General features: G+C 58.8%; 147 protein-coding genes, 1 tRNA gene, 3 pseudogenes and 2 riboswitches. Of the genes and pseudogenes, 76 read left to right on the top strand and 75 right to left on the bottom strand.

The genetic code is table 11. The features are described from left to right. The first annotated feature begins 398 nt into the window (after positions 1–398). From WMO46_RS07380 to WMO46_RS07270, 23 genes and pseudogenes are all read left to right on the top strand, one after another. Positions 399–671, top strand: a complete 273-nt coding sequence (locus WMO46_RS07380) for a hypothetical protein (protein ID WP_129651730.1) — start codon at positions 399–401, stop codon at positions 669–671. A gap of 74 nt (positions 672–745) precedes the next feature. Then, complete coding sequence (locus WMO46_RS07375) at positions 746–1,075, top strand: single-stranded DNA-binding protein (protein WP_229092067.1); 330 nt, start codon at positions 746–748, stop codon at positions 1,073–1,075. A gap of 77 nt (positions 1,076–1,152) precedes the next feature. Then, positions 1,153–1,350: a DUF6722 family protein gene (locus WMO46_RS07370; RefSeq protein ID WP_129651732.1), complete on the top strand. Its 198-nt coding sequence runs from the start codon at positions 1,153–1,155 to the stop codon at positions 1,348–1,350. Between the two features lie 2,043 nt (positions 1,351–3,393). Continuing rightward, positions 3,394–3,921 (top strand): hypothetical protein, encoded by a 528-nt coding sequence (locus tag WMO46_RS07365; protein WP_349094105.1) that lies wholly within the window; start codon positions 3,394–3,396, stop codon positions 3,919–3,921. After that, positions 3,900–6,710: a MobB family relaxase gene (gene mobB, locus WMO46_RS07360; protein WP_349094104.1), complete on the top strand. Its 2,811-nt coding sequence runs from the start codon at positions 3,900–3,902 to the stop codon at positions 6,708–6,710. The genes WMO46_RS07365 and mobB overlap by 22 nt, the downstream gene beginning before the upstream one ends. Before the next feature lies 1 nt (position 6,711). Next, on the top strand, positions 6,712–6,966 hold the full coding sequence (locus WMO46_RS07355; RefSeq protein ID WP_349094103.1) for a hypothetical protein: 255 nt from the start codon (positions 6,712–6,714) through the stop codon (positions 6,964–6,966). Continuing rightward, positions 6,963–7,400, top strand: coding sequence for a hypothetical protein (locus tag WMO46_RS07350; protein WP_349094102.1), 438 nt, complete (start codon positions 6,963–6,965; stop codon positions 7,398–7,400). Before WMO46_RS07355 ends, WMO46_RS07350 begins: the two co-directional genes overlap by 4 nt. Next, positions 7,397–9,031: a type IV secretory system conjugative DNA transfer family protein gene (locus tag WMO46_RS07345; protein WP_349094101.1), complete on the top strand. Its 1,635-nt coding sequence runs from the start codon at positions 7,397–7,399 to the stop codon at positions 9,029–9,031. Before WMO46_RS07350 ends, WMO46_RS07345 begins: the two co-directional genes overlap by 4 nt. A gap of 8 nt (positions 9,032–9,039) precedes the next feature. Beyond that, on the top strand, positions 9,040–9,324 hold the full coding sequence (locus WMO46_RS07340; RefSeq protein ID WP_349094100.1) for a hypothetical protein: 285 nt from the start codon (positions 9,040–9,042) through the stop codon (positions 9,322–9,324). Between the two features lie 35 nt (positions 9,325–9,359). After that, positions 9,360–9,566 carry a type VI secretion protein gene (locus WMO46_RS07335; protein WP_349094099.1) on the top strand — a complete coding sequence of 69 codons (207 nt, stop codon included), beginning with the start codon at positions 9,360–9,362 and terminating at the stop codon, positions 9,564–9,566. Between the two features lie 2 nt (positions 9,567–9,568). Further along, complete coding sequence (locus WMO46_RS07330) at positions 9,569–12,076, top strand: TraG/VirB4 family ATPase (RefSeq protein WP_349094098.1); 2,508 nt, start codon at positions 9,569–9,571, stop codon at positions 12,074–12,076. 43 nt (positions 12,077–12,119) lie between these two features. After that, complete coding sequence (locus WMO46_RS07325) at positions 12,120–12,647, top strand: hypothetical protein (RefSeq protein WP_349094097.1); 528 nt, start codon at positions 12,120–12,122, stop codon at positions 12,645–12,647. Between the two features lies 1 nt (position 12,648). Then, positions 12,649–13,407 (top strand): hypothetical protein, encoded by a 759-nt coding sequence (locus tag WMO46_RS07320; RefSeq protein WP_129651740.1) that lies wholly within the window; start codon positions 12,649–12,651, stop codon positions 13,405–13,407. A gap of 86 nt (positions 13,408–13,493) precedes the next feature. Beyond that, on the top strand, positions 13,494–14,024 hold the full coding sequence (locus WMO46_RS07315; protein WP_349094096.1) for a hypothetical protein: 531 nt from the start codon (positions 13,494–13,496) through the stop codon (positions 14,022–14,024). Then, entirely contained in the window at positions 14,017–15,009 is a 993-nt protein-coding gene (gene traM / locus WMO46_RS07310; protein WP_349094095.1) for a conjugative transposon protein TraM, read from the top strand. Before WMO46_RS07315 ends, traM begins: the two co-directional genes overlap by 8 nt. After that, positions 15,006–15,854, top strand: a complete 849-nt coding sequence (locus tag WMO46_RS07305) for a DUF4138 domain-containing protein (protein ID WP_349094094.1) — start codon at positions 15,006–15,008, stop codon at positions 15,852–15,854. The genes traM and WMO46_RS07305 overlap by 4 nt, the downstream gene beginning before the upstream one ends. A gap of 138 nt (positions 15,855–15,992) precedes the next feature. Beyond that, positions 15,993–16,526 (top strand): hypothetical protein, encoded by a 534-nt coding sequence (locus tag WMO46_RS07300; protein WP_349094093.1) that lies wholly within the window; start codon positions 15,993–15,995, stop codon positions 16,524–16,526. Between the two features lie 115 nt (positions 16,527–16,641). Next, the gene (locus WMO46_RS07295) at positions 16,642–16,848 is read left to right on the top strand and encodes a hypothetical protein (protein WP_196017552.1); all 207 of its coding nucleotides are present in this window, start codon (positions 16,642–16,644) and stop codon (positions 16,846–16,848) included. After that, entirely contained in the window at positions 16,838–17,167 is a 330-nt protein-coding gene (locus WMO46_RS07290; RefSeq protein WP_349094092.1) for a hypothetical protein, read from the top strand. The genes WMO46_RS07295 and WMO46_RS07290 overlap by 11 nt, the downstream gene beginning before the upstream one ends. A gap of 38 nt (positions 17,168–17,205) precedes the next feature. Then, complete coding sequence (locus WMO46_RS07285; RefSeq protein WP_349094091.1) at positions 17,206–17,556, top strand: hypothetical protein; 351 nt, start codon at positions 17,206–17,208, stop codon at positions 17,554–17,556. A 229-nt stretch (positions 17,557–17,785) separates the two neighbouring features. Next, positions 17,786–18,352, top strand: coding sequence for an ORF6N domain-containing protein (locus WMO46_RS07280; protein WP_349094090.1), 567 nt, complete (start codon positions 17,786–17,788; stop codon positions 18,350–18,352). 3 nt (positions 18,353–18,355) lie between these two features. After that, on the top strand, positions 18,356–18,910 hold the full coding sequence (locus WMO46_RS07275) for an ORF6N domain-containing protein (RefSeq protein ID WP_349094089.1): 555 nt from the start codon (positions 18,356–18,358) through the stop codon (positions 18,908–18,910). Between the two features lie 3 nt (positions 18,911–18,913). Further along, positions 18,914–19,129: pseudogene (locus tag WMO46_RS07270) on the top strand (ORF6N domain-containing protein); the annotation flags it as partial. A 143-nt stretch (positions 19,130–19,272) separates the two neighbouring features. On the opposite strand, the gene WMO46_RS15640 reads toward WMO46_RS07270, so the two are convergent. From WMO46_RS15640 to WMO46_RS07250, 3 genes are all read right to left on the bottom strand, one after another. After that, the gene (locus tag WMO46_RS15640; RefSeq protein WP_410520085.1) at positions 19,273–19,773 is read right to left on the bottom strand and encodes a transposase; all 501 of its coding nucleotides are present in this window, start codon (positions 19,771–19,773) and stop codon (positions 19,273–19,275) included. Positions 19,774–19,943: 170 nt separating this feature from the next. Continuing rightward, positions 19,944–20,240: a hypothetical protein gene (locus WMO46_RS07255; RefSeq protein WP_349094088.1), complete on the bottom strand. Its 297-nt coding sequence runs from the start codon at positions 20,238–20,240 to the stop codon at positions 19,944–19,946. Beyond that, complete coding sequence (locus WMO46_RS07250; protein ID WP_229092050.1) at positions 20,233–20,436, bottom strand: hypothetical protein; 204 nt, start codon at positions 20,434–20,436, stop codon at positions 20,233–20,235. The genes WMO46_RS07255 and WMO46_RS07250 overlap by 8 nt, the downstream gene beginning before the upstream one ends. A gap of 344 nt (positions 20,437–20,780) precedes the next feature. Between WMO46_RS07250 and WMO46_RS07245 the strand changes: the two genes are divergently transcribed. Both WMO46_RS07245 and WMO46_RS07240 read left to right on the top strand, forming a co-directional pair. Beyond that, positions 20,781–21,122: a hypothetical protein gene (locus tag WMO46_RS07245; protein WP_349094087.1), complete on the top strand. Its 342-nt coding sequence runs from the start codon at positions 20,781–20,783 to the stop codon at positions 21,120–21,122. A 5-nt stretch (positions 21,123–21,127) separates the two neighbouring features. Further along, positions 21,128–21,361 (top strand): annotated as a pseudogene (locus WMO46_RS07240) (ORF6N domain-containing protein); the annotation flags it as partial. A gap of 20 nt (positions 21,362–21,381) precedes the next feature. Here the strand turns inward: WMO46_RS07240 and WMO46_RS07235 are convergent. From WMO46_RS07235 to WMO46_RS07210, 6 genes are all read right to left on the bottom strand, one after another. Next, entirely contained in the window at positions 21,382–22,836 is a 1,455-nt protein-coding gene (locus tag WMO46_RS07235; RefSeq protein WP_349094086.1) for a calcineurin-like phosphoesterase family protein, read from the bottom strand. Between the two features lie 141 nt (positions 22,837–22,977). After that, positions 22,978–23,628 carry an acyl carrier protein gene (gene acpP / locus WMO46_RS07230; protein ID WP_349094085.1) on the bottom strand — a complete coding sequence of 217 codons (651 nt, stop codon included), beginning with the start codon at positions 23,626–23,628 and terminating at the stop codon, positions 22,978–22,980. Between the two features lie 29 nt (positions 23,629–23,657). Further along, entirely contained in the window at positions 23,658–25,148 is a 1,491-nt protein-coding gene (locus WMO46_RS07225; protein WP_349094084.1) for an NHL repeat-containing protein, read from the bottom strand. A 24-nt stretch (positions 25,149–25,172) separates the two neighbouring features. Beyond that, positions 25,173–25,646: a hypothetical protein gene (locus WMO46_RS07220; RefSeq protein ID WP_349094083.1), complete on the bottom strand. Its 474-nt coding sequence runs from the start codon at positions 25,644–25,646 to the stop codon at positions 25,173–25,175. A 23-nt stretch (positions 25,647–25,669) separates the two neighbouring features. Next, positions 25,670–27,163 carry a RagB/SusD family nutrient uptake outer membrane protein gene (locus WMO46_RS07215; protein ID WP_349094082.1) on the bottom strand — a complete coding sequence of 498 codons (1,494 nt, stop codon included), beginning with the start codon at positions 27,161–27,163 and terminating at the stop codon, positions 25,670–25,672. Positions 27,164–27,174: 11 nt separating this feature from the next. Next, positions 27,175–30,261: a SusC/RagA family TonB-linked outer membrane protein gene (locus tag WMO46_RS07210; protein WP_349094081.1), complete on the bottom strand. Its 3,087-nt coding sequence runs from the start codon at positions 30,259–30,261 to the stop codon at positions 27,175–27,177. 753 nt (positions 30,262–31,014) lie between these two features. Between WMO46_RS07210 and WMO46_RS07205 the strand changes: the two genes are divergently transcribed. The 11 genes from WMO46_RS07205 to WMO46_RS07155 all read left to right on the top strand — a co-directional run bounded on the left by WMO46_RS07205 (position 31,015) and on the right by WMO46_RS07155 (position 46,813). After that, positions 31,015–32,064: a LacI family DNA-binding transcriptional regulator gene (locus WMO46_RS07205; RefSeq protein WP_281511771.1), complete on the top strand. Its 1,050-nt coding sequence runs from the start codon at positions 31,015–31,017 to the stop codon at positions 32,062–32,064. Between the two features lie 229 nt (positions 32,065–32,293). Further along, positions 32,294–33,442, top strand: coding sequence for a sialidase family protein (locus WMO46_RS07200; RefSeq protein ID WP_281511772.1), 1,149 nt, complete (start codon positions 32,294–32,296; stop codon positions 33,440–33,442). Between the two features lie 21 nt (positions 33,443–33,463). Continuing rightward, positions 33,464–34,441, top strand: a complete 978-nt coding sequence (locus tag WMO46_RS07195) for a bile acid:sodium symporter family protein (RefSeq protein WP_349094080.1) — start codon at positions 33,464–33,466, stop codon at positions 34,439–34,441. Continuing rightward, positions 34,431–35,510, top strand: coding sequence for a phosphotransferase family protein (locus tag WMO46_RS07190; RefSeq protein WP_281511774.1), 1,080 nt, complete (start codon positions 34,431–34,433; stop codon positions 35,508–35,510). The genes WMO46_RS07195 and WMO46_RS07190 overlap by 11 nt, the downstream gene beginning before the upstream one ends. Further along, positions 35,507–36,235: an HpcH/HpaI aldolase family protein gene (locus WMO46_RS07185; protein ID WP_349094079.1), complete on the top strand. Its 729-nt coding sequence runs from the start codon at positions 35,507–35,509 to the stop codon at positions 36,233–36,235. Before WMO46_RS07190 ends, WMO46_RS07185 begins: the two co-directional genes overlap by 4 nt. Before the next feature lie 26 nt (positions 36,236–36,261). Next, complete coding sequence (locus WMO46_RS07180; protein ID WP_281511776.1) at positions 36,262–36,840, top strand: YhcH/YjgK/YiaL family protein; 579 nt, start codon at positions 36,262–36,264, stop codon at positions 36,838–36,840. 20 nt (positions 36,841–36,860) lie between these two features. Then, positions 36,861–40,067 (top strand): SusC/RagA family TonB-linked outer membrane protein, encoded by a 3,207-nt coding sequence (locus tag WMO46_RS07175; RefSeq protein ID WP_349094078.1) that lies wholly within the window; start codon positions 36,861–36,863, stop codon positions 40,065–40,067. Positions 40,068–40,079: 12 nt separating this feature from the next. Next, on the top strand, positions 40,080–41,561 hold the full coding sequence (locus tag WMO46_RS07170; RefSeq protein ID WP_281511778.1) for a SusD/RagB family nutrient-binding outer membrane lipoprotein: 1,482 nt from the start codon (positions 40,080–40,082) through the stop codon (positions 41,559–41,561). 17 nt (positions 41,562–41,578) lie between these two features. Further along, positions 41,579–43,120: a BACON domain-containing protein gene (locus tag WMO46_RS07165; RefSeq protein ID WP_281511779.1), complete on the top strand. Its 1,542-nt coding sequence runs from the start codon at positions 41,579–41,581 to the stop codon at positions 43,118–43,120. 94 nt (positions 43,121–43,214) lie between these two features. Further along, on the top strand, positions 43,215–45,065 hold the full coding sequence (locus WMO46_RS07160; RefSeq protein WP_281511780.1) for a right-handed parallel beta-helix repeat-containing protein: 1,851 nt from the start codon (positions 43,215–43,217) through the stop codon (positions 45,063–45,065). Positions 45,066–45,067: 2 nt separating this feature from the next. Beyond that, the gene (locus WMO46_RS07155) at positions 45,068–46,813 is read left to right on the top strand and encodes a right-handed parallel beta-helix repeat-containing protein (protein ID WP_281511781.1); all 1,746 of its coding nucleotides are present in this window, start codon (positions 45,068–45,070) and stop codon (positions 46,811–46,813) included. 155 nt (positions 46,814–46,968) lie between these two features. Here WMO46_RS07155 and WMO46_RS07150 read toward each other — a convergent pair whose 3' ends face one another. The 8 genes from WMO46_RS07150 to WMO46_RS07115 all read right to left on the bottom strand — a co-directional run bounded on the left by WMO46_RS07150 (position 46,969) and on the right by WMO46_RS07115 (position 63,396). Then, positions 46,969–48,738, bottom strand: coding sequence for a DUF4091 domain-containing protein (locus WMO46_RS07150; RefSeq protein WP_349094077.1), 1,770 nt, complete (start codon positions 48,736–48,738; stop codon positions 46,969–46,971). Between the two features lie 17 nt (positions 48,739–48,755). Further along, entirely contained in the window at positions 48,756–53,450 is a 4,695-nt protein-coding gene (locus WMO46_RS07145) for an alpha-N-acetylglucosaminidase TIM-barrel domain-containing protein (RefSeq protein ID WP_349094076.1), read from the bottom strand. Position 53,451: 1 nt separating this feature from the next. Continuing rightward, complete coding sequence (locus tag WMO46_RS07140; protein ID WP_026076257.1) at positions 53,452–54,360, bottom strand: endonuclease/exonuclease/phosphatase family protein; 909 nt, start codon at positions 54,358–54,360, stop codon at positions 53,452–53,454. 80 nt (positions 54,361–54,440) lie between these two features. After that, positions 54,441–56,228: a RagB/SusD family nutrient uptake outer membrane protein gene (locus WMO46_RS07135; protein ID WP_019149354.1), complete on the bottom strand. Its 1,788-nt coding sequence runs from the start codon at positions 56,226–56,228 to the stop codon at positions 54,441–54,443. 13 nt (positions 56,229–56,241) lie between these two features. Continuing rightward, complete coding sequence (locus WMO46_RS07130) at positions 56,242–59,718, bottom strand: TonB-dependent receptor (RefSeq protein ID WP_349094075.1); 3,477 nt, start codon at positions 59,716–59,718, stop codon at positions 56,242–56,244. A 90-nt stretch (positions 59,719–59,808) separates the two neighbouring features. Further along, positions 59,809–60,840, bottom strand: coding sequence for a FecR family protein (locus WMO46_RS07125; RefSeq protein ID WP_349094074.1), 1,032 nt, complete (start codon positions 60,838–60,840; stop codon positions 59,809–59,811). A 57-nt stretch (positions 60,841–60,897) separates the two neighbouring features. Next, a complete protein-coding gene (locus tag WMO46_RS07120) occupies positions 60,898–61,428 on the bottom strand; it encodes an RNA polymerase sigma-70 factor (protein WP_019149351.1) in 531 nt (176 codons plus the stop codon). Positions 61,429–61,614: 186 nt separating this feature from the next. Further along, entirely contained in the window at positions 61,615–63,396 is a 1,782-nt protein-coding gene (locus WMO46_RS07115) for a right-handed parallel beta-helix repeat-containing protein (RefSeq protein ID WP_019149350.1), read from the bottom strand. 463 nt (positions 63,397–63,859) lie between these two features. Here WMO46_RS07115 and WMO46_RS07110 point away from each other — a divergent pair, with 463 nt between their 5' ends. Further along, positions 63,860–65,269, top strand: coding sequence for a Gfo/Idh/MocA family protein (locus WMO46_RS07110; RefSeq protein WP_019149349.1), 1,410 nt, complete (start codon positions 63,860–63,862; stop codon positions 65,267–65,269). A gap of 537 nt (positions 65,270–65,806) precedes the next feature. Here the strand turns inward: WMO46_RS07110 and WMO46_RS07105 are convergent. The 16 genes and pseudogenes from WMO46_RS07105 to WMO46_RS07030 all read right to left on the bottom strand — a co-directional run bounded on the left by WMO46_RS07105 (position 65,807) and on the right by WMO46_RS07030 (position 87,928). Then, on the bottom strand, positions 65,807–66,556 hold the full coding sequence (locus WMO46_RS07105) for a LytR/AlgR family response regulator transcription factor (RefSeq protein ID WP_349094073.1): 750 nt from the start codon (positions 66,554–66,556) through the stop codon (positions 65,807–65,809). A gap of 87 nt (positions 66,557–66,643) precedes the next feature. Then, entirely contained in the window at positions 66,644–68,020 is a 1,377-nt protein-coding gene (locus WMO46_RS07100; RefSeq protein ID WP_349094072.1) for a RagB/SusD family nutrient uptake outer membrane protein, read from the bottom strand. Between the two features lie 12 nt (positions 68,021–68,032). Then, positions 68,033–71,413: a SusC/RagA family TonB-linked outer membrane protein gene (locus WMO46_RS07095; RefSeq protein ID WP_278966470.1), complete on the bottom strand. Its 3,381-nt coding sequence runs from the start codon at positions 71,411–71,413 to the stop codon at positions 68,033–68,035. A gap of 153 nt (positions 71,414–71,566) precedes the next feature. After that, entirely contained in the window at positions 71,567–74,194 is a 2,628-nt protein-coding gene (locus WMO46_RS07090; protein WP_230312200.1) for a zinc-dependent metalloprotease, read from the bottom strand. 127 nt (positions 74,195–74,321) lie between these two features. Next, positions 74,322–75,854 carry a histidine kinase gene (locus WMO46_RS07085; protein ID WP_349094071.1) on the bottom strand — a complete coding sequence of 511 codons (1,533 nt, stop codon included), beginning with the start codon at positions 75,852–75,854 and terminating at the stop codon, positions 74,322–74,324. A gap of 30 nt (positions 75,855–75,884) precedes the next feature. Next, positions 75,885–76,619, bottom strand: coding sequence for an SDR family NAD(P)-dependent oxidoreductase (locus WMO46_RS07080; RefSeq protein WP_196017622.1), 735 nt, complete (start codon positions 76,617–76,619; stop codon positions 75,885–75,887). 107 nt (positions 76,620–76,726) lie between these two features. After that, a complete protein-coding gene (locus WMO46_RS07075) occupies positions 76,727–77,152 on the bottom strand; it encodes a hypothetical protein (protein WP_349094070.1) in 426 nt (141 codons plus the stop codon). Between the two features lie 8 nt (positions 77,153–77,160). Continuing rightward, positions 77,161–77,598, bottom strand: coding sequence for a deoxycytidylate deaminase (locus WMO46_RS07070; protein WP_019149731.1), 438 nt, complete (start codon positions 77,596–77,598; stop codon positions 77,161–77,163). 101 nt (positions 77,599–77,699) lie between these two features. Further along, positions 77,700–80,993: a preprotein translocase subunit SecA gene (secA, locus tag WMO46_RS07065; RefSeq protein WP_349094069.1), complete on the bottom strand. Its 3,294-nt coding sequence runs from the start codon at positions 80,991–80,993 to the stop codon at positions 77,700–77,702. 104 nt (positions 80,994–81,097) lie between these two features. Then, entirely contained in the window at positions 81,098–82,039 is a 942-nt protein-coding gene (locus tag WMO46_RS07060; RefSeq protein WP_019149733.1) for a hypothetical protein, read from the bottom strand. Positions 82,040–82,046: 7 nt separating this feature from the next. Further along, positions 82,047–83,514 (bottom strand): annotated as a pseudogene (locus WMO46_RS07055) (MBOAT family O-acyltransferase). A gap of 107 nt (positions 83,515–83,621) precedes the next feature. Continuing rightward, positions 83,622–84,578, bottom strand: coding sequence for a DUF2851 family protein (locus tag WMO46_RS07050; protein ID WP_349094068.1), 957 nt, complete (start codon positions 84,576–84,578; stop codon positions 83,622–83,624). Positions 84,579–84,580: 2 nt separating this feature from the next. Then, on the bottom strand, positions 84,581–84,901 hold the full coding sequence (locus WMO46_RS07045) for an iron-sulfur cluster assembly protein (RefSeq protein WP_129650483.1): 321 nt from the start codon (positions 84,899–84,901) through the stop codon (positions 84,581–84,583). Between the two features lie 31 nt (positions 84,902–84,932). Beyond that, a complete protein-coding gene (locus tag WMO46_RS07040) occupies positions 84,933–85,349 on the bottom strand; it encodes a SufE family protein (RefSeq protein WP_129650482.1) in 417 nt (138 codons plus the stop codon). A gap of 22 nt (positions 85,350–85,371) precedes the next feature. Beyond that, entirely contained in the window at positions 85,372–86,937 is a 1,566-nt protein-coding gene (locus WMO46_RS07035; RefSeq protein ID WP_129650481.1) for an alkaline phosphatase family protein, read from the bottom strand. Positions 86,938–86,962: 25 nt separating this feature from the next. After that, positions 86,963–87,928 (bottom strand): GSCFA domain-containing protein, encoded by a 966-nt coding sequence (locus tag WMO46_RS07030; protein WP_349094067.1) that lies wholly within the window; start codon positions 87,926–87,928, stop codon positions 86,963–86,965. Positions 87,929–87,961: 33 nt separating this feature from the next. On the opposite strand from WMO46_RS07030, the gene ispE reads away from it, so the two are divergent. Beyond that, positions 87,962–88,774 carry a 4-(cytidine 5'-diphospho)-2-C-methyl-D-erythritol kinase gene (gene ispE / locus WMO46_RS07025; RefSeq protein WP_278966488.1) on the top strand — a complete coding sequence of 271 codons (813 nt, stop codon included), beginning with the start codon at positions 87,962–87,964 and terminating at the stop codon, positions 88,772–88,774. A gap of 7 nt (positions 88,775–88,781) precedes the next feature. On the opposite strand, the gene rpiB is transcribed toward ispE, so the two are convergent. After that, entirely contained in the window at positions 88,782–89,225 is a 444-nt protein-coding gene (gene rpiB, locus WMO46_RS07020; RefSeq protein WP_019149741.1) for a ribose 5-phosphate isomerase B, read from the bottom strand. A 151-nt stretch (positions 89,226–89,376) separates the two neighbouring features. On the opposite strand from rpiB, the gene WMO46_RS07015 reads away from it, so the two are divergent. Further along, on the top strand, positions 89,377–89,742 hold the full coding sequence (locus WMO46_RS07015) for a YbaN family protein (RefSeq protein WP_195496702.1): 366 nt from the start codon (positions 89,377–89,379) through the stop codon (positions 89,740–89,742). 80 nt (positions 89,743–89,822) lie between these two features. On the opposite strand, the gene WMO46_RS07010 is transcribed toward WMO46_RS07015, so the two are convergent. The 3 genes from WMO46_RS07010 to typA all read right to left on the bottom strand — a co-directional run bounded on the left by WMO46_RS07010 (position 89,823) and on the right by typA (position 92,665). After that, a complete protein-coding gene (locus tag WMO46_RS07010; RefSeq protein WP_349094066.1) occupies positions 89,823–90,449 on the bottom strand; it encodes a DUF4377 domain-containing protein in 627 nt (208 codons plus the stop codon). Positions 90,450–90,535: 86 nt separating this feature from the next. After that, on the bottom strand, positions 90,536–90,850 hold the full coding sequence (locus WMO46_RS07005; RefSeq protein WP_276716267.1) for a hypothetical protein: 315 nt from the start codon (positions 90,848–90,850) through the stop codon (positions 90,536–90,538). 12 nt (positions 90,851–90,862) lie between these two features. Further along, complete coding sequence (typA, locus tag WMO46_RS07000) at positions 90,863–92,665, bottom strand: translational GTPase TypA (RefSeq protein ID WP_019149745.1); 1,803 nt, start codon at positions 92,663–92,665, stop codon at positions 90,863–90,865. 81 nt (positions 92,666–92,746) lie between these two features. On the opposite strand from typA, the gene aroB reads away from it, so the two are divergent. Beyond that, positions 92,747–93,763 carry a 3-dehydroquinate synthase gene (aroB, locus tag WMO46_RS06995; protein WP_019149746.1) on the top strand — a complete coding sequence of 339 codons (1,017 nt, stop codon included), beginning with the start codon at positions 92,747–92,749 and terminating at the stop codon, positions 93,761–93,763. A gap of 73 nt (positions 93,764–93,836) precedes the next feature. Here the strand turns inward: aroB and WMO46_RS06990 are convergent, their stop codons facing one another. From WMO46_RS06990 to WMO46_RS06975, 4 genes are all read right to left on the bottom strand, one after another. Continuing rightward, on the bottom strand, positions 93,837–95,117 hold the full coding sequence (locus WMO46_RS06990) for a malic enzyme-like NAD(P)-binding protein (RefSeq protein ID WP_026076325.1): 1,281 nt from the start codon (positions 95,115–95,117) through the stop codon (positions 93,837–93,839). 307 nt (positions 95,118–95,424) lie between these two features. Next, positions 95,425–96,432: a Holliday junction branch migration DNA helicase RuvB gene (ruvB, locus tag WMO46_RS06985; protein ID WP_129650477.1), complete on the bottom strand. Its 1,008-nt coding sequence runs from the start codon at positions 96,430–96,432 to the stop codon at positions 95,425–95,427. 88 nt (positions 96,433–96,520) lie between these two features. Continuing rightward, positions 96,521–98,935 (bottom strand): glycoside hydrolase family 3 N-terminal domain-containing protein, encoded by a 2,415-nt coding sequence (locus WMO46_RS06980; protein WP_349094065.1) that lies wholly within the window; start codon positions 98,933–98,935, stop codon positions 96,521–96,523. Positions 98,936–99,122: 187 nt separating this feature from the next. Continuing rightward, a complete protein-coding gene (locus WMO46_RS06975) occupies positions 99,123–99,848 on the bottom strand; it encodes a NigD1/NigD2 family lipoprotein (protein WP_019149750.1) in 726 nt (241 codons plus the stop codon). 135 nt (positions 99,849–99,983) lie between these two features. On the opposite strand from WMO46_RS06975, the gene WMO46_RS06970 reads away from it, so the two are divergent. Together WMO46_RS06970 and WMO46_RS06965 are read left to right on the top strand one after the other, a co-directional pair. Continuing rightward, the gene (locus WMO46_RS06970; protein WP_026076326.1) at positions 99,984–100,532 is read left to right on the top strand and encodes an RNA polymerase sigma factor; all 549 of its coding nucleotides are present in this window, start codon (positions 99,984–99,986) and stop codon (positions 100,530–100,532) included. Between the two features lie 9 nt (positions 100,533–100,541). Continuing rightward, entirely contained in the window at positions 100,542–101,876 is a 1,335-nt protein-coding gene (locus WMO46_RS06965) for a porin family protein (protein WP_349094064.1), read from the top strand. A 219-nt stretch (positions 101,877–102,095) separates the two neighbouring features. Here the strand turns inward: WMO46_RS06965 and WMO46_RS06960 are convergent. Beyond that, positions 102,096–102,170: transfer RNA gene (locus WMO46_RS06960), tRNA-Arg, on the bottom strand. A gap of 43 nt (positions 102,171–102,213) precedes the next feature. On the opposite strand from WMO46_RS06960, the gene WMO46_RS06955 reads away from it, so the two are divergent. The 6 genes from WMO46_RS06955 to WMO46_RS06930 all read left to right on the top strand — a co-directional run bounded on the left by WMO46_RS06955 (position 102,214) and on the right by WMO46_RS06930 (position 107,052). Beyond that, positions 102,214–102,843: a transcriptional regulator gene (locus tag WMO46_RS06955; RefSeq protein WP_019149753.1), complete on the top strand. Its 630-nt coding sequence runs from the start codon at positions 102,214–102,216 to the stop codon at positions 102,841–102,843. 5 nt (positions 102,844–102,848) lie between these two features. Next, on the top strand, positions 102,849–103,445 hold the full coding sequence (locus WMO46_RS06950; protein WP_302588617.1) for a riboflavin synthase: 597 nt from the start codon (positions 102,849–102,851) through the stop codon (positions 103,443–103,445). A gap of 11 nt (positions 103,446–103,456) precedes the next feature. Beyond that, a complete protein-coding gene (locus tag WMO46_RS06945) occupies positions 103,457–104,506 on the top strand; it encodes a sensor histidine kinase (protein WP_349094063.1) in 1,050 nt (349 codons plus the stop codon). Between the two features lie 217 nt (positions 104,507–104,723). Then, positions 104,724–105,611, top strand: coding sequence for a prolipoprotein diacylglyceryl transferase (lgt, locus tag WMO46_RS06940; RefSeq protein WP_349094062.1), 888 nt, complete (start codon positions 104,724–104,726; stop codon positions 105,609–105,611). Continuing rightward, the gene (locus WMO46_RS06935) at positions 105,608–106,573 is read left to right on the top strand and encodes an SPOR domain-containing protein (protein ID WP_302588620.1); all 966 of its coding nucleotides are present in this window, start codon (positions 105,608–105,610) and stop codon (positions 106,571–106,573) included. The genes lgt and WMO46_RS06935 overlap by 4 nt, the downstream gene beginning before the upstream one ends. Further along, positions 106,573–107,052, top strand: a complete 480-nt coding sequence (locus WMO46_RS06930; protein WP_019149758.1) for a GtrA family protein — start codon at positions 106,573–106,575, stop codon at positions 107,050–107,052. The genes WMO46_RS06935 and WMO46_RS06930 overlap by 1 nt, the downstream gene beginning before the upstream one ends. 269 nt (positions 107,053–107,321) lie before the next feature. Here WMO46_RS06930 and uvrB read toward each other — a convergent pair whose 3' ends face one another. After that, positions 107,322–109,370: an excinuclease ABC subunit UvrB gene (gene uvrB / locus WMO46_RS06925; protein WP_349094061.1), complete on the bottom strand. Its 2,049-nt coding sequence runs from the start codon at positions 109,368–109,370 to the stop codon at positions 107,322–107,324. A gap of 100 nt (positions 109,371–109,470) precedes the next feature. On the opposite strand from uvrB, the gene dnaG reads away from it, so the two are divergent. The 5 genes from dnaG to WMO46_RS06900 all read left to right on the top strand — a co-directional run bounded on the left by dnaG (position 109,471) and on the right by WMO46_RS06900 (position 114,144). After that, the gene (gene dnaG, locus WMO46_RS06920; RefSeq protein ID WP_349094060.1) at positions 109,471–111,444 is read left to right on the top strand and encodes a DNA primase; all 1,974 of its coding nucleotides are present in this window, start codon (positions 109,471–109,473) and stop codon (positions 111,442–111,444) included. Between the two features lie 172 nt (positions 111,445–111,616). Beyond that, entirely contained in the window at positions 111,617–112,081 is a 465-nt protein-coding gene (gene smpB / locus WMO46_RS06915) for an SsrA-binding protein SmpB (RefSeq protein ID WP_019149761.1), read from the top strand. Continuing rightward, complete coding sequence (locus tag WMO46_RS06910; protein WP_276716247.1) at positions 112,078–112,857, top strand: Cof-type HAD-IIB family hydrolase; 780 nt, start codon at positions 112,078–112,080, stop codon at positions 112,855–112,857. Before smpB ends, WMO46_RS06910 begins: the two co-directional genes overlap by 4 nt. Positions 112,858–112,869: 12 nt before the next feature. Further along, the gene (gene tsaB, locus WMO46_RS06905) at positions 112,870–113,577 is read left to right on the top strand and encodes a tRNA (adenosine(37)-N6)-threonylcarbamoyltransferase complex dimerization subunit type 1 TsaB (RefSeq protein WP_276716245.1); all 708 of its coding nucleotides are present in this window, start codon (positions 112,870–112,872) and stop codon (positions 113,575–113,577) included. 15 nt (positions 113,578–113,592) lie between these two features. Next, positions 113,593–114,144 (top strand): hypothetical protein, encoded by a 552-nt coding sequence (locus tag WMO46_RS06900; RefSeq protein WP_349094059.1) that lies wholly within the window; start codon positions 113,593–113,595, stop codon positions 114,142–114,144. Between the two features lie 44 nt (positions 114,145–114,188). Here the strand turns inward: WMO46_RS06900 and WMO46_RS06895 are convergent, their stop codons facing one another. Beyond that, on the bottom strand, positions 114,189–115,616 hold the full coding sequence (locus tag WMO46_RS06895) for a DNA recombination protein RmuC (RefSeq protein ID WP_349094058.1): 1,428 nt from the start codon (positions 115,614–115,616) through the stop codon (positions 114,189–114,191). Positions 115,617–115,772: 156 nt separating this feature from the next. Between WMO46_RS06895 and WMO46_RS06890 the strand changes: the two genes are divergently transcribed. The 4 genes from WMO46_RS06890 to rpe all read left to right on the top strand — a co-directional run bounded on the left by WMO46_RS06890 (position 115,773) and on the right by rpe (position 119,997). Then, positions 115,773–117,347, top strand: a complete 1,575-nt coding sequence (locus WMO46_RS06890) for a DUF4836 family protein (protein ID WP_349094057.1) — start codon at positions 115,773–115,775, stop codon at positions 117,345–117,347. A 67-nt stretch (positions 117,348–117,414) separates the two neighbouring features. After that, positions 117,415–118,062, top strand: coding sequence for an ATP-binding cassette domain-containing protein (locus WMO46_RS06885; protein WP_349094056.1), 648 nt, complete (start codon positions 117,415–117,417; stop codon positions 118,060–118,062). Further along, positions 118,059–119,258: an ABC transporter permease gene (locus WMO46_RS06880; protein ID WP_349094055.1), complete on the top strand. Its 1,200-nt coding sequence runs from the start codon at positions 118,059–118,061 to the stop codon at positions 119,256–119,258. Before WMO46_RS06885 ends, WMO46_RS06880 begins: the two co-directional genes overlap by 4 nt. Before the next feature lie 88 nt (positions 119,259–119,346). After that, on the top strand, positions 119,347–119,997 hold the full coding sequence (rpe, locus tag WMO46_RS06875; protein WP_129650466.1) for a ribulose-phosphate 3-epimerase: 651 nt from the start codon (positions 119,347–119,349) through the stop codon (positions 119,995–119,997). Here rpe and WMO46_RS06870 read toward each other — a convergent pair. Continuing rightward, on the bottom strand, positions 119,987–120,547 hold the full coding sequence (locus tag WMO46_RS06870) for an HD domain-containing protein (protein WP_349094054.1): 561 nt from the start codon (positions 120,545–120,547) through the stop codon (positions 119,987–119,989). The genes rpe and WMO46_RS06870 overlap by 11 nt on opposite strands. A gap of 79 nt (positions 120,548–120,626) precedes the next feature. Between WMO46_RS06870 and abc-f the strand changes: the two genes are divergently transcribed. The 4 genes from abc-f (at position 120,627) to WMO46_RS06850 (ending at position 125,769) form a co-directional block, all read left to right on the top strand. After that, positions 120,627–122,579, top strand: a complete 1,953-nt coding sequence (gene abc-f / locus WMO46_RS06865) for a ribosomal protection-like ABC-F family protein (RefSeq protein WP_019149771.1) — start codon at positions 120,627–120,629, stop codon at positions 122,577–122,579. Beyond that, the gene (rlmB, locus tag WMO46_RS06860) at positions 122,572–123,309 is read left to right on the top strand and encodes a 23S rRNA (guanosine(2251)-2'-O)-methyltransferase RlmB (protein ID WP_129650463.1); all 738 of its coding nucleotides are present in this window, start codon (positions 122,572–122,574) and stop codon (positions 123,307–123,309) included. The genes abc-f and rlmB overlap by 8 nt, the downstream gene beginning before the upstream one ends. A gap of 151 nt (positions 123,310–123,460) precedes the next feature. Beyond that, positions 123,461–125,197 (top strand): DUF4153 domain-containing protein, encoded by a 1,737-nt coding sequence (locus WMO46_RS06855; RefSeq protein ID WP_129650462.1) that lies wholly within the window; start codon positions 123,461–123,463, stop codon positions 125,195–125,197. Beyond that, positions 125,194–125,769 (top strand): M48 family metallopeptidase, encoded by a 576-nt coding sequence (locus tag WMO46_RS06850; RefSeq protein WP_302588627.1) that lies wholly within the window; start codon positions 125,194–125,196, stop codon positions 125,767–125,769. The genes WMO46_RS06855 and WMO46_RS06850 overlap by 4 nt, the downstream gene beginning before the upstream one ends. A 10-nt stretch (positions 125,770–125,779) precedes the next feature. Here the strand turns inward: WMO46_RS06850 and pgtP are convergent, their stop codons facing one another. After that, complete coding sequence (gene pgtP, locus WMO46_RS06845; RefSeq protein WP_026076331.1) at positions 125,780–127,168, bottom strand: phosphoglycerate transporter protein PgtP; 1,389 nt, start codon at positions 127,166–127,168, stop codon at positions 125,780–125,782. A 132-nt stretch (positions 127,169–127,300) separates the two neighbouring features. Further along, complete coding sequence (locus tag WMO46_RS06840; RefSeq protein WP_302588628.1) at positions 127,301–128,872, bottom strand: glycerol-3-phosphate dehydrogenase/oxidase; 1,572 nt, start codon at positions 128,870–128,872, stop codon at positions 127,301–127,303. 204 nt (positions 128,873–129,076) lie between these two features. On the opposite strand from WMO46_RS06840, the gene WMO46_RS06835 reads away from it, so the two are divergent. Then, positions 129,077–129,871, top strand: a complete 795-nt coding sequence (locus WMO46_RS06835; RefSeq protein WP_019149777.1) for a DeoR/GlpR family DNA-binding transcription regulator — start codon at positions 129,077–129,079, stop codon at positions 129,869–129,871. A 66-nt stretch (positions 129,872–129,937) separates the two neighbouring features. Here WMO46_RS06835 and WMO46_RS06830 read toward each other — a convergent pair whose 3' ends face one another. Beyond that, a complete protein-coding gene (locus WMO46_RS06830) occupies positions 129,938–130,702 on the bottom strand; it encodes a glycerophosphodiester phosphodiesterase family protein (RefSeq protein WP_019149778.1) in 765 nt (254 codons plus the stop codon). A 253-nt stretch (positions 130,703–130,955) separates the two neighbouring features. Between WMO46_RS06830 and galK the strand changes: the two genes are divergently transcribed. Both galK and WMO46_RS06820 read left to right on the top strand, forming a co-directional pair. Next, positions 130,956–132,086 carry a galactokinase gene (gene galK / locus WMO46_RS06825; RefSeq protein WP_349094053.1) on the top strand — a complete coding sequence of 377 codons (1,131 nt, stop codon included), beginning with the start codon at positions 130,956–130,958 and terminating at the stop codon, positions 132,084–132,086. 390 nt (positions 132,087–132,476) lie between these two features. Then, positions 132,477–133,541 (top strand): PL29 family lyase N-terminal domain-containing protein, encoded by a 1,065-nt coding sequence (locus WMO46_RS06820; RefSeq protein WP_349094052.1) that lies wholly within the window; start codon positions 132,477–132,479, stop codon positions 133,539–133,541. Between the two features lie 48 nt (positions 133,542–133,589). On the opposite strand, the gene WMO46_RS06815 is transcribed toward WMO46_RS06820, so the two are convergent. The 3 genes from WMO46_RS06815 to fabD all read right to left on the bottom strand — a co-directional run bounded on the left by WMO46_RS06815 (position 133,590) and on the right by fabD (position 136,390). Then, positions 133,590–134,120, bottom strand: a complete 531-nt coding sequence (locus WMO46_RS06815; RefSeq protein ID WP_349094051.1) for a GNAT family N-acetyltransferase — start codon at positions 134,118–134,120, stop codon at positions 133,590–133,592. Next, positions 134,120–135,349: an ROK family transcriptional regulator gene (locus WMO46_RS06810; protein ID WP_019149819.1), complete on the bottom strand. Its 1,230-nt coding sequence runs from the start codon at positions 135,347–135,349 to the stop codon at positions 134,120–134,122. The genes WMO46_RS06815 and WMO46_RS06810 overlap by 1 nt, the downstream gene beginning before the upstream one ends. A gap of 159 nt (positions 135,350–135,508) precedes the next feature. After that, a complete protein-coding gene (gene fabD, locus WMO46_RS06805) occupies positions 135,509–136,390 on the bottom strand; it encodes an ACP S-malonyltransferase (RefSeq protein ID WP_276716232.1) in 882 nt (293 codons plus the stop codon). A gap of 48 nt (positions 136,391–136,438) precedes the next feature. Then, a riboswitch (cobalamin riboswitch) is annotated at positions 136,439–136,639 on the top strand. 178 nt (positions 136,640–136,817) lie between these two features. Here fabD and WMO46_RS06800 point away from each other — a divergent pair. Then, on the top strand, positions 136,818–137,576 hold the full coding sequence (locus WMO46_RS06800) for a DUF4465 domain-containing protein (protein WP_165357736.1): 759 nt from the start codon (positions 136,818–136,820) through the stop codon (positions 137,574–137,576). A gap of 79 nt (positions 137,577–137,655) precedes the next feature. On the opposite strand, the gene WMO46_RS06795 is transcribed toward WMO46_RS06800, so the two are convergent. From WMO46_RS06795 to WMO46_RS06775, 5 genes are read right to left on the bottom strand one after another with little or no spacing between them, the layout of a single operon-like run. After that, positions 137,656–139,236 (bottom strand): glycoside hydrolase, encoded by a 1,581-nt coding sequence (locus WMO46_RS06795; protein WP_129650456.1) that lies wholly within the window; start codon positions 139,234–139,236, stop codon positions 137,656–137,658. 7 nt (positions 139,237–139,243) lie between these two features. Next, positions 139,244–140,047, bottom strand: a complete 804-nt coding sequence (gene rhaD, locus WMO46_RS06790; RefSeq protein WP_026076340.1) for a rhamnulose-1-phosphate aldolase — start codon at positions 140,045–140,047, stop codon at positions 139,244–139,246. A 9-nt stretch (positions 140,048–140,056) separates the two neighbouring features. Continuing rightward, positions 140,057–141,085 (bottom strand): L-rhamnose/proton symporter RhaT, encoded by a 1,029-nt coding sequence (rhaT, locus tag WMO46_RS06785; protein WP_019149824.1) that lies wholly within the window; start codon positions 141,083–141,085, stop codon positions 140,057–140,059. A gap of 3 nt (positions 141,086–141,088) precedes the next feature. Next, a complete protein-coding gene (locus WMO46_RS06780; protein ID WP_019149825.1) occupies positions 141,089–142,345 on the bottom strand; it encodes an L-rhamnose isomerase in 1,257 nt (418 codons plus the stop codon). A gap of 18 nt (positions 142,346–142,363) precedes the next feature. Further along, positions 142,364–143,839, bottom strand: a complete 1,476-nt coding sequence (locus WMO46_RS06775; RefSeq protein WP_349094050.1) for a rhamnulokinase — start codon at positions 143,837–143,839, stop codon at positions 142,364–142,366. A gap of 189 nt (positions 143,840–144,028) precedes the next feature. On the opposite strand from WMO46_RS06775, the gene WMO46_RS06770 reads away from it, so the two are divergent. Beyond that, positions 144,029–144,961: an AraC family transcriptional regulator gene (locus WMO46_RS06770; RefSeq protein ID WP_019149827.1), complete on the top strand. Its 933-nt coding sequence runs from the start codon at positions 144,029–144,031 to the stop codon at positions 144,959–144,961. Positions 144,962–144,994: 33 nt separating this feature from the next. Beyond that, the gene (locus WMO46_RS06765) at positions 144,995–147,625 is read left to right on the top strand and encodes a family 78 glycoside hydrolase catalytic domain (protein WP_349094049.1); all 2,631 of its coding nucleotides are present in this window, start codon (positions 144,995–144,997) and stop codon (positions 147,623–147,625) included. 71 nt (positions 147,626–147,696) lie between these two features. On the opposite strand, the gene WMO46_RS06760 is transcribed toward WMO46_RS06765, so the two are convergent. The 11 genes from WMO46_RS06760 to WMO46_RS06710 form a co-directional block, all read right to left on the bottom strand. Next, positions 147,697–149,439: a PKD-like domain-containing protein gene (locus WMO46_RS06760; RefSeq protein ID WP_349094048.1), complete on the bottom strand. Its 1,743-nt coding sequence runs from the start codon at positions 149,437–149,439 to the stop codon at positions 147,697–147,699. Positions 149,440–149,548: 109 nt separating this feature from the next. Beyond that, positions 149,549–149,760, bottom strand: a riboswitch (cobalamin riboswitch). Positions 149,761–149,827: 67 nt separating this feature from the next. After that, on the bottom strand, positions 149,828–151,102 hold the full coding sequence (locus WMO46_RS06755; RefSeq protein ID WP_349094047.1) for a hypothetical protein: 1,275 nt from the start codon (positions 151,100–151,102) through the stop codon (positions 149,828–149,830). Between the two features lie 23 nt (positions 151,103–151,125). After that, a complete protein-coding gene (locus WMO46_RS06750) occupies positions 151,126–152,973 on the bottom strand; it encodes a glycoside hydrolase family 71/99 protein (protein WP_129650451.1) in 1,848 nt (615 codons plus the stop codon). A 23-nt stretch (positions 152,974–152,996) separates the two neighbouring features. Beyond that, positions 152,997–154,616: an Ig-like domain-containing protein gene (locus tag WMO46_RS06745; protein ID WP_129650450.1), complete on the bottom strand. Its 1,620-nt coding sequence runs from the start codon at positions 154,614–154,616 to the stop codon at positions 152,997–152,999. Between the two features lie 28 nt (positions 154,617–154,644). Beyond that, positions 154,645–155,514 (bottom strand): ComEC/Rec2 family competence protein, encoded by an 870-nt coding sequence (locus tag WMO46_RS06740; RefSeq protein ID WP_019149833.1) that lies wholly within the window; start codon positions 155,512–155,514, stop codon positions 154,645–154,647. Positions 155,515–155,518: 4 nt separating this feature from the next. Beyond that, on the bottom strand, positions 155,519–157,597 hold the full coding sequence (locus WMO46_RS06735) for an alpha-galactosidase (protein ID WP_349094046.1): 2,079 nt from the start codon (positions 157,595–157,597) through the stop codon (positions 155,519–155,521). A gap of 13 nt (positions 157,598–157,610) precedes the next feature. Next, positions 157,611–159,698, bottom strand: a complete 2,088-nt coding sequence (locus WMO46_RS06730; RefSeq protein ID WP_349094045.1) for a glycoside hydrolase family 36 protein — start codon at positions 159,696–159,698, stop codon at positions 157,611–157,613. 34 nt (positions 159,699–159,732) lie between these two features. Then, positions 159,733–161,685: an Ig-like domain-containing protein gene (locus WMO46_RS06725; RefSeq protein ID WP_349094044.1), complete on the bottom strand. Its 1,953-nt coding sequence runs from the start codon at positions 161,683–161,685 to the stop codon at positions 159,733–159,735. A 36-nt stretch (positions 161,686–161,721) separates the two neighbouring features. After that, positions 161,722–162,300 (bottom strand): D-sedoheptulose-7-phosphate isomerase, encoded by a 579-nt coding sequence (locus WMO46_RS06720; RefSeq protein ID WP_129650446.1) that lies wholly within the window; start codon positions 162,298–162,300, stop codon positions 161,722–161,724. A gap of 12 nt (positions 162,301–162,312) precedes the next feature. Further along, positions 162,313–163,275, bottom strand: coding sequence for an ROK family protein (locus tag WMO46_RS06715; protein ID WP_129650445.1), 963 nt, complete (start codon positions 163,273–163,275; stop codon positions 162,313–162,315). 24 nt (positions 163,276–163,299) lie between these two features. Continuing rightward, entirely contained in the window at positions 163,300–165,708 is a 2,409-nt protein-coding gene (locus WMO46_RS06710; protein WP_349094043.1) for a glycoside hydrolase family 2 protein, read from the bottom strand. A gap of 849 nt (positions 165,709–166,557) precedes the next feature. Here WMO46_RS06710 and WMO46_RS06705 point away from each other — a divergent pair. The 6 genes from WMO46_RS06705 to WMO46_RS06680 all read left to right on the top strand — a co-directional run bounded on the left by WMO46_RS06705 (position 166,558) and on the right by WMO46_RS06680 (position 179,413). Next, positions 166,558–169,830 carry a SusC/RagA family TonB-linked outer membrane protein gene (locus WMO46_RS06705; protein WP_242493089.1) on the top strand — a complete coding sequence of 1,091 codons (3,273 nt, stop codon included), beginning with the start codon at positions 166,558–166,560 and terminating at the stop codon, positions 169,828–169,830. Positions 169,831–169,851: 21 nt separating this feature from the next. Then, positions 169,852–171,708, top strand: coding sequence for a RagB/SusD family nutrient uptake outer membrane protein (locus WMO46_RS06700; protein WP_026076342.1), 1,857 nt, complete (start codon positions 169,852–169,854; stop codon positions 171,706–171,708). Positions 171,709–171,727: 19 nt separating this feature from the next. After that, the gene (locus WMO46_RS06695; RefSeq protein ID WP_349094042.1) at positions 171,728–174,799 is read left to right on the top strand and encodes a SusC/RagA family TonB-linked outer membrane protein; all 3,072 of its coding nucleotides are present in this window, start codon (positions 171,728–171,730) and stop codon (positions 174,797–174,799) included. Positions 174,800–174,819: 20 nt separating this feature from the next. Beyond that, positions 174,820–176,778, top strand: coding sequence for a RagB/SusD family nutrient uptake outer membrane protein (locus tag WMO46_RS06690; protein ID WP_302986507.1), 1,959 nt, complete (start codon positions 174,820–174,822; stop codon positions 176,776–176,778). A 43-nt stretch (positions 176,779–176,821) separates the two neighbouring features. Next, positions 176,822–178,039, top strand: coding sequence for a hypothetical protein (locus WMO46_RS06685; protein WP_227901053.1), 1,218 nt, complete (start codon positions 176,822–176,824; stop codon positions 178,037–178,039). 96 nt (positions 178,040–178,135) lie between these two features. After that, entirely contained in the window at positions 178,136–179,413 is a 1,278-nt protein-coding gene (locus tag WMO46_RS06680) for a hypothetical protein (RefSeq protein WP_242493086.1), read from the top strand. Between the two features lie 116 nt (positions 179,414–179,529). Here the strand turns inward: WMO46_RS06680 and WMO46_RS06675 are convergent, their stop codons facing one another. Further along, complete coding sequence (locus WMO46_RS06675) at positions 179,530–180,696, bottom strand: MFS transporter (RefSeq protein ID WP_349094041.1); 1,167 nt, start codon at positions 180,694–180,696, stop codon at positions 179,530–179,532. A 74-nt stretch (positions 180,697–180,770) separates the two neighbouring features. Continuing rightward, a complete protein-coding gene (locus WMO46_RS06670) occupies positions 180,771–181,796 on the bottom strand; it encodes a LacI family DNA-binding transcriptional regulator (RefSeq protein WP_129650442.1) in 1,026 nt (341 codons plus the stop codon). Between the two features lie 355 nt (positions 181,797–182,151). Here WMO46_RS06670 and WMO46_RS06665 point away from each other — a divergent pair, with 355 nt between their 5' ends. Genes WMO46_RS06665 through WMO46_RS06655 form a run of 3 tightly spaced genes read left to right on the top strand, consistent with a single transcriptional unit; the run spans position 182,152 to position 188,325 of the window. After that, complete coding sequence (locus tag WMO46_RS06665; RefSeq protein ID WP_349094106.1) at positions 182,152–183,927, top strand: alpha-L-rhamnosidase-related protein; 1,776 nt, start codon at positions 182,152–182,154, stop codon at positions 183,925–183,927. Positions 183,928–183,948: 21 nt separating this feature from the next. Then, positions 183,949–185,103 carry a lactaldehyde reductase gene (gene fucO / locus WMO46_RS06660; RefSeq protein WP_129650441.1) on the top strand — a complete coding sequence of 385 codons (1,155 nt, stop codon included), beginning with the start codon at positions 183,949–183,951 and terminating at the stop codon, positions 185,101–185,103. Positions 185,104–185,115: 12 nt separating this feature from the next. After that, complete coding sequence (locus tag WMO46_RS06655) at positions 185,116–188,325, top strand: glycosyl hydrolase (RefSeq protein WP_129650440.1); 3,210 nt, start codon at positions 185,116–185,118, stop codon at positions 188,323–188,325. 69 nt (positions 188,326–188,394) lie between these two features. On the opposite strand, the gene nagB is transcribed toward WMO46_RS06655, so the two are convergent. The 6 genes from nagB to WMO46_RS06625 form a co-directional block, all read right to left on the bottom strand. Then, positions 188,395–189,195 carry a glucosamine-6-phosphate deaminase gene (gene nagB, locus WMO46_RS06650; RefSeq protein WP_195497929.1) on the bottom strand — a complete coding sequence of 267 codons (801 nt, stop codon included), beginning with the start codon at positions 189,193–189,195 and terminating at the stop codon, positions 188,395–188,397. Between the two features lie 19 nt (positions 189,196–189,214). Further along, complete coding sequence (locus WMO46_RS06645) at positions 189,215–191,164, bottom strand: 6-phosphogluconolactonase (protein ID WP_019149852.1); 1,950 nt, start codon at positions 191,162–191,164, stop codon at positions 189,215–189,217. Between the two features lie 23 nt (positions 191,165–191,187). Beyond that, positions 191,188–191,835: a carbohydrate-binding family 9-like protein gene (locus tag WMO46_RS06640; RefSeq protein ID WP_278819565.1), complete on the bottom strand. Its 648-nt coding sequence runs from the start codon at positions 191,833–191,835 to the stop codon at positions 191,188–191,190. A gap of 3 nt (positions 191,836–191,838) precedes the next feature. Beyond that, the gene (locus WMO46_RS06635) at positions 191,839–192,936 is read right to left on the bottom strand and encodes a phosphotransferase enzyme family protein (RefSeq protein ID WP_278963341.1); all 1,098 of its coding nucleotides are present in this window, start codon (positions 192,934–192,936) and stop codon (positions 191,839–191,841) included. Positions 192,937–193,093: 157 nt separating this feature from the next. Further along, the gene (locus WMO46_RS06630; RefSeq protein ID WP_349094040.1) at positions 193,094–194,059 is read right to left on the bottom strand and encodes a type I phosphomannose isomerase catalytic subunit; all 966 of its coding nucleotides are present in this window, start codon (positions 194,057–194,059) and stop codon (positions 193,094–193,096) included. 161 nt (positions 194,060–194,220) lie between these two features. Beyond that, positions 194,221–195,327, bottom strand: coding sequence for an ROK family protein (locus WMO46_RS06625; RefSeq protein WP_019149856.1), 1,107 nt, complete (start codon positions 195,325–195,327; stop codon positions 194,221–194,223). Positions 195,328–195,442: the final 115 nt, after the last annotated feature.

The raw sequence follows: 195,442 nt of genomic DNA, 5'->3' as shown, positions 1-195,442 counted from the left end.
CAATACGCTGTAAATAAGATAAAAACAAATTTAACCGAAAACTTTGATCCAATTTTATTTGGATTGTAACAGGAAAATACAACTATGAAAGCAATCAGAAAATTTATTGAGCGCATTGTGAAAATGATTTTTACCCCGGATGGATATACCGTGGATGTCTGTCTTATCAAACAGAGAGGCACCTGGGAATCGAGGTGGTTCTCGGTGAAATTTTCGAATCGGAAAGCCGCGAAACAATGGATGCAAAAAGTTATCGAGCGATTTGAAAATCATCCCGCATATCCGTTGAATATGGTCCTTTTGGTCGCAGTTTATACCAAATGTCAACTTAATGAGGTGCTCGACGATCATTATTGCGTAGTGCCCGACTGTTAATCGTAATTCAAAACTTTATAGCTATGTCAAATTACAACCGACAACACGCCGCAGATTTCGCCGAATGGCGAATCCGCCACCCGCACGAGGTGGTCAATACCCCCGAGGAAGCCGGGATTACCTCGACGCTCAAAGTCGGCGACAAGGTGACTTTCACGAACGGATACGGCGTGAAATTTCCGGGCCATCGGGTTCTCGGCTTCTGCAAACCTACTCTTGGCAATCGGTGTGTGTATCTCGATTATGATTGCTATTGGTTCCCGGCGGGCCTTGATGAACTCAAACTTGAAGAGTAATTGAAATTTTCGTAAATTAGAGGCGCAGTGCCTCGCAGAACCTCACGATGTACAGGTCAATCGTAATTTTTCAGATGAAACAAACTACTATTGTCGGCAACATCGGCCGGGATGCCGTATGCCGCGAGGGCGACGGCGGTCACAAATTTGTATCGTTCAGTGTCGCGTATGCCGAACGCAAGACGAATGACACGGACGAGCAGGGGAACCCGGTAACGGTTGCCCAGTGGGCGGAGTGTGAAATCTACGTCGGTCCGGAGAGCTCTGCCGAGGGGCTTTTGAAACTGCTGACCAAAGGACGCTTCATTTATATCGAAGCCTCGGACAAGGTGGAAGCGTGGATTGATAAGAATAACCAAGTGCGATCGAGGATTCTCTATCGGGTCACTAATTTTCAGGTCTGAGTGGCAGACTCTCGGCGACCATAAGGCCGCCGAGAGTTCAAAATACGTTTTGGAGAAAAATTTGCTATATTTGCATTATGAAAAAGGAGTTGGGTAAATGGCTTATGGACATCGCCAAATATGTGTTGACCGCGGTGGTCGTCATGTCTTTGGTCTCGGATTTGGGCGATGTCCGGTGGCTGATATACGTTTTGGGCTTGCTGACAACAGCGGTATGTTTGGGCGGCGGCCTGATTTTAGTCAGGGATAAGGACACTAAGGTAAAGGAGGATTGAATATGCCAGCTGCGGTTTACATTTTCGGAATTATCATCGTGGCGGTAGTCGCCATCGTCATTTGGAGTAAGACAGACAAGGGTAAGAAGTGGTTGTTGTAATTCTTCTTCCCTTCACGCATCAACATCGCGGCCCGGCAGGTTATTCCTGCCGGGCCGTTTGTTTTTCGCGCCCTTTGGGGCGCGAGAGTAGGGAAAAGTGTGAATAGTATGGCTTTTCCCGAATACCCCTCCGGAGAACTCGTCAGCACTCAGTTGCCGGGTCACCGCGTGGGGACGTGCTCGCTGGAGGCTTGCCCTTACCCCGGCCGGATTCGTTCCGGCTGGCGAGCCGCGCGGCAGCGCGGCCCTTTCCTGCGTGGCCATCGCGTCGGGTCAAGTATGCCCGACGACTCGCTACGCTCGCATGCGTGATGGTCACTTAGAGTTGCTGTTTTTTGACGACTTTTCGGAAGATAATTTTTCGTTTGAAATCGGTTCCGGCCATGACCGGTTGCCGGCTACACCGGCTATTTCGCCATGCTGATCTCACCCACTTTCTTTGTTTCGTGGAGCCAAAGAAAGTGGGGCAAAGAAATCTCCGGATCGCTCCGTTTGGCCGCGACTACCATGCCGTCGCGGCCAAGCACGGAACCGCTCCTACCTGCGGCAATCCTTGCCGCAGAGATCGGGAGCCTTCGGCGTCCGGACGCAAGCCAGAGACCTTGCGTCCGGCTGTTATCGATCCGCTCGTCGCTGCGAGCCTTTCGAGCTCCGTTGAAGGGCTCAAAAGTCTCTGTTCACTCCTCGCTACCCCTTTCCGTTCCCCGCCGGGGAAACCTTCTTTTATCCTTCCAGCGCGATAAAAGAAGCAAAACCGCGTCCGCTTTCTTTGTCTTGGGGACACAAAGAAACCCGAACCAAAGAAAAGTCATTCACTTGATAATCCTTGCGCAGTGCGCTGCCACCATTCGGCCCAGGGCTTCGCGTCAGACCTGCGGACGCAGCCGAGGCTGTTCAGACGTTTCGGAGCGACTATAAGGCTTGGCTTCCGGCTTCTTCCCTTCACTATTCAACATCCCGCCTCGGCGGGGAACTCCAAAATCTTCGCAATGCGGAGATTTTGGAGTCGCAATTTACGCCTCGACAGGCTCGGCGTAAATCATCGGTATTTGTCTGTACGCTGCCATGCGCTCCGCCGGAGCCTCGCTTTGGCAGCTGACAAAACCCCCTTTCTCCCCCAAATGGGGGATTCCTTCTTTCGTGAAGAAAGAAGCAAAGAGCAGTTCGATCGGCTACCGTCCCGGACTCCGCAACACGGAGTTCGGGACTTAGGTTGTGCGTTCATCGCATCGACATAGGGGCCGATTCGAACTGCGGGCGGCGATCTGCCGCCTACCCGGCTGCGCCGGAGAATGGAAAGAAAATGTTACCGGCATCTAAAATTCCGGGCGGTTATTCCCGCCCTAATACCCCGGCTTTGCCGGGGTGAATTTTGCGGTCAACGGGCTTCGGAAAATCTTGTCGATTTTCCAAAACCCGGTGCCCGCCGATGCCTTTCGGACGCCCGCATTTCAACGGACGAAGGCGCGATCACGCAAGCGCGATCTGTCCGAAAAAATGAGCATAACTTCCTGCTCATTTTTCAGACGCCTTTACGTCCGTCAAAATCCGGCCGATCCTGTAACATTTTCTTGTGAACAAGCGGGAATCACGCTGAAGCGTGATTCTGTATTATTGAGTGAATGTGTAATTTATTGATAATCTGTTGTATATGTAATTCTGTTTTGTGGCTTATCATGCAATTTTGGTTGCATTTATGTGACTTCAATGATGTATGTGTCAGATTATTAGTGTTATATATGTAACATGCCGCGTAACTTTGGCAGGATTAGGCAAGTTTATCTTGCGGTGTAAAAAATTCTTGAAAAAATTGTTTCTCACTCCCAAATAAACGTAGCCCCGATATTCAATTTCTTGTGATTAATCACATAAAAATCAGTTCTTGATACCTCTTTCTATAATCCTTTTCTTTGCTCATGCTACAAAGAAAATAATAGGAATAATGAAAGCGAAAGTTGATAAACCAGCCTTATGCTCTGTTCGCATTTCTAAGGCGGCCAAAGGCAAATTAGAGATAATCGCAGAACGTAAAGGTGTATCATTGGGGAATGCGGTATCGCTTATCATCTTGCATTATGCAGCCAATAACCTGGACTATGAAGTTTCGGTTAATGATGCATACAAAACCATTCTCAATAAACTTACAGGAGTTGATATAAAATTTTCCAAGATTATTGGTCCTGTTGAACGTACCGAAGATTTTATCAAAAGCCTGGTGCGCGATGATCGCCGCAGTACATCCGGATTATTCTCCGGCACTTCTCAGGATATGGATGCTTCCGATGTTCCCGCTCCCTCTTCCGACGATCGTTTGCCGCGCTCGCTCGGACTTTTGGAGCGTCTCTTTTCCATAGCTGCCAGGACGACGGATTTTGAAGGTCATGCCGCGATGCAGATTCGGCTGTCACAATCCGATTTCAACCAGCTCAAACGCGAATACGAGGAATTATGTACGTCACACAGTATGTAGACAACACCCGTTACGGCCAGAGTTCCGTTGCCGAATACGCGGGTTATCTCGAGAAGGAGAGCCTTATCCAATCACAATTGGATGAGACCTCCTCCCGCCAACTGTCTGCATACCTGGACAAGCAGAACGATGTGGTCCGGGTCGAAGGCCGAGAGTATTTTTTCAACGGCACGGGTAATACCTACGATACGGAGGATGTCGTGAAGAACATCGATGCGAACGTCCGCGGTCTGAAGAGGAAGGAAGCCCGCTATTATACATTCTCGATCTCTCCTTCGAAGGAAGAGATCGCCCATTTGCGCCGCACGATCGCCGATACGAAGCAGACACTCCTCGAAGCCGGGGAGGCGATCCCTTCGACGCTGGAGGACGATATGATGCGGAATTATCTGAAAGATTATGCCATACAGTGCATGGATGCCTATGCCCGTAACTTCGGACACCCCGAGATCCGCAACAACCGGGACTTGATGTGGTTCGGGATGGTCGAGAAGGACCGTTACTGGAAAAGCCATGATCCTCAGGTGCGTAATAATTCCCGAATCGATCGGGAGATCGCCCGCCTGGAAAAGCAGCTCGGCTGCGGCCAGGATGATTCCGTGCAGCGCCGGATCGCGGCCCTCGAAGCGCAATATGTCCGGGAGAGTCAGGTCCGCTCTGGCGGGTGCGACGAGATATTGCGGGCGATGATGCCGAAAGCCGGGGATAACTGGCATATTCACGTCACGGTGAGCCGTCGTGACATCACCAATTCGATCAACCTGAGCCCCAATGCGAACGGTCGTGGGAGCAAGAACCACGTCCTGAACGGCAAGGCCGTTCGCATCGGCTTTGACCGCGAAGCGTATAAGATCGAATGCGAGCGTCTTTTCGACCGGCTCTTCGCACACCATCGGTTGCAGACCGAGAGCTATGAGGTATCCAAGCGCCTCCGGCACATGTCCGGATTCGCCTTTGAAAGGCAGTTGGCCCAGGACCGTGCGATTCGCCGGGCGGAGGCCGCGGAGTTCCGGCAGTTGGTGAGCGGCGGTTATGGAGAGTACTACGAATCCTTGCTTCAGGCCGAGCAGCTGGATGCGCGTCAACTGTTGCACCTGAAAGGGCAGTTGGTCCGTCAGCTGCGTCTGTTGAACCCCGGGGCGAACGCCGCGGACCTGATGGATTTGAGTGTCGAGGAGTTGCAGTCAGAACTGAATCGCCTCACTGTGGACCAGGATCTCTCGCTTCCGCGTTGGGGTCAGAGCCTGGGCGCCAGCCTCGGAGACAAGGCCGTCGAAGTTTCGGGATTGCGGGGATACCATCCGATCCGGATCACGCATAAAGTCCTGCGCAAAGGGTTGGCCATGCGCCAGGCTGTCGATCGCCGCCGGGAAGTCTTTGACCAATGGTCGGAGATCTACCGGGATGCCTGGCATCGGGATAACTATGTTTTTGACAGCATTGCTGCCCGTCGCAATACCGACTGCCTGTTCGCACAGACGGAGTACCTGGAGGGGATCTTTGCAGGTCATTCGGTGCTTCTGGAGAACGCCTCCCGTTACCTGGCGGATACCGAGCGGCAGATGGTCGGGGATTATGTGCAGCGTTGTTGGCCCGATCGCCAGCGTGAGATCCTGGCATCCTTTGCCCGGGAGACCTTCGGGGCCGACGGCGCTCATGTCAAAGACATGAAGGATTTCGAGAGCCTGGTCCGCGAGCGGCTGCTTCCGGAAGATGCCCGGCGCTGTATTGCGGAGGCCGCCAAACGTTGTGAGCTGCCTGCGACTTTCAACGCGCTGCGCCTCGAAATCGCGGCCTGCCCTGCGGACCGTGCGGCGGAGTTGACTGCGCAGCTGGAGAGTTTCCAGACCGAGCGAATGCAACTTCTGGAGCAGTTGCGCAGCGTGCTGGCGGATCAAACGCTGGACGTTCACGCTAAAGAGGAATCGCTGCTGCGCCTGGCGCTTCAGGACCGTAATCTGGACAAGACCCTGCGGGATCTTTGGGCAGGAATTGTGAAGATTTACGAAAAGCAGCATCCGGAACTGAAATCCAAACAGCTCCACACGCAGTTAAAGGAGTTGTTCGCGGAGTTGCAGAATATCCGTGTTCAGCGGCAGCGTGAGTTTGCCAAAATCATCGATACGTTTATTCAGAAGGAGTTGCCGGGTTACCACTTGGTCGTCGAAAAGCAGAGCCAACTCGAACAGCTGATTCGGGAAACGACTCCTGATCCGAAGCAATGTGCCGAGCGAATTCTGGAGATGAACAACGAACTGGCCCGCCAGGTATCGCCCCATGCGGAGCGTCTTTTCGAGCAGCATAGCCGGCGGCTGTTCGGATCGGAAGTCCGACTGCGCAACGAGCATGATTTTTCGGTGTATGTGGACCGGCATTTTTCTCCGGCGGAGGCCCGTGACTACAAAGACTCTCTGAAGGGTGTCTACGCCCGTATCGAGGAGAAACGCCGGGAAGTTATTCAGCGTCTTGTCCGGACACTCCCCCGAGAGGAGCTGGAGAAGATACAGTGGCAGCAGCACTATCTCAACCGTTACATCAACAAATATTTCCCGGCTGTGGAATCTAAGACGAAGAAAGAGGCTTTGCAGCAGAGTGTATCCTCTTCGTGCCGCCGCTCGGTAAATCCGGTTCCGGAATATAAGGTTTACGGAGCCGTTGCGCAGCGCGATGTTTCGGTGCAGGCTATGGCGAAGGCCGATCAGGTGAAGATGGTGCAGCCGGTCACTCCGCAGCAGCTGGCGATAAAGGCCGCGTTCAAACTCGTTGGAATTTTAACCAAAGGATATTGATATGAATGAACTTTATTTTACGATGAAATTGGCATTGAAACTTTTTGCTGGATTGATCCTGCTGGGGGTCTGGCTTATGGCGCGTCAGCAGGCGAAACTGGATAAACGGAACCGTGAAGCCCGTTCCGCAGCCCGTGAGCAGGGTTTGCCGGAGCCTCCGCGGGAAATTATTCCACGTTCCACCCTGGTTATTGCCGGGGCGGCGATCCTGTTCCTGATCGTCGCCTTGTTTTGGGGAAACGAATCCACGTTATGACAAGGTTCAGTAACAAAGATTCTGAATTATGGCCGCGGATCGAAATGGTTATTCGGTGGTCAGGGATGTCAACAAACGCTTTTGCCCGGCATATCGGGCTTCCGCGTGGTGAGAACCTCTATCAGATAAAGAGAGGGAATAACGGGCTCTCCATCCATGTTGCCGACATGATTTGTGAAAAGTTTCCTGAGATCGATGAATTGTGGCTTCTGACGGGCAAGAACGATATGTTTTTCTCGGCGGATACGTGCCGTTGCCGTGAAGCAGTCCAAAGCACAGTGCATTCCGCGGCATCAAGGCAGACCGATCCCTGCCGGTTGTGTATCGCCGGAAGAATTCTTCCCGTGCTGCTTCAAAAAGGCGTGAGTAATCCTGTCGGAACGGCCTTCCGATATACGGAGAATTTGATTTCAAAATACCGAAACATCGAATGATTATGACATTGTTGGGATGGTTCCTGTTGACGGCGGTGTTGATCCCGCTGTTGTATCTCTGGCGGCGTCCTGCGGGAATCCTGGCCGGTCTTGCCGCGCTCCTGGCTCCGGGCGGACTCTACCTTTGGGCGGGTCTCTCGCTGCGGACCTACGCCTGGTCCTGGGCGTTGCCGTTGCTGGCGGGTCAATGCCTGCTCATTCCTCTGAGCCGTTTCCTGTATGTCCGTTTCTGTCGCCTGTTCAACGGCTGGTCGAAATTCACCCTGGAGATTGAAGATAGCAATGGCCACCTGCACTATGTGAAGGGCATCAACCAGGGAACTTATATCAACGGCGGTTCGGGCAGCGGCAAGACCGCGAGTTGCAATACGGCCTATGCCCGGCACGCCGCGCGGTTCGACATGTCTGTTCTGGTCCACGACCTGAAGAAGTACGAGCTTTCGGAGGTTCTTTATCCGATCTTCCGGGATGCAGGTCTCCCGTACCATGTCTTTGCGCTGTTCGACCCTGAACGTTCTGTGCGTATCAACCCGATCTCCCCGGAGTATATTCCCGACGAGGCGTCGCTTCGCTCGCGCGTGAAGTCCTTTATCGTTGCCGTGCAGGGCCGGGAGTCCGACGACTCGACTTCTGATTTCTTCAACAATTCGGCTTCGTCGCTTTTGGAAGCGCTGATCTGGTATCTGAAACGCTATGCTCCTGAGCACTGCAACCTCCCGTTCGTGATGTCGATACTCAACAACCCGGAGCACCTTCGGTTGGAGGAAGGTCGGAAGGTCCTTCCTTTCGGGAAGTTGGAGCGGCTTCTCAAAGCTGATGCGCAGGTCTATTCGATGGCTGCGGCGTTCTTTCAGGGCACGGGTAACGCCGATACTACGAGCAATATCCTCCAGACGCTCATCCTTGCGTTGAACACGATCAATACGGATGCTGGTTTCTACCTGTTGAGCGATAACGAGATCAACCTGCGGATCAACGCTCCGGGTTCGAAGATCGGCCTGGGGCTCGTGAACGATCCGCGGAACACGACGGCCTACGCTCCGATCCTTGCGATGATCGCCGATGCCACGCTTACGATGATGAGCGAACGGGGCGGTGTTCCCGCCGTCGCTTTGCTGGATGAAGCTCCGGAGCTTCCGCTACTGCGTGTGCAGAACTATATGGCTACGTTGCGCAGCCTGGGAATCTGCATCGTCTATACGACGCAGGACCTAAGCCAGATCCAGCGGACCCAGGGCGGCAAGGAGTATAACCAGCGTACCGTTCTCTCGAACCTGGCGCATCAGTTCCTCGGGCGCACGAGCCTCGAACATACCGCCAAGTATTACGAAGGCATGATGCCGCAGGTGGATCGCATCGAGCGGAGTTACAGCACCTCGTCGAACGGTTCGAGTACCACACGGCGTAAGGTGAAACGTCCCCTGTACGAACGCTCGGAGTTCTATTCGCTTAAACAAGGTGAATTCATCTACTTCCACGGCCAGGTCGAACGTTTTCGGTTTAAATATCAACCCGGAGCCAAACTCCTGCCTCTGCAAGTCCGGGATTTGGACCCGGCGCAAATGCGGCTCGTTGCCGAGCAGGTCCGGCGTGATGCCGCAGATTTTATGAACAGATTTTCCAATATATGATTTCAACTATGAAAAAACGATTTTTTACGGTTGCCGCAGCCTTGATGGCCGCGCCTCTTTTCGCCCAGACGATCAGCTGGGACCTGTCGCCTGTTACGGCGTCGCTTCGCACGTTGGTTCCCAACCTGTTGGGGCTGTTGTGTTTTGTCGCCTTGTTCGGCTGGACGATTTGGAACCTTGTTCAGAACTGGAAAGATCGTGCCGAGATCCTTTCCAACGCCGGCTGGGCTCTGGTGATCATTGCCGTCGGCTACGGCATCGTGTACGGTGCGATGAATGTTTTGCTGCGATGAAGTTGTATGTCAATCGCCGCATCCGAGACAAAGCGATGGTGTTGGGCCTTCCTGCCGAGAGTTTCCTGGCCTGCCTGGGCCTGGCCTGCTCCCCTGTGCTTATCGTGGTGTTCCTTCCGGTGTTCATCGTCGTGTGGATTCCGTGGGCGTGCGGGGTCTATTGGCTCTTTCGCAATATGGATCGTCTGAAACGTAACCTGCATTACGGAAAACAGTATCCCCTTCACCTTAAAAACCGTTGATGATGTTTCATGCCATTCTGATTCTGCTGGTGTCGATTGTCGGGCTCGTCGTCTGGCTGTTGTTCCATTCGTTTCCCCGCCCGAAGTTCGGTAGCTACAATGCTTCGGAACTTCTGGAGGACGTTTCCAATAACCGGCTGTTGACCCTTCAGGGCGATGTCGCCTTCTGTTACCGGTTGCAGCTTCCGGAGGTTCGGTCGTTGTCCGAGGAGCAATACGACCGCTTGAATGAGATCTGGCGTGTCGCCTTGAAAGATCTTCCGCAGGGCACGATCGTTCTGCGCAGCGACCGGTATGACCGGCGGTTGTTCGACGCCTCGTCGATGCCGGAAAATTCATACATACAGCGTGAGGAGAAGGCGTTTGCCGCAGGACGTATGCAGACCTGCGACATGTCCTGCCTGTTCGTCGTGTTCACGGGCTTTCGGGCGACGCGCGATCCGCGGTCCCAGAATCCCTTCGTGCCGCTGACTCACGGCGCATTCCGTTCCGAGGATCAGGAGTACGGGCGCTTTACCCGTGCAGTCGATTCGATGTACCTCCAGCTTCAAGGCTCCGGGATCGTCGGCATTGAGCCGTTCGGGGAAGAGGAGGTCCGTGAATACACCCGTTATTTCTTCAATGGATTTCAGACCGGCTACCTGACGGACGTGGATGCTGCGGGGTGCGATTTCCGTGTCGGCGACCGCTATGTCGGTGCCGTGAGCCTTGAGCATGAGCGTCAGTTCCCGGAGGTCCTGACTACACCGGCCTCGGGTCAGGGTTCGCAGCTCCCGGTGGGGATCATGGAAGAGCTGGGCATCCTGCTGCCTGTTCCGCATCTGTATAATCAGATCATCCGGATTTCGGGGCATGAGCAGGAGTATGCGCTCGTCAAACAGACGTTGGAGACCTTCCGCAAGAACCGGGGGTTCTCGGAGGAGAACGATGACCAGGTGCGGCGTCTGGACCGTACGCGCGAAGAGATCAGCGACGACCTGGACGCCATGTTGGTTCGGGGGCATACGAATATCATCTTCTGGGGCGAGAGCGCCGAGGAGGTGAAAGAGTACCGGACGCGGATTACGAATTATCTGAGGCAGGTCCGCGATTTCGAGCCTTCGGTGCCGATGGGTGCGGAGCTTCGCAACATCCTCTTCTGTTCACACCCTGCAACGGTGGCCTGCATGGACCGGGATTCGTTCTACCTGGTAGACATCCGGCAGGCGTTGGCGCTGTTCCAGCATACGGGAGGTTACAGGTCGGATGCGGAAGGCGTTTTTTTCAGTGATCCCGTCAATCACCTGCCGCTGCGCTACGATCTCTACGACCCGCACCGGAAGTACGTCGATTCCCGCAATATTGCGGTGATAGGACGCACCGGAGGCGGCAAGACGGTCGATCTGGAGAAAATCGTCGGGGACTATCACAACGATTCTGCAGCGGAATACGTGAACATCATCATCGACTGCGGCGGCTCGTATGACAAGGCCGCCCGGCTGTATGATCCTGAGGAGGTTTTTATCTTCCGCTACAACAGTAGTGATCCATTAGGGCTTGATCCGTTTGCCGTTGCCGACGTCGACAATGGTGAGAGTGTGGACGACATCTGCGAGACGCTGTGGCTTATCATTAAGCCGGGAGGTATTCCGACGGCCGAGGAAGAGGTGTCGCTGCGCAAGATCGTCATGTCGTACCTGCATATCGTCACGGACCCCTCCTGGCCGGGATTCTACGTCTGGCTGCGCGACAACTATCAGCTGATTCTTGAGAAGAACGAGATCCGCAGCGCTTATTTCGACGTGAGCCAGTTTGTACACAACGGCAGCGAGTGGTGCGAGGGCGGCAGCTATGGGAATGTTTTTGCGCACAGCGAGGACCCGACGACGCGTTTGAAGGGGAAACGGCTGCTGATCTTTGAACTGGAGAATATCCGTTCGAAACCCCAGTTGCTGAGTATCGTCGTACATCTGATCGGCATCACCATCCGGACGCTTGTCTGGGAGCAGACGGGCAAACGGGGCTTCATTATCTATGAGGAGTTTGCCGAGTTGATGCAGAAGCCGGTGATCTTCGGTGCCGTGCTGTACCAGATGCAGGCGATCCGTAAGAAAGGCGGTTCGGCATGTATCGTTTTGCAGAACCTCGACCAGCTGGCGCTGAACGCCGAGGACAGGTATAAGAAAGACGGAGGAGCCGCCGGTGCCCTGATGAAGAACATCGAGACGGTGATATTCCTGGCCGGGGCCGATCCCACGGGCTTCGAGAAATACTCGACGGGATTCTCCGAGCATGACCGGCAATGCGTTCTGTCGCTGAGGAATAATTTCAATACGCCGCCCATGTACTCTTCATTTTACATCTTCCGGAGTAAGAAATCGACTCTGATGAGCCTTTGCATCAGCCCCCGGACCTTCCTGGCATTCCAGACCGACGGCGAAGTTTGCGATGAGCTCGGGCGGTTGTATTCCCAAACCAAGTCGATGGAACGGGCCATCGAGCAATATGAACGGATTCACAGTTTAATTTAATATCTCGATACTTATGAAACGATTATTCTTAATTTTTGCAGTTATGTGCGGAGCTGCTCAGGTGCAGGCCCAAATGGTCGTGACGGCTCCGTCCCTTGAAGTTCAGGAGGCCATGAACCATGTCGAGCAGATGCAGCAGGCGGTCCAGACTTACCAGACGATGATGGGCGTGAAGCAGGGCATCGAAAAAACCGTCGATGCCGTTGAGAAGGTCAACAGCAAACTGGCCACGGTCCGCGAGGTGCAGGAGATTGCCACCCGCTCGGCGACCTGCGTCAAAAGGATTCAGCAGGTCTATGCCAAGATCTCGGCCATGAAGGTCGATCGGCGCTATACGACCAACCTGTTGTCGTTGTGCAGCCAGACGACGCGCGAGTGCGTCAATATCACGGCCTATGGCGCGAAGATCTTTACGAGCAATTTCCTGCGCATGAGTGATGCCGAACGCCTGAATGAAACCCGGCAGGTCCTCGACAACATCGACAAGCTCCTGGCGCGTGTCAACTACATCAACCTCCAGGCGGATGCCGTGAAGTTCAACAACCAGTTATTGAACGCTTATTTCAAGTGATATGAATCTGGATTTCTTGGACCGGCTCGTCATTTCCCAGGCGACGATACCTCCGGTGGTGAGCCGTATTGCGGGCTTTTTCCTCCTGATGCAAGCTGTGCTTATCGTCTTTCAGAAGAAGAACGATCCGCATAAGGCCATCTGGGAGGATATTCAAGGCGTCTTGTTGGCCGGGCTTGTTGTTTTTCTGTTTCCGGAATTCATCCAATTCGCCGAGTTGCTGGTGAACTCTACGGCACGGATTACGGCCAATCCTCAAAGTATGATTGCGGATCTTATGCAAACGACGCTTCTTGGCGAAGAGGCCGTAGAAGAAGAATCCGCCGGAGGCTATTTTTCATCGATGGTTGGCATGTTCACGTCGTTTATGAATGGCGGAAGTGCCAATGTCGGCTCCTTCATGTTTGCCAATTATATTCTCAAGCCGTTGGCCGATATTGTCAACGTATTATGCTTTCCGACCTATATGTTCATCCGTGCGGCATCACTGAAGATCGCCTATTTCGTGGCGCCTCTGGTTCTTGTCCTGGGGGCTTTCGAGCCTTTCAGGGCTTTGTGGAAACATTGGTTTATGATCTATTTCGCGCTGCTGTTCGCAGGGCCCGCCCTGATACTGGCGAACAACTTTTGTGAGGATTGTTTCGCGGTCTATATCAACCTGACGGATTCCCCGATTCTCGGGTTCATCATGGTCGCCCTGGCGCGGTTCAAAATCTTTCAGGCCGTATTGGATTTATGTTACAGAATATTCCGAGTTTAGCCATGATCCCCGAAAAGATACAATCCATGCGCCGCAGCCTGGTGCGCAATAACCTTATCACAATTCTTTGCCTTATACTGGTTCTGGTGTGTTTTATCCTGAACTACCTCGAACGGCGTGAGGAACGTGAGGAGCGTATGAAGTATGCCTATTATGTAGCGACCGACGGCGAGGTCATTCCGGCCCGGTACGCCCAGCGGCGGGACAATCTCGAGATCGAGATTCGCCACCACCTGTCCATGTTCGTCGAGGACTGGTACAGCCTGACGCAATACGATTGGGAACGCAAGGCGGAGGCCGCCGGGTGGCTCGGGGGCAACAGCCTTCGGGATGCTTTCCTGACACGCCGGAAATCGGGTTTCTTCAACCGCTTCATCCAGCGAAATATGGTTCAGGAGGCGGCGATCAAAGATTTGCAGATCCGCCCCGCAGAAGACGGGAGTTTCGCTTTTGAATTGGTTGTGGATATTCAGGAGCGGATGGATACTTACTCACGGTTGTGGAGAGTCCTGGCCAGCGGATCGATCCACGTTATCGAGCGCAGCTGGCCGCATAATCCCCACGGTCTTTTGATCGAACCCTATCTGGAGAATAAAATTTTCGAAGTCCATGAATAATCGAATGAAGATCCTGCTGATTGCAGGAGCGGTCATGGTGCTGCTGCTTGTCGCCGGCTACCTGAAACAGCAGGACCGGAACAGTGACGGTTCGCAGAACAGCGTGATGTCTATCGAGACTGCCATCGAGGATAAGACCTACATGTCCAAGAAGGCGGCTTATGAGGCTTATGCCAATGAAAAGGAGAGTTTTTACAACCGTCCTCCGAGCGGTTTCGAACCTGCTGCCGAACGCTCTGAGCCGTCGGAGCCCAAAGCGGAGAATGCGCAGCCCGCATCGTCCACGACGTTCCGGGTTGATCGAAAAGCCTCGGAGGAGCAGTTCGATGCCGCCTATGAGGAGATTGCGCAGAACATGGATCAGATCTATGAGGATGGGACGCCTGCCACCAAGTCCCGGCAGGCCGCGGCGAGTGTTCCGGATGAGCCGGTGACGGATGAGGCCACCCGTCGTCGTCAGGCCATGATGCGCGATTGGGGAGTCGGACAGTCCTCACAACCGGGACAGGAGAATCCTCCGGGGGCCTCTATGTTCCGGGCTGTGATTCACGGCACGCAGCTCGTGAAGTCCGGGCAGACAGCACTGTTCCGGACCAAAGAACCGATTCGTTACGGCAGCTTGGTGGTTCCGGCCAATACGCTGCTGTCCGGAGTTGCGTCGATCTCGGAAAACAGACTCTCCGTAAAGATCAACTCCGTGCGCATGGGCCGCGAGGTGTTCTCCCTGCCATTGGCCGTCTATGGGTCGGACGGGATGCAGGGAATACCGCTCAACTACGACGAAGTAGGGAAGATCGCCAACTCGCAGACCTCCATGACGGCGGTTCAGGAGGCCAGTTCGGCTGTGTCCCAGTACGGGGGAACGGTCGGCCGGGTCGTCGGGTCGATGATCTCCGGAGTCGGCAACCAGGTGCGCAGCGCCAAGACCGTAGAGATAAAACTGATAGACAATCAGATCGTAATTCTTAAAATCGACGAAAAATGAAAGGATATTTATTCGTGATGGCCGCTTTGAGCCTGGCATTTCCGGCGGCGGCACAACAACGGATCGAGTGGCGGCGGGACAAGGTGACGCAGATCATCTTCCCGGCCGATGTCGTGAAGTTTCGAACCGGGTACACCTCCGATGATGCGATCTCGCAGAGTGACGGCCGTGTGATGTACATTCAACCGGTGGATGCGATGCCCGAAACGAACCTGAACGTGCAGACTGCCGACGGACGCTATTACGCTTTTGATGTGATATATAACAACGCGGCCTCGGAGGTCAACTATATCGTATCTCCGTCGATGGCCATTTATCAGGAAGAGCAGTCCTCCGAACATCCGCAGATCGAACCCCGGTCCCTCGGGACGGAACAGCCGGCGGCCGTCGATGAGAACCCGGTCGAAAGGTTGACTCCGGAGCAGCTGTTCGCCAAAGTCCGGAAACAGCCCGATTACATCGTGGCCAACAACGTGGCCCGGCTCCAGAAACTCACCATATTGCTCAAAGGCGTCTACGTGGATGAAGCGCATGTCTACTTCAAGTTCCGTCTCGAAAACAGCAGCAACGTCCCCTTCGATGTCGATTATATCGCATTCTCCGTCACGGCCCGCAAGACGAAGAAGACATCGACGCAGGAGCGTTTGCAGATCCTTCCCATCGGGGTCGATACGGAGATTCACCGCGTGGATGCGAAGTCCTTCCGCGAGGTGATCTACCGCTTTGAGAAGTTCACCATCGGTAAGGAGAAGATCCTGCTGGCCGAGGTGCTCGAGCAGAGAGGAGATCGTAATATCGCGCTGCGTATCCCCGAGGACTTCATCATCGAGGCCCGCAGACTATGAGCCGGCGAAAGGGATTCCGGGCTTTCTGGAAAGCGGAAGGAGAATTGGGCCGAACGGCGCTCAGGGCTGCCGGGCATCTGTTCAGAGAACTTTGTCGGGAGATAGAAAAGTTAATAATCACTTTTAAGCAAAAAAGAAATGAGAAAAAAAGTCATGTTATCGATGCTGGCCATCGTGACGGCAATAAGCGTACAGGCACAGATCGGCTATAAGGGGCAGGTGACTGCGGCCATCGATGGCGGTATCACGCACCTGGGAGGATACGTCGGTGCGGCACGGATCGGGGCCTATCTCTCCCCGCATTCGGTATTAGGGGGCGGTGTGATGTTCGACAAGATCCGCTATGATGCCACGCAGGGAGATTCGTTCGATGCAACGCAATGGCTCGGTGAGATTCATTATCAATATGCCGTAGCGCTGAACAGGTTTGTGCTGCTGCCGTCCGGAGGACTTCTGCTGGGAGGTGAGAGCTGCGATAGGCTGTCACGCCAGGGCAATCTGCTGCCTTATCAGAACCAGTTCGTGTACGGCCTTTTCGCAGAGTTCGGGGTTGAATATGTGTTCAGCCGACATTGGGCGGTGACGCTGAATCCGCGTTTTCAATATTTGATGAAAACAAATTTCGACAATCTGAAGGTCTCCGCCAGCATCGGACTGAAGTATTATTTTTAAGAGTTGCCGATATAGTCTAATCAATGACAAATATAGTTTTTTCAGTAAACAATAATTAGAAACAAATTTGTTTCTCCTGAATATCTTTCCTATCTTTGTGTCAAAGATATATCTTATGACACTGGAAGAAGCATTCTCATTATTGATAACGCAACCTCTTTGGTACAAAAACAGCGAATATATCAGACAGCAGGCTGTCCGGGACAAACGCCTGTTTTTGGCCGGCAAGTCGATTCCCGAAGACCGAATGCGAGAGTACTTGCGGGCCGCCGGCTGGGAGCAGACTCAGGAAGAACAATGGGCTGAAAAAGATGGAAAATAAGGATATAGCATACCAGTTCATCGACAACGATGCGGTCAGAATGAATAACGGGGACAACATGGTCGATGTGTCTACGGCTTATTTAGCTGTTGACCGGGCACGCACCGATGAACGGGAGCGGATATTGGCCGGTTGGGAACCAACAACGGTCCCTGTGACGACAACCGGGCTTGTGGATGTCCTGTTCTCCGATGGCACGATCCGCGGGATTGTAGGCGATCATGTATGTAACTGGGCGTATCCTCATATTGAAGTCGGATACGCTGTGGCTTGGCGGCTGCGAAACGGCGATACGGATGATAACGAACCTGAAAAATAGAAGGCTCTTCCCCTTCACTTTTCAACAGATAGCACCGGATGGCAGAATACGATGATAGATTGAGCCTGGCGGCATATCCTTTTCCTGAGATCAATCGGGGAGATATGGTTTGCGCTACGATCGAGACAGATCCGATTTTGCTTGAAGAAGCAAAAAAGAGGGGCTTTTATATGAAAGACACTCCTGCGAACCGTATGTTCAACGAACTGTTCAACAACGGCGGACGATTGATCTGTAAGGGGGAGATAGATCCGGATTACCTGAAAAGGGCTATGCCGTATTTGAAAGCATTGATGCGGAGCGTTGCCCCGCGGCATGAGGAGAAAGAGGCCGTCTGCGCAATGTTACTGGATGAATTGGCATTGGAAGTAGTACCTGGTAAGAAATAATTACAATGACAAAAGGAAAATATACACGCAAAGAGGCTGGGATTAAGGCTTATTTGGAGGTCACCGGAGAGGAATTACCACCGCGTGTTACAGTTGCGGAAATACGTGAGTATTCGAAGGCTTTGCCGGAGGATCAGCGCAAGCGCTGCCACGAATTGTACCTTCACTACATGAGTATCGGCCGGCCCGAGTATCTTGAACATTATTCTAATCGTTAACCAAGCAGAAGATGGACATTCAAATCATACAGAATAAAATTTACGAGATTCGTGGCCAGCGGGTAATGTTGGATTTCTATCTGGCAGAACTCTATCAAGTCTCGACCAGTGCATTGAATCAAGCAGTAAAACGTAATATGGAGCGTTTCCCGGAAGAATTCATGTTCCGTATCTCCGAAACAGAATGGGGAAATATGTCATCACAATTTGTGACGACATCCAGAGCGAAACGGCCCAAAACGTCTTTGCCTTATGCTTTTACTGAACAGGGTGTTGCAATGCTTTCTGCGGTTTTGCGTAGTAAACCAGCTATACAAGTAAGCATCTCTATTATGAAAGCCTTTGTCGCTATGCGCAATTACATTCTGCAATCTACCCAGGTATCTGCCGAGCTGCTGGAGTTACGTGGCCGGTTGCAGCTGGTGGAGCGTGACTGCCGGGAAAACCTGGAGGCGGTGAACGATTTGAGCGAAGATGTACGAAAAGACATCGATGCGATTTATGAGGCCATTGGGGCCTTGTCCGTGAAATTGCCGAAAATTCAGAACCCTGTACAGAAGATAGGATTCAAAAAGTAAATTATGGATATTCAGATCATACAGAATAAAATTTACAAGATTCGTGGACAGCGAGTCATGTTAGACCGAGATCTGGCCGAATTATACGGGGTGACAACCGGTAATCTGAATAAAGCCGTGAAACGAAATATTGAGCGCTTCCCAGAACGTTTCATGTTTCAGCTCACCGAACATGAATTCTTGAGATTCCAAAATGGAATATCAAGTTGGGGCGGAACCCGGAAATTACCTTATGTCTTTACCGAACAAGGCGTGTCGATGTTATCGGCGGTTCTTCGTAGCCCGACAGCCATACAGGTAAGCATTTCGATTATGGATGCTTTTGTTGCTATGCGTAATTACATTTTGCAATCTACCCAAGTGTCGGCCGAGCTGTTGGAGTTACGTAGCCGGTTGCAGTTGGTTGAGCGTGATTGCCGGGAGAACCTGGAGGCTGTGAACGATCTGAGCGAAGACATGCGAAAAGACATCGATGCGATTTATGAGGCCATTGGAGCATTGTCCGTGAAATTGCCGAAAATTCAGAACCCTGTACAGAAGATAGGATTCAAAAAGTAAATTATGGATATTCAGATCATACAGAATAAAATTTACGAGATTCGCGGTCAGCGCGTGATGTTGGACTTCGATCTGGTGTAACTTTACCACGTGGAGACTAAAGCCTTGAAGCAGGCTATCCGTCGAAACATTGAACGTTTTCCGGAAGATTTTATGTTTGAAACCTTGAACGAGATGTTTAACTCGCTGAAAGACAGATTGAGGTCACAAATTGTGACCGGTTGCCTGCGACGATTAAACATAGTTCTGTTGGGAGCGTAAAACAAACTGTGTCAAGGTTTGTATTCGGGACGATTTTGGGATCACAAAGAATCCCGAAATCGTTCCGTAAAGGTAATTCTGTTTTTGGGTTCTTTGCCATACTACATGATGGAAAATCTGTCATTGAATCGAATAGCGAGTTGCTGAGCGGTTTGCCCCCAGTTTGCCACAGGCATCGTCCATTTACGACGGATTCGGGTATAGGCCAGATAGACAAGTTTTTCGAGGGCCGTATCATTTGGGAAAATGCCTTTATTTTTAGTGACTTTACGGATTTGACGGTGGTATCCCTCGACGGTATTGGTCGTGTAAATCATCCGTCGAATCTGCGGCGAAAATCTACTTTCGCGATCACGAGGTGTTTCGATCGTAAGCTCGCCAACACTGCTCTGAACTTGTTTGGAAATATGACCGTTGCGACGATTGCCTGAATCGCGTTCTTCATCGCTCATGTGGCTGTCCATTTCTCCTTCAAGGGCTGCATTCAACAGATTTTCAATCAACGGCGCAAGAACACCATCCTTGCCTGTGAGTGGTTTACCTGCGTACATCGCTTTCAAGGCTGCGGCCTTAAACTGATCAAAATCAAATTCATTACTCATAAAATCAAACTATATCTCGAAAGTTAAACATTTTTTCTTTGTGACACAGTTCGTTTTACATTCTCGTTCTGTTTTGCCGTCAGCCTTTACTCAAGAAGGCGTGGCTCATTATCCGGAGTCTTGAAAATAAGAATCGGGACGAATATCCGTCCCGATTCTTTGTAATTCCCTTATTCTTTCAGGATGGCGGTATGGCACATATCACGTATAATGATACCGTCGTCAAATACTTCGTAGGCGAAAACCCAATTCTTTTCGAATACCGCACACCGGTATCCTAACCGGTGCCATTTTTTGAAGCGGCACAAAGGGTAATCGGCAGCTCCAGTCAACGATTTGAGAAAAGCGTCGATCCGGTCGGTGCGACTGTGTGCTGCTTCACGCGACAATTTCAACTCGTCGGTGAGATATGCCCTTAAATCAGCGACCTTTTCTAAAACTGCTCCTGAAATCGCTACCTTACGCATTTTTGTCGAAGTGCTCATCAATATGACGGTGCAACGTTTCCGTAAATACGTTTACCGGAACTGCGTGACAGGCTGCGGCTTCTTCAGAGAAGTCCTTCTTTTTCTTGTCTATGACTGTTACATACGGTAAGGTGCGGACGTATGCTAACAGTTTTTTAGCTTCAGGGCTACTGTCCTCGATTATGATGTGCGTCATAATTGTAGTGGATTAAATGTCTTTGTGCAAATATAACGAAATTCTTGCCGTGAGCGTATTCTTCGTATAAAAATAGTTTTGGGTAAGTCTTCAGCCTATTTCTTGTGATGAATCACAAAAAATTGCTCGTCCCCTTTGAAATGTTATTTGTCCTTTATATATTTGTCACGTCTAACTTTCTCTAAGGCGGCCTGTCCGCCAATAGCGGGCATTTATTATGCGCGTAAATTTAGGTTTCGTACCCCCGTGCCGAGTGGTTAATGCCCCGGCAAGCCTTAGAGGTGTTAGACAACGGGAAAGACGAAACCTTTTTATTGTTTAATGGTTATAATGTCTAAACCTCTATGGAAAACAAATCTATCTGTCCGGGCTACGTGCCTGTGACTATCGAGCTGCCGACTGAGTTGGCCGAGGAGTTTCAGCGGAAGAATTACGACTGGTCGTCGGTCGTGGAGTTGTTACTGCAAGAGTTCAAACCTGGGGATATTGCGGAAACGCTTTTAACTCTTTACTTTGAATTAACTCGACTTATTGTGGTCCAACGCGAGGAGTTTATCGATAACGATTCGGTACTTACTGAACGTTTATTTATGCTCGAAAAACTTTATCGGGCTTTGCATACTATGTCCGTTCCGGTTGTTAATTCCCCGAATGCACCGTTTGATGCCTTTGGGCAGCAGTCATAGGCACTATGGACGATCTCCAGATAATCCAGAACAAGATTTACGAGATCCGCGGCCAGCGGGTCATGCTCGATCGTGATCTGGCCGTCATGTATGGCGTAGAGACGAAAGTACTCAACAAAGCTGTTAAGCGTAATATCGAGCGTTTCCCGGATAGGTTTATGTTTCAGCTTACAAGAGAAGAATGTTCAAGGTTCCAATTTGGAACCTTGAACGAAGATACTGAGAAACAGAACTACAGCATTTCAAACATAAATGTTTGTCAAGGCGCGAAGATCACCCGGGTGTCGATCAGCTTCACGGCTCCGTCCGCAGTCGTGTCACGGGCTTCGAGATACATCCGATGAGGTCCTGACGGCGTACCTTCGGGTAATCGCCCTGTCCAGATATGCGGCGAGGGTATATTGCGGTGGGGTGAGCGGCGTGCGTATTTCGATTGCAGGTAACCCTGCTGATTGCGCAGTCTCGACCGCAGGACGGTTGGCGCAGGCATGGCCTTGTGTTCCAGCGGTTGCCATGCACCGTCGTCGATCCGCATCCGAATCTGCGTCTCCGGGCCTCCGGCGAAGAGGTTCACTACGACGCTTCCTGTCGGCAGTGATGCGAGTTCCTCGATTTCCCGGTCCTGCGGATTGCCGTCAGCTATCCATACGTCGGCTTGATACGCTTCGTCGATGCCGATGCCTTTGAACCGGAATGCGTATTCCGTTTTGTCGAAGTCGATGCGGAAGTAGTTGCGCGGGGTTCCGCACGGTTGCAGCGATCGCGGCACTAGGTCGAGGTCTTGTTCTCCGGTCCAAAGCAACCCGCAGACCGCTCCGGCAACCAGCTCTTGTACGTTTTCCGCCAATCGTTTCCGGAAGACTGAATGGGTGTGCCCCGATAGCATTAGGCAGCGGCGCCCGTCCAGCAGCGCAAGCACTTCGTCCTTGTTTTTGGTGGCAGCCATCGGAATGTGCTGGGCGATGACCACGAGCGTCTCCCGCGGCACCCGTGCCAGATCGTTGCGCAGGAATCGCAACTGCTTTTCAGTCAGTTTGCCGACATAGCTGCGGCGTCCTTCCGTGAAAACGTTGTTGAAGACGATGAAATGGACTGGTCCGTAGTCGAAAGCGTAGGTGTCGGCTCCGAAAGCCTCATTGTAGCGGACAACGGTCCGGACGCTGTCCATATCCCGGTCGTGGTTGCCCGAAAGTGTCCACGAAGGCATCGGCAGTTCGTCGGCCAGCTCCTTGAAGAGCGGGAACAGCGAGCAGTCGTCGTTTACCAGATCGCCCAGAAAAAGCGAAAAGGCCATGTCGCGGCGTTCCGCCAGCTCCGAGAAGAAGGTGCGTGCGGCATATCCCGCTTCGGTCGTGTCGCCGAACTGCACGTCGCCCACGGCAGCGATGCTGAAACGATCGGGCTGTCGGCGGCGCACCAGTCCGAAATCGGCATTGCCGTCTGCCGTGCTGTCGGGGTAGTATCGGAACTGGGTGTTGCGAATTCCGCCGCCCGGAAATTCGTAACCGGACGGAAGGATAGGGAATATGCTGCTGTGCGTCGTTGCAGGAAGGATATAGCGGCCTTTCCGGTCGGTGACGACGACCGTGTCACCGTCGGATACGGGGACGCCTTTCAGGACGCGTTCTCCCCGGTCTCGAACCCCGTTGCCGTTGCGGTCGAGAAAGAGCGTTCCCGAACGCACTGGCTGTGCCCCGCTCTGTTGGGGTGCCATGATAAGGCTTTGTGTCAGAAATGCCAGTACCAGGTAAAAAGGAATCGGTTTCATGGGTGAAAATGTCGATCGGATATTCGGGTAAAATAATGCGAGCCTTGCGGCCCGCATTATTCGAGTGATGTTTTATTACAAGATGGATCAGCGATGCCGGAGATATAATATATAGTCCTCGACGATTTTTATTCTTTCGATATATTCATCGGGTATTTCAATAGCAAATTCTTCTTCAATGGCCATGGCCGTTTCAAAAACATCCAGACTGTCCATGCCTAAATCCCTTTTGAGATTGGAATGAAGATAAATCTGACTGATAGAAATATTTAACTGGTCGCTGATAATTCGCTGAACTTTCAGAAAAATAACTTCCGGATTGTTGTAAGACCCGTTGAAATGTTCTTCCACATAGTTGACTAAGTCTCCGAATGTTTCGATATTTTCTTGTTCAACCGATGGTATGTTTACCGCGAGTCGAAAGTTAACCTCCGAAAAAATCTGTGCCATATCAACCTCATCGGCCAGCAAATCCAAGGATAATTTTGTCTCGTCTGAGATTGTATCATAGTCGGTATTAAGGACATAATTTATAATATCGACAAGTTCTTCTTCAGGAAAAAATACAGTTACCCGGGTCATGCTTGCAGATTGGACTGTTGTGGAGGTCTGCTCCTGCCCGTTTTTCAAAGCAATTTCATCCGAATTGTCCTGTGTCTGGCACGACGTTATTGAGATCGTTGCCGCCAAAGCAAGGGCCATTGCGTAGGCCCTTGCTGTGCGAATTGTCCTTTTCATGATTGAGTTATGATAGATTAGTCGAAAAATTATTCCGCAGTTGCCAGTTTATAGAGATGTATCTTGGCTGGTGAGACAATTTCTCCCTCGACTTTCTCAGCATCGACATTATATGCGAGATAGGCGGTTCCGTTTTCGGCGAATTTGAATTCGAATCCGTCAACTGCCTCAGTACTGAGTTGAACAGCGGTTTTCCAATCTTTGGTCTTATTGTCCAGCGAAGTCGCAAACAAATGGTTGTCGGCATCCTTATATGCAACATACAATATGCCGATCGGGCTGACTGCAACCCGGCAATAGTTTGCACGACTGTGCCATTTCGGGAAAACCGTGGCAACGAGATTGAAATCTTTAGACGAGGAATCGAATTTTACAACCTGTGGAGTCAAATTGTAGGAAATCCCTAAATATATATTTCCGTCTTTGTCTACTGCGAGGTCATGGTTTGTCAGATCGATCGGTACATAGCTGTCTCCTGCCTCATTGGGTTTGACATAGGCTTCTATGATGGTTGACCACATATTGTTTTCAAACTTGTAAATAGATACCGAGTGTGGCGTATTGGATGCAGTTTCGGCAGGATTGTGAACCAATACGTACATTGCATTTCCTACATTTCGAGCAATGACGGAGTATGCCCGCCCGCTGGTCCGTCCGGCAATTGATTGATTTTTATTCCATCCATTGTTGTATTCGGTTATGTTGACGAAACGTTCGCCCAAGACTCCGGCGGTTCGGTTCATCGTGAATGCAAACATTCTCTCACCCACAGATCCGATCGTAGGTCCTACCGTGGTCGGGCGGTCGATATCCGTGCATTCCTCCGTCCAGGAAGTTCCGGTACGTGTCGCGATAAATCCTTTCGCTACGCTGGAAACGGGATCATAGTAGAAAATGTAAGGTTTCCCCGAGGCACTGAAGCCAAAAGCAGGCATACTGGTACGTCTTGCCGCAACAGTATCCGGCTGGAATTTTCCGTTGCTTACTTTGGCGAAAATGGCTACATCTTCCGCACTTGTTGTACCATCGGCATTGACAACGAGGGCTGGTTGATCATCGGTCGGGTCAATTTCCAGTCTAAAATCATTAACTGTTTGTTCCCACTCCGTGACCTTGGTCCATACGGCCTCCGGCAGTTCGCTGACCGTGACGGTGTAGAGGGCGTTCTTCTTGCCGAGGCTTACCAGATAGTCTACCGGGTCGGAGAAGTCGTTGGCCGTCGTGCCGCTGACCTGGGGCGTGCCGTTTACCGTCACCTTCGATTCGCCGTCGGCCGTTTCGAACGTCGCGACGAGCGCTGAGAGATCAGTGTCGGCCGGCACCTTCACGCTGATCGCCGTTCCAGAGATCGTGCCGGTGTAATCCTTCACCAGATAGTCGGGGTTATTTTCGGCTTTGAAACTGAATGCCGTGAGTTTGGCCTCGCCCGTCGGGCCTTCCTCTTCTCCGGTTTTGTCGTCGCTGCATCCTGCGGTGAGCAACGCCCCGAGGCAGCAAATCATGGATAAATACTTTTTCATATTCGTATAGATTAAAGGTGATGATTACATGTTTATTTTTCGTATCGTATGCTGCCGCGACAGTTGGTCGGGACCCGGGAATCCGACCGTAAATCCGAGGCTGGTGTTTTCGATACGGATCGTGATCGTGTTGTCCTTCAACGGGTCGATCTCGTTGGGCAGCCAGCGGATACGGATCGGCATGGAGTAAACACCCGGCACGAAGACGATCTGGTTGCCGGTGGTCACGCGCTCGAAATCGATACCGGCTTTCAGCCCGTCGCCGACGTTGAACGAGTAGTCCACGATCAGATTTTCGCTCAGTTCTTTTGAGCTGAGGCAGATATTGTACGTGCGGACGACGGTCGCCTGGGACGATACGGTCGATGTTGCGGCATAAGCGGCGTCATCGGCCTGTATGATGTAGACGAACGGGTGGTCGTAGGGTTTGTCCTTCTCGCAAGAGGAGAACAGCAATGCCGTTGCGGCGGCCAGTATAATAGTTATTTTGTTAGTCATGGTATGATGTCGATTGAGTGTGTTTATTCTTCTACGCCTCCGTATCCGGGATTCTGCTGCATCGCGGGATTGGAGTCCATTTCAAGTTGGCAGATCGGCAGTACGAAACGATAGTCGGGATATTCGAGTGTTTTGGTTATTGCCGATGACGACTCGTCGCGTACCAGATTCTGATGACGCCGTGCAATGTCCAGCAGACGGTGCCCCTCGAAACAGAGTTCGCGCATGCGTTCCCGTTCGATCAGGGCGTTCATCCCGTCCTGTCCGGAATATTCCAGCGTGATTTCTTCGGCCTTCTTGCCCGTTGCGCGAGCGATCAGGGCTTTCAAGTCGGCGGCGGCGCCGTCGAGATCGGGATTCGTTCGGTTGCAGAGCGCTTCGGCGCGGATCAGGTACATTTCCGAGCAGCGTACGACGAACGGATCGCTGTGTCCGTAGAGTCCGTTGTTGTCCTTTTTGTATTTGTCATTGACATAATATTTCACGCAGGCGTCCATTTCGTATCCGTGCGTATCGTCGTCATAACCTTCATAAACCGGGTTGTAATGCAGCAGCCGCTGGCGGCGGATATCGTCGGGGTCGTCGAACTGCGCCAGCAGCTTGGCCGACGGCAGGGCTTTTGGCGAATTCGAGGGATCGTAGAGTTTGCTTATCGACGATGATTTTTCATAACCGCTCATCCGCAGGATCGTCTCCTTGCCCTTGTTTTCGTGCGGATAGCGGAACATCATTTCATATTCGTCGTGAGGTGTCAGCGGAACCGCTGAAATCACCTGCGACGCATATTCTTCGGCAAGTTCGTAGTTGCCCATGTATAGATATACGCGGGCCAGCAATGCCCGACACGCTGTTGCCGAAGCATAATATACGTCGGATTCTCCCGTCTTTTCGAGTGTCGTCAGCGCCGTATTGAAATCCTCGATGATCCGCGCGTATGCCTCTTTCAGACTGCTCCGGGCTATTATGTCGTTAAAGCTTATCGGGCGTATGGGCAGGGGAATACCCAAATGCGAGGCGTCTGCCGTGTAAGTATAGGTCTGACAGTAGGCATTGCAGAGGTTCAGGAACATCAGCGCACGGATGAAATGGGCGTGTGCAACGATTCGGTCGATCTCGGTGATATCGCCCGGATAACTCTCTTTCAAGCCAGGGCCGTAATGAATGATGTTGTTGGCATTGATCACCACGCTGTAAGCCCCTCTCCAGACCAGGCGCGGATAACCCGCATTGTCCTCGGGCAGCGCCAGGAAATTGTAGATGTCCGTCTGCATCTCCCCGGCGTTGGGAGTCACGTCCGCCAGGTCGCTCGCCAGATCGGGATAGTTGACCGCATAGTCGTCGTAAAACGAGTAGGTGGCGCTGTATATGCCGTTATATGCGCTTTTCAGTCCCGCCAATTCTGCGAAAAAAGACGGAGTCGTGCTTTTGCCGATGTTCTCGACCTCGAGGAAACTGCTGCATCCGGTCGCACAAACCAGCAGGACCGTGGTTGAAATGTATGTCGTTATTCGTTTCATATATTCGAATGTCAGAAAGTTACGGAAAGATTCGCCGAATAGGTCGTGGTCATCGGGTATCCGGAATTCATGATTGTTTTGTAACTGTTTTCTCCGCGTTTCTGATCGGGGGTCCAGAGATAGACGTTGTCGCCGACCAGCGAGACGCTCATTGCCTCCATCCGCAGTTTCTTGCACAGTTGTTTCGGAAAGTGGTAAGTCAGTGCGACGTTTTGCAGACGGATGTTGGTCATGCGGTGCAAGAAGCGGTCGGTGTAAGATGTCGTTTTCATGTCGTTCTTATAGACGACGCGGGGGCCGACAGCCAGTTCTCCCGGTTTTTTCCAATGGTCCAATGCTTCGAGCGGTGCGTTGGATTCGATGATGTCGTATCCCGAATTCAGGGTGAAACGATCCAGGGAGGTGTATTGCCAGCCGCCGATTGTATAGTTCAGCATAAACCGTAGCGAGAACTCTTTCCACCGCAGGATATTGGTCATACTGCCGAAAACAGCCGGATTGGGCGTTCGCCCGTCCGAAACGCGATTGTCGTAGTCGTAGACTTTGGTGACATTGCCGCGTTTGTCGTACCACATGGGCTTGCCGTCGGCAGGGTCGATACCGGCCCAGCGGATGAGGCACCATTCGTTTTTGGAGCGTCCCTCTGCCCAAACGCGCTCTCCGAAGCTCTTGGTGATGCCTTCGAAGAGGGTCAGGATCTTGTTCTGGTTGTGGGCGATGTTCAGCTCGGTTTGCCAGGAGAAATCCTTGTGGACGATGTTCGCGGACGTGATAGTGATCTCGTAACCCCGATTGCGCATCTTGCCGACGTTGCGCATGACGGCGTCCTCGGAGATGATCGACGACACGCGGCTTTCGGTCAGCATGTCGGTCGTGACGTTGTTATAAAACTCGAAATCGACCATCACACGTTTGTAAAGTCCGACGCTGAATCCCACATTGGTCATGTAGGTCGTCTCCCAGGTAAGTCCCGGGTTGGCCACTGCGCTCTGTAGGGCACCGATGTTCCCTTGATAGGAGTAGCTTGACGAAAGGCTATAGGTGCCGTGCGCCGATGATGTGTCAACGCGCGAGTTTCCGCTGGTTCCGTACGAAGCCTTGATTTTCAGGGTGTCGAAGATGTCGCTGCGGAAGAACTTTTCGTTGTGGATGCTCCAGCCGACGCCTATTGAAGCATATGTCGCCCAGCGGGAGTACTCGCCGAAGGCGGAGAAGCCCTGACGCCGTGCGTTCACCGTCATATAATAACGGTTGTCGTAGGCATAGGATGCCTGTCCCAGATAGGAGAGCGACCGTGAATAGGTCGTGTTGCTCGATCCGCTGATGTTGGCCTTGGGAACATAGGCGATCTCCTTGATCTGGTCGTTGATGAAATCGTACCCGGAGACGTAGAGGTTGCGGCCTTCCTCATGCTTGAACTCGATACCGGCCACGACTCCGATGCGATGTTTTCCGAATTCGCGGTCGAAATTGATGCGGTTGATGCTTGCCCAGTTCAGGTTGAAGACGCCGCTCCGCCGTGAAATACCGGACGGTTCGTTGGCGTAGTATCCCGACAGGTTGGTGCGGGCATAGTACAACGCTTCGTAGGTCCCGATATAATTGCTTACGAACTGTGTGGTAGCCGAAAGGCCCTTGATGGGTTCCCATTTGAGCGAAGCGTTCACGCTGGCGTTCAGCGCCCGTTGCCGGTTGTCGTTCTGATCCCGTTCGGGCAGGTCGTTGGCATGGAATTTCACCTGCGTCGGTTTGTATTCGTAGAACGAATCCCGGCTGTAATAGTTGTACAACCGATAAGTATGCCCGTCGTTCTCGTACGGCGAGAAGATAGGCAGAGTTTCGTAGTAGTTGCGCGTCGATGGAAACGTGTCGTTGATATTGTAGGTTCCGTTCAGGATCAGCGTCGCTTCGAGTCCTTTGAAGAATGTGTAGGTCGAATTGGAGCGCAGGGAAATGCGCTGTTGCTTGTTGCCCTTCAGAATCATATCTTCGGTGTAGTAACCTGCCGAGATATAGTTTTTCATTCGCTTGGTGCCGCCGCTGGCGCTCAGGTCCACCTGAAAGGTCTGCCCCGTATCGAGATAGAGTTCATGCCATCGGGTATCGGTTGTGGAGTAGCTGTTATATTCGCTGTCCTGATAGGGAAAGGCTGAGATAGGATAACCGGCGTTGACCCACGCTTCCTGGGCATATTCCATGTATTGCGAAGCGTTGAGCATCTTGTAACGGGTGCTCTCGTTGGCGAAAGCGATGCCGTATTTGAAGCTGACGTTGATGTTGGTCTTCTCCATACGGCCTTTCTTGGTGGTGATGAGAATCACGCCGTTGGCACCGTCGGCTCCGTAGAGGGCTGTGGTCGAGGCATCTTTCAGTACCGTGATTGACTCGATGTCGTTGGGGTTCATGAACGAGAGGGGACTGATGGTGTACTCGGTTCCGATGCTCAGTCCGGTGATTCCTCCCGTGTATATGGGGGCTCCGTCTACGACCCACAGCGGCTCATTCGAAGCGCTGAGCGACGCATCGCCGCGAATGCGTACGGTCAGGCGTGCACGCATGCTTTCGTCGCTGTTGTTGAATCCTTTCGATACCTGCATACCCGGCACCATGCCGTCGAGCAGGTTATCCACACGGCTTACGGGCATCAGTTCCAGCTTTTTGGAACTTACCTGATAGGCGCTGCCGACCAGGTCCTCGCGGCGCTGCACGACGCCGTAACCCGTTACGACGACCTCGCCGATCTCCGTGTCGGATTCGAGCTTGATTTTGATTGTTTTCTGAGTGGTGATTCCGATTTCGCGGGTCTTCATACCGACGTAGGAGATCGAGAGGACGACGACCTTGCCCGTATTGGGGATCGTCAGCGTGAATTTTCCGTCCGTGTCGGTGTGAATTCCTTTCGAAGTGCCTTTGATCATAACCGTTGCTCCGATCAAAGGGGTGCCTTGTGCGTCGAAAATCTGTCCGCTGATTTCGCGGGTCGCACTTTGGAGTGCGGATTGTGCCTCTGACGACGCTAACGCGGAGTTACCTGAATAAGGGGTCGAATTTCCCCCCCCCCTTGCCAGGGAAGCGTCGGCGATTGTCAGGGCACACATTAATAACAAGGTGCGCCACGAGTTACGGCGGAACCTTGCATGGGAAGCAGTAAAAGTGCCTTTCATACTATAAAAAATTCGGTTTGCCTATTGGAATCGGGCTTATGTGACTGTAATTCCAATCTGTTTGCCTAACAAAAGTAGGTAAAAAAGTGAGAACTAATACCCTGAGAGAGACAAAAAAACACGTGTTGTAACAATAAATGCAAACATTTTGCGTTTATGATTTCCGTTTATGTGAAAAGGGTACTTTCTGTCTTACGGATCGTAAGTGTTGTGTTGAAATGCAGAATGAAGTATATATAGGGATGAGCCATAGAAAGCCATTTATGATTCGGGGGTGCACTCTTCTTCTGATTCTGATGTTTCTGAATGCAATAAAAAGTTCTGCGTTGGGAGTGAGAATCACTGCAATTGGGACAGAACTATTGGCAAAGAAAGGCTTCGAAATCAAGAATAGAGATAATAATGGTTAAAGAATTTATACGGAGCGCAAGATAATGATGTTTTTCGAATCCATCTCAGTATTCTTTTTAGGTAGATAAGGACTATGAACGTACTGCGTTGCATAGTAACTTGAACTTTGAGGATTTTATTCGTTGTAAGAAAATTTAGCATAATAAGATTTATCTATTTAATTCCGCCAACGGGTTAAAATATTAATTATTCATTTAATTTTTTTTGTAGAAAATTTTGGAATTGAAAAAACTTTTATAACTTTGCTTTACGAAACCGATTGCGTAACTGCGAATCATGAACCCCCGCGGAAATACGAAGAAAATCTCGATCTACGATTTGGCCAGGCGGCTCAATGTCTCCGCTTCGACCGTATCGCGGGCGCTGCATGATCATCCGTCGATCGGAAAAGAGATGAAAGAAGCTGTGCGGGCATTGGCGAAAGAGTTGAATTTCAAGCCGAACCATATTGCAGTTGCGCTCAAAACCGGTAAAATGAGAACCATCGGTATTGTCGTTCCCCAAATTAACCGGACCTATTTCGTCGAAGCCATTGCGGGTGTGGAGCGCGAACTTTATAAGGCCGGTTACGACTTGATTATCGCCAGTACGGGCAACTTGTACGAACGGGAGCGGAAAATCATTACGTCACTCAGTCAGGGAAAGGTGATTGGGGTCATTGCTGCTGTAGCGGCCGAAACGACCGATTACTCTCATTACCAAATGCTGGTCGACAACAACATTCCTTTGGTGATGTTCGACCGTAAAATGCCCATCGACAATACGAGTTGTGTGGTGCAGGACGACTTCGACGGTGCTTATCGTGCGACGGAACACCTTATTGAGCAGGGGTGTCGCCGCATCTACCATTTCCGTGGGCCGCAGAATGTATCGGTATGGAGCGACCGTGACGCCGGATTCCGCAGAGCGATGGAGAAACACGGTCTGGAAATAGGCTCGCAGGCGATTCATACGGCAATAACGACCGAAGACGAAGGTCGTAAATACGCAAGAAAACTGATGATGCACAAAGAGTTGCCCGATGGCATCCTTTTTTCGGGAGACTTTGCGGCAAAGGCCGCCATGGAAGAGTTCATTGCGGCTGGAGTGCGTATCCCGCAGGATATCGCAGTTGTAGGATTCGTCAACGAACCCTGGGACACACTGCTCAACCCACCGCTCAGTTCCATCGAGCAGTTCAGTGGCAAGATCGGCGAAACAGCTGCCCAGATGATGCTGGAAGCGATCGACGGTATGCCGCACCGGAATATCGTCTACAAACCGCAACTGATCGTGCGGGAATCATCCATGAAAAGAAAGTATGCGCCGGTAACAACTCCGGTTTAGCGAACCACCGATAACTGACCCTTTTTTATTTCACAATTTACGCAACCGATTGCGTAAATAAAAAACAGAAACCGAATCTATGAAACTTCATCCTTGTTTATGGCTTTTGTCCACCGTCTTCGCATTGACCGGTCCAACCTGCGTATCTGCGGTGGAAAAGCATCCGTCCCGTTTTCTCCCGCCGTCGCGGGACCCTGTCATCGGCACATCCGAACGACCCGATCCCGCAATGGAACCGGTCCGGGTCGATACACGTCCCGCCGAAAAGTACAGACTCGCCAATCTCGACTATGGCATGACGATCGGTATCGAGCAAACTCCCGGCGGTCGCATCTGGTGCTGCTGGGTTGCCGGCGGAGATGATGCTGACGCTTATTTTCTGCTGGCCTGGAGCGACGATGGGGGCGAGACGTGGAGCGATACGAAGGCCGTTGTCGATCCGCACGACGCAACGCTTCCCGAAAAGCGACGGACAATCGTGGGCAATCTGTGGTGTGATCCCGACGGACAGCTGTGGCTCTTCTACGACGTGGCTATGACCTATTACGACGGTAGGGGCGGCACATGGGCCACGGTCTGCCGAAATCCCGACGGACGGAAACCCCGGTGGAGCGAACCGCAATACGTCGGCATCGGTTTCACGCTGAACAAACCGACTGTGCTTTCGAACGGCGAATGGATATTGCCACAATCGCTTTGGGAACGCGGCGTGATAGATATTCTGCTGGATAACGGTCGTAAACAGAACGTTTATCACGATGCCTGGCATGAATACGATTCGCTGCGCCGGGCCAATGTCTTCATCTCTTCGGACAAGGGGCGTTCCTGGCAGTTGCATGCAGGCGTCGCCGTTCCCGGACAGCGGCACGACGAGAATATGGTTATCGAACGCCGAGACGGTTCCCTGGCCATGACCGTCCGCTCAAAGGCCGGATGGATTTACCGTTCGCTCTCCTACGACAACGGGCGTACTTGGAGTGCGCCCGAGGAGTGGCAGCCCCATGTCAACTCGCGTCATTTCATCCGCCGCCTCGCCGACGGGCGCCTGCTGCTCGTACGCCATGGCATGACCGACGAGCAGACTCCCAAACGTTCGCATCTCCGGGCTTTTATCTCCGAAGATGACGGTCTCACCTGGCAGGGCGGATTGTTGCTCGACGAACGTCAGGGCATCTCTTATCCCGACGGGTTTGAGTCTTCCGACGGCTATGTCTACATCTCCTATGACCGCAACCGCTCCAAAGACGGTGAAATCCTGCTGGCACGCTTTACACCCGACGACGTGCTGCATGGAGAGATCATCTCCCCGCGCGGTGTCCTCCGCAAAATCATCAGTACGCCCGGACGAATCAAAACCCACCGCAGTAAAAACCGCTAAACAACCTAAAACCATACCCAAATGAAAAAAATCGCTGAATGGTTCATCAACCTCTATGCCGTCTGGATTGTCCTGAGTTTCGTCATCGGTTATTTCTTCCCCGAAGTATTCCTTTGGTTCACGCACGGGAATCTGATGACCTGGGCTCTGGCTTTGGTTATGCTCGGGATGGGGCTTACGCTCAAAGTCGAAGACTTCCGCGCCCTGTTCCGCATGCCGCGTACCGTAGTGCTGGCTGCCATTTCACAGTATACGGTCATGCCCCTTTCAGGATGGCTGATTGCGCATCTGCTGGGACTCCCCACGGAGTTTGCCGTAGGCCTTATCCTTGTAGCCTGCTGCCCGGGCGGAACGGCCTCGAACATGATTGCCTACATCGGCCGAGCCAACGTCGCGCTGTCGGTCATCAGTACGGCCGTCTCCACACTGCTGGGAATCGTCATGACCCCCGTGCTGTGTAAACTGCTCGCCGGACAGTTCGTTCCCGTCGACGCCTGGGGTATGTTCATGAACGTCGTGCAGGTTGTACTGATTCCCGTTGCACTCGGGGTCTTTATCAACTACCGGTTTCCGCGTTTCGTTGCGGGACTCGGCCAGACCGGGCCGGTCGTTTCGACGATCGCCATCGTGTTCATTTCAGGAGGCATTATCGCCCCGGCAGTCATCGGCGGCCGGGAGACGATGCTCGAATATGCCGGACTACTGATTCTCGCTTCGAGTTTGCTGCACACACTCGGATTCACGCTGGGATATGCGCTGGGGTGCATCTTCCGCTACGACCAGGGGATAGCCAAGGCCATCGCCTGCGAAACGGGCATGCAGAACGGCGGTCTGGCAGCCGTTCTGGCCAAGAGCAGTTTCCCGCAGCTCATGCCGCTGGTAGCCGTACCTTCGGTGTTCTGCTCGATCATGCAGACCGTCATCGGCGGCTTGTTGGCGACCATCTGGCGTTTTACGACGCGCGAGAACCCGCAAAACACTCCGGAACATGGCAAATAGGACAAATATCTACTATTGGAAATGCGACCGTCCGCAGGCTTTCTACGCTATCGACAGGAATGGCCGGGGCAATAGCGCCGACATCGAAAAGCGGGTCGGCGAGATGCTGACCGGTTATTTTGGGGAGCTGCCGGCGCTGCGGCCGGCCGGAGGGCAGGGCAACCACCTGACTTTCCTGGCCGATCATGCCGGTAAGACCTATTTCATCCGGGTCGAGAACGGTCCCGACGGCGACGATTACATGGAGGTCGAAGCGTCGGTGATCGAGCGGGTCCGCGCAGCGGGCGTTCCCACGCCGCATATCTATGCGGTCGACTCCTCGCGCCGTAAGGTTCCGTTCGCCTATCAGATCATGGAGAAACTCGAAAGCAGCGACCTGAACCGCATCTACCGGCAGGGGAGACTCGCAACTCCGGAAATCATGCGCACCCTCGGGGGCTATGTGGCGCACTGGCAGACGATCGCTCCAGCAGGTTTCGGGCCGTTCGACGCCGAAGAACTCCGCCGCAGCGGCACTCTCCGCGGGCTGCACACCACCTATCGGGATTATTACACGCTCAACCTTAAAAAGCACCTCGATTTTCTGGTTACACACGACTTTCTGACACGCGGTCAGTCGCAGGAAATCGTGGAACTCATCGGTAGCCGCCTGGGACTGCTCGACATCGGGCAGGGATGCTTGGTTCACAAAGACCTGGCACTCTGGAATGTCATGGGCACATGCGACAAAATCCAGTCGGTCATCGACTGGGACGACGCCGTTGCAGGCGATCCCACCGACGACCTTTCGCTGATGGCCTGTTTTCACTCCGGAAGCGAAATACAAGCGCTTATCGAAGGTTATCGCAGCGTGCGGCCCTTGCCGGAGAATTTCGAGCCCCGCTTCTGGCTTCACTTGCTGCGTAACATGCTCTTCAAAGCCGTCATCCGTGTCGGAGCGGGTTATTTTCAGAAGAACAGCGATTTCTTCCTGTCGGACGACGGGGACAAACTCGAAATACAGACCCGCATGCGTATCGACGCCGCATGCGAAGGGCTGAAAGGCAACTTTAAAATGGATCAATTATGAATACGAGAACTTTGGGCACGGGAACCTGGATTTCGGTCGGTGCCCCCGTCATCACCGAAGCAGTTGCCGGCATGGGATTCGATTGGCTGCTGCTCGATCTCGAACACGGCAGCATGACCGAGGCCGACCTGCTGCCGAACCTCCACGCTGCCGCCGCATCGGGTGTGAAAGTCATCGTCCGTATCGGCGAATTTCGCCCGTCGCTCATCGGCCGGGTCCTCGATTTCGGAGCCGCAGGCATCATGGTTCCCCATGTGTCGGACGCCGCGACAGCCGCACAGATCGTAAGCGCCATGCGCTATCCGCCTCACGGGGAACGCGGTTTCTCGACCTCGACCCGCTCATTCGGCTACGGAGCCCGGGCCCCGAAGGAAATGAGTGGCTGGGAAGCACCTCTGTTGCTGGCGCAGATCGAAGATTACGAAGGGGTCCTCGAAGCCGAACGGATCGCCGCAGTCGACGGGGTAGACATGCTCTTCGTCGGACCGCGCGACCTGGGGCTCGATCTTTCCGTGCGTCCCGCAGAGCGGACGTTCGATTTCGACGAGGCGTTGCAGCGTGTCGCAAAAGCTGCACACGCCTGCGGCAAACAGGCCGGCATCCTTGTCCGCGACACGGCCGATATCCCCAAACTCCGCGGATATGGATTCACCGCCCTGGCCGCCGGTTCCGATCTGGGCATCCTGCGTTCCGGCTATAAACAACTGATGCAGACTTTCGAATAACACACACCGACCTTAAAACTCAACCTATGTCATTGTCATTCATATTCCGAGGTGCATTTCTGTCAGCCGCCGCCCTGTCCGTCTCCTGCAGCGGAGCCCCCGAACGCCGTACACCGACCGGCGGCCCTTATCCGCAGTCGATCACGCAATCGATTGCCATAAAACCGGAATCCGATGAAACCCGCCGATGGGCTGCTGCCGACGCCCGTTTCGGCAAGATGTTCGACTATTTGAAAACCCACAGTCTGGATACGCTCGCCGAAGGGCGTCACGAAATCGACGGTGAGGAGATTTTCCTGCTAATCGTCACGGGAGAGATGCACCCTGCAAGCAACGGAGTCCTCGAAGTCCACGACCGTTATTTCGACGTACAGATTCCGCTCCTGCAGCCGGAACGTTTCGGTTTGGCATCCCGCGCACAATGCCGCGCCCCGCGCGGGACGATGGATACGGCCGCCGACATTCTCTTCTTCGATGACTCGCCCCGCCGTTTCGTCGATGCCGGGCCGGGCGAACTGATCGTCTTCACGCCCGAGACCGCCCATGCACCCATGATCGGGTCGGGGACGCAGCGCAAGGCGGTCTTCAAGATCAAATGCAACTAACCACCTCAAACACCAACCTTATGAAAAACCTGTTCAAATTCTGTTTTGCGCTCTTCGTGCTGTCGGTGCTTCCGGCAATGCTTCCGGCGCAAACACTTCGCGCCGTCAAAGGCACGGTGTTCGACAGCGACGGAACGACACCCATGGCGGGCGTCAGCGTGCTCGTTCGCGGAACCAACCGCGGAACAACGACCGATAAGACCGGTAAATACTCCGTGCAGGCATCCGAAGCCGACATCCTCGTTTTTTCATTCTTGGGCTACACCGAAAAGTCGGCCATCGTCGGCAACCGCACGTCCATTGACATCGTACTCCAGGAGGACAGCAAGACGATCAACGAGGTCGTCGTGACGGCGCTCGGTATCAAACGCGAGGAAAAGTCGCTCGGATATGCCGTCTCGAAAATGAGCGCCGACGAGCTGAACAATGCCGCTTCGAGTAACTGGCTCAACGGTATTGCCGGTAAAGTCGCCGGACTCAACATGAACCAGGCCGGGGCCGGTCCCGGCGGTTCGATGCGCGTGACGCTGCGCGGCGAATCGTCGATCAATCCTGCCGCCAGCGAAGCGCTCTTCGTTATCGACGGCGTACCCATGCTCAGCGACATGGACAGCTCGGGCGGATCGTCATCGGCCTACGACGCCGGATCGGCCGACATGCCCATCGACTACGGCAACGGCGCCAGCGACCTCAACCCCGATGACATCGAGTCGATCACCGTACTGAAAGGCGCCGCCGCAACGGCGCTCTACGGTTCACGCGCCGCCAATGGTGCCATTGTCGTCACGACCAAATCGGGCAGCAAGGAACGCGGCGTGCGCGTCATCTATTCGACGACCGTAACGTTCGAAAATGCCGGTTACTGGCCCGATTTCCAGGATCAGTACGGTTCGGGCGGTATCGGGAACGACCGTTATTACTCGTTCTATAACCTCGCGGCCGAGGGACTTACGAAGACTCAGAACCATCGTTCATGGGGACCGAAATTCGAAGGGCAGCTCTATTACCAATACGGGGCCAAGAACGAGGACGGGACTTACACCGCCACGCCCTGGGTCGCCCGCGACTGGTACAAAGGTTTCTTCGAAACGGGCGTAACCTACAATAATTTCGTGGCGATCGACGGCAGCAACGGCAAGGGGACCTCGGCCCGACTTTCGTTCACCGACAACCGGAACGACTGGATCACGCCCAACACGGGCTACAACCGTCAGACCCTCTCCGCATCGTTCCGTTCGGAGGTGACCGACTGGCTGACGCTCGACATGAAGGTCAACTACAACCGCAAGCAGAGCGACAACCTGCCGCAGTCGGGATACGGCGTATCGACCATTCCCTATACGTTGATGTGGTCGCAGCAGAGTGTGCCCATCGACTGGTACAGGGACTACCGCATCGACGAGTATACCCAGAACAATCCCTTCACCACGAGTGCCGACAACCCCTACATGCAGGCCTACGAACAGCTTAACACGATGCTCCGCAACCGGGTCTACGGCAACGTGAGCCTTAACATCCGGTTGACCGAACACCTGAGCCTGATGCTGCGCTCGGGATTGGACATGAACAACGAGTTCCGCACACAGCAGCAGCCCTTCGGTTCGCGCAAGGCAGCCAACGGAAAATATAAAGAGCAGCGGCTTTACCGCGCCGAGTTCAACCACGATTTTCTCGTCAGATACGACAACCGCTGGGGCGATTTCGGGTTCAATGCCTCGGTCGGCGGCAACGTCATGCGCTACAACCAGAATAACAGCACGATGTGGTCCACGGCGCTGAAGACCCCCGGGGTCTACAAATTCGCCAACTCGGTGGACCGCCCGCTCTACACCAATACGATCCGCGACAAATCGATCCGCAGCCTCTACGCCATGGCGCAGTTCAGCTACAAGGACTACGTTTATCTCGACGTCACGGGGCGCAACGACTGGTCATCGACGCTTGCCAAGGGCAACAACTCCTATTTCTATCCCTCGGTCAGCGCCAGCGTACTGCTTTCATCGATCTTCGGATTCAGCGAGAGGGCGCTTGCCGTCGATCTGCTGAAAGTGCGCCTTTCATGGGCCAACGTCGGCAACGACACCGATCCCTACAAGATCAACAACTACTATACGAACAGCGAGTTCGGCGGCGGCCTGATCTATCCTACGGGCATTGTCAATGCCGATCTCAAACCCGAGATGGTAGAGAGCTGGGAGACCGGTTTGGAGGCTCGTTTCTTCAAAGGGCGTCTCGGCGTGGATTTCACCTATTATTACTCTACGAGCCGCAACCAGATTCTCAATGCTCCGGTCGATCCCGTCACGGGTTCGCGGAATACGCTCATCAATGCCGGCAAACTCGTGAACAAGGGTATCGAGGTCTCTCTCAGCGGCTCACCGGTTCGCACGAAGAAATTCCGCTGGGACATCGACGTAGTTTACTCCCGCAACTGCAACGAGGTGCTCGAACTGACCGAAGGGGTCGACCAGTGGGTCATCAGCAAGATCGCTACGGCGCAGGTCATCGCCCGGCCGGGCGGGACGCTGGGGGCCCTTTACGGCACGGGATTCGAACGCATTCCTGAAGGTGCGACTTGCGTCATGCCCGACGGTTCGGTGAAGGACATCTCGGGCGAAATACTCTATGAGAACGGTTACCCTGTGCAGAACAAAACCGAACTGCGGTATCTGGGCGACACGCAGCCCGACTGGAAGGGCGGTATCACCATGAAGTTCTCCTACCGGGGCCTGAAACTGAGCGTTGCGGTCGACGGTCAGTTCGGAGGACATGCCTGGTCGCTCTCCAACTCGATGTTCTCCTATCTGGGCAAACTGAACAACTCGCTCGAAGGACGTTACGACGGTCTGGTCGGCAAAGGTTATGTTTATGACTCCGCCACGGGAACCTATTCGCCCAACATGGAGGTCACCGAGGAGATCGGAACCTACTATGACCGGGTCTACAACCGCGATAACGTCGAGTCCAACATCTTCTCCACTTCGTTCATCAAACTGCGTGAGGTACGTCTGGAATACTCGCTGCCGAAAAAATGGATGGAGAAAACGCGCTTCCTGCGCGGCGTCAGTGTCGCGGTCTTCGGTCGCAATCTGGCCATGTGGACGCGCTGGCCGCAATACGACCCCGAGATTGCGGCACTGAACGGATCGACCATCACCACGGGCTTCGAATCCGGACAGTTCCCCATGACCCGTTCTTACGGGTTCAACGTAAAACTTCAATTCTAAAATCCCGCAGTTATGAAAAACATACGCACACTCTGCCTGACGACGCTCCTCGCCGCTGCGACGATTGTATCGTGTCAGAAATTGGAGGAGATGAACAACAACCCCAACCAGATCACCCTTGGGGAAACTGCGCCCTCATCGCTGCTGCAGAACCTGCTCTATGACGGCAACTGGACACTGCAATACCGCTCGTGGCGCATCAACGGCGACCTGATGCAGTATGCCATGCAGTCCGACGGTCTGGAGAAGATCTCGTGTTTCGTCCTCAAAGCCAGCGATTCGGAAATGCTGTGGCGCAACCTCAGCGGCTCATGTATGAACGCCGTACACATGGCCCAGCTGGCCGTGGCCCAGGATGACCCCAACAGCCAGGCCATTGCAATTACCCTGAAAGCCTTTTACGTCTCGGCGATGACCGATATCTTCGGTGATATGCCTTATTCCGAGGCGTTCCGGATTGTCGGCGACAATATCACCCATCCCAAATACGATGAGCAGAAGGATATTTACGCCTCGCTGTGCGACGAACTGAAAACGGCCGACGGGCTGTACGACACGTCGGTAACCTATGACGGCGCGAGCTACGACCTGCTCTACAACGGCGACCTGAAAAAGTGGCGGAAATTCACCAATGCCCTGCGGCTGCGGCTGTTGCTGCGTCAGAGCCGTCAAATCGACGTTTCGGCCGCAATGCAGGAGGTGGTCTCAGGCGGATCGCTTTTCGAGAACAATGCCGACGGAGCTATCCTGCGGTTCACGGGCATCGTGCCGTTCTTCAACGGATTCGGACCCTCGGGCTCGCTGACGGCGCCTGCCGCCTCGCAGAACAAACGCATGTGTTCGCGCCTGATCGACCTGCTGGACGACAGCGGCGACCCGCGCCTCTCCAAATACGCGGACCCCGTCACGGTCAGTGGCCAGCAAATCTATGCGGGCATGCTTTCGGGACAGGAAGACGATTATATCAATGCAAACAAGAGCACCACGTCGAACTATGCCCGGACACTTTCGAGCGATACGCAGCCTTCGACCTTCATGTCGTACGCCGAACAGCAGTTCATCCTGGCCGAAGCCGCTGCGCGCGGATATATTGCCGGCGACGCCGAAACGTATTACAAGCAGGCCGTCCGGGCTTCCGTGACCGAATGGTGCGGCGATGCGGCTGCCTCGGCAGCCGATCTGACACTCGCACATCCCCGGGTACAGTACGACGGTACGATCGAGCGGATCATCGAGCAGAAATGGGTCAGCCTCTTCATGGTGGGCTTCGAGGCATGGTGCGACTACCGCCGCACGGGCTATCCGACGCTCGAGATCGGCCCGGCCTGCGAGAACAAGAATGCGAACGGCGTAGCCACGCTTCCTACCCGTCTGTGCTATCCGACCATCAGCCAGACCGCTAACGAGGTGCAATATCGTGCAGCCGTCGAACGCATGGGCGGTAAGGACGACATGCTGACCAAGGTATGGTGGGCCTCGGGAACCAATTACTAACCTTTAATTCGAAGACTATGAAACGATTCAGAATACTTGCATTGCTGCTTCCGATACTTTGGACGGCAGGCTGCGAGAATGATGAGAATGGGGGAGTGCCCTATTTCGAAAGCGACTACTCCGTCGAGAACCCGATCCGGTTCGAACCGCAAGGGGAAAGCGCGGAAAAAGTCCAGGAAGTGCGTGTCGTCGTAAGGTCGAACGTCAGCTGGACCATCACGAGCGATGCCGAAGAGTGGTGTACGGTGTATCCGGCCACCGGAAAGGATGAAGGCCGTTTTTATGTGACCGCCCAGGTTCAGGATCAGCCTTATCCGCGTAGCTGTAGCTTGACCGCACGCGATGGCGGAGGCAATGTCGTTGCGACCATCCCCGTCAACCAGGGCGCTCCCGCGAAACGCCTCGAAATCGGGGAGCCGGAGATCACGGTCAGCGCCGACGGCGACGACATATTCATCGCTGTTGACACGAATGTCGACTGGGGTGCCGAACTGGTCGATGCCGCCGACGCGGCGTGGGTAACGCTCGGCAAGCCCGACCTGGAAGCCGACCAACTGTCCGTTTCGGTCACACCGTACAGCGGTGACCGACAGGCACGTATCCGGATCTATGCGCTCGATGAACCTTCGTTGGAGCAAACGGTCACCCTGATACAGACCAGCGTTTTGGCGCTTCCCGATTTCACGACCCTCGACGTCGTGCCGCATAACACGCTGGTTACGCTCCGGAATGTCAGTTTCGCAGTCCCCCTGGGCACGCTCTACAACCTGACCCTCGCGGGATTCGAATGCGACCTCACGATCCGCGACGACAAAGGCAATACCTTTACGGTGCGCACTCGCGATAGCGATGGTTTCAAACACGCGCAGAACATCCTTTTCGGGGATTACAATCTGACGGGCATCGTCGATCGTTCGGGTTCCACTCCCGCACTGAGGCTGCGTTCGGAGGCGGACATGGTGAAGATCGATGCCGAGTCCTACCGTTCGATCGCAGAGTGGTACGGGGATAAGAGTGCGGTTTCGGATACGGACTGGAGCGTGGCAAAGGGTTCGGGAACGGCTACGTTCGGTGTAAAGATCAACAGCGCCGGTGCCGATGTCAAGTCCTCGTTCGCCCGCAGGGATTGTACGAAGGCGTATGCTGCCGACAACACCTATTGGGGGCCGAGTCTCAAGTCATGGGACGGTTCGGGACAATACTACAAGTTCACGGTTTCGACCGTCGGTATATCGGAAGACATCTACCTGTCGCTTTGGACTTTGTCGTTCAGCTCGTCGGTTGCCGAACTGAAAGTCGAATGGGCCGAGAGCCCCGATGCGGCGACGTGGACCGACTGCGGTGTAGTGCTCACGCAGAACAATGCGGCAAACGGCACCAGCAACGAATACTTTCTGGGGACGTACAGCGTGCGTGCACCCGGCGCTCAGAACCGTGAGACGGTCTGCTTCCGGGTTTCGAAAGCCTCGGACAAACGGGCCGACGGCAAGACATCGGTCATCAGCACCACGGGCCCGAATTACATGTGTTATTTCGGCGTCTTTGCGCTGAACGAATAACCGTCCGGACATTGTCGGGTTTTCCGTCCGCCCGAACGCCCCGGCTGCCGGGCGGACGGAAGGCTCTGCAATCCGGGACCAAAAACAACTCATTATGACCCGACTGAAAACCATATTCCTGCCCGTTCTTCTGTTTGCAATGGCCTGTACGGGGGATTCGACCGGTAAGCCTTCGCAGAACGGCCCCGACGGCCCCGGTTCCGGAGGGACGACACTGCCCGAAGGGACGGTGTCGATCACCGATTTCCGTGCCGCGGTGGCCGGCGGAGATTGGCACAAGGCCTTTACGGAGGCTTTCCGGGTTGCCGATCGGATTCTCGTTCCCGATGGAGAATATCCGCTCTCACCCCTTATGGTGCCTTCGGGCAAGACGATCGAAGGAGCCGGCGCGGGTACGGTTTTCACGCCGCTCGGCTCGATCCTGTTCCGGGTGGAAGGCTCGGCCGGCGACGAAATCCCGGTCGTGAGCCACATTCCCGATTTCTCCTCGGCGATCGAAGTGGCTTCGGTCCGGGAATTCGTTCCGGGCGATCTGGTCATTCTGAAATCACAGCGTAACTGTATGTTCCGCGAAGATGCGGGCGATTGGACCCTGGGGCAGACGACCAAAAACAGCCGGACCTGTTTTTTCGGCGAACTGCTCACGGTCCGTTCGGCGGCAGGCAATACCGTAACGACCGAAGAAGCAACTCTTTTTCCCTTCTATCGCAGCGATGCATCTCAGGAAACGGTGAAAGCGGGCTTTGAGACGCGCGCCGGCTCGACCCTGCAACGGATTGATGCCGTGCGGGATACGCACCTGAAAAATTTCACGATCCGTGTGTCGAGAGCTTGTTCCGAGATCGTGCGGATTAAATGGGCCGAGAACTGCACCGTCGAGCAAGTCACATTCCGCGTTTCAGCCGTTCCGGACGATTCGTTTATGGTGCTCAAGATCTATTTGGCGCGTAACTGCAAGGCCGTCGGCTGCCGGTCGGAATACTCCTCGGCGCTGATTGCCGATCTCCAGAAACGCATGACGAAGAATTACGACTGCTATTCGACCTACAATAACTTCCGCATCATCAGTTCCCAGGAGTGTGTGCTGGAGAACTGTACCGACAATTTCGCCTCCCATGCCTTCAACATCACCTACTCCTCCGGCGGCATTCCGAGCATCCGCTGCAAAATACGGAACTGCCGGGCTGTCAATTCGGTCTGGGCGGGCGTGATCGCGCAGCAGTGCACGCCGTGGAGCGAACTTGCAGGCAACACGGTCGAACGGTCGGGGCAGGGGGTGCTGGCCGGGTGCCGTGGCTCGAAGATCATGAACAATACGGTCAGCACTCATCTGCCCTTTTCAACCGACTATTATTATACGCGGATTGCCCGGGGCGGCACGGTCGGCGTAGCCGTTTTCGAAGGTTATGCCCGCAACTGCGAAATCCGGGGCAACTGCGTGGAGAATTTCTACACCGGAATCGCCGTATTGGATGGTTATGAGGAACTGAATGTCTTCGACCGGGTCGATGCCGTCATCGCCGACAACACGGTCAGGAACTGCATCCACGGTTTTTACCATTATCGCAATTCATACAATACCGCCCGCGGTGCAATGCATGTGACGCTTTCGGGCAATGTGTTGAACGGCGCGGGAGACAGCGTATCGGCCGGGGGCAAACAATGGGAAACTTACGGTATTCGCCTTTCGGACTGCTGCGGGGAGTACGCTATCCGCTCCAATGCGACCGATGGGTTCCTCTACGGCGCTGCTTTGGGTCGTATGCCCGATTACATGACACTCGATGCCAACCGTTTTTCCAACGGCCGTTACGGGATTTTTCTCGACGATCTGTCGGGCACGGGCGAAACCGGGGATATTCACTTGCACGACAGCGACAACACTTTTTCTTCGATCCTGATTCCGCGTCAGGGGCTGGATCAGGCGTGCGTAAAAAACTATTGATTATGAAACGCTTTATCATCTCGGTACTCCTGCTTGCCGCGGCCGAAACCCTGTGTGCCCAGCGGGTCGTGCTTTCCGACTACGCCGCAAACAAATCGGGCGACGATTGGGCGGGAGCCTTCGCCGCCGCTTTCGCCGAAGGCGATTTCGTCTACGTGCCCGAAGGGGAGTATTATTGCTCCGAAGTCCGCGTTCCGGGCGGCAAGACCATTGCCGGGGCCGGAAACGCGACCCGTTTCCGGCCTTTGGGCAAAGTGCTGTTCTGCGTGGAGGGCGTCGTTGAGGAAGAGCGCCTTTTGGCCGAAGACATGGCCGATTTCTCTCGGACCATGCGGCTCGTATCGGCCGACGGACTGCTCCCGGGCGACGACCTGCTGCTGATCGGACAGCGCAACAGCATGATGCGTGAAGACTGCGGTCCGGAATGGACGCTCGGACGTACCTACAAGAAAACCTGTCCGTTCGGGGAGTTCCTCACGGTCGAAACCGTTGAAGGCTGTATCGTCACGACCACGACCGCAACGCTTTTTCCGTTCTATTACAAAGATGCTTCGCGCGAGACAATCCCCGAAGAATATCCCATCAAGCGTCGGCATACGACCGTACAGCGGCTCCGGATGGTGAAGGATAGCCACCTGCGTAATTTCACGGTCGTTAATACGGCGGATTGCACAGGGGCCATATCGTTCCGGTATGCCGAGCAATGCTCTGCACGGAATATCCGTGTCGAAATTCCTGTCGTGGCCGACAATTACTGCCCCTTTTCGATCAACTGGTCGAAATACGTCAGCTGCCTGGGATGTTCCACAATGTTCGATGAGGAACTGGCGGCTTTGTTGAAACCGATTGCTGCCGAAGGGTTCAAAGCCTATTCGCGTTACAACCTTTTCTGCATTTTCGCCTCATTCGGCTGCGGGTTCGAGCAATGCGAATCGGATTTTTCGACGCACGCTTTCAACATTACTGCCGGGCGGGTCGGCCATATCCCCTGTGTAGGATGTTATGTGCGAAATTGCCGTGCTTCGAACGCCGTGTGGGCCGGAGTCATCGTGCAGCAGGCTTGCTGCAACTCCCTGCTCGAAGGCAACAAAGTTTCCGGTTCGGCCCAGGGAGTCGTCTCGGGAGGACGCAACACCGTCATCCGTAACAACGAGGTGTATTGCGACCTGCCGTTCGAAACCAATTATTATTATGCCCACGCCAAACGGGGCGGGACATCGGGCGTGGGACTGTTCGAAGGATATGCCGGCGGATCTGTCATCGAGAACAACGTGATTACGGGAGCACGCACGGGCATTCTGATCATTGACGGCTACGAGCAGAACAATATTTTCACCGAAGGTGATATCGTCATCCGCGGCAATCGCACCCATGAATGTCTCAACGGGTTCTTCCTTTACAAAAACAAATACAACCAGGACCTGAACCGGCTGAATATCCTGCTGGAAGAGAATAGTTTCATACGCGATAGCGGCACCACCGCGAGAATCGGCGGCCATGATTCGAGTTCCTACGGCATACGTCTCTTTCCGCGCACCTGTGGTGTGACACTGCGAGGCAATGCCGTTTCTGGCTGTAAATACGGGATGTTCGTTTCGTCTCCGGCCGAGGAGATCGTTGTTGAAGGTAATGTCGTTCAGAATACGACTTACGGAATTTCACGTAAACGCAACGAGCATCCACAAATTGAGCTCCAGACTAAAAACAATACGTTTATCTACGTTAAAACTCAGGAAAAAGAGTGGTGATGGCAATAAGTAGGTTGAAAGTGTATAATCTGTTCTCTTTCTGTTTTTCGAGTCGGTTTAGAGTGCTTGCTCGACAAGCCGGATGTTTGCGGTTCAAATCCGCTTGTTCCCACCAAAAACAAGCCACTCATTGCGAGTGACTTGTTTCGTTGGTATCAGTACGACAATTCGTTGAGTTTCCGTTTGGCTCGGGAGAGCCTGTCGGGCCAGCCCGCTTCCGGGGTTATGGTGGCGAATCCGGAGAGCAGCGTTTCGAGCTGTTCGAGCCGTGACGCGGCCTCCGGTGTTCCGGTTGCTGCGAACTCCTTTTTCAGGATCGAGATCTTTTCGGCATCCTGGATTCCTTCGACCAGTCGTTCGAACCGGATGGAAGAGCGTGCCCCGGGATAAATGATATACGTATCGCCGGCGGGGAAGGTTCTAAAACGCGAGTCGGTCAGCGGTTCCCCGACCCACGAATTGTAGGCCCAGCGCAGGAATCCGTCGTAACCGCAGGCGGCCGTATACCATCCGGCATAGACCGCTTCAGCGGGGTCGGAGAAGGTGAACATGTTGGGAAAACGATCCGAACAGCAGACGTAGTAGGTCGTTACGAAGCCTTGGGCGCGTCGCTCGGCGATATGCTGCGGCGGAACCCGGTCGCGAACTTTGACGCACATGCTGTTTATGAAGGGATAGCTCAGGTAGCTGTTCTTGTTATCGGCCATGGCGATTCCCAATTCGGGAGCCGTCTTCCGCAGGAGGTCGAGCGCATCGGTCATCTCTTCCGGCGAACGTTCGTCCATGGCGATATTCGTCCGCCCGAGCCACCCCTTTTCACGGAGGTGCCCGGTGAAGTCGGTGAGGAACGGTACCCATAGCTCTTCGAAGGCCGGAGTGCCCGGATCGGCTGTCACGTCGACGAAACGGCCCGTGACACCGTCCCGGTAGTGGAGCTCGTTGTTCCACGGCAGCATCGAGTAGCAGTTGATGGTGTGGTCGATGCCCAGACCCGTCATCAGTTCGACCCACCGGTCGAAGACCGTATAGTCATAGCTCCACGACCCGTCTGCATTCTTTGTCCAGACAATCATGTCGGCGTAGGAGTCGAAGCACTGGTTGTTCCACGGGTCCTTGTTCAGCGTCGTCGTGACGACCTTTTGTCCTGCATCGGCCAGGAGCCGCATATACGGGACAAGGGCCTCGAAATGGGCGTCGCTCCACATGTCGAGCCCCTCGACGCGGGCGACGGCCGCAGGGTGCTGCCAGAGGTCGAGGTAGTAGTTCCACTCGGCAGGGGGCGGGAGTTCCCGGTCGATGACCGTGAGTCCGATGTCGAACGTTCTGAGTTGTCGGCCTTTTGCATACAGTTTGATTGTCGAAACGTATTCTCCGGCGGGGGCGTCGGCCGGGACGGAGACCGTTATCCACACCGGACGGACGTTCCGGGCCTTCAGGTCGAAAACATCGATGTCGTCGAGCATGTCCGGAACCAGGTGCGGCGGGTAGATCGCCGGATCGTGATAGCCGCATTTGTTGCCGAACTCGTCGCTCAGGACATAGCGGACGAATCGGGCCTGGGCGGCATCTTCAGGAAGCATGTGCCCGTCCGACCTGAACGGTCCCACCTCGACCTCTACGCCGTCCGCACCGGAGGCGGTCCAGAGCAGCAGTTGGGCGGACACCCGTTCGCCGCGCCATCCTTCCAACCGGGCGGATGTCGAGGGTGCTACGTCCGGAACGACCGAACGTCTGAAAACGGCGTCCGTGCTCACGAACGAGGCGTGGAGCCCTCGGGGAACGCCCGACCAGTCGGAGAGCGTGTCGGCCGTGGGGTCGGGCAGTTCGTCGAACGATGAGATTTTCCGGGCGGTCCCGCTGTCGCACGAGACGAGCAGCAGGGAGAGCCCTGCGGACAATAACAATGAAGAAAGGTACGGTTTCATATCTTACTGGTTTTGGGTCAGTTCATGGCCGGCTCCAACTCTATGTCGAGGCTGCCGCCCTCCGTGACGTCGATCTCCCGGCGTTCGTGGCCTTCCAGTTCGAAGACGGCCCGGTCGTTGGTCCGGATACGGAGGGTGTATCTTCCGTGTCTGTCGGTCACGACGGCACATGCGGGAGCCGATGCGGCGTAAACCCTGACGTCCGGCATGACCGCTGCCTGCACGTTGCGCACCGTTCCCGAAATCTCGACCTCCGCTCCCGGCTCCCGGACGGCGCCGGCTTTCGCCCCGATCGCCTTTGGACCCGGGATGTCTGCGCATCCGGCCACGGTTACCGTGTCTCGGAGCCGGATGTCCCGGGAGGAGGCTCCGACCTGCAACTCGAAATCGCCCGGTTCGACGATGCGCCGCATGGCCGCGTCGTACAGGGAGAGCAGCGGAACGGGGATCGAAAAACGAACCGACCGCTCTTCGCCCGGGTTCAACTCCACCTTATCGAACGCATGGAGTTGTCTGACGGGTGTCGCAACGGAACTTATCAGGTCCCGGACATACAGTTGCACGACTTCGCTGCCCGTCCGGCTGCCCGTGTTTTTCACGCGGACGTTTACCCTCAGGGTATCGGTCGCAGTGAACTCCCCGGAAGCTGTCTCCATCCCGGAGTATTCGAACTGCGTGTAGCTCAATCCGTATCCGAACGGATAGAGCGGTTCGGGGTCCGAGAAGACGTAATCGCGCCCCGGATTGTCGGGGGTGCCCTTCTTATTGTAGTAGCCCTTGTCCGTGGGCAGGTGGTTGTAGTAGCACGGCAGGTGCCCGGCGCTCTGCGGAAACGAGACGGGAAGCCTGCCCGAAGGGTTCGTCTTCCCGAAAAGTATTCCTGCGACGGAGGCTCCGCCCTCCTCGCCGGCATACCACTGCACGAGCACGGCATCCGCCAATTCCCGGATGCGGGCCAGTTCGAACGGTTTGCCTGTCACGAGCACGACTATCATCGGTTTGCCCGTCCGGGCGAGTTCTTCGACGAGTTCCTCCTGCACGCCCGGCAGACGCAGGCTGGTGAGGTCGTAACCCTCCCCGCTGGTCGCCGGTTCGGATGCCCGTGCGAGTATGGCGCTCTGCGATCCGACGAATACCACGACGGCGTCGCTCCGGCGGGCGGCTTTCAGGGCTTCGCCGAATCCGCTTTTGTCCTGCGAATAGGGATCGCATCCCTCCGCGTAGTTCACCCGCACGCCGGACCCGTCCAGGTATTCCCGGATTCCGCACAGCGGGGTAATGCCCTTGTCCTTCTCCGCACTCCAGCTGTAATCGCCGAACTGTACGCGGTCGGCGTTCGGGCCGATAACGGCCACCGACCGCAGTTTGCCGGGCGACAGCGGCAGCACGCCGTTGCGGTTTTCGAGCAGTACGGCACTTTCGTCGGCAATCTGACGGGCAAGGCGCACGGCTTCGGGGGCGTGTATCTTTCGCCGCCAGCCGAGCGTGTCCGCCGGTTCCCCGTCGAAAAGGCCGGAAGCAAATTTAACGAATAAAATGTTACCGACAGCCCGGTCGATGTATTTTTCGTCGAGAAATCCTTCCCGGACCATTTGTTCCGCGTGCCGGTATTCTTCGCTTCCGGCTTCGAGGTCGATGCCTGCTTCGATGGCCATGCGGGCTGCGGCGCCTCCGGGAGCGGCCGCGCGGTGGAAATGCGAGAGCATCCTGACCGAACCCCAATCGGAGTAGACGTACCCCCTGAATCCGAGGCTGTCGCGCAGCAGTCCGGTCATCAGGGATTTCGAACCCGTGACCGCCTCGTCGTCGTAGGAACTGTAACAATTCATGGCGGACAGCGGCTTCGTTGCGGCGATCAGTTCCCGGAAAGGTTTCACGTAAAGGCTCATCAGCTCCCGTTTGCCGCCTTTCACCGAGGCCAGGTTGAGCCCTGCCGTGGGGGTGCCGTGTGCGACGAAGTGTTTGGGTGTCGTGATCATGCCTTTGGCGTGCATGGCTTTCATGTAGGCGGCGCCCATGCATGAGATCAGATGCGGGTCTTCGCCGAAGGTCTCTTCGACACGTCCCCAGCGCAGTTCCCGGGCGATGTCGAGCACGGGTGCGAGCACCTGTTTCGCACCGATGGCCTCCATTTCGTCGGCAATATGGCCGGCCATCCCGCCGACAAGCCGCGGGTTAAAGGTCGCGCCTTGCGCAATGGCCTGCGGAAAGATGGTGCTGCCATCCTGCACAACGCCGTGAAGCCCTTCCATGACGGGAATGACGGGAATGCCGAGGCGGGTGTCGCTGCACATGTATGCCTGTATCTGCCGCATGGCTTTCAGGTATTGTCCGGAGGAGTAGGGGAATGCCTCGACGCATCCCCAGCCGACTCCGCCGGTGGAGGATGCCAGTTTTTCGAGGTCGACCTCTCCTTCGTTGTCGTAGTGTTTGAAATGGATATGGCGCATCTGCGCGATCTTTTCACGCAGGGTCATCCGTCCCAGCAGGTCTTCGGCACGTTCCTGGGGCGTGAGGCTCCGGTCCTTGTAGGGCGGACACACCGCGAGCAACACCGAATCGACCTCGGCGAGCAGCTCTCCGCGCGGTTCGGTCGGATACTCCTTCCCGGAATCGGCCCACGCCTTTTCCATGCCGAAATAGTCCGGTTCGGGGACCTCTCGGCCCTCCATATCGGCGCTCAGATAATCGAAGAAAGCCTTCCAGCGCGGCAGATAGTAATCAGCGAGCAAGCCGCTCCACTCCTTGTTGGCGTAGTCATGCACGCGGGTATTCGGATCGGCAGGTCCCCAGTAGGTGATCTGCGTCTTGGCGTTTTTCAACGACTGACGGCGTTCCTGTTCGTTGTCGCCGTAATGCAGGGCCTTGTCGAGCCATCGTCCCAGCAGAAAATCCGGTTGCGTGCCCATGAGGCGGTCCTGAAGTCCGAGCAGCGCGAGGAAATCGGCCGAAAGCAGGTCTAAACCTTCGCGGTCGCCGCGACGATATGCCTTGACGGTCCTTCGGTAGATGTCCCGGGCGTGGTTGGCGAGTACCTGGCGCGCCAAGTCGGCCAGGTCGTAACGGTATGTCGGCGAGTCGCCGTACTGTTCCGCCGCCTTGCGGAAAAGAACCAGCGCATCGACGAGCTTTGCCGGATCGTACTGGAACCGTTTGGGGCCCCACGTCGAAACGCTGGTGACGTCCAGTCCGGGACGGGCGCAGAAGATGGATTCGAAGGTCCCTTCCCCCTTGATCGCAAACTCGCCGTAGACGGACCCCAGCAACAGCCGCCAGGCTTCGTAGACATGGTCGTTCCATGTGCCGTAGCGGTAAACGATGTATCGGCGCAGGTAGTCGCCGGGATCGGGCGCTCCGGACTCCCAGGCCGTTTTCAGGGCCCAGTCGTAGACCACCGGATTGGCAGCGATGCCTTCGGGCAGGATGCCCACGCCGCAGAGAAGGTTTTCGGATTCGGAACGGGCCTCGTGAGGTCCCGCGAGAATCACCGGAAGCTGGCCGCCCATATCGGTCTTGCCGCCGAAATGGTTTACGGTGGCCCAGATCCACGGGGTACCGTAAAACTCCCCGGTGCTTCGCCACGTCGAACCGCTCTCCCCGAAGAGGTCGATGACCACGGTGAAGGCCGGATCGAGCCCTGCGAGCAGTTCTTTCTTCGGGTTGCCGCTCCATCCCTGAAGCATCCATTTCGATCCGGGGAAATGCCGCTGCATGGAGGCCTGGATCAACGACGCCGTGCGGGTCACGTGCATTCCGGTCGTATCGCCTCCCTCGTGGAAGAGGTCGCCTCCGAGGTATTTCACCGAATCACCGTAGAGTTCCCGCAGGACGGAGTAGTAGCGGTCGGACATCCGGTCGAAGAGCGGGTCTTCGGGAAGCAGGATCGCCGGGCGGGGGAAAACACGTCCCCACAATCCCTGATCGACGATCCGGGCGTCGGGATATTTCTCCCGGAGCTTGTTGGGAACCATCCCCCAGAAGCCCTGCAATACAGGTTCGATACCCAGTTCAGCCATCCGTGCCAGAATACGCTGCTGCATCCGGGCCCGGCCTTCCATCATGCCGCGGCTCATCGGGCCGCCCCACCCTTCGAGATTGCCCATGAGCCACCATGCCGTGAAAGCCGGCCCCGGGATGAAGTCGCCGATCTCCTCTTCGGTAAACCCGACATCTTCCAGCGTCCGGGCCCATACGAGTTCGGTCCCCAAGGGGGCGAGCATGAGATTGACGCCGTTCAGGGCCATCCAGTCGAGTTCGCGCTCCCAGTCGTTCCAGTCGTAAAACGAGTAGGTATAGTTGTACGTGCAATAATTCAGGGCATAGCGGTAACGGAACGGAGAACGGACTGTCACCGACGGAGCGACCTCGGGCAACGACAGCAGATCGTGCAGGTTGTCGCCGTTGTGCGACAGGCTCATCCCGCAAAAGCGGTTCAGGTAGTAATTGACGGCCGTCGCCGCCGCCGAAGGCGAAGTGGCCTCGATCGTCAGCCGTCCCCGGCGTGTGGCGAGGGTGAACGCGTCGCTGTTTTCTGCAGCGTCGGAAGCCGGCCGGAAATCGACCTTGCCGGCCAGGAAGGGGATACGGCGCTCCACGAGCCGGGCGACGCCGCTGAAATCGGTCCATTCCGGACTGGCTCCGGCCAGGGCCGGAAGCGACAGGAACAGGGTGAGGAGAACCGCCCGGCAAAGCGATGTCAGACGTAAGCTCATTTTATTTCAGTTCAATGTCCAGATAGACCGGGAAATGGTCCGAAACGGTGTCGAGGTCCTCGACCTTGCCGTTGAAATTCAGTTTTTTCACAACTCCGGTTTCCAGAAAGTTCACCGCGGACGATTGGCCGTTGTCGTCGAACAGGATGTAGTCGATGGTTTCGTTGGGCTGGCCCGGAAGCGTTCCTTCGGTCGAACTCTTGATCGCAAATTCGTTCGTGAGGACCGGGAAGGCCGCGCCGCCGCCCGACCACCTGTGGGAGTCGTTGAGGTCTCCGGCGAGGAACACCGGTTTCCGGTAGCCGTTCGACACTTCGTTGATGATCGTGGCGCTCTGGCGTCTGGCCCCGTCGTTCAGGTCGAGGTGGGTTCCCAGAAAGACGAAGTCGTCCGTTTCGACGACGACCAGCATACGCCCCTCGTCGCCCGGCAGTTCGACCGTTTTCGTGCTTTTTACGCCCAGCGATCGCTTGACGAGGACCCCGGGGCCGATCTTACCACCCATGTAGTCCGCCGCCGGGGCGAAAACGACCTGATAGTCGATGCCCGTCGCATCGGCGATCTCTTGCAGCAGGTCGCGTTTGTTGCGGTTCAGCGCCCCTTTGTCGAGCTCCTGGATCGCTACGATATCGGCGTCGAGCGTCTTGATCACCCGGGCGAAGTTCTCCGTATTCGTCTGCGAGACGGCCGGTGTGCCCGTGTTGCCGCGGCAATAATAGGAGTTGTAGGTCATCAGCCTGATCGCGGACTGCGACGGTTTGGGGTACTTGTACTCTTCGGAGGTGCCGCCTTCGTTGCCGCCGATGCCTCCGGAACTGAGTCCCGGGGCCTCCGATTTTCCGCACGAGGTGAGGGGAAGCATGCTCGCGAGGAGCATGACGGCGAAGATGATTTTTCCTGAATTTCTCATATCCTGATTCTTGTTTGTGTTGTTTTCTTAGAACGGGAGTGTGCGGCGGCACGACATTGCGTACCGCCGCACTCCGTGGCTTACCAATTCGGATTCTGTTTGATCTTGTCGGGAGCGAACTGGATCTGCGACAGCGGCAGCGGGTAGAGGTAATCCCGGTCTTCACGCCATTCGCGCGGTTCGGTTTCCGTGTTGTGGACGATGATGTTGCCTCCGGCTGCTCCGGTCAGCTCGAAAGCGCTGCCGATTTTGAGGAACGTTTTGATGACCGCGAGTTCCGGATGGTCCGCGGCCTTCGGAGCCGAAGAGGTCGTATAGAGACAGACGTCCAGCGCACTGACATCGCCGCTGCCGTCGAGGTCGTAGATACGGTAGCCGTCGGAGTTCATGCCCGGCGTGAAATACATGCCCTTGAACTCCTGTTCGAACATTTTGCCCTCTTTCCAGCGTACCATGTCGTAGTAGCGATGCCCTTCAGCGATCAGCTCGATGGTCCGCTCGCGGCGGATTTCGAGGATGACGCCCTTGTTCTCGCCGCTGACGTTAGGATAACCCGTCACGTTGCTGGCGAGATACGGGTCCGGATTGGCATTGGCCGCCTTCATGTCGAGATTCGGCATACCCACCCGGTCGCGGATCGGTTTGATGGATTTGTTGATGTCGTCCTGGGTGAGCGTTCCGCGTTCGGCCTTGGCCTCGGCGAAATTCAGGTAGACCTCGGCCGCACGGAAGAGGATGATGTCGTTGTAGGACTTGTTGTAACCGTCCTGGCTCACGTCGGTCACCCACTTGGTCAGCTGATAACCGGTCGTCGAGCACGAGAAATCGGGCGAAAGCCTGGCTGTCTGGCCGATGCGCGTGTAACCCGGACCGCGCACGGTCTGCGTCAGCCGTGGATCACGGCCCTGCATCTCCTGGAAAAACTCCATCGTGCTGTATCCCGGAACATCCGTGAAACGGCTGCCGTCCGATTTGAGGTAGCTGTCCACGATCTTCTTGTTCAGTCCAGGCATGCCGTAGGTGTTGGAAAGCGTGTAGTTGTTGGCGTTGTGGATGATGTTCAGGCCGATCTCGTAGTCGCGGGCCAGGATCACCTCCGTGGAAATGGCGTTGTTCGACGAGAAGAGGTCCCGGTACGGAGTCGACGAACCCTTGTAGATCAGATACGGGCTTTCATCGATGAACCGTTCGGCAGCCTCGATACATTCGTCCAGGTACTCTTCATGGCCGGCTATGCCGTGGTATTTGCGGAATGTGCCTTCGAAGAGGCAGATCCGCGATTTGAGGGCGAGCGCGGTCCACTGCGTGACGCTGTAAACGTTCTGTTCCTGGGGCAGTTTGGCAATGGCGTAGTCGATATCTTCGAGGATCTTGGACATGACGAACTCGCGGGAATCGCGGGCCTTGTACAGGTCGGGGTTGTCCGATTTCAGGGGTTGGTCGTACCAGGGCACGTCGCCGAAGCGTTTCACCTTCTCGAAATAGAAATAGGCGCGGAAGAACCGGGCCACGCCGTCGTAGCGCTCCCGTGCTTTCGTGTCGCTGCAACGGTGCGAATAGTAAAGGTAGTTGTTGATATAAGTGAGCGGCTGCCAGCTTCCGGTGTCCCAGCCGCCGCCCTCGTTGACGACGGTGCGCGTGCCCGACACTTCGGATTGGAGCGTCGTTACGATGATGACGTCGGCGCTCTCGGAATAGATGGCGCTCGCCTCGGGGAAGTTCTGCTGGTAGAAGGTGTTGGTGAATGTTTTCAGTTCCTCTTCGTTGTTGAAATAGTTCTCAGGGGCCAGCTTGTCCAGCGGGAACTCATCGAGATTGCACGAAACGAATGCCGCGGCAATGCATAAGGTACAGAGTATCTTTTTCATAATTCAGGTTTATTTAGAAACTGATGTCGACGCCGAATGAGAAAGTTCTCGAAAAAGGATAGACGCGTCCGTTCGCATCGGAGGTCATTTGCTCGGGATCGAGGTAGTCGCTTTTCAGTTTGGTCCATGTGAAGAGGTTGTCCCCGCTGAAATAGACGCGGATTTTCTCGACCCGTATCTTGGAGGTCAGCGACGAGGGAAGCGTATAGCCGAAAGTCAGGTTTTTCAAACGGCAGTAGGCGAGATTTTGCAGATACCGGTCGTTGGTCTGGGCGAGCGACCGCGAGCCTTGTGCGGCATAGCCGCGGACTTTGGGGTAATAGGCGTTGGGAGTGTCTTCCGTCCACACGTCCGTCAGGAACGTGGTCGGAATGAACGAGGAGTACGGCCGGGCATAGGGACCCCAGAAGAGCATGTTGTTGGCTCCCGGATAGATGTGCTGGCGGCCGATGCCCTGAAAGAACACCGAAAAGTCGAACCCGTACCAGGTGAAACCCGCATTGATGCTGTAATGGTAGCGCGGCCGCGAGTTGCCGATCACACGCAGGTCGCCGGGGTTGTCGGAGGTGTAGTCGCCGTAGTCAACCGCGCCGCTGTCATCCAGGTCGGCATAGATGAGGTCGCCGGCCTGCAAGCCGCGGTAGGCGCCAACGGCCTCGTTGTAGATGTTCGGGTTCACGAAACTCTGGTCTATCTTGCGGTTGGCGGCTTCGGCATCGGTCCGGAACAGTCCTTCGATGTGGTAACCCCATATTTCGCCCACGTCGCGCCCGACGATGTAGGTTCGCAGAGAGTTGGTCGGGTTGTCGAACTTCGTGATCTTGGCCTTGCTGTCGGCAAGGGTGAGGCTGACGTTGTAGGAGAAGGGCTTTTTGCAGAGGTTGAAGCGGTCCTGCCAGCCGAGCGTGATCTCGTATCCGCGGGTGCGCAGGTCGCCGGCATTCATGTTCGGCGAGGCCATGCCGTAGACGCCCGGAAGCTCCTTGCCCGGGATGAGCATGTCCTTCGTGTCCCGGATGTAGAAATCGGCGGTCGCCGTCAGGCGGTTTCCGAAGAATCCCAGGTCGAGGCCGAGATTCTTCGTTATGATCGTCTCCCAGGTCAGGTCGCCCGACTGCGGGGCGCCGAGGCCGGTGATGTAGATCTTGTTGCCGTTCATCAGGTAGGAGGTCGAGAGCGAGGGGCTCAGCGACTGAATGTAGGGATAGCTGTCGGCGATGGCCTGATTTCCGAGCGAACCGATCGACGCACGCAGTTTGACGTTGTCGATCACCTTGCGGACCGGTTCCATGAAATTCTCCTCGCTGATCCTCCAGCCGAGGGCCACGGAGGGGAAGAAGCCCCACCGGTCGTGTTTCGGGAAGCGGGACGAACCGTCCCAGCGGAAGTTCACCTCGGCGAGGTATTTTCCGGCGTAGTCGTAGGTTCCCCGGCCGAAGAAGCCGAGCAGCGCCCAGCGGCTCTGGCCGCCCGATGCCTCGGCCACGCCCGTTCCCAGGTTGAGGTCGTTGAGGTAGTCGGACTGGAGCGAGGACTTGGCGCCGTAGACGAGCTTGTAGCGGTATGTCTCGTGGTTCATACCGGCGAGGATCTTGAAATTATGCCGGTTGATGCTGCGCTCGTAGGTCGTGTAGAGATCATAGGTGTAATGTTCCTCGACGGCCGAATTTTCGCGCAGCTTGTCATTGAAGAACCCGGTCGTAGCCGTTTTCATCTCTCCGTAAGCGTCCGAATAGGTGATGTTGGCCGAGCGGAACGACTTTTCCCGGTGGTAACGCTTGTAGCTGAAGGTTCCGACAATACTCCATCCCTTGAGGGGTGTGATCACGCCTCCGATCGTCGTGGTATACTGGGTCTGTTTCAATTGCGAAAACGCCTTGCCCTGCGTTACTGCCGCCGCCATGCCGTCGGCCGGGGCCGATCCCGTGACCTCGGTGGTGTAGACGCTCGAACCGTCGGGGTTGTAGGGCGTCACGAAAGGCATTGCGTGGAAAGTGTAGTTGGGAATGTTGCCGCCGTCCTCGAAGTCGTAGCCCGGCGAACGGTAGTTCGAATGGAACAGGCGGGCGGCTCCGTTGATCGACAGCCACGGTTTGACCTGGGCGCCGAACTTCATGTTCAGGTTGTTGGTCGTGTATTTGTCGGTGTTCTGGGCGTAGAGACCCTCTTTGGTGTAGTGGTTGCCGCTGACCAGATAGTTGAACTTTTCGTTGCCGCCGCTGATGCTCAGGTCATGATCCCACGTAGGCTGGGTGTAGTCGAAGAGGTAATCGTACCAGTTGAAGTTGGCGTAGTACATGTATTTGCCGTTTTTCTGGACGACCCAGGGCCTGTCGGGATTCTCGGTCCGGTCGTTGCGGCGCTGGTACAGCTGACGGAAGTCGTCTCCGTCATAGCGAGTGTAGGGGCTGCCGTTGTAGGACTTGTTGAACTCGTCGGCGAGAACGGCCGCATCGTAACCGGTCGTGATGAAATCCGTGCAGGTCGTCGGGTCCGAAACGCTGAAACGACCGCTGTAATTGATGCGCATTTTGCCGTCGGCGTTGTTTTTCGTGGTGATCAGGATCACGCCGAAACCGGCGCGGGCGCCATAGATCGCCGCCGAGGCCGCGTCCTTGAGCACCGATACCGACTCCACGTCGTTGGGGTTCACCCGGTCGATGTTGCCTTCGATGCCGTCGATGAGCACGAGCGGCGCTCCGCTGCCGTTGATCGACGCTACGCCGCGGATGTTGAGGTTGGTCTCGGCGCCCGGGAGTCCGGAGCCGTAGGTGATGTTGAGGTTGGGGATCACGCCTTGCAGGGCCTTGCCCAGCGACGATACCGGCCGGTCCTTGAGCTCTTCGGAAGTTACTTGTGATACCGCACCCAGCAGGTTGGCCTTTTTCTGCGTGCCGTAACCCACGACGACGACCGCCTCCATGCTCTTGCTGTCCTCTTTGAGTGTGACCGACATGTTCGGTGCGGCTTTGAGGGTCTGGTTCTCATAGCCCAGGTAGGAGACGATGAGGTATGCGCCCTGAGGTACGCGGATGAAGAAGCGTCCGTCGTTCCCGGTCGTGGTGCCGCGGTTACCGGTCTCCGTGACGACGGTGACCCCGACCAGCGGATTGCCTTCGTGGTCGGTTACCTTGCCTGTTACGTCGATCTCCTTCGACTGCGGTGCCGCAGATTTCTTCTCCTTCAGGAAAAGCACGACCTGCATGTTGGCGATCTCGAATCCCAGGTTAGTCGTCTTCAGCATGCTGCCGATCGCTTCCGCGACGGGCATATTCCGCGCCGAGAGCGAGACTTTTTGGGTCAGGTCTGTTTTTTTGACGTCGTAGAAGAACGTGTATCCGCTCGTTTTTTCGATGGTGCCGATGGCTTCGGAAAGGGGGATGCCGGAAAAACTGGCCGTGATCCTCTTCTCCGTCCCCCGGCCCTGGCCGAATGTTACCCCTCCCCACAATACGAGCAGGAAGGTAACGAGGAAAAGTCTTGATTTCATATTTTTAAGGTTAAAGTTAGCGTTGCAGGAGGCTGGCTGCCGGCTTTTCCGACAGCTGCCCGATTGCAGATTCGATATGTTGCCTTGTAGTTACAAACCCCGTTTTTTCGATATGCGAAGACAGTTGTCTTCCGTAAAGCGGTATTCTATGGGATTCAGACGGGCCATGATCCGCATGACCTCCTCGACCGGTTCGTTGCCGAGGGTGAACGTGTAGACGTATTCGGTCGCTATCGCGGGATCGACGCTTATCCGGATGTCGTACCACCGCGAAAGGTAATGGCTGATGTATTGCAGGTTCTTCTCCCGGAAGACCAGCTTTTCCTTCGACCAGCACCGTTCGAGTTCGACATTTCCCTGGGAGATGGTGATGCGTCCTGCGGAGTCGCAGTCGGCGATCTCGCCGGGGACCATGAAAAACTCTTTCCCGGCCCGATTCAGCGACACCGATCCTTCGATGAGGCCGACTACCGTTTTGCCCGACACTTCGGTCGTGCGGACGTTGAACTCCGTGCCGTGCACGGCAACCGTCAGGTCCCCGGTCTCCACGACGAAACGCCGCTTTTCGTCCTTCGCCACGTTGAAGAATGCCTCGCCCGACAACCGTACCACCCGTTCGCCGTTTCCGATTCCAGTGTTCAGCGTGAGCGTCGTGTTGTTGCGCATGAAGATTCTGGTTCCGTCGGACAACAGGATTTCGGACTTCCCGCGGATCGTGGAGTACTGCTGTATACGGAGCTCCTCTTCCGCTGCGGACCCGCCGGCGAGCTGCGACAGCACGTGTCCGCCTGCGACGAGACAGACGGCGGCAGCAGCCGCAACGGCCCAACGGAGCAGTTTCCCGGAACGTCTGGCCGGCAGTCGGGGTTCCGATGCTTTTTTCGCAGTCGCACCGATGGTCCAGGCAGAGAGTTCGCGCCAGCCCTTTTCGACATCCGGTTCGTAGGCCGCCTGCCGTGAAATGCTTTCCCACAACCCGGTCAGCTCGCGGTAGATGCGTGCGTTGGAGTCGCTGGCAAGCCAGGCTTCGAGGCGGGCCTCCTGCCCGGGGGTGGAGGTTCGTTTCAGGCGGGCGATTATTTCATCCCAAGGTATGTCTTTGCCGATACTCATCTTATCCATAATATACAGGTAGGACACGAAAAACAGGTGCAACCCTTACGCGAAAAGCCGCAGGTTTCAAAAAAACATCCATAAAAGGACCATCTTATCCGTTATGTAGCTGCGAATCGTTTTGAGCGCTTTGGTGATCTGTGCCTCGACCGTCTTTACCGAAATGTTCAGTTGTTCGGCGATCTCGCGGTTGGACATCTCCTCGTTGCGGCTCTTCAGAAATACGTCCCGGCATTTGTCGGGCAGGGACAGGATGGCCTCTTCGATGAAATGGTTCAACTCTTCGACCTCCATGTCGCGGTTCTCCTCGCTGCACAGTTCGACCATCACGTCGCTCAGGTAAACCGAAGGTGCGTTGTCGCGGAGGTAATTGATGCACCGGTTCCTTACCGACCGGAACAGATAAGCGCACAACGAACTTTTGATTTCGATCCGTGTCCTGTTTTCCCAAATGTAGATGAAGACGTTCATCACCACCTCCTCCGCCGGTTGTTCGGATTTCAGGATCAGTCTCGCATACCGGCACAAAGGGACATAATAGCTCTCGAAAAGGAGGCTGAATGCTTTTTCGTCATCCTTTTTAAGTAGTTCAAGCAATAGGCGATCGTTGAACTCTTTCAAAACGTTCGGGTATTCGGATTCGTGAATATCATCGTTTCGCTTTCCGTCCAGACGGAGGGCAACGATACAAATATATCAAAATTTTCGTTTCGTCGCTCTCCGGGATGCAAACGGGGTAAAACAGTCCACGGGCGCACTGCGCCTGCGCCCGTGGACGTTTGCTTACCGGACGCAGGCGCCCATCTGCTTGCCCGAACGGTCTACCCCCGTCTGGTCTTTGGTGACGAGGGCGGCATCGGCCGCGGGTACGAGCGTGTCCTTCACCAATGCGCTCAGTTCGCTGGCACTCATGCCGCCCGTGACTGCCGGATTGTCCGAACCGGTCAGGGCGATCGTGCTGGTGTGGCCGCCGTTATTTCCGAAGCTACCGAACATCGTCGCCGCATCGAACGACACTCCCTCGGCGATGCTTCCGCCGGCGTTGTAAACCGCCGTGCCGACCACCGAGTTGCGGATCACGGCCCTGGCGGCCGATTCGTTGTCGTAGCCGATATCTTCCATGCCGGCTGTCGTGGCGATATTTCCGGCGATGACCGAGTTGTAGATCCGTACCTTCGCGTCGGCCGTGCGTATCTGGATACCGCCGCCCATGCTCTTTCCGTCGTTCTTGTGGATGGTGCAGTTGATGACGTCGAGGTCGCCCGAGTTTACGTTCAGGGCACCGCCCCGCTGGCCGCCGATAACCTTGTTCTCGTAGAAGGTACAGTTCACGAAAGCTGCTTTGGCAGTCCACAAGCAGTAGTATCCGGCGGCGTCACGGCTGTCCCCGAGGACTCCGGCGCTGTTCTTGTTGAACGTACAGTTGAAGGCGTAGGTTTCGGCCGTGATACCACCGCCGCCTGCCGCCTGGATGGCCGCGCTGTTACCGCCCGACTGGTTGTTCTCGAACGTACAGTCGTACAGATAGAGCACCGAGCAGTCGTTGCAGATACCGGCGGCGGGAGCTCCGGCGCCGTTCGTTTTGTTGTCCCGGATCTGGCAGCGGGTGAATTTCGCCTCTTTGGCCTTTTTGAGGTACACGCCGCCGCCGTCGTGGGTCTCGGCCGTGTTGTTGGCAATGACGCAGTCTTCCAGTTCGGCCCGGGTGGCTCCCTGTACGACGAGTCCGCCGCCGTTGCGGGTCTGGCAGGGTTCTCCGTTGACCGTGGGACCGAGTTTGGCCACCGCAACGCCGTCCTGGATGTAGAGGCCTTTGACTTTCACCGATTCGCCCTCTGCGAGCGGGGCGCTGATCACCATGACGTGATAGGCGTTCGCAGTTTCCGAGAGTTTGCCGCTGAGGATGGTCTTGTTGACTGCCGGATCGGCGACCGCGCCCTCCTCCGGAGCGACCGGATAGCCGCCTATGAGGGTGATGTTCTTGTTGATTTCGAAGGTCTTGTTGTTGTCGTCGCCGGAGGTCTCGGTGCCCGTCAGGAACTTGGTCGGGGTGTAGGTTCCGGCCGCAATGTGGATCTCCTCACCGGCAACAGCCTCCCCGAGCGCCCATTCGAGGGTCGTAGGTTCATCCCAATAGAGGCCCGAATTGTCGGTGGAGCCGTTTCCGGTCACATAGAATTTACGTTCGCCGGCCGGGGCTTCGGTCCCGGCTGCCTGGGTGATCGTAATCTCCCGGGCGTTCTCTTCGTCGATCCATACCACGACGACGGCGCTGCGTTTCTCCTGCGTGCGGTTCTTTTCGACGGTGATGACCATCGTGGCGTTGCCGATGCCCCACGAAGGGCTCACTTTGATAAAATCCTTGTTTGCCTGCGCCTCCCAGGGGGCTTTGGTCTTGATCTCGATGTCATGTGTTTCAGCCGTTGCGCCCGCCTCGATGGTCAGGGGGCTGACGGTGAGCCCGTCGCCGGCTGCGGGACCATCGCCCGTGTCGCTGTCAGAGCAGGAGAGCATGAGTGCGGCCGAAAGTCCCAGAAGGATCGTTCCCAGTTTTCTGAAGTTCATAAAAGTTTCGTGTTAAAGGTTTGATTTGCGTCGGGACGAACGATCGTTCGGTCGTCCCGTCCCGGCGGCTGTCGTGATGGTTGTTTTGCGGGGGCGGCGGATGCGCCCGCCCCGGTGTGCGGAAGTTTCGGAATCGTATGGCGGTTCTACATAGGCTCGAAGTTTTCAGATTCGTTTCATTCGGTTCAGGATAGTTTTTGCACGGCCGTTGCAGTTGCGCAAATACCAGCAGTACCGTGGTTTAGGCGGCGATGCGGGACATCTGTTTCATAAAAATGACACGAAAAATATCCGTCACCCTTACGCCCGGAAAATAAATTTGTCAATTTCCCGGTTTTCTTTTGCCGTATCGCAATTAATTCCTATCATTGCACCGTCATCGGTTCAGGACAGGCCGTTCATCTGCGCAGACAGCTTCCGGCGACGGGATTTCCGTTTTCCGTAAACCTAATCATGTACAGAGATGAAAAAACCTATCACAACAATCATTTTCGTATTACTTTCGATCCTCCTCGGCGGCTGTTCGGCCGGCTGCGACCATACGCAGGAACGCCCGGCGGGACAGTCCGATGTCATAGCCCTCGCATGCGATCCGATTCCAGTCGTCCGGGTCGGGTTCATCGGGCTGGGCATGCGCGGCATCGGCGCCGTCGAACGGTTCATGTACCTCGACAGCGTGGAGGTCGTGGCCCTTTGCGATCTGGAAGAGGCAAATCTCGCACGCAGCCAGGCCGTGCTCCGGGAAAAGTCGAGACCGAAGGCTGCGGAGTATACGGGTCCGGACGGCTGGAAGCAGCTCTGCGAACGCCGCGACATCGATCTGGTCTACATCAGCACCGACTGGCTGAGCCATACGCCCATGGCGGTTTACGCCATGGAACAGGGCAAACACGTAGCCGTGGAGGTGCCTGCGGCCGTTACCGTGGAGGAGTGCTGGAAACTGGTCGATACGGCCGAGAAGACCCGCCGCCATTGCATGATGCTCGAAAACTGCTGTTACGATTTCTTCGAACTGGCGACCCTCAATATGGCGCAGCAGGGGTTATTCGGGGAGATCGTGCATGCCGAAGGGGCTTATATCCACGATCTGCGCGAACTTAGTTTCAACAGCCGCTGGGAGGACGGCAGTTACGTTCCGGGCGTCGGAAAAGCCGGGAGAGGCAAAGGTCCGTCGGGCTACTGGAACTACTGGCGCAGGGAGTACAGCCGTGAACACACAGGCAACCCCTATCCCACGCACGGGCTGGGGCCCGTCTGCCAGGCACTGAACATCCACCGCGGCGACCGGATGACCTGGCTGGTGTCGCTTTCAAGCGGCCAGTTCGGTATGACGCGCTATGCCGCCGAACGTTTCGGCGAAGAAGCGCCGGAAGCCGCGGATTACCGGCTGGGAGATATGAACACGACGCTTATCCGTACCGCAAAGGGGAAAAGCATCCTGATACAGCACGACGTCACTTCGCCGCGGCCGTACAGCCGTATTCATCTGCTCAGCGGCACCAAAGGGTTTGCCCGGAAATACCCCGTGAAACAGATCGCACTGGAACCCGACGCCCACTCGGCGCTCGACGAAGCGCGGATGGATTCCCTGCTGGCCCGTTACGAGCACCCTTTCAGCCGGGAGATCGGTGAACTGGCCCGCCGGGTAGGCGGCCACGGAGGGATGGATTTCATCATGGACTACCGGCTCGTCTATTGTCTGCGCCGCGGTCTGCCGCTGGATATGGACGTGTACGATGCGGCCGAATGGTCGTGCATCGTGGAGCTGAGCGAGCGGTCGGTGCTTGCCGGAAGCCGCCCCGTCGAGATTCCCGACTTCACGCGCGGGGCCTGGAAGAAACTGAGCCGGTTGGAGTTCGCCGGTGTGCGCTGATCCGGATACGGGAACAATATTGTACGGAGGGAATTGCGGGGCCGGGGACGAGTACGCTTCGGCCGACAAGCGGTTCACCGTCCCGGCGAGACGAAGACTATGAACTCTTTGCCCAAGGAGGTCGGCGAGGCGGACTGTCCGTGGGCGTGGACCAGCATCGGCATCGTGTGCCACTGCCCGGCGAACAGTTTCAGCTAAAGAAGATGATAGGATTAAAGATGCGGTAGCAAATGTATAGGATTTCTACGACTCCATCAGGAATAATTAACGATCCAGATAGGTTAGACCCACGAAACGCAACATTTCCTATTTAAATTTGCACTCAACAATTTGAAGTTGTTTGACAGGATGGAAAGCAGATGCGAACAAATGCACACAATCGTTTCCGAACCATTACCCGCTATATGCAAATAGAGTCATAACTTTTTAAGTTACAACTCTATCTGGATGTGAATGGATAGTACTTCGAGTACGATCCATCCGCCCCGTTTTTCACGATGCGCGAAACTCGTTCGCTTGAAATCGAAAAACGGTCGGTTACCGGTTCAGCCATTCGCGAAAGTCGGGCACGCGGTCGGTGCTGACGAACGCCTCCTCGCCTTCGGCGAGGGGCGGGTTGAGCAGGACCTTGATGCGGCTTCCCGAATAACGGATCATCTCCCGGATGGCGTCGAACGAGACGATGAAACGGCGGTTGATGCGGAAAAAGAGGTTCGGCGGCAGTTTCTCGCCCACGTCGGTCAGCGAACGGTCGAGGATGTAGTCTTTTCCGTCGTGCGTCATCAGGTGGAGATACTTGCCGTCAGCCATGAAATAGGCGATCTCCGCCGTGGTGACGGATCGCATCCGGGCGCCCATGTGCACCAGGAACCGTTCCTGGTATACCGGAGGCGTCTGCATCGAGGCGCCGTGCTCCGCAGACGCGATTCCCCCCCCCGACAGAAGTCCCAGCTTATCTATGGCCCGCCGGAGGTCGTCCAGACCGAAGGGTTTCAGCAGGTAGTCGATGCCCTTGTTCTCGAAGGCTTTCAGCGCATAGGAATCGTACGCCGTGATGAAGATGACCGGCACGGTGATATCGGCGCGTTCGAAGATGTCGAATCCGCTGCCGTCTTCGAGGTGAATGTCCATGAAGATCAGGTCGTGTTCGACACGGCCCACCGTCTCGGCGGCTTCGGCGACCGACGAAGCCGTGGCTACGACTTCGATGTACGGGGCCACCTCGGCCAGCGACGTGCGCAGTTCGGCAGCCGACAACGGTTCGTCTTCGATGATGATGGCTTTCATGACGTGTAAAATTACAAAAAAAACAGTCCGGTGCAAAAACCGGGCTGTTTTTTTGCTGCGGACCCCGATATGCGAGTCCCTTCCCGTTTAGTCGTTCAGATGGGGGTTGTTGTTGACGGCCGACTGCGGGAACGGCAACGTGTAACGCGAGTCGTTCTCGGTAAGCGTGTAGGTCGAACCGTTGTGGGTCTTGGTGATGGATGGACGCGTCGTGCGGCGCAGGTCCATCCAGCGGTGTCCTTCCATCAGCAGTTCGCGGGCCCGTTCGTCGGCAACTTCCGCACGCAGCTGTTCGGCGTTCATTGCCTCGATGGCTGTTTTTTTTGCGGCGTATCCCTCGGGCGTGAGCCGCTTTTTTTGCAGATCGAGCAGGTATTTTTTTGCATTGTTCAGCTCCGAGGGGAGATACGATCCGGCTTCGGCGGCGATGAGATACATCTCGGCGATACGGATTGACACGCGGTCGCCCGTCGCCCGGTTGACACCGTATCCCACCAACGTCGGAGTCCAGGTTTCATCGTAGACGTTCACCGCTTTGAGATAGGCGCGGCGTTTGTCCTTCGTTTCGTCGATCAGATTCAGAATCTTCTCCGAAATTACGCAGGCGGCGATCAGGTCTCCGCTGCTGAAGCTGAACGGACGCTCCCATGCCAGAATGGCTTCTTCCGAGGTCGCTTTCCACGGCAGGGCATTGGTTTCCACCGCGGCATTGAAATCCACCAGGTTGTATTTCGGCAGCAGGCTTTTCGCCGAGTCGTATGCTGCCTGCCAGTTGCGCATATAAAGCATGACGCGGGCCTTGAAACCCATGAGCGCATCGGCCGAGAAGCGGTAATTGCGGGTCGCGTCGGGCTGTTTCTCGACGGTCATTAGCCGCTCGGCGTTTTCGATGTCTTCCACGATCTGCTCGTATATGGCAGCCACGTTGCTCGGGCGGTATATCTGTTCGATGTCGATGGTGGTCGAAAGGGGAGCGGTGCGGTCCGTGGCAGCGGTTTCCGGATCGTAGGGCTTGCCGTACAGGTTCGTCAGATCGAAATGCGCATAAGCCCGCAGTGCATAAGCCTCGCCGAGGATCTGCTCCTTGGAGTCCGAGGCATCGGTGTCGGCGTCGGAATCCATCACCCCGTCGATCACGGCGTTGGCGTAGAATATCGTGCGATAGTATTCCTGATAGGGATACTCCCGCATTTGGCTTCCGTACTGCCAGGTATAGTTGTACGAAAGCGCTATGGCATCCGAAGCCGTATAGAACTTGCCTTCGACGAAAACTCCGATTTCATCCGACAACAATCCCGTGAAGGTTTTCGAGTTGTAGAACGGAAAACTCTGGTAACCCTCTGTGAGCAGGGCGCGGAACTCCGAGGTCTTGTGGGGAATTACCTTGCCGACGGGTTCGATTTCCAGATAGTTGCACGAGGCGAACCCCATTGCGGCGAGCAGTATGTATATTGTTTTTTTCATGTTCGGAACGTGTTAGAAGGTGATGTTGAGACCGACCGAGTAGGTGCGTGCCATCGGTTGCGAGTAGATGCTTCCGTAGGACTCCGGATCGAAATATCCGTCGTAGTTCGAGGCGATGACGAACGGGTTGCGGGCCTCGAAATGAACGCGGAGTCCGGCCATGTGGAGTTTGCGGGTGATCTTCTCCGGGAAGGCGTATCCCAGCCGGATGCTGTTCACACGGAAATAGTTGATTTTCTTGTACCAGATGTCGAGCGTGTTGAAGATGCTGCTGCTGCTCCACTGGTTGGACTGCTCCAATATCCAGTTATAGACGCGGTAGGGGTCCGGATTGTCATCCCAGTCGCCCCAGGCCGTAGCGTCGGCTTGCAGTCCGCCGGTGAGTGCGGGATAGATTCCCGAGACGTTCTCCGGCGACCATACTTTGTTCATCTCGGTCGTGTAGTTCTGTCCGGGACTGGTTTGCGTCGGGGAGTAGAACGGAGTGCGCGACACGAGCTGGCCGAATACGAAATTGCACGAAACGGCCAGGTCGAATCCTTTGAAGAAGAACCGGTTGTTGAAACCTCCCGTTATGTCGGGATTGAACGATCCGATATAGGAGAAGCGGTCGCGGACAGCCGCGCGCGACTGGTTCATCTGGGGTTTGTATTCGTAGAATCCGATGCCCCATTCGTCGATGGCCTCGACGCGGAAATCCACGAACTCCTGGAGGCTGACCTTCTGTCCGTCCTTCCAGAACATCGGAATGCCATATTCGTCGAGCCCGGCGGTTTTGAGGGCGAATACGGCGCTCGAGGAGTGCCCTTGCTTCGTGGGCAGCCAGCTGTTGTCGTCGATGAGTATCTTGTCCACCTTGTCGGTGTTATGTGCGATGTTGAACGAGGTTTCCCAGCGGAAATTGCGCGTGCGGACATTCACCGTATTGAGTGTGAACTCGATACCCTTGCTCGACATTTCACCGTAATTGCTCGACGTGGAGGTAAAGCCCGTTTCCGAAGGGATCGTGCGGGTCGTGATCAGGTCCTTGCTGCGGCGGCCGTATATCTCGAACGTAAATCCGATGCGGTTTTCGAGGGCCGCGAAATCGAGGGCTGCATTCCACGTGTAGGTGGTCTCCCAGCGCAGGTTCTGGTTGGGCGGCGACGTGACGTTGATACTTTCCTCGATGCCTCCGCCGATCGTTCGCGTGCTCCATGTTCCGAGAATGTAGGGCGATGTCGAGCGGTCGATGTTGCCCTGTGCTCCGTAGGAAGCCCTCAGCCGCAGATTGTCGAGCCATTTGGCATCGCGCAGGAATTTTTCGCGATTGACGCTCCACGCACCCGAGATCGACCACATGGGGTTGAACTTGTACTTGGGATCGACGCCGAAGAGGTTCGTGCCGTCGTAGCGCATCGAGCCGAAGATCGTGTAGCGGTTGTCATAGGTGTACGATCCGGTGAAGAAGTACGAGAGATAGCGGTTTTCGTAGAACGATTTCTCGTACTGTTTGAAATACTTGTTGTTGGCCAGGTCCTTGCCGTCGTCGCCGGCCGGTACGGTCATCGGTTTGGTGACCATCGTCTTGTGGTCGTAGCCGAAGCCTTTGGTGTGGACGGTGGTGTTGGTCGTTCCGCGCATCTCCATACCGGCCATCAGGTCTATCTCGTGCCGTTGGGCGAAGTTGCCGGAGTATTCGGCCTGTGCTTTCCAGGTGTACTGCGACATATCGCTGTTCCAGTTCTGGATGATACCTCCCTTGGGCATATACGTAACGCCGTCCACACGCGATTGGAGCGCGTATTTACGGGTGAAATAGGTGTTTTCCTGGGCCATTTTCTCGGTCATCGAGTTATCGACCTGCAAGCCGAACTGGGTGAAGATGCGCAGTCCCTTCACCGGTTGGTAGTCGAGATCGAAGATGGTCTTCATCGACCGCGTTTTGAGCATATACTCCGTGCGGGCCCGCTCTTCGAGGAAATTGAAGTCCAGCACATTGTCGTTATTGCCTTGATATACGCTCATGTCGGGGTCGTAGACATAGCTGCCGTCGGGATTGTAGGCGTTCAGATAGGGGTTCACCGTGCGGGTGTACTGCGAAGGGTTGGTGAAAACGTCCGTATCCGAGAGGTAGGAGCTGTTTTTGTTCTGTCCTACGAACACCGAGGCGCCGAAGCGCAGGTTTTTCAGCAGGTCGTAGTCGGTTTTCATCGTGAGATTCAGACGCTCGAATCCTGTTCCGACGGTCGTTCCCTGTTCGTCGTAGTAGCCGCCCGAGAAGTAGTAGCTGGCCTTGTTGCCGCCGCCCGAGATGCTGAAGCTGTACTGCTGGTTGAGCGCCACCTGATAAATCTCCTTGCCCCAGTCGGTGCCGTCCTTGCGCAGGGCATTGATGGCGGCCTGCGTTTCGGGCGTAAGCGCTGCGAAGCCGCCTTCTCGAAGCGCAGCCCGTTCGTCGGCCTGGTCCAGAATACGGGCTACGCCGCCCATGTTTTGCCGGTAGTTGAGCCGTCCGTTGGCGGCCAATGCCAATTCGAGATCGACCTTCTGCGAGGCGTTCATCAGGTTCAGTTTGTCGAGGTTGGGACGGTCGGTCACGAAGAGCGATGCCGAAACGTTGACGCGCGTGGCCTGGTTGCGGCGGCCTTTCTTGGTGGTGATGATGATGACGCCGTTGGCTGCGCGGGCTCCGTAGATGGCCGTCGCCGCGGCGTCTTTCAGCACGGTGATGTCCTCGATGTCGGCCGGGTTGAGACCTGCGATCGACATGTTGTAGAGATTATCGACGTTCTCTTTCGACGACCAGTCCGAGGGGATGTCGTTGCCTTCGAGCGGCATGCCGTCCAGCACCCACAGCGGGTCGGTGTTGCCGTTCAGCGTCACCGTACTGCGGATCTTGACCTTGCTGGCTCCGCCCGGGGCGCCCGTCGTGGGGGTCGAGGTCAGACCTGCGATCGAGCCCGAGAGCATTTCATCGACGCTCGCCACGCCGTCGCGGGCGATGTCCGCCATCTTGACATTGGCGATCGACGAAGTCAGCTTGCGCTTCTCGATGCGCTGATAGCCGGTCACCACGACGGCGTCCATCTTGCTTTCCGTCGCCGAGAGGTAGATCGTGAAGTTGCTTTTTCCCGAGATGTCGATGGTCTGTGCCTCGTAGCCGAGGTAGCTGACCACGACTTTCTTGACGCTCACGGGCAGTTTGAAGGCGAAACGCCCCTGTTCGTAGACGATGGTTCCCTGCGGGTTGTAGTTCTTGGCCTGAGTCTCTTCGGGCGCGATGAAGACGGTGGCGCCTACCAGCGGCGTACCGTCGGCGCGGTCGAGGACCTGGCCGGTGATCTGCCGGGTCTGCTGGGCCAGCGCCAGCAGCGGACAGATCAGGACGAATAGCGTAAGGAGTTTTTTCATGCTGTAAAAATAAATGTGTTTGAGTTCTTTTTGTGTCAATTCGGAGTTATATCGTGCGAATATGTTTTAATCTGTAATCTGTTTCGCCTCCCTTTCAGGAGCCGCAAAGCCGTCTTTCCGGATGGAAGACGGCTTTGCAGCTCGGGTGTTTCGCTATAACATACGCAAGGCTTCTTTCAGCCTCAGTTCGAGGTCCCGGTAATGGTTCCGGGTCGCCTGGTCGCCGCTTCCGGTGCGGCTCTGCACAAGAGTCAGCAGCCTGCGCATCTCGGCGCGCTTGGCCGAGGTCGTTTCGCTGACGCGCTTCATCAGTTCGTAGTTGCGGGCCGTGCGGAACTGCATGTCCTCGGGCCTCGGCAGCGGTTCGAGATGCACCTCCGGGGCCTCCTGCATCAGCGAACAGCATCCGCGTCCGTCGTGGTCGTGGAGCGTCGATCCCAGCTTGGTGGTCTTGACCATCGTGATGTTCGACGAGACGATCAGCGCGTCGAGGTAGTTCTTCTGGCTCATGCGCTCCCAAATCGAGAGGGTCCGGCCTCCGGGGCGGATGAAGACCGCGCGGGTGATGTCGTCCATCATCTGTTCGGGTGTGTAGGTCTTCGCTCCGCGTCCCTGCCGCGCCTCGACTTCGTACATGCGTACCATGCGTTCATCGGCCAGCAGTTCGTAGTAGGCTTTGTATTGGAGTTCGCGCGCGAGGTTGTAGGGCGAGTACTCCATCATCCCCACGGGCGACAGCCGCTGGGCGTAGGCTTTGTTCCAGGCTTTGGCGCTGAACAGCCATTCGGGGATGGTGAACACCTGGTCGATCAGGTATTTGACGCTCTTGCGCTGGTAGTCGGCCGGAACCGGGACGTAGCGGTCGATGTCATGCCCCGCCACGACGTTGTTGAGGTAGAAACCGCCTACGTTGGTCTTCACGTGGTCGGCATAGGCCATCCATTGAAAGACGATCGCCATCAGGAAGCGGCCGCTTTCGTATTGCAGTTCGCCTTCCGCCGCCGTCCAGTCCGTGATGTGGGGAACGATGCGTTGCAGGTTCTTCAGCCCGTAGAGGCTGGCCGCCACGGCGTCGTCGCTCAGGTCCTCCGACTGCGAACGGGGGTCCTCGTTGTTCTGGAACCGTTGTTCGCCGTACCAGTATTCGGGATCGTCCTCATGCTCGCGCAGCCAGGCGTTGAGCGTCGGCAGCTCTTCGTGGGGGTCTTTGGCGCCGAGCCAGCGGTAGCCCCAGTTGATCGCGTGTTTGTCATAGGTTCCGATCTTGGGCGTCAGCTGCGTGATGCCGTCCTCGGGCTGCGCCACGTAGTTGAAACGGGCGTAGTCCATGATCGAGCTGGCCGTGCCGTGCGACGCCGTGTAGGTTTTCGAACGGAGCGAATCCACCGGCACCGAATACGAGGCGCCGAAATTGTGCTTCAGTCCGAGGCTGTGTCCCAGCTCGTGCGACGAAACGAAGCGCACGGCGTTGCCCATCAGTTCCGTGGGGAGTTCGTTGCCGCGGGCCTGGGGGTCTACGGCGCCGGTTTGCAGGCGAATCCATGCCTGAAGGATGCTCATGACGTTGTGCCACCAGATGATGTCGGCTTCGATGATCTCGCCGCTGCGGGGGTCGATCACCGAGGGACCCATGGCGTTGGCCGTTTCCGAGGCGGCATAGGTCACCACCGAGTAGCGCACGTCGTCGATGTCGAACTCCTCGTCGTCGGGATCGACCTCTTTGGCGACGATGGCGTTCTTGAATCCCGCGGCTTCGAAAGCCTCCTGCCACTCGACGATGCCTTTCTTGATGTAGGGCACCCATACGGGGGGCGTCGCCGGGTCGATCCAGAGCACGATCGGCTTCCGGGGCTCCACCAGTTCGCCGCGCTTGTAGCGTTCCACGTCCTCGGGCTTGGGTTCCAGCCGCCAGCGGTTGATGAACGCCCGCTCTTCGGCCTTCTGCTGTTTGTCGTTGAAATAGAGGTGTCCGATCTCGAAATAGCCCACGCGCTCGTCGGAGAAGCGGGCCACCATCGGCTCCTCGGCCAGCAGCACGAGGTTCGAGGTGATGTCCACGGTGACGGACATCGAACCTCCCTCGCCGGAGTGCGAGCCCGAGAGGGTCGATTTGACGACGATGTTTTCGGGGAACGACTTCACGGACTCGATTTTCGAGAGCTCCTTTTTCGGGGAGCCGCTGATGCGGAGCGCCCCGAAGACGTTGTTGAAGCTCTTTTCACTGCCGTCGAAGACCTTGTTGACCTTGATGACGACCGTCGTGGAGTCGGAGTTGTAGGCTTCGATCGGGAACTGTTCGATGGCCGTTTCGCGGTAGTTGTCCTTCACCGAACGGGTGATGCGGTCGCCCTCGGGCGAGGTGATGCGCGGGTCGTAGGTCATGACCCAGACTTTTTTATAGAGGGTGTCCTTGCGGAAACGGACGATCTTTTCGCCGTAGCCCATGCCCTTGTTGATGCCGCTGTCGTTCAGGGCGTAGGGCACGCCCGATATTTTGTTGACGATCAGGATGTCGCGGCCCATCAGCGAGTCGGGGATCTCGAACAGGAAATCCGTGCCTTTGCGGTGGACATCGAACAGACCCTTGTCGGTCACGGCGCCTTTCAGCAATTCGTCGTAGCCTTTCTTCTTGTCTTTTTTGAGCGAGTCGGCCTTCGGGGCGGCGGCTTCGGTTTTCTTCGATTTGCGGCCCGGCTTCTTCTTGGCCTCCGCAGGAGCGGCCGCCAGCAGGAAGAGTGTCGCCAGGGCAGCTGCCATCAGGGTGAATCGTCGTGTGTTCATTTATTATTGCTCGGTTTTTTTCGGATACTCGATCCACACGATGCAATAATAAAATCTAAATTCTTCAAATGAAAACGTTCGGGGGCGAATGCCCTGTTTGGGGGAGTGAATGCCGCAATCAGGCGGATCACTTTTCCGGCGGCAGCAGCGGCAGCCGGCATCGGAAAGTCCCGCTGTCGGAGGCGATGGAGATGTTTTCCTCGGTGTAGAACCGGTATACCGAGCGGATGCGTTCCAGCCCCACGCCCAGCGACTCGGCGTTGCCTTCGCTGCGCGGGGTGAAGTTGTTCTCGATCAGGAGGCTTTCGCCTTCGGTGCGGATACGGATGTGCAGCGGATTGCAGCTCGTGATGCGGTTGTGTTTGAGGGCGTTCTCGACGAGCGTCTGGAGGCTCATGGCCGGAATCCGCCAGTTGCGCAGCGCGGGGTCGATGGCTGTGGTGAGTTCGATGCGGTCGCCGAAGCGGATCTTCTGCAACGAGTAGTACTGCCACGTGAAGTCGATCTCGTCCGCGAGCGTCGAGAGTATCTGCTTGCGGCGTTCGAGCACGTGGCGGTAGACCTTCGACAGCGTGAGCGTGAACTCCCGGGCCTGCTCGGGGTTGCAGCGGATCAGCGCGTAGAGCGAATTGAGCGAGTTGAAGAGGAAGTGGGGGTCGATCTGTTCGAGCACCTGTTGCAGATGCAGCTGCGCCGACTCCTGCTCCGAAAGGCGCCGCAGGTCGTATTCGCGCCGCCAGCGGCGCTGCGCCACGACGAGCAGCGTTGCGAAGAACAGGACCGAGACGACGGCCGTGAGGATGGTGTAGAGATGGAAATCGTCGATCTCCTGCTCGATGGTCAGCCGGGGGATGCCGATGCCGGCCACCCAGCGGCTGTTCCCGAGTTGCAGGGGGTAGTAGATGCGCTCCTCGGCAATTTCCAGGTAGTCCGAGACGACCGAGGCGATGATCTTCCGTCCGGAGACGAGCACTTCGCGGAAAGCCGTGCTGTCCCTGGTTTCGGACACCGATCGGCCCAGTCTCCGGTGGTCGGGATGGTAGACGATGACTCCTTCGGGGTCGAACAGCGTGGCGTAACTGGGGCTGTGGGGGTCCTGCTCGGTCATGTAGGCGTAGATGTCCGTGAGCGGAAGGTCCACGCCGCAGAAGTGTTCGCCGCCCCGCTCGTCCCGGACCCGGCAGACGAGGCTCCAAACCGGGGTCTCTCCGGAGCGGCTCACGCAGCTGCGGACCGAATCGTCCCGAAGCTCCGCGACCAGCCGCCGGCGCTCTTCGCCGGCCGCCGTGACGCCGGGGGTTCCGCGCCGCGGGTAGGTGCGGACGACCGTTTCTCCGCGCTCCATGAACCAGATGCAGCCGATCTTGGGGTCGGTCTCCATCAGCGTCGCCGTGAGCACGTTCATTTCGGCCTCCGACGGTGCGGGATGCGAATGCGTGAAGCGCGCCGCCGTCGTGAGCACCTCCACCGGGCGTTCGAATTCGACTTGCAGGAGCCGGTAATGGTACTGGCTGATCTGCGTGACGATGCGCCCGCTCATCTGCACGGCTATTCCGTTGATGATGCGTCCCGAGGCGAGCACCACCGCGACGAGCAGGATCAGCAGAACCGTTCCCGCCATCAGCGGCCGCCCCTTGGGTATGTGTCGTTGCCGTGCCATCCGGGGGCAAATGTAATGAATTTTTTCGTCTTATTCTTTCACCCGCACTTTCAGACGCTCCCAAAGCCATTGGGGAATCAGTCGCCAGAAGAAGACCATCGCCGCGTAACGGCGGTCGATCACCGCCCGGCGGCGCGGCCTGCGGAGAATGCGCATGATGCGCGCCGCGACCTTTTCGACCGGCATCAGCATCGGGTAGTGCCCCTCTCCGTCCAGCAGCGGGGTCGCCACGAATCCCGGACGGATGTCCGTGAACCGGATGCCGTACCCCTCCATGCGCGAAAGCTGCGCCAGGGCGTCTATGTAGGTGTTCTGCATCCGCTTGGTCGCCGAGTAGGCGGGAGCCGACCCGAGTCCCCGGGTCCCGGCGATCGAGCTGATGACGGCCAGATGCCCGCCTCCGTGGGTGCGGAAATAGCCGAAAGCCGCCGTCACCATCCTCACGAAGCCTTCGCCGTTGGTGCGCAGGGTTGCGATTTCGATGTCGGGGCGCAGTTCGGTGTTGCGGCTGCCGATGCCCGACGAGTGGAGATAGATGTCCATGCCGCCGAGCCGTTCGATCAACCGTGCGAGATGTTCCGGGGCGTCGTCGCGGTTGATGTCCAGCGCTTCGACCTCGACTTGTTCGGGAGCCTCTGCCCGGAGTGCGTCGAGGGCCTCCCGGCGGCGTCCCGCCGCTCCGACCCGCCATCCCTGGCGGATGCAGAGCCGTGCCGTTTCGAGCCCGATGCCCGACGTGGCTCCTACGATGACGATGCGTTTCATAGCGGTTCGATTTTCAGGGTTTCATCCGGCCAATATACGAAAGGTATGCCGGAAAAGCAAATCTTCGGGCAAATGAAAAAGAGCTCCGGAGAGAGCTCTCTTTCGCGTTATCGCTTTTTGTTGGGCTTCGGTTTCTCCCGTTCCGGTGGGGCGAGCAGCGCTGCTCGCTGTTCCGCGGTCAGCCGGGCCGGTGCGATGCGCAGGAGGTAGTGGGTGAGGCCGTTGTTGTCGCCCGAGGCGTAGGCTTGCACGAACTCCCATCCGCGGCACACCATGTAGTTGAGCGCCTCGATTCCCGAACTGAAGAGCAGTTTGTTGCCTGCGGCGTCCGTCAGGTAGTTGTACTTCGTGGCCCCGACCTTCTGTCCGAAATCGAACAGCACGCCGCTGTCGCGGTACGTGGGCAGGTGGTCGGCCATGATCTCGCAGTAGACGTAGGGCGGCAGCGCCGGCACGGTGTCCGCCGCGACGTTCTGCGCCGAACCGAATCCGGCGTACGTCAGGGCTGCGAGCAGGAGAAGGGCCTTTTTCATCGGGTGCCTCATTTTTCGTCCAGCCGGCACTGCACGCACTCGATGCCGACGCGGCGCAGCAGGTTCAGCCCCTCTTCCGAGCGGTAATCCTCGGCATAGACCACGCGCTTGATGCCCGCCTGAATGATCAGCTTCGAGCACTCGATGCAGGGCGCGGCGGTGATGTAGAGCGTCGATCCGTCGCAGTTGTTGGCCGACTTGGCGACCTTCGTGATGGCGTTGGCCTCGGCGTGGAGCACATAGGATTTCGTGTGTCCGTCTTCGTCTTCGCAGATGTTCTCGAAGCCCGAAGGGGTGCCGTTGTAACCGTCGGAGATGATCATCTTGTCTTTGACGATCAGCGCCCCGACCTTGCGGCGCACGCAGTATGAATTTTCGGCCCAGATGCTCGCCATGCGCAGGTAGCGCAGGTCCAGCTGGCGCTGTTTTTCCTCCTGATAAGCCATTTTATTAGGGTGAAAGGTTAAAAGTTAAAGGTGAAAGGTTGGAAGTGAACCTCGAAAATTGGCGGGCACTTTTCACCTTTCACTTTTCACCTCTTACTTTGTTACTGCCCTTTTCCGTGACAGTTCTTATACTTCTTGCCCGAGCCGCAGGGACACGGATCGTTGCGGCCGACCTTTTTCTCGACGTGCATCGGCATCGGCTTCTGACGCTCCTCCTGTCCGGCGTGCGCCGCGGCCTGCATGCGCGAGGCTTGCAGTTTGTTGACATCGACCTTGGCCCGCTCCTGCTGTTGGCGCTGCACCGCCTCGGCGTTCTGGTCGCGGACGGGGATGTAGGCTTTGTTGAGAACGGCCAGCACGTCGCGGTTGACCTTGATGATCATCTTCGAGAACAGCCCGAACGATTCGAACTTGTAGATCAGCAGCGGGTCTTTCTGTTCGTAGGTGGCGTTCTGCACGCTCTGGCGCAGGTCGTCCATCTCGCGCAGGTGTTCGCGCCAGGCGTCGTCGATGGTGGTGAACATCACCACTTTCGAGAATACCTTGTAGATCTCCGCACCGTCCGTGTCCTTGCATTTTTGCAGGTTTACCGGCACGTTGTAGCCCAGATGACCGTCCGTCAGCGGGAAGTAGATGTTCGAATCCAGCTGGTCTTTCCGGTCCTCGTAGATGCGCTCCATCACCGGCCGCACCGTGTCGGCCACGGCCTTCGCCCGGCGGGCGTACGCCTCCTTGAGCGCCGTGACGATCGCTTCGACCAGCTCCGCCGGTTTGGCGTCCTTGTAGGTCGCCTCGTCGATCCGGGGTTCTACGGCCACCTCGCGGATCAGCTCCATGCGGAAATCTTCGAGGTCGATGCCGCGGTTCTCCTCCACGAAGTTGTCGGCGTAGTCGTACATGATGTTGTTCAGGTCGATTTCGATGCGTTCGCCGTAGAGTGCGTGGCGGCGGCGGGTGTAGATCACCTCGCGCTGCGAGTTCATCACGTCGTCGTATTCCAGCAGGCGCTTGCGGATGCCGAAGTTGTTCTCCTCGACCTTCTTCTGGGCGCGTTCGATGGCGCGGGTCATCATTCCGGCCTGGATCACCTCGCCCTCTTTCAGACCCATGCGGTCCATCATCGTGGCGATGCGGCCCGATCCGAACAGACGCATCAGGTCGTCTTCGAGCGACACGAAGAACTGCGACGATCCGGGGTCGCCCTGACGCCCGGCGCGGCCGCGCAGCTGGCGATCGACGCGGCGGCTTTCGTGCCGCTCCGTGCCGATGATGGCCAGACCTCCGGCCTCCTTCACCTCGGGCGTCAGCTTGATGTCGGTACCGCGGCCCGCCATGTTGGTGGCGATGGTCACCTGCCCCGAGCGTCCGGCCTCGGCCACGACCTGCGCCTCCAATGCGTGTTGCTTGGCGTTCAGCACGTTGTGTTTGATGCCGCGGAGTTTGAGCATGCGGCTCAGCAGCTCCGATATCTCGACCGACGTGGTGCCGACCAGCACCGGACGGCCCTCCTCGACGAGTTTGACGATCTCTTCGATCACGGCGTTGTATTTCTCGCGCTTGGTCTTGTAGATGAGGTCCTGACGGTCGTCGCGGATCACCTTGCGGTTGGTCGGGATCACCACGACGTCCAGTTTGTAGATGCTCCAGAACTCCGAAGCCTCCGTTTCGGCCGTACCGGTCATACCGGCCAGCTTGTGATACATGCGGAAATAGTTTTGCAGCGTGATGGTGGCGAAGGTCTGCGTCGCGGCCTCGACCTTCACGTGCTCCTTGGCCTCGATGGCCTGATGGAGTCCGTCCGAGTAGCGGCGGCCTTCGAGGATGCGGCCCGTCTGCTCATCGACGATCTTCACCTTGTTGTCCATCACCACGTATTCGATGTCCTTTTCGAACATGGCGAAGGCTTTCAGCAGCTGGATCACCGTGTGCACGCGCTCCGACTTGATCGAGTAGTCGTTGATCACCTCGTCGCGCTTCTGCGCCTTCTCCTCGGGCGTCAGCCCGGCCTTTTCCAGTTCGGCGATCTCGGCGCCGATGTCGGGCATCACGAAGAAGCCGTCCTCGTTGAAGTATTTCGACAGCACCTCGTGACCCTTGTCCGTGAGTTCCACCGAGTTGAGTTTCTCGTCGATGACGAAGAACAGGTCGTCGGTGATTTCGGGCATGCGGCGGTTGTTGTCCTGCATGTAGGTGTTCTCGGTCTTCTGCATCAGCGCCTTCACCCCCTGCTCCGAGAGGTATTTGATCAGCGGTTTGTATTTCGGCAGACCCTTGTGGACGCGGTAGAGCTTCACGCCGCCCTCCTCGGTCTTGCCTTCCGTGATGAGCTGGCGCGCCTCGGCCAGCAGGGTCGTCACGAGGTTCTTTTGCAGGTTGTAGAGGTGCTCGATCGCCGGGCGGTACTGCTCGAAGAGCTGGTCGTCGCCCTTGGGCACGGGACCCGAGATGATGAGCGGCGTCCGGGCGTCGTCGATCAGCACCGAGTCAACCTCATCGACGATGGCGAAGTGGTGCTTGCGCTGCACGAGGTCCTTGGGCGACGAGGCCATGTTGTCGCGCAGGTAGTCGAAGCCGTATTCGTTGTTGGTTCCGAAGGTGATGTCGGCCATGTAGGCCGCGCGGCGTTCGTCGGAGTTGGGCTGCGTGTCGTCGATGCAGGCCACCGAAAGGCCGTGGAACTGATACATCGGGCCCATCCATTCGGAGTCACGCTTGGCGAGGTAGTTGTTCACCGTCACCATGTGCACGCCCTTGCGGGCCAGCGCGTTGAGGAATACGGGGAGCGTCGCCACGAGGGTCTTGCCTTCGCCCGTCGCCATCTCGGCGATCTTGCCCTGGTGGAGCACCACGCCGCCGAACAGCTGCACGTCGTAGTGGATCATGTCCCACTTCATGTCGTTGCCTCCGGCGAGCCAGTGGGTGGCGTAGACGGCCTTGTCGCCCTCGATGGTGACGAAATCCTTCGTCGCGGCGAGGTCGCGGTCGAAATCGTTGGCCGTCACCACGACCGTATCGTTCTGGGCGAAGCGGCGCGCCGTGTCCTTCATGATGGCGAACGCCTCGGGAAGAATCTTGTCGAGCACCTCTTCGATCTTTTCGTCGATGCGCTTGGTGGTTTCGTCGATCTCCTTCGAGATTTTCTCCTTCTCTTCGAGCTGCGTTTCGGGTTTTTCGAGCGCGGCTTTCAGTTCGACGATGCGGGCTTCGTCCGCGGCGATGAAGTCGGCGATCTGTTTTTTCAGGGCCTCGCTGCGGGCGCGCAGTTCGTCGTTCGAGAGCGCCTCGATCGAGGGGTAGACGGCCTTGATCTTTTCGAGATAGGGTTCGATCTGTTTGCGGTCCTTGTCGGCTTTCGAACCGAAAAGGGCTTTGATTATGCTTGCAAGAATATCCATAAAGTTGTTGTTGTTTCGGAGTTACGGATTCTAAATCCTACAAAAATAGTAATAATTTTTTGAAATCCATCCGGACGGCGCGCCCGGAGTGGGTTTTCTGCAAATTATTTTGCCGGCAAGGGGTCTTCGGCGATTTCGTCGTCGAGGATGCGGACGAGTTTCGGGCCTCCGCGGTCGTAGTTGAGGTGCGAGGCGTCGAAGAAGTCGTCGGCCGTGAACCGCTTGTCTTTCAGCAGGTCCGCATAGCGCACGTTGGGAAACTCCCGGGCCAGCGACGTTCCGATCTGCCGCGTGAGGGCCACGATCTCCTCCGAGAGGTGTTCGTGATAGGTCGGCCATGTCGGCGGGGTGTAGAGAACCACCCGGACGCCGCGGGCCGCACAGTCGGCGGCGATGCGCCGCAGCACTTCGCGGTTGTGGGCCACGTCTTCGGGGTCGAAATCCGAATGTCCCCGGGCGGCGCCTTCGGCCGTGCGCCGGTCCCAGTCGGGGCGCCGGTTGTCGCGCAGGGCCATGTAGGAGCCGAATTCGTCCTGCGGGGTGTTGCCCTCGGCGCGGATGTCCCCGGGCGAAAGGGCGTGTTTCAGGTAGCGGAACGCCGGCGAAGGGTAGGCGATGATGTAACGCTCCTTGAAAGCGTACCACGGTACCGGCAGGTCGTAATTGATCGTGTAGAAGGGCACACGCCATTGTTCGCCCTCCTTGCGCAGCCGGTGGTGGGTGCTCCAGCACGAGAGCGAAATCACCACGGCGCGCAGCGACGTGAGCCGATCGGCGTATTTTTCCCACAGTTCCAGATCGCGGTCGAGCGGCTGTCCGTGATAGGCGAGGTTGAATCCCCGGAACTTCGAGGCGTGGAAATCGAGCCCGTAGAAGGCGTGCGAGAGCCCCAGCGAGAGCACTTCGATCTCCGGGGCGTGTCGTTCCATGTAGGCGGCCTTGTACCCGAGCTGGTGGGGGATGCTGCGCAGCCCCCATTCCGCGCCGGCGGCCGCGGCGGCCACGGGCAGTACGAACCAGAAGATGCGTCGCAGGAATCGGTTCATGGCAGGATCAGAATTGGAAATAGATGAACGTCTGCTGCTGGGCGTGCATGACGTAGATGCCCAGAATCAGCAGGTAGTAGATGGCGTAGCGCACGCTTCGGCGGCTGATGTGCGCCCGTCCGGTCAGCTGGAGTCCGTGCTGGCGGGTCCGCTGGCTCCATTCGACCGCCAGCAGGATCGCCACCCCGACGGCGGCATGGATGCCGGGCGACTCGTAGCTGCCGCCGAGCGCCACGCGGTCGAGAATCGCCGGTGAGAAGATTCTCCGCACGTAGCGCCAGGCGTCGCCGATGGTTTCGGCGCGGAAGATGATCCATCCCACGGCCGCCAGCGCGAAGGTCGATGCGATTTGCAGGGCCTCCCGTGCCGTCGGCAGGGTGCGTCCCGCAGCGATCTCCCCGGTGTACCGGCGGTTGCGCCCCGAGAGGATCAGCGGCAGGAACAACAGCGCGTGGTAGGCGCCCCAGGCAATGAATGTCCAGTTCGCGCCGTGCCAGAACCCGCTGACGAGGAAGATGACCAGCGTGTTGCGGAACACCATCCATTTCGAACCCCGGCTGCCGCCCAGCGGGATGTAGATGTAGTCGCGGAACCACGTGGTGAGCGAGATGTGCCAGCGGCGCCAGAATTCGGCGATGTCGCGCGAGAAATAGGGGTAGTTGAAATTGCGCATGAGGCTGAACCCGAACAGCCGCGAGATGCCGATGGCGATGTCCGAGTAGCCCGAGAAATCGCCGTAGATCTGGAACGAGAAGGCCACGGCGCCGATGACGAGGGCCCCTCCCGAAAGGTTTTCGTAGTTGTCGAAGATGCCGTTGGCGAGGATGGCGCAGTTGTCCGCCACGACGATCTTCTTGAAGAATCCCCACAACGCCTGCCGCAGTCCGTCCACGGCCTGCGCCGCGTCGAACGTCCGCGGCCTCAGGAACTGCGGCAGCAGGTTCGTGGCCCGTTCGATGGGGCCGGCCACCAGCTGCGGAAAGAAGGAGATGAAGGCGAAGAAAGCGACGATGTCGCGTGTCGGGGCGAGCTTTTCGCGGTAAACGTCGATCGAGTAGCTCAGGGCCTGGAACGTGTAGAACGAGATGCCGACCGGCAGGATGATCCGCAGCAGGAGACTGTCGTAGTCGGCGATGCCGAACAGTTCGGCGAACGCTGCCGCGAAGAAGTCGTAATACTTGAAGACGCCGAGGATCGTGAGGTTCAGCAGGATGTTTCCCGCGTTGACGGCCCGGCTCCATCTTTCCCCCCCCCCTCCGTTTCCGGAAGCGGCCGATAAGCAGTCCGCTGACGTAGCTGCACAGCGACGTGAAGGCGATCAGCAGGAGAAACCGCCAGTCCCACCATCCGTAGAAGAGGTAGCTGGCCCCTACGACGAAGAGGTTCTGCGCCCGCAGGCTGCGGTTGAACACGAACCAGTAGAGCAGGAAGACGACCGGGAGGAACAGCGCGAATTCGAACGAATTGAAAAGCATGGGTCTAAACACGATTTACGGCAGATTGCCGGAGTGGGGGTCTGCCGCCGGGGCGTGACGTTGCACAAAAGTAACCAATTTTCCGGAAAAGCCAAAATGTCAGCCGTTCAGTCGTCCGCAGCGGTTGTCTGCCGCACGATCCGTCGTCCGACGGGGCACTCCGCGCAGCGTTTTCCGGCGCAGTATTCGGTGGCGAGCTGCAACAGGGCCTGCGACTCGAAGGCGTTGCGCGGACGGACACCCGCCGACTGCCATTCGCGCATGTAGCGGTTGTCCTCGGCCGGGAGACGCTCCAGAAGCGTCAGGGCGCTGTCGCGCAGCCGTTCGTTGCCCGTGTAGCTGCCGTAGGCGAATTGCAGCACGGCGACCAGATTGATCCCGATGATGTTGGCCTTGAAGGCGCCGATGCGCTTGGGATGTTCGCCGCCCTCGGCGCCGGGGACGTGGTGCGTGCGCCAGTAGGGCGACGCCTCGATGCAGAACAGCTTCCGGACCTCCTCTTCCGTGCGGCAGGTCATAGCGCGCTCCATCACGAACTCGTCCTGCGTGAAGAACTCCGCCGCCTGCGCCAGCCGCAGCACCGGATGGTTGGCCGGACGCACCTCCGTCAGCGCCCATGCCGAAGCCTCCATCGCTTCGATGCCGTATTTGGCCGCGAGGTATTCGAAACTGCGTTTCAGATCGAGCGTGTAGGCGTCGTTGCGGTAGAGTTCCAACAGCCCCGAGGTGCCGAACAGCATCGCTTCGACGGCGTGCGGGGCCAGCCGCTCGCGCAGCACGGTCTTGTAGGGCACGCGCCGCGCCAGTTCGAGATAAGCCTCCTGGTTGCGGCGGTCGCCCAGCGTGCGGAAGTAGAGCAGGTAGAAGGTCTGGTTCCAGTTGTCGGCGGCTTCGCTGCGGAGCGCCTCGACCATGCGCATCTTGCGGCTCAGACGGTCGAAGATCAGCGCCGTGCAGAGCTCGGTGCGCTGGAGTGCTCCGAGGCCGCCGAGATACCCGCCGCAGGCGTACGCTTCGGCTCCGGCCCGCAGCCGCTCCACCGTATGTGCCGCCGCGTCCGCCATGTTCAGAACATGTTGAGTTCCAACAACGCCTCCTCGGACATCATGCTCTTGTCCCACACGGGGTCGAACGTGAGGATGACGTTCACCGATTTCACCCCCTTGACCTTCCCGACCTGGATGTTCACGTCCTCGACCAACATGTCGGCCATCGGGCAGTTGGGGGCCGTAAGGGTCATGCGGATCGTGGCCACGCCGTCGGGCGTGTAGTCGATTTCGTAGATCAGCCCCAGATCGTAGATGTTGACCGGGATTTCGGGATCGTATATGTTCTTGAGGGTCGCAACGATGTCCTTTTCGACTTGAAGTATCTCTTCAGGCGTCATACCCTAATTTTTAATTCTTAATTTTTCATTTTCAATTGTCCTTGGCTTGGAAAGCCAAGGCGTAGAGCCGCATTTGCTTGATCATCGACACCAGCCCGTTGGCCCGCGTGGGCGAGAGGTTGGCCGAAAGCCCGATGGCGTCGATGAAATAGAGTTCCGTGTCGAGAATCTCCTGCGGCGTGCGGCCGTTCAGTACGCGGATCAATAACGCGATAATGCCCTTGGTTATTATGGCGTCGCTGTCCGCTGCGTAGTAAACCTTCCCGTCTTCGAGCCTTGCATCGACCCAGACCCGCGACTGGCACCCTTCGATGAGGTACTGTCCGGTGCGGTGTTCGGGGGAGATCGGGGGGAGCGTTTCGCTCAGGCCGATCAGGTAGTCGTATTTGTCCAGCCAGTCGTCGAAGACGGAAAATTCCTCGATGATTTCGTCCTGTATCTTGTCCATGATGCGTGTTGATTGAAAGTTCTTACAAATCCACGATCTCCTCCAGCACTTCGCCCTCCGAGGCCGCCGGTTCGCGGATGCCCGCCAGCCGCGCCAGCGTCGGGGCCACGGCGGTCATGTCCACGCGGCGGTTCACCCGCTGCATGCCGGCGCCTTTGCCGTAGAAGACCAGCGGCACTTCGGTGTCGTAGCCGTACATCGAGCCCGACATCGACCAGCAGCGCTCCTGCTCCTCGATCCATCCGGGCATCAGGTTCAGGATCACGTCGCCCGAACGCCGGGGGTAGAAGCTGTTCTGCATCCGCCGGGCGTATCCGCTGCCGAAATAGCTCGTGCGCATGGCCGTGGCGGCCAGCGCGTGGGAGATGCCCCGGAACTGCATGGCGAAGATGGCCACCTCGTTCTGTACCTCGGCGAGGTTCAGCCCCCGTTCGTAGATGAGGTTGTGGTTGAGCCACACGCTCCGGTCGCTGTACTCCACCACCCAGTCGCCCACGCCGTAGCGGACGTTGAGGAATCCGTTGACGATCACCTCGAACTGCCGCGGGTTGAAGCGGTCGGCTTCTTCCGGACCTGCGTCGTAGGAGGGGCTCGTGCCGTGGTCGGAGGTGAGCACCACCATGACGTTGCCGTCCTTGACCTGCGCGAATACGAAGGTCAGGAAATCCGCCAGGTCACGGTCCAGCCGGTAGTACATGTCCTCGACCTCGACCGACTCGGGGCCGTAGGCTTCGCTGATGCGGCGCGGTGCGTCGAGGCAGATGTTCAGCAGGTCGGGCACCTTGTCGTCCCCGAGTTTGTATTGCGCGATGGCCTGCTTGGCCAGCCCCAGCACGGCGGTGTTGCCCGCCGGGGTGTAGAGCAGGCGTTCGAAATCGCCGGTCAGCTTCAGGCGTCCCGAGCCGTTCAGGTCCTGTTCTTTCCGGTTCTTGCCCGCCAGCGCGATGTCGTGGTTGCGCGTGTTGAGGTAGCGGCCGCGTTCGAGCAGCGTGCGCCACTCGGTCGAGATGTACGAGAGGTTGTAACGCTCGCGGTTGCTGCGGTCGATCCACTCGGGAACCGCGGGCGCATAGTAGGGCGAGGTCACCCAGTCGCAGCGCGCCGAGTCGAGCCAGAAGACCTCCCCGGCGCGTCCGGCCATCACCACGGCCGACACGGCTTCGGCGGCTACGGTCACCGAGCGGCTGCCGGGAGCGTGCCGCAGGAGCGTTTCCGAGAGCGTCGGGGCGATCAGGTTGTAGGCTCCGGGACCCTGGCGTCCGGCGGTGAGTCCGACGATCCGGTTGGTGGTGTAGTCCACCCAGCGCGAGCCGATCACGCCGTGGGTCGAGGGCATGGCCCCCGTGGTGAGCGTGGCCAGCGATACGGGCGTGGTGGTTTGCAGGTAGTCGTAGCGGCTGTCGGTGTAGACCGTGCCGCCCTCGGTGAGCCTGCGGAAGCCCCCTTCGCCGAAATTGGCGGCGTAGCGGTCGAGGTCTTCGCCGCGCATCGAGCCGACGACGATCTGGACGATCAGCCGAGGCTGCGCCGCAGCGCTCTGGAGTGCCGCCGCAGCGGCTATGGCATACAGGAAGAGTCTTTTTGTCATCTGCGTAATGGAATTGACCGCAAATTTACGAATTTATTTCGATACATCGGCGGAAACCGGCCGCTTCCGACTGAAAATCGACCTCCGGAAGTGCGGCGATGCGTTTCAGCTGGCGGCGGCAGAAGGCGCGGTGCGCCTCGCCCTGCGGGTTGCGGGGCCGGTGGGCCGCCGCTGCGACGACGGCTTCGACCTCCGGAAGCAGCTTCCGGGCACGGTCGGTGAGGACCGTTCCGGCGAATTTCTCCCAGATGTACGCAACGGCCTGCGGGGCGGGGTGCACGAGGTCGTCGGCATAGAAGCGGTAGTCGCGCAGGTCGTCGGTGACGATCTCGTAGGCGGGGAAATATTCGACGCACCCGAACCTTTGCTTCAGCTCCTCCGCGGCCAGCCGCAGCACGGCCTTGCTCACGGCGTTGCCGGGCAGGGTGTCCCCGACGTGGCGGACCGGGCTGACCGTCAGAATGATCTGCTTTCCGGCGAGCGGTCCTTCGAGCAGTTCCGCGAATGTTTCCGCGATCTCTTCGACCGAAAGCCTCCGTCTGGAAAACTCCGCGGCGGGCCTTCGGTGGCAGTTGGCGACGACCTCGCCGCCGTGCTCGTAGACCCATGCGGTGCCGAAAGTGAGGATCACGCGGTCGGCCGTGCGGAGTGCTTCGGCCCCGGCCTGCCGTGCGGCGTTCATCCGCGCGAGGGCCTCTTCAGCCGTCGGGGCCGAGAGGTCGCCGTGGAACCCGAAATGGTACCACACCTCGCCGTCGAATCCCAGCTCCTCCCGTCCGACGGGCGCGGGATCGGCGTAACTGCGAATCGCCGCGGCGATCGACAGCGGGTTGAAGAGGATGCCCGAGGGGTTCGCCGTGACGCGGAATTTGGCTTCGGCGAGCTTTCCGGCGATGTGTGCGGCGAAGCACGACCCGAGCGTCAGCACGCGGTTTTCGTAGCCGATCTGCACGCCGGAGGGCGATGGTTCGATTTCGGTGCGGAATTTCATACGGCAAAAATAGAAAATTCTTACCTTTGTTCCATGATTCTGAAAGCAAACTGCAAAATAAATCTGGGCCTCGACATCCTGCGCCGCCGCGCGGACGGATTCCACGATCTGGAGACCGTGATGTTCCCCGTTGCGGGCCTTTACGACGAGGTGGAGGCGGTGCGTACCGATACGCCCGGCGTCGCCTTCCGGGCCGAAGGGCTGGCCGTGGACTGCGCCCCGGAGGAGAACATCTGCGTGAAGGCTTTCCGGCTGATGCAGCGGCGTTACGGCGTGGACGGGGTCGCGCTCCGGCTCGACAAGCGCGTGCCGTTCGGCGCGGGGTTGGGCGGCGGTTCGTCGGACGGTACGGCGGTGCTGCTGGCGATCGACGAGCTGTTTGCGCTCGGGCTGTCCGAAGCGGAGCTGATCGCGTGCGCCGCCGAGCTGGGCAGCGACACGGCCTTTTTCGTCCGCAACACCCCGCAGCTGTGTACGGGGCGGGGCGAGGTGATGGAGCCTTATCCGCTGGACCTGAGCGGGATGACGCTCGTGATCGTCAAACCCGACGAGGGGGTCTCGACCCGCGAAGCCTATGCCGGAGTGCGGCCCCGGGTGCCGGAAATCCCGCTGGCGGAGCGTCTGCGGCGTCCCGTCGCGGAGTGGCAGGGCTCGGTGACCAACGATTTCGAGCGGCATATCCTCGCCGCACGTCCGGCCATCCGTGCGGCCAAGGAGCGTCTGCTGGAGGCCGGGGCCGTGTACGCCTCGATGTCGGGCAGCGGCTCGGCGGTCTTCGGACTCTTCGCCGGGCACGGAAAAGGCGAGCGGCTGAAAGCCCTCTCGCCTTTCGTTTTCGAATTGTGAATCCCGCTTATTTGCAGCCGCCGACGGGCATTTTGGCGATGCGCGCCTCGTGGCGTCCGCCTTCGAACCCGGCGGCGAAGTAGGCGTCGAGCATCTTGACGGCCTCGTCGTTGGTGATGAAGCGCGCCGGGAAGACGATGACATTGGCATCGTTGTGGCGGCGGATCAGCGAGGCGACCTCGGGGTCCCAGCAAAGACCTGCACGGATGCCCTGGTGCTTGTTGAGCGTCATGGTCATCCCTTCGCCCGAGCCGCAGAGCGCGACGCCGCGTTCCACTTCGCCCTTCTCGATGGCCTCGGCCAGCGGGTGTGCGAAATCCGGGTAATCGACGCTTTCGGGCGAGTGCGGACCGAAGTCGAGCACGTCGTAGCCCATAGCGTCGAGATAACCTACCAGAAATTCTTTCATTTCGTAGCCGGCGTGGTCGCTGGCGATACCTATTTTTTTCATCCTATATCGGTTTGTTTGTGTTCTGTCGTACAAATATAGTGGAAGTCGAGCGCAATGCCGCATTGCCGAGACGCATCCTATATTCTGCAAATATATATAAATTTGGCGTTACACGGCATTTCCGGTTCCGGATTTATGCTATTTTTGCACCGTGAAAATCCTGTTCGCCATACTGGGCTGCATCGCTCTCGCGCTGGGCATCGTCGGCATCTTCCTGCCGCTGCTGCCCACCACGCCGTTTCTGTTGCTGGCGGCGGCCCTTTGGGTCCGTTCGTCGCCGCGGCTCTATGCGTGGCTCCTGTCGCACCGCTGTTTCGGCGAATACATCCGCAACTTCCGCGAAAACCGCGCCATACCCCTGCGTGCCAAAATCTTTTCCATCGTCCTGATGTGGGCGGCGATGCTTTACTGCATCTTCGGAATACTGGACGGGCGGCGGTGGGCGCAGCTGGCTCTGCTGGCCGTGGCCGTCGGCGTCACGTGGCACATCCTCTCGTTCGCAACGCTCCGCAAGTGATTTCCCGGCTTAAAAGCCGGTTTTAGGAGGACGGAGGCGGGACGGTTCGTTTCCGGTCCGGGTCTGCGCAATCCCCCGGTTTATTTATCAGGTATTCCTTCGGAAACCTTTTCCTCGCTCGAAATCAGCTTCGTCAGGCGGTATTTCACCTCGTAGTCGCCCTTCGCGTCGTCGTATTCGGCGACGGGCTGTATCCGGATGCGGGCCTCGAAGCCCGGTTCGAAATCAAAGCCCTCGATCTCCCACGGGAACGGCTCCCACTGCGGGTCGGTGTAGCGCATGTCCTTGAACCAATAGGCCGCCATCCGGTCGTCGGCGCGCCGGGAGGCGATGGTGACCTCGAACTCCGGACTGAATCGCAGCGGATCGACATCCGACTGCATCGGCGTGCGCGAGATCGGCTTTTCCATCGTGTAGCGGTATCCGGGGCCGTCGGCCGGGGGATCGGGGATGGGGTCGATGCGGACGAGCATCTCGGTCTGATACCCTTTTTCGAACGTGAAGCCCTCGATGTGTGCCGTGGATATTTCCCACCCGGCGTTCGGGCCTTTCTTGACGATGTAGGCGGGGACGTGGCCGAAGCGCATGAAGATGCCGGCGACGCCCTTTTCGGAAGCCACGGTCCAGGTTTCGACGCGCGATTCGTCGTCGTCGCAACTGCCGAGCGCGAGCGGCAACAGGAGCAGCAGGAAGCGAAGTTTTTTCATAGGAGCAGAGGTTTCCCGTAAAACGGAGCCGATGCCCCGATACTGCACGGACTATGCAAAAAAAACGGACCGAAGTCCGTTTTTTGTCATGCCAGATAGCGTTCCGCGACGCTTATCAGAAATCCGACCAGCACGGCGTTGAGCAGCGTCGGCACCGGGCGGCTCTCCTTGCCCGAACCCACGATCGCCGCGGGGATGGCGACCATCAGCGCGACACCCATGCCGTCGGCCCACCAGGGCAGATAGGGCAGGTCGCTGTAAAACGTGATGACGGCGGCGAACAGATAGACGCAGAACGCCGCGAAGCAGTGGCGGAACGAGGCTTTCTGGGCGATCATCGGGATCGCCACCAGCGCCCCGGCGGCGGCGCCCACGACCAACGAAAGGGTGAAACGGTCCATCGTCCCGAAGAGTTATTTCGCCGCGCGTTTGCGGTCGTTTTCGTTCAGCAGGATCTTCCGCAGACGCATGGCGTGGGGCGTGACCTCGACGTATTCGTCGCCCTGGATGTATTCGAGGGCCTCCTCCAGCGTGAAGACCTTCGGCGGGGCGATCGAGGTCTTTTCGTCGGAACCCGAAGCACGCATGTTGGTGAGCTGCTTGGACTTGGTGACGTTGACCGTGATGTCGTTCTGGCGCGTGTGCTCGCCGATGACCTGCCCTTCGTAGACCTGATCCATCGGGTTGATGAAGAAGCGGCCGCGGTCCTGCAATTTGTCGATCGAATAGGCGTAGGCCGTGCCGGTCTCGCCCGAGATGATCGAACCGTTGGTGCGCATCTCGATCTCGCCGACCCACGGTTCGAATCCTTTCAGACGGTGGGTCATGATGGCTTCGCCGGCCGTGGCGGTCAGCATGTTCGAGCGCAGGCCGATGATGCCGCGCGAGGGGATGTCGAATTCCAGGCGCGTGCGTTCGCCGTCCGAGGACATGTTGGTCAGCGTGCCTTTGCGGCGCGTGGCGAGGTCGATCACCGTGCCCGAATACTCCTCGGGGCAATCGACGGTCATCTCCTCGATCGGCTCGCATTTCTTGCCGCCGATCTCCTTGACGATGACGTGGGGCTGGCCCACCTGCAATTCGTAGCCTTCGCGGCGCATGGTCTCGATCAGCACCGAGAGGTGCAGCACGCCGCGGCCGAAGACGTTGAACGAGTCGGCCGAGGGGCCCGGGGTCACGCGCAGGGCGAGATTCTTCTCCAGTTCGCGGTCGAGGCGCTCCTTGATGTGGCGCGAGGTGACGTATTTGCCGTCCTTGCCGAAGAAGGGCGAGTTGTTGATCGTGAAGAGCATCGACATCGTGGGTTCGTCGATGGCAATGGGGGGCAGCGGTTCGGGATTCTCGTAGTCGCAGACCGTGTCGCCGATCTCGAATCCCTCGATGCCCATGATGGCGCAGATCTCCCCGCAGGGGACCTCCTCGACCTTCTTCTTGCCGAGGCCCTCGAAGACCATCAGCTCCTTGATGCGGGTTTTCTGCATCGTCACGCCGTCGCGCTTGGCGAGGGTGACCATCTGGCCCGATTTGAGCGATCCGCGCGTGACCTTGCCCACGGCGATACGCCCCGTGTAGGAGGAGTATTCGAGCGAGGTGACGAGCATCTGCGGCGTGCCCTCGACGATGGCCGGTTCGGGAATCTCGTCGATGATGGCGTCCAGCAGCGGCACGATCGAGTCGGTCGGTTCGTTCCACTTGTGCGACATCCAGCCCTGCTTGGCCGAGCCGTAGATGGTCTTGTAGTCGAGCTGCTCCTCGGTGGCGTCGAGCGAGAACATCAGGTCGAAGACCTGTTCGTTGACCACCTCGGGGCGGCAGTTGGGCTTGTCCACCTTGTTGATCACGACGATGGGCTTCTTGCCCAGCGCGAGGGCCTTTTGCAGCACGAAGCGCGTCTGGGGCATCGTGCCCTCGAAGGCATCGACCAGCAGCAGCACGCCGTCGCACATGTTCAGCACGCGCTCGACCTCGCCGCCGAAGTCGGCGTGGCCCGGGGTGTCGATGATGTTGATCTTATAGTCCTTGTAGATGACCGAAACGTTCTTCGAGAGGATCGTGATGCCGCGTTCGCGTTCCAGGTCGTTGTTGTCCAGTATGAGTTCGCCGGCCGGCTTGGCGTTGTCCCGCAGGATGTGTCCTGCCAGAATCATCTTGTCCACGAGTGTGGTTTTGCCGTGATCGACGTGGGCAATAATCGCAATATTGCGCAGTTTTTGCATAGAAATTTATTTTGTGGTGCAAAGGTAACAAATTCTCGGGAAATTATACTAATTTTGCTCGATTCCTAAAAAAGTTAAATAATGGAACCTCTCTTCAACGTCCGCTCCCGGAGCGGGATTTACATCGGCCCCGTGAAAGACATTCTTTCGGGGGTGCTTCCCGAAGGGCGTGTGGTGGTGGTCTCGGACGCCACGATCGACCGTCTGTACCACCCGCTGCTCGAAAAATACGACACCGTATTGATCGGCCTGGGCGAGAGCGTCAAGACCTTGCAGACCGTCGAGACGATCTACCGCCGCTTCATCGAGCTGGGTGTGGACCGTTCGACCTTCGTGCTGGCCGTCGGGGGCGGGATCGTCACCGACGTGGCGGGGTTCGCTGCCTCGACCTACATGCGCGGACTGAAGTTCGGGTTCGTCTCGACGACGCTGCTGGGGCAGGTCGATGCTTCGGTCGGCGGCAAGAACGGCGTGAACGTCGATGGGTACAAGAACATGGCCGGGACCTTCACCCAGCCGCAGTTCGTGATCTGCGACCCCGGGCTGCTGCGGACACTTCCGGACCGGGAGTTCCGCGCGGGGCTGGCCGAGGTGGTCAAGGCCGCGATCATCGCCGACGCCGATCTGTTCGGACGCATCGAAAACACGACTTTCGAGGCGCTGCGCACCGATACGGACCTGCTGACCGACGCTGTTTCGGCGGCGATACGGGTCAAGGCCGACATCGTCGAACGGGACGAGCATGAGTCGGGAGACCGCCGTAAGCTCAACCTCGGGCATACGCTGGCCCACGCCATCGAGAAGTGCTCCAACCGCATGAACCACGGCGAGGCCGTGGCCGTCGGCACGGCGCTGATCGCCGGAGCCGCGGTGAAGCTGGGGGTGCTGAGCGAAGCCGACCGCGACCGGATCGTGCATGTGCTCATGCAGCTGGGCTTCGACCTGACGCCTCCGGTGGATGTGAAACGTCTGCTGAAGGAGGTCGGCAAGGACAAGAAGAACGAGGAGGGCATTTTGCGCATCGTCCTGCCGGTCGGGATCGGCGACTGCGAGGTGCGGCCGATGAAGATAGATGACTTCGCGGCGCTGTACGTCTGAATCCGCGTCCGGAGCTGTTCGTCCGAATTCATTCAACGAAAAAATCCGGTCGATTCGACCGGATTTTTTCGTTCTATTCCTGATAGCGTTTGCGGAGGCTTTCCGCATAGGCTTCCCAGTCCGTGATGGGCTTTCTGGCCACGCACGAATCCACCGCGGCGCGGGCTACGGCCGGGGCGACGGTGCACAGCAGGCGCGGATCGAGCGGCTTGGGGATCAGGTAATCGCGTCCAAATTCGAGTTTTTCGACTCCGTAGGCCCGTGCGACCTGGGCAGGAACCGGTTCGCGGGTCAACTCGGCCAGCGCATGCGCGGCGGCGAGCTTCATCGCCTCGTTGATCTTCGTGGCCCGCACGTCGAGGGCTCCGCGGAAGATGTAGGGGAATCCCAGCACGTTGTTGACCTGGTTCGGGTAGTCCGAACGCCCCGTGGCGAAGATGATGTCGGGGCGTGAGGCCATCGCCTTGTCGTAGGCGATTTCGGGATCGGGGTTGGCCAGGGCCATCACGATCGGGTTTTCGGCCATCGTGCGCAGCATCTCGGGCGTCAGCGTGTCGGCCTTCGAAACGCCCAGGAAGATGTCGGCGCCCTGCACCGCTTCGGCCAGCGTCGAGATGCGCCGCGTGGTGGCGAGTTCGCGCTTCATGGGGTTGATGTCCTCGCGGTAGACCGTGACGACGCCCTGGCTGTCGCAGAGCACCACGTTCTCCTTGCGGATGCCGAGTCCGATGAACAGCCGTGCGCAGGCGATGGCAGCGGCTCCCGCGCCGTTGACCACCACGCGCATCCGGTCGAGCTGCTTGCCCGCGATCTTCGCGCCGTTGAGCAGCGCCGCCGAAGAGATGATCGCCGTACCGTGCTGATCGTCGTGCATCAGCGGAATGTCGAGTTCGTCGCGCAGCCGCCGTTCGATTTCGAAGCACTCCGGGGCCTTGATGTCCTCGAGGTTGATGCCTCCGAAGGTGGGGGCGATGGCCTTCACCGTGCGGATGAACTCCTCGGGGTCGGTCGTATCGACTTCGATGTCGAAGGCGTCGATTCCGGCGTAGGTCTTGAAGAGCATGCTCTTGCCCTCCATGACGGGTTTGGCGGCCAGCGGACCGATGTTGCCCAGTCCGAGCACGGCCGTGCCGTTCGAGATCACGGCCACGAGGTTGCCCTTGCCGGTGTACTTGTATACGTCGTCCGGGTTGTCGGCGATGGCCAGCGAGGGCGCCGCCACTCCGGGCGAATAGGCCAGCGACAGGTCGTACTGCGTGTGGTAGGGTTTTGTCGGGACGATCCCGATCTTACCGGGACGGCCCTCGCTGTGGTAGCGCAGCGCCGCTTCGTCGAGTTGCGTTTTTGTGCTCATCTCTCTCATTTTCCGTTAGTAACCTAATAACACCAACGACAAATATAGCACAAAAATCGCTCCGATCTTAACTTTTTTTAGGATTTTCTGAAATTATTTTAGAAATAAAATCGCAGATCGCCTCCGAACTGGACGCGGAAGATGCCTGCCGGATTCAGTTCGAAGCCGTCGCCCACGTCCGGCGAGCCGACGATCAGCCATTGTCCGCTGATGCCGGCCTTGTCGCCTCGATGCCGGCCGAGAGGCGCAATCGGGGGCGTCTGGGATTCATAAAGGGTTGGTAGATGGGTATGGGACGGCTTCGCGGTCAGAAGAGCGAAGCCTCTCCGTCGCGCGGATGGGTGAATCCGAGGTGCTCGTAGGCCAGCGGCGTCGCTTCGCGGCCGCGGGGCGTGCGTTTGAGGAAACCCTCCTTGATCAGGAACGGTTCGTAGACCTCCTCGATCGTCCCGGCCTCTTCGCCCACGGCCGTGGCCACGGTGTTGAGACCCACGGGGCCGCCGTTGAATTTCTCGATGATGGCTCCCAGTATCTTGTTGTCCATCTGGTCCAGACCCCGCGAGTCGATGTTCAGCGCCGCGAGGGCGATGCGCGTGATTTCGAGGTCGATATGCCCCTCGCCCTTGACCATGGCGAAGTCCCGGACGCGCCGCAGCAGGGCGTTGGCGATACGCGGCGTGCCGCGCGAACGCAGGGCCACTTCGTGCGCCGCGTCGTCGTCGATCGAAACGTCGAGGATGCGGGCCGAACGCTTCACGATTCCGGCCAGCACCGGGGCGTCGTAGTATTCCAGGTGGCAGGTGATGCCGAAGCGCGCCCTCAAGGGCGAGGTCAGCAGGCCGCTGCGCGTCGTGGCGCCGATCAGCGTGAAGGGTGCCAGTTCGATCTGGATCGAACGCGCCGAAGGGCCTTTGTCCAGCACGATGTCGATCTTGTAGTCCTCCATCGCCGAGTAGAGGTACTCCTCGACGATCGGGCTGAGGCGGTGTATCTCGTCGATGAAGAGCACGTCGCCCGGGTTGAGGTTCGTCAGCAGGCCCGCCAGGTCGCCCGGCTTGTCCAGCACGGGACCCGACGTTAGCCGCAGCTGCGCCCCCATCTCGTTGGCGATGATGTTCGCAAGGGTGGTCTTGCCCAGTCCCGGGGGGCCGTGCAGCAACACGTGGTCGAGCGAGTCGCCGCGCATGAGCGCCGCCTTGATGAAGATGCGGAGATTTTCGACGATCTTGTCCTGGCCGGAGAAGTTTTCGAGCTCCTGCGGGCGGATCTTGTTTTCGAATTCGAGATCGCTTTCGGTGTTGCGTACGATAGACATAATGCAAAGATAGCGATTTTTCGGCGAATGTACAAACCGAACGTCCGGAAGCGAACGCTCCCGGACGCAGGTTCGGACACTCCGCCCGTCAGCTCAGCCGGATGGTCTTTCTCAGCCGGATGTCCTCGCTCGAAGCGCCGATGCGGATTTCGAATTCGCCCGGCTCGACGGTCCGGTTCATGTTGCTGTCGAGCAGTTCCAGATGCGAGGGCGTGATCTCGAAGCTGACGCTCTTCGTCTCGCCCGGTTCGAGCGTCACGCGCTCGAAGCCCCGCAGGACCGATTCGTAGGTCACCACGCTCGAAAAACGGTCGCTGACGTAGAGTTGCACGACCTCGTCGCCGCGGCGGTCGCCCGTGTTGGTCACGTCGCAGGTTACGCGGAACGAACCCTGCGTGTGCGACGGTTCGGGGGTGATCCGGAGGTTCCCGTAGGCGAACGTCGTGTAGCTCAGCCCGTAGCCGAAGGGATAGATCGACCCCAGCACGCGGGTCACGCCGCCGCCGTTGGGGCCCTTGCGGGGCTGTGCGCCGTGGGAACCCTTCTTGTAGGGGAAATTCAGTTCGATCTGTCCGGTGCTCCGCGGGAAGGTGATCGTGAGTTTGCCGCCCGGGTTGTAGTCGCCGAAGAGGGTTTCGGCGATGGCCGTGCCGCCCTGCACGCTCGGGAACCAGCTTTCGAGGATGGCCGGGACGTTTTGCGCCGCCCAGTTGACGGTCAGCGGCTGGCCGTTGACGAGCACCAGCACCACGGGGACGCCTGTGGCGTGGAGCGCTTCAAGCAGTTGCTGCTGGCGTCCGGGGAGTTCGAGCGAGGTGCGCGAATGGCTCTCGCCCACGCGTTTGTCGTCTTCGCCCAGCACGGCGACGATCACGTCGCAGCCCGCGGCCTGCTTCACCGCTTCGTCGATGCCGGCCCGTTCGGCGGCCGTGAGGGGTCCCGGGGCAAGCTCCGAATCGGGAAATCCGGCGTCCACGACATCGCAGCCCTTGGCGTAGCGCACCTCGGCGGCGTCGCCCAGGTAGTTGCGGATGCCGTCGAGGACGGTCACCGTCGGAAGGTCGTTGGGGCCGTAGCGGCTGATCATGAAGTTGTCTTCGTCGGCCAGCGGTCCGGCGACCAGCACGCGGGCGGTCTTTTTCTTGTCGAGGGGCAGGATTTTGTCCTCGTTTTTCAGCAGCACGAGCGACTGGCGCTGGATGTCGAGCACGAAATCCGCGTGTTTGTCGGCACCGGCTTGGGCGACGGCCTCTTCGGGGTCGTTATAGGGATCGTCGAAGAGCCCGAGACGGAATTTGACCCGCAGGACCTCGCGCACGCGCTGGTCCACGACCTCCATCGAGAGGCGTCCCTCTTCGACGAGTTTCCGCACCGGGAGGATGAACCGCGCCGGGGGCGAGAAGTTCGTGCGCACGTTCAGACCCGCTTCGAGCACCTGACGCACGGCCTCCTCGTAGGTTTCCGCCACGGCGTGCTTGGTGTGGACGTATTCCACGGCCTCGCTGTCGCTGACCACGTAGCCGTCGAAGCCGTATTCGTGGCGCAGCAGGTCGGTGAGGAAATAGCGGCTGGCGGTCACCGGAACGCCGTCCCAGTCGTTGTAGCTGCTCATGACGCCCATCGGCCGGGCTTCGCGGATCACGCGGCGGAACGGATAGAGGTACATCTGGTGGAGTTCGCGCGGGGCGATGTGGGGATCGGTGCGGCAGTTGCCGTCGCGGCCGCCCTTCGGGACGCTGTAAGCCGCATAGTGTTTGAGCGTCGAGGCGACGCCCTGCGACTGGATGCCGCGGACCATCTCGACGCCCAGTTCGGCGATCAGGAACGGGTCTTCGCCGTAGCACTCCACGACGCGGCCCCAGCGGGGATCGCGCGCCACGTCGAGGATCGGGGCGTAGACGTTCCGGTAACCCAGGACCCGGGCTTCGAGTCCGGCGATCTCGCCCGCACGGCGCACCAGCGCCCGGTTCCAGGTCGATCCGATGGCGATGGGCGCCGGGAGCGGCGTGGCGCGGCTGTGGTTCAGTCCGTGGATGCCCTCGTTGGTGAACTCCGCGGGGATGCCCAGCCGGGTCTGCTCGACGAACCAGCGCTGGATCGTGTTCTTCGCCTCGACGTGGCCCGTGTAGTCGGAGACCAGATGCGGCGTCGTGCGCAGGCTCTTGCCCACGCCGTTGAGCATCTCGTCGATGTTGGCGATGCCGTCCTTCCAGACCTCGTTCTTCCACTCCGCGGTGGGCAGCGAGTCGCGCAGCACGCGGCCGTAGCCGTAGAGCGTGGCCAGCTGGCAGCTCTTCTCTTCGAGGGTCATGCGGCCGAGCAGGTCCTCGACCCGTTCGTCGAGGCTGCGCGAGGGGTCCTCGTAGGGGTCCATGCGGCCGTTCTTGTTGAAGTCGATCCAGCCTTTGCGGTAGATCGTCTCGGGTGTCGTCTTCCGTGCCTCGGCGGTCGTCGCGGAGACGGCGGCTGCGAACAGCAGGATTGCAACAGCGGTTTTCTTCATCGTTTCGGTTTTTCGGTTTTAGTTTCAAAGATACGTTTCCGAAGTCAAAATTACAAGCGATCGGCCGCCGGGATTGAACCGATCGTACATTTTTCCGCGACGATCGTCCGAAAAACACGCTCCGGGGCATAAAAAAAGCCCGGTCCGCAACGCTGCGGACCGGGACAGGCTCTGCCTCCGGGAGTGGCTACTTCTCCTGCGGCAGATCGAGTTTGATCTCCTTGTCGCCGTTCTCGCGGGTCGGCAGAAGCAGGTTGATGCCCTTCTTGCCTTCCAGTTCGGCGGCGATGTCCGTGAGGTCGAACGACACGTAGAATCCGCTGTCGTATCCGCCTGCGTCGTCTCCGGCGTCGTGACGCACCACGACATCGAGGTACCCCTCGGCGCTCTCCTTGAATTCAGTCGTTCCCGACTTGTCCACGGCCAGCGTGAACGTGTGCTTGCTGTTGTCGCGGACGGCGTAGAGCGCGTAGAAGGTCAGCCACTCTTTCGAGAGGTTGAACAGCTCCTTGCTGTCCTTGAAGCCCGTCTTGGCCGTGCCCAGCGCTTCGAGCTCCTCGGCCGTGTTCACGACCTGGGCCTTGCCGGTGAAGATCTCGTCAACGGCGTAAAGCGCGATGTTGTAGTCGTAGTCGGGCACGCTTTCCTTCAGCAGGTTGAACCAGATGATCGCCCGCTGACGCTCCTTGCCCTTGTAGTCGGGGACGCGGGTTTTGTCGCTCGGGTAGAGCTTTTCGCCGTTGTCGCGCTGGAAATAGTAGTCCGCGCTGGCTTCGCCCTCTTCGCCTCCGATGGTGCGGACGGTCGTGATGAGCGGCGTGTATCTCGGATAATCGCCGTCGGTGTCGTCGTTGCAGGAAGTAAACGCGAAGACGGCCATAGCCGCGATAAGGAATAAACCGATTTTTTTCATAATGTCCGTATTTTATGTTACCTTTCGCTCTTAAAACGTCCGGCAGGGCGGAATACTGCACGCGGAAGAAAAAAATTTGATCCCGTGCAGTCTTTCGGCTTTTGCTGCATTTATATGTGTGAACTGGTAATGCCGATGGAGGAACAGATACTGGCCGAAGGGTGCAGAAAGGGGGACGATACAGCCCGCAGGGAGCTGTACGACCGCTATGCAGGCCGTTTGCTGGCGATCTGCATGCGCTACTCCGGAGACCGGGCCACAGCCGAAGACCTGCTTCACGACGCATTCCTGAAGATATACGGCGCCTTCGACCGGTTCACATACCGCGGACCCGGATCGCTCAGGGCCTGGATCGAGCGTATCACCGTGAACGTGGCGCTCGAATGGATACGCAGCCGCAACCGGCTGGGAAGCGTCGCCCTCGACGAGGGCAAGGCCGCGGCGGAGGTCGCCGAGCCCGATGCATCGGAGATGGCGAGGGTCCCGCGCGAGGTGCTGATGCGGTTCGTGAGCGAGCTGCCCGAAGGCTACCGGACGGTGTTCAACCTCTACTGCATCGAGGAGTATTCCCACCGGGAGATCGCCCGGATGCTGGGGATCAACGAGAAAAGCTCCTCTTCGCAGTTGTTCCGGGCCCGGACCATGCTGGCCCGCAAGCTCAGGGACTATTTGGATACGCATTAGAAAGAGTTTATGAAACGGAATAAAGATTGGACCGATGTCATGCGGAACGCGCTCCGCGACGCCGAACTTCCGCCCCCGGCGGGAGGATGGGAGCGTCTGGAACGCGAATTGGGCGGTGCGGCCCCGGGGCCCGGAGCTTCGGAGACGGCTGCGCCCCGCGGTTCCGTATGGCGGATCTATTGGCCGCGGATTGCTGCCGCTGCCGCTGTCGTTCTGCTCGGGGTCGTTGCAGGTGATTATATGCTCCGGCCGGACAAGGCGTTGGAAAATGATGGGAATGTTATCGCATCGGCAGTGGGAGAGGAGGCAACCGCGGTAACCATGCCGCAGCCCCGCGAGGCGGAATCCGTGCAGGAGACCCTCGCCCGGGTTGCAGGGCTCGCCGACGGGCGGACCGCGGCTCCTGCCGTGCAGCGGCCGGAACTGCTCGCTGCGGCGGTGAAGCCTGCGGCGAAAACGATGGCGGCGGAAACGATCGCGGAAACGACGACGGCGGAAACGGAACGGGCGGTGGCAGCCGAACCGGAGGCCGTGACTGCGGCGGATGCCGTTGCGGACGGAGTTTCCGCGCAGCGGACGGCGGCGGAGAGTTCGCAGCCGGCGGCGGAACCGGCGGCGAATACGGCCGGAGAGCGTCCCGCCACCCGCTCGAAGACCGGGGTGTCGGCCCGGACGGCGTACTATGACGAACCGCTCACGGCCTATAAGCCTCCGCGCCGGAAAACCTCGCTGTCGGCCTTTGCGGCCGGCGGCGTGTCGGGAGCCTCCGGCGGGAACGGCGCCGCACCGTGGATGTACTCTTCGGTGACGAACGACGTGTCGTCGATCGTCGGGAACGGCGACAACCTGTCGCTCATGGTTCGCAACGATTACAATGAAAATTCGTTCCGTCACCACCAGCCGCTGAGCTTCGGACTCACCGTGCGGAAAGAGTTCGCCCACGGGCTCTCGCTCGAAAGCGGCGTGAACTACACGCTGCTGCGCTCGGATGTGACGGTCAAGTACTCGTCGGAGGATGTGAGCCAGAAGCTCCATTTCATCGGCATTCCCCTGCGTATGAACTGGCAGTTCCTGGAGCGCGGAAGGTTCTCTTTATATATAGGTGCGGGCGGCATGGCCGAGAAATGCGTTTCGGCCAAATTCGGCTCGGATTCCGTGGACGAACCGGGCGTGCAGTGGTCGGCCCTGGCGGCGGTCGGTGCGCAGTACCGGCTGGGCGGCCTGGTGGGGCTCTATTTCGAACCCGAAGGATCGTATTATTTTACGGAGACCCGGTTGAAGACGGCCCGGACGGATTCTCCCCTCACGCTGACCCTGAGACTGGGCGTACGCCTCTCATTCTAAAACAAATTTCGCAAATCGCACATTTATTGCAGGAGGAAGTTCGCACGGGGGTGCGGGCCTCCTTTTGGCGTTTGGGCCGAATGCGCCACCGTTATGACTAAAAGTGTTATTTTTTATTGTCCGATTGAAATTTGTTATTATTTTTGTTGGATAAAAGAACGGGAACCGATCTCGTGCGAGAAGAAAAAAAGCACAAGTACGGATTTTCGCACTTGTGCCTGGTAGTCCCGACGGGAATCGAACCCATATCGTAAGAACCGGAATCTTATATTCTATCCATTGAACTACGGGACCGGGAGTGCAAAGATGCAAAAAAAAATTAATTATACGAAAAAAAATGCGGGAAAAGCAGAATAATTGGCAAAGAATCGAGGCTGTGATCAAATGGGCCAACATGTCAACGAACTATTTCGCGCGGCATATCGGTCTTGCGCGAGGGGAAAATCTTTACCAGATCAAACGGGGCAACAACGGCATTTCGCTCGATGTGGCCGACAGGATCGTTGCTAAATTTCCTCAGGTGGACAAGCTGTGGCTGCTGACGGGCGAGGGGCAGATGTTCGCCGACGCGCGGACGCGCGGCCCCCAGATCCCTTTTTACGACGTGGATGTCGAACACGGGCTGAAACATCTCGAACACCTGGAGCCCGAAAGCAATCTGATTCTCTCCCCGGTGGGGGCGTGCGACCTGGCGATGTGCTATACGGGCCGCGCGATGGGGGCGCTCGTACCGCCCGGGACGGTGGTGCTGCTGAAGGCCGTGGACCGCGATGCGATTATTCCGGGGGGAGAATATGCGATTGTCTCCCGAAAAATTGTAACTTTGCGGATAGTTCGGGCTGCCGACGAGGAGGACAAAGTCCGCCTGGTGGCCGGAGACCGTGAGAATTACGACGACATTCTGTTGAACGTCAGCGATATAGTCGCGGTCTACAAGGTAAAGGGAAAATTGATCATAAACAGTTGAAGCATATGTTTTCAGGCATCGTGGAGCGCATGGCGGAGGTCGTGGCGATCCGGACGGACCGTCAGAACAAGGATTTTACCCTGCGTGCGGATTTCTGCAAGGAGTTGAAAATCGACCAGAGTATAGCACATAACGGCGTATGTTTGACAGTTGTGGACATCACGGAGGACACCTACACCGTGACGGCCATGAAGGAGACGCTCGACAGGAGCAATCTCGGGCTGCTGCGCGAGGGCGACTTGGTCAACCTCGAACGCTCGATGAAGCCCGACGCCCTGCTGGACGGCCACATCGTGCAGGGGCATGTCGATCAGACGGCCGTCTGCACGGCCAAGGAGGACGCCGACGGCAGCTGGTATTTCACCTTCGAGTACGAGCCGCAGGGCGGGGGGCTGTGCACGGTCGAGAAGGGCTCGGTGACGGTGAACGGCGTGAGCCTCACGGTCTGCGACTCGAAAGAGTCGTCGTTCCGCGTGGCGATCATTCCCTACACCTTCGAGCATACGAATTTCTGCCGGATCGGCGTGGGGTCGGTGGTGAATCTCGAATTCGACATCGTGGGCAAGTACATCGCCCGGCTGATGAAAAACTACGTGAAGTAAACCCGAAAATTATGGTGCACATCAAAACGAAGGAGGGGGCGTCGCTGTGGATAGCCCTGCTCGCCGCGGTCATCGTGGCCGCGGGCATGACGTTGCTGGACGTTGTGTGGTGGATCACGCTCTGCACGTCGGTCGGCGTGTTCGTCGTGATGGCGCTCGCGGCGCTGTTCATCATCCGCAAGTACGTGGCTTACAAGCTCAAGCCGATCTATTCGATCGTACTTTCGCGCGATGTGCACACCAACGAGATTTTTTCGGAACTCAAGGACAAGCGGGTCGAGAACATCGGCGAGGAGCTCACGGCCTGGGCCGACACCAACGACCGGGAGATCGCCCGGCTGAAAGAGGCCGAGTGCTTCCGCAAACAGTATCTGGGCAATGTGGCCCACGAGCTGAAAACCCCGATATTCAATATCCAGGGCTACATTTCGACCCTGCTGGACGGCGGGTTGGAGGACGAGTTGATCAACCGCAAGTATCTCGAACGCGCCGAAAAGAGCATCGACCGCCTGATAAACATCGTCAACGACCTCGACACCATCTCGAAGCTGGAGAGCAGCATGAACAAGCTCGATCTGGAGAAGTTCGACGTAGTGGCGCTGGCCAAGGAGATCGCCGAGCAGGCCGAGATGGAGGCCGACCGGAAGGGGATCAAGATCACGGTCAAGGGGGCCGAGAACCTGCCTTCGCCTTTCTGGGTGCTGGCCGACAAGCATTATATCGGTCAGGTTTTCGTCAACCTCATCATCAACTCGGTGCGCTACGGCAAGGAGGGCGGCATGACGCGCGTCCATTTCCGAGACATGCTCGACAAGATTCTGGTGGAGGTCGAGGACAACGGTTCGGGTATCGGCAAGGAGGACCTGCCGCGTGTTTTCGAACGCTTCTACCGCACGGACAAGGGCCGTTCGCGGGAGCAGGGCGGCACGGGGCTCGGACTGGCCATCGTCAAGCACATCGTCGAGGCGCACGGCGAGCGGATCACGGTGCGCAGCGAACCCGGAGTGGGCAGCACCTTCTCCTTCACGCTGAAGAAGGTGAATTTGCAGGAGATGAAGTAAGGTTAAAGGTGAAGGGTGAAAGGCTTGGGCCGAAACCCCGATCGAAAGTCCGGCCGATATTTTGAGCGATATTCCGGTTAAAAAACCGGTTGCGTCGCGACAAGTCCCTCCCGAGGGAGGGGTTTGGGGTGGGGTCAGACTTGTAAACGCGGCGGAACGCCGCGAGTACGGCGGCCGGATAAAAAGGACGGTCGAAAAAATGCAATAACTTGAATAAATGATATTACTATTCCAACCTTTTTCCGTCGTCTGGGATTTCGATCCGGTGTTCTTTGCCATCGGATCGCTGGACATTCGGTACTATGGCCTGATGTGGGCGCTGGCCATCCTGATCGGGGCCAAATTCTTCGATAATTTCGTCAGGCGCGAAGGGCTTCCGCAGAAAGTCTCGGAGTCGATATTCATCTACGGTACGCTCGCCACGATCCTCGGCGCACGGCTGGGGCACTGCCTCTTCTACGATACGATGGAGTATCTTTCGAAACCGTGGACCATCATCACGGGCTTCCGCGACGGCGGCATGGCCAGCCACGGCGCCGCCATCGGTCTGCTGATCGGACTGTGGCTCTTCTCGCGCAGGAACAAACTGCCCTATATCTGGTCGCTGGACCGCATTATGATCCCGGTGGGCATCGGCGGGGCCATCGTGCGGCTGGGCAACCTCTTCAATTCGGAGATCTTCGGGCAGGCGACCACGCTGCCCTGGGGCTTCGAGTTCGTGCGTTCGCACAAATGGGTCGCCGAGTTCGCGCCGAACCCCGTGCATCCGACGCAGATCTACGAGGCGCTCTGCTATCTGGCGACTTTCGGCATCCTCTGCTGGCTCTACTATAAGAAAGACATGGCGCGCCGCCGTCCGGGCATCCTCTTCGGAATCGGCCTGATCGGCACGTTCCTCACGCGCTTCTTCATCGAATTCATCAAAACCGAGCAGGAGCCTTTCGAACTGGGATGGACGCTCGACATGGGCCAGTGGCTCAGCATTCCCTTCATCCTGCTGGGAATCTGTATGATCTGGCGGGGTGCCGCACGGCCCGCGACGCTCCCGGAACCGGCCGCTCCGGCGCCGAAAGCGCACGCCGCCCCTAAAAAGAAAAAAAAATGAACGCTACACCGATGACGGAACAGGTCGGCAGGCTCGTAGGCAATCTGTTGGCCGGCGGCGGGGAAGTATTCCTGCCCGGGGTGGGGACTCTCTATACCGAGCGGCGGCCTGCTCGACGGATCGACAGGCGCACCGTGCAGCCCCCTTGCCGCGTGGTGTCGTTTTCCTCGCAGCAGCGGGGCGTGTCGCTGGTCGATGAGATCGCCCGTATCATACGGAAGGCCGGGACGGCTCCGGAGGTCGATCCGCAGACTGTGGCACAGGGGGTGTACGACCGCTGGCTCGCCCGTGCGCAGGAGGCCGACCGATTGATCGTCGAAGGCGTCGGGGTGCTGGCATTCAAGAACTTCACACCCGACGAGGCGTTCGAACGGCGGTTGAATCCCCAGGGCCGGGAGCCCGTGAAAATCCGCGCTCCGCGCCGTTTCGACTGGGCCTTGTGGCTGGGCGTCGCGGCCATCGCGGTCGCGCTGGTCTACGGGGGACGGGAGTTTCTGATGTTCTCCGCGGAGCCGGACGCCGTTGCGGTTGAGACCGTCGGGGCGGAGCGTGCCGATGCGTCGGCTCCGGTCGAGGCGCCCGATGCGCTGGCCGAAGCGCCGCAGCCGGAGCAGCCGGCGGCCGTAGAGGAGTTCCCGCAGCCGGCCGACACGGCATCGTCCGGGGCGTCCGTTCCGGAAACGACGCCCGTTGCGACGACTCCGGCGGAATCCGGAGAGCCGGCGGCGCTGCTTTCGGGGCATCATTACGTGGTGCTGGGGGTCTTCAGTACGACCGAAAATGCCGGACGCGCCCTGCGGGAAATCGCGGCCAAAGAGCCTGCGTTCCGCTGCCGGATCTATCGTTTCGGCGAGAAATTCATGGTTTCGCCCTTTTCGTCGGACGATGCCGAACCGTGCAAACAGTTCATCGGCAGCCATGCCGAACATTTCCCCGGCATGTGGACCTATACCGCCCGTTGATGCGCATCTCGGAGTTGATAATCAGGGCGATCGACTGTTTCTACATCAAGCCTGTCCGGGCGTTGATGCCTTTGCAGGTGTTTCGCTACGCCGTTTGCGGAGGGGTGACCTACATGTTGTTCGACCCCTTGTGTTATTTTCTGTTTTACAATTTCGTCGTCGCCCACCGCTATTTCGATCTGGGATTCGTGGTCATATCCCCGCATATCGCGGCTATGGTCCTCGTCTTTCCGTTCACCTTTTTCGTGGGTTTCTGGCTCAACCGCAACGTGGCGTTCCGCCGCTCGCCGCTCGGGGCCGGGACGCAGCTGCTGCGCTACCTGCTGTCGGTGGCGGGGTCGATCCTGCTGACGTATGCAGGACTGAAATTCTTCGTGGAGGTGTGCGGGGTGTGGCCTACGCCGGCGAAGGTGCTCACGACGCTGCTGACGACGGTGTACAGTTTCCTCGCGGCCAAATATTTCACTTTCCCCGCCTAAGAGGCGGGTTTTTAGAGGCGATGGCAGGTCGAAGCGTTTAGGAATTCCAGTTGCGCCCCGCCTGAGAGGCGGGTTTTAGGAGGCGACGTTAAGCCGTAGCGTGTCGGAATCGTATCACGCCCGCCTAAGAGGCGGGTTTTTAGAGGCGATGGCGGTCGAAGCGTTTAGGAATTCCGGTCGCGCCCTGCCTAAGAGGCAGGTTTTAGGAGGCGACGTTAAGCCGTGGCGTATCGGAATCGTATCACGCCCCGCCTAAAAAGAGGCCGGTTTCAGTTCCGTTTGTTTCTGTTCTCCTCGCGGAGTTTCTGCAATTCGTACATCCGGTCGCGGAATTTCGCCGCGGCGAGGAAATCCAGCGATTTGGCCGCCCGTTCCATCTCCTCGCGGGCCTTGTCGATCAGGGCGTCGATGTTCTCGCTGGCCACGTAGTTCTTCTGTACGTCGGCCACCGCAGCGTAGTGGTCCTCGGCGATGGGGTAGGCCGTCAGGTTGACATCCGGGGTGTCGCGTCCCGTCAGCAGGGCGCTCTGTCCCGTGCCGCTGCGCTGCGCACGCCGCGGCAGCATTTCGTGCTCCATGTTGTAGCGCACCTGCTTCTCCCGGCGGCGGTTGCTCTGCTCGATGGCGTAGCGCATCGAGTCGGTGCAGGTGTCGGCGTAGAGGATGACGTTGCCCTGCGAATGGCGGGCGGCGCGTCCGGCGATCTGCGTGAGGGAGCGCACGTTGCGCAAGAATCCCTCCTTGTCGGCGTCGAGGATGGCCACGAGCGCCACCTCCGGCAGGTCGAGGCCCTCGCGCAGCAGGTTCACGCCCACCAGCACGTCGAACATCCCGGCCCGCAGGTCCTCGAGGATCTGGATGCGTTCCAGCGTGTCTACGTCCGAGTGGATGTAGCGGTTGCGCACGCCCACGCGGTCGAAATATTTCGAGAGCTCCTCGGCCATGCGCTTGGTGATGGTCGTCACGAGCACCTTGTCGTCGTTCTTCACGCGCTTGTCGATCTCTCCGATCAGGTCGTCGATCTGGTTCACCGTCACGCGCACCTCCAACGGCGGGTCCACCAGCCCCGTGGGGCGGATCAGCTGTTCGACGATCACCCCTTCGCTCTTCATCAGCTCGTAGTCGGCCGGCGTGGCGCTCACGTAGATCGAGGTGCCTTGCAGCTGTTCGAACTCCGCGAAGGTCACCGGGCGGTTGTCCTTGGCGGCCGGGAGGCGGAAGCCGTATTCCACGAGGTTCTCCTTGCGGGCCCGGTCGCCGCCGAACATGGCGTGGACCTGCGGCAGGGTGACGTGGCTTTCGTCCACGACCATCAGATAGTCTTTCGGGAAATAGTCTATGAGGCAGAAGGGACGCGTCCCGGCAGCGCGGCCGTCGAAATAGCGCGAATAGTTCTCGATGCCGGGACAGTAGCCCAGCTCCTTGATCATTTCGAGGTCGTACTCCACGCGCTGTTTGATGCGCTGCGCCTCCATCGGGCGTCCGGCGCGTTCGAAGAACTCGATCTGTTGGCCCAGGTCGAGGTATATTTGTTGCACGGCGGTGTTGATGCGCTCCTTGGTCGTCACGAAGAGGTTCGTGGGGTAGAGCGTCAGGCTGTCGAGCGACTGGATGCGCTGTCCCGTCACGGGGTCGATGGACTGGATGGCCTCGACCTCGTTGTCGAAGAACATCACCCGGAAACACTGGTTGCCGAACTCCCCGAAGGCCGCCATGATGTCCACCGTGTCGCCGTTGACGCGGAACGTCGCCGGCTCCAGCTCCCGTTCGGTGCGGGTGTAGAGCGCCTCGACCAGTTTGTAGAGGAAATGCTTGTAGCTCACGACCTGCCCGACCCGGACGTTGATGGCCGTGGCGTGGAAATCCGCGGGGTTGCCCGCGCCGTAGAGGCACGAGACGCTCGACACGACGACGACGTCGCGGCGTCCCGACAGCAGGGTGGCGACCGTGGCGAGACGCATCTTCTCGATTTCGGCGTTGATCTGGAGATCTTTCTCGATATAGGTGTCCGACGAAGGCAGGTAGGCCTCCGGCTGGTAGTAATCGTAGTAGGAGACGAAATACTCCACGGCATTCTCGGGGAAGAAATTCTTAAACTCCCCGTACAACTGCGCCGCGAGGGTCTTGTTATGGCTCAGCACCAGCGTCGGACGGTTCAGCCGTGCGATGACGTTGGCCACCGTGAAGGTCTTCCCGGAGCCCGTCACGCCCAGCAGCGTGTTGTGCTTCGAGCCGTGTTCGATCGAGCTCACCAGCTGTCCGATCGCCTCCGGTTGGTCGCCCATCGGGGCGTAGTCCGATACGAGTTTGAAATCCATGAATGCAAAGGTATGTAATTTTTGTGGAATAATAACGGATTTCGCGGCCCCGGGCGTATGTCCTATATCATTGTTGATATTTTTCCGTATCTTTGCGCGTATGATCGACCGGGAAACAGTAGACCGCATTTACGCTGCCGCCAATATCGTGGATATTATCGGCGAATACGTCACGCTCAAACGAAAGGGCGTGAACTATCAGGCGTGCTGTCCGTTCCACAACGAGAAGACCCCGTCGTTCGTCGTGTCGCCCTCGAAGGGCGTCTACAAGTGCTTCGGATGCGGCAAGGGCGGCAATGCCGTGACCTTCCTGATGGAGCACGAGAACATCACCTATCCCGAGGCCCTGAAGATGGTGGCCAAGCGCTACGGCATCGAGGTCAAGGAGAAGGAGATGTCGGAGGAGGAGGTGCGCCGCAACGACGACCGCGAGTCGATGTTCGCCCTGAACGGCTGGGCCGCGGAGTATTTCGCCAACTACCTCCAGCGCGAAACCGAAGGACAGAGCGTGGGACTAGCCTACTTCCGCCAGAAGCGCGGGATGACCGACGCCACGATCAAGAAATTCGGACTCGGATTCTGCCCTGCGAAAGGCGACCGGATGTCGAAGGACGCCTTGGCGGCGGGTTACAAGAAGGAGTTCCTCCTCTCGACGGGACTTTCACTGGCCCGCGAGAGCGACGGATCGCTTTACGACCGGTTCCGCGACCGGGTGATCTTCCCCGTGCACAACATTTCGGGCCGCATCGTGGCCTTCGGAGGCCGCACGCTCCGCACGGACAAGCAGGTCGCCAAGTACCAGAACTCCCCCGAGAGCGAGATATACAGCAAGAAACGCGAACTGTACGGCCTCTATTTCGCCAAGAAAGCCATTCAGCAGCAGGACTTCGCCATCATGGTCGAGGGTTATACCGACGTGATTTCGATGCACCAGGCCGGAGTGGAGAACGTCGTGGCGTCGTCCGGAACGTCGCTCACGACGGAGCAGATACGCCTGCTGAACCGCTTTACGAAGAACATTACGGTCATCTACGACGGCGATTCGGCGGGTATCCACGCCTCGCTGCGCGGTATCGACATGATCCTGAAAGAGGGGATGAACGTGCGCGTGGTGCTGCTGCCCGAGCCCGAGGACCCCGACTCGTTCGCCCGCAGCCACACGGCCGCCGAGTTGCAGGAGTATATCCGCGCCAACGAGCAGGATTTTCTGGAATTCAAGGCCAAACTGTTGCTGAAGGACGCGCAGGGCGACCCGATCAAAAAGGCTGCGCTGATCGCCGACATGGTGCAGTCGGTGTCGCAGATACCCGATCCGATCCAGCGTTCGGTCTACATCAAGGAGTGCGCGCGGATCATGGACATCGACGAGCAGATTCTGATCTCGGAGGTGGCGCGCAAGCGCATGACCACGTCGGGCGACCGCGAGACGGACGAGTTTCTGCGCCGGCAGACGACGCTCCGGCAGCGGGAGGCGCCGCAGCAGCCCGAGGTGGAGTTCGTCAAACAGGTCGAGGCCGGGAGCAGTTTCGAAGCGCTGGAGCGCGAGATCGTGAAATACCTCCTGAAATACGGTCATTGCTCGTTCGATTTCAAAGAGGGGCGGACGATGGTGGCGTGCAACGTGGCGGAGGTGATCTTCGCGGAGCTGAGCGACGACAACATCGAGTTTCGCAATCCGGTCTACGCCAAGATTATGAATGTTTACCGCGAACAGTGGACGCAGCTGGGGACCGGGACGGAGGTGCCGGCGCACGTCTTCCTGAATCACATCGACCCGGAGGTGTGCAACATGTCGGTGGACATCCTCACGGCGGATGACAACTACGTGCCCAGCGAGCTGTGGCGGCGCAAGGAAATACACCTGGAAACCGACGCCGAGATGCTGGCCGTGGGGGTCCCGAAGGCCGTGACGCTCTACAAATCGAAGGTCGTCGAGGCGCTGATCAAGGAGTTGCAGGCGAAGCTGGACGACGAACTTCCCGACGACGAGATGAAAGAGATCATGCAGCGGCTGACCGGCTACAACAAAGTGAAAGTGACCATTGCGAATAAGATACAGCGATTGATATTATAAGAAAAAAAAGGGGCGGGTCTCGGGTCGTACACGCATCACTGCGCATACCGTGTGCAAACAGAAAATAAACAGAAAGATGTGTAAAACATATCAAAGATAAAAGAATTAGTTACCTTGACCGATTCCCACCCCTGCGAATTAAAATTGCAATTCGTGTGCCGTTTTTGAGTATATGAGCGAACAGAAGAAGATAAATATCCGGAACAAGCGCGCGACGTTCGACTATGAGATTCTGGAAGAGTACGTTGCGGGCGTCGTGCTGGTCGGAACGGAGATCAAGTCGATCCGCGCCGGAAAGGCGTCGATGGTCGATACGTTCTGCTATTTCGACAAGGGCGAACTGTGGGTGCGCGGCATCAACATCGCCGAATATGCCTGGGGAACCTGCAACAACCACGTGCCGCGCCGCGACCGCAAGCTGCTGCTCACGGCCCGGGAGTTGGAGAAGTTGCAGCGCGCCTCGCAGGACCGGGGGCTCACGATCGTGGGCCTGCGGATGTTCCTGAACGAACGTGGGCTGGCCAAGGTCGTCGTGGGGCTGGCCCGGGGCCGCAAGTCCTACGACAAGCGCGAGTACCTGAAAGAGAACGACGCCCGGCGCGAGATGGACAAGGCGATGAAAAACTACCGGAGATGACAAAGGCGCTGTTTCTGGACGTAGATGGGACGCTCATCAGCTTCGAGACCCACGAGGTGCCGGCTTCCGCGCTGGATGCGTTGCGCCGGGCGCATGCCCGCGGCGTGCGGCTCTTCATCGCCACGGGACGCGCTGCCGCGGATCTGGAGCCGTTGCAGGAGATTCCCTACGACGGCGTGGTGGCGCTGAACGGCGCCGATTGCCTGATGCGCGACGGAACGCTGGTCGCCCGGCATCCCGTTCCGCGCGCCGACTTCGAGAAGGCGCTCGCCTTGTCGGAGGAGCTGGGTTTTCCGGTCGGGCTGGAGCTGAACGACGGGGTTTTCGTCAACCGCGTGACGCCCGAGGTGGTGCGTTTGGCGGAGATGGTGGCGCATCCGGTTCCCCGGGAGGTCGATCTGCGGGCGCTTTTCGACCGGGGCGATTGCTGCCAGATGTGCTTTTATTTCGACCCCGAACTCGAAAAGCGGGTGATGGTCGAATTGCCGTCGCTCGTGGCGTCGCGCTGGTGCCCGATCTTTGCGGACATCAACGTCCGGGGTGTCGATAAGGCGACGGGAATGGCCGAATTCGCAGCGCATTTCGGCTTCGCGCACGATGAGACGATGGCTTTCGGCGACGGCGGCAACGATGCGGCGCTGCTCCGGGCGGCGGGTGTCGGCGTGGCGATGGGCAACGCCTGCGGCGAGGCGCTGAACGCCGCGGATTATGTGACGGCGTCGGTCGATGACGACGGCATCCGGAAGGCGTTGGAGCATTTTGGTGTGATCGATTAAAAAGGTAAAATTATGTCTTTGATACTTTGCATTGAAACCGGCACGGACATCTGTTCCGTGGGTATTGCCAAAGACGGCGAACTGCTGTCGCTGCGCGAGAGCGACGAGGGGCGCGACCACGCCCGCAAGGTCGGCGTGTTCGTCGATGAACTGCTGCGCGAGACGGGCATCGTGCCCGACGACCTCGACGCCGTGGCCGTGGGCAAAGGCCCCGGGTCGTACACCGGACTGCGTATCGGCGTGTCGTTCGCCAAGGGGCTGTGCTACGGCCTGCAAAAGCCGCTGGTGGCCGTGGGGTCGCTGGACGCGCTGGTCGAGGTGGCCCGTGAGGACCACGAGGCGGGGATTCTCGCGGTTGACGGCTGGGACGGGGCGTACCTCTGTCCGATGGTCGATGCACGCCGCATGGAGGTCTATGCGCAGGTCTTCGACGCCGGGGGACGCCCGCAGGGCGAGGTGTCGGCCGAGGTGGTCGGCGAGGGGAGTTTCGCGGCGTTCCGCGGCCAGGGGCGTCCGTTCGTGATCTTCGGCAGCGGGGCCCGCAAGTGCGCCGGCGTCCTTTCCGACGCCGTATGCGTCGAGGTGACCCCCTCGGCCCGCGGCCTGGCGCGGCTGGCCCAGCAGGCCCTTGACGAAGGCCGCACGGAGGACATCGCCTATTTCGAGCCCTTCTATCTGAAAGATTTCGTCGTTACGACATCCCGCAAGAAGCTGTTTTGACCGGCTGCCGGCAGTATGACTGAAACGGACCTCGTGAAACTCCTGTCGGAGCGGTTTCATGAAAATTTCGCCGACGAGACGGCCCGGGCGGTGCTCGGGGCGGATGGCGTGGAGCTGCTCTACGACCTCGTCGCGTTCCGGCACGGGGAGCTTCCGAAACCCGTCAGACACAAGGTGCTGTTCCGAGGCGCCTATGTGCTCGAACGCATCTATTTCACCGTTCCCGAGCGTTTCATGCCCCGTGCGGCGGTGTTTTGCCGGCGGGATTTCCCGGCGTGCGCCGACCCCAGTGCGCGGCGGCATTTCGGCAAGATCATGGCCGACCTGCTCGGACGTTACGCCCCGGAGCCGGAGGCGTTGGAGCGGATCGCCGAGGCGGCCGCCGAATGGGCCGTCGATCCGGGTTCGAAGGTCGCGGTGAAGGTCTGGGCCGTCGAGGTGTTGTGCCGCTGCCGGGACCGGGTCGGCTGGGTCGCCGAATCGTGGGACGACATCGTGGAGGCGGTGGCGGCGGATGCGACGCCGGGCCTCGCGTGCCGGCTGCGCAAAAGTTGGAGACGGATATGAAAAAATCCCCGCGACCGAAGTTGCGGGGATTTTTCGTTCCGGGGTCATTCGGCCGGATCGGGCCGGGCCGACGGCTCCTCCGGAAGCTCCTCCTCGGAATCGCTGCCGGCGATTTCGAGCGTGCGCGCCGCATGCTGGCGCTTGGTTTGCAGGCGGGCCGTTCGGCGCAGGCGTTCGCCGACGCGGATGATGTTGTCGTTGCCCGTGCAGAGCCGCTTGTGGGCGTCCTCGTAGGCGTCGCGGGCTTTGTCGAGCGCCGTGCCGACACTTTCGAGCGATCCCGTGAAAGCCACTAACTGTTCGTAGAGTTTCAGACCGCAGGCGGCGATCTCCTTGGTGTTCTTGTCCTGGTCGTTGTATTTCCAGAGGTCGGCGACGAGTTTCAGCAGGGCGAAAAGATTCGTCGGCGAGGAGACGATCACCTTCTTGTCGTAGGCGTCGGACCAGATGGCCGGATCGTTCTGCAACGCCGCGAGGAACGCCGGTTCGTTGGGGACGAACATGATGACGAAATCGGGGGAGTTCAGCCGCCGCTGATACTCCTTGCGCCCCAGTTCGGTGACGTGCTGGCGGACCGACGCGATGTGCGCCGCGAGATGCCGCCGCCGCTCCTCCTCCGTGTCGGCCGAGGTGTAGGCCACGAAGGCCGTGAGCGAAACCTTCGAGTCGATGACGATCTCTTTTTTCTCGGGCAGGTGCAGGACCACGTCGGGTCGCAGGTTGCGGCCCTCCTCGTCCTTGATGTTGTACTGCGTTTCGTAGTGGATGCCCTTCGAGAGCGCCGAGCTGTCGAGGATCGTCTCCAGCAGCATTTCGCCCCAGTCGCCCTGCACTTTCGAGTTGCCTTTCAGGGCGTCGGTCAGGTTGCGGGCCTCGGCCGAGATGTTCTGGTTGAGCTCCATGAGGCGTTTGAGTTCGGCTTTCAGTTCGCCGCGCTGCGAGGTCTGCGTGGTGTAGATCTCCTCGACCCGTTTGCGGAAATCGACGATGTTGTCCTTGAAGGGTTTCAGCAGGATGTCGATCGACTCCTTGCTGGTCTGCTTGAAATGCTGGGTCTGCTCGCCCAGAATCTCCGTCGCCAGGTTCCGGAACTGCGCCCGGAAACGTTCTTCGGTCTTTTCGCGCTCCGCACGCGCGGCTTCGCGCTCCTCGGCGTTCCGCTGCCGCAGGGCGGCGATCTCGGCTTCGGATGCGGCGCGCAGCGCGGCCAGTTCGGCTTCGGCGCGCGAGCGTTGTTCGGTCAGCGACCGCACCTGTTCCTCGCTGCGCCGGAGGGATTCCTTTTCGGCCGCGGCGGTCTGTTCGGAGGCGGCCAGCCGGGCTTCGGCGGCCGAGAGGCGGGTCGCGGCGTCGCGTTCGCGCGCCTCGGCATCGGCGAGCCGGCGCGACTCCCTGCGCCACAGGAGCAGGACGAAGACGAGTACGGCGGTCAGACAGCAGGTCGTCAGCAGGAAAAGCAGGGAAAGGGTCATGGCTGTTCGGTGGTGTTTGACTGCAAAAATAGCAATTTATTCCCGGAATCGGAATTTTTGGGGCCGTGCGTAATTTTATTTGCTCCGGATGGCATATCGTGCGCCGAATTTTATAACTTTGTTTCCTATTAGAATAACCCTTTAATCCGTTCAGTTATGAAAGACTTCTTACCCATCGTGAAACTGGCCTGCCTGACGGCTGCGGCTGCGCTGATCGTTTCCTGCGGCGGCGGTGCCGATTACCGGAACGTGCTGCCGGCCGATTCGTTCGTGACGATGTCGGTCGATGCCGCATCGCTCCTGAAGAAGAGCGGGACGTGCGACGCCGCCTCCAATCCGCTCCTCGACCGCCTGAAAGCGGAGTTGGACAAGGCGGAGGAGCTCTCCGCCGAAGAGAAGGAGTACCTGTTTTCGCTGTTGGAGAATCCGGCCGAATCGGGGCTCGATCTGAAAAAGGAACTCTTCCTGTTCATGTCGGCGGACGGTGCCGACATCAATAATCCCGAGGTGGGCGGCGGTCTGCTGTTCCCGGTCGGGGACAAATCCAAACTGGACGCCCTGATCGCGCGCATCAACGAGAAGAGCGGCACCGAGACGGTGACCGAGGCGGGCGTTTCGGTGGTGAAGATCGGCGAGGAGTCGGAGGCGTCCGGTGTCTGCGCCTATAACGACATCGCCTGCCTGCTCTATTTCAAGACCGATCCCTGCGGAGTCGTCGAGGAGAAGGTTCGGAAGCTGTTCGCCCAGAAGCGCGCTGAAAGCCTGATGGGCGACAAGGCCGTCGCCGCACGGCTGGCCGCGCGCAACGACGTGAACATGGTCGTGTCGTATGCCAATCTGTCGGCCATGATGAACAATCCGATGCTGGGTGCGATGCCCATGATGGATGTGCTGAAAGGGGCTCTGGTGATGGGCTCCGCCAATTTCGAGAAGGGACGCATCGTCAGTGACGCCGCGGTAAGCTACAAGGACAAGGCGAGCGTGGAGAAAGCGGCGGCGTTTTACGCCTACGTGAAGCCCCAGACGGGCGACCTGCTGCGCTACGTGCCCGCCGGCAGCCTCGCTGCGCTTTCCTACGGACTCGACGGCGAAAAGCTCTATGCGATGCTGGCCGCCATGCCCGGTTACGGCATGATGCTGGGCAACCCGATGGTCAAGCAGGTGCTCGACGCTTTCGACGGCGACTGCGTGATCTCGTTCTCGGGAATGACCCCGGACGGACGTTTCCCGATCGCGTCGCTGCTGGCCCAGGTCAATGATCCCGCCGTGTTGCAGACCGTCGTCACGAACCTGGCGGGCATGCCCGTTCAGCAGACTGCCGAGGGCGAGTACGTGTTCAATTCGGGCGATGTTTCGGTGCTGTTCGGCGTGAAGAACAAGGTGCTTTACTGCACGACCGACACGGCCGTGAAGTCGGCCCTCGACGGTGCGAAGATCGAATCGCTGATGTCGCTCGACGGCATCGTGAAAGGACAGTCCTGCACCTTCTGGGTCGATTTCAAGGGGCTGAGCGTCCTGGTTTCCCAGCTGGCCGGAGAGGCCGGGACGCCGCAGACGGAAGCCGCGCTGGCGGTGCTCGGCATGTTCGACGACATGGAGGCGTACAGCACGATGGAGGGCGGAAAGCTCGTCGTCAACATGGCCGACAAGGAGCAGAACGCTTTCAAGACCATTTGCGACACGACCGGCGCACTGATCCGTCAGTATATGCCGGAAGCGGACGAAATCTGACAGCGGTGGCGACACCGAGCAGCGGCCGTCCGGATTCGAACGGCCGCTTTTTCGAAACAGCCGGTCTATGGAGACGATAACTTTACGGCAGGTGGTGCCCGATGCGTTCGCTGACGATCCGGAAGTCCGGGCGTCGGACATGTGGGGGCGCGATGTGACGTTCCGCAAGGGGGAGTATTATCTGGTCGAAGCCGCTTCGGGAAGCGGCAAATCCTCGCTGTGCAGTTTCCTGTACGGGTGGCGGAACGATTATGCGGGCCGTATCCTCTTCGGCGGCGAAGATTGCCGCACCTTCTCCGCGGCCCGGTGGGGCGACGTGCGGCGAAGGTCGCTGAGCCTGCTCTTTCAGGACCTGCGGCTGTTCGGGGAGCTGACCGTGGCCGAGAACCTCGCCCTGAAAAACGAACTGACCTCGTTCAAGACGCCCGGGCAGATCGAACGCCTGCTGGAGGCGGTTGGGATCGCCGCCAAACGGAACACCCCGGCCGGGAAACTCTCGTTCGGGCAGCAGCAGCGCGTCGCGTTCGTGCGCTGTCTGTGCCAGCCGTTCGATTTCATCCTGTTGGACGAGCCCGTGAGCCATCTCGACGCTGCGAACGGCGAAATACTCGCCGGACTGCTGCTGGAGGAGGCCCGGGCGCAGGGGGCGGGCATCGTAGTGACCTCGGTCGGCAGCCGTCTCGGACTGCCGTACCATAAAATCCTGACGCTGTGAAACTGCTTTGGAAACTGCTTCGCTGCCATCTGAGCGCGGCCCAGCTGGCCGGGTTCACCCTCGCCGGAGTGGTGGGGATGACCGTCGTGCTGGGGGCCTTGCAGGCTTACCGCGACATCCGGCCGATCGTGGACCGGCCCGATTCGTTCCTGCGCGGCGACTACCTCGTGTTGTCGAAGCGCGTCAGCGCGCTCAACGCCATCGGGCTGGGCAGCGGCGGCTTCACTCCCGAGGAGTTGCAGGAGCTTCGCTCCCAGCCTTTTGTGCGGGAGGTCGGGGCGCTGACCTCGGCCGATTACCGGATCACGGGGTCGGTCGGCATGGGCGGCGTGAACCTCTCGACCTACCTCTTTTTCGAGTCGGTTCCCGACCGGTTTCTCGATGTCGAAGCCGCCGATTGGGACTACGAGCCTGGCAGCCGCGACATTCCCATCATCATCCCGCGCAACTACGTGAACCTCTACAACTACGGGTTCGCCCCCTCGCAGGGGCTGCCGCAGATTTCGGAAGGCATCTTCCGCCGGGTGAGCCTCGGCATCGACATTGCCGGGAACGGCCTCACGGAGCACTTTCGGGGGCGTATCGTCGGGCTGTCGAACCGTCTGAACACCATCCTTGTTCCCGATGCGTTCATCCGCTGGTCGAACGGGCGGTTCGGAAGCCGGACGGATGAAAAACGTCCGGCGCGGGTCATCGTCGAGACCGACCGTCCGGTCGATGCCGCCGTTTCGGAATACCTCGCCCGCAAGGGCTACGAGGCCGAGGGCGACCGCCGCGACGACGGCAAGGCGACCCGTTTCCTGCGGCTGGCCGCAGGCGGCGTGGCCGGGGTGGGGATGGCATTCAGCGCGATGTCGTTCTACGTCCTGATGCTGAGCATCTTCCTGCTGTTGCAGAAGAACAGCGACAAGATCGAAAACCTGCTTCTGCTGGGCTACGCCCCGACGCGCGTGGCGCGGCCCTACCGGCTGCTGACGCTCGGGCTGAACGGTGCGGTTCTGGCGGCCGCTGCGCTGGCCGTATGGCTGCTCCGCCTCGCTTACCTGCCGTCGCTGGCGGCGTTGCAGGAGGGGTATCGGCCGGCGGGCATGGGGATCACGCTGCTGTGCGGCATCGGACTTGCGTTGTCGCTTTCGCTGCTCAACGGCCTGGCGATCCGCCGCAGGATCGGCGGCACGGGCTGCGGAAGAGGCTGACGGGATGCCGGGGCGCGGAGAGCCTGCGATTCGGTTTTGCTCCCGTCCGGCTTTTTTATATCTTTGTGCTAAGAAAAAGAACTGCACCATGAACAGAACAGTAGCTCCTTCGATGCTCTCGGCCGATTTCGGACACCTGGAGCGCGATACCCGGATGGTTGACGCGAGTGCGGCCGAATGGGTCCACATAGATGTGATGGACGGCGTTTTCGTTCCCAATATTTCGTTCGGGTTTCCCGTGCTGAAAGCCATCCGCAAGGCGACGGCGAAGTTCCTCGACGTTCACCTGATGATCGTCAGCCCGGAAAAGTACGTGAAACGCTTCGCCGAAGCGGGCGCCGATCTGGTGACCATTCATTACGAGGCGTCGGACGATCCCGCGGCCTGCATCGGCCTGATCCGCGAAGCCGGGGTCAAAGCCGGCATTTCGATCAAGCCGGCGACCCCGGTCGAGGCGCTTCGCGGCGTGCTGCCGCTGGTGGATCTGGTGCTGGTGATGAGCGTCGAACCCGGATTCGGGGGGCAGTCGTTCATCCCCGGGTCGCTGGAGAAGATCGCGCAGCTGCGCGCTATGGTGCGGGAGATGGGGCTCGAAACGATCATCGAGGTCGATGGCGGCATTTCGTCGCACAACGCTGCCGAGGTTTACGGTGCGGGCGCCGACGTGCTCGTGGCCGGCAACGCCGTCTTCGGCGCCGCGGACCCGCAGGCCGAGATCGTGAAGATGCTTAACGCCTGACGTGCCGGGCTGTCTCCGCGTCGAGCAGGCGGCGCAGTTCGCGCAGCAGCGCGTCGTCGCGGAACCATTCGGCGCCGTAGGTCAGGTTGAATCCGTAGTCGAAATCGGCGGGGTTCGCGCCCTGGTTGTGCTGGAGGATGGTCTCGGCCTTGTCGAGCGCCTTGACCCAGCGGGCTTCGGGCGTGGCGCAGGTTTCGTATTCCTCCCAGAGCGCCCGGATGCGCGCTGCGGCTTCATCGGGCAGCAGGGGTGTAATCCGGTCTATGGCTGCAAGTTCCGCTGCGGCTTTGGCCGCCGGATCGGATTGTTCGACGGCCGGGATGTCCCCTTCGTAAGCCTCCCCGAGGTCGTGGACCAGACACATCGCCAGCACCCGCTGAAGGTCGAGTTCCGGCTTCTCGTCCGCAAGGACCAGCGCCAGCAGGGCCAGCCGCCACGTATGCTCGGCGGTGCTCTCGGTGCGCCCGGTCGAAGTGCGGGCCGAACGCAGGACGTTTTTGAGCTGCTCGGCTTCGCGCATGAATTGCAGGTATCGTTCCAGTTTTTCCATATCCGGGATTCTGTTTCAATGCCCAAAGATACGATATGTCGGATTAAATCGCTAACTTTGCGGTGTTTTTAGATTCGCCATGATTTCATTAGACAATCTCACCGTCAGTTACGGGGGCTGGACCCTCTTCGACAATATTTCGTTCCTGATCAATCCCAAGGACCGCATCGGCCTCGTGGGCCGCAACGGCGCCGGCAAAACCACGCTGTTGCGCATCATCACGGGCGAACAGCAGCCTACCTCGGGCGCCGTGACGCTCAACGGCGACTGCACGATCGGCTACCTGCCGCAGACGATGCGCGTGGCCGACACCACGACGCTCGTGGAGGAGACCGCCAAAGCCTTCGAGGAGGTGTTGCGGCTCGAAGCCGAGATCGAGGCCCTGACGCGCGAGATCGCCGAGCGCACCGACTACGAGAGCGCCTCCTACGAACAGCTCCTGCACCGGCTGAACGACGCGCAGGACCATTATCACATCCTCGGCGGCGAGACCCGCGACGCGGATATCGAGAAGACTCTCCTGGGCCTCGGGTTCAAACGGTCGGATTTCGGACGCGCCACGAGCGAGTTCTCGGGCGGCTGGCGCATGCGCATCGAGCTGGCGAAATTGCTGCTGCGGCGTCCCTCGATCTTTCTGCTCGACGAGCCCACGAACCACCTCGACATCGAGTCGATCCAGTGGCTGGAGGAGTATCTGAAAAACTACAACGGCGCGGTGCTGCTGATTTCGCACGACCGGGCCTTTCTGGACAACGTCACGAACCGCACGGTCGAACTGTCGCTGGGGAAGATCACCGATTACAAGGTCTCCTATTCGAAATACGTCGTCCTGCGCGCCGAGCGCCGGGCGCAACAGATGGCGGCCTACGAGAATCAGCAGCGGATGATCGAAAAGACCGAGGAGTTTATCGAGAAGTTCCGCTACAAGCCCACCAAATCGAATCAGGTGCAGTCGCGCATCAAGCAGCTGGAACGGCTGGACCGTCTGGAGATCGAGGAGGAGGACCTCGCCACGCTCAACATCAAGTTTCCGCCCGCACCGCGCTCGGGGCAGATCGTGGCCGAGATCAACGAAGCCGGGATGTCGTTCGGCGAGAAACATGTCTTCAGCGGCGCGAATTTCGTCATCGAGAAGGGCGACAAAATCGCGCTGGTGGGCCGCAACGGCGAGGGCAAGACGACCCTCGCGCGGATGCTGATCGGCCAGCTGACGCCCACCGAGGGGTCGATCCGGCTGGGGGCCAACGTCAACATCGGCTATTACGCCCAGAATCAGGACGACCTGATGGACGGCGATTTCACGGTCTACGACACGCTGGACCGCGTGGCGGTGGGCGACATCCGCACGCGTCTGCGCGACATTCTGGGGGCGTTCCTGTTCCGCGGCGAGGACATCGACAAGAAGGTCAAGGTCCTTTCGGGCGGCGAGCGGGCGCGTCTGGCGATGGCCCGCATGATGCTGGAGCCGCGCAACCTGCTGGTGCTCGACGAGCCGACGAACCACATGGACATGCGTTCGAAGGACATTCTCAAGAACGCCATCATGAAGTACGACGGCACGGTGGTCGTGGTGTCGCACGACCGCGAATTCCTCGACGGCATGGTGCAGAAGGTCTACGAGTTCCGCGACGGCGGAGTGAAGGAGTATCTGGGCGGCATCTACTATTTCCTCGAAAAACGCAAGCTGGAGTCGTTGCAGGAGGTCGAGCGGCGCGACGCTCCGGCCAAAACGCCTGCGAAGGGCGACGAACCGAAGCCGGCCGTATCCGGAAAGCTCTCCTACGAGCAGAAGAAGGAGCAGGAGAAGCAGTTGCGCAAAGCGAAAAAGGTCGTGGAGACGATCGAGGCGGAGTTGGCCGACATCGAGAAGCGGATCGCGGAGTACGATGCGAAATTCGCCGCCGCGGCCGAGTACGACGAGGCCGGCTACAAGGCTTACAACGAACTTAAAAACCGTTACGAGCATCAGATGCACGAGTGGGAGAAGGCGTCGTACGAATTGGAACTCATCGAAGAACAATACAATGGATAACCTGATTTTCGGGATTCGTCCCGTGGCCGAGGCGATCGAGGCCGGAAAGCAGATCGAGAAACTCTACATCCGCAAGGGCGCCGAAGGGCAGCTGATGCAGGAATTGAAGGACCTCTGCATCCGTCACCGGGTGCGTTTCCAGGAGGTGCCGGTCGAGAAGCTCAACCGCCTGACGCGCGGCAACCACCAGGGGGTCGTGGCGCAGACCGCGGCCATCGAATACGTCGAACTGGCCGACATTCTGGAGCGGGTTCCCGACGACGAAACGCCGCTCATCGTCCTGTTCGACGGGGTGACCGACGTGCGGAATTTCGGGGCCATCGCCCGTTCGGCCGAGTGCGCCGGAGCCCACGGGCTCATCGCGCCGCTTAAGAACTCCGCTCCCGTGAACGCCGAGGCCATCCGTTCGTCGGCCGGGGCCCTCACGACGATCCCCGTGTGCCGCGTGGGGTCGGTCCGCAATACGCTCAAACAGTTGCAGACCGAGGGCTTTCAGGTCGTGGCCGCCACGGAGAAGAGCCGCAAACTGCTCTACGACGCCGATTTCCGCAAGCCCACCGTGCTGGTGATGGGCGCCGAGGATACGGGCATCTCGAAAGAGGTGCTGAAACTCTGCGACGAGCAGCTGGCCATTCCGCTGATCGGGCATATCGAATCGCTGAACGTCTCGGCCGCCGCGGCCGTGATGCTCTTCGAAGTCGTGCGCCAGCGCATCGGGCCGGAGAACTAAAAGGAGGAAACGGAGTCCCGCCATTGCGAGGAGCGCAGCGACGCGGCAATCCTTGCGGCGTTACGACACTCTCCGCAGATGGCCGCGGCATCTGACGATGCCTCGCCATGACGAACGAATATGCAAAGCCGACAATCAAAATCATAATTCTGTGAAAGCCAAACTCGAATACTGCCTGCAATGGCTCCGCGACGGGGCCGTGCGGGTCGTGCGGTCGTATCCGGTCGAAACGCTCCTTGCGCTCTACGCCTGCATCCGGTGCCTGCTCACCTACGAACTCGATTGGAGCGAGGAGAGATTGTTCAACGGTCTTGCCCTCGTGCCGTTGTTCTTCGCCTTGGCGCTTGCCGTCAACAACCTGGCGGGGCGCGGACCGTGGCGGAAAGTCTATTGGGTCATGTGGATGCCGATCGTGCCGCTGACGCTCTGGAGCGGGCTCGGGGCGTGGGTCGAAAGCGCTCCTTTCCGCATTTCGCTCGGCATACTGGCGCCGCTGCTGCTGTTGCTGAGCCTGCGGGCCGTGCGCAACGACCGGTTCGTCAACGGCGCGCTCGTCTGGCTGCGGTCGGGGCTGCTCGCCCTGCTGTTCGCCAACGTCGCGCTGGGGCTCTTCTATGCGATACTCTATTCGACGACCTATATCTTCGGCCTCGACGGAGCGTGGATCGAACACGTCGCAGTGTGGGCCGTCACCATCGTCGAGACGCTGGCCGTGCCGGTGCTCTTCCTGATGATGGCCGACCGCTGGCGGGGCGCCGAGATGATCGGCAACCGCATTCTCGAAATACTGCTGAACTACATCGTGACCCCCGCGCTGCTGATCTACACCGCCATCCTCTACCTCTACATGGCCAAGATCCTCTTCACGTGGTCGCTGCCCGAGGGCGGCGTGGCCTACATGGTCTTCGGCTTCACGATGACGGCGCTCGCCGTCAAGGCGCTGGACCGGCTGCTCGCCAAGCGGATCTACGACTGGTTCTTCGACCGTTTCAGCCTCGTGTCGCTGCCGATGCTGGTGCTGTTCTGGATCGGCGTGGTGCGCCGCACGAACGAATACGGGCTGACCGAACCGCGCGTCTACCTCTTGGTGTGCGGCGGGCTGATGACCTTCTGCGTGCTGTTGTTCCTGTCGCAGCGCGCGGGCCGTTACCTGTGGGTGTGCCTTGCGGCATGGGTGAGTTTCGCTGTGCTGGCTTACGTCCCCTGCTTCGAGCCCGGGCGTATCGCCGTGCAGTCGCAGTTGCAGCGCGCGGAGCGGTTGGCGGAACGGCTCGGACGCCTCGGCGAAGACGGACGGCTGCTGCTGACGCCGGTGCCGCTGGCCGACACCGTCCGCAGGGAGGAGTACCGCAACCTTTACGAATCGCTCGACTACATCCGCCGCGACAGCGCGGCTTTCGCGCGGTTCGGAGTGGAGAGGGACCTCGACGATCTGGCCGCGATTTTCCCCGAAGCGATGCGCGATTACGTGAGGTGGGGCTATGATTGGAGTCGTGTCGATACGTGTGTCGATACCAATATTATTGAACTGGAGGCCCCCGTTAATGTCCGGTTCGAAGTAAATGCGGAATATCCGCATTATTATACGAATCTCCGGAACTGGTACAGCGATGATAGCTATAATATCAGGAACGATACGCTTTGTCTGTATTTGGGGGAAGAGGGTGCCGTGTACCGGATTCCTTGTCGGGACTTGCTGGAACGCCAGCTGGAAAGGAGTGGATTCGATCCGGCCGAAGCGTGCGAGCCTACGCCCGAGCAGTTGCTTCGGCTGTTGGATTACCGCGATGACCGTTGCCGGATTCTGTTCGAAAATATTAAGTTGGAACGTACGGATTCTGCCGTTGTAATACAGGGAGTGTCGATCAATGCTGTGCTGATGCGATGACCTCGGTCTGGGTGCATCCCCGGTTGGGGGAGGTGACGCTTTCGCAGTCGGTGCGGGCGCGCCGCGTTTCGATCAGCGTGCGCGCCACGGGCGCCGTGCGGTTGTCGTTCCCCCGCGGGGTGTCGCAGAAGCGGGCTTTGGCATTTCTCGACGAGAAGGCGGAATGGATCGAAGCCGCCCGCGAACGGCTCGCCCGAAAACGCGCCGCGCTGCCTCCGCAGCTGCCGCCCGAGGAGCGGAAAGCCCGTGTCGAAGAGCTGCGCCGGGCCGCCAAGGCCGACCTTCCGGGCCGCATCGCGCGGCTGTCGGAGGCGACGGGGCTGAAATACGAGAAACTCTCGATCCGCGCCTCGCGCACGAAGTGGGGGAGTTGTTCGGGACGCAACCACATCTCGCTGAGCCTCTTTCTGATGACCCTCCCGGAGCATCTGCGCGACTATGTAATCATCCACGAACTCTGCCACACGGTCCATCACAACCATTCGCCGCGGTTTCACGCTCTGGTCGATCGGCTGGTCAGGGGATGCGAAAAAGCCCTTAACAAGGAGTTAAGGGCTTTCACGATTCGTTGATTTTCCGGGGTTACCGCTGTCCGAGCACCTCTTTCTCACCCTTGTAGGTGAACGCCATGAAGACGATCGAGAGGGCGCAGGCCCCGATCAGCAGGATGAACGTCCAGTCCCAGCCGGCCTTGTCGGCCACCGAGCCGATCACGATGTTGGCCAGGATGGCCGTGCCGAGGAAGTAGCCGAAGAATCCGGTCAGTCCGGCAGCCGTGCCGGCGGCGTTCTTCGGAGCCAGGTCGAGCGCCTGCACGCCGATGAGCATCACGGGGCCGTAGATGAAGAACCCGATGGCGATCAGCGACATGGTGACGATGAAGTAGTTCGACGAGAACTGCCAGTAGAGGAAGATGAACACCGCGACGATCGCCATGAAGAGGATGGTCGGCAGGGCGCGGCGTCCGTGGAATACCTTGTCCGAGAGCCATCCGCAGATCAGCGTGCCGGGGATGGCGGCGAATTCATAGGCGAAATAGGCCCAGCCGGCCTGCTTGATGTCGTAGCCCTGCGCGTCGCGGAGGTAGGTCGGCGCCCAGTCGAGACATCCGTAGCGCACCATGTAGACGAAGGCGTTGGCGATGGCGATGAACCACAGCAACTTGTTGTTCAGCACGTACTTGAAGAAGATTTCGCGGGTCGTGAGCACCTCTTCCTGCTTGGCGCTGTAATTCTTCGGAAAATCGTTGCGCCACTTCTCCACCGAAGGGAGGCTGCACGACTGCGGCGTGTCGCGGATGAGCACGTAGGCCAGCAGGGCGATGAAGATGGCGACCACGGCCGGGAAAAGATAGGTACCGATCAGAAAATAGAGCTCCGTGTGACCTCCGTAGAACCACGAGCCGAACCAGATGGCGCCGTAGACGGCCATCGGGCCGACCAGCGCTCCGCCCACGTTGTGGGCGCAGTTCCAGATCGACATCTTCGTGCCGCGTTCGTTGATCGAGAACCAGTGGGTCATGACGCGGCCGCACGGGGGCCAGCCCATGCCGTTGAACCAGCCGACCAGAAAGTTCAGGACCGCCATGAGGACGATGGCCAGCTGTTTGCGCTCCGGGCCGAGCAGCGTGACCGGGACGATCATGAACATCATCGACACGGCTGCCAGGACCAGTCCCAGCGGCAGGAACACGCGGGCGTTGCTGCGGTCCGAGACGCTTCCCATCAGGAATTTGGACAGCGCATAGGCTACGGCGTTCATCGAGAGGACGATGCTCAGTTCGCTCTGGTCGAAGCCGAGGAGCGTAAGTTCGGGAATCGCCATCGAAAAGTTCTTCCGGACGATGTAGAATCCGGCGTATCCGATGAAGATGCCGAGAAATACTTGCAGGCGCATGCGTTTGTATTTCGCATCCACCTTGTCGGCTTCCATTTCCGGTTTATACGCAGGGGGTTGCAGTAGTTTCCACATAGGGCAGGTTGATGGTTTTTAGCTCTTGTTCCGCCGGGTCCGCCGTGCGGTTCCGGATTTATCCCTGAAAGCCCCTCCTTGTTCGGGACGGGGCTTCGGGGGTATGATCGGTTTCCGACGGGTCAAGCTGGTTTATTTTTGCTCAAAGATATAATTTTTCGCCAGATCGGTGAAACTTTTCACCTGTTCGTCGATCCATGCCTGGTCGCGGCCCAGTTCGCGGGCCATGACCGCGGCGGCTTTCGGGGCTGCGGCCATCGCCTCGCGGGCATCGACGAACAGCATACGCACACGGCGCGCCAGCACGTCTTCGAGCGTGATGGCCATCTCCTCGCGCACGGCCCAGACCACCTCGGCCAGCGTGTAGCCGAATTTCTGCGAGAGCTTCTCGCCCAATGCGGGCTCCTGCTCGATCAGCCGGAGGATCTTCGGCTCGTCCGATCCGTAGACGTACATGTGGTCCGTGAGGTCGGGGTTCTTGCGGTAGCCGTGGATGCGGAACTTTTTGGTGACGCACTTGCGTTTGGGAAGTCCGCACACCTCGATGGCCTTGTCCACCGTGTCCTCGGCCATCAGGCGGTAGGAAGTCCATTTGCCGCCCGTGATCGTCACCAGTCCGTTGTCCGAGGTGATGACCTTGTGGCTGCGCGAAATCTCCTTCGTGTTCTTGCCCTCCTTCTTGGGCGCCGCCAGCGGACGCTGGCCCGCGAATACCGAGAGGATGTCCTTATAGGTCGGCGCCGGGTTCATGTAGAGTCCCGCGGTGCCGAGGATGAAGTCGATCTCCTCCTTCAGCGGGCGCGGCTCCTCCTCGGCGGTGGGGCGCACGATGTCGGTGGTACCGACCACGACCTTGTCGTGCCAGGGCACGGCGAACAGCACGCGGCCGTCGGAGGTCTTGGGGACCATGATGGCGTAGTCGCTTTGCAGGAACTTCATGTCCAGCACGAGGTGCACGCCCTGGCTCGGGGTGACCATCTTGCGGTGCTCGGGGCTGTCCATGTGCATGATGTCATCGACGAAACAGCCGGCGGCGTTCACCACGCTGCGGGCCTTGAGGGTGTACTCCTCGCCCGAGAGGTTGTCTACGAACTTCACGCCGGCGACCTTGCCCGCCTCGTCGTGCAGAATGCCCGTCACCGTGGCGTGGTTGGCGACCGTGCCGCCGTTCTCGACGCAGGTCTGCGCGAGGTTGACGGCCATGCGCGAATCGTCGAACTGGCCGTCGTGGTAGACCACGCCGCCTTTCAGCCCCTTTTCGACCGAGGTCGGGATATATTTCATCACCTTTTTCGCCGAGATGAACTTCGAACGCCCGTAGCCGAAGCCGAACGAGAGCAGGTCGTAGAACGTCAGTCCGCAGAAATAGAGGAAATTGTCCCAGTAGCGGTAGTTCGAGATGACGAACGCCTGATCCTTCACCAGATGCGGGGCGTTGGCCTTCATGCGGCCGCGTTCGCGCAGCGCCTCCAGCACCAGCATCACGTCGCCTTTCTGGAGGTAGCGCACGCCGCCGTGCACCAGTTTGGTCGAACGGCTCGACGTGCATTTGGCGAAGTCGGTCTTTTCCAGACAAGCGACGCTCATGCCGCGCGTCGCTGCGTCCACCGCTACGCCCAGTCCCGTGGCGCCGCCGCCCACGACTACCATGTCCCAGATTTTGTCCTTTTCTGACAGTTTTTTGATTTGTGCCGCTCTTTCCATATTATAATGTAATGTTTGTATGTTTCGTTTCGGAACAAAAGTACAAATGATTTCCGCCATTTCAAAATAAAAACGATTTTATTTTGAAATAATGCGCTTTGTACCGCTGTTTCTCCCGGAAAACGAATTTCTCCGGCCGGGTGAATCTATTTCGAATAATTTTCGTATCTTGGTCGAACGAAACAGCTAAATTTCAAATTACATATGAATAAATCCGGCGAAGAACCCCTTTTGAGCCTTCCCGAACGGCACAGCCGCATCCTCTCCCTGCTCCAGCAGAACGGCTCGATCTCGGTGACGCAGCTCTCCGAACTCTTCAAGGTTTCGGAGGTGACCATCCGCAAGGACCTGTCCTACCTCGAACAGCAGAAGAAGCTCTACCGCACGCACGGAAGCGCCATTCTTATAAGTCCCTACATCAGCGACCGCCACGTCAACGAGAAGGAGAAAAAGAATGTCGCCGAGAAGCGGGCGATCGGCGCCGCGGCTGCTGCGCTTGTCTCCGAGGACGATTCGATCATCATCGCCTCGGGAACGACGATGGCCTTCCTGGCCCGGGAGATCAAGCCCGTAGGCCGCCTGACGGTCATCACGGCGGCGGTTCCCGTGACGCAGATCCTCTCGCAGCACGCTGACGTGGATGTCATCCAGTTAGGTGGCATCACGCGCAGCAGTTCGGTTTCCGTGGTGGGGCCCTTCGCGGAGTCGATGCTGCGCAACTTTAATTGCAGCAAACTGTTCGTCGGCGTGGACGGTATCGACACGGATTTCGGACTGACGACGACCAACATGCTCGAAGCGTCGCTCAACGGCGCGATGATCAACGCCGCGCAGAAAGTCGTGGTGCTGGCCGACAGCTCGAAGTTCGGACGCCGGGGATTCAGCAAGATCTGCGACCTGGAGGCCGTGGACCGCATCATCACCGACAGCGGCGTGCAGCCTCTCTATCTGGAGCGTCTGCGCGAACGCGGAATCGAGGTGACGGTGGTGGATGTCTGATTCCACACTTTATATAATAAAGAGCGGCAGGAATCCCTGCCGCTCTTTTCGTTGTTCGGGGTGAGCCTACTTCTTCAGCAGGGCCTGCAACCGCTCGGGATAGTCGGTGGTGATGTAGTCCACGCCCAGCCCGATGAAGTACTTCATGTCCTCCTCCGAATCCACGGTCCAGACGTTGACTTCGAGCCCCAGTTCGTGCGCCTCCTTCACCCATTGGGGATGTTTGCGCAGCACGCCCATCGAATAGTCGATGCCGGCCAGTCCTAACTTCTTGATGCTCTTGGGAGGCAGGTCGCCGTTGAGGTAGTAGATCCTGGTGTCGGGGAGGAGCTTCTTGAACGCCAGGCAGGCGTTGATCGAGAAGGCGATGATGTCCGTGCGCTCCAGCACCTTGTATTTTTTGAGTTCCCTGACGATCTTTTCGGCGGCGAGGTCTTCGCGGTTGTAATCCGAAAGCGACTTCATTTCGAGAATCAGGCGCGTGTCGGGTTTCGAGGCCACGAGTTTGAGGTAGGCGTCGAACGTGGGGATGTTCTCGCCGTTGGGCAGCACGATGGCCGTGATCTCCTTGGCCGTGGATTTCTCCATGTCGATGTCGGTGCCTTTGTACTTGCGGTCGTGGTTGACGATCAGTTTGTTGTCGGCCGTGAGCCATACGTCGATCTCCGAACCGTAGACGCCGACGGCATCGGCCTTGGTGAACGAAGCCAGCGAGTTCTGCGCCGACTCGGGGGCGGTCCAGTAGCCGCGGTGGGCGATCACCTTGGGCTGGGCGGCGACGGCGCCTCCTGCGAGCAGCAGGGCAGCCGAGAAAATGAGTTTTTTCATCATATCGTTTGAAATGTTGGTTGGCAGCTTGTGAAATGAAACCTCTACAAAGGTAGTAAACATTTCCGGATTTACAAGCCGAAAGTCGGTCGGAGCCGCTGTTTTCATTGTGCCGGGCTGCAAACGTTCCCGAGGCTGTTTTTTCATGAAATGGTCAATTTATGGTAGGAATTGCAAGAATTGTGCGCCGCAGGTTGCGGAATTTTTCCTATCTTCGTGCAATTCGAATCACTTAAAACCACATAAATAAGGAACCATGAAAGAAAAAGTCAGCAAGAAATTTTCGGAACTCTACGGCGAGGGCGCCATTCTGTTCACCTCTCCGGGGCGTATCAACCTGATCGGCGAGCACACGGATTACAACGGAGGGTTCGTTTTCCCGGGGGCTGTGGACAAGGGCATCGTCGCTGCTATCAAGCTCAACGGCACGGACAAGGTGCGCGCCTATGCGCTCGACTTGGGCGAGAGCTCGGAGTTCGGACTCGACGAGGCCGACAAACCGGCCCAGAGCTGGGCGTGCTATATCTTCGGCGTCTGCCGCGAGATTCAGAAGCGCGGCGGCAAGATCGGCGGTTTCGACACGGTGTTCGCGGGCGACGTGCCCCTGGGCGCCGGCATGTCGTCGTCGGCGGCGCTGGAGTCTACCTACGCGTTTGCGCTGAACGATCTTTACGGCTGCGGCATCGACAAGTTCGAACTGGCGAAGATCGGCCAGTCCACCGAGCACAACTACTGCGGCGTGAACTGCGGCATCATGGACCAGTTTGCGTCGGTGTTCGGCAAGAAGGGCAACCTGATCCGTCTGGACTGCCGTTCGCTGGAGTACGCCTATTTCCCGTTCGATCCGAAGGGGTACAAACTCGTTCTGCTCGACTCGCGCGTGAAGCACGAATTGGTGGGATCGCCCTACAACGACCGCCGCGCTTCGTGCGAGCGTGTGGCCAAGATGCTGGGACAGGAGTTCCTGCGCGGCGCCACGATGGAGCAGCTCGACGCCATCAAGGATAAGATCTCAGAGGAGGATTACAAGCGTGCACGCTATGTGATCGGCGAGGAGAAGCGCGTGCTCGATGTCTGCGAGGCGCTCGAAAAGGGCGACTACGAGACTGTCGGCGAGCGGATGTACGAAACCCACTGGGGCATGTCGAAGGACTACGAGGTGTCGTGCGAGGAGTTGGATTTCCTGGCTACGGTGGCCAAGGAGTGCGGTGTGACGGGTTCTCGCATCATGGGCGGCGGCTTCGGCGGCTGCACGATCAACCTGGTGAAGGACGAGCTTTACGACAACTTCATCGCCACGGCCAAGGAGAAGTTCAACGCCAAGTACGGCCACGAGCCCAAGGTTTACGACGTGGTTATTTCCGACGGTTCGCGCCGCCTGGAGTAATCCCGCGCTGTCTGTTGTAGAGAATCCCGGACCTTCGTACGAGGTCCGGGATTCCTGTTTATCGGACAAAAGCGTGTTCGATTGTTGTTTTCTCGGAAATAGTTTCTATTTTTGCATAGTCGGGTAATCCGGCAAGACATATTTTGATGAAAGTGTTTCGCTTTTATCCTTGGATGGAAATCTGGTAAATTTCAATGAGTCAAGGAGAGCAATAACACTCATCACTTGTATTGGTATGCGGTTTTCTATCCTCATACTGTACAAGTGTGGGGTATTGTTTATTTGACTCAAGGTTTACCAGAGCCTCCATCCAGATAAACGAACGGCTCCACACTTTCTTTTTTATATAATCCGCAGTCGGGGCCGGGGCGGAAACAAGAACTGTTTATCATGAAAAAATTTATGATGCTGGCGGCCTGTCTGTGTGCGGTGTTGCTCCTGTCCGGATGTAAAAATGACGATTTGGAAAAACGGGTCGATGATTTGGAGAAACGTGTGGAACAACTGGAAGAATTTTGCCGGAGAATGAATGCCAATATCGCGGCGCTTCAGTCCATTGTCGATGTATTGTCGGAAGCGGACCGGATAACGGCTGTCGTTCCGGTGCGTAGCGGGTCGGAGACGATCGGTTATACGATTGCTTTCGAGAAGAACGAACCGATGACGATATATCATGGAAAGAACGCCGTGGCGCCTGTCATTGGTATTCGGCAGGATGAAGGCGGAGTTTATTACTGGACGCTCAACGGCGAATGGCTGCTGGATGACGATGCCCGGAAGGTGCCGGTGCACGGCAAGGACGGAGCGACTCCGCAATTGAAAATCGAGCAGGATTGCTGGTATGTTTCATATGACGGAACGAATTGGACAGAGTTGGGTAAGGTTTCCGAAGGAGAGGGTGACGGCATGTTCCGCAGCGTGACGATGGATGAAGAGTATGCGTATTTCACCTTGATCGACGGCACGGTACTTACTGTACCGCTTGCAGGGGGTGTTGCCGTGGATGCGATTCTGTTCGAAGATGAACTTGTCAAGAGCATATGTGTATCTCGTTGGGATACCGATAAAGACGGTGAACTTTCTGTTGCTGAAGCCGAGGCTGTCACTTCACTGCGCAAGGCGTTCAATGCGAAACCGATTCGCCATTTCCGTGAATTTGTCTATTTTACAGGGGTTAAGTCATTGGCCGATAGTGAATTCTGCGATTGTGACGATCTCGAATCCATCGTTTTTCCGGCGAATTTGGCGGCCGTAGGGGATTATGCTTTCAGTTATTGCCTGTCGTTGAAGAGCGTAGAGTGTAAAGGTGAAACCCCGCCGACGGTCGGAGTGAATATTTTCGACTATATTCCCGTTTCGAATTATGTCATACGGGTTCCTGCTTCTGCGGTGGAGCGTTATAAAACAGCGGAGGGTTGGAGTGATTATGCCTCCCAAATTGTCGCGGCGGAGTAGCGGCGCTTGTAAAATGCAGCAGCCTGCAATTATGCAGGCTGCTGCGTTTTATTCCAGCATCTTTTGCAGCATCACTTCGTCGTGATAGCCGTCGGGCCGCCATAGCCAGTCGCGTTTGATGCCGATTTCGGTGAATCCTGCGCTGCGGAACAGCCGCAGGCTCGCTTCGTTGTCGGCCCCGACGTTGCACCACAGCTGATGCGCGCGCAGCGTATCGTGTGCATAGCGGCAGAGGGCTTCCAATGCGTCGGAGGCGTAGCCCCGGCCCCGGTCACTCCGTTCGTAGATGAGGATGCCGACGCCCGCCCGGCGGTGGATCGGGTCGTATTCGAACAGGTCGATCGCCCCGACCGGCCGTGCCTCCTGCCGCGTTTCGACGATCAGCCGCAACTGTCCGTCGCCGAGCACCCCGATGGTGTCCCGATGCCGTTCGACGAAGCGCTGCATCTGGTAATGCGAAAACGGCTCTGTCGTGCCGCTGACCGCCCACACGTCGCAGTCGTTTTCCCACACGTACATCAGGTCGGCGTCCTCCGGCTCCACGGCCCGCAGGCGGATGGTGCGGCCTTCGATGTTCATTACAGTCCGATGATCTTGTTGCGGATCAGCATCGCCACGCCCCAGGCGTTGGCGTTCTCGGTCATCTTCGAAACGCGGAACTTGGTGTCTTTGTAGACGAGGTTGAGCGAATATTTGTTCGTCGCCGATTTCAGCGGCAGCATGATGTAGTCGCCCGCCGCCGCGAGGTTGCCGCCGACGATGACCGTCTCGGGATTGAACGTGTTGATCAGGAAGGCCACGGCCTTGCCGACCTTCTCGCCCGCTTCCTCGATCAGCTCGATCGAGAGGTTGTCGTCGTTCTTCGCCGCGGCGATGATGTCGTCGATATGGATGGTCTTCTGCTGGTCGTATTTCTCGCGGAGGATGGTGTTCACGCCGTTCTGGATCAGATGGCACATTTTGTCCTCGATGGCGATGCCCGATACCTCGGTTTCGAGGCAGCCCTTTTTGCCGCACGAGCAGATGATCTCGTTGTCGAAGAAGGGGATGTGTCCGAATTCGCCCGCGAAACCGCTCTTGCCGTAGTACAGTTGTCCATCGACCACGATGCCGATGGCCACGCCGCGGCCCATGTGGAGATAGAGCACGTTGCTCTCGTCCTTCGACTTGCCGCAGGTGTATTCGGCGTAGCACCGGGCCCGGGTGTCGTTCTCCAGCAGTACGCGGATGCCGACGCGCTCTTCGATCATGTCGCGCAGCGACTGTTCGCTCGTCGTAAAGTATTTGTAGCTGCGGCCCGTGTCGGGATTCACGCGGCCCGTCATGCAGACGCCCAGTCCGAGGATCTTGGCGCGGTCGATGCCGCACGTGGCGATGAAGTTCTCGATGTTCGAGCAGATGCGCTCGATGCACTGCGGACGGTCGAGCAGTTCGAACGTGAAGTCGTTCTCCTCCTTGATGATGTTGTTCTGCAAGTCGGTGATCAGGAAGCGCATGTTGTCGCGCCCGACGTTCACGCCGGCGAAGTAGATCGCCGAATTGGCCAGTCCGAAGATGTTGGGGCGCCGCCCTCCCGGGGTTTCCACTTTGCCCAGGTCCGTCACGATGTTCTCATCGACGAGCTCCTGCACCAGTTTGGTGATGGTCGGAACGCTGATATGCAGCTCTTTCGTCAGTTCCGAGAGCGTGCATTCGCCGTTGACGGCCATATGCGCGATGATGTTGCGCTTGATGATGCTGTTTTTGTGAGAAATACCTTTCAGGGTCTCATCTTCGTGCTTGTTGAAAAATTCAGTCAGTGATGTCATCCGTGCGGTCTCTTTTTACTAACTGTGCAAATATAACGAGTTTATTTAATAAATGCAATCAATTTTTAATAAAATTTAATAAATTTTATTCCGGGACGGGATATAAAAAATCAACGCACTGATTTTCAGTGCGTTGATTTTTAAGCGTGGTTTTTTCTCCTATAAGGTCGATTTCGACTCCACGGCGGCGTTTGCGTCCACCTTGCGGATGAGACCTTGCAGGACGGTGCCGGGGCCGAGTTCGGTGAATTCCGTCACGCCGTCGGCCAGCATATTCTTGACGATGTAGGTCCAGCGCACAGGGGCCGTCAGCTGGGCGATCAGGTTGGCCTTGATGGCGGCGGGATCGGTGTAGGGTTTGGCGTCCACGTTCTGATAGATCGGGCACACGGGCGTCTGGAACGGCGCTTCGGAGATGGCCTTTTCGAGCTCCTGCTTGGCGGGCTCCATCAGCGGCGAGTGGAACGCGCCGCCCACGGGCAGACGCAGGGCGCGGCGGGCGCCTGCGGCCTTGGCTTTCTCACAGGCGGCCTCTACGGCCTCCACGGCTCCCGAGATGACCAGCTGGCCCGGGCAGTTGTAGTTGGCGGCGACGACCACGCCATCGACCGATGCGCAGATCTCCTCGACTGTGCTGTCTTCCAGGCCGAGAATGGCGGCCATCGTGCCGGGCTGGGCCTCGCAGGCGGCCTGCATGGCCATGGCACGCTTCGAAACGAGTTTCAGTCCGTCCTCGAACGAGAGGGCTCCCGCAACCACGAGGGCCGAGAATTCGCCCAGGGAGTGTCCGGCGACGGCATCGGGCTTCACGCCCAGCGCCTTGGCCATGATGACCGAGTGGAGGAACACGGCGGGTTGGGTGACCTTGGTCTGCTTCAGCTCCTCGTCCGTACCGGAGAACATGATGTCGGTGATGCGGAATCCGAGGATTTCGTTGGCCTTCTCGAAGAGCTCTTTCGCGGCCGGAACGTTGTCGTAGAGGTCTTTGCCCATGCCGACGGCCTGAGCGCCCTGACCCGGAAATACGTATGCGTGTTTCATAATTTTCGCGTTTTTTTACGTTTGCGGGGCAAAGATACGAATTTATTTTCTAATTTTGTGCCGCAATGGTTCACAAAGGGCCGGGCAAGGCCCCGTGTGATGAAAAGGGAATGCCGTGAGAATCGGCAGCAGTTCCCGCTGCTGTAAGTTCCGAGAGTTGCCGCAACACGCTGAAGCCACTGGTCTCAGGGCCGGGAAGGCGTTGCGGCAGGGACGAGCCAGAAGACCTGCCTTGCATCTCCCTCAGGAGGAGGATCTTTTTTTCGAGCGCATCTGCGGAGAACGGAGCATCGTGGGGTTTTGTGGCCTGGCCACGGAACGGCGGCCGGAAGGCGGCCTGAGACGAAAAGGAGATTCGATTCCGGGAGGTTCCGGGACCGGATTTTTTTATTTTACGAACATATCAAAAACCCAAAACAAAAAAAAGATGAAAAGATTTCTTGTTACCCCCCCCCTTATCTTATTGGCCGCACTGGCTTTCGTAGGCTGCGACGATGACAACGACGGACCGCAGATTCAGACGATAGGATTCGAACAGGCCGCTTTGGGCACTGACGGCTTCATCTGGGGCAAGGACCAAGCTACGGAGCAGGACGATACGGACTATTCGGGAAGTCCCATTAAATCGAATATTTATTACGGTCCGGTTTATACGGAGAAAGAGGCCAAGGTTTATACCTATTATTCGGATTACGGCCATACCTACGAAACGTGGAACGGTTTCGTGATCTCGAATCACACGGACAAGAAGACCGAAGGTTACACCAACGACAAGAGCGTTTATGCCGACGGAGGCGCCAACGGTTCGGCGCAGTTCGCGGCGGCCTATTATGCGGCTTGGACGCCGGAAAATAGGGGAGTCCCTACGATTGAGTTCGCCACCGCCGTGTCTCCCGTTTCGGTCGCCGTGGCCAATATGACCTATCTGTACCTCTATTTTGAGGGGACTACGCCGGCTGCGCTCGTCGATGTGAAAGTCGTCATTACGGGCTATAACAGCAGTACTAAAACGGGTGAAGTTACCGTCATGCTTGTTGACAAGGCTTCGGAAACGGTGAAGTCGGGTTGGGAGACGGTCGATCTCTCGTCGCTCGGAACGGTGACTTCGCTGACCTTCGCATTATCGACGACCGATTCTATGTGTCCGACTTATTTTGCCATCGACAACCTGACCTACGAGAAGTAGACGGTGAGCAGCGATAAAAACAAAACCCCTGCAAGGAAAAGCCTTGCGGGGGTTTTGTTTGCAGAGCGGTCGGGAGGTGTCAGAGCTGCGTGAGCACGATGACGCTGCGGGCCTTGACGCCGACGCAGAATGTGCCGCCGCTGTTTTCGAGCTGCAATGATGGGGCGATCAGTTCGTCACCGTCGGGCAAACGCCGCTCTTCGTAGACGTAGACCTTGCAGGCCGACATGCCGCCGCGGAGCGTGTTTTTCAGGTCGAAACTCAGGGTCTCGTCCGTGGCGTTGGCGATCACGTAGGTCCAGCGGCCGTCGGCGGCGCGGACGGCCGTTCCGGCTGCGAATTCATTGCCGAGGTCGAGCGGATAGACCTCCGAACCCTTGCGTATGAAGCGCGTCAGCAGCGAATAGGCGTAGTACTGCGGCCGCGGCTGGTAGTCGTCCGTCAGCCGGTCGTAGACGCCCGGATCGGGGTCCTGACGGTAGGCGGTCCGCATGTAACGCCACATTCCGAGCTGCTGCATTGCGGCATAAGACTCGTTGCGGCCGTAATACTGGTCGATGAGACTCCAGTAGCTCGTGCCGACGGCTCCTGCGTTGAGGAAGTTCACGACCAGCCGTGTCATCAGTACGCCCCGGTCATAACGGTCGATGTCCGTCTGCCGCGTGGCGCCGACGCACTGGTTCGAGCCGAATTCCCCGACGAAATGGTTCTTTCCCGCCGTGGCGGCTGCGGCGACGTTGGCCTCCTCCCACGCGAGGACCGTGCTGTTGGGGGTGTCGTAACCGAAAATGTAGGTGTGGCTGTTGAACAGGTCGGCTTCCTGCGACAACTCCCGGGCGCATCCTTCGAGGAAGAAACGCCGCGTGTCGGTGTTGTCCGAGAGGTTGAGCCGCACCTTGTCGCGGATTCCGTCTGCGCGCAGGCGCCGGTCGAGGACCTTGGCCAGCGGAACGTAGCGTTCGAGCGGAATGATATTGCCGTCGGGCTCGTTGAAGGGCGTCAGTTCCTTGATGCAGGTGTAGCCCCGCCGTTCGATCAGGTGTTTGACCACGGTCGAGAAACTCTCGGCGAACTCCTCGCTGTCGGCGGGCTCTACGACCCAGTTCGTCCCTTCGGACGAGCAGAGGAAATGGCGCTTCACTCCGGCATAGGCCGGATCGAGCAGGTCGCAGTAGGTGGGGCATCCCCACAGCACGAGCGTCACGTCGGCGTTCATCTCCTGAGCGATGTCCAGCACTTTGTAGAGCGACCGCATCTCGGCCGATTCGAACGTGAAGCGGTCGAGGGCTGCGACGCCGGGATCGCTGTTGTCGTTGAGGGGTTCCCACCAGTGGGGCAGCAGCATCACACGGAAGCGCTGAATGCCCATCTTGCGGATGCGCGGCACGACGATCTCGTCCCAGTCCGAGGCTTTGGCGCCGTCGTGGCGGGTGACGTTCTGCGACAGGAAATGCGGGTCGAGCTCCACGCCCAGTCCGGCGAGCGTGACACCCGTCGAACGGCCGACACGCACTTCGAGACTCGCGCCGGATTCATAGCCCGGCGTGCGGGTGGATTCGGGCAGGCGTTCGTCATCGTTGGACTCTGCCGAAGATGCCGAACATCCGGCGAGTGCCAGCAGGGCCAGCAGAAGCGTTCGGACGGTTTTCGTCTGTCTCATACCCGCATCAGAGGTTGAAAGCTCGTTTGAGTTCGTCCATCTGCTCCTGGGTGGTACCTGTCGGTTCGAATCCCATCGACTTGGCAGTCAGATAGATCTGCGCCGATTTCGAAAGCACGTCGATCTGGTCGAAAGCCTCCATGATGTCGGGGCCCACGGCGCAGACGCCGTGCTTCTCCCACATCACCACGTCGTATTCCCGAAGCTGTTCGATGGTGGCCTCGGCCAGCTCGGTGGAACTCGGCATCTTGTAAGGCACGATGCCCAGCCCCTTGGGACAGAAGGCCCGCGTCTCGGGAATCATCGACCACAGGAGGTTCGTCAGCACGTCCTTGGCGAGGAATGCCGGGTTGTGGGTCATGGCCACGAGGTCGATCGGGTGGGTGTGGACGGCGGCGGTGTAGCCGTTGCCCGAGGCGATCATCTGGTCGTGCATCGCCAGATGCGAAGCCAGCTCGGAGGTGGGCTTCACGGGGTTGTCGGCGACGATTTCGTACGACGCGCAGTCGTCGAGGATGCGGATCACTGAACCGTTTTCCATCGGCCGCCGCGCCAGGTCGCGCATGCGGCGGTTGGTGCCCTTGCAGAAGAAATAGCACCCTTTGAGGTGGGGCAGCGTCATGCCGAACGGAACCGGATCGCTGATCGGGGCCATCGAACGGATCTCGTCGTCGGCATAGGCCGTGACGTTGACCGTGATGTTGCCGCCGTTGCGTTCGGCCCAGCCTTTCTGCCAGAGGTAGCCGGCGACTTCGGCGACTTCGGCCACCCGCTGGGCCAGTTCGGGACGGTTTTCGAGGATTGATTTCATATCGGTCATTTATTGGAATAGCGAAGGGAAGAAGATCGAGAAGAGCAGGATCGCAAGTCCGGCGGCGAGCGTCGCCAGCGTGCGGCCGTCGCAGCCTTTCCACTCTTTGAGCAGGATGCCCCAGACGTTCGAGAAGATGACGTTGAGCGACATCAGGATGCTCCACGAGAAGGCCAGAATGACGGGCGATCCGGTGAGGAAGCTCTTGCCCATCTCCAGGCCGAAGAACTGCGAGTACCACAGCACGCCGGCCAAAGCGCAGAACAGTAGGTTGTTGACCAGCACCGAACCCCGCACGCCGAAATACTCTCCGGCGGTGCGGTTGCGGACGTTCTGCCAGATGCAGTAGGCGGCATTGGTCAGGAAGCCGCCCAGAGTGACGAGCAGGATGACCGGAAGCCCTGCGTAGAGCGGATCGACGCCTTGCGCCGCGGCCGCGGCCTTGATCGGGGCCCCTGCGTCGAGGCCCAGTGCGAAGCAGGCGCTCATCACACCGGCCAGCAGCGCCACGGCGAGGCCCTTGGTCAGCGCGAAATCCTTGATCGCGGCGCGTTTCTCCTCCTCGGTCATGTCGGCGGCGCGCAGCGACCCGGCGTAGCCGATCACGGCGATGCCGGCGAGGGTCACGCAGACGCCCAGCAGCAGGACGAGCCCCTGCCCGTGCAGGAGGTCCGTGCCGGCGAACAGCGCCGGGAGGAGCGTTCCGAAGGCCGAGCAGGTGCCCAGCGAGATCGACTGCCCGAGCGCCACCCCGAGGTAGCGCATCGAGAGTCCGAACGTCAGGCCGCCGACGCCCCACAGGGCCCCGTATACAACGGCCTTGAGGGCGCCGCCCTCACCCAGCAGGGTGAAGAGCGAACCGCCCTCGGGCACGGCGATCAGGGCCCCCAGCAGCGGGAAGACCAGCCAGGCGAAAATTCCCTGCACGAGCCAGAAACTTTCCCAGCTCCACTCCCGTACCTTCTTGATCGGGACGTAGGAGCTCGACTGTCCGAAGCTGCCGACGGCGATGATCAGCAATCCGATGAGTATCTCCATGATTTACGCGCGTTTCGAGGTGACCTCGCGTTCGTATTTCTGGATTTCGGCGATGAACTCCTCGCCGACGGGCACGTTGTTGCGCAGGCAGAACATGTCCCACACGGCGTTCCAAGGCATCGACTTCGACTCTTCGAGCAGCGCCAGACGCTCGAAGCCCTGTCCGTTGGCCTCGTATTCGCGCAGTTTGGCCAGCGGTTCCAGCAGGGCCTGCATCAGGCATTTCTGCGTGGCGCGCGAGCCGACGACATAGGCGCCGATGCGGTTGATCGAGGCGTCGAAGTAGTCCAGACCGATGTGCACGCGGTCGAGGGCGTCGCAGCGCACGATCTCCTTCATGAGCTCCTGCGTCTCGTCGTTCATGATCGTCACGTGGTCCGAGTCCCAGCGCACGGGACGCGAGACGTGCAGCATCACCTCGGGGATGAACAGCAGCAGCGACGAGAGCTTGTCGGCGACGATCTCCGTGGGGTGGAAGTGGCCCGTGTCGAGGGTCACGATCTTGCCGCGCGAGGTGCCGTAGCCGATGTAGAAGTCGTTCGAACCCACGGTGTAGCTCTCCAGCCCGATGCCGAAGACCTTCGATTCGATGCAGTCCTTCATGTTGTCGTATTTCTGCTCGAAGATCTTGTCGAGCGAGTCTTTCAGAAGCTCCCGGTATTTCATGCGGTTGACCGTGAGGTCTTTCGAGCCGTCGTGCACCCAGACGTTCATGATGCAGGGATCGCCCTGCGCCTTGCCCATCTCCTCGGCGATGGCGCGGCAGCGCTTGGTGTGCTCGATCCAGAAGCTGCGGATTTCGGGATCGGGGTTCGACAGCGAGAGGCTGCCGCTCTTGGGGTGCGAGAACGACGTGGAGTTGAAGTCGAGCTTCATGCCGTTCTGCTTCGCCCAGTCGATCCAGCCCTGGAAGTGTTTGGGCTCCACCCGGTCGCGGTCGATGAATTCGCCGCCGAATTCGCCGTAAATCTCGTGGAGGTTCAGGCGGTGTTTGCCGGGGATGAACGACTTGGCTTTGAGGATGTCGGCGCGCAGCTCCTCGATGTTGCGGGCCTTGCCGGGGTAGTTGCCCGTGGCCTGGATGCCGCCCGTGAGGTCGCCGCCCTGGTTCTCGAAGCCCGTCACGTCGTCCGCCTGCCAGCAGTGGAGCGAGAGGGATATTTTCTGTAAAGCGGCGAGCGCTGCTTCGGTGTCGATGCCCAGATCGGCATAGCGTGCTTTTGCGACCTCGTAGGTCTGTTGAATCTGTTCGGTTTTCATTTTTTGTGGTGTTTTGAGTTATTTTACGATTGTCATGAAGCGGGTGTAGGCGGCATCCCATGCGGCGGTGTCGCCCGGGGTGAACTCCTCGACGGGGATGCAGCGGGCGATCAGCGTGCGCATCTCCTGCAACGTGCCGACGCATCCGGCGGCGCGGGCCTGGAGCATGATATTGCCCACGGCCGTGGCTTCCGAGGGGCCCGCCGTCACGGGAATTCCGAGCGAGTCGGCCGTGAACTGGTTCAGCAGGGCGTTTTTCGAACCCCCGCCGATGACGTGGAGGCGTTCGATTTCGAACGGCGCCAGCGAGCGGAAACGGTCGAGGACAAAGCGGTATTTGAGTGCGAGGCTTTCGAAGATGGCGCGGATCATGGCGCTGTCGTCGCCGGGCGCGGGCTGCCCCGTGCGCTCGCAGTAGGCGCGGATTGCCGCGGGCATATCGCCCGGAGTGGCGAACGAAGCATCGTCGGGGTCGATCATCGTGCGGAACGGCGCGGCTCCGGTGGCCATCTTCACGATCTCGGGATAGGTGTAGTCGCGGCCCTCGTCCTTCCATTTTCTGAGGCATTGTTCCAGAATCCACATGCCCGTGATGTTCTTCAGCAGGCGGGTCGTACCCTCCACGCCGCCTTCGTTGGTGAAGTTGTAGCGTTCGGTCAGCTCGTTGATGAAGGGTTCGCGGACCTCGATGCCCATGAGCGACCACGTGCCCGACGAGAGGTAGGCGAAACGTTCGTCGGCGGCCGGCACGGCGGCGACGGCCGACGCGGTGTCGTGGCCCGCCACGGCGATCACGGGAAGCTGCGGAAGTCCGCAGGCGGCGGCCAGTTCGGCGCGGAGCGTGCCGATCCGGTGGCCCGGCATCACGATCGGGGGGAAGAGTTCGGGCGAAAGGCCCATTTTCTCCAGCAGGCGCGCTTCGATGCGCTTCGTGCGGGGATTCAGCAGCTGCGAGGTCGAGGCGATGGTGTATTCGGTGACCATCTCCCCGGTGAGCAGATACGACAGGGCGTCGGGCATGAAGAGCAGCCGCTCGGCGGCGGCCAGCTGCGACGAACGGTCGCGCTGCATGGCGTAGAGCTGGTAGAGCGAATTGAATTGCATGATCTGGATGCCCGTCGCGCCGTAGACCTCCTCCCGGGGCAGCACCTTGGAGAAATACTCCTCGGGGGCGCCGTCGGTGTGCGGGTCGCGGTAGGCGTAGGGGAGTCCCAGCAGCGAGCCGTCCTTGCCGACGAAGGCGAAATCGACGCCCCAGGTGTCGATGCCGACCGAGGCGATTTCGACCCCTTCGCGGGCGGCGGCGCGCAGTCCCTCGCAGAGGTGTTCGTAGAGCGAAAAGATATTCCAGTAATAATGTCCGCCCAGCGGCAGAATGGTATTCGGGAAACGGGTCAGTTCCTTGAGGACGAGCTCTCCGTCCCGGAGCGAGCCGAGAATGGTGCGGCCGCTGGTGGCCCCCAGGTCGAAGGCGACGAAGTGTTTGGGTTGCATGTTTCGGTCTGTGATTTTTGGGTTGTACAAAACAACTCATTTTTTCGTCGTTTCAACGTTGTAATATGATGGATGACTTTTGTTTTTTGATCTTTCTCGCGGTTTGCCTCCGGAGGGGGTGACACCGGTCGCGGATTTTTATATATATTTGTGTAAACAAACAGCTTTTCCGTTTCAGCAACCTGCCGTATGAAACCTGTGAACAATCATAAGTACTTGGTGAGCAGCGAAAAGGACCAGACGTGGGGCATCACGGTCGATACCGTGGGCAGCGAGTCCGTCGCCGCCGGCTACGAGACCTATCCTCCGCGGGTCGGACACCCCTCGGGTTTCTATTTTGACGTTGGAAAAGGGCGTGTTCTGGAGAGCTACCAGCTGCTCTATATCACCTCGGGCCGCGGCTCGTTCTACGGGCCCGACCGCAAGCGCATCGGCATCGGCGCCGGGGACATGGTGCTGCTGCGCCCCAACCGCTGGCACAGCTACATGCCCGACCGCGAAACGGGGTGGCACGAGTACTGGATCGGCTTCCGCGGCCCGAACATCGACGCGCGCTTCCGCAACGACTTCTTCGACGACAGCCGCGAGGTGTTCCGCGTGGGGGTCCGCGAGGAGATCACGGCCCTTTACGACAAGGCCATCGAGGTGGCCGAAAACGAACGCTCCTCCTACCAGCAATATCTCGCCGGCATCGCCAACCTGCTGCTGGGCATGACGATGTACTACCATGCGAATCACCAGTTCGTGTCGCTGGACGTGGTGAGGCAGATCGACCGCGCGCGGCGCATCATGCGCGAGGAGCTTTACGCCAACATTTCGCCCGACGAGGTGGCCCGGCGGGTGAACATGAGTTATTCGTGGTTCCGCAAGATGTTCCGCGACTACACGAACATCTCTCCGGCGCGTTACATGCAGGAGCTGCGGTTGCAGGAGGCTTGCCGCCTGTTGTCGGGAACGGCCATGAGCATCAAGGAGATCGCCTTCCGGCTCAATTACGGCGACGCTTCCTATTTTTCCAACATGTTCCGCCGCCATCTGCGGATGACTCCCGTCGAGTACCGCCGCCGCTTCGGCGTCGGCAGCGACGGCTTCTGTGCGGACGTTGTCGGGAATGAAGCCTGAAAATCTGTAAAACCCCAATAATTTTCTGATCCGATGAATGTTGCAAATCTCCGAACCGCCGGACGCTGGCTCGCGCTGTGCTGCCTGCCGCTGCTGGCGGGTTCCTGCGGGAAGCGTCCCGCGATCGCCGACATGCGCTGCGAATATCTCGCTTCGCCGATCTCGGTGGACACTCCGTCGCCCCGCTTTACCTGGACTTATGAAGATGCCGATGCGTTCGTGCAGGCCGGTTACCGCCTCTGTGTGGCTACGGCGCCCGAGAAACTGGACCTTCCCGACATCTGGAACTCCGGGGAGATCGCCGGCAGCCGTCCTTTTGCCGCAATGCCCGACGGCGGACTGCTTGTCTCGCGGACCCCTTATTACTGGCGGGTCGAAGCGTGGGACGCCGGCGGCCGGCGGATCGTATCGCCCGTTGCGGAGTTCGAAACCGCCCTGATGGAGACCTCCGAATGGCAGGCCCGCTGGATCACCGATGCCCATGACAAGGATTTTGTCCCTGCGCCGATGCTGCGGCGGGCGTTCGCCGTGCGGTCGGGCGTCGAGCGCGCCCGGCTCTATGTGAGCGCCGCGGCCTATGCGAAAATGAGCCTGAACGGTGAACCCGTTTCGGGAAATCTCCTCGACCCGGGTTACACCCATTACGACAAGCGCAATCTCTATGCCGTGCACGACGTTACGGACCGGCTCCGCGAGGGCGAGAATGTCCTTTCGGCGGTGCTGGGCAACGGGTTTTACAATGCCATCCAGCCCGTCGCCACGTGGAGTTTCGAGGTGGCCCGCTGGCGCGGACGTGCGCGGATGATCTGCGAACTGCACATCGACTATGCCGACGGCACGCACGAGGTCGTCTGCTCCGACGGTTCGTGGCGCACGACGGCCGACGGTCCTTACCTCTCGAACAACATTTACAGCGGCGACGTTTACGACGCCCGCAGGGAGATTCCCGGCTGGGACCGTCCCGGATTCGACGATTCGGCGTGGGCGCAGGCCGTCGAAGTCGCGGCCCCTTCGCCGTTGCTGAAAGCCCAGTCGATGCCCGCTGTTCGGGCCACGTGCGAGATGGAGCCCGTCGGGGTCCGTTCGTTCGGCGACACGATTTGGGTGTTCGATTTCGGCGTTAACCTTACGGGCCTCTGCCGCTTGGAGATCGAGGGCGAGCGCGGCACGAAGATCACAATGACCCACGGCGAATTCGTGCAGCCTTCGGGGCGCATCGAGATGCGCAATCTCGATATTTACTATAAGCCCCTGCCGGGTTACGATTTCCAGACCGACACCTATATTTTGAAAGGCGAAGGCCGCGAGACGTGGACGCCCGATTTCACCTACCACGGATTCCAGTATGTGGAACTGCGGTCGAGCACCCCGGTGAAACTCGACAAGACGAGCCTCACGGCGCGTTTCATGCACACCGATGTATCTTCGGTCGGGAAATTCTCCTGCTCGAACGGACTGTTCAACCGCATTTGGGAGATGACGCGTCGGACCTATCTCAACAACCTCACGTCGATTCCCACGGACTGCCCCCAGCGCGAGAAGAACGGCTGGACGGCCGACGGCTATCTGGCCATGGACCTGGCGCTGCTCAACTACGACGGAATGGCCTTCTATGAGAAGTGGCTCGACGATTTCATCGACAACCAGAACGAGGCCGGACGCCTTGCGGGCATCATTCCCACGGCTGGGTGGGGGTACGACGACTGGATCGGCCCGGTGTGGGACGCTTCGGCCTTCATCATCCCCTACACGCTTTACAACTATTACGGCGACCTGCGTCCCGTCGAGAAGATGTGGCCCGTCTGCGAGCGTTACCTCGAATACCTCGCCACGCGCGAGGAGGCCGACGGCGGCGTGACCTACGGCATCGGCGACTGGGTTTTCTACCGAACGCAGACTCCGACCGACTACACCTCGACCTGTTTCTATTACTACGACAACGTGCTGATGGCCCGTTTTGCCGAACTGCTGGGCCGCGACGGCGAGCGTTACGCCCGCAAGGCCGCACAGCTGCGTGAACTGATCAACACGAAATACTACGACGCTGAAAAGGGCCTTTATGCCAACGGTTCGCAGGCCGCGCAGGGTGTGGCGCTTTATCTGGGCATCGTTCCCGAAAGCGACGCGCAGCGCGTGGCCGACAACCTCGCCCGCATGATCGCCGATAACGATTATTTCCTCGATTTCGGAACCATCGGCAGCAAAACGGTGCTGCGCATGCTCACTCGCTACGGGCATGTCGAGACAGCTTATAAAATGGCCTCTCAGACCGAGGGCCCTTCGTGGGGCTGGTGGGTCAGTCAAGGCTTCACGACGCTGGCCGAGACGTGGATGCTCTCGCCCGAGTGGCGCGACGCCTCGATCAATCATGTTTTCCTGGGCGATGTCGCCGCGTGGTATGTCAACGACCTGGCGGGCATCAATTTCGATCCGGCGGACCCCGGGTTCGGACACATCGTCATCGCTCCCCATTTCGTCGAGGCACTCGACTGGGCAGCGGCTTCCTATGACTCGGTGCGCGGTGAAATCCGCTCGGAGTGGCGGCGGTGCGGCGGCTGCGTGACGCTGAAAGTCACCATTCCGGCCAATACGACGGCCGACATCCGGGTCGGCGGAGAGATCGTCGCTACGGTGTCCGGCGGCGTTCACGAATTTACCTTCTGATACATCCGGCCGAAACAAGAGCGGCAGACTTTTCCGAAAAGTCTGCCGCTCTTGTTGTTTCAGGTGTGTTCTCAGAGATTCTCATCCTCGAAGGCGAACACCTCGGTCGAAACCTCGCCCAACGCTCCGGAATTCTGGCTGATGCCGGTCTGGACCTTGATGAAGTCGATGTATTTGAGGTTGGCGGCGCTGCCGTCCGCATTCACTGCGTTGGAGATTCTGAAATAGTTTTTGCGCTGGTCGCCGTCGGAAATCTCTCCCGTGGCCTGGTCGTTGCCTGCGTTGTCGGCGTATCCCCAGTCGTAGGGGCGATTGAAGTAGTCGCCTGTGATCGGATGGCGCGTCGTGTTGGCGGCCAGCCGCGTGCCGTAGAGCGTGTACTTCTCGGCGTCGATCCATCCCGGGTAGTAGCTCTCTTGTGTGTGGCTGCTGTTCCGTTCGACTTTGCCCGCGTTGCCGCGGTTGTCTTTCCATTGGATGTCCGTGCCGGCGCTCTTCGGGCGGTAGTAGGTCATGGCGTAGGACGTGAGCGTTTCCGGTTTGCCGTATTCCGAACCTTTGAGCTCGTACCACTCGTCGTCGGGAAGCCCGTTGCCGTTAGTGTCCTGCATGACCCACACGATGCCCGGTTCGGACGACTGGGCGAACTGGTTGCCCGTGATCGAAAAGTCGTCGCCGCCCTTGTTTTCGATGCTGTGGTCGAATCCCACGACGATATATCCGCCCCAGGCCCCCAGCGACACATAGTAGTTCTTTTTCTCCTCGGCGTTTTGCCGGAGCAGTTCCTGAGCTTTGGATGCGGCCGCTTCCGCCGAAGTGATGTCTTTGAAACCGCCTTCGTTGATGAACTGCCCCGGAGCCGGAGTGTATTCGTAGACCTTGTCCGAGAACCGCCCGGTTCCGCCGGTACGCTTGTGCGACATTTCGTCGTCGCAGCAGGTCACCGCGACGGAGGCTGTCGCAGTCTGGCCGTCGTCGTCGGTGATTTTCACAGCGACCGTATAATCGCCTTTCGCCGCCGATTTGAAGCCGTAAACGGCTCCGTCGCCTTCGGCGGCGACCGGTTTTCCGTCCACCGTCCATTCGAATGTCGGATTGTGGAAATGTTCGAGGACGGGACGCAGGTAGAGCGTGCGGTCCCGCGATACGTTCCGGGTATCTGCCTTGCCGAACCGGAGGGAGGGCGCCGGGAAAACGGCTGTCACCGTGAAACGCTCCACGACCCGGACGGTGACGCTCGCTTCGTCTTCTCCGTCTTCGTTTTCGGCGCGCAGGGTCAGCTGATAGTCGCGCAAGTCGCTCTGTTTGAACGTGTAGGTCGCATCGGTTCCGGCCTTTTCACCGTCGAGCGTCCATTCGAAAGTCGCTCCGTCGCCGTTGGCGATCGTGGGGGCGATGACGGTTTCGCGTCCGGCTTCCACCTCCATCACCCGGTCGTCGCCGACGGGGAACGAGATCTCCGGGGGCAGCAGCCGGTTCACCTCGATGCGCAGCTCCTCTTCGGCTTTGCCGTTCGGGGTTTCGACGCGGAAGACGAGGAAATAGATGCCCGCTTCCCGGGCCTCGAACGTGAAAGTCGGTCCGGAGCCGGCCGGTTCGTCGTCGAGAATCCATGCGTAGACGGCGCCTTCGGCATTCTCGACCGTCGGGGCGATCGTCACCGATTTGCCGACCTTCACCGGATAAATGCCGTCGGGATTGTCCAGCGTGATGACGGGTTTGGGTCCGCCGTCCGTGATTACGTCGTCCTTGTTGCAGGAGGCGAGCAGCGCCAGGAGGAGGACTGCCGTTGAAAAACAGAGATTCCGGATCATATAGCTTGCCATTTTTTAGTCGTATGCACCGGACTCCGGACGGTGAAATCGACTGGACGGAAAAGTCGTATGACGAAGCTGCCGTTCGATCTCTGCCCGAAACCCGCGGGTGCGAATCCTTGTCAAGGCAGGTCTTCTGACTCGTCCCTGTTGCCGCGCCTTCCCGGCTTTCGGCCAGTGGCATAGCGTGCGGCAACCGTCGTCTCCCGCGAGGGGAGGGGACTTACAGCAGCAGGTACTGTTCCGGATTCTCACCGGATTCCCTTTTCATCGGGCGGGGTGCGTGCGATCCCCGTTCCGAAACCTTGCGGGACAAAGATACGAGAAAATCCGGAAAAAGCCGTGCGGGGTGCGGTTTTTTCCGGATTTTGTCCTGCGGACAGGGCGGCTACCACATGTAGAGCACCATGTCGCCCGGGTCGAGCGTCAGCGTGCGCTGGTCGTTCGAGGCCGGCTGCACGGAGCCGTCCTTGCGAATGCGGCGCACGTGCTCCTGCGTGCCGACATTGAGGTAGCACTTTTCGTTGATGTCGGTGTTGACCGCCATCATGAAATGGTAGCCGTGGTTCTCGAAGAACGAAATGCACGCCGTGTTGGTTTCGCGGCCCACCGACAGTTCGGTGATCTCGGCAGGGAGCTTGTCCAGGGCGCGGGTGTCCAGCGGCAGCGGGGTGCCGATGTGGTAGACGCCCGTTACTTTGTTGTCCAGGAAGACCCACGACAGTTTCTGGATCTCGTCGAGCACCGATTTCACGATGTCGTAGGTCTCGGTGCGGGTGCCGTCCTCGGCGATCGGCCCGTTGCGGTATTTCCAGAGTTCGGGATTCTCTACCGTCGGGGTCCAGTAAGTGAAGCATTGGAGCACCTGCGTGCCGTAGGCGAGGTTGCTGTAAGCCTGTAGGCGCAGGTCGTCCACCGTCGGCTGCGGGTAGCTGGTGTGGGGAACGGTGAGCATGAAGCTCCAGAAATCCATTCCCGAACGGAGCGCGCGGTCGCGGACGATTTCGAGACACTGATACCATTCGCCGAGGATCTGCCGCGGGCTGTCCGCGATGTTCGGGTCCTTGATGATCGGGTATTTGTCGAACGAGAGGAACGTGATTTCGGGAACCTCGGCCATGTAGCGGTCGATGTACTCGTTGTAGTCCTTCACGCCGAGGGCCGCATAATGTTCGGGGCCGCCTGTGGGGAAGATGTTCGCATAGCAGATGTGCTCGCGGTCCACGTGCCGGATGTCGGACATCATTTTGGACATGTTTGCGAACTGCGTCGGATGGGGTTCGTCCATGACGAAGTATCCGGCCAGCGCGGGATGGTCTTTCAGCCGGGTTACGGCGTCGAGACGCTTGCTCTCCGTATAGAGTTCGTCGCACTCTACGATGAGCTTGATACCGGTTTCGGCGGCGTAGTCGAGACATTTGAGTGCCGTTTCGACGTTGCCCATGCGCGAGTAGTTGAGCGTGATGCCCATCTGCTCGGCTTCGCGGAAACGTTCGACGCTGGCGTGAGAGGCGCGCACGCCGTGCCATGCCACCACGGGAATCTTCTCTGCGGCGGGGATTTGCGAGGGGTAGTTTTGCGATTTGCCGCCGTCGTCGTCCTTGCAGCCGGTGAAGGCTGCGAGCGATCCGGCGAGCAGTGCGGTCATGAGGAACTGTTTCATGGTTGAATCGGGGTATTGTCGGATTAATACTTGAATATATAGCGGTAGCGGAAACGGTCGCCCGGAGCCGAATCGCCGTCGCGCATGCACTCGCGGATGTCACCGTCGGTCACGGCGTTGTCGATCCATTTGAAATCGACCGTGAAGTTGCGCACGTCGGCGATGCCGAGCTCCCGGAGCGGGACGGCGATCTCCATCCGGTTGCCCGACACGGCATAGTCGATCGTCGCAGCCTCCTCCCAGTCCCAGCCTCCCTTCGAACGTTGGAGCGTGGTTCGGGTGTCATCCGTGACCTTGTTGTTAACGACCCATTGGAATCCTTCCCAGGCTGGCGCCGTGCTGCCTTTCACCGAAATGAAGAGCCGCATCCAGTTGCGCCCGGTGCGGGGCGTGATCGGATCGGCGGTCTCCACGTAGAAGAAGAGCGATTTGCAGTCGGTGGCCACTTTGGCGTAGCAGATGTCGTTGCGGCCGGTGTCGTTCGTGAGACTGAGGTTCTTGTAGCCGAAGCCCCAGTGGTTGCGTGCCCGGGTGTCGTCCGTGTAATCCTTGTAGCGGGTTCCGAGGGTCTCCCAGTCGTCGAATTTGCCGTCGATGGCGATCTTGTGGACTTCATTCACCGGCTCGACCGCAGCGACGCCCTTGTAACGGCGCACGTAGTCGGTCATGTAGTAATAGTAAACGTCTGTGAAATCGTCGGCACAGGGTTCGATGTCGCGGCTGAATTCGTGGTTGTAGCAGTCTACGAAATAGCTTTCGCCGGCTTTGATCGTCTTGCCCATGAATTGTTGAGGGCCTGTGCTGATCTGCCGCTGGGCCACCCATTCGTTCCATCCCGTGATGAAGATCAGATCGGGGTCGCACGCGATGGCGTGTTCGAACTGCTGTTTGAAATAGGTTCCTGCGGCGCGCTGTTCGGCTGTGGTGTTCGCGGGCTGGTGGCCGCCTTTGTCTTCGGGCGAATTGCCCGTGTAGCTGCGTCCGATGTTCCAGAGAGGATGACTTGCTGCCATGACGGGAATCTCCTCCTTCACGTTGCGCTGCGGCGAGAACTCGCCCCATGCCCAGCGGTTCGTGCCGTCGCCGTACCAGGGACCGCCGTAGCCGAACTGGGTGTCGAACCATGCGTAGCGGAACGTGAGGCGCTCGGAAACCCCGGCCCCGTAGTCTCCGGGAGGTGCGAGGAGCAGCGGCTTGCCGTCGAGTTCGTACCACAGGCGGTCGTAGTCGCTGTTGCCGTAGAGCGTCAGCAGTTCCTGCACTACCGGAGCGGGATTCGTGTTGAGGATGAACGAGATTTTCGGTCGGGGATTGCCTTCGCGCAACATCTGATTGTAAACGTCGCAAAGCGTTCTGACTACCGGGAGATAGGCGTATCCGTTCGTCACGTCGATGAAAATCACGTCTACGCCTGCCTCCGAAAGCATCTGCGCGTGGCGGCGGATCACCCACGTGTCGTTGGAGACGTAGTAATCCAGATAGGGCTTGCCCCAATGGTGCATGGCGCCTCCGGGACCGAAAGGAATGTCGGCCGGATCGCTGTGGCCTTTTTCCAGTTCGCTGATGTCGTAAGGCGACCGGGTGTCCGTGGCCTTCGGCGGGATGATGTCGCCGCCGAAATAGTCGCCTGTGTCGTAGCCGTGGGCGCCCAGCCAGATGAAGTAGAAGATGCCGACCTTTTTGTCGCGCGGGGCGCGATAGTCGAAAGCGATCTCTTTGCCTGCGGGATCGACCGCCACCAGAGATTCGTTGCCGTATGTAACCACCTCGCCCGGCGCCGGACCCGGCTCCTTGCCGGGGTCGGGATCGTTGTCGGAATTCGAGCAGGCGAACAGGGCGAGCAGGAGGAACGGGATGGTTGCTTTAATCATCGTGTCCGTTGTTTTTCAGGATTTTATTGGCGGAATTGCACTTCGAAGGTGATGAAGAGTCCCCGGTGGTCGCTGGGCCATACGCCGCCCACGGGTTCGATCAGCTCCTCGGCCTTGTCGATGAACTGGTCCTCGACCACGGCGCTTTTGGAGATCATCGACGAGGGACCCATGATCTGAGCCTTTTTGGGGGCGAATTTGGCATCGGGACGGTAGTAGACGAAGTCGATGCGGTCGCGTTCGTCGGCCTCCGCAGCCCATTGCGTCTCCTTTCGGGCGTCCTTGTTGTGCACGGGCCACGTCACGGCCGGATGGGTCGCGGGGTCGGGATAGACCTCCCGGTAGGCATCCTTCATGCCGTCGGCGTAGCAAGTCGTCGAGACGGGCCATGCCACCACGCAGCCGTTGTGTTCGTACTTGTCCTTCATCGCCTCGGTCCAGTCGAGATGCGAAGGCTGGTTGAGGTCGCCTCCGAAGATGCAGAGGCGTCCCTGTTCCTGCTGGGTCCGGGTGTCAGCCGCGAGATCCCTGGCGATCTGCGTGCGTCCGGACTTCTCTTCGCGTTCGAGGATGAAATCAACGTCGGTGATCGGTCCGTCTGCGAGTTTGTCCCATCCGTAGGGCGAAGAGCCGTCGCCGTAGCCGCGCGGCAGATAGCAGGCGTAATACATGTGGTAGGCGTGCGAGGCGTAGAGCGCCATCTGCTGCCCGTAGAAATCGATCACCGTGCGGTAGAACCACAGGTTGCCGTTCACGGCGTCGGTCGAGAGCACCGGGTGGCGTGTCAGCAGGCCGCGGGTGCCGCTGCCTCCCTTGCAGGTGTAGGTATAGCGGATGCCGGTGCGTTTGTACAGTTCGTCGGCTACGGCGCTCAGGATCGTGCGTGCGTTATCCTCCGAGGTGAACTCGCAGAACGATGCGGCGTCGGGTTTCAGTTCGGCGAGCTGTTTGATCAGCGCCTCCTGACCGTTGGCGACGTTGGCGATGCCTTCCCAGAGGTTGAGTTGCAGGAACGTGAAATCGCGGGTTGCGGCAGGCGAATAAACCTCGATGTCGCAGCTGGCGCTGACCGATCCGAGCGTCGCGGAGATGACGGTGCGGCCTTCGGCGACGCCCGTTATGCGGCCGTTCTGATCGACGGTCGCCTTGGAGGTGTCGTCGCTTTTCCATACGACGGGACCCTCTACTGCGGCATTCTCGGGAACGAGTTTCGCCGTGATGTCCAGCGTCTTGCCTGCTGCGACCGACGCGAACGTCACCGAAAGCTCGATCTTTTCGAGCACGATCGGCGCAGCGGTCACCGTGACTTCGCATGAGGCGGTTACGTCGCCGCATTTGGCCTTGACGTTCGTTTTGCCGACGGCGATACCCTCGATCGTTCCGTCGTCGCCGGCCCGGGCGATCTTCGGATCTTCGCTCGACCAGCGGAGCCCTTCGAGCGAAGCCGTTGCGGGCGTGGCCGCTGCGGTCAGCTGGGCGGTCTGCCCGACGGTCAGCGAGAGGGGTGAAGGCGTAAGGGTGATTGCCGTCAGTTTGCCGGGGTCGTCGGGTGTCTCGCCCGATTTGCTTTCCGAACACGATACGGTGACTGCCGATGCACTTAGGCAGACCAGCATCGCGTAACGCAGAATGTTGCTTTTCATGGTTTAGGGTGTTAGGTTTTTTGCTTGTCTATTCGATTTTGACGAGCCCCTGCCAGGCGCAGTGGTGCTCGGTGATTCCCTTTTCGTCCATCCAGCGGCGGGTCTCGGGGGTCTTCATCCACGCTGTGTCGTAGCCTTCGCCCACATCGTTGTTCCACACCCACAGGGGCGTCGGCCAGAGGCAGGCGCGGAAGCGGACCGTGCGGTAGAACTCTTCGCGCACGCCCATCTGCCCGTGGTGGGCCATCTGGATATAGTCGCAGTCGAGTTCCTCCTGGGGAACGCTGCGCAGCAGACGGTCGCCGCTCTCCTCGCCCGTGTCGCCGAGCATCAGCAGCGATTTGCGCTTGTCCCAAAGCCGCAGCACGATGCTGGCGTTGTTGTAGGCGTTGACAAGCGTCGTCGTGTCGTTGACTTGCAGGACTTTGAGATGCAGTCCGTCGAGACGCATCTCCCGGCCCGGCTCCGTCAGATTCTCGACGCGCAGGCCCGAGGCCGCGAGGGCTTCGAGGTAGGCGTCGGCCAGCTTTCGGCGATTGAGGTCGGTGTTCAGCTGCGCGTCGTTCATCGGCGACTGATAAATGGTTCCGATTTCGATGCCGCCGGGCGTGCGCAGGATTTCGGTGAGGGCACCCATGTGGTCGATGTGGGGATGCGTCACGAACCACCACTCCACGCGGTTGCCCAGCGCCGCGAGGAACCCCCGCAGATAGGGGGCGTCCGCCGCCGTGCCGCCGTCGATCACTGCGACACGCCCCGCGTCGGTGCGGATTACGTAGGAGTTCATCTGCGACGGTCCCTGCGGAGGCAGTTGCCAAAGCGTGAAACCCGGACGTGCTGCCGACAGCGGGAAACAGCCGGCGGCGAAAAGCAATGAAAGAAACAGTTTGCGCAACATGGCTTTATTTTTTACCGTATTTGATCAACAACGACGAGCGGGGCTGTCCGATGCTCATCGTGAAACTGTCCATCAGTTGCCGGCCCGTGGCCTCCACGCGGTCGCCGTTGTCGGCGTTTTCCAACACGTAGGTCGCTTCGGGTTCCAGTCCGCGGAAACGCACGACTTTCCGTTCGTCGGGCGAGAGTTCGCGGCGGAAAGCCACCACATAGCCCGTCTGGTCCGAGGGGCGCAGGAGCTGGTAGGCCAGCCAGATGTCGTCGCCCGTCATGTCGCCGTAGCCCGTCAGCGGGTAGTAGTCTTCGTAGAAGTAGGGGCGCACGGCGGCGAATTCGGCCATGCGGCGCTGCATCTCGGGGATCGACGAATCGGCGTTGGTGATCTTCCAGTTGTAGATGATCGTAGCGCTGAGGCTCGAACGGAAAGTGAAGGCGTCGGACTTGTGCGTGCCGGTTCCGTGTACGGGCAGCCACATGTTCAGTCCGTAGGTGTGGCACTGGTAGCCGATCGGTTCACCGTAGTTGTAATCGGTTCGCCAGAGCGGTGCCGACCGCGAGGTCGATTCGAGGTCGATGCGGCGGCCTCCCGAGGCGCAGTTGTCGATCACGAGGCCCGGGAACTCGGCCCGCAGGTAGTCCCAGAAAGCGTAGAGCCCTTCGATGTAGCGGATTTCACAGATGCCCATGCGGTCGGGCTGGTCGTTGGCGTACCAGAAACCTTCGGGGTCGATGTTGAAATCCTGCCGGTAGTAGTCGATGCGGTTGTCGCGGATGAGCTTGGCGATCTGCTCGCAGAACCACGTGCGGGCCACGGGGTCACCCAGGTTGAAGAGGAACGAATCGACGCTTCCGCGTTTCACCCAGCCCGGCTGGGCCGCCTTGCCGCTGGCGTCGAGCATGAACTCGGGGTGCTGCATGGCCCAGTCGGAATCTTTCATCACGCGCTCGGGCTCGAACCACACCATGAACTTGCAGCCGGCGCGGTGGACCTCGTCGGCTACCGGGCCGAGGCCCTGCGGGAAGCGTACGCTGTCCACCGACCAGTTGCCCACGGTGTTGGCCCAGTTGTAGTGGTTCTTCCAGTCGGCGGCCTTGCTGTACCATCCGGCGTCGAGCCAGAAGACCTGCGGCAGCAGATCGAACTGCTTGTAGCGTTTCACGAGGGCCGTGGCGTAATCGGCTGTCATGCAGGTGTATTCGTTGCAGGGGGCGGGGTCGCCGTAGTTGAAGCTCGAACAGATCGGGAACACGGCGGGTTTGCCGTCGGCCGTGGGGTGGTGGTGGGCCAGCAGGAAGCGGCGCAGAAGGTTTTGACCGTCCATACGGTCGTCACCCTGCCACAGGAGCATGGCCGTCGAAGGAGTGCGGATCTCCTCGCCCGGAAGCAGGTAAGCGGCCAGGTTTTTCATGCCGGTCGCCACGCTGACGGCATTTGCTGCCGGGCGCGCAATGTCGGCTTTCCAGTTACCGGTCCATCCGATGGCTACGACCATGCCTCCCGTGGGCAGTTGGACGTTGAAAAAGGGAAAGGCGTGCGACGACGAGCGTCCGCCCTGTGGGTGCATCGAGTGCTCGTCGCCCACGGCCAGCTCGCGCGTGCGGGCGTGAAAGTCGGCCTTCGAGACGTGGCTTCCGTCGGCGTAGTGGAGCAGGTAGGCTCCCTTGGCTGTCGATTCGGGGGTGATGTCCACGACCTTCACCTGCTCGATCTTCGGGGTGTTCTCCTCGGAGGTGTTGCGGAAGCGGAGCACCCACTCCATGGCGTTGAAATCCGCGAAAGTCTTCACGCGGCACTCGACGGCGAGCCCCGTCGCGGGGTCGGTATAGGTGTAGACGTGCTCGGTGACGTTCCGCTCCGTTGCGGGGAGCGTTTCGACGGTGTATTTCCAGTTGGCTATCGTCTTGCCCGAGGACACGCCTCCGTAGATGAACGAGAAGGGCGGCACCTTGCCTTTGGCGAAAGCTCCGGCGACCCATTTTTCACATTCGGCGCCTTTGGCGGGAATGCGCAGGCGCGACTGGGCGGAGGTCTGTGCAGCGGTCAGCAGGAGTGTTGCGAGCAGTAGTCTGAACAAATGTTTCATGGCTTGTGGGGCTTCAGTTTTTGCGGTATTTTATCAGCAGCGAACTCTTCGGGTTGTCGAGACGGAGCGTCAGCCCCTCGGTCAGTTCCCGGCCGCTGCGAACGGTTTCGGCCTGCGTGTCGCAGTCCACGAGGGTATAGGAGGCGTCGGGCGTGAGTCCGCCCAGGCGCACGGTGTATTCCGCGTCGGGCGCGTCCTGGCGGCGGAATGCGACTACGATGCCCGAGTCGTCCGACGGACGGTGCATCTGGTAGGCCAGCCACACGTCGGAACCCGTGAGGTCGCCTGTTCCCGAGAGCGGATAATAATCTTCGTAGTAGTATTCGCGGATGTCGCGGTATTCCCGGATGCGCTGCTGCATGTCGAGGACCGAAACGCTCGGCTCGGTGACTTTCCAGTTGCACTGGAGTGCCGACGAGAGGCTCGAGCGGAACGAATACTGTTCCGGCAGCAGGATGCCCGTGCCGTGTATCGGCAGGAAGAAATTCAACCCGTAGGTGTGGCATTGGTAACCGTCGGGGTCATCGTAGTGGTAGTAGTCGCTGCGCCAGAGGGGTGCGCTGCGGCCGATGGATTCCCAGTCGAGGCGCTTGCCGCCCGAGGCGCAGTTGTCGATCAGCAGGCCGGGGAAGCGTTCCAACAGATAGTCCCAGAATTTGTAGAGGTTTTCGATGTGACGGATCTCCTTGATGCCGCTGCGGCCGGGCTCGTCGGCGTCGCGCCAGTAGCCGGCCGGAAGCATGTTGAAATCCTGTCGGTAATAGTCGATCCCGTTCTCTTCGATCAGGTCGCCGTAGTATTTGCAGAGCCAGTCGCACGCTTCGTCATTGCCCAGGTCGAACAAGTACCAGGTCGATTGTTCCGAGCCTTCGGGCCATTCGGTGTCGAGCATCCACTCCTTGTGTTCCGTAGCCCACTGCGTGCCCTTTACGACGCGCTCGGGCTCGAACCACACCATGAATTTGGCACCGGCCTCGTGCACGGCGTCCGAAACGGGTTTCAGCCCTTCGGGAAAGCGTTCCCGATCGACCGTCCAGTTGCCCGTGGTGTTGGCCCAGCTCTTGCCGTGCCGGAAATCGCCGGCCCCGGTGTGCCATCCGGCATCGAGCCAGAAAACGTCGGGTGTCAGTTCGAACATCGAGTAGCGGCGGACCATGGCGATGGCCCAGTCGGCCGTCAGGCACGAATATTCGCCGCAGGGCTGCGGGTCGCGGTAGTTGAAGGCGCTGCAAAGCGGGTAGAAGGGGCTGCCGTCTACCTTGCGCGAATGATGCGCGAGGACGAGGCGGCGGAAACGGTTGTGGCCGTTCATGCGGTCGCCGCTCCAGAACATCAGGGCGACCGAGGGCGTGCGGATCTGCTCGCCCGGGTAGAGGTATAGATCGGTGTTCAGCATGCCCGCGGCCAGCGTCAGGCGGTTCGGGTCACGCTTCTCGAGGTCGGCGAACCACGTTCCGGTCCAGCCGACGGCGACCATCACGCCCTGCCGCGAAGCCTCGGATTCGAGGTTGAAGAAGGGAAACGCCTCCTCCGACGAACGGCCTCCGTGGGGTTCGATGTGCAACGGCTGCTCCGTGCGGAACTCCGCGGTGCGGGGCGCATAGTCGGCCTTTGAAATCTTGTTGCCTTCGGCATAGTGGATTTTCAGCGCTCCGGCGGCGGGGTAGACCATGTCGAAATCCGCGACCTTCACGCGTGTAAGTTGCCCGGAATTCTCTGCCGACGTATTGTGGAAATGCAGCACCCATTCCACGGCCCGGAACTCGGGGTACCCCTTGATATTGCAGACCACTTCGAGTCCGCTGCGGGGGTCGGTGTAGGTGAACGTGCGCAGTACGACATTCTTGTCCGTCGATGCGGGCGCCGTGCGGCTCCAGCGCCACGAGCGGAGGAACTCCTCCGACGGCTTCTCGTCCAGGATGAATGAGAACGGCGGCAGTTGGCCTTTGGCGAAGCGGCTGTCGATCCAGCGGGCGATGTCTGTCTTGTCGCCTTGCATCTGCAAACGCACCTGCGCTGACGCCGGGAGCGATCCCAGCGCCAGCAACAGGGCACTTGTCAGGGCGATGATGGTACGTCGGTAATTGATTACGGGTTTCATCGTCTGTTTTCAGGGTTTGTAATTCGGTTTTTTATCATTCGGCATCCTGTTCCGCAGGGCAGAGATCGTCGATCGTGTTATGCGTGTGTTTAATCTTGACACCGCCGCCGTCGTAACCCTCCAGTGCGTAGCTCCAATCGGTAACGGTGAAGCCGTCTTTGAGTGCCTGGATCACGGGGTTGTTGTCCACCCATTTGTCGTAACCGGGCTTTTCGCCGTTCTCGCCCTTGTTCGCGGACGACAGGTTCCGGTACCAGTAGTGTTCAACGTCGATATGGCGTTCGCGGCCTTCGGCATCGGCGGCCGTCGCCCAGGTGATCGTGAAGTCCTCCTTGTTTTTGAGGATGTACATGTAGGGGAACCACGAGTCGGGACGCTGGCTGTTGTAGCCTTCGCCCAGGGCGTTGTTCAGCAGGCGAGCCCGTTCGATCTTGTTGCCGTCGAGCCAGAGCTGGCGCAGACGACCGCAGTTCGAGATGTCGATCTCTTTGAGCTTGTTGTTTTTCGCGCTGATCGAATATACGACCAGCATGCGGTCCTTGTCCGAGCTGTCGCCGTTGGCCGTGCCGAGGTTGATGCCTTCGAGCTGATTGCCATCGAGCCTCAGTTCGTTCAGGGCGATGCAGTTGCGCAGGTCGATGGTTCCGGTGAGCGACTGCGAGGACAGATACATCTGCGTCACTTTGCAGGCGTGCTCGTCATCGGTATAAGTGCCGAAATTGATGCTTGCGATCTTGTTGAGCCCCGATCCTGCGTCGCCCCAGGCGTGCAGCAGCGTGGCGTTGGGGAACTGGGTCATGTCGAGCGATTCGATCGACGAGTTGGCGACGTAGACGCGGTTCACGCTCGTCAGAGGCCCGTAGAGGTCGGTCAGCGGTTTGATCGAAGTGACTCCTGTCGCATAGGTGAGGTCGAGTGTCGCGGCGGTGAAGCCGGTGAGGGCGGCATCCTTTTTCCATACCCGGAACTCTTTGGTCTCCTCGTTGTAATCGACGATCCTGCCCGGCATGTAGCTGCGGCGGGTAATACCCTCTTCGTTGGCACGCATCGAGGGATCGGTGGGAACCACTTCGTCCTCGCCCGTCAGGTAATAGCCCAGATGATAGGGTATCGCTACGAATTGATCGTCCGGATGCAAGTAGGCTTCGGCCTGTTTCACGCCGCCGCGCAGCACGGTCAGTTTGTAGGAACGGTCGCGCGATGCGGCGGCAGGCAGTTCGAACGTCGCATTCTGGGCGGTTACGTTGGCGACATCGGCTTCGGCGCTGTATTCATCTCCGGCCACCGCCTCGATCTTTACCTTGTCGCCGGCCTTGAAGCCCGGAGCGGTCATTGTGACGGTATTGCCTTGAATTTCGCTCAGGTAGGGTATTGTTATACCTTCGATAGCGGGACTCGAAACGGTCACCTTGCAGGTCGCGGTCTTCTCGTCGATGGTCAGGGTGATGTCCGTCGTACCTTCGGCCAGGGCCGTCACGGTACCGTCGTCGGCGATGGTCGCAACCGTCTTGTCGCTCGAATCCCATGCGGCTTCCTGGTTGGTGGCGTTCTCGGGGTTGATCGTGTAGGTCAGTTTCTCGGTTTTGCCGACGAACAGGGCCAGTTCGGTCTTCGAAAGTTCGATCTTTTCGACACGGATCGGGGCCGGGGTGACGGTGATGACCGCCTTGCCGTTCTTGCCGCCGCAGAGCGCCAGAATTTCGGCTTCACCCTCGGTGACGCCGGTCACTACACCTGTTTCGGGATCGACCGTAGCGATCTCCGGCGTGCGGGATCTCCATTCCACGGTTTTGTCCGAGGCGTTTTCGGGCAGGATTTCGGCTTTCAGGGTGAGGGTGGTTCCTGCGACGACGCTGCCGGTCGCCGGGGTGACCTTGACTTCGGCGACGGGAATTTTCTCGTCGTCCTTCGTGTCGTCGTCGCTGCATGAGACGGCGGCTGTTGCGAATGCCGTCAGGACGGCAATGGCGGAAAAGATTTTTTTCATAATAGGTTGGAATTTAGGGTGTAACATCTTTCGGGATCAGAAGCCGAGCTCTTTTTCGAGGGCCTCGATCACGATGTGGATAACTTTGATATGTATCTCCTGAATACGGTCCGAATGGGGTGTGCGGGGAGCTTGAAGCACCACGTCTGCCGTTTCGGACAGACGGGTGGGACCTTCGGCGGTGAGCGCCACGACCTTCATACCCAGACGGCGGGCGGCCTCGGCCGCGGCAACGATATTCTGCGAATTGCCGCTGGTCGAGATGGCCAGCAGGACATCGCCGGGTTTGCCGAACGCCTCGACCCAGCGGACGAAAATGTCCCCGAACGAAAAATCGTTGCCCACGCAGGTCATGTAGGCCGGGTCGTTGATGGCCATGGCTGCCAGCGGACGGCGGTTCTCGCGGAAACGTCCGGTGAGTTCCTCGGCGAAATGGGTGGCGTCGCACAGCGAGCCTCCGTTGCCGCAGCTCATGATCTTGCAGCCGTTGCGGAGTGCTTCGGCCATCGTGTCCACGATTGCCTCCATCGTCGGAAGGGTCCGGGGCGAGGCGAGGAAATCCGCCAGCGCGTCGTTTGCTTCGCGGAGGCTGTGTTCGATAATTTGCCGTTTCATCTTCGTATCGTTTTATGCGTTGGCGGCCACCGACAGCGCGGCGTAATCGCCGATCGCTTCGCCCAGCGCCGCGGGAACCACGCGGCAGACACGCCGGGCGTGGGAGAGCGCTTCGCGGGCGATGACCTCCTCCGTATAAGGTTTCATCAGATTTTCGTTGCGGGCGTAGATGCTGCCGATGACGATCATCTCGGGGTTGATCAGGTCGATGACGATCGACAGCCCCCTGCCCAGGTAGCGCGCCGAAGTGCGGTAGATTTCCAGCGCCAGAACGTCGCCTTCCGCGGCGGCCTGGGCCACCAGCCGGGCGTCGATCCTCTCGGGATCGCCCTCGGGGCACCACGCGACTTTTTCACCCATTTGCAGACGCTCTTTCACGGCGAACTGCGCCAGTTGGCGGATGCCGCCGCCGCTGCAAAAACCTTCGAACGAGCCGCATTTGCCGTAACCCACGGGTCCGAAATCGCTCAGGCGGATATGTCCCAGCTCTCCGGCGTTGTCGTTGGTCCCGGTGTAGATGCGTCCGTCGAGGATCAGTCCGGCGCCGAGTCCCGTGCCGAAGGTCAGGAAGATCATGTTGCGGGTGCCCGCTCCGGCCCCGAACTGCCATTCGGCCAGCGCGCAGGCGTTGGCGTCGTTGTGGATGGCGGTGCGGATGCCGAACTCCTTTTCGAAGATTCCGACGATGGGGATGTTGTCCCAGCCGGGCAGGTTGGGAGGCGACATTACCACGCCCGTGCGGCTGTCCAGCGGGCCTCCGCAACTGATGCCGATGGCCCGGGTGTTGCCCGCATCGAGGCCGTGGCGCCCCATTACGTTCCGGATACAGGTTTTGAGCTGCTCTATGGTTCGGGCGACATCGGAGGTGCGGAAGCACTCCTTATCGAGGATCGTTACCCGGTTGCCCTCCTGCTGGCCGTAGGTGACGGCGCATTTGGTGCCTCCGATGTCAACACCGATGATGTTCTCTTTCATGTTCGTTGTAGCCATTTTTTGTATTTAGAGATCGTATATTTTCGTTTTGCGGAGCAGTTTGCGGTACTCGTCCAGTTTGAACGGAGCCCGGCCGTAGAGATAGTGGTTCTTGAACGAGCCTTCGGGTGTCGTGTATTCGATCAGCAGGATGCCCTGACCCTTCATTTCGGGCAGGCGGGCGATCTCCGCACGGGCGTTTGCCGGAACGGTGTAGCTGCTGCGGAAGATTTCGCGTCCCGTAGCAGCATCGCTGACGCGGACCGTGCCTTCGGCGGCGTTGCGCGTGTCGTTGGTGGCGACGAGTGGGTGGCTGCCGTCCGTGGCGTCGTTGATCAACACGCAGACGTTGCGCTGCACGTTGCGCAGGAAATGGTAGGCCATTTTGGGCGAGAAGTAGTAATCGACCACGGCATCGGAAATCACGGGCCATCCGTCGCGGATGTTCCACCACAGGATGCCGGTCTTCGGAGCGAATTTGTTGCCGCGGTAGATCTCGACGAAGAATTTCATCGCCTCGGCCTGCACCGACTGCGACGCGAAGATGAAATCGTCGAGTTCGGTCGGCACTTCGCCGAAGAGCAGGCGGACCTGATTGATCATCAGATTATTGCGCTCGGGCGTATAACCCCACTCCTTGAAGATGCGTACGGCCTTGGTGAGCCAGTCCTCGTTCCAGCGGAACTCTTTCTTATCGGTCCACGGATAGAGCGTTTCGGCCGGGAACATCTTTTCGAGGCTCGGCCGGTTGGGCATGCCGTGATAGCCGATCTCGCTGACGAAAAGGCAGTTGGCATTGGTATAGAACGGGTCTTTGTAGTAGCCGCGGGGGCCCCACAGGTGGTCTTCGGGCAGCAGGGCGGTGCTGTAACCCTGCTGGCAGACCTCTTCGCTCCAATAGGGCGACGAGGGGAGGTAGCTGCGCGAGGGGTCGAGTTCGTAAAGCACCATCGGGATTACCTGCCGCGACACTACGTCGCGGTTGGGGTCGATGCGGAACGGGGCCAGCGTCCCGATGGTCAGCGTTTGGTCGTTCTCGTTGTTGCCCGACCAGAGGGCGATCGAGGGGTGAGAGCGCAGTTTCATCACCACGGAGGTCACCTCGCGCTCGATGGCGCGGGCGAATTCGTAACGCTGCGAATAGAACGTGCATCCCATGCCGAAATCCTGCCAGACCATTACGCCGTTTTCGTCGCAGAGTTCGTAGAAGCGGGTGTCTTCGTAGACGTTGCCGCCCCAGCAGCGGATCATGTTGCAGTTCAGGTCGGTAACCAGGCCGAACGTGCAGTCGAGCCATTGCGTGTCGCGGCTGTGGAGGGCGTCCATCGGGGTCCAGTTGCTGCCGCGGGCGAAAACCTTCTCGTTATTGACGATGAAGCAGAACCGGCCCGGATTCTCGGGCGTGTGGGTCGGGGTGAAATCGAGGCGCACGGTGCGGATGCCGATGCGGCGGCGGTCGATGTCGAGCGTATTGCCGGCTTCGTCCATGAGCTTCACCTCGGCCTCGTAGAGCGCCGGTTCGCCATAGCCGCGAGGCCACCAGAACTCGACATCCCCGAGTCCGAGGATGTGGCGTGCGGCATGCGATGTCACCTTGGCGCGGTACATGGCCACTTGTTTGCCGTTGCGGCTCAGTGAAAATTCAGTCGTGATCCTGCCGTCCTGCATCGAGGTCGGCAGCGAGATCGTGTAGTCCAGGAAGACCGTGGCCTGCTTGTTGGGAACGTCCACGGAGGTAGTGAACCAGTGTACGTCACGCAAATGCACGGGTTTCAGCACCTCCAGCTCCACGCTGCGCCACAGTCCGGCGCTCACCAGCCGCGGCATGATGTCCCAGCCGTAGGTGTGGGGCGCACGGCGCGCGTAGACCGATTCGACTTGTGCAAAATTGATGCTGATCGTCGGCGGAATGTACTGGCGGCCCTCGATCACCGACGAACGGATGTAGACCTCCAGCGTGTTTTCTTCGCCGGCGGGTTTCAGCGCTTCGGTCACATCGAAGCGGTGTTCGATGAGCATGTTGTCGGCCGATCCGACCTGACGGCCGTTGACCCAGATGTCGGCATAACAGTCGATACCGTTGAAATTGAGCCGGATGCGGTCGCCGTCCGCATGTTCGGGGGTGGCGAACGTACGGCTGTAACGCCATTGGTAACCTTCCCACGGGCGCAGGTCGTAGACATTGCTGCCGATTTCGGGCTGCTCGATCAGCCCCGCGGCCAGCAGGTCCAGTTCCACGTTCCCCGGAACGGTCGCGTCGATGGTTTTCATCTCGACTTGCCGGGCGTCGGCAGGCGACACGATCGGAGTGTCTCCCTGGGGCCAGTAGTCGAGCCTCCATTTGCCGTCGAGCGAACTCTTCTCGCCGGCCGTCAGACTTCCTGCTGCGAACAGCAGCGCGAGGGTGGCGGTCAGTTTGGTGAATGTCGTGTTCATATCGGATTTATCTTTTTCTTGGTTTGTTTTACTTTGCTCGATTAAGCTATGTTTCTGTGCGCTAAAAGCCGGGTTCGTACTTTTTGGACGGCCCCGGACCGCGAAAAGAGCCTTTCGGTGGCCTTTTCGCGGCCGTGTGAATGCCGTCACAACAACCTAAACATCTACTTAACCGTTAAAATTCGAATGTAAAATTACCTCTTTTTTTTGAATATCAAAATTTATTGCCTTGTTTTTATTAAAAATCCGTTCGATTTTTTTCAGAGCCCGTTTGTTTGTGAATGCAAGTCTATCTTGCGGCAGGTCTGTGTCTTTGCATTGTCGATATTTGAAAATAATTTATTAATTAATCGGTTATTTTCTTAATGGAAATAATATATATAGGTATTGTTAAAAAGTCGATTTTTTTCTGTTTTTTCTTGCAAAATCGGCAGGCGTTTCGAATTTTTACTTATATTTGTGTTGGACAAACGGGTTTTTGACTGCCGATTGCTTTATCAATTAAGTTGAAACCCGGTGTCGAGTGAGCTGTAAGTGAAGATGTGCCGGAGTGGAGTGGGGACGGGTATGACGGTTCCTGAATTTGTAAATTGCTGTCATGCAGTGCGGTATTTAGTCGATGCACGCGAGTTTGACCTGCCCCGAATCTGATATTTCGGATGATTCGGGTGAAGATGAATCCCTATGGCAGACCGTAAATTTGCCGGTTCATCTTTTTTAAGCCCTGTTTACTTAAACGTTTAAGTAAATTCGGAACTGCACGATGCTCCGATATTCGGAAATACCCAAACGGAACCGCCTCCGGGCGTTCCTTAATAAACAGATACAAGAAACTACAAATTATCGCCTATGAATCATTTCAAACTACCGTGTCAGCGATTCTGCACCGGAGTGGTCAGGTGGCTCGCGGTCGGCGCGTGGATGATCGCGCTGTGTATGCCGGGCAGTCTGTTTGCCCAATCGCATGAAATTACCGGCAAGGTCCTCGATGAAAACGGCATGCCCGTCGTGGGTGCCAACATCATCGTTGACGGCACCACTATCGGAACCAACTCCGGGTTGGACGGCTCATTCAAGCTCACCGTTTCCCCCCCCCACAAAACGGTGTCCGTCATGTATTTGGGGTACAAAACTGCCAAACTCGAATTAGGTTCCCGCACTGATTTCACCGTAAAACTCGAACCCGACCGCAAAGTGATCGATGAGGTGGTCGTGGTCGCCTACGGTACCCAGAAAAAGGTTTCCGTAACCGGTTCGGTCGCCTCGGTCGGCAACACCGATTTGAAGCGCGCCCCGGTTTCCAACTTTTCCACGGCGCTGTCCGGCCGTCTGCCGGGTCTGACCGTGACGCAGACATCGGGACAGCCCGGTGCCGAGAAAGTCAATATGAAATTGCGCGGTGTCAGCACCACCGGCGACTCTTCGCCGCTGATTCTGATCGACGGTGTACCTCGTGACGACCTCAGTTCGCTCGATGCCAACGAAGTCGAGAACGTGACCATTCTCAAAGATGCCGCCGCTACGGGCGTGTTCGGCGTCCGCGGCGCCAACGGTGTGATTTATGTCACCACGCGCCGGGGCAGCGTCGGAAAGGCTGCCGTCACCATCACGGCCGACTACGGTTTCCAGCAGATTCTCTGGCGCGGCGCCATGAAGATGGATTCGTGGGACTATGCCGCCCTGTTGAACGAGCGTGCCGCCAACGACGGCAAATCCCCCGTTTACAACGAATGGCAGATCGAGCAGTTCCGGAGCGGTGCCAACCCCACGTTCTTCCCCAACCGTGACCCCTACGACGAATATACGCAGATGGGTTCGCAGTGGAAGATCAACGCCAACGTTTCGGGCGGTACGGACCGTCTTCAGTACTTTATGAACGCCTCCTATATCGATCAGGGCAGCGTTTTCAAATTCCTGCCCGAATCGACGCGCGGCTACGACCCGAGTTTCTGGCTCAAACGTGTGAGCGTGCGTGCGAACATCGACTACAAGATCACCGACGACCTGAAATTCAGTCTCAATGTCAGTTCTTACCTCAACAAAGTCAACCGGATCGTCTGGGGTGATGGCCTCGACACTTCGAACGATCTTAATTTCGATGCCGCCGGTACCACCTATATTCTGGGCGGTCTGAACCGCGTGCCGCCGACAGCACCCGGTCCTGCGCTTCCCGCAGGTGCCACCGACAAGAACGGCGATCCGCTGCCCGAAGGCGGCTGGGTGCAGGACGGTTCGGGTTATCAGCTCTATCCGCGTATGAACATGGGTGGTTACATCCGACAGATGAAGACCACGGTCAATACCAGCGCTTCGCTCGACTGGGATATGAAGAAACTGGTGAAGGGCCTGAAATTCCGCGCCATGTTCTCCTACGACCTCTATGCCTCGGGCTTTACCAAGGCGACGCAGGCTTACAACCGCTACGGTTTCTATCAGGCCAAGAGCCCTGACGAGGAGTCTTACTGGACTTGGGACCATACCGACGTTGCGTTTGACGGCATCCACGCCGATACCGAAGGCTTGAGTTTCCTGAATGGCGGCCGCGGACAGAGCTCCTACTACAAGTTTAACACGCAGCTTTCGCTCAATTACGACCGGTTGTTCAACGAGAAGCACGACGTGCATGTCATGGTGCTCGGCCAGCTGGATAACTCGGTCAGCAATTCGGCGGCTTCGCTCTATCTGCCCTATAATATGCTCTACATGTCGGCCCGTGCGACCTATACTTTCGACAACCGCTATACGGCCGAGGTCAACGTGGGTATCAACGGTTCGGAGCAGTTCTCCAAGGAGAACCGTTGGGGTATTTTTCCCGCCGTTTCAGTGGGCTGGACGCTCAGCGAGGAGAAGTTCTTCAAGGACAACATCGACCGCAAATGGATCGATTTCTTCAAGATCCGCGCATCGTACGGTATCGTGGGTAACGACCGTCTGGGCGAGAGCCGATTCCTCTATTTGGACGACGTGCGCGTGGCTTACAATCAGGGCTGGGTGACCGACGGCACCGTTCTTTCGTCGCTGGGACGCGGCAACTACGTCGCCACCTCGCTGCTGGGCAATCCTGATCTGAAATGGGAAAAGGCACGGCAGCAGAACTACGGTCTCGACATCAATTTTCTGAATGGTTTTTCGTTCAACTTCGACTATTTCAGGGAAATGCGCGAAGATATTCTCGTCGCCCGTTCGACGGTTCCCCTTGTTCAGGGTCTTCCCTCCTCGGTACTGCCCCGCGTGAACATGGGCAAGGTCCAGAACCACGGCTACGAGATGGTGCTCGGGTGGCAGAAAGCCTTCGGCAAGGATTGGTTCATCCATGTTTCGGGCAACTATAACTTCGCCCGCAACAAGGTGCTCGAAGCCGATGAGGTGCGTCTGCCGACGGGCCGCGACGGCTATCTCTATCCCTATCGTCAGACCGGTTTCCCGATCGGGCAGACCTGGGTGTTGCAGGTCGATTACAAGGACGGTGCCGGCAACGGCTATATCAATACCGAGGAGGATCTGGCGAAGTACAGTGCCATGTACAGCAAGGGCGGATTCGTCAATGCTTTCCTGGGACAGTGGAAATTCGTCGATCAGAACGGTGACGGGCAGATCGACATCAAGGACCAGATTCCGTACGGTTATCCATCCGGAACGCCCGAAATCACCTATGGCGCGTCGATGTCGCTGTCATGGAAGAATCTGGATTTCAGCATGCAGTGGCAGGGCGTGGGGCATAAGCAGGGCGTGTATTCCCTGGGTATGTTCGGCAACGGCCACCTGACCGGCGAGTGGGAGACCCACGCATGGACCAAAGAACGTTTCGAGCGCGGTGAGAAGATCACCTATCAGGCGCTCCGGTCCGGTTATACGCTGGCGGGCAACGGCGTGAACGACCGCAACGACTATGTGGTCAGCGATATGTCCTACGTCCGGCTGAAAAATCTGGAAATCGGTTTTTCGCTTCCGCAGAAGTGGATGAAGCGCATGGGCATCGGCGGAATCCGCCTCGCCGTTTCGGGTCAGAACCTTTGGAGCACCAACAACATGAAGGCGCATAGTTTCGACCCCGAGCAGGACAACGAGAACCAGTATCCGCTGACGCGCAATATCAGTTTTTCCGTACAGCTCAAACTCTAAAACCTCAAAATCTCAGCGATTATGAAAATCATACGATATGTCGGTGCTGTGTTGCTGGCGGCTTTCGCGGGTCAGGGGTGTTCGCTTCTCGACACTACGCCGGACGGCCGCGAGACGCTCGACCAGATCTTCGCCGACCACGACAAGACGGCCGCTTACCTGAATACCTGTTACAGCAAACTTCCGACGAAGGGTACCTCCTATTATTGGGTCTGCAACGCTCCGACAGCGCTTTCGGACGAAGGCTACCTGGTTTCGGGAACGATCAACGACGCCATTCCCGCCAAGATGTACACGAGCGGCGGCACGGCCTCTTCGCATCCGGTACGCGACTACAGCGATGATGAGAACTATTACAGCGCTTACATGTTGCAGTTGCGGTATTGCACGACTTTCCTGCAATACATCGACAAGGCGGGTGTCAATTCCGAGAGCGAGCGTGCCCGCTGGCGCGCCGAGGCGCACGTGCTGCGCGCCTATTATATGCTGGAAATGCTCAAATGGTTCGGAGCTTTCGCCTATGAACCGAACGGCTATCCCGACGATTACGACTACTCGACGCTGAAAAAGCGTACCGTCTGGGAGCTCGCCGAACTGATCGACGCCGAGTGCACGGCCGCCATCGATACGAACGAACTGCCGTGGCGGATCGACAACCCCTCCGATGTCAAGCGTATGACCAAGGCGCTGGCATGGTGCATCAAGTCGAAGGCTTACCTGTTCGCCGCCAGCCCGGTACACAGCGAGGATTATTCCGCCGACCAGAAGGCGTCGCATTGGAAAACGGCTTTCCAGGTGAATCAGCAGGCCGTGGAGGCGCTCGAATCCAACGGTTATTCGCTCAAAACGTCTGTTTCCAATCCCCGGCTCTATACGGGCAAGGCGGCAGCCTACAAGGAGCTGTTCACGTCGATTTCGCTGACATCGGCCGATGACCGGGAGACGATCTACCAGGCCACCAGCCGGCAGAATTACATCGACCACAATTATATCGGCGCTCTGAACTGGCCTAACAATACGACCCGTGCCGGCGTCGTGCCGACTCAGGAGATGGTCGATGCCTATGAAGTGCTGAACGCCGACGGAACCGTGGCCGAACCGCTGCTGGACCTTGCCAATCCCTATACGGCCACCAAGACACCCAACTACAACCAGAAAGCGCTGGATCTGGGATATGATCCTGACGATCCCTATGCGGCTCCCCGCGATCCGCGCATGGAGGCTTGCATCATCCGCAATGGCGATAAGATTCTGTGGGGCGGGGAACTGCGTACCGTCGAAACCTTTGTCGGCGGCGAGAACGGGGTCAGCGACGACACCAGCGAGAACCGCTTTACGCGCACCGGTTACTATTACCGGAAATACATCGCGCCCGATGTCGATGCTACCGACAACAAGGTCGATGCGGCACCCTGGAAGTTCTTCCGGCTGGCGGAGATCAAGCTCAATCTGGCCGAAGCCGCCGCCGAGGCCGGGGAGCTGGACGTTGCCAAGGCGCAGGTGAACGACATCCGCAGCCGCGTGGGCATGCCGGCCCTGCCGGACGATCTGACGCAGGCGGAGATGATCTTGCGGGTAAGGCACGAACGTATGGTGGAGCTCTGCTACGAGGAGTGCCGCTATTTCGATGTCCGCCGCTGGGCCGAGGCTTTCGCCGGTTCGCAGCTCTACCAGCAGTATTTCAAGATTCCCTGCGAGAGGCTGACCGTCATGTGGATCACGAAGAATCCCGACGACACCTACACTTATGAGCGCCGGACAGACCTCCTGCGGAACGCCAGTACGCAGCCGCGCGACGTGCTGCTTCCGATCCCCGAAACCGAGGCGAACAACCTCTATTCGCTGACCAACAAGCGCTGGCAGAATTCCGGGTGGTAATTTTTAACAGGAAACGATTATGAGAATACAGATCAAACATACAGTATTATTGCTCGCGGCCCTCGTCGCCTTTCCGTGCGGCGTCCTGACGGCGCAGGAGATCCGGACTCCCGATGCCGGAGCCGTGAGCGCCAAAGGGGCCGTTACGGACGCTGCCGGCGAGCCGCTTTATCAGGTGGAGATCACCGATCCTGCCGGGAAAATACTCGGAACTACCGACCTGTACGGCCGTTTCGAACTGCGGACGGATGTTCCGAGCCTCTGTTTCCGTACGGCAGGCTACGGCAATGTTTCGCTGCCCGTGTCGCCCGATATGAAGGTGACGATGCGCACGGATGCGTCGTCCAAGGACGACTTGCTGGATTACGGTTACGGCGTGGTCCGCCGCCGCGGAACGCTCAGCGAAGCGGTTTCGGCCATTCGGGGCAGACAGCTCGAAGACGTGCCCAATGCAAGTCTCAGTCAGTTGCTCGAAGGGCAGATCCTGGGACTGGGAACGCTCGAATACTCTTCGGACCCGGGCAATGCGGGCGTATACAAATATGTCCGCGGAATCTCCTCGACCCAGGGCACGCAGCCGCTGTTCGTCGTGGACGGCATCGTCATGCAGGATTATAACATCGAATACCTGACGGCCGCCGAGATCGACAACATCGTGCTCCTGAAAGACGCTGCCGCCACGGCCATCTACGGTCTGAAAGGCGCCAACGGCGTGATTGTGATCAATACCAAATCGGGGCTTCCCGGCACCTTCGACGTGCGGGTCACGGCCGATTTCTCCTTGCAGCAGATCGCCCGCAAACCCGAGAAGACCTCTTCCTATGAGTACGCTTCGCTTCGTAATCAGGCGTGGGAGAACGATGGCTCGATGGGGGCTGCTCCCTTCTCCGCCGACCAGATGGCCCGGATCAGGTCGGGCAACGATCCGCTCTATCCCGACAACGATTATTATAATAATTTCGTGCGTAATTTCGGTACGATGGAGCGGCTGGGCGTCAGCCTCAGCGGTGGCAGTCAGCGCACGCGCGTCTGGTCGAACATCAACTTCATGAACCAGACTTCGCTTCTGAAGCAGGAGACCGACGAGTACGCGGCCGCTCCGCGCCGCTTTTGGGTGAACTTCCGTGCGAAGATCGACGTGGACATCTCCAAGCACGTCCGCGCCTTTGCCGGTGTTTCGGGCAATGTGCGCAACGACCGTCTGGCCGGGAACAGCTATACCAACGAAAGTATTTACGGTTCGATTTTCCAACAGCCCCCGACGATGATCGGCCCCACGACCGAGGACGGCCGCGTGACGACGATGGAGACCCTCTCCGTGCCGACATACGGCATCCTGAACCGTTCGGGATACACCAAATATACGGGTATGTACGCCTCGACGTATGCCGGCGTTACGGTCGATCTCGACTTCGTCACGCGCGGACTGAGCGTCACGGGCAAACTGGCCTTCCAGTCGAGCAACGATCGTTATAACTACATGACGCAGGATTTCAGCCGCTATTATTACGACTATACGAAAGGGGATTTCGTGCAGCTGGGTTCCAATCTGAACACCAATCTGACGGGCGGGGCCTCCGGCATGTTCCAGTATGCTATCAGCTACATCGCCCAGCTGGACTACAAACGCTCGTTCGGCAAACACGCTGCGGAGGCTCATCTCTATACGTATTTCACCAACGAGCAGCTGGATGACGTGAATGCCGATTACCCGGCCGTGGGATTCCCGCACGACGACCACAACACGGGCCTGAACCTTTCGTATGCCTACGACGACCGCTATGTGGTCGGCGCGACGTTCGGACTGACGGCTTCCGACGTTTTCTCCCGCAGCAACCGTTACACGTTCGTTCCGTCTTTCTCGGCGGCCTGGGTCGCTTCGAACGAGGCGTTCCTGCGCGATGTGAAGTGGCTGAGCCTGTTGAAAGTGCGCGCCTCCTACGGCGAAGTGGCTCTCGACGATTTCGAGGTGGGCAACTACCGCTACATGTACGAGGACTATATCAAGAAAAACGGTGATGTCCGTCTGCTGGGCAATCCCGATCTCGAACCCGAGATCCACAAGATCCAGAATTACGGCCTCGATCTGGGGCTTTGGAACAAGCTGAACCTGACGTTCGACTATTTCAGCCGCCGCACCGACAATATGCTTATCGAGGGCGGTGTCCGGATTCCGGCCTATCAGGGCATCTATGTCGCCAACTACCAGAAGGTCAACGAGGGCAAGATGAAGAATCGCGGTGTCGAGCTGGGCGTCTCCTATGCGACGGACCTCGGCCGGGGCTGGGGCATCCATGCCGGCGTGAACTACACCCATGCGAAAAACGAGGTGATCTATACGGGCGAGATGCCTTATCCCGGCGACGGCAGCGGATACAAGGGCTATGCCTGTTCCTACCGGGTGGACGGTTACCCGCTGGGCCAGCAGTTCGGTTATCTGGTCGATCGCAGCAACGGCAGCGGCTACATTTCGACCGACGAGGAGCTGGCGAAATATACGAAGATGTATTCCGGGATCGGAATACCGCGCAAGGGCGACCTTATTTACAAGGACGTGAATGGTGACGGCGCGATCAACGAGAAGGACCTGTCGCCCATTGGCAAGGGTACCCTCCCGACCGGTTTCACGACCATCCGTGCCGGTTTCAGCTGGAAAGGGCTCGAACTGGACCTGATGTTCCAGGGTGTGACGGGTTACTACGGTTCGGTCGCCTATCAGACGGAGCGCGACGCCAGCGGTGTTTACAACGACTTGCACAAGGCGGCCTGGACTCCCGAACGCTTTGCCGCGGGGCAGGAGATCAAGTATCCGGCCCTGAGCTACAATAGTGCTTCGACCAGCTCCGAGGACAGCGATTTCAACATCGTTGACCGTTCGTTCTGGCGGTTGAAAAATGCGTCGCTCTCCTATACGCTTCCGGCGCGCCTGATGCGCAATGCGGGCATCAAGCGGCTGAAGATCGTGTTGAGCGGGCAAAACCTTTTCACGGTGTCGGGCCTCGACTCGAAGGTGATCGACCCCGAAACGGGCAGTATGACCAAGCTGCCGCCGATGCGCGTGATCAACCTGGGCGTGAAACTCGATTTTTAATCCGATAACAGCGAATCGTTATGAAAAGAATGAAATATATCCTTTTATTGGCTCTTTCCGCAGCGGCGCTGCTCTTCGCGGGGGCCGGCTGCCAGAAGGAGATGGACAGCGAGCTCGACGACCGTGCCGGGGATATGCGCAGCATCTACGAGCTGCTGGCTCGTGCCTACGAACATCTGAAATCGTCGTTCTATGTCCCTGTCGAGACGGGTCCGGCGGCGGGATTCACCGCCGGGGGCTACATGATGGCAGCTTACTGCGACGAAGCGCAGGAGGTCACCCAGTCGTCGGCGGTTTACGACTGGTACCGGGGGCGTGTTTCCGCTACGGGCATGCCGTTGTGGTGGAACAACGAAAACTCGGGCACGGAACGCTGGTCGGGGCTGTTCAACTGTATTTTCAGTTGCAACGAAGCCCTGAAATACCTGGAAGACCCCAGCCTCGAAACCGACTATGAGAAGGCTCAGCAGGATCTGATGATCGCCCAGGCCTATGCCCTGCGCGCCTACTGTTATCTTCAGCTTATCAAACGCTGGGGCGGCGTTCCCGTTCTGCGCGAGTCGCTCGGCAAGGACCACGACTATTCGAAGGACAAGCGGGCCAGCTTCGCGCAATGCGTCGATTTCATCATCGAGTCGTGCGACAAGGCGCTTGCCGCGGACGAAGCCCTGCAATGGCGGCAGCGGTTGTTGAGCTATGGCCTTCCCGAACTGAGCCGCGCCGCCATTTGGACTGTCAAGTCGCAGGCCGCGCTCTATGCTGCCAGCCCGCTGTGGGCCGACGACTGTGCCGGGACTGAGAAATACACATGGGAACGCGCCGCCGAAATCACCAAGCAGGCGCTCGACCTCTGCACCGGTCACGGCCTTGCGCTTTTCGATGCCGCCACGGCCTTTCCGGACGAATCCGCGACCGGCCTGACACCTTACGACAAGTTCTTTCTTACGTCCTATCCCGGTTCGGGAGGCTGGGACACCGAGACGATCTATCAGCCCACCAATTACGGAGCTCAGAGGCAGAGCCTCGTATGGCAGTATGCAGGCATGCCGATCGATGACGGACAGGTGTCGGCCGGAGCCTGTCCCACGCAGGAGATGGTGGACGCCTACGAGGTCCTGAACGATGACGGTTCCGAATCCACGCCGCTGCTCGACCTGGCGAATCCCTACAATGCCGACGGCTCGCCGAACATTTCGCAGAAAGCCCGGGACTTCGGCTATGTGGACTGCTCGGACAAGATGTACCTGAACCGTGATCCGCGTTTCTATGCGACCATCTATTACGACGGTGTGACGGTGAAGCTCGAAAACAGCGAGTACGAGGTCGAGACCTTCGTCGGCGGCAACTGCGGCCTGTCGCTGTCGCCGTCCAGCCGGCGCAACACCTGCACGGGTTATTATCTGCGTAAGTTCAACAACGCCCAGTCGAGCACCAGCGGCGGCAACAAGGACGGTTATATCCGGATGTTCCGTCTGGCCGAACTCTACCTCAATTTCGCCGAGGCTGCCTACCGGGCCCACGGCGCCGACTGGCAGGCTCCGGCCACCGAGGTGCTGGAGATGGAGGAAGGGGATGACGGTGAAACGGTCGAGAAACTCAATACTTACGGAACGCCGATGAGTGCCCGTGAGGCGGTCAATGCCGTGCGAGCCCGTGTCGGGATGCCCGGAGTGGCCGACGACGGCGAGGCCTTTTGGCTGCGGCTGTGCAACGAGCGCCGTGTGGAGCTGGCTTTCGAGGAGCACCGCTTCTTCGACGTGCGCCGCTGGACGGCGCCCGGGGGAGATCTCTCGAAGACCGACCGGCGTGTGACGGGTATGCGCATCGAGGAGTCGAACGGGCAGAAGACCTACACCCGTTTCTCGTTCGACCGCCAGAGCTATACCTCCAAATTCCTCAAATACCCCGTCAGTCTGGACGAGGTGCGCAAGATGCTCAGTCTGACGGGCGAAAACTGGCAGAACGACGGATGGAACTGACATAACGACAATTATAATAAACCTTAACCAAAAAGCTATGATTATGAAAAGGAAACTGAGATTTCTTGCAATGGCTCTGATGGCCGGCGCAATGTTTACCGCCTGCGGCGGGGACGACGATGACAACGGCGGCGGAAATGGCGGCGGCGGGAACGAGGGACCCGGAACGATTCCCGGCGTGACCGTTGACAATATGCTGAGCGGATCGGTAAAGGCCGGTTTCGCCGGAGCGATTGAGATCCTGGGTTCGGGCTTCGATCCCGACCAGGACTGGGTTTACATCGGTTATAACGAGGGCGGTGAGATCAAATACGAGCGCATCACGACCGATCTGCTGACGATCAGGTCGAGCCGTATTTCGTTCGGCGTGCCTATCACGGCCGGCTACCTCGACAAGACTTTCAAGGTGTATCTCGACCGGGAAGCGACGAAGATGGAGCTGACGAAGGATCTGACCTTCACGATGCCGACCATTGCTGAGGGTTACATCCCCGATCCTTATTTCCGGGCTACGCTGATGTCAACCCACCCGCAGCAGGGGAATCCCGAAATCGCTCCGCTTTTCAATTCCTACGGACTGATCGACGTTGCCGGAGCCGCTGCGGTCGAGACGATCAATCTCTATGCGAGCGGCGTTACGTCGCTCGAAGGCATCGAGCTTTTCACGCATTGCGGCCGCATCATCGCCCACGAGACTTCCAGTCTGGTAAAGGCCGATTTTTCGAAGCTCAAAACGGACCAGTATCTGTTTGTCACGATGGAGCGTTCCGGAGCCATGGAGGAGGTGATTGCCGGCCCGACGATCTCCCGTCTGGACATTTACGACTGCTCCAAGCTGAAGACGGTGGATCTGCATCTCAACAAGTGGATGCACAATTTGCAGTGCTATGGCGACCCCGCTATCGAGACGTTCGACATTCGCCGCGAACATACCGGGACGTTCAAGGACAAGGAAAAAGAACCTCATGAGTATTGTGACGGCGATAACCAGTATACGGTTTTCGAGTCGGGCGCCGTCATGCAGCTTCCGGACAATGTTCACATTCTGGTCGATTACGCATTTATCACGGAGAAACGCCAGGCTGGCGATAATGGCAGCTTTAAGGGTGTCTACAACGCCTGGACGCGCGGTGCGACGATCGACGTTTATTCGTCGAAGGACATCAGCAAGAAGCTGGGTACCGTTCCGATGTACAAGGACGACAGTGGCGCGCTGACGCTGACGGGACCCAACGGGTGGGTTCCTTCGGAGACCGAGTGATTCCTTTTTCAAACCGGTGCGGCGACTCCCTGAAAGGGGGCCCGTACCGGTTTCGAATATGAACGGATAACAAAAACCAATCTAACAATTACTGAAATGAAATCAGCATTCAAATTTTTCGCGCTGTCCCTGTTGGCCGGGACGATGTTCGCCGCCTGCGGCGATGACGATTCGGATGGACCGGGAGAACCCGGGAAACCCGGGGGCCCCGAAATCCCGGTGGAAATTACCAGTGACGTGAAAGGTGCCGTAAAGGCCGGTATCGCCGATGCGATCGAGATTACGGGTTCGGGATTCGATTCCGAACAGGATTATGTTTACATCGGTTACGACAAAGACGGGGAAGCCGTCTATGAACGCATCCCGGCCGACGTGCTGACGATCAGGTCCTCCCGCATTTCGTTCGGTGTGAACGTCGGGGCCAACTACCTCGACAAGACGGTGAAGGTTTATCTCGACCGTCCGGGCTTCGACAGAATGGCGATCTCGGGCGACATCACTTTCACGCTTCCGAGCGTTGAAGAGGGGTATATCCCCGATGTGGCCCTGCGCAGCGTGCTGGCCGATGCGAACCGTAATCCGAATGTGGTGTTTTCTCCGCTCGGTCTGCTCGATGTCAACAACGCCGCGACGATGACGGATAACGGCAAGGGATATGCCCTCGACATCAGCGATTGCGCCGCCACTTCGCTCGAAGGCATCGAACTTTTCAAGAACGTTACCGGTTTGGTTCCGGCATGGGGCATGCCCAATATCAAGGAGATCGACCTTTCGAAATGGGAGGCCAAGGGCATCGAGTTTTTCTGCGAACGGGCGAACAGCCTCGAAAAATTCGTCGGCCCTCCCTATGCCTATCGTATCCGGACTTACGACAGTCCCAAACTGACCCATGTGGACGTACATAACTGCGATTGGCTCAGGTGGCTGGAGATCAGCAACTTCGAAACCGGCGGCGGGATCGACGCCCCCAATTCGGCCGTGACCTACCTCGACATCCGCCGCAACCAGTCCGGAACCTATGCGGATAAGCCGACGAAAGTCGGGGAGATGGCGATGGTCTGGAACAATGCTAATCAGGGTTTCAATGTGGCCGATAACGCTACGATTCTGATCGACTCGCACTTCCTCTACGAGCATACGTTGGAGGGTGCCTGGACGCCGATCTACAAGGCTTGGAAAGAGCGCGGCGCGACGATCAAGGTCTATTCGACGATCGATCCTCACCGCGACGAGTTGCTGGGCACCGTTCCTTCCGCCGAGGAGATGCCCGATGCGCTTGTCAATGCGAATAAGAACGGGGACGGTTCGCCCGCGAATAAATGGCAGGTGGACGATCCCTACACGGACAAAAACGAAGCTCCGGGCAACAAATAATCCGCAGCATTTATCTTAACGACTCTCGTACCGAAAGGTGCGGGAGTTTTTATGAAGCAAAAACGGGTGCATCCAGCGGATGCACCCGTTTAACGTTGTCGGGGGAATTCCCGGCGTCAGGCTTTCTTCGAATGGGCATTGATTGCGCCGATGAGGAAAACCAGATAGAGCCATACGACGCTCAGTGCGATGATGGCGACACCTTGCGACCCGAAGGCGTCGGTGATGACGCCCAGCACCGGGGGAATGACGGCGCCGCCCGCCACGCCGACGATCAGCAGGGCCGAAACCTCGTTTGCCCGCTCGGGAACGCGCTGCATCGAGATCGAGAAGATGATCGAGAAAAGGTTGGCGTAACCGATTCCGAATATGGCCACGCAAGCCAGTATGGCCCAGAGCCCGTGGAGGAAGATCATGCCTGCGAGACCTGCCAGTGCGACGAAGACGCTGGCCGTGAAGAATTTGCGTTCGGGGAGCTTCATCAGCAGAATACCTCCGAGGAATGCGCCTACCGTGCGTGCGAAGAAGTAGACGCTGTTGCCCATGCCGGCGTCCGTGAGCGGCAGGTTGCAACGCTCCATCAGCAGTTTGGGGAAGGTGATGCCCATGCCCACGTCAACGCCTACCAGGACGAGGATGCCGATGAAGAAGGCCACGATGTATTTGTCTTTGAGCAGCGAGAAGGTATGCCCGATCGAGATGTCGGCGCTGGCGACCTTTTGTTCGGCAATCGGGGTCAGCCACAGCCAGACGAGGGCCAGCAGCGAGATGGCAGCGTAGATCGGAAAGATCATCTTCCAGCCGAGGAAGCTGCCCGTCACGGCGGCCGCGATGATCGGGCCGAGGAACGAACTGACAGCTTTCACGAACTGTCCGAGGGTCAGCGTTCCGGTAAGTTTGTCTCCGGCGATGACGTTGGTCACCAACGGGTTGAGCGACACCTGCAACAGTGTGTTGCCGATGCCGATCAGGGCGAACGCGATCAGTACGGCGGTGAAGTCGTAGGCCGCGAGCGGGACGATCATCGCCGCTACGTGCAGGGCGAAGCTCAGCAGCACGGTCTTTTTGCGGCCGATGCGGTTCATCAGCATGCCCGTGGGGATCGAGAGCAGGAAGAACCAGAGGAAGCAGGAGAGCGAGATGAGGTTGACCATCGTGTCGTTCATGCCCGCAAAGTCGTTCTTGACGTAGCTCGTCGAGACGCCGACGATGTCCACGAAGCCCATGATGAAGAATCCGAACATCACGGGGAGGATCTTGCGCAGTGAAATTTCCTTGTTCATTTGTCTGTTTTTTGGGTGATTTGTATTGCGATTATTTACTTAATCGTTTAAGTTAAACGGGCAAAAAAAGGGGCTCATTGGTCCCTGAATTCCATCCGGCAGGGGAGCACCTTCGATTCGGGTACGTATTCGCCCGCTTCGGGATCGTTGGACTGGCGGATTTGGTTCAGGAGTATCCGCACGGCGTTGCTGCCGATCTCCTCGATCGGGAAATGGGCGATGTTCATCTTGGGAGCCAGTACGCGGAAGAGCGAGTCCTCGTGCATGCAGGCCAGCCCCCAGTTTCCGTCGTTGATGTCGATGCCGCGGTCGTAGAAATAGCGCAGGGCCTCGATGGCGAGGATGTGCGTGGTGAAGAAGAACGCATCCACGTCGGGCACGGCGCTGAAAATACGGTCCATCGTGCTGTAAATGTTCTCCTGATAGTTGACGTAGGTCACTTCGCCGTAGAGGTCGGGGTTGATGCGGATATGGGCGTCGGAAAGGGCGTTGGCGTATCCTTCGCGGCGCATGTCCATCGTCAGCAGGTGGGGGTTGGTGGTGATGATGGCGATCTTGCGGAAGCCCTTGTCGATCAGGTGTCGCACCAGCTTGTAGCTGCTCTCTTCGTTGTTGATGATGACGTAGTTGACGCGCATCTCGGGGAAATAGCGGTCGAACAGCAGCACGGGGTAGCGGCTCTCCACGAGGCGGCTGATTTCGCGTTTCGAGATTTTGGTGGGGGCGATGATCATGCCATCGACCTTTTTCGACCGGAAGAGGCGGATCATGGCATTCTCGCGTTCGATCTCGGAGTTCGAGCTGGCGATCATCAGCGAATAGCCCTCTTTTTCGGCTTCCGATTCGATCTGATGGGCGATGTGGGCGTAGAAACTGTCCGATATGGAGGGGAGGATCAGTCCGATGGTCTTCGAGATTCCGGTGTTGAGGCTCCGGGCCAGCAGGTTGGGTTCGTATGCGAGTTCCCGTGCGCAGGCGAAGACCCGGTTCTGAGTCTCCGCGCTGATTCCCTTTTTGTTGCCTTGCCCGGACAGCACCCACGAAACGGTCGTTTTCGACAGGTTCAGTTTTTCGGCTATGTCTTTGAGCGATACTCCCACGTCGGTTCAGAATAAATGAAAACGGATGTTCTTACAAAGATAAAATTTTTTCTGCATTTTACAAATAGAAAATAGTGAAAAAATCTTATCGCCGGCGGGTGCCCTGCCGTCGATTTTCGTGCCCCGGGGGTCGGTCCTTTCCGACCTGGGTGCGGAGTGTCAGAAATAACACTTTTAAGGTCATTAATCGAAAGTTCGGGCTCCGATAAATCGCTATATTTGTATAAATGCCCGAGGTTGGAAAAAAGCTGACTTTCTCGTTTCAGAAAGGCGGAATGAGAATGCGTTCCGCGACGTGTCCGGCGAAGTTCCGGCCGAGGGGCACTAAAAACGCCAAAAAACGATGACTGACCCGATGTCCCGGCTGCTGAAACTGGCCGTTCCGATCTTTTCCGTCTGCTTTTCCCTCTCCGTTTCCGCCGCCCGGCCCCAGCTGCCTCCGGCATGGGACGGATCGTCCGTTCGCTTCGATTCTCGCACCTATGGATATATGCCTCCCGTGCGCATCGTCGCGCAGGAGCAGGCCGACCTGATCTCGGGCGGCGACCTGCTGCTCGAAGCCGGCAACGGGCAGGCCGACTTGCAGAATGCCCGCATCTGCGTGCTCCGCAGCCGTGACGGCCGCCGTCCGGGGTTGTTGCTCGACTTCGGCCGCGAGTTGCAGGGCGGGCTGCGTATCGTGACCGGCATGCCTGCGGACAACAGGCCCGTGAGGGTCCGCATCCGCTTCGGCGAATCGGTCAGCGAGGCGATGTGCGACATCGACGGCGCGAACGGCGCTTCGAACGACCATGCCGTGCGCGATTTCACGCTCACGCTGCCGTGGCTCGGGGCCGTGGAGTGCGGCGATTCGGGTTTCCGCTTCGCGCGCATCGACTTGCTGGACGATGACCGCGAACTGCATCTCAAACAGGTCGAAGCCGTATTCCAATACCGCGACATACCTTATATAGGATCGTTCCGTTCGAGCGACGAACGCCTCGACCGCATCTGGGCGACCGGCGCCTATACCGTCCACCTCTGTATGCAGGAGTACCTGTGGGACGGCGTGAAGCGCGACCGGCTGGTCTGGGTCGGGGACCTGCATCCCGAGATTATGACTGTCAATTCGGTTTTCGGCTACAACGAGGTTGTGCCGCGCAGCCTCGACCTGGCCCGCGACACCACGCCGCTGCCGGGATGGATGAACGGCATCAGTTCCTATTCGTTGTGGTGGATCATCATCCACAGCGACTGGTATCGCTACCACGGCGATCGGGCCTACCTCGCTGAACAGCGTCCCTATCTGACGGCCCTGCTGCGACAGCTCTTCGAAAAGATCGGTCCCGACGGGCGCGAACGGCTCGACGGCACGCGCTTTCTCGACTGGCCGTCGAGCGGCGATGCCGCGAGCACGGCGGCGGGTCTTCAGTCGCTGACGATCCTGGCCCTCGACGCCGGGGCCGGGCTGTGCGAGGCGCTGGGCGACACCGCGCTGGCCGCCGAGTGCCGTGCCAAGGCCGCGCTGATGCGGAAATGTCCGATCGGGGAGGGCGGCGAGGCCAAGCAGGGGCGTTCGCTGATGGTGTTGGCCGGGCTCGCCGATCCGGTGGCGACCGACCGCGATTACATTTCGAAAGGCGGTTCGAACGGCTTTTCGACCTTCTATGGCTACTATATGCTCCGGGCGATGGCCGCCGCGGGCAATTACGAAGGGGCTTTGGAGCGCATCCGGGAGTACTGGGGCGCGATGCTCGACCTCGGGGCCACGACTTTCTGGGAGGATTTCGACATGGCGTGGCTCCCGGCGGCCCGCATCGACGAGCCGGTTCCGACCGGAATGCGCGATCTGCACCGCGAATGCGGGGCCTACTGCTATAAGGGCTTCCGCCACAGCCTGTGTCACGGCTGGGCGTCGGGACCGACGGCTTGGCTCACGGAGTACGTGTTGGGCGTCGAGGTCGTGGAGCCCGGCTGCCGCCGCCTGCGCATCGACCCTCATTTGGGCGACCTGGAATGGGTCGAAGGGACTTTCCCGACGCCTTACGGCGCGGTGAAGATCCGCCACGAAAAGGTCCCGGACGGAACGGTGAAAAGCCGCGTCGAGGCTCCGCGCGGCGTGAAAACGGAACTTGTGAAACACAACGGATAACCAACTTAAACAGATTCGATTATGCAACGTATCGTATTGAATGAAATCTCCTATTTCGGCGCCGGATGCCGTTCGATGATCGCCGACGAGGCGCGCCGCCGCGGCTACAAAAAAGCCTTCTTCGTGACGGATGCCGACCTCGTCCGCTTCGGCGTGGCCTCCAAGATCGAGGAGGTGTTCCGCGGAGCCGGCATTCCCTATGAAATTTTCACCGACGTGAAGGCCAATCCGACCATCGCCAACGTGCAGCACGGCGTAGCCGCCTTCGAGGCTTCGGGTGCCGACTTCATCGTGGCGCTGGGCGGCGGTTCGGTCATCGACACGGCCAAGGGCGTCGGCATCGTGACCAACAACCCCGAATTCGCCGACGTGAAGTCGCTCGAAGGGCCTGCCGACACACACCGCCGCGCCGTGCCGACCTTTGCGCTGCCGACCACCGCCGGAACCGCCGCCGAGGTGACGATCAACTACGTCATCATCGACGAGGAGGCCCGCAAGAAGATGGTCTGCGTCGATCCCAACGACATTCCGTCGGTGGCCATCGTCGATCCCGAACTGATGTATTCGATGCCCAAGGGGCTGACCGCCGCGACGGGCATGGACGCCCTGACCCACGCCATCGAGGGCTATATTACCAAAGGTGCGTGGACGATGTCCGACATGTTCGAACTGAAGGCCATCGAGCTGATCGCGCAACATCTCAAAGCCGCCGTCGATGACGGCAAGAACGCTGCGGCGCGCGAGGGGATGTCCGTGGCGCAGTACATCGCCGGCATGGGCTTCTCGAACGTGGGGCTCGGCATCGTGCATTCGATGGCGCACCCGCTGGGAGCTTTCTACGACACGCCCCACGGCGTCGCCAACGCCCTGCTGCTGCCCTATGTGATGGAGTACAACGCCGAGTCGGCCGCCGCTCCGAAATACCGCGACATCGCCCGTGCTATGGGTGTCGATACGGCCGGAATGAGCGTCGAAGAGGACGTCGCCGCTGCCGTGAAGGCTGTCCGCGACCTCTCGCTGAGCATCGGCATTCCCCAGCGGCTGCACGAGATCGGCGTGAAGGAGGCCGACATCCCGGCGCTCTCCGTGGCGGCTTTCAACGACGTTTGCACGGGCGGCAATCCGCGCGACACGTCGGTCGCCGAGATCGAGGCGCTTTACCGCAAAGCCTTTTAACCCGTAGGGCTTATGAAGAACATACGCTTGTGCGCCCTTGCGGCGTGCTCGATGCTTCTGGCGGCCTGCGACGGGCCGCAGGGCTTGGAGGAGGGATTTCACGATCCCTCCTCGGCCGGTATTCAGACATCGGTCTATTGGTATTGGATCTCGGGCAACGTCTCGAAGGATGGCGTTGTCGCCGACCTCGAGTCGATGAAGCGTATCGGTATCGACCGCGCTTTCATCGGCAATATCGGGCTTCCTGAAGCGGAGGGGACTCCCCGGGGCCCCGTGAAACTTTTCACCGAGGAGTGGTATGAGGTCATGCACACAGCCTTGAAGAAGGCTACGGAACTGGGGATCGACATTGGCGTGTTCAACTGCCCGGGCTGGAGCCAGGCGGGAGGACCGTGGATCGAACCCGAAGAGGCGATGCGCTGCCTGGCCACGGTTTCCGCCGAGGTCGAAGGCGGACGGGTGGTGGAGGTCGTGCTTCCGGCCCCTTCGCCCGACTTCACCGACGTGAGGACCGTTGCCGTGCCGCTTCCCGAAGGCGTGCTGAAACTCGACGCGTCATCGGCCCGTGTGAGCGGTTCCGCGGGCGCCGCAAAGGCGTTCGACGGCGATCCTGCGACGGCGCTGGAGTGTGTGCCGGGACGTGATGCGGTGGTGGAGGCGAAACCTGTTAAGGATTTTACACTCCGGTCGGTACGAATCTATCCGGCCCATATGCCTTTTGCCGCTGCCGCGGAGTTGCAGGCGGTAAAAGACGGTCGTACGACCGTACTGCGCCGCTTCGTCATCGACCGCACGAATCCCTCCCCGGAGGTGGGATTCGATCCCTACGCCCCCGTTACGATCGCCTGCGAGCCGACCGAAGCCGACGTTTTCCGGCTGGTGGTGAGCGGCGCTTCGGCGAACGGCGGTCTGGCCGAGGTGGAATTTTCGGCCCTGCCGCTCGTGGAACGTTATTCCGAAAAATCGCTGGCCAAGATGCACCAGACGCCGCTGCCTTACTGGGACGACTATATGTGGGATCGCCAGCCCGCCGCGAAGGATACGACGGCCGCCGTCGCACCTGAATCGGTCGTTGACATCAGCGATTGTCTCGCCGGTGACCGTCTTCGCTGGGAGGCTCCTGCCGGACGTTGGATGATCCTGCGCACGGGCATGGTGCCGACCGGGGTGATGAACGGTCCCGCCTTGGAGGACGGAGCAGGGTTGGAGGTGGACAAATGGAGCCCTGCGCATCTGGCGAAGCATTACGACGCTTTCGTCGGGGAGCTGTGCCGTCGCATTCCCGCCGCCGACCGCAAGTCGTGGAAAGTCATCGTGGCCGACAGTTACGAGAAGGGCGGCCAGAACTTCGGCGACGATTTTTTCGAGGCGTTCGAGGCCCGTTACGGCTACGACGCGCATCCCTACCTGCCCGTGTTCAGCGGCCTGACGATCGGCGACCGCGACCGTTCGGACCGTTTCCTGTGGGACTTGCGGCGGATGATGGCCGACCGGCTGTCGTACGACCATATCGGCGCCCTGCGGGAACTGGCTCACCGCGACGGTTTCACCACATGGCTCGAAAATTACGGACACTGGGGCTTCCCGGGCGAGTTTTTGCAGTACGGCGGCCAGTCGGACGAGGTGGCCGGGGAGTACTGGAGCGAGGGCGAGCTGGGCAATATCGAGAACCGTGCCGCATCCTCCTGCGCCCATATTTACGGCAAGAATAAGGTTTCGGCCGAATCGTTCACGGCGGCTTTTTCGCCCTATGCGCGCCATCCCTACCGGATGAAGCAGCGCGGCGACCGCTTCTTCTCGGAGGGCATCAACAACACGCTGTTGCATGTCTACATTTCGCAGGCGGCCGACGGCCCGAAACCCGGTATGAACGCCTTCTTCGGCAACGAGTTCAACCGCAACAACACGTGGTTCGACCAACTGGACCTCTTCATCACCTATCTCAAACGCTGTAACTTCATGCTCCAACAGGGGCTGAACGTGGCCGATGCGGCCTATTTCATCGGTGAGAACGTGCCGAAGATGACGGGCGTGTGCGACCCGGCGCTGCCGGCGGGCTACCAGTTCGATTACATCAACGCCGAGGTGCTGTGCCGTGACGCTACGGTGCGCGACGGCCTGCTGACGCTTCCCCACGGCACGCAATACCGCGTGCTGGTGCTGCCGCGGCAGGAGACGATGCGTCCCGAGGTGCTGGAGCGGGTGATGCAGCTCGTGCACGACGGTGCCGTGGTGCTGGGACCCGCCCCGATGCGCTCCCCGAGCCTTGCGGGTTATCCGGAGGCCGACGGCCGCGTGCAGGCGATGGCCGCCGAGCTGTGGGGACCCGAACAGGGGAAACACGTCAACCGTTTCGGCAAGGGCATGGTCTTCGACGGTTGTTCGATGGAGGAGGTTTTCGACGCGATCGGCCTTGTGCCCGACTTCGGGCATGACGCATCGCTGCCGCTGCTGTTCGGACACCGGACGACGGACGGCGCCGAGATCTATTTCGTGTCGAACCAGTCGGAGGAGCCGGTCGAATTCACGGCGTCGTTCCGTGTTGCGGACCGCCGTCCCGAGTGGTGGCAGCCCGTGACGGGAGCCGTGCGCGACCTTCCGGCCTGGTGTGCCGAGGGGGCTGTGACGGAGATTCCGATGCGTCTCGAACCGCTGGAAAGCGGCTTTGTGGTTTTCCGTAAACCGGCGGCGGAATCCGCTGCGGAATTCACGGTCGATGCGAATTTCCCGCGTCCGGAGCCGGTCGCCGCGGTGGACGGCGCCTGGCAGGTGCGCTTCGAAGCGCCCGACGGGGTAGGGAATTTCACCCTTGCAACCGATACGCTCGGCGACTGGTCGCAGAGCGCCGACGAGCGTCTGCGCGGATTCTCCGGTACGGCGACCTATTCGACGACCTTCGAAAAGCCCGCCGACGGTGGCGGCCGTATCCTGCTCGATCTGAACCGCGTCGGGGTGATGGCCAAAGTCCGCGTCAACGGCGCCGATGCCGGAGGTGTCTGGACGCCCCCGTACCGGGTGGACGTGACGGACCTGCTCCGCGAGGGCAGGAACGAACTCGAGATCGAAGTCGTCAACACATGGGTCAACCGTCTTGTCAGCGACAGCTGCCTGCCCGAGGCGGAACGCCGCACGTGGACGCCTTACAATCCCTATACGCCCGAATCCCCGTTGCAGGAGTCGGGGCTGATCGGTCCCGTGACGCTGCAACGGGTCGCGCTGTAAAACTCGTCTGCAAACGAAACTCCCGCACTCGTTCAAGAGTGCGGGAGTTTTCGTATCGCGGTGTCGTCCCTATTTCGAGATCAGGTTCTCCCGCTCGATGTCCTTGAAGTAACGGTAGGTGGCTACGCGCAACTCCTCGGCGGCCGGATCGTCGCACACGAGGATGCCGTTGGGATGCACTTGCAGCGCCGAGATGGTCCACTGATGGTTGTACGAGCCTTCGACGCCGTGGCGCACCGCGCGGGCTTTCTTGTGCCCCGTGGCGAGGATCAGCACCTTTTTGGCCGACAGCACCGTGCCCACGCCGACCGTCAGCGCGGTCTTCGGTACGAGGGTCGTGTCGCCGCCGAAGAAACGGGCGTTGACCTGGATCGTGTCCTGCGTCAGGGTCTTGATGCGCGTGCGCGAGTTGAGTGACGAGAAGGGCTCGTTGAAGGCGATGTGGCCGTCCTCGCCGACGCCGCCCATGAAGAGGTCGATGCCCCCGGCCTCGACGATGCGGGCTTCGTAGTCGGCGCACTCCTTCGTCAGGTCCTCGGCGTTGCCGTCGAGGATGTTGACGTTCTCGGGCTCGATGTCGATGTGCTTGAAGAAGTTGTTCCACATGAACGAATGGTAGCTTTCGGGATGCTCCTCGGGAAGCCCCACGTACTCGTCCATGTTGAACGTGATGACATTCCTGAACGACACCTCACCGGCCTTGTGGCGGCGGATCAGCTCCTTGTAGGTTTCCAGCGGGGTCGAACCCGTCGGGAGGCCCAGTACGAACGGCGACTTGGTCACCTGCTCCTTGGCCTTGATCTGCCGGATGATGTAGTCGGCGGCCCACTGGGCGACCTGCTGCGGCGTATTTTCGATGATTAAGCGCATGGTTGTAAACGGTTTGGGGTTAGAACATTTTTACGAAGACCTCGATGGCTTGATACTCGGCCATGCCGAGCCGGTCGTAGAGCTGCGCGGTGTTCTGCGTGCGCTCTTCGGCCCGCTGCCAGAACTCGCGGGGGTCGCTGCCCGGGAAGGGCATGATGTCCTTCTGCGAGAGGTGGCGGTAGATGGCGTGGCGTTTCATGATCAGCTCGTCGGGCGACAGGGGCACGGCCATGTCCACCATGCCGAGGTCCCACTCCATCCATGCGCCGCGGTAGAGCCACAGATGGCACTCTTTCAGCCATTCGTCGTCCTTCACGACTTCCAGCGCGCCCAACACGGCCTCCATGCAGGTGCGGTGCGTGCCGTGGGGGTCGGCCAGGTCGCCGGCGGCGTAGATCTGGTGGGGCTTGATCTCGCGCAGCAGCTTGACGATGATGTCGATGTCCTTCTCCGTGAGCAGTCCCTTCTTGATGCCGCCCGTCTCGTAGAACGGCAGGTTGAGGAAGTGGGCGTTGGTGTCGGGGTTCAGACCGAACGAGCGCACGGCGGCGCGCGCTTCGGCGCGGCGGATGGCGCCCTTCAGATCGAGCAGCGCACGCGGTTCGGGTTCGCCTTTCTTCTTGGTGGCGATGACCTTCTCGACCTCGGTGTAGTGGTTGCCGAAGCCCAGTTCGCGGGCGGTGTCGATATTTTGCAGCACAACGTCGTCATGCACGGCCACGTTGCCCGAGGTCTCGTAGGCGACGTGGACGTCGTGGCCCTGCTGGACGAGGCGGATGAACGTACCGCCCATCGAGATCACGTCGTCGTCGGGGTGGGGCGAGAAGATCACCACCCGCTTGGGGAACGGCGTCGAGGGGACGGGGCGCGTCGAGTCGTCGGCATTGGGCTTGCCGCCCGGCCATCCCGAGATGGTGTGCTGGAGGTCGTTGAAAACGTCGATGTTGATCTGGTCGAAGGTGCGGCCCTGTTCGAGCAGCTCGCCCAGCGAGTTTTCGATGTAGTCCTTGTAGGTGAGTTTCAGAATCGGCTTCTGAACCACGCCGCAGAGCCATACCACGGCCTTGCGGACGAATTTCGGCGTCCAGTCGCAGGGACCCACCAGCCACGGCGTCTGCTCGCGGGTGAGGAGCTGTGCGGCGTTCTCGTCGATTACCACCTCGATATTCGAGTGCGCTTGCAGGTACGAGGCGGGAACCTGTCCCGTGATCTCGCCCTCGACGACCCTCTGCACGATGTGGGCCTTCTCCTCGCCCCAGGCCATCAGGATGATGCGGTCGGCGCGCATGATCGTGTCGATGCCCATCGTGATCGCCATCTTGGGGGTGTTCTCCAGCCCGAAGAAGGCTCCCGACTGGATCTTGCGGGTGTTGTAGGTGAGCTGCACCAGCCGCGTGCGCGAACGCGAGTAGGAGCCCGGTTCGTTGAAGCCGATCTGTCCGTCCTCGCCCACGCCGATGATCATCAGGTCGATGCGGCGCACCGAATGGTCGTACGACGCGCAGTACTCCGAAACCTTGTCCTCGGGCATCGTGCCGTCGGGAATGTGCACGTTCTCGGGCAGGATGTCGATGTGGTTGAGGAACTCCTCGTGGATGCGGTAGTTGCGGCTCTGCTGTTCGGTCGATTTGATCGGGTAGAACTCGTCGAGGCTGTACACCGCGACGTTGCGGAAACTGATCTGTCCCTCCTCGTGGCGCTTCACCAGTTCGCGGTAGAGACCCAGCGGGGTGCGCCCCGTCGTGAGACCCAGCACGAACGGCTGCGACTCTTCGTAGACCTCGTTCGAGCAGTGGAGTTCGTTGTACGTGCGGATCGCCTTGACGATGTTGTCGGCGACGTACTGCACGCCTTCGTATTCGTTCTCATAGACCCGTGTGAGAATTTTCTCGTAGCGGTGGATGATGTCGCGGGGAACCGATTCGGCGATCAGCCCTCCGTCTTTGGGCAGGGAATACTTGTTGTTCATGGTTTGATATTGTTTAGTCTTTGCTACTTTTCAAACGTCACCGCTTCGAAAAACTCGGGGCGGTGGAAGTCGGGGTTCTCCGTCCGTATGGGCCTCCACGACAGGAAGTGGGGGTGCGAGAGCTTGTCGCCGCACTTGTAGAGGTTCATCCGGGCTTCGAGACCGCTCCAGTCCGTCAACGCATGGCGGAAAAGCGCCTGCGGGGGGATGGCCAGCGTCAGCGACCAGCGGTTGTCGCCCTCGCGCTCGGCGAACGGTTCGCCGAAGGGGTACGTGGTGAAGCGCTTCACACTCGCCAGCACCTCCGCCGGGGCGGGCTGCACGTCCTCGGTCCGCGACTTGCGTCCCGAGAGGAGCATCCGGCCGATGCAGGTGGTCTCGAAATTGTAATACAATCCGCCGCCGGGGGCGATGAAGAACTCCACGCACGAATCGGTCCACACTTGTCCGTTGTCCTCGGTGACCAGCGCCGCCGTGTAGCTCTCCGCCACGTCGAAGCGCAGCATTAGCAGGTCGCCCGTGTGGAACATGCGGAACGACACCTCCGGGGCATACGGAAATTCCGCGGGCCAGTTGCAACATGCGACGGGCTGCGGTTCTATCTCCGCGAAAGCCCGCTCCACGGCTGCCCGGTCGTCGGGCGAAACGCCTGCGATTTTGCGAATTTTCATGGTTTATCTGTATTTGGCCACCGTCTCCCGTACGATCTCACACATCGTGCCGTACTGCTTCTCCATGCTGCGGAGCAGTTCGTATTGGGCGTGCGTGCGCACGAGGTTGTGTCCGGGGTATTTGATCTTATAATAGGTGTCGCCGTCGATGTAGTCCATCAGGAAGCGCAGGACCTGTTCGTAGGTGATATAGCGCGCCGAGAACGCCAGGTTGTCGATCTCCGGCGCGGTCAGCTGTTTCGCCCGCTGCGAGAGATAGCCCTCGGTGTATGCGCGGAACATGTCGAGCGACATGCCCACGCGCGAAAGATCGCGGTCGTCCTCCTCGCCCGTGTTGGCGTAGGAGCGGATGGCGTCGCCGAAGTCGTTCAGCGACGTGGAGTTCATCACCGTGTCGAGGTCGATGGCGCACAGCACCCCGCCCTTCTTGTCGAAGAGGATGTTGTTGATCTTCGTATCGTTGTGCGTCACCCGCGTGGGGATCGTGCCGTCCTCGACCTTCGACCAGAACCCGAGCATCTCGCCGCGCCGCGACTCGATCCAGCCGATCTCCTCCGTCAGATCCTTCACGCGCCCTGCGGCGTCGCGGCATAGGGCCTCGTCCCACTGCACGAAACGGTGGCGGATGTTGTGAAAACCTTTGATCGTCTCAGCCAGCGGCTCGGTGAAGTCCGCCAGCTGGGCCTGGAACTTGCCGATGCCCTCGCCGCCCTTGCGGGCCAGCTCCGGGGAGTCCGCCTTGTTGTAGGCAGTCGTGTCGCCGATGAAGACCGATACGGCCCAGTAGTCGCCCTGCGAATCCACGAAATAGTATTTGCCGTCGTGGGTCGGGACGATCGTCATCACTTCGCGCCGGGGATCGCCTCCCTCGGCCACGACGCCGCGGCGGATGTGATCCGTGACCTTGCGGATGTTCTCCATCATGGCCGGAACGTCGGGGAAGATGTTCTTATTCTTCCGCTGGAGGATGTAGTCCGGCGCGCCGTCTTCCGTGCGGATGATGAAGGTGTCGTTGATAAAACCCTCGCCCAGCGAGTCGATTGCCGTGACAGCGCCCTCCAGGACGAACTGAGACGCGATTTTCTGTAATTCTGCCTGCATACGGTGGTTTGGATGGTTAGGTTCTGGTTGCAACCCCCAAAGTTACTGAAAAGAACGCAGATTTGCAACCCGCGGCCGCGAAAAAGCTTGCGCTTTCCGAAGAAAGGCAGGCTTTCGGGGATTGTGTTATTTGATCGTGCCGAATTCCGGATGCGGGTCATGCGATCCAGCTCGTCAGCAGTTTCATCGCGCCGTCGGGCGTGAACGCGAGCGACCGGGCCGAAGCGGGGATCAGCACCGTCTCGCCCTGATGTACGGGAAGCGTTTCGCCGTTGTCGTCGGCGATCGTGCCGCGGCCCTCGATGCAGATGGCCACGACGAACGAGTCGAGGTCGGCGAGCTCCAGCGTCTCGGGGGCGGTCAGGTCCAACAGTGACGTGGTGAAATAAGGGCACGAAACCAGCTCCACGCGGCTGTTCTGTGCCGGGGTGTAGTGCGTCCGGTAGTCGGGCAGCACGGTGTAGTCGATGGCCTCCTTCGCCAGTTCGGTGTGCAGTTCGCGGGTGTTGCCGTCGGCATCGCGGCGGTTGAAGTCGTAGATGCGGTAGGTGATGTTCGAAGTCTGCTGGATCTCGGCGATGAAGGCTCCGGCGCCGATCGAATGCACGCGGCCCGCCGGCAGGAAGAAAACGTCGCCCGGATGGATCTGGTAGTCGGCGAGGATGTCGGTGATGGTGTTGTCGGCCACGCTGGCGGCGTATTCGGCGGGCGTCACCTGCTTCGAGAATCCCGAGCGGAGGTGCGCCCCCTTGTCGGCGGCCACGACGTACCACATCTCGGTTTTGCCCTTGGACTGGTGGCGCTCCCAGGCCAGTTCGTCGTTGGGGTGAACCTGGATCGAGAGGTCCTGCCGGGCGTCGATGAACTTGATGAGCAGCGGGAACTCCTCGCCGAAGCGTTCGAAATTCTTCGCGCCCAGCAATCCGGCTCCGTGGCGGGCGATCAGTTCGGGCAGCGGGGTTCCGGCCTCGGGGCCTTCGGCGACGACGGATTCGTTGCCTTTTACGCCCGAGAGCTCCCAGCTCTCGCCGACCTGCTGCTGCGAGGTCTCGATCTGTTTGTAAGGGGCTATCTTGTCGCCGCCCCAGATCAGCGATTTCAGAATCGGTTGAAACTTATACATGTTGTCCTATATTTTATAACGTTCGTTCGTATCAGCCGGCTGTATTCGCCGCCTCTGGCATCGTTTACAAGTCTGACCCTCCCCTAATCCCCCCCCCTCCTCGGAGGGGACTTGGATAACGGCTGATTCCGTTGGTTCCGGTTCAGTTCGGGGCCGGCTGTTTATGCGTTTTGTGCGTCCAGCTGGCTCAGGGCGAAGGCGTACGCTCCGACCGAGATGGCCTGGCTGGCGCCGAGCTTCGAAATTGTGACGCCGATGCGTTTCTGCGGGTCGTAGGCCACATAGCGGTCCGTGCCGTAGACCTTCAGGGGCTGCATGCTGCCTTTGGCGAACTCCCGGAACTCCGCGTCGTCGTCCAGGTCATAGACCTTCATCTGCACGCGGTTCAGTTCGTCGCCCGAGAGGGTGTGCATCTTCGAGCGGAGTTCTTTCAGCAGGCTCGGCATGATCCATTTGCGGGCTGCGGTGATGCCGCCGCCGATGACGATCAGTCCGTCTATCAGCGTCACGGCCGTGGCCATGGCGTCGCCGGCGATCTCGCCCATCTCGGCGAAAGCCTGCCGGGCCGCCTCGACGTTGCCCGGGCGTTTGCCGTCGGCGATGTCGCAGATGTCCTTGGGTTCCAGTCCGTGATTCGGATCGCCCGACAGCTCGCCGTAGACGCGCTTCACGGCGCGCACGGCCACGCCCTCCTCGACGATGATCTCCGGCATCTTCTTGTGGCGCAGGCAGAAGGTTTCGACGCACGAGTTGTCGCCGCGGTTGAGGCGGTTATCGACCACGATACCCACGCCGAAGCCCGTGCCGAAGGTGTAGCCCACCAGATTCTTGTAGCGTTTGGGGCTGTTCAGCGCTTCGAGCCGGGCGTTGACCTGAGGCAGGGCTCCGCCCAGCGCCTCGCCGTAGGCGAACAGGTCGCCGTCGTTGTTGATGAAGACCGGGATGCCGAACGTCGCTTCGAGGAACGGACCCAGCGCCACGCCGTCGCGGAACGATGGGAAGTTGGGCAGATAGCCCCCGATGATGCCGTTGGGGTAGTCGGCCGGTCCGGGGAATGCGAACGAGATGGCCACGGGTTTTTCCGAAAGACGGCTGATGACGGCCCGGAACCCTTCGACCATCGTCGCAAGGCATTTGTCGAGGTCTTCGGCATGCGAAGGCAGGGTGATGGGCTCCACGATGAATCGGTTGGCCTGCATGGCTCCGAACACGAGGTTCGTGCCGCCGGCGTCGAGGGTGATCACCACCCGGTTGTCATGGCTGTACATATTGAGCAGTTTGGTTTGGATGTCGGTGTTTCAATTTACAAATATACGAAGAAAATCGGATAAAGCGGGGGAACGGGGCGTAATAATGTAAGTTGTTGAAATGCAGAATCGCAAT

The sequence above is a fragment of the Alistipes intestinihominis genome (assembly GCF_040095975.1).
GTDB classification, from domain to species: domain Bacteria; phylum Bacteroidota; class Bacteroidia; order Bacteroidales; family Rikenellaceae; genus Alistipes; species Alistipes senegalensis.
Note: the sequence above shows the minus strand (reverse complement) of the source record. Positions and strands in the feature narration are given on the sequence as shown.

Bases quoted from the DNA above. Each gene is read 5' to 3' on its own strand.
- WMO46_RS06745 (WP_129650450.1), bottom strand. From the start codon at position 154,616: ATGAAAAGCAACATTCTGCGTTACGCGATGCTGGTCTGCCTAAGTGCA.
- WMO46_RS06830 (WP_019149778.1), bottom strand. From the start codon at position 130,702: ATGATGAAAAAACTCATTTTCTCGGCTGCCCTGCTGCTCGCAGGAGGC.
- WMO46_RS07375 (WP_229092067.1), top strand. From the start codon at position 746: ATGAAACAAACTACTATTGTCGGCAACATCGGCCGGGATGCCGTATGC.
- WMO46_RS07150 (WP_349094077.1), bottom strand. From the start codon at position 48,738: ATGAAACCGTACCTTTCTTCATTGTTATTGTCCGCAGGGCTCTCCCTG.
- WMO46_RS07235 (WP_349094086.1), bottom strand. From the start codon at position 22,836: ATGGCACCCCAACAGAGCGGGGCACAGCCAGTGCGTTCGGGAACGCTC.
- WMO46_RS07155 (WP_281511781.1), top strand. From the start codon at position 45,068: ATGAAACGCTTTATCATCTCGGTACTCCTGCTTGCCGCGGCCGAAACC.
- WMO46_RS07295 (WP_196017552.1), top strand. From the start codon at position 16,642: ATGACACTGGAAGAAGCATTCTCATTATTGATAACGCAACCTCTTTGG.
- WMO46_RS06975 (WP_019149750.1), bottom strand. From the start codon at position 99,848: ATGAAAAAAATCGGTTTATTCCTTATCGCGGCTATGGCCGTCTTCGCG.
- WMO46_RS07290 (WP_349094092.1), top strand. From the start codon at position 16,838: ATGGAAAATAAGGATATAGCATACCAGTTCATCGACAACGATGCGGTC.
- mobB (WP_349094104.1), top strand. From the start codon at position 3,900: ATGTACGTCACACAGTATGTAGACAACACCCGTTACGGCCAGAGTTCC.
- WMO46_RS07335 (WP_349094099.1), top strand. From the start codon at position 9,360: ATGGTGTTGGGCCTTCCTGCCGAGAGTTTCCTGGCCTGCCTGGGCCTG.
- WMO46_RS07245 (WP_349094087.1), top strand. From the start codon at position 20,781: ATGGAAAACAAATCTATCTGTCCGGGCTACGTGCCTGTGACTATCGAG.
- ruvB (WP_129650477.1), bottom strand. From the start codon at position 96,432: ATGTCTATCGTACGCAACACCGAAAGCGATCTCGAATTCGAAAACAAG.
- WMO46_RS06935 (WP_302588620.1), top strand. From the start codon at position 105,608: ATGAACGCTACACCGATGACGGAACAGGTCGGCAGGCTCGTAGGCAAT.
- WMO46_RS06740 (WP_019149833.1), bottom strand. From the start codon at position 155,514: ATGTTGCGCAAACTGTTTCTTTCATTGCTTTTCGCCGCCGGCTGTTTC.
- WMO46_RS06705 (WP_242493089.1), top strand. From the start codon at position 166,558: ATGAATCATTTCAAACTACCGTGTCAGCGATTCTGCACCGGAGTGGTC.
- WMO46_RS07090 (WP_230312200.1), bottom strand. From the start codon at position 74,194: ATGAACACACGACGATTCACCCTGATGGCAGCTGCCCTGGCGACACTC.
- WMO46_RS07350 (WP_349094102.1), top strand. From the start codon at position 6,963: ATGACAAGGTTCAGTAACAAAGATTCTGAATTATGGCCGCGGATCGAA.
- WMO46_RS07320 (WP_129651740.1), top strand. From the start codon at position 12,649: ATGAATCTGGATTTCTTGGACCGGCTCGTCATTTCCCAGGCGACGATA.
- WMO46_RS06720 (WP_129650446.1), bottom strand. From the start codon at position 162,300: ATGAAACGGCAAATTATCGAACACAGCCTCCGCGAAGCAAACGACGCG.
- ispE (WP_278966488.1), top strand. From the start codon at position 87,962: ATGATTCTGAAAGCAAACTGCAAAATAAATCTGGGCCTCGACATCCTG.
- WMO46_RS07285 (WP_349094091.1), top strand. From the start codon at position 17,206: ATGGCAGAATACGATGATAGATTGAGCCTGGCGGCATATCCTTTTCCT.
- WMO46_RS07220 (WP_349094083.1), bottom strand. From the start codon at position 25,646: ATGACTAACAAAATAACTATTATACTGGCCGCCGCAACGGCATTGCTG.
- WMO46_RS07115 (WP_019149350.1), bottom strand. From the start codon at position 63,396: ATGAACTTCAGAAAACTGGGAACGATCCTTCTGGGACTTTCGGCCGCA.
- WMO46_RS06945 (WP_349094063.1), top strand. From the start codon at position 103,457: ATGGTGCACATCAAAACGAAGGAGGGGGCGTCGCTGTGGATAGCCCTG.
- WMO46_RS07105 (WP_349094073.1), bottom strand. From the start codon at position 66,556: ATGAAAGCCATCATCATCGAAGACGAACCGTTGTCGGCTGCCGAACTG.
- WMO46_RS06780 (WP_019149825.1), bottom strand. From the start codon at position 142,345: ATGAAAACCGAACAGATTCAACAGACCTACGAGGTCGCAAAAGCACGC.
- aroB (WP_019149746.1), top strand. From the start codon at position 92,747: ATGGAACCTCTCTTCAACGTCCGCTCCCGGAGCGGGATTTACATCGGC.
- WMO46_RS06735 (WP_349094046.1), bottom strand. From the start codon at position 157,597: ATGAAACATTTGTTCAGACTACTGCTCGCAACACTCCTGCTGACCGCT.
- secA (WP_349094069.1), bottom strand. From the start codon at position 80,993: ATGGATATTCTTGCAAGCATAATCAAAGCCCTTTTCGGTTCGAAAGCC.
- WMO46_RS07170 (WP_281511778.1), top strand. From the start codon at position 40,080: ATGAAAAACATACGCACACTCTGCCTGACGACGCTCCTCGCCGCTGCG.
- WMO46_RS06770 (WP_019149827.1), top strand. From the start codon at position 144,029: ATGAAACCTGTGAACAATCATAAGTACTTGGTGAGCAGCGAAAAGGAC.
- tsaB (WP_276716245.1), top strand. From the start codon at position 112,870: ATGTCTTTGATACTTTGCATTGAAACCGGCACGGACATCTGTTCCGTG.
- abc-f (WP_019149771.1), top strand. From the start codon at position 120,627: ATGATTTCATTAGACAATCTCACCGTCAGTTACGGGGGCTGGACCCTC.
- WMO46_RS07175 (WP_349094078.1), top strand. From the start codon at position 36,861: ATGAAAAACCTGTTCAAATTCTGTTTTGCGCTCTTCGTGCTGTCGGTG.
- WMO46_RS07085 (WP_349094071.1), bottom strand. From the start codon at position 75,854: ATGGCACGGCAACGACACATACCCAAGGGGCGGCCGCTGATGGCGGGA.
- WMO46_RS07135 (WP_019149354.1), bottom strand. From the start codon at position 56,228: ATGAAAAAGATACTCTGTACCTTATGCATTGCCGCGGCATTCGTTTCG.
- WMO46_RS07275 (WP_349094089.1), top strand. From the start codon at position 18,356: ATGGATATTCAGATCATACAGAATAAAATTTACAAGATTCGTGGACAG.
- fucO (WP_129650441.1), top strand. From the start codon at position 183,949: ATGCAACGTATCGTATTGAATGAAATCTCCTATTTCGGCGCCGGATGC.
- WMO46_RS07045 (WP_129650483.1), bottom strand. From the start codon at position 84,901: ATGACGCCTGAAGAGATACTTCAAGTCGAAAAGGACATCGTTGCGACC.
- WMO46_RS06810 (WP_019149819.1), bottom strand. From the start codon at position 135,349: ATGACATCACTGACTGAATTTTTCAACAAGCACGAAGATGAGACCCTG.
- WMO46_RS06800 (WP_165357736.1), top strand. From the start codon at position 136,818: ATGAAAAGATTTCTTGTTACCCCCCCCCTTATCTTATTGGCCGCACTG.
- WMO46_RS06950 (WP_302588617.1), top strand. From the start codon at position 102,849: ATGTTTTCAGGCATCGTGGAGCGCATGGCGGAGGTCGTGGCGATCCGG.
- WMO46_RS07370 (WP_129651732.1), top strand. From the start codon at position 1,153: ATGAAAAAGGAGTTGGGTAAATGGCTTATGGACATCGCCAAATATGTG.
- WMO46_RS06910 (WP_276716247.1), top strand. From the start codon at position 112,078: ATGACAAAGGCGCTGTTTCTGGACGTAGATGGGACGCTCATCAGCTTC.
- WMO46_RS06690 (WP_302986507.1), top strand. From the start codon at position 174,820: ATGAAAAGAATGAAATATATCCTTTTATTGGCTCTTTCCGCAGCGGCG.
- WMO46_RS06645 (WP_019149852.1), bottom strand. From the start codon at position 191,164: ATGAACAACAAGTATTCCCTGCCCAAAGACGGAGGGCTGATCGCCGAA.
- WMO46_RS06630 (WP_349094040.1), bottom strand. From the start codon at position 194,059: ATGTATAAGTTTCAACCGATTCTGAAATCGCTGATCTGGGGCGGCGAC.
- WMO46_RS07330 (WP_349094098.1), top strand. From the start codon at position 9,569: ATGTTTCATGCCATTCTGATTCTGCTGGTGTCGATTGTCGGGCTCGTC.
- WMO46_RS07125 (WP_349094074.1), bottom strand. From the start codon at position 60,840: ATGGATAAGATGAGTATCGGCAAAGACATACCTTGGGATGAAATAATC.
- WMO46_RS07225 (WP_349094084.1), bottom strand. From the start codon at position 25,148: ATGAAAAAGTATTTATCCATGATTTGCTGCCTCGGGGCGTTGCTCACC.
- WMO46_RS06655 (WP_129650440.1), top strand. From the start codon at position 185,116: ATGAAGAACATACGCTTGTGCGCCCTTGCGGCGTGCTCGATGCTTCTG.
- WMO46_RS06640 (WP_278819565.1), bottom strand. From the start codon at position 191,835: ATGAAAATTCGCAAAATCGCAGGCGTTTCGCCCGACGACCGGGCAGCC.
- fabD (WP_276716232.1), bottom strand. From the start codon at position 136,390: ATGAAACACGCATACGTATTTCCGGGTCAGGGCGCTCAGGCCGTCGGC.
- WMO46_RS06930 (WP_019149758.1), top strand. From the start codon at position 106,573: ATGCGCATCTCGGAGTTGATAATCAGGGCGATCGACTGTTTCTACATC.
- WMO46_RS07250 (WP_229092050.1), bottom strand. From the start codon at position 20,436: ATGACGCACATCATAATCGAGGACAGTAGCCCTGAAGCTAAAAAACTG.
- WMO46_RS06835 (WP_019149777.1), top strand. From the start codon at position 129,077: ATGAATAAATCCGGCGAAGAACCCCTTTTGAGCCTTCCCGAACGGCAC.
- WMO46_RS07035 (WP_129650481.1), bottom strand. From the start codon at position 86,937: ATGACAAAAAGACTCTTCCTGTATGCCATAGCCGCTGCGGCGGCACTC.
- WMO46_RS07160 (WP_281511780.1), top strand. From the start codon at position 43,215: ATGACCCGACTGAAAACCATATTCCTGCCCGTTCTTCTGTTTGCAATG.
- WMO46_RS06715 (WP_129650445.1), bottom strand. From the start codon at position 163,275: ATGAAAGAGAACATCATCGGTGTTGACATCGGAGGCACCAAATGCGCC.
- WMO46_RS07185 (WP_349094079.1), top strand. From the start codon at position 35,507: ATGAATACGAGAACTTTGGGCACGGGAACCTGGATTTCGGTCGGTGCC.
- WMO46_RS06680 (WP_242493086.1), top strand. From the start codon at position 178,136: ATGAAATCAGCATTCAAATTTTTCGCGCTGTCCCTGTTGGCCGGGACG.
- galK (WP_349094053.1), top strand. From the start codon at position 130,956: ATGAAAGAAAAAGTCAGCAAGAAATTTTCGGAACTCTACGGCGAGGGC.
- WMO46_RS07050 (WP_349094068.1), bottom strand. From the start codon at position 84,578: ATGGCGGACGCGGCGGCACATACGGTGGAGCGGCTGCGGGCCGGAGCC.
- WMO46_RS07095 (WP_278966470.1), bottom strand. From the start codon at position 71,413: ATGAAAAAACTCCTTACGCTATTCGTCCTGATCTGTCCGCTGCTGGCG.
- WMO46_RS06675 (WP_349094041.1), bottom strand. From the start codon at position 180,696: ATGAACAAGGAAATTTCACTGCGCAAGATCCTCCCCGTGATGTTCGGA.
- WMO46_RS06955 (WP_019149753.1), top strand. From the start codon at position 102,214: ATGCGGGAAAAGCAGAATAATTGGCAAAGAATCGAGGCTGTGATCAAA.
- WMO46_RS07140 (WP_026076257.1), bottom strand. From the start codon at position 54,360: ATGAGAAATTCAGGAAAAATCATCTTCGCCGTCATGCTCCTCGCGAGC.
- rhaD (WP_026076340.1), bottom strand. From the start codon at position 140,047: ATGAAATCAATCCTCGAAAACCGTCCCGAACTGGCCCAGCGGGTGGCC.
- WMO46_RS06700 (WP_026076342.1), top strand. From the start codon at position 169,852: ATGAAAATCATACGATATGTCGGTGCTGTGTTGCTGGCGGCTTTCGCG.
- WMO46_RS07145 (WP_349094076.1), bottom strand. From the start codon at position 53,450: ATGAGCTTACGTCTGACATCGCTTTGCCGGGCGGTTCTCCTCACCCTG.
- WMO46_RS07325 (WP_349094097.1), top strand. From the start codon at position 12,120: ATGTGCGGAGCTGCTCAGGTGCAGGCCCAAATGGTCGTGACGGCTCCG.
- rlmB (WP_129650463.1), top strand. From the start codon at position 122,572: ATGGATAACCTGATTTTCGGGATTCGTCCCGTGGCCGAGGCGATCGAG.
- rpiB (WP_019149741.1), bottom strand. From the start codon at position 89,225: ATGAAAAAAATAGGTATCGCCAGCGACCACGCCGGCTACGAAATGAAA.
- WMO46_RS07010 (WP_349094066.1), bottom strand. From the start codon at position 90,449: ATGAAAAAACTTCGCTTCCTGCTGCTCCTGTTGCCGCTCGCGCTCGGC.
- WMO46_RS15640 (WP_410520085.1), bottom strand. From the start codon at position 19,773: ATGAGTAATGAATTTGATTTTGATCAGTTTAAGGCCGCAGCCTTGAAA.
- WMO46_RS07180 (WP_281511776.1), top strand. From the start codon at position 36,262: ATGTCATTGTCATTCATATTCCGAGGTGCATTTCTGTCAGCCGCCGCC.
- WMO46_RS06890 (WP_349094057.1), top strand. From the start codon at position 115,773: ATGAAAGACTTCTTACCCATCGTGAAACTGGCCTGCCTGACGGCTGCG.
- WMO46_RS06885 (WP_349094056.1), top strand. From the start codon at position 117,415: ATGGAGACGATAACTTTACGGCAGGTGGTGCCCGATGCGTTCGCTGAC.
- lgt (WP_349094062.1), top strand. From the start codon at position 104,724: ATGATATTACTATTCCAACCTTTTTCCGTCGTCTGGGATTTCGATCCG.
- rpe (WP_129650466.1), top strand. From the start codon at position 119,347: ATGAACAGAACAGTAGCTCCTTCGATGCTCTCGGCCGATTTCGGACAC.
- WMO46_RS07190 (WP_281511774.1), top strand. From the start codon at position 34,431: ATGGCAAATAGGACAAATATCTACTATTGGAAATGCGACCGTCCGCAG.
- WMO46_RS06815 (WP_349094051.1), bottom strand. From the start codon at position 134,120: ATGAACATCGAAGGCCGCACCATCCGCCTGCGGGCCGTGGAGCCGGAG.
- WMO46_RS06755 (WP_349094047.1), bottom strand. From the start codon at position 151,102: ATGAAACAGTTCCTCATGACCGCACTGCTCGCCGGATCGCTCGCAGCC.
- WMO46_RS07200 (WP_281511772.1), top strand. From the start codon at position 32,294: ATGGAACCGGTCCGGGTCGATACACGTCCCGCCGAAAAGTACAGACTC.
- WMO46_RS06725 (WP_349094044.1), bottom strand. From the start codon at position 161,685: ATGAAAAAAATCTTTTCCGCCATTGCCGTCCTGACGGCATTCGCAACA.
- WMO46_RS06635 (WP_278963341.1), bottom strand. From the start codon at position 192,936: ATGCAGGCAGAATTACAGAAAATCGCGTCTCAGTTCGTCCTGGAGGGC.
- WMO46_RS07340 (WP_349094100.1), top strand. From the start codon at position 9,040: ATGAAAAAACGATTTTTTACGGTTGCCGCAGCCTTGATGGCCGCGCCT.
- typA (WP_019149745.1), bottom strand. From the start codon at position 92,665: ATGCAAAAACTGCGCAATATTGCGATTATTGCCCACGTCGATCACGGC.
- WMO46_RS07215 (WP_349094082.1), bottom strand. From the start codon at position 27,163: ATGAAACGAATAACGACATACATTTCAACCACGGTCCTGCTGGTTTGT.
- WMO46_RS07030 (WP_349094067.1), bottom strand. From the start codon at position 87,928: ATGAAATTCCGCACCGAAATCGAACCATCGCCCTCCGGCGTGCAGATC.
- dnaG (WP_349094060.1), top strand. From the start codon at position 109,471: ATGATCGACCGGGAAACAGTAGACCGCATTTACGCTGCCGCCAATATC.
- WMO46_RS06775 (WP_349094050.1), bottom strand. From the start codon at position 143,839: ATGCAACCCAAACACTTCGTCGCCTTCGACCTGGGGGCCACCAGCGGC.
- WMO46_RS06760 (WP_349094048.1), bottom strand. From the start codon at position 149,439: ATGATCCGGAATCTCTGTTTTTCAACGGCAGTCCTCCTCCTGGCGCTG.
- WMO46_RS06965 (WP_349094064.1), top strand. From the start codon at position 100,542: ATGAAACGGAATAAAGATTGGACCGATGTCATGCGGAACGCGCTCCGC.
- uvrB (WP_349094061.1), bottom strand. From the start codon at position 109,370: ATGGATTTCAAACTCGTATCGGACTACGCCCCGATGGGCGACCAACCG.
- WMO46_RS07380 (WP_129651730.1), top strand. From the start codon at position 399: ATGTCAAATTACAACCGACAACACGCCGCAGATTTCGCCGAATGGCGA.
- WMO46_RS07075 (WP_349094070.1), bottom strand. From the start codon at position 77,152: ATGAAAAAGGCCCTTCTCCTGCTCGCAGCCCTGACGTACGCCGGATTC.
- smpB (WP_019149761.1), top strand. From the start codon at position 111,617: ATGAGCGAACAGAAGAAGATAAATATCCGGAACAAGCGCGCGACGTTC.
- rhaT (WP_019149824.1), bottom strand. From the start codon at position 141,085: ATGGAGATACTCATCGGATTGCTGATCATCGCCGTCGGCAGCTTCGGA.
- WMO46_RS07305 (WP_349094094.1), top strand. From the start codon at position 15,006: ATGAAAGGATATTTATTCGTGATGGCCGCTTTGAGCCTGGCATTTCCG.
- WMO46_RS06990 (WP_026076325.1), bottom strand. From the start codon at position 95,117: ATGAGCACAAAAACGCAACTCGACGAAGCGGCGCTGCGCTACCACAGC.
- WMO46_RS07165 (WP_281511779.1), top strand. From the start codon at position 41,579: ATGAAACGATTCAGAATACTTGCATTGCTGCTTCCGATACTTTGGACG.
- WMO46_RS06980 (WP_349094065.1), bottom strand. From the start codon at position 98,935: ATGAAGAAAACCGCTGTTGCAATCCTGCTGTTCGCAGCCGCCGTCTCC.
- WMO46_RS07040 (WP_129650482.1), bottom strand. From the start codon at position 85,349: ATGGACAAGATACAGGACGAAATCATCGAGGAATTTTCCGTCTTCGAC.
- WMO46_RS06895 (WP_349094058.1), bottom strand. From the start codon at position 115,616: ATGACCCTTTCCCTGCTTTTCCTGCTGACGACCTGCTGTCTGACCGCC.
- WMO46_RS07130 (WP_349094075.1), bottom strand. From the start codon at position 59,718: ATGAAATCAAGACTTTTCCTCGTTACCTTCCTGCTCGTATTGTGGGGA.
- WMO46_RS06695 (WP_349094042.1), top strand. From the start codon at position 171,728: ATGAGAATACAGATCAAACATACAGTATTATTGCTCGCGGCCCTCGTC.
- WMO46_RS07205 (WP_281511771.1), top strand. From the start codon at position 31,015: ATGAACCCCCGCGGAAATACGAAGAAAATCTCGATCTACGATTTGGCC.
- WMO46_RS07345 (WP_349094101.1), top strand. From the start codon at position 7,397: ATGATTATGACATTGTTGGGATGGTTCCTGTTGACGGCGGTGTTGATC.
- WMO46_RS06795 (WP_129650456.1), bottom strand. From the start codon at position 139,236: ATGAGACAGACGAAAACCGTCCGAACGCTTCTGCTGGCCCTGCTGGCA.
- WMO46_RS06750 (WP_129650451.1), bottom strand. From the start codon at position 152,973: ATGATTAAAGCAACCATCCCGTTCCTCCTGCTCGCCCTGTTCGCCTGC.
- WMO46_RS07355 (WP_349094103.1), top strand. From the start codon at position 6,712: ATGAATGAACTTTATTTTACGATGAAATTGGCATTGAAACTTTTTGCT.
- WMO46_RS07100 (WP_349094072.1), bottom strand. From the start codon at position 68,020: ATGAAAAAAACAATATACATACTGCTCGCCGCAATGGGGTTCGCCTCG.
- WMO46_RS07280 (WP_349094090.1), top strand. From the start codon at position 17,786: ATGGACATTCAAATCATACAGAATAAAATTTACGAGATTCGTGGCCAG.
- WMO46_RS06850 (WP_302588627.1), top strand. From the start codon at position 125,194: ATGACCTCGGTCTGGGTGCATCCCCGGTTGGGGGAGGTGACGCTTTCG.
- WMO46_RS06870 (WP_349094054.1), bottom strand. From the start codon at position 120,547: ATGGAAAAACTGGAACGATACCTGCAATTCATGCGCGAAGCCGAGCAG.
- WMO46_RS06625 (WP_019149856.1), bottom strand. From the start codon at position 195,327: ATGTACAGCCATGACAACCGGGTGGTGATCACCCTCGACGCCGGCGGC.
- WMO46_RS06710 (WP_349094043.1), bottom strand. From the start codon at position 165,708: ATGAACACGACATTCACCAAACTGACCGCCACCCTCGCGCTGCTGTTC.
- WMO46_RS07110 (WP_019149349.1), top strand. From the start codon at position 63,860: ATGAAAAAACCTATCACAACAATCATTTTCGTATTACTTTCGATCCTC.
- WMO46_RS07195 (WP_349094080.1), top strand. From the start codon at position 33,464: ATGAAAAAAATCGCTGAATGGTTCATCAACCTCTATGCCGTCTGGATT.
- WMO46_RS06665 (WP_349094106.1), top strand. From the start codon at position 182,152: ATGTCCCGGCTGCTGAAACTGGCCGTTCCGATCTTTTCCGTCTGCTTT.
- WMO46_RS07005 (WP_276716267.1), bottom strand. From the start codon at position 90,850: ATGGACCGTTTCACCCTTTCGTTGGTCGTGGGCGCCGCCGCCGGGGCG.
- WMO46_RS06730 (WP_349094045.1), bottom strand. From the start codon at position 159,698: ATGAAACCCGTAATCAATTACCGACGTACCATCATCGCCCTGACAAGT.
- WMO46_RS06765 (WP_349094049.1), top strand. From the start codon at position 144,995: ATGAATGTTGCAAATCTCCGAACCGCCGGACGCTGGCTCGCGCTGTGC.
- WMO46_RS06685 (WP_227901053.1), top strand. From the start codon at position 176,822: ATGAAAAGGAAACTGAGATTTCTTGCAATGGCTCTGATGGCCGGCGCA.
- WMO46_RS07300 (WP_349094093.1), top strand. From the start codon at position 15,993: ATGAGAAAAAAAGTCATGTTATCGATGCTGGCCATCGTGACGGCAATA.
- pgtP (WP_026076331.1), bottom strand. From the start codon at position 127,168: ATGTGGAAACTACTGCAACCCCCTGCGTATAAACCGGAAATGGAAGCC.
- nagB (WP_195497929.1), bottom strand. From the start codon at position 189,195: ATGCGCTTAATCATCGAAAATACGCCGCAGCAGGTCGCCCAGTGGGCC.
- traM (WP_349094095.1), top strand. From the start codon at position 14,017: ATGAATAATCGAATGAAGATCCTGCTGATTGCAGGAGCGGTCATGGTG.
- WMO46_RS07060 (WP_019149733.1), bottom strand. From the start codon at position 82,039: ATGAACCGATTCCTGCGACGCATCTTCTGGTTCGTACTGCCCGTGGCC.
- WMO46_RS06970 (WP_026076326.1), top strand. From the start codon at position 99,984: ATGGAGGAACAGATACTGGCCGAAGGGTGCAGAAAGGGGGACGATACA.
- WMO46_RS07365 (WP_349094105.1), top strand. From the start codon at position 3,394: ATGAAAGCGAAAGTTGATAAACCAGCCTTATGCTCTGTTCGCATTTCT.
- WMO46_RS07255 (WP_349094088.1), bottom strand. From the start codon at position 20,240: ATGCGTAAGGTAGCGATTTCAGGAGCAGTTTTAGAAAAGGTCGCTGAT.
- WMO46_RS06820 (WP_349094052.1), top strand. From the start codon at position 132,477: ATGAAAAAATTTATGATGCTGGCGGCCTGTCTGTGTGCGGTGTTGCTC.
- WMO46_RS06840 (WP_302588628.1), bottom strand. From the start codon at position 128,872: ATGGAAAGAGCGGCACAAATCAAAAAACTGTCAGAAAAGGACAAAATC.
- WMO46_RS07070 (WP_019149731.1), bottom strand. From the start codon at position 77,598: ATGGCTTATCAGGAGGAAAAACAGCGCCAGCTGGACCTGCGCTACCTG.
- WMO46_RS07080 (WP_196017622.1), bottom strand. From the start codon at position 76,619: ATGAAACGCATCGTCATCGTAGGAGCCACGTCGGGCATCGGGCTCGAA.
- acpP (WP_349094085.1), bottom strand. From the start codon at position 23,628: ATGAAAAGGACAATTCGCACAGCAAGGGCCTACGCAATGGCCCTTGCT.
- WMO46_RS07210 (WP_349094081.1), bottom strand. From the start codon at position 30,261: ATGTGTGCCCTGACAATCGCCGACGCTTCCCTGGCAAGGGGGGGGGGA.
- WMO46_RS06900 (WP_349094059.1), top strand. From the start codon at position 113,593: ATGACTGAAACGGACCTCGTGAAACTCCTGTCGGAGCGGTTTCATGAA.